A 230,686-nucleotide genomic window follows, 5' to 3' on the forward strand; every position below is an offset into this window, starting at 1 on the left:
GCACCTTCTCGATCATCAAGCCCGACGCGACCCGCCGCAACCTGACCGGCGCCGTCACCAAGATGCTCGAGGAAGCCGGCCTGCGCGTCGTTGCTTCGAAGCGCATCCAGATGTCGAAAGAACAGGCGGAAGGGTTCTACGCCGTTCATGCAGAGCGCCCTTTCTTCAACGACCTGGTGTCGTTCATGATCTCCGGCCCGGTCGTGGTCCAGGTGTTGGAAGGGGAAGACGCCGTGAAGCGCAACCGTGACATCATGGGCGCGACGAACCCTGAGAATGCCGACGCCGGAACGATCCGCAAGGAATTGGCCGAATCCATTGAAGCGAACTCGGTGCACGGTTCCGATTCCGAAGAAAATGCCGCGATCGAAATCGCCTACTTCTTCAAGCCGGAAGAAATCGTCGGGTAATTCACCCGGTTAAAGATTCGCAATCTGGAAGAAGATCGCCGGTTTCGGCGGCCTTTTTCTTTTGGCGGGATGAGTAAATACACTTATCGCCCGGGCAGGGGCGCAATCCGCAGGGGCATTGATTCGAATGATAAAAACGATCGTGATCGCCGCAACGCTGTCGTTCTGTGGCGCCGTGCTCGTTTCCCATGCGGCGCACCTAGTCGAACCCAAGCAGGGCATGCTTGTCGCCACTGCAACGACAGCGGAAGTTGCGGACAAGCCCTAAAAAGCTTCTGCATCCTTGAGTGCAGTGGCCAGTTTGCGCGGCGCTATTTCGCGCCACGACCGGGCAATCCATTCTCCAGGGCCGTCCCAGTCCGTATCGCCCAGATCAAGCCGGATGCCGACCCAGCCATCGCCGAAGTAGGCAGGCCGAAAATATCGCTCGGGATCCTGCTCGATCAATTCAGACTGTTCGTCAGCGCCGCTGATCTTGACCAAGAGCGCGATGCGACCATCGCCGTGGTGGTCGGCGCTGAAATAGGCGAACTTTTTTCCCTTGATCACGCCGAAGCAAGCCATGCCGTGGCTGATCGTCTCTTCGACCTGGGGCATGGCAAGAGCCCGACTGCGCACTTGCGCAAGCAGCCATTCCGGCTGTTGCTCTCGCGTGACCAAGTGAGCGAGGCAGCGCGAATAGAGCTGATGCTCAGCTATCAGCACGCGCGCTGCAAGACTGTCCGCCGTATCACCCGGCAAGATCGCGACCGGCGTCTGGCCCAGAACAGGCCCGTCATCGAGTTCGGCCGTGACCAGATGTACGGTCACCCCGCCATGGCTGTCGCCGGCCTCGATTGCCCGGTCGTGCGTGTGCAGGCCTGTGTATTTGGGAAGCAATGACGGATGGATATTCACCATCCTGCCATCCCATTTGCCGACGAACTCAGGCGTCAGAATGCGCATGTAACCAGCGAGCGCGACCCACTGTGCACCGCTTTTTCGGATTGCCGCATCCATGGCGGCGTCGTGATCCGCCCGGTTCATGCCTTTATGGCTCAGGGCAAACGTCGTGACACCCTCGGCTTCGGCCAGACGGAGGCCCTTGGCATCAGGGTCGTTCGCAGCGACGAGGACGATCTCGTAAGGGCAGTCCGCCGCGCGGCTCGCATAGAGCAGCGCGGCCATATTGGTGCCGCTTCCTGAAATCAGGACGGCAACCTTCTGGCGTCGGGCCTTCTCAGCCAAGGTGGACCGCTTCCCATTGTTCGCGGGCTGACCACACTTCAGCTGACCCTTGGACGGTACAGCCCTTTTCTCCCGGCTCGATCGTGCCAATGACGAAAACAGTTTCGCCTGCAGCTTCCAGATCAGCCTTGAGCGGGGCGGCCTCTTCTGCCGACACCGCCAGCACCATGCCGATGCCGCAGTTGAAAGTTCGGGCCATTTCGCCGGGCTCGATATGCCCCTGAGCTTGCAGGAAAGCCATCAGGCGTGGCTGTGGCCAGCTATCGGCATCGATTCGTGCGTGCAGACCCTTTGGCAGTACGCGGGGAATATTTTCCAGCAGACCGCCGCCGGTAATGTGCGCCAGCGCATGGATGCGCCCGGCGCGAATGAAGGGCAGCAGGCTTTTCACATAAATTCGGGTAGGGGCGATCAGCGCGTCAATCAGCAACTGTTCCTGATCGAACAGGGCAGGGCGGTCCAGCCTCCAGCCTTTGTCCGCAGCAAGCCGGCGCACAAGCGAGTATCCATTCGAATGCACACCGGATGACGCCAGACCAAGCAGAACGTCACCCGACGCCACCTTGTCGCCCGTCAGCTGCTCGCCGCGTTCTACCGCGCCAACGCAGAAACCGGCCAGGTCGTAGTCGCCTTCGGCATACATGCCTGGCATTTCCGCGGTTTCGCCGCCGATGAGGGCGCAGCCGGAAATCTTGCAGCCTTCCGCGATGCCAGCGACGACTCGCTCGGCCACCCCGTTCTCAAGCTTCCCGGTGGCGAAGTAATCGAGGAAGAACAGCGGCTCCGCGCCTTGAACGATCAGATCGTTGACGCACATGGCCACCAGATCGATGCCGATATGATCGTGCCGATCGTGGTCGATCGCCAGTTTTACCTTGGTGCCCACGCCGTCGTTGGCGGCGACCAGCAGCGGGTCCTTGTATCCCGCCGCGCGCGGATCGAAAAAGCCACCGAAGCCGCCAAGCTCCGCGTCGGCGCCTGGTCGCGCGGTGGATTTGGCGAGCGGGGCGATGGCCTTGACCAGCGCATTGCCGGCTGCAATCGAGACACCGGCCTGCTCGTAGCTGTAGCTCTTCGGAGAGTTATCGTCGGACATGTTGGCGCGCCTAGCGCTTTGTGACTTGGATTTCCATCGCCGTTTAGGCAAAAGGCCCCCGGTTTCGACAATGGCGATCACGATTTCCCCCGAACATGCGCGGTCTGCCCGCATCAGCCCATCACGGCGGAAGGCATTTGTGCTTGCCAGCGCGGTATTGCTTGCGCTGGCCGGGCTTAAAGCGGTCAGTCTGATCGCACAGGTGGAAGGCGATCGCGGGATCGCGCCGCTTGCCAATTCCGAAGACATTCAGGTCAACGGCATCCAGGTCGATGTCACCGGGAAGACCGGAGCCGAGGCAAGGCTGGCGGGCTGGAAACAGGCGGAAAAGGAAGCCTGGAAGAAGGTTGGTGGGCCTGACATGCCGATCGAATCGATCGATGCGATGGTTTCGTCGGTGGTGATCGGGCAGGAGCAGGTCGGCCCCAGGCGGTATATCGCGACACTTGGCATCATCTTCGACAAAGCCAAAGCGGGCCAGTACGTGGGTTCCGGGTCGGGACTAGGGCCGCGCTCTTCTCCGTTGCTGTTGATTCCCGTGCTACAATCTGGCGGGGTCCGGCAGGTATTCGAGGTTCGCGGGCCGTGGCAGCGGGCCTGGGCGGAATTCCAGACATCGACCAGCCCTATCGACTACGTGCGGCCGACGGGATCGGGAGGCGAATCGCTTATCCTCACGGCGGGTCAGGCGGGGCGCCGAAGCCGTCTCTGGTGGCGCACGGTCCTCGGTCAGTTCAATGCATCTGACGTTCTGATCCCTATCGCTCGTCTTGAACGGCAATGGCCAGGCGGACCGATCAACGGCACTTTTACGGCGCGCTATGGCCCCGACAACAAGTTCCTGGGTAGCTTCACGATGACCGCACCCAGCGAACAGGCGCTGCCCAAGATGCTGGAGCAAGCGGTCCTGCGCGTAGACGGACTGTATCGTGATGCCCTCACGCAAGGTGAACTGCAGCCCGATCCTACTATCAACGCGGGCGGTGCTGCGCTTGATCGCGCGTTCGAGGAATTGCGACAGAAGCTTATGCCTCAGGGAGAAGACCTGCCTGCCGCGCTTCCTTCGCAACCGGCACCGGTCATCCAATCTGAGGACGTAAGCAGTGCGCCAACAGAAACGGTAACGGTACAATTTGCCACGCCTGACGCGGCGGCGGTCGATGCTGCACTGGGCGCAGTTCGTGGTGCCCCCGGAGTACAAGGCGCAGCCACCGTCAGTCTCGCAATCGGTGGGACGTCCGTTATGCGCGTAACCGCCGTGGGAGGAGCGGAACGGCTTTCCGCAACGTTGCGTGGGCAAGGATGGAAGGTCTCCGGTGGCGGCAATGCGCTAAGGATCAGCCGCTAAGGCTGTGCTTTGCCATGAGGCAGATCGCCCTCCCGCTGTCCGCTGCAAGCGATAGCCCGCCACGCATTGTGGTCGGCAACGCGAATGCGGGGGTGGTCGATGCGCTGCTTAAACCTGACAAATGGCCGTTTCATACGGCAATTTTGACGGGGCCGACGCGTTCTGGAAAATCGCTGCTGACTCGATGGTTTTCCCAATCTGGAGCAGGGGATACGATCGACGAGGCGCAGGACGTTGGCGAGGATTTGCTTTTCCACCGCTGGAACCGGGCGCAGGAAACACGTAGACCGCTACTAATCGTGTCCGATCGGCGGTTCTCTTCCATCATGGAGGAAGCCGGCCACGAGCAACCACGCTGGCGCGTTGCTTTGCCGGATCTCGCTTCCCGGCTTGGCGCTGCGCTGGATCTGCAGATTGGAGAGCCGGACGACGATATGCTGGCAGGGCTGATCCAGGTTCATGCCGAGATGCGGGGAGTCGTATTGGACGAATCGGCAACCCGATACCTTGCAGGACGTTGTGAACGTAGCCACTTGAGCGTCGAACGTCTGGTTGCGGCGATCGACCGGCTTAGTCTCGAACGCAAGACCGCGCCGACAATGGCCATCTGGCGCGATGCCTTGATTGAGATTAAGGGCGGCAGCGCGACCTAGAACGTCGATGCATGAGGGCGTTTCCGAAAGCAGTAGTTTGCATTTCGGGCGATTTGATGGGAGTTTCGGGCAATGCTGGGTAATCTTGTCCGCTACCTGGATTCCGTAGTCGCGCGTGACCCTGCGCCACGTTCGCGGTGGGAAGTGATGCTCTATCCCGGCGTCTGGGCGCTGTTCTGGCATCGCATTGCCCATGCCTTGTTCAACGCTGACCTGTTTTTCCTAGCTCGCGCGGTAAATCATTTTTCCCGGTTCCTGACGGCGATCGACATTCACCCCGGCGCGCAGATAGGCCGCAATTTCTTCATTGATCATGGATTTACGGTCATCGGCGAGACGGCGGTGATAGGCAACAATGTCACGATTTATCAATGCGTGACGCTGGGTGGTTCCAATCCTACCAATGGCATTGGCGGGAAACGTCACCCCACGTTGATGGATAACGTCATCGTCGGGTCCGGTGCTCAGATTATCGGGCCGGTCACCATAGGTCAGCGCGCACGGATCGGCGCCAGTGCGGTGGTAACCGAAGACGTTCCGGAAGGCGCCACGATGATCGGCCTTAAGGCCCGCTCGACGCTGGTGAAGGCTGAAACCTATGCCAAGGAATTCATGCCTTACGGTACGCCTTGCAAAGAGCCGTGCGAGCCGGTTGGCGTGCAGCGCGATCAGCGGATCGAAGAACTTGAAGAGCAGGTCGCGCGGCTAACCGCGCAAGTGCAATCCTTGATCGACGCGCAGCACGATGATCGACCGCAAGAGACGGTCCTCAAGGGTATCTGATCCGAATGGCGGCAGGACCTGGCGGCAATACCCCAATCAGCGGCAGCATAATCGCCTTCCCCGGTGGAGGGCCGATGCAGGTCGGGTTCGATCGTCAGGAACTCCAGCGCATTCTCGATTTGTACGGAAGAATGGTAGCTGCTGGTATGTGGCGCGATTACGCGATGGATTTCGCACGAGATTCGGCTAGCTTCAGTGCCTTTCGTCGCGCCGCCGAACGCCCGCAGGCCCGCATCGAGAAACGCCCGGCCCTTCGCGCAAAACAGGGCATGTGGACCCTGTTTGGTGAAGTGGGGCAAGTGTTGAAGCGCGGTCATGATCTGTCGAATGTGCTTAGCCCGCTCGAACGCAAACTTCTGAAAGTGGTTGAGGACTGAGCTTTGAGGACCGCCTGACTTGCCCCGGAGCGCCTCTCGGGTCATAGGCGCATCCAACGAATCTGCGCCGCAATGCGAAAGGCCTATCAGATGAAAGTCCGCGTCCACGTCAGCCTTAAGCCCGGCGTCCTCGATCCCCAGGGCCGTGCGATCCATCATTCGCTTGAAGGCCTCGGCTTTGAGGGTGTCAAAGACGTGCGCGCTGGTCGGCTTTTCGAGTTGGACGTGGACGATAGTGTTTCGGATGAGGCGATCGACGACATGTGCCGCAAACTGCTCGCGAACATGGTGATCGAAAACTACCGTATCGAGAAGGTGGCCGCCTGATGGCCTTCAATTCCGCCGTCATCACCTTCCCCGGCTCCAACTGCGACCGCGATATGGCGGTGGCGCTGGAAAAAGTTTCGGGCAACGCACCGCACCGCGTTTGGCATGGCGACAGCGAATTGCCGCAAGGGCTAGATTTTATCGCCGTTCCTGGCGGGTTTTCTTACGGCGACTACCTGCGCTGCGGGGCAATCGCGTCGCGATCACCCATCATGCGGGCGGTTATCGCCGCAGCAGAGCGGGGTGTGCCGGTGCTGGGCGTGTGCAACGGTTTCCAAGTGCTCACGGAAAGCAGCCTGCTCCCCGGGGCACTGCTGCGTAACTCCGGCCTCAACTTCGTATGCCGCGAGGTCGCGCTGGAAGTGGTCAATGCGCAGTCCCTGTTCACGTCCGGCTATCGAGCGGGCGAGACGATCCGCATCCCCGTCGCCCACCACGATGGCAATTATTTTGCGGACGATACTACGCTGGACCGATTGGAAGGCGAAGGACGCGTGGCGTTCCGTTATGCGGAGGCTGTCAATGGCTCGGCCCGTTCGATTGCTGGCGTGCTGAACGAGGCCGGGAACGTGCTGGGGATGATGCCGCACCCGGAACGTGCTGTCGAGCAAACTCATGGTGGTACCGACGGACGCGGTTTGTTCGAAAGTGCCATTCGCGGGCTGGTCGACGCCTGACCAGTGGCGGCTCTGGCGGAGGGCGACGCACCGTCCGCCAGCCTCCCGCACCGCTTACACGGGTTGTGCTGATCCCATCAGTCGCTTCGCCAGGAGCAGCTTGAACGTACCGAACCCGATCAGGGCGACCGCCGCCGTAGCTGCGTGGAGAAGCCAGAACTGGGTGGTCGGCATCGTCGAAAATAGCGTGCCGATCTTGCCGACTGCCAAATTCGCGCCGAAGAATGCAAGATAATAGATCCCGACGATCGACGCGTTCAGCGCGCGCGGCGCCAGACGAGTGAACAGGGCAAGGCTGACGGGCAGCAAATGCGCGAAGCCTATCGAATTCACCAAATGAAACAGCACTGGCCAGAACAGGCCGATCTTGCCCGATCCTTGCGTTAGCGCTGCCATATACAGGCACATCGCTCCGCCGATAATGAAGACACAACCGATGATCATCTTACCCAGTTCATCGGGTTCTCGCCCCGTTCGTTTGCCGACCAGTGCCCAGAACGCGGCGACGGCTACCAACATGGAGAAGCTTAGCGTCGCGTCGATCGTGATCATCCAGCTTGTGGGCAGGGTATTGCCCAGGAATGTCAGCTGAAAATGCTGGTCCGCCCAAACGAGGTAGGCGTTGAAAATCTGCTGGTTGGTGAGCAGCGACAAACCCATGATCGGCACAAGTACCAACACGGCGATCAAGCGCAGCCCGTCACCCTGCTCGAACTTTGCGCGGGGGTTGGTATTTTTCGATGACTTCTGCGCATCGGCAGGTAGCCACGGCCGCGCGGCAACGTAGATCAGCAATCCGAGCACCATGACGACACCGGCGCAGCCGAAACCCCAGTGCCATCCTACTTTTTCGCCCAGCGTCCCGGATATCAGCGGAGCTGCGATCACCGAAACGTTGATGAAGATGTAGAAAATCTGGAAGGCCATGGCCCGGCGAATGTCATTGGGCCCGTATAGCTCGCCCACCTGGCTGGCGATGTTGCCCTTAAACAGGCCAACCCCGATAACGAGCGAGCCAAGCGCGAATAGAAACGCCCCTTCGAAAGCCATGAGGAAATGGCCGAGGGACATGACCACCGCGCCCGCCACAAGCGCAGCTCGACGTCCCAACAAAAGGTCTGCCAGCAAACCGCCCAGGATGGGCGTGAGATAGACGAGAGCGGTGTAAAGGCCGAAGATTTCCGAAGCCAGAGGCTGCCCTTGAAGACCGGAGAACAGGTGGGTCCGGATCCACTCCAAACCGATCACGCCTTCCTGCCGACCCGGAACAAGCAGGTACTTTACCATATAAAGTGTAAGCAGCGTCTGCATCGAATAGTACGAAAACCGCTCGCATCCCTCGACGATGCCCAAGTATCCCAGACCCTTTGGATGCCCGAGAAACGCCTTGTCATCCCGAGTGGCGGTATCCGGAAAATCCAGTTCTGGCGTCGCTTCCGCTGCAGTCATCTCATTACCCGTAATAATCTTATCGCGCTACGCAACGGCGGTGCGTCTTGTAGCAATGTCATGACCCATCATCAGGGTCAATTTAAGATCAGAACAGGGAGCTATTCACTCAGGCGGATCGACGTGTCAGTTCATCGTTCAGGAAATCAGCCACGTCGTTCAACGAGACATGCTTGTCCAGATAGGTCTGCCCTATGCCTGTCATGAGAAGGAAGGGCAGGGTGCCCGCATCCATTTTCTTGTCATGCAGCATATGACCAACCAGGGTATCGCCATCGCAATTCAGGCCTAGATCCTGAAGGCTCGCCGGCAAACCCACGTTTGCGATATGGCGGGCTACATGCTCGGCGGTATCAGCGGGCATCATTCCCTTTCGAGCCGAATACCGCGCTGCCAGAACCATGCCCAACGCTACCGCCTCACCATGCAGAAGCATTGTCGAAAAACCGGTCTGCGCTTCCAGCGCATGGCCGAAGGTATGGCCGAGATTGAGAAGGGCCCGTCGCCCTGTGGTTTCAAACTCGTCCTCAGCGACGATCCGCGCCTTTGCCGCCACCGAGTGCGCAATTGCGTACTCGCGCAAGGCAGCGTCGCCTGCGACCATGTCAGCGCCGTGCGCGTCGCACCAATCAAAGAACTCGGGGTCGTCTATGAGGCCATATTTCACCACCTCCGCATAACCCGCGAGCAACTCCCGACGCGGCAAGCTCTCCAGAACCGACAGGTCAGCCAGGACCAGCGACGGTTGATGAAAGGCGCCGGCGAGGTTCTTCCCGGCTGGCGTGTTGATGGCCGTTTTTCCGCCGACGCTTGAATCGACCTGAGCGAGCAGCGTCGTCGGCACTTGAATGAAGTGGCAACCACGTTTCAGCACCGACGCACAAAACCCGGTCAGATCGCCGATAACGCCGCCGCCGAGTCCCACGATATGATCGCCGCGCTCTACTTCCAGCGACAGCAGCCAGTTCACCGTCGCGGCCAACTCATCCCACGACTTTGTCTGCTCCCCGGCAGGAAGTATGCGCCATTGTGGCTCATGTCCGTTGTCGCGCAAATTGGCTTCGATCACATGGCCCCATGCATCATGGACATTGGCATCGGTGATGATCGGCACATCCCGCTTGCGCAGCCGATGTTCGCATTGGGCAGCAAAATCGGTCAGCAGCCCCGAGCCGACGCGAACTTCGTAGGGATGCGAAGCGATATCGACCGGAATTACAGCCATTGCGAGATTCCCTGGAGCACCTTGTTGATCGTCTGGACATGCGGGCCGCTGCCGCTGGTCACGTGTATCGGCGCCTGAGCGTAGTGCACTTCACGCTCCGCCCTCAGGCGACCGAGGATTTCGCGCGGATCGCCGTCGCGTAGCAGTGGGCGGTTCTCTTTGCGAGCAGTGCGTTCGACCAGCGTATCGACATCGCTATCCAGCCATACGGTGATAGTCTGATCGAGGATCAAGGCGCGTGTCTCCGCGTTGCAAAAGGCCCCGCCGCCCGTTGCGATCACGATTCGTCCGCCGTGATCCGTCGCATCGTCGCTAGGCGCGCGTTCGGCAATCAGTCGGGCGATCACGCGTCTTTCGCCATCGCGGAAATAGGCTTCGCCATAGCTGTCGAAAATTTCGGGGATCGTCATCTGGGCCGATTGCTCGATCTCGTCGTCGGCGTCGGCAAAAGCGCAATCCAGAAGGTTGGCCAGCCGTTTCCCGACACTCGATTTGCCGACACCCATCATCCCCACTAGAACGATGGGACGATCGATGCGCCGCGCGAGGGCCGCAATTTCCTGCGCTGAAAACCGGGTTTGTTGAACGTCCATTGCCCCATCGCCTATAGTTGCGCTAGGTCGCAGCGCAAGCATGGTTACGGCTCGGCTGCTGCAGGGCATTGTGAAGGACGGCAAGTGACGACGACAGTGCGCAGGCGCAGACTGGCAGGAGCAATAGCCATTGCCGTGCCGCTCGCCCTTATCGCTTTGGGAGTTGCCGCCTGGAACGATGCCGGAACGCAGCCGGTTACGGACCAGACTATCGAACTGCCCCTGCCCCCCGTTTCGGGAGGCAATTCCTGATGCGGGCGATCCATCTGCTGGCGGGCGCTGCATTGGCGATGACGTCGGTCTGGACCGTTGCTCAGGATGCTCCCGAATCCCTGCTGCCCAAGATGTTCGACGAGCCTGCGCCTGCTCCGTCGCGATCGTCAGCGCCCCGTCCGACGCCAACGCGATCGGCGCCACAACGACCGGCACCGGAACGCAGGGCCCCACAAAGCAGGACAGAGCCTCGCCCTGTTGTAACGCGAGCGCCAGCGGCCGCTCCTTCACCACAGCCCTCCGCCGCTCCCGCACCTGCGGGAGGTGCAATGACGCGCTCGGTGTCAAACCCGGTCGTGCAGGCCATTCCCGCAGCGGGATCGCCAGCAGCATCCGCACTGATCCAGGCACAGGACGACGGGACGCTCAAACGCATCCCGAGCCTGGAAGAGCTCGAACGCATGTCGCCCGAGGATTTCGAGGCCTTGCTGGGCAGCAAGATCGTGATCGACATGCCGCCCCAGGCACGGCGTTCTATTTTTGAGGCCGGTTTGCTGAGTGAGGATGAGGGTGGGCTGCCGCTCGATTCCCTCGCGATCCAGAACGGCAGGCTCATTCAGGTTGCGCTGGCCGGTAACCGGGGCATGTTGGTCTCACGCTGGGGCCATATCCTGCTGCGTCGTGCGCTGGCCTCTCGCTTGCAACCGCCACAAGGGATCAGTGCTGCTGATTTCCTGGCTCTACGTGTGTCGCTTTTGCTGCGCATGGGCGAAATCGACGCTGCGCGCGCGGTGTTGCAAGACATGGACATTGCAGATTACACGCCGGCCTTGGGGAGCGTAGTGCTGGATGTCTACGCCAAGAATGCGGATTTTACGGGCATGTGCCCCATCATGGCAACGCAAGGTTCGCTGCGTGAAGATCCGGAATGGGCGCTTTCCCGAACCATATGCGAAGCATTCAGGGGCAACAGCGTCGCAGCGATTTCCAAGCTCGAGCGCGAGCGAAATCGTGGCAAGCTGGACCAGATCGATGTGCTTCTCGCGCAGAAGTATGCAGGCGCGGCCGGTAAGTCGCGTAGGGCCGTCACGATCGAATGGGACAAGGTCACCGGGCTGACCCCTTGGCGCTACGGTCTGGCAATCGGCGTCGGGCTGGAGCCGCCCGCGTCTTTGATGAAGGATGCCGACCCCTCTTACGATTACGTGACGGCGCTTGCCCCGATGGTAGGTCTGGGGCGTCGTGCAGCGGCGGCGGACCGGGCCGGGGCGGTTGGCGTTCTGTCAAATGCAGCGATGGTCGATCTCTATTCGCAGATCTATGCGGATGGCGACGTCACCGGCGAATGGCAAGACCGCGCCGAATCCTTGCGTGATGCGTATACAAAGGAAGACCCTGCGGCACGCATCGCAGCCATGCAGTCGCTGTGGAACGTTGGCGGGCAGGCCCGTTACGCGCGTCAGGTGCTGACCGCTGCCGCTGCAGCGCGTGTGGCGCCCAATGCGGCTCTGGTGGACAGCGCACCCGCGATCATCGCGTCCATGCTCGCTGCCGGATATGATGCCAATGCGCTGCGATGGTCCACCGTGGTCAGCTCTGGCTCCCCCGGATGGGGCCTGCTTGTCCTGGCGGCTCCGGGACGTGTGACCGGGGTGGAGAGCGGATCGGTCGAAACGTATGTCGATGACGATGACAGCACTGGCAAGCGTCGCTCGGCCTTTCTTGTCGCCGGCCTTGCCGGTCTGGGGCGGCTGGACAATGGCGTGGCCGAACGCGTCGTCGCCGACACCGGGATGAGCCTCGGCGGCAACACGCGTTGGACACAGGCTATCGAAAGCGCCGCGCGGCGGGGCGATGCTGCCAGCGTCGTTCTGCTGGCGGCGTTCGGCATGCAGGGAGACGATTGGCGGCGGATGACCCCGCGCTATCTGTACCACATCGTGTCCGCGCTGCGCGAGGTCGGTCTGGATGCCGAAGCGCGCATGATCGCGGCCGAGGCAGTGGCAAGGGTCTGATCGCATGGCGGGTTCCCCCGCACGCGGCGATCTGACGGAGCGGTTCTTGTCGATGCTTGCGGCAGAGCGGGGGGCGGCAGCGAATACGCTGGCAGCCTATCGTCGCGATCTGGATGCGGCCTCTGATGCGATTGGCGATATTGCCGATGCTGATGTTGGGAATTTGGAGAGCCTTGGGTCGGCGTGGAGCGGGCTTGCTGCATCGAGTTTGGCACGGCGCTGCTCGGCATTGCGACAGTTTTATGGGTTTCTGATAGACGAAGGGTTTCGGGATGATGATCCCTCGGGCGGCCTGCCTCGCCCGCAAATCAGGCGGCCATTGCCCAGACTGCTCAGCCACGAAGATGTTGAGCGGTTTCTAGCCCAAGCTGACGAAGAGGCGGCGGGAGGTAAGCCGGAAGCTATTCGTACGCTGGCTTTGCTCGAATTGCTGTATGGTTCCGGTCTTCGCGCAACTGAGTTGGTGTCCTTGCCTTTGGCAGCCGTGCCACGCGATGCTCCGTTCCTGCATGTGACGGGCAAGGGAGGGCAGCAGCGGATGGTGCCGGTCAGCACCCGGGCTAGCGAGGTGCTCTCAAAATGGCTTGCCGTGCGCTTGGTGAAGCCTGGCAAGGCTGGAGCGCGGTTTCTTTTTCCATCGAGTGGTGCCAGCGGGCACCTTACCCGTGTGCGCTTGTTCCAGTTGTTGCGTGATCTGGCGGCAAGGGCCGGGCTGGATCCGCAGCGAGTATCTCCGCACGTTCTGCGCCATGCCTTCGCGACGCATCTTCTGGAAGGCGGCGCAGATCTGCGGGTGTTGCAGATGCTATTGGGTCATGCGGATATCGCGACAACCCAGATATACACGCATGTGGACAGCAGCCGCCTAGTGGCGCTTGTCAATGCGCGACACCCGCTCGCGGACCGCACCGATCTCGATGCGATGTAGACGGCGGAACAAGGGTTTGGTCACCTCGTTGATCGTAACGGGTTGAACAAGGGCCGTAGCCGAGCAGGCGGCCAAATCCGTTGGGGAAAGGAACATCATGCCAATCAAATCCAAACGCGTTCTGCGCACATCTGGCGCGCTTGGCGTCATCGGTATGGTTCTTGCCATGTCCGGGCCGACGTCGGTTGGTGCGCAGGCTCAGAAGGCCGAGCGGGTCTATGCGATCAGCGCCAGCGACAAGGCGCAAGGGGCCAAAGCACATCCGGAATTGCTGTCGGAATTTGGCGGTGCCGTGACGGGGCCTCAGGCGAGTTACGTCGAGCAGGTGGGCAAGCGTATTGCGGTTCAGTCTGGCTTGTCGAATGCGACCGGGGATTTCACGGTCACCCTGCTGAATTCGCCGGTGAACAATGCGTTCGCCATTCCCGGCGGCTATATCTATGTCACCCGTCAACTGACCGCCCTCATGAATAATGAGGCCGAACTGGCAGGTGTCTTGGGGCACGAAGTCGGGCACGTGGCCGCCCGCCATTCGGCGCAGCGACAGAAAGCTGCGCAGCGAAACCAGATCATCGGCGTGCTGGGCTCGATCCTCTCGGGCGCCCTGCTGGGCGATAATGCGTTCGGCCAGTTGGGGCAGAAGATCTTCACCCAGGGCTCACAGCTTCTGACCCTCAAATTTTCGCGTTCGCAGGAGTTGCAGGCCGACCAGTTGGGCATCACCTACCTCAAGCGTGCTGGATACGATCCCCGGGCAATGGCTTCGGTTCTGGAAAGTCTGGCGCGACAGAATGCTCTGGAAGCCCAGTTGCGAGGCGGCGGTACCGAAACCCCGGAATGGGCATCCACCCACCCGGACCCTGCTTCGCGTGTGCGCACGGCGCTGACTTATGCGGGTAATGCCGCGTCCGGCAACACCAACCGCGATGCTTTTCTTACTCGTATCGATGGGCTGACGTATGGTGACGATCCCAAGCAGGGCGTTGTTGATGGGCAGCGGTTCACTCATCCCGTGCTGAAGTTCGGCTTTGAAGCGCCCACCGGGTTTTTCATGGTGAACGGATCAAACGCCGTCACCGTCAGTGGTTCGTCAGGCAAAGCTCAATTTTCTGGCGGAAAGATGAGCGGCGGACTGGAGTCCTACGTCAATTCGGTCTTCGCGGGACTTACCGAATCTGGTCAGGCGCGCATCACGCCGTCCACGATCGAGAGAACGACCGTCAATGGTATCTCAGCCGCTTACGGCAATGCGCGGGTCCAGAACTCAAGCGGAACCATCGACGTGGTGGTCTTCGCTTATGATTTCGGGAACGGTCAAGCCTATCACTTCGTGTCACTGACGCAAGCGGGGAGGGCGGACGTGTTCACGCCGATGTTCCGTTCGCTGCGCCGCCTGTCCGCAGCGGACGCGGGTAGCGTGAAGCCCAGGGTTATCGACGTTGTGACGGTGAAGGCTGGCGATACGGTGCAATCGCTTGCCGCGAAGATGGCTTATTCCGACGCGAAATTGGACCGGTTCCTGGTTCTAAATGGTCTGCAAGCCGATGCAAAATTAACCGCGGCACAAAGGGTAAAGATCGTCACGTTCTGACAGAACGAAGTGCAAAAAGAGCGGCATGTTTCCATGCCGCTCTTCAGAAAGGTATCCCAGTTCTTTCGGCGATGCGTGATCGCCCAAATGGCTATTAGTTCGTTGCAGACATCGTAGTCTTGGTTTTGTTGAAAGTGCTGGACAGCTGCGAGCCCAGGCCCTGCATGGCAGCGATCGCAGCAACCGCGATCAAAGCTGCGATGAGGCCGTATTCGATAGCGGTGGCGCCCTTTTCATTGCGGCGCAGCTTGGCGAGAAACTTCATGAATGGTCTCCTGATAAAGCAGTCTTGTGTGTACCCGGTCCTCTTCGCTTCAGTCTCTCTGCGGCGCCTTGGACAAGTTGGTTTCTACAGTGCAATCGTTGACAAAGGTTTAAGTGTGTTTTGTCGTTGACGATCAGTGTGTTCGGAATTTCAGGTTTTGCTGATTGCCTCCGAAGACTTGGTCGACACATCGTTCCAGATTTTGACTGTTTGCCCCGCCATGGCCTGTAGAGCAGCGAACATGGCGAGGACGATGAACGCAAGGATCAGACCATACTCAACCGACGAAGTACCGGATTGGCATCGTTTGACTTTAGACAAGATGCCGGGCAGCCGCGTGATCACTGAAATTTCCTTACCGTTCAGCGCTACATCGCATGACCGAGTTAAATTGCGTTTAATTTGGAGGCCAAGCTGAGCATTAAGCCAACGATGACATTTGTGGTCGCCGCGGCCCTTCTGGATGACGACGGACGGGCACTGATGCAGCGCCGACCATTTTCAGCGGCGCATGGAGGCTTGTGGGAGTTTCCCGGCGGCAAGATCGAACCGGGCGAAACAGCCGAGGCTGCGCTGATCCGCGAACTGGGCGAGGAACTGGGCATCGAGGTGCCGCCGTCCGGTCTCGTTCCCGTCACCTTCGCCAGCAACACTATGATCAGGGATGGCGGTGGGACGTCGCTATTGATCCTGCTTTACGCTTGTCGCCACTGGCGGGGCGCTCCCACTGCAATCGAGGCAGCCGAACTTTGCTGGGTTCCAATCGATCAAATCGGAGATCTGCAAATGCCCCCACTGGACTATCCGCTGGCGGAAGGGCTGAAAGCGCATCTGACATAGCACCATAAAAACGTCGCGCAGCACACATAGGCGTTGACCAGACTCGATTCCCTTCCTAAAGGCGCACCTCCAACGCGCCCGTAGCTCAGCTGGATAGAGCATCAGACTACGAATCTGAGGGTCGGACGTTCGAATCGTTCCGGGCGCACCATTCTCCCTTTTGGGGTTTGAATGGATAAGTTGGGTAAATTGATGGCATGTGCGCCCGTAGCTCAGCTGGATAGAGCATCAGACTACGAATCTGAGGGTCGGACGTTCGAATCGTTCCGGGCGCACCACCATCGTTAAAAACCCCGCATGATTGGCGGGGTTTTGTTTTCGAGCCTCAGACATCACGACACACGCATTTGCTAATAAGCGAAACGGCCGGGATACCGACGTTGCATCGGTCCCGACCGTGGCTATGCGTTATCCTACCGGGTAATGGGTGGGATTATTGCCCCGCACCTGGTGTGGCTGCCGCTGCGCCGGTTGCGGCGGCACCGGCATCAGCGCCTGCCTGCGCGGACCCGGCGGCCTGCGTCGCCTTGCTGAAGTCAGCTGCCGTCATGCCAAGAGCAAGCGAACCATCAGCAGCCAGGCCGATGTAGGACTTCTTCAGTGCGGCGGCCGAACCATTGCTGAGCGCCACAGTAACGTTATCGCCTTCGACCTTGGAAACGGTACCAATCACCACGCCGTCGCTGCTCTTGATTGGTGCATCGGCGACCAGTGCAGCATCCTTTGCAGCGCCGTTTTCTGCCTTGGCGCCGTTGACGGCGGATTCCAGTTCGGCCTTGGTCATGCCGATCGTCAGGCCCTTATCCCGCGTGACGAATGCGGTCTTCGGCAGGCCAGCGCGAGCCGTTCCCGTCGAAACAGTCACGATGTCTCCGGCTACGGATTCGACAGATCCAACTTCACCACCCTGAGCGTCATACACTTTAGCGCCAACAGTGGGATTTGCAGGAGCCGTAGCGGCTGCGCCCGCAGCAGGTGCAGCCGGGGTAGTTTGCGCCATTGCTACGGGAGCAATTGCGACCGACGCGATAGCAGCGGCGATTAGGGTCTTCTTCATGGCGTACTCCTTATTGACGGAACTGCGGGAGAACAGTCCGTGACGCGCTTTCCGCGGAGGAAAGCATTGAAAAGCGATCCGACGAAAAGCCGGTATCACTGCTTCTCCTGGACGATCTCTCGGCCGGTTGACCCTTCGCTATTGATCATATGCATGATCGACCTGGGGGCTGAAGCAATTGGCGAACTTAACAATTCGAATGCGCCGTAATCTGAACGGTTGCTCCGATCAGGGGCGAAATGCTCTGTTTGCGCGATAAACCGCAGCAATCTCAGCGCTAGCGGACCAATTTCTGCCGACCTTCGCCCTTTGGTCTGTGATTGCTGAGGTAAGCGAAAGAAAGATAATTCCACGCACTCCGCATCACCGGCAAGACTGGCAACAGGCTCCACTTGCAAGTGACGGCAGAAGCTGGAAAGGCTTCGTATCAGTACGGCATGCGGATTTACTAGGAGCTTTAGGCATGAGCAGTTTGATCGGTCCGGGCGAGGACGATCCACTGGAAGGCGCGCTACGCAAGCCCGACGTGCCCGAGCATGTGCAGGATGCCATCCGCACGCTGATCAAATGGTCTGGTGACGATCCAACCCGTGAGGGGCTGATCGACACGCCCAAACGCGTCGCTCGGGCATGGCTGGAATACTGTCAGGGTTACAACGAAGACCCCGCCATCCATCTCAGCCGTGTTTTCGAGGAAGTGGGCGGTTATGACGAAGTGGTTTTGCTAAAGGACATTCCATTCCAGTCCCATTGCGAGCACCATATGGCACCGATCATCGGCAAGGCGGCCATCGCCTATCTTCCCCGCAATCACGTGGTGGGCATATCGAAGCTGGCCCGCGTTCTGCATGGGTTTGCCCGTCGGCTGCAGATTCAGGAGAGGCTCACCGCTGAAGTGGCGCAATGTATCTGGGAGCATTTGCAACCCCAAGGTGTCGCAGTGGTGATTGAGGCCAACCATGCCTGCATGACTGCAAGGGGTGTTCGCACGCCAGGGGTCGGCATGATCACCAGCCGCATGATGGGGACTTTTCTTGAGGATCAACGGTCCCGCAAGGAAGTATTGAGCCTGATGGGATACTAGGCTCAGCCAACGCACGGCAGGCCGTTCGAACCCATCCGATCGTCATGAATCCCGACAGAAACGAACGAGCCCAAACGTCACCACCTTTCCGGGTGTGGTTGATGGCGCTCGTCCCGGCGGCGATGCTGCTGACCCTACTGCTCCGTGCGGTTTGGGATGTGGACGTTTTCTGGCAGCTAAAGCTTGGCGAACTGATCCTCGCAAAGGGTGGGCCGGTATTTCGCGAACCGTTTGCCGCGCTGCATCTGGGCGAACCGCTGCCTACCGTGGCGTGGGCAGGCCAAGCCATTATGGCAAAAGCCCGGCTGATCGGCGGATGGGATCTGCTTCGAGTTACCGACGCGTTGTGTTGGCTGGGTGGATTTTGGGCAGTAGCAGCTGCCTGTCGCTGCCGTGGAGAGAAAATCGAGGCGGTGACCTACGCGCTCCTCCTCGCATTTCTCGTCGCCTGGCTGACGGCGAGCGTGCGGCCACAAAGTTTCGCGTGCCTGTGCTTTGGATTGCTCTTGGCGATCCGTCGGCTGGAGTTAGGAACTTCGACGACGATTGCGCTGGCAGTTCCGCTGTTCGTGCTATGGCAGAACCTCCATCCTTCGGTGAGTATCGGCGTGGCAGCGATGGGGTTTGCGGCATTGCCGGGATGGGTCGCTTGGTGGCGTGACCGCCGCAAACCGATGCCAGTCGTACCCACCTCGCTGGCTACCGTCGGAGCGCTCGCAATATTCGCCACGCCTGACGGGATTTCCATCCTGCAAACGTCGGCTCTGAATGCAGAGGCAAGCGTCGCTATCGGTGCGAGCGAGTGGCTGCCGCTCTGGATTCCCGCCAATCGTAACCATTCTTTCTCTGTGCTGGCAGTTACGATGCTGACAGCTTGGCTGATCTACCTGAACCCTAAGCGCATCAAGGTCGAGGAAGTAGCCATTGCGGCCGGCCTTCTGTTGTTGACTATTACTGCCTATCGATTCGTACTGTTTTGGTCGGTTGCCATGGTGCCAGTTATCGCGCGGGCCGTTCTTGAGCCGGAAGAAATGCCGCGTTCGGTTAGCGTGCGACATTTTGGGATTTACGCACTTCCAGTATTGGCTGTCATGATAGCGTCGCCTTTGATAGCGCCGACCCGCTTTGCGTCCGCGTTACCCTTAGCGGCTTTGTCCCGCCTGCGCGCAACAGGGGTGACGGGTACGATCTACGGCGATTTTCCATTCGGCGGGGCGATCATTGACGCGGGCTATCCCGATTGGCGGGTCGCATACGACGGCCGCTATTACCGTTACTCCCGGGAAGAATGGCGATACAATGGCGGGATTGAAAACGGGATCGTTCCGCTGGTCGACGTCATCCATAAATGGAATCCAGCCGCTTTCGTACTTGATGAGCGACACAACGCGCCTTTGGCTGAGGAGCTTGCCCTTAGCGGCCGATGGCAATGCATATGGTCTCGCGACGGAATCGTGGTGTACGTTCCACGGGGTACCGCATCCGCCAAAGAATAAGGCAGCCGGTCGCTTTAAGACCGGCTGCCTTGTAAAATTATAGCAAGGTGGTCAGAGTTTTCCGAGCAGATAGTCGGCCGAGCTAACTTCGAACGAGCCGGGCGCTTCCACATTGAGCTGCTCCACGACACCGTCGTTCACGATCATCGAATAGCGTTGGCTGCGGCTTCCCATGCCGAACCCGGAACCATCCATTACCAGGTCGACCGACTTGGCGAAATCGCCATTCCCGTCTGCCAGCAAAGTGATGTCTGCGGCGTCCGATGCCTTGCCCCATGCGCCCATTACGAAGGCGTCGTTGACCGAAGTGCAGGCGATCTCGTCGATCCCCTTGGCTTTTAGCTCGCCGGCTTTCTCGACGAAACCGGGCATGTGCTTGGCCGAACACGTCGGCGTGAACGCGCCGGGCACGGCAAACAGAGCGACTTTCTTGCCCGCGAAATACTCGGACGACTGAACAGGCTCGGGTCCGCTTTCGCCAACCTTGATAAGCTTCACGTCAGGCAGTTTATCTCCAACGGCGATCGTCATGCATTCGTCCTTTCCAGAAGGTGGATAGCGCGCAGCAGATATAAGCCAGGTCCGCGCGTGGGCAACAGCGTTCCAGCAGCGAAATTTTGGGAACGCCATAAAGAGCGAATTGGTCGTTCGCCCGAGCAAAAAAACGATCTCGGCCAACAGTCGTGTTGGAAAGTTTACTTTAAAAATGCTTGTCCCGGAATTCGAAAGACTTGCGCACATCGAGTTCCGTGCTGTTTTGAACTCTGAATGGCAACAAAATGTGACATATCCGATGCAATTTGAATCATTAAAGTTTGATTCAGGATGCCCCTTCAGTCCTGAGTAAATGCAATCGATGTCATGTCGTCCTGCGGGTGAGACTGCGGGGAGATTTTACATGAACTTTGTTTTGCAAGGATGCCGGTACCTATTGGCGATGGGCGCATCAGCGGTCTGTTGCATCGGCTTGGCCGCGCCAGCGCAAGCGGCGCCGGGAGATGCGCAGAAACTGCGCCGGATGGACATCATGCTGATGGTCACTGGGCTGCGGTGCCGGACGACCGACGATAACTTCATCGACGACTACGGCCGCTTCACCAGTGGTCATATGAAAGAACTGAACGAAGCAAACAAAGAACTGCGGGCGGAATTGGCCGCCGAAGCGGGTGAGGCGGGGGCTGATCGTGCGCTTGACCGGATGAGCGTGGTGATGGCCAACGAGTATGGTGGCGGGCATCCGTGGCTGTCTTGCCACGAACTTCGTCAGGCGACGCAGAGCCTAGCCCTTATTGAGGGTCGAGAGACTTTGGTGGAGGCTGCGGGGCAGTTGCTGGATCGCCAGCCAAGGCCATTGCTGGCACTGGCGAACCATTAGGCCTACAATTGGGGTGATCCGCCTGAGGATATAAAGATATCTTTATATTTGCCAGAAGAGGCTCCAAACGCTAGGGACGCGGCATTGCCGGCGCGGCCTCGGGACTGTCCCGTGGCCGCGTTGGCGCGCCAATCATCAGGAGTTTGCGCCCGTGGCCACTGCCTCGATCATCGCCAAAGACTACGCCATCGCCGACCTCTCGCTTGCCGATTACGGCCGCACCGAGATCGCCATCGCCGAAACCGAAATGCCTGGCCTCATGGCTCTGCGCGAAGAATTTGGCGCATCGCAGCCGCTGAAGGGTGCGCGCATCACCGGATCGCTGCACATGACGATCCAGACCGCCGTGCTGATCGAGACGCTGGTCGCGCTCGGCGCGGAAGTGCGCTGGGCCACCTGCAACATCTTTTCCACGCAGGACCATGCCGCGGCTGCGATCGCGGCGCAGGGCATTCCCGTATACGCCATCAAGGGTGAGAGCCTCTCGGACTACTGGGACTACGTCGGCCGCATCTTCGACTGGTCAAGCGACGAAAATCCCGACCTTACTACCAACCTGATCCTCGACGATGGCGGCGACGCCACCATGTTCGCGCTGTGGGGCGCGCGCGTCGAAGCTGGCGAGCCGCTTTTCGAACCTTCGAATGCCGAGGAAATCGAGTTCGTCCGCGCGCTCAATGCCTTCCTCAAGGCCAAGCCGGGCTATCTCTCGCGTTCCGTCAACGCGATCAAAGGTGTGTCAGAGGAAACCACCACCGGCGTTCACCGCCTTTATCACCTCGCCAAGGACGGCAAGCTGCCGTTTCCCGCAATCAACGTGAATGACTCGGTCACAAAGTCCAAGTTTGACAACCTCTACGGCTGCCGTGAATCGCTGGTCGATGCGATCCGCCGCGCGACGGATGTCATGTTGGCGGGCAAAGTCGCTTGTGTTGCGGGCTTCGGCGACGTCGGCAAGGGGTCGGCGGCCTCGCTGCGCAACGGTGGTGCGCGCGTTCTGGTGACCGAGATCGATCCAATCTGCGCGCTGCAGGCCGCGATGGAGGGCTACGAAGTCGTCACCATGGAAGACGCCGTGACGCGTTGCGACATCTTCGTTACCGCCACCGGTAACGAAGCCGTGATCACCGGCGCGCACATGGAGCAGATGAAGGATAAGGCCATCGTCTGCAACATCGGCCACTTCGACAGCGAGATCCAGATCGCCGCTCTCGACAACTATGACTGGAAAGAGGTCAAGCCCGGTACCGACCTCGTCACGTTTCCCGATGGCAAGCAGCTGATCGTGCTGGCCAAGGGTCGGCTGGTCAACCTCGGCTGCGCCACCGGACACCCCAGCTTCGTTATGTCGGCCAGCTTCACCAACCAGACGCTGGCGCAGATCGAGTTGTTCTCGAAAAACGACGAATACGAAAACCGAGTATACGTTCTGCCCAAGCATCTCGACGAAAAGGTAGCGGCGCTGCATCTCGAAAAGCTGGGTGTGAAGCTCACCAAGCTGTCGAAGAAGCAGGCGGACTACATCGGTGTGCCGGAAGCAGGTCCGTTCAAGCCGGATCACTACCGCTACTGATCTCCTTCGCTCGATCCTGATAGGTGAGGGCCGCGTCCATCGGGCGCGGCCTTTTCTCGTTTGGCAGGGCGAAGACGCAGCACGACGCACATATACAACGGATTTCGTGACATCCCCCATTGTCAGCGCGGCGGCTCCGCATCATAGCCTGTCGCGATGGAATTATCCCGCTTCCTGCCTCTCCTGATCGGCCTGCTGCTCGGCACCTGGACAATGGCGGCGGCATGGGCCGTTCTCGTCGCGCGCGCCCGGCAGAAGCGGGCCGAACAGCAACTGCGCTCGGCCCGACGACTGGCCAAGATGGTGGAGGAATCGCCCGCCCTTCCGCTGCTGGTCCGCACGGACGGCCGCATAGAGGCCAGCCCGCGGTTGGCGCAGTGGCTTGGCCTTGATGGCGTTCCGCAGTATCTTTCGGAACTCGACGGCACGGGCAAAGGCATACCCGCTGAAAAGCTGGCGGAATTGACCGAAGCGGTCCGCCGTTGCCAGAAGACTGCCGCACCGTTCCGCATGGTGGCGACGCCGCACGGCTCCAGCCGCAGCCTTGCCCTTCGCGGTCATCTGGCGGACCCGCAAGTATCGCCGGGCGGCGCTGCACTGGTCTGGGTTTTCGACTTCAGTGACAGCGAGACAGAACTCACCCGCTTGCGGGACGAGGCGGCGCGTGCCCGCGGTGATTTCCACGCGTTGGTTTCTCTGATCGAGGCCGCCCCCATGCCGATGTGGTTCCGTCGCCCTGACGGCGAACTGCAACTGGTGAACCACGCCTACGTGGCCGCCGTAGGGGCGCAGAGCGCTGACGCTGTGGTCGCGAAAGGTATCGAACTGATCGAGGCGGTGGACGGCCTCACTCCTGGCCAGGTCGCCTGTCAGGCCATGGACAAGGGGATTCCGATCGAGCGCATCGTCTCCACGACCATCGACGGCCAGCGGCGTGCGCTTCGGGTCAGTGACCTGCCGTTGGGTGAGGATGGCGTGGCCGGTTACGCCGTCGACATCGAAGACCTGGAGGAAATGTCGCGCTCCTTCCGCGCTTTCCGTGAAGCGCAGCGGGCCTTGCTGGATCAGTTGTCTGCCGGTGTCGCGCAATTTGACGCCAAAAAGCGGCTGGCATTTGCCAATCAGCCATTCCAGCGTCTCTTCAAACTGGACGGCCGCATTCTTATCGATCCGCCTGCGTTCGAACGGCTGCTGGATTCGGCTCGAGACGCGAAGCGCGTCCCGGAAGTGCGAGACTTTCCGGCCTGGCGTCGTGAACGCGCTGCGTGGTTCGCGGCGGGCGACACGCAGGAAGAGGCATGGACTTTGGCCGACGGCACTCATTTGCGCATTGTGGCGCAGCCGGTGCCCGACGGTGGATTGCTGCTGATCGTTGAGGACCGGACCGAGCAACTGCGGCTTTCCGCCATGCGCGATACCTTGTTGCGCACGCGAACCGCCACGTTCGACAGTCTTTTCGAGTCGATCGCCGTCTTCGCGCCGGACGGACGGATGCAAATTTGGAACCGCCGGTTTGCGGCGGACTGGGGCCTCGAAAACGAGTTTCTCGACACTCACCCCCATATCGAGAGCTTGCTGAAAAAGATCGCCTCGCGGCTCAAGCGACCGGTTGAAGCGGAGACAGTGGGCAACGTCGTGCGTGCCGCGACGCTGGATCGGGCACAAACCGGGGGTCGTATTGCTCTGGCCGACGGGCGAATGCTTGAATTTGCCGGGGTGCCCCTGCCGGATGGCAATGGGCTGCTGGCCGTCCTCGACATCACCGATTCCCAGAAAGCCGAGGATGCCCTTCGCGAAAGCAACGTGGCACTGATCGAAGCTGACGCGATCAAAACCCGGTTCTTGGCGAACATGAGCAAGGAACTGCGCACGCCGCTTACCTCGATCGGCGGCTTCGCTGAAATGCTCTCGTTGGGCCTGGGTGGCGAACTCAGCGAATCCGGCGCTGATTACGTGAGGTCAATCATCGAAGCGTCGGCCCACCTTGGTGAACATATCGATAGCCTGCTCGATCTGTCGCAGAGCGAAGCCGGGCTTTTGCCCCTAAAGCTGGAAGAGATCGATCCCATGCCTTTCGTGCGCGGCGTGGTGGAGGAGCGGTCGGGCCGATTGCACAAGGCAGGCATCACCCTTGATCTGCAGGCGAACGGACTGATGCGTCCGATCGTAGCGGATCGTCGGCGCCTGGCGCGGGCGATCGGCCACATCGTGGAGAACGCGATTGCCGCATCACCCCGTGGTAGCCGCATCCTCGTGCAATTAGCGCGCCGCCGCGCCTCTTCGGGGAATGGCGATGCCTTACACATTCTTGTGCAAGACGACGGGCCGGGCCTTGATGGCCGGAGCTTGGCCCGTGCGCTCGACGGCATGAAAGTTAGCGCTGATGGCAAGACGGTGGACCGGTTGCAGGGTCTGGGCCTTCCGCTCGCGCGCCAGCTGGTCGAGGCACATGGCGGTTCACTGCGCCTCGCATCCGAACCCGGTAAGGGCACCAGCGCCACCATAGAATTGCCATGACGATCGACCTGCCGGACCTTGCCGCCATGGATCGGCTTGGCCGCTCAATAGCGGGCGTGTTGAGGGCCGGTGATGTCGTCGCGCTGACCGGCGGGCTTGGCGCAGGCAAGACGACGCTGGCTCGATCAATCATTGCCGGTCTTGGTCACGCAGGCGAAGTTCCATCGCCCAGTTTTGCGATTATTGAGCCGTACGATCCTCCTTCGGTGCGGCTGCCTTTGGTCCATGCGGACTTCTACCGACTGAAGCATCCGGACGAAGCGCAGGAAATCGGCCTTGATGATTACCGGGATGGCAGCGCGCTGATCGCCGAATGGCCAGATCACGCCGGTGGGTTTGCGCATGAGCCGGGCTGCCTTTCTATCACGTTGGAAATGGCTGCCACCGGCAGGATCGCCATTGTCGAAGGCGGTGCTGATTGGCTAGGGCGGATGCCGACATGACGTTGACACCGAACACAGCCGAAATCCGGCCGCAGCCCGAAAACCTTGATGCTTTCCTAGCCGCCGCCGGGTGGGGCGGGACGCAAGTGGAACCGCTGCCGGGGGATGCCTCGTTTCGCCGGTACTTCCGTATTCGCAAGGCAAGTGGCGAAACCGCCATGCTGATGGATGCCCCGCCACCGCAGGAAGATCCCGAACCATTCCTGCGCGCCGCCCATTGGCTGGATGATAACGGCATGCGCGCGCCGCATATTCTGGCCGAAAACGCCAGCCGTGGTCTGGTGCTGCTGGAAGACTTCGGCGATGTGCGGATGCGCGACTATCTCGATCAATGGCCTGATGATCAGACCACGGTCTACACCGCCGCTATCGATGCGCTGGCCAAGCTGCATCGCCTGCCGCCGGGACCGTTCCTGCATTACTCGCTGAGCGAGTACCAGCGCGAGGTCCGGCTTTTCATCGACTGGTATTGCACGTCTCAAAACCTTTACGTCGATGTTCCGGGTTTCGTGGCGGCTTGGGAAAAGGTTCTGGGCGGATTGCTCGGGCGTCAGCGTCCGGGGGTGACCGTGCTGCGCGATTACCATGCCGAGAATATCATGCTTCTGGGCAGCCTGGAGAAGCAGGGGCTGCTCGATTTTCAGGACGCGCTGATCGGCCACCCGGCCTATGATCTGGTATCCTTGCTTCAGGATGCCCGGCGCGATGTATCGCCTGAGCTGGAAGCGGCGATGTTCGATCATTACGTGCGCAAGGCGGATGTCGATGCAGACACATTCCTCGCGGACTATGCGCGGCTGGGCGCGCAGCGAAACATCAAGATCGTTGGCATCTTCGTGCGCTTGTGGCGGCGCGACGGGAAACCGCGGTATCTCGATCTTATCCCTCGGGTGTGGGCGCTGATGGAGCGTGATCTTGCGCATCCGGCTCTGGCACCCGTCGCTGCGTGGTTCGATGCCAATATTCCCGCGGCCTTGCGCGATGCGGACGGGGGGGCGTTCGCGCGATGACCATGAAGCCGCTCGCCAGCGATACGGCGATGATCCTGGCCGCAGGGCTGGGCAAGCGCATGCGTCCGTTGACGGCGAGCCAGCCAAAACCGCTGGTTCGCGTGGCCGGAAAGGCACTGATCGATCATGCCTTGGACAAACTCGGCAGCGCGGGCGTGGCGAATGCGGTGGTCAACGCGCACTACATGGCGGACGCTTTGGAGGGGCACCTAAAACTACGTAGGACCACCCCGACAATCGAAATGTCCGACGAACGCGACATTTTGCTGGAAACGGGCGGCGGCATGGTGCGCGCGGCTGCGATGCTGCCCGATCCGTTCTTTTGTCTCAACAGTGACAACATCTGGATCGATGGTCCGAACGATGTGTTCGCCGAACTGTCTCAGGGCTGGGACCCCTCGCGCATGGATGCGTTGGTGATGGTGGTCCCCCATACGCGGGCGCTAAATTATCGCGGTGAGGGCGATTTTCATCTCGATGCGGATGGCAAGGTTTCGCGGCGGCGTCCGGGCCGGGTGGCGCCGTTCATTTACACGGGCATCCAACTGGTGTCCCACCGCCTGCTTCGCGCGGCACCGGAGGGTCCGTTTTCAACCAACGTCCTGTGGAATCGCGCGATCGAGGAAGGGCGGCTTTATGGCATGTCGCACATGGGCCTCTGGTTCGAAGTCGGCGAACCTTCGGCGATCAAGCCGACCGAAGAGTGGATGATGCGTGCCTGAAAAGGCAGGGGCTGATCGTTCCGGCCCGCGCGTCTATTCGATCGCGGCGCATCGTGGATTTGCTGATGCATTGGTTGCTGGGCTGGTCCCCCGCTATTCGCAAGGGGAGCTTGGACTTGCACGGCTGACGTTGCTGCTGCCCAGCCGCCGCACGGTGCGGACCGTGACCGAAGCGTTCGTTCGCCATTCCGGGACCGGGATGCTGCTGCCGCGCATGGCGGTGGTGGGTGACCTCGATCTCGACGAAACGCTAGGCCCCTTGCTCGATCCGCTGGGCGCTGCCGACATTGCCCCTGCCGCCGACCCGACGCGGCGGTGGCTGCGACTGGCGCACTATCTGCGCGAGGTGGAAGGCGACGCTGCAGGCAAAGGCGCTGCCCTGTTGCGGCGGGCCTGGGAAATCGGGCGCACGATGGATCGCCTGATGGCGGAGGGCATCGCGCCGATCGATCTGCTTTCCGACCGGGTCATCGGCATCGTCGGCGAGATGGCCGGACATTGGACGGACAATACGCGCACGTTCCTGATGGTGCAGCAGCACTGGATCGCGGAACTGGCGTCGCGACAGGAGATCGACGCGCCGGATCGCCGCAACCGTCTGTTCGACCATGCGGCGCAGCGGTGGAAAGGCACCCCGCCGCCATACCCCGTGGTCGCTGCCGGTGTCACCGGCGCATCGCCAGCGCTGGCTCGGTTGCTTCGCGTGGTCAGCGAACTGGACAGCGGCAGCGTCGTGCTGCCCGATCTTGACCTGTCACTGGACGCACAAGTGTGGGACGAACTCGGCACGGCGGGGGCCCCGGCGCAGCACGACGATCCGCCGTTCAGCCGGTCCGATGCAGTGACGCACCCGCAGTACCACCTGAAGCTGCTGCTCAACCGGATGGGCGTGGCGCGCGACGAAGTGCGGCCATGGCACCGATCGGGACTGTCGGCCGCGCCGCCCGAACGAAGCCGGGCGATCTCCAACCTTTTCCTGCCGCCGCGCGCGTCGGCGGCCTGGGTCGATCTGCCACCGGAACGACGCCGCCTGGCCGGGGTTCGCCTGATGGAAAGCACACACCCCGGCGAAGAAGCGCAGGCCATCGCCATTCTGATCCGGGAAGCGCTGGAAGTGCCGGAGCGCCGGGTCGCCCTGATTTCGCCCGACCGTGGACTTGCGGCCCGAGTGGTCGGCCATCTGCAACGCTGGGGCATCGATGCCGACGATACCGCCGGGCGTCCCCTGCCGCAGACGGCGGCGGGCAGATTGCTGCTGCTGCTCGCCGAAGTCGTTGCCGAGCAGGGCGCGCCGGTTCCGCTGATCGCGCTGCTCGTCCATCCGCTGGCCGGAGCAGGAGCAGGGCGGCCCGCGTGGCTGGAGAACGCCCGCAAGTTCGACCTTGCCTTGCGTGGTCCACGACCGGGAATAGGTTTGGAAACGCTGACGGCTCGCGCTCAGGATGAAAAGCTGGGGGAATGGTGGGCGCCCATCGCCACGATCCTGTCGCCGTTGTTTGCTCTTTCGGAAAGCGAGCCGCTGGAATCGCTGCTCGGCCTGTTGATCGAAGCAGCGGAAGCCTTGTGCGGAGAAGCCATCTGGACGGGCGCAGACGGGCGCGGCCTCAGCGCGTTCATCGAGGAATTGCGCGCCGCCGCCGGTTCGGCAGGCACGTTGCTGGACCCGCGCGAACTGCCCGCGATGCTGCGTGACGCGATGGACCGGGTCTCGGTGCGTCCGCCATGGGGCGGGCATCCTCGCGTGTCGATCTACGGCCTGCTGGAAGCACGGATGGGCCGTGCCGATCTGCTCGTGTGCGGGGGATTGGTGGAGGGCGTATGGCCCGCCAGTCCATCGCAGGATGCGTTGCTGCCACCTGCCGTTTTGCGAGCGTTGGGAGTGCCTGGCGCCGATTTCCGCATCGGTCTTGCCGCGCATGACCTTGCCGCCGCTCTCGGCGCGCCGGAAGTCGTGCTGAGTTGGGCGCAGCGCGACGAAGGCGGGCCGGTGATCCCGTCGCGCTTCGTGCTTCGCGTCCGGGCCATGCTGGGCGACCAGCTGGACCGTCATCGCGAGGTGGAAGCCATCCGTCTCGCTCGCGCCCTGGACGACGCAGCATCTGTACCCGCCCATCGCCGTCCGCAACCCACGCCGAGCGACGAGCAGCGGCGCGTTGACCTTTCCGTCACCGGGTTGGACCGTCTGCGCGGCGATCCGTACCAGTTCTACGCCAGCTCGATCCTGGGCCTTCGCACCATCGACGGGCTGGATGCCGAGCCGAGCGCGGCCTGGAAGGGCGAGGTTGCTCACCTTATCATGCAGCGCTGGCACGAGGCGGGGGAACCGGCGGCGGGTCTACACGCGATAGCGCAGGACGTGCTCACCGAGCAGAACGCGCACCCCCTGATGCGGGCGCTTTGGTGGCCGCGCCTTTCGGCCGCTTTGGAGACATTCGAAAGCAGGATTCTCGATGCCAAGGCGAAGGGCCGGCAGGTTCTCGCGGTGGAGAAGTGGGGAGACATGCAGCATCGCGGCATTCGCATTCATGGGCGGGCCGACCGGATCGATCGCAAGGAAGACGGCGACATCGCCGTGGTCGATTACAAGACCGGCCAGCCGCCGACCGGGCGGCGTGTGCAGGAGGGCTTTGCGCTGCAGTTGGGTGTCGTCGCGCTGATCGCGGAGGCCGGTGGCTTCGAAGGCATCGACGGAAAGGCCAGCGCGTTCGAATACTGGTCCATGGCGAAGTCCAAGGACGGCACGATGGGCTACGATTTCGAACCCGTTCTGGAGGGCCGCAAGAAATCCGGCATCCCGCGTGAGGATTTCCTGCCCGAAACACGCCGCTTTCTGGACGACGCGCTGGACCGCTGGATACTGGGCACCGAGCCGTTCACGGCACGGCTCAACCCCGAATTGGGCAGCTACGCCGACTATGACCAGCTGATGCGGCTGGACGAATGGATCACCTCTCTGGGCGGTTCATCGCGTGACGAGGAGGGCGCGGCATGAGCGGCCCGGCAAGCGTCCATCCGCTGCACGGCAACCAGATGCTGGCCGTCGATCCGCAGGAAACGGTCTGGCTTTCCGCCTCGGCTGGTACGGGAAAGACGCAGGTTCTGTCGTCGCGCGTGTTGCGTCTGCTTCTGCAGCCGGGGGTTGAGCCGTCGCAAGTGCTGTGCCTTACCTTCACCAAGGCGGGGGCCACCGAAATGGCCGCCCGCATCAATGGTACGCTCGCGGAATGGGTGCGCCTTGAAGATGCCGCGCTGGGGATGCGGCTGGCGGCGATCGGTGCGCAGGCAAGCGACGAGACCAAGGCCCGTGCGCGCACCCTGTTCGCTTCCGTGCTGGATAGTCCGGGCGGGGGCCTGCGGATCGATACGATCCACGCCTTCTCGCAGTGGCTGCTCGCCACGTTCCCGCAGGAAGCGGACCTGATCCCCGGCAGCCGCCCCATGGAAGAACGTGAACGCGAGCTTCTGGCGCGTCAGGTGCTGGGCGATCTGCTGGTCGGGGCGGAAGGCGATCCTCTGGGCGATCCGTCGCTGCTGCTGGCGGTGGAGCAGCTGTCGCTGCGTCATGGCCCGGACGCGGTGATGGAGTTTCTGCTGCGCTGCGCCTCGGCGCGCGGCGCGTGGTTCGGCCCGGGAAGCTGGCAGTCCGGCGACATGCGCGCGAATGTGTTGCGCCTGATCGGGCTGGGCGCTGACGTCGATTGGGATTGGCTGGCACAGCAGTGCGGTGATGCCGCGTTCGATGTGGTTTCGCTACGCCGCTGCATGGACGTGAACCATCAATGGGGCACGAAGACCGGGCTGGCGAGCGTCGATGTCATCAGCGAATGGCTGCTCGGTGACGAGGCCCAGCGCCTTGCCGAGATCGACAAACTGGCGCGCGAGTTCCTGACCCAGAAGAACGAACCCAAGGCGAGCAAGTCTCAGGACAAGATCGACCCGGCCTATGCGGACTATGCGGCGCGGTTAGTGGCCTGCATCACCACGATCCGGTCGATGCGCGCGCTGTTGTCGCTTGCCGATCGGCTGGTGCCGGCGCTGCGGCTGGGCCGGGCGTTTGCGCTGGCGTGGGACGAGGCAAAGCAGCGCGAGGGGCTGATCGATTTCGATGACCAGATCCGCCGTGCCGCCGATCTCCTGAGCAATCGGGCGCAGGCGGACTGGATCCGTTATAAGCTGGACCGGCGCTTCGATCACATCCTGGTGGACGAGGCGCAGGACACCAACGCCGCGCAGTGGGACATCATCTTCGCGATGGCGGGTGAGTTCTGGGCCGGGCTGGGCCAGCACGCCGATCTGATGCGCACGCTGTTCGTCGTCGGCGATTACAAGCAGGCGATCTTCCGCTTTCAGGGGACGAGCCCCGAAAACTTCCGTCGCGCCGCTGAACGCGTGCGGCGGGAGATGGGTGAGGCAGCGCAGAACGCGGAAATGCTGCGCAGCAATCTGGCTCCTCGCAACCTTCTGGAACTGGGGCTGGACCGCTCCTTTCGCACGGCCCAGACAGTCCTTGATTTCGTGGACAAGGCGATTTCGGGTGTCGGCCACATCAATTTCGGCCTCGACGCTCCGCCTGAACGGCACGAAGGGCAGGACCGCCCCGGCTACGTTGCCCTTTGGCAACCCGTCAGCGAGGGCGGGGACATCGACGACGAGGATATCGCCGAAGACGCGGAAGAGGGCACCGCGCCCAACTGGCTGTCCCGCCCGGATCGCCAGATGGCGGAGCGCATTGCTTTGCAGGTTCGCGAATGGCTGGACCTGCAGGGCCCCGGCCTGACGCTGGTCAAAGGCGGGAAGCGACGCGCCGGAGCAGGCGACATCATGGTGCTGGTCCGTCAGCGCAAAGAGCTTGCCGGGCTGATCGTCGCCCGGCTCCATGCTGCCGGAGTGCCGGTCGCGGGCGTCGATCGTCTGCGGCTGGGCGCACCGCTGGCGGTCAAGGATCTGGTCGCGGCACTGCGGTTCGCGGTGCAACCGCTCGATGACCTGAACCTCGCGTCGCTCCTCGTGTCCCCGCTGTTGGGATGGACGCAGGAGCAACTGCTGCAGCATGCCTACCGCCCGCGCCACACGCCGTTGTGGGATCATCTGCGCCGATCGCGCGAAGCGGATGTAGCTTTGGTGATGGAGCAACTGGGCAGTCTGCTGGCCAAGGCTGATTACGATCCGCCGCAGGATTTGCTGCAATGGCTGCTGGTCGGCCCATGGCAGGGCCGCCGCCGCCTCGTCGCGCGGCTGGGGACCGAGGCGAACGATCCGATCGATGAACTGGTCAACGCCGCCAAGGCCTATGTGGTGACGGACACGCCCAGCCTTGCAGGGTTCCTCGCCTGGTTCGATTCGGGTGACGGTGAGCTGAAGCGAGAGGCGGACAACGCCGCCGGGCTGGTACGGGTAATGACCGTCCACGGATCGAAAGGTCTGCAGGCCCCGATCGTCATCCTTGCCGATGCCACCAGCAACCCGGACAATGCGCGCGAACGCGGGCTGGACCTGCCCGATCCGCGAAACGACGCGCGGGTCATTCCCCTGCCGCCGCTGTCGAAGGACGAAAAGCAGGGCCGCATCGCCGATCGGATCGAGGAAGCGCGGGCGGCGGACGAGCAGGAGCATTGGCGCCTGCTCTACGTGGCGATGACCCGCGCGGAAGAAGCGCTGTTCGTCGGCGGTGCGCTGGGCAGTCGCGATCGGCAGGGGCCAAGCCCGAAAAGCTGGTATGCTCGCTTGCGCGAAGTCTTTCCGCCGGAAGCGGAAGTTGCCGACCCGATCTGGGGGGCGAAGTGCGAGCACGGCGCCTTGGCAGCATCGGTGCCTGTCGCCGCCGCATCGCCGCAGTTGCCGTTTCGCGATCCCTTGCCGGCATGGCTGGAACGCGTGCCTCCAGCCGAACCGCGTCCGCCGCGTCCGCTGGCGCCATCGCGGCTCGGGGAAGACGAGGCGCCGGATCCGCCGTTTCCTCAGGGGGCAGGGCGCGATGCCGCGCGGCGCGGTACTCTGATCCACAAATTGCTGGAGCGTCTGCCTGACGTTTCCATAGGCCAGCGTGAAAATGCCGGAGCAGCCTGGCTGGATCGCCATGCAGCGGATATGGAGATGGCCGAGCGTCAGCACCTGCTTGCCAGCGCGCTTGCCGTCCTTTCCAACCCCGAATGGGCCGATCTGTTCTCAGCCGACAGTCTTGCCGAAGTGCCGGTGGCGGCTGTCGTTGGCGGGCAGGTTGTGGCGGGCACGATCGATCGTCTGGTAGTGCAGCCGAACCGGATCAGGCTCGTTGACTACAAAAGCGCGCGGCGCCCACCGCAAACGCTGGAGGATGTGCCGGTTGGCGTCCTGCGGCAAATGGGCGCGTATGCTGCCGCGCTGGAAGCGACGTTTCCGGGCAGGGCGGTTGACGTGGCGCTGCTCTATACAGCTGTCCCGCGTCTGATCGACGTTCCTGCCGACGTGCTCGCGCTGCACAAGCCGGACTTGCCGCCGCGCGAGTAAAGCTTTCCAGCCACGGCGTTGCGTCTGCGGGTTTCGTCCCTAGATTGCGTCCAACCTTTCAAGGAGTTTCTTTCGATGTCCACCATTGCCGTCACCGATGCCAGCTTCGAGGACGACGTCCTCAAGTCCGACAAGCCCGTTCTTGTGGATTTCTGGGCCGACTGGTGCGGTCCGTGCAAGATGATCGCGCCCGCTCTCGAAGAGATCGGTGAGGAACTGGCCGACAAGGTGACGATCGCCAAGATGGACATCATGGCCAACACCGGCATTCCCGCCGAGATCGGCGTGAAGTCCATCCCGCTGCTGGTCCTGTTCAAGGACGGCAAGCAGGTGGCGCAAAAGCTTGGCGCGGCGCCGAAGAACGCGCTCAAGGGCTGGCTCGAAGGCGAACTTTGATCGCCGGGTAACTTCTCTTTTGACTGAAACGGCCCCTGTCGCTTGAAGCGGCGGGGGCTTTTTCGTGGTGGGATGGGGTCAGCCCAGACGGGCGACGATGCCCGCAAACTGATCCCAGAGCGCGGGACTGGATGCGCCGATCAGGTCGCGTCGCTCGTATTCATCCACGCGGTAAGGGCTGCCGTCCGGGCGCGCGGCTTTCCCGCCCGCTTCGTTCAGGAACAGCACCCCGGCGGCGTGATCCCACGGCAGCGTCCGATTGAAGACCGAGATGTCGTTTACGCCCAGCACCAGACGCGGGTACTGCTCGGCCGCGCACCGCGGAATATCGACCAGACGATAGTGCGGGTCGATGTGAGTCCGGACCTTTTCCCGCGCCTGCGCATCGAGAAAAATGGTGGAGATGGCAGCGACAGGCGGCGCTTCGCCGGTGGTTTGAGCACTGACGCGCGTGCCGTCGATCCAAGCGCCGCCGCCGCACGTCGCGCTGCAGAACCGCCCCGTGAGACAGTCCAGAATCCAGCCGCCGAGGATTTCGCCCCGATCGGCCAGCGCGACCAGCACCCCAAACGGCGGCTTGCCCGCCGCGAAATTGTTGGTGCCGTCCAGCGGATCGACGATCCAGCAAAGCCGTTCCCGCAAGCGTTCCATGACGCTGCCATCGGCGTACACGGCTTCTTCACCGACCACCGCAGCCTCCGGCATCAGGGCGGCTAGCCTGTCGGTCAACAGTGCTTCGGCGTCACGGTCGGCCACGGTGACGACATCGTTCACCGCCTTGGTGTCGATCTGGTCAGCGGCCAGCGTCTGATAATGCGGCAGGATCGCGCGATCGCTGGCATCGCGCATGATCGCTTCCACGGATGCGGTGAGTGCGGGGCCGATCACGTCAGCGGGATCATCACTTGGGCAGCGAAGCCCGGCCGCTCTTTCAGTCGGGCATACCAGTCGCTTACGGCGGCGAACTCGGGCTTTTCGAAGGGCAGGCTGAACCAGGTGTAGGCATAGACCCCCATCGGAATGTCGCCGATGCCGAACTGGCTGCCCGAAAGCCACGGCGTCTGGGAAAGGTACTGGTCCATGACGGCGAGGTACTGCGCGCAGCGGCCGACATCACGGGCGATGGCAGCATGGTCCCACTCAGCCTGCGGCGTCCGCGCATGGCTGAGGAAGGGGACGCGCTGCGCGTCGGCATAGGTGAATTGCCAGTCCATCCAGCGATCGGCCAGCGCCCGGTCGATCGGATCGCGCGCGAACCAGCGTTCGCCGCCGTACTCCGCCGCCATGTAGCGCAGGATCGCGTTCGATTCCCATAGCGTGATCTTCCCGTCTTCGATCGTCGGGATCAGGCGATTGGGATTCTTTGCAAGGTATTCGTCGGTGTAGCCGAACTTCCCGCCGATATCGTGCCGCACATACGCAAGGCCCAATTCTTCCGCGAACCAGGCGACTTTCTTGACGTTATGAGAGTTGAGGCGACCCCAGATCGTGAAGGACGGTGCGGCCATCGTCAGCTCCGGTAATCGGCGTTGATCGAGATGTAGCCATGCGTGAGGTCGCAGGTCCACACCGTCGCGCTGCCATCGCCGAGGCCAAGATCGACCTCGATGGTGACCTCCTGACCTTTGAGATGCGCCGCGACGGGCGCTTCGTCATACTCGGGGAGCGGCAATCCCTCTCGCGCGGCCCACGTGCCACCAAAGCCGATGGAGAGCTTGTCGCGATCGGCAGGCTCGCCCGCTTTGCCTACGGCCATGACCACGCGGCCCCAATTGGCATCCTCACCCGCGATCGCCGTCTTGACGAGGGGGGAGTTGGCGACGGCCATGCCGACCTTGCGCGCGCTTTCGTCCGACACGGCGCCGCTCACGCTGACCGCGATGAATTTCTGCGCGCCTTCGCCGTCGCGCACCACGAGATGCGCCAACTGGCGACAGACATCGTGCACCGCTGCGGCAAAGGCATGGGCGCCGGCGCTGTCGAAGGACGCCAATGGCGTATTGCCTGCCTTGCCGGTTGCGAAGGCGAGCACGGTATCGCTGGTCGACGTGTCGGAATCGACCGTGATGCATGAAAACGTGCGCTCGTTCGCGGCGGACAGGCACGCCTGCAGGAACGCTGGTTCCACGGCGGCGTCCGTGAACAGGTAGCCCAGCATCGTCGCCATGTCGGGCGCGATCATGCCCGATCCCTTGATGATCGCGCTGATGGTGACTTTGACGTCGCCGATCATCGCGGTAGCCGTCGCGCCTTTGGGGAACGTGTCTGTCGTCGCGATGGTCTGTGCCGCGTCCTCCCATGAGCAGGGTGCGGCGTCGAGCGCCCTGGCGACGCCTTCACGCGCCTTGTCCTTGGGAAGCGGCACGCCGATCACGCCGGTGGACGACACGAAGACCTCCCGCCGATCACAGCCCAGGTGGTCCGCCACTTGATCCATAATCTGTTCGACCGCCTCTCGCCCGCGGTAGCCGGTGAACGCATTGGAATTGCCGGCATTGACCACCAGCGCCCGCGCGCGCCCAAGCGCCGCATTCTCTCGCCCAAGCTCCACTTCGCTGGAACAACAGATGTTGCGGGTGAAGACGCCCGCCACGGCGGTGCCTTCGTCTAGCGTCACATAGGTAAGATCGCACCGACCCCAATCCTTGTATCCCGCGCGCACGACATGGGGCGTGACCCCCGCGATCGGCGACAGGGAGGGAAAGGGCGAGGCGAGGGGGGAAACGGGGTAGGCCATGGCCGGATTGCCTAGCGTGTGGGCATCCAACGTCAAGCAGCGGAAAGCGCCCGGACAGCCGAATGCACGACGGAATCAAGTGTGTGGTGGACAGGTCGCGCACTCGACCCTATCTGCATCCATCATGGCCCATCGCCTGCTCCTGACCCTGCTTGCCCTGCTGACGGGCCTTGCCGCGCAAATCGGCACGGTGGAAGCGTGCGCGTCGCGGTCGTCGGCGGTGCAGGTGCAGCCGCTGCGGGAGGTCGCTGCGAAAGCTCCGCGTGCGCCGGTGGCGTTGGCGCGATTGCCCGAGCCGGGGCTGCGTAACACGCGACTCCATGCGCCGCCGCGCATTGTTGCGTCGGCCCCGATCGCCGTTGCGACGGTTCTCACAGGAATAGACCGCGCCCGCGAGTAACGCGGGCGACGTGCCATTTCACGCTCGTTCGGCGAGCGTTCGCGTGCTCGGCCTGCGGGTCGAAGCGCGCCAATCCATCTTACGCATTCACGAAAACAGGGATCCACCGCCATGCTCGGCGCACTCGTCAAATCCATCTTCGGCTCGTCCAACGAGCGCTACGTCAAGTCGCTCGACAAGATCGTCGCCCAGATCAACGCTTTCGAGCCGGCGCTGGAGGCCTTTAGCCACGATGAACTGTCCGCCCAAACGCCCAAGTTCCGGGAGATGCTGGCCAATGGTTCGTCGCTCGACGACATTCTGCCGGAAGCGTTCGCCACGGTGCGTGAGGCGTCGAAGCGCGTGTTCGGCATGCGCCACTTCGACGTCCAGCTGATCGGCGGCATCGTCCTTCATCGCGGCGAAATCGCTGAAATGCGTACGGGTGAGGGCAAGACCCTGGTCGCCACCACCGCGACGTACCTGAACGCGCTGGAGGGCAAGGGCGTTCACGTCGTCACCGTGAACGATTACCTCGCTCGCCGCGACGCCGAGCAGATGGGCCGCCTGCATGGCTTGCTGGGTCTGACCATCGGCGTGATCGTGCCCAACCTCAACGAGTTCGAGCGCCGGGAAGCCTATGGCGCCGACATCACGTACGGCACAAACAACGAATTCGGTTTCGACTACCTTCGCGACAACATGAAGCACGAGCGCAGCCAGATGGTGCAGCGCCCCTTCAACTTCGCCGTGGTCGACGAAGTGGACTCGATTCTGATCGACGAAGCGCGCACGCCGCTGATCATCTCCGGCCCGACCGACGACAAGAGCGAGCTGTACGTTCAGGTCGACGTCATCGTGAAGCAGCTGGTGCCCGAGGATTACGAGGCGGACGAAAAGACCAAGAACATCTCGCTAACCGAGGATGGCGTCGAGAAGGCCGAGCGCATGCTCGAGGCCGCCGGGCTTCTGGAAGGTTCGAACCTCTACGACGTCGAGAACACGCAGGTCGTCCATCACCTGGACCAGGCGCTCAAGGCCGTGGTCATGTTCAAGCTCGATACCGACTACATCGTAAAGGACGACAAGGTCGTCATCATCGATGAGTTCACCGGTCGCATGATGGACGGGCGTCGCTGGTCCAACGGCCTGCACCAGGCGGTAGAAGCCAAGGAAGGCGTGCGGATCGAGCCTGAGAACCAGACGCTGGCGTCGATCACGTTCCAGAACTATTTCCGCATGTACCCCAAGCTTTCGGGCATGACCGGCACCGCCGCGACCGAGGCGGGTGAATTCTACGACATTTACAAGATGAACGTCGTCACCATCCCCACCAACGTCCCTGTGATGCGCGTGGATGAGGAAGACGAGTTCTACAAGAACACGCTCGACAAGTTCGCTGCCATCGCCAAGCTGATCCGCGAGAAGTACGAGACCGGGCAGCCGGTGCTGGTCGGCACGGTGTCGATCGAGAAATCGGAACTGCTGTCGGACTTCCTTACCAAGGAAGGCGTCAAGCACTCGGTCCTGAACGCCCGCTTCCACGAGATGGAAGCCCACATCGTGGCGCAGGCGGGCAGTCTGCGCGCCGTCACGATCGCCACCAACATGGCCGGTCGCGGCACCGACATTCAGCTTGGTGGTAACGTCGAGTTCCGGATCGAGGACGAGCTGCGCGACATGCCCGAAGGGCCGGAGCGTGACGCCGCGATCGACAAGATCAAGGCCGAAGTGCGCGAGCAGAAGCGTTTGGTCCTCGAAGCTGGCGGGCTGTGCGTCATCGGCACCGAGCGCCACGAAAGCCGTCGTATCGACAATCAGCTGCGCGGCCGTTCAGGCCGTCAGGGCGATCCGGGCCTGTCCAAGTTCTACCTCTGCCTTGAGGATGACCTGCTTCGCATCTTCGGCCCCGATACGCTGTTCTCCAAGATGATGAACAACAATCTTGCCGACGGCGAGGCGATCGGGTCAAAATGGCTCTCGAAGGCCATCGAAACCGCGCAAAAGAAGGTCGAAGCCCGCAACTACGAAGTCCGCAAGCAGGTCGTCGAATACGATGACGTGATGAACGACCAGCGCAAGGTCATCTACGAACAGCGTGCCGACATCATGGACGCGGACACCGTGGACGATGTGGTGGTCGACATGCGCCATGACACCATCAACGCCCTGGTCGCCGACACCTGCCCGCAAGGCTCCTATCCCGAGCACTGGAAGGTCGAGGAACTGAAGGAGCGGGCCAAGGACATCCTCAACGTCGACGTGCCGATCGAGGCGTGGATCGACGAGGATGGCGTGGAGCCGGAAGACATCGAACAGCGCATCACCGACATGACCGATGCGCAGATGGCCGAGAAAATGGCGCAGGACGATCCCGCGATCTGGCGTCAGGTCGAAAAGTCGATCCTGCTGGACCGCCTTGATCACTATTGGAAAGAACACCTCGCCACGCTGGACGCGCTGCGTCAGGTCGTGTTCCTGCGTGCCTATGCCCAGAAGCAGCCGATCAACGAATACAAGCAGGAAGCGTTCAGCCTGTTCGAGCGGATGCTGGACACGATCCGTGAGGACGTGACGCGCATCATCTCGGTAAGCGAAATCCGCATGCCAGAGCCTGCGATGTTGCCCGAACTGCCGGACTTCCTCACCGGCCATATCGATCCGTTCACCGGTCTCGACAATTCAGACGATGGCGACGGCTCCAGCCGCTATCCCGAGCTGTTCGGCAATCTGGCCGGAAGCCCGGATGGAACGACGCGCGGCTTCACCATGGACGGCCAAGGGGACCCGTCACAGGGCGATCCCTATGCCGGGCTGGCCATCAGCCGCAACGCGCCTTGCCCATGCGGATCGGGCAACAAGTACAAGCACTGCCACGGCGCTCTGGTCTGATCGCGGGGCTGGTCTTGAGGTGACGGGTCCGATGGCCTGTCCGCTACGACCAGTGACGGGGACGGCCTGAAACCGTCCCCGGTCGTGTGCCGTTCCCTCTGCAAAGGAGACGCACATGACCGACACCATCGAGATGATCCATGAGGACGGCCTGCCCGGTCACGAAAGCACTCTGGATCCCAAGCCGGAATGGCAACCGCGCTACCCCGGATCGGGCCGCCTTACTGACAAGGTGGCCATCATTACCGGCGCCGATAGCGGCATCGGCCGCGCGGTGGCAGCCCTCTATGCCCGTGAAGGCGCCGACATCGCCATCGTCTATCTCCTGGAAGATGACGACGCGGCGGAAACCAAGCGCATCGTCGAAAGCGAAGGACGGCGGGCGATCACGATCAGGGCCGATGTAGGATCGCGCTCGATGTGCGACAGCATCGTCGAGCAGACGCTGGCGGCGTTTGGCCGGATCGACATCGTGGTCAACAACGCGGGCGAACAGCATCCCGACAAGGACATCACCGACATCTCCGAAGAGCAGCTTCGGCGCACGTTCCAAACGAACATCTTCGGCATGTTCTTCCTGGTGCAGGCGGCGCGTCCGCATCTCGAGGCAGGGGCGGCCATCGTCAATTGCACGAGCGTGACGATGTACAACGGCAGCAAGGAACTGCTGGATTACAGCTCGACCAAAGGCGCGATTACCGCGTTCACACGCTCGCTCTCGGAAAATCTCATCGAGCACGGCATCCGCGTCAACGCCGTCGCGCCCGGACCGATCTGGACTCCGCTCAATCCCTGCGGCGGGGCGAGCCCGGAAAAGCTGAAGCATTTCGGAGAGGGCACCCCGATCGGGCGGCCCGGCCAGCCGAACGAAGTCGCGCCATCGTTTCTGTTCCTCGCGTGTGAGGACGCCAGCTACATGAGCGGGCAGGTCCTCCATCCCAACGGCGGGATGATCGTGAACGGGTAGCGCGAATTGCCAATGATCGGGCAGGAGGGCGATGGAATCGCCTTGCTGCTCGATCAGATGGTGGGAATCTCTCAAGTCTCTGAGGATCGGCCCGAACAGCGTCGTTAGCGGTGAGGGGCGTTCAGCTTTTATCCGAGTAGTATTGATGCACTGCGGGGCAGGCAGCCAGGATCGACAGCACGATAAGGGGAACCCAATCCGCTAGATGCTCTTTCGTAAGGAAACGCCGCGAAAGGAACGATGATGACCACGCCTCGGACTCACGAAGACAAAGAGCATCAGGACGATAAGCGGCAGGAGCGCCTCAATCCAGGCCAGAACGAGGTAGAGTTCGCGCGCGACCGTCCCGGCGACAAGCCAAAGCAGCCGGATTCGTCGCCCTACACATAATGACGCCTTCAGGCTGATGACCTGCCGCTAATAACGGAATGCCGATCAAATTTGCTGTATGGGGCGCTCAATCACCGAGCGGCTTTGCCTTAATCGGTAAGGCAGTATGAATGAGTGCCGGGTGCAGGCGCATCGGCGAACAATCCCCGCCCTGCCAGGGGCTGCATTTGCCGGTCTATTTGGAAGATGTTGGCTCCCCGAGTAGGATTCGAACCTACGGCCATTCGATTAACAGTCGAATGCTCTACCGCTGAGCTATCGGGGAGCAGCCTGTCAGTGTTACCACCGCCGGGCAGGGGTGCGCCTATAACAGCGCCAGAAAGATTGGCAACCCCGTCTCCATAGAAATTTGCCTTAAACCAAAAAAATTACGCGCGGTGCGGGGCGTGGAAAGCGTCAGCTTCAAACCTGAAACTGCTCGGCAAAAATGCGTTCCTCCAAGGTGAATCCGGGATCGAACAGCAGCGTCAGTTCCTTTTCGGCAGATGCGATGATCCGCACTTTGGCGACGTCGCGCACTTCTTTCTGATCGGCGACGGCCGCGACCGGGCGCTTGTCCGGTTCGCGGATATAGAATTCCACTTCCGCGCTTTCCGGCAGGATTGCGCCTTTCCAGCGGCGAGGGCGGAAGGGGCTTAGGGGCGTCAACGCGAGCATGCGGCAGCCCAGCGGCAAGATTGGTCCGTTGGCGGACAGGTTATAGGCGGTGGAGCCGACCGGGGTCGCCACCAGAATGCCGTCTCCCGCCAGTTCTTCCATGCGCACCCGGCCATTGATGCGCACTTCCAGCTTGGCAGTCTGGCGGGTTTCGCGCAGCAGCGACACTTCATTGATCGCGTAAAAGCTGTGCTCGATCCCGGCGCGGGTGGTCGCGTGCATGCAGAGGGGGCGCACGGGCACCGAATGAGCTTCTGCCACGCGCCGAGCGATGGGCACTTCGTCGTGCGAACCGTTCATCAGGAAGCCGACGGTACCCAGATTCATGCCGTACACCGGCTTCATGAAATCCCAGTCGAGCATTTCGTGCAGGACGTGGAGCAGAAAGCCATCACCGCCCAGGACGACGAGCACGTCCGCTTCTTCCGGAGAGACCCACGAATGCGATTTGCGCAGTGCCACGGCGCCGGCTTGCGCCTTCGCGCTGTCCGACACGATCAGCGCCAGTTTCGCTTCCTTGCTCATCACTTCTCCGTCGGCCTGTTTTTCAGATCAGACCCATTACGGGACTATGCCCGTTGTGAGACGCGGGGCTGTCGAATTTTGAAGGGTTTTGCAAGGGGTTTGGGTTATGGCCGCACCATGGGTTTCAAACGAAGCGATCAGATGGCCGGACGAAGCAAGGGCAGCGCAGCCAGAGGGCTGACCGACCGGCTCACCGGTATCCCCGGCATCGATGCCGTGCATGACCGGGTGGCGGCGTGGCGCGCGGATCCCGGATTTGCGCCGCATAAGGCCCATGTCCATGCCATGCTGCTGAGCCTTCGTCGTCTGGACGCCATCAACATGGCCTATGGCGAGGCGGCTGGCGACGGTGCGCTGGAAGAAGTGGCGGCGCGGATCAGCCATTTTGCCGAAGAGGAACTAGACGGGCCATGGTTGCTGGCGAGGGCGGGTGGCGGCAGCTTCCTGCTGGTGGCCAACGAGGCGTGCAGCCGAGAACGCTGGCAACTGGTGGCAGACCAGCTTGCCGACATGATCGCCCGGCCGATCCCGGTCGCATCCGGTATTTTGCGCCTGTCGCCGCGCGTCGCGTTGATCCGCGCCGTTGCGGAGGAAAGTGTTGAATCGATGCTCGACCGGCTGGGTCACGCGCTCAGCGATGCGCACGATCAGCAAGGATCGCGTCTCGCCTGGGCCGATGGCGAAGTGACGCCGCCGGGGCGCACTGCCCAGCAGCTGGAAGCGGATCTGCTCGTCGCCATCGACCGGGACGAGATCGAGGTCCTGTTCCAGCCACAGTTCGATCTGACCGACGATTGCCTGACCGGCGCCGAGGCGCTGGCCCGTTGGAATCATCCCGAACTGGGCAGGATCGGCGCGGGCGCGCTGTTCGCCATCGCCGAGCGCGCCGATCACGTCGGCCCTCTGTCACGGCATATCGCGGCCAAGGCGATGTGGGCGGCGAAGCAGTGGCCGGGGCAATTGCGCCTGTCCATCAACGTCACGGCGGCCGATCTTGCGTTTGGCAGCTACACCCGGCAGATGCTGGATCTGGTACGCGAGAGCGGATTTCCGCCCCGCCGACTGACGCTGGAAGTGACGGAGCAGACGCTGATCGGCGACATCACCTTGGCGGCGCAGACCATGGCGGACTTTTCGGCGCAGGGCATCCGCATCGCGCTGGATGATTTCGGGGCGGGGTTCTGCAACTTCCGCTATCTGAAAGTGCTACCGATCCATTACCTGAAGCTGGACCGCTCGATGATTGATGACATCACGACCGACCGGCGGGACGTTGCCGTGTTGCGTGCGATCGTGGCGATGGCGCGGGCGCTCGACCTTCAGGTCATTGCCGAGGGTATCGAGGATGAAGGGCAACGCCAGGTCGTCGCGCGCGAAGGGTGTGCTTATTTCCAGGGCTTCCTGCGCGCCCAGCCGATGAGCGCGGCGATGTTCGACAAGCTGGCTCGGACGGAATGCCTCAGCGAAGCAGAAGCATCGGCGGCTTAGGATTAAGGGGTTTCACGCGAAGGCGCAAAGAAGGTGTGAGGCGCCGCAGGGTTGTTTCTCTCAGAACTCGATGAGGCAAGCGCGAGGCTTCTGATTGAAGGGCTACGCCGGAGGGGCGGGACCCTCGCGCCTCCGCGTGAAATTCTTCTGCCTCAGCCCTTGCGCGCAACAGCGCTGAGGCCCTTGGTCAATTGAAGCAGGCCGTTCAGGCGGCTCTTCGGGTCACCCCAGGCACGCTGCAGGACCAGCTTGTTGTCCGGCCGCAGCTTGATCGCGCCTTGCAGGCGTTCGGCATACGCGATGAGGCCAGCGGGGTTCGGGAAATTGTCGTTGTGGAAGCTGACCAGCGTACCACGCGGGCCGACATCGATCTTGGAGACATGAGCCTCGATCGCCTGCCGCTTGATCTGGATCAGCTGGACTAGGTTCGCGGTCGGCTGAGGCAGCGGGCCGAAGCGGTCGATCATCTCCGCCGAAAGGGATTCGATTTCCTGCTGGCTGTCCGCATCATTGAGGCGACGGTACAGCGCCATGCGGACGGCCAGGTCTGGCACGTATTCTTCCGGGATCATGATCGGTGCTTCCACCGTGATCTGCGGTGACAGGCCGGTCGTGTCCTTTTCCAGCCCGACCCCGCCCGCACGCGCGGCGAGGATCGCGTCCTCCAGCATCGACTGGTACAGTTCGAACCCGACCTCACGGATGTGGCCGGACTGTTCGTCGCCGAGGAGGTTGCCTGCCCCGCGAATGTCGAGATCGTGGCTGGCGAGCTGGAACCCGGCGCCAAGCGAATCGAGGTCGCCCAGCACTTTGAGCCGCTTTTCGGATACTTCCGAGAGGGCCTGGTTCGGCGGCGTGGTCAGATAGGCATAGGCGCGCAGCTTCGACCGGCCCACGCGGCCGCGAAGCTGGTAAAGCTGCGCCAGGCCGAACCGATCGGCGCGGTGAATGATGATCGTGTTGGCGCGCGGAATGTCGAGGCCGGATTCGACGATCGTCGTCGACAGCAGCACCTCGTACTTGCCCTCGTAAAAGGCGCTCATGCGCTCTTCCACTTCGCCTGCGCTCATCTGGCCGTGGGCGGTGATGCATTTCACCTCGGGAACGTGCTTGTGCAGCCAGTCCTCGACTTCGGGCATGTCGGCGATGCGGGGGACGACGATGAAGCTCTGGCCGCCGCGATGGTGTTCGCGCAGCAGGGCCTCGCGCATCACCATATCGTCCCACTCCATCACGTAGGTGCGCACGGCAAGTCGATCCACCGGCGGGGTCTGGATGGTGGACAGTTCGCGTAGCCCGCTCATCGCCATCTGCAGCGTGCGCGGGATCGGGGTGGCCGTCAGCGTCAGGACATGGACGTCGGCGCGCAGCTGCTTGAGCTTTTCCTTGTGGTTGACGCCGAAGCGCTGCTCCTCATCGACGATGACGAGGCCGAGCCGCTTGAAGCTGACCGATTTCGAGAGGATCGCGTGGGTGCCGCAGACCACGTCCATGGTTCCTTCGGCCAGCCCATCGCGGGTCGCCTTGGCTTCCTTGTCCGGCACCAGACGCGATAGCCGCCCGACGTTGAGAGGGAAGCCGGCGAAACGCTCTGCGAAACCGGAGTAATGCTGGCGAGCGAGGAGCGTGGTTGGTGCCACGACCGCGACTTGCTGCCCGGCCATCGCCGCCACGAATGCGGCGCGCAAGGCGACTTCGGTCTTGCCGAAGCCGACATCGCCGCAGACCAGCCGGTCCATTGGGCGGCCGGACGCGAGATCGTCCAGCGTATCGGAAATTGCCGCGTCCTGATCTTCTGTTTCCTGCCACGGGAAACGATCAACGAACTGGTTGAACGAGGATTCGTCCGCCGCCAGAACCGGCGCTTCCCGCAGGGCGCGCTCGGCGGCGGTCTTCATCAGTTCGCCCGCGATTTCGCGGATGCGTTCCTTCAGCTTGGCGCGGCGGCGCTGCCATGCCTCTCCGCCCAGCTTGTCGAGCGTGACGCCCTCGGCCTCGCTGCCATAGCGGGACAGCACGTCGAGGTTCTCGACCGGGATGTAGAGCTTGTCGCCGCCCGCATACGTCAGCATCACGCAGTCGTGCGGGGATTTGCCGACGGGGATGGACTGCAGGCCTTCGTAGCGCCCGATGCCGTGGTCCATGTGGACGATCAGGTCGCCCGGCGTCAGTGCCGCCAGTTCGGCAAGGAAGGCGTCGGAATCTTTCTTGCGCTTCTTCCGGCGGACCAGGCGATCGCCCAGGATGTCCTGCTCGGTGATGACTTCCAGCGCGTCGTTGGAGAAGCCGGTTTCGAGCGGCAGGACCAGCGCGGCGGAGCGGCCCTGAACGGCAAGGCCGAGCGCTTCCTGCCAGGTTTCGGCCAGGCGCGGTTCCGGGCCCTGCGCTTCGCCGAGGATCGAGGCGAGGCGGGCGCGGCTGCCGGTGGAGTAGGCGGCCAGGATCGCCTTGCGACCCGACTTGCTGATCGCCTGCAAATGCTTGGCGGCCGCTTCATAGGCGTTGTCCCCCCGAGCACGTTCCGGAGCGAAATCGCGGGCATTGCCAAAACCGAAGTCGATGACCTTGGCGCTTTCGGGCTGCGCGAAGGGGTCGGACCGGTGGACCGGGTGATCGGCGATGGCGCGATCGAATTCGTCTTTCGAGAGATAGAGCGAATCGATCGGCAGCGGTCGGTAGGAGCCGGCTTTCTGTCCCGAGGTGTCCAGACGGGCCTTGTGGTAGTCGGCAATGTCGGTGATGCGCTCGTCCGCCGCGCCGACGGCGGCGCTGTCCATCACAATGACGTCATCGCTCGAAAGGTGATCGAACAGCGTAACCAGCCGGTCCTCGAACAGCGGGAGCCAATGCTCCATGCCCGCGAGCCGCCGACCATCGCTGACTGCCTGATACAGGGGGTCGGCGGTGGCATTCGCCCCGAACCGTTCACGATAGCGCGTGCGGAACCGCTTGACGGTGTCATCGTCCAGCAAGGCTTCGCTGGCGGGCAGCAGCAGATGTTCCGGCACGGTGCCGGTGGAGCGCTGCGTCCCCGTATCGAACAGGCGCAGCGTTTCCAGCTCGTCCCCAAAGAAATCGAGGCGGAGGCCGCCATCGAGACCGGACGGCACGATGTCGAAGATCGATCCGCGCACGGCGAACTCGCCCGCGTCGATCGCGGTGTCGCTCCGCTGGTAGCCCTGGCGACGCAGCAGGCCGATCAGGCTTTCGTGTCCCACTTCCATGCCGGGCTTCAGCAGGCGCACCGATTCGCGGATGCGGAATGGAGTCAGGACGCGCTGGAGCAGGGCGTTTGTGGTGGTGACCAGCAACTGCGGGCCGGTGCGCTTGGCCTGCAGCGAATGGAGCGCGGCAAGACGCCGGGCGCTGACCGATAGCGCCGGGCTGGCCCGATCGTACGGCAAACAGTCCCACGCCGGAAATTCGATGACGTCCAGCTCTGGGGCAAAGAATTGCGCGGCGTCCGATACCGCGCGCATCGCCGTCTCGTTGTCGGCGACGAAGACTACGCGGCCCCCGGCGCCATTGACGCCGGCGACGGCACGAGCCAGATCGGCCATGACCAGCGGCTGGCTGCCGCGCGTCACCGATGCCAGGGTCAGTGGCGTCGAGGCGGAAAGGATGCGGGAAAAATCAGGCATATCGGCGAATGGGCGCGAGATATGCGGGGCGGCCGGGAAATACAATCGTCTTGCTGCCAATGTGTCAGTTGTCGGACCGATTTGTGCCGCGCATCAGCAGTTTATCGAATGTGACCGCGCAGATAAAAAGCGCATAGCGGAGAAGGACATGGCGGTGATCGACAGTATGGACGGCAAGCGTGTGCTCGTGACTGGCGCATCGAGCGGGCTGGGGCGGCATTTTGCGCAAGTGCTGGCAAAGGCCGGGGCGCAGGTGGTGCTTGCCGCGCGGCGGATGGACGCTCTGAAATCGCTGGCGGATGAGATTGGGGGGCAGGCGACGTGCGTGGCTCTCGACGTGACGGATGCGGACAGCATTCGCGCGGCGGTGGCGCAGGCGGGGCCTGTCGACGTTCTTGTCAACAACGCGGGAGTATCCAGCGCGCAAGCTGTGCTGGACGCGACCGAAGCGGACTATGCCTACATCATGGATGCCAATTTGCGCGGGGCGTTCTTGGTCGCCACCGAAGCTGCACGCGGGATGCGAGAGCGCGGACAGGGTGGCGCGATCGTCAACATCGCCTCTATTCTCGGTCTTCGGCAAGGCGGGCAGCTCGCCCTCTACGCCATGAGCAAGGCAGGCGTCGTGCAGATGACGAAACAGATGGGCCTGGAACTGGCGCGCTACGACATTCGGGTGAATGCCTTGGCCCCAGGGTATTTCGCCACCGACATGAACCGCGACCATCTGGAGAGCAAGCTGGGCGAGGCGATGGCGAAGCGTATCCCTCAGCGCAGGTTCGGCAACTTCGAGGATCTCGACGGGCCGCTTTTGCTGCTGTGCTCGGATGCCTCGCGCTATATGACGGGTGTGGTGATACCCGTCGATGGCGGTCACGTCATCTCAAGCCTTTAAGGCGCATACCTCAGCGCGGGATCACCACGTAGTCCAGCTTCATCATCCGCTCGACCAGAGGGCCGCGATATTCCTCTGGAATGCTCAACGTACCCAGCGCCCAGCCCATGATGTCGACGTCCTCTTCCTCGATCATTCGTTCGAAGAGATCGATATCCTGCTCGGTCCATTCGGCGTGGAAGCGATCGAAATAGCAGCCGATCATATAGTCGGCCTCGCGAGTGCCACGATGCCAGGCGCGGAATTTCAGGCGGGCGAGGCGGGGTGAAAGCTCGGTCATGCCCGCGCCGATACAATGCGGCGCGGGCATGGGCAAGGCGTCGTCAGTTCGCCAGTACCTTGATCAACTCGGCGCTGGTACGCCCGGTCATCGTCTTGGGCACTTCGCCGATCAGCGCGCCTTTCAGCTCCTTATGATAATGGCGGCGCATCTCACCAAGCGAGCGCGGATCGGCGACCACCACCAGCTGGTCGATATGCTTCGCCAGCACCTGCTGGTTGAGCCACTCCGTCACCGCCGCGACATGGGCGCTTTCGTCCAGTTCATCGCGGCTGCCATCGCCGGTACGCGCCTGATGGCGGGTCGGGCCATCCTGACGGCGCACCCCGGCGCTGAAATTGGTCGCTTCCAGTTCGGGCGCATCCATCGAAGTGAGGCGAGGCTCAGCCGGCATGCCGGAATTGCGATAGAGCTCGAAGTTCTCTCCGTCGACGATCGCCAAAACCGTTCCGTTCGGTATGAGCATGGGCTTCTCCTTTTAGATGCATGCCCGCGTTCCAACGGTACGATGTGGAAGGAAGTTCCGCACCGGCTGGTGAAATGACAGGAAGTCACGCTAAGAGGCACGCATCATGCGGCCCGAAGCGCTCAATCCCCTGTTCGTCGAAACCGAAGCGCTGGACGGCGTCGGCCCCAAGCTGCTGCGCCCGCTGGAGAAGCTGGGCCTGAAGCGCCTTCGCGACATCATCTATCATCTGCCCGATCGTTTCGTGGAACGGCGCGCCGTCGCAAATCTGGACGAGGCGAGCGTGGGCGAGAATGTGATCGTCGCCCTCACCGTGGTGGAGCACAAGTCCCCCGCCGGGCGCGGCCCGTTCCGCGTGCTGGCCCAGGACGCCATCGGCAATATCTGCACGCTCACGTATTTCGGCCGGGCGTCCTACAGCGCGCGAAAGCAGCTGCCCGTGGGGGAGATGCGCTGGGTCGCGGGGCGGATCGACCAATACGGCCAGATGCTCCAGATCGTGCATCCGGAGCATGTGTCGGAAAATGCTTCCGCACCGCTCGGCCAGCTTTGCGAGGCGGTCTATCCTCTGTCCGAAGGGTTGACGCAGGGGCGGATCGGTTCGCTTGTCGCACAGGCGTTGAAGGCCTTGCCGGACCTGCCGGAATGGATTGAGCCGGGCCTAATGGCGAAAGTCGGCTGGCCCGCCTGGCGTGATGCCGTGGTTGAGGCTCACCGCGGCGTTCATGCCCAAGCGCGCGATCGGCTGGCATATGACGAACTGCTGGCCAATGCGCTGGCGCTCATGCTGGTCCGCGAAAGCAACCGATCGCAACGGGGAACGCCGCTCACGGGCGACGGAAGCCTGAGGGCAAAACTTCGCCTGCCGTTCGCGCTGACCGGCGCGCAGACGCGTTCGATCGCCGAGATCGAGGGCGATCTGGCCCAGTCCGCACCGATGCTGCGGCTGCTTCAGGGCGACGTGGGATCGGGCAAGACAGTTGTCGCGCTGTCGTCCATGCTGATCGCGGTGGAGGCGGGCGCACAGGGAGCGTTGCTGGCGCCAACCGAAATTCTCGCGCGCCAGCACTACGACACCCTGTCGCGCATGTTGCAGGGCACGGGAGTGGAGATCGCGCTGCTCACGGGCCGGGACAAAGGCAAGGCGCGCGAGGCGATCCTGATGGGGGTGCTCGACGGGTCGATCCAGATCGTCGTCGGCACGCATGCGATTTTCCAGGACAGCGTGGCCTACCGCAATCTGGCGTTGGTGGTGATCGACGAGCAGCACCGCTTCGGTGTAGGCCAGCGCCTGATGCTGGCGCGCAAGGGGCGCCGCGTGCCGCACACGCTGGCGATGACGGCAACGCCGATCCCTCGCACGCTGACGCTGGCGCAATATGGCGAGATGGAAGTCTCCAAACTGGACGAACTGCCGCCCGGTCGTCAGGCGATCGATACGCGCGTGGTGTCGGTGGAGCGGATGGACGATGTCGCCGGGGCGCTCGCTCGCCATGTCGAAAGCGGGCAGCAGGCGTACTGGGTGTGCCCGATGGTCAACGAGAGCGAGAACGACGACCTCGCCGCCGCCGAGGCTCGTTATGCGGCCCTGAAGGAGCGGTTCGGCGATAGCGTCGCGCTCGTCCATGGACAGCTGCGCCCAGAGGTAAAGGACGCGGCGATGGAACGCTTCGCGCGGGGCGAGGCGAGCCTGCTGGTCGCGACCACGGTGATCGAGGTGGGCGTGGACGTGCCCAACGCGACACTGATGGTGATCGAACAGGCCGAGCGGTTCGGCCTCGCCCAGCTGCACCAGCTGCGCGGCCGGGTCGGGCGCGGCTCAGAGAAATCGACGTGCCTGCTCCTTCGAGGCAACCAGCTATCCGAAACCGCCCGCCAGCGGCTCGCCCTGATGCGCGAGACGCAGGACGGCTTTCGACTGGCGGAGGAAGACCTGCAACTGCGCGGCGGCGGCGAACTTCTGGGCACGCGCCAGTCGGGCGATACCCCGTTCCGCATCGCCACGCTGGAACAGATCACCAAGCTGCTGCCCCTCGCCCACGACGACGCGCGCCTCCTGATAGAACGCGACGGCGGCCTTTCCGGCCCGCGCGGCGAAGCTGCACGCTTGCTCCTCTACCTGTTCGAGCGCGACTGGGGCGTCCAGCTTCTGCGATCGGGTTGAAGCCAGGCGGTGTGGACAAATTCAGGGTACGGGAGTGGCAAGGGTTGGTGGCTAGCTGCCGTTCGGTTGTTCAACCCATGACCGAAACACGCCGACCACATTGCCCAGATCGAGGGGGCCACATGCCGCTTGAAACTTGCCGTCGTTCAATTCGGCAACCCACCAACTACCTGAGCGTCTCCACTCGCTTAAATCGCTAGCAGGCTCACCCACGGATACCTTTTCGAAGGTGCGCCCTTCAAGATTTGTATCTTCCAGATCGATGACGAGCGTCCAACCGGGATTGTCCAACGTGTCGATCTTCACGCCGTAGGAGTGCTCCCAGTCGTCATTACATTCGGCGAGATACCAACGGGCCAGCCAGGTTAGATTGTCGTCGCTCATGACGCCATAATCGACCAGTCGAGGAACGACCGCAATGGGGCGGAACCGGACGATCCAATTTGTCTACGCAGCCTAGTGTTCGGGAAGCGGCTGTTCGGCGAACCCCCACCCTCGCAGATCGCGCGCGCGGTCGATCAGGGTATCGGCGTCACCGATGGAATAGGGGTGGGCGTCCTTCATCGTGTCCAGCTCGTCCCATGAAACAGGGATAGCCACCGGAGCGCCCGCACGCGCCCTTGCGGAATAGGGCAGCACGGCCGTGGCGCCTCGCTGGTTGCGCAGCCAGTCGATGAAGATGCGGCCCTTGCGCTTGGCCTTGCTCATCGTCGCGACGTAGCGGTCCGGCTCCGCAAGACTGAGCGCTTCGGCGAACCTGCGGGAGAAGTCCTTGTGCATGTCCCAATCATGCCCACGCTTCAGCGGCACGACAACATGCACGCCCTTGCCGCCTGACAGCATCGCAAAGCTGATAAGGCCGAGGTCCGACAGCCGTGCCCGGATATCCTTTGCGGCGCGAACACATTCCTTGAAGTCCAGCCCCTCGTCGGGGTCGAGATCGAAGATCATCCGGTCGGGCTGCTCCACCGCGTCCGTCCGGGCGCCCCAGCCGTGAAACTCGAGCGTGCCCATCTGCACGCAAGCGACCAAGCCCGACGCATCGGCCAGATAGAGGTAATCTTCCGACCCGCCGTCCTTCTCCCTAATCGGCACCTGCGAAACATGCGGGCCGAACGAGCCGCTGTCATGCTTCTGGAAAAAACATTTCTTGGCGCGACCCTGCGGACAGCGCACCAGACTGATGGGCCGGTTGGCGGCAAAGGGGAGCATCAACGGCGCGATCTGCGCGTAGTAATTGGCAAGATCGCCCTTGGTCTGGCCGCTCTCGAAGATTTCGCGCTCCCGATTGGTGACCTTCACGTCGATTTCGGTAGTGGGAGCCGGCTGCGCCTTTTCCGGCTTCACCGATTTCGCATCCTTGTCGGCCCGCAGCCCGAGGAAGCTGCCATGCCGCACCCGGCCTTCGGACGTAAGTTCGGCAAAGGCGATCTCGGCGACCAGTTTGGGCGTCACCCAGCTTGCGCCGCGCGCCTCGGTGCGGTCCACCTCCAGCGGCGCCGTCTTGCGGGCCAGCTTTTCGAGCCGGGCCGCCATGTCCTCAAGCCCCTTGCCGTCGAACCCGGTGCCAACCTTGCCCCGGTAGACCAGGGTCTTGCCCTCGTATTGCCCAAGCAGCAGTGAGGAAAACGGCCGACCTTTTGCGCGTGACTTAGACCACCCGACGATCACGAATTCCTGCCGCCGGGTGCACTTCACTTTCACCCAGTTGCGGTTGCGTCGCCCGGAATAGGCAGCGTCGATGCGCTTGGCGATGATCCCTTCCTGACCTGCCGCGCACATCGCCTCGAACAGTTTCTCGCCCGCACCGATCACATGATCGGCCACGAAGACGGGAGGCTGCGCATCGGCTAGCAGCGCTTCCAGCCGCTCCTTGCGTTCGATCTGCGGCATGGCGGTCATGTCCTCGCCATCCAGCTCCAACAGATCGAAGGCGTGAAATTCCAGTGCGTCGGTTTCTTCCTGACTGCCATGGCCGCGCTTGAGAACGGCTTGAAGGCTGGAGAAATCCGGGTTTCCATCGGCATCGCGGGCGATCACTTCGCCGTCGATCAGGCATGGCGGCAGATCCAGCGCAGCGATCTGTACCGCCAGTGGGCTGAACTTGTCGGTCCAGTCCAGCCCGCTGCGGGTGTGCACCGCAACCGTCTCTCCCGACGCCGCAATCAGGGCGCGATAGCCATCGAACTTGATCTCGTGCATCCACAAGTTGCCGGGCGGCACCGCATCCACCAGCGTCGCGAGCTGCAGCGCCCGGAATTTCGGCGGCTTGGCGTCGGCTTTCGACTTGCGAGCAGGCTTGGCCTTCTTGGCATTGCCCGACGCCGCCTTGAGCATGACCTTGGTGAACTCGTCCCCCTTCTTGCCCTCCAGCGAATGGGATCCCGCCTTGTCCGCTTCGATTTCGGCCATCGTACGGCCGGTCAGCACGCTGGTCAGTCCTTGCTCGACCAGTGTATCGCCGCTGCCGGAATGCGCGTCCTTCACCTTTCGCAGCAGCCAGTTTTCCCGCTTCTCTCCGGGCCGGCCTTTCATGCGGACGAGCAGCCACTCGCCCTTCATCCGTTCGCCATCGAGCGTGAAATGGAGGTGTCCCTCATCGAGATCCTTGGCGCTCTTTCCGGCGATGGGAGACCAGGTGCCCCGGTCCCACAGCATCACCGTGCCGCCGCCATATTCGCCTTTGGGGATGCTCCCCTCAAAGCCGCCGTACGTGAGGGGGTGATCTTCGGTGCGTACCGCCAACCGCTTGTCATCCGGATCGACGCTGGGGCCACGGGTCACCGCCCAGGATTTGAGCACGCCATCCACTTCGATCCGAAAGTCCCAATGCAACCGGCGAGCAGCGTGCTTTTGCACCACAAAACTGTTGCCCGCGCCCTTGCCGCGCTTGCCCGATGGCTCCTTGGTCTTTTTGAAGTCCCGCTTGCGATTATACTCGGCGAGCAGGTCTTTTCCGGGATCGGCGGCTTTGGTCACAACGTGATCTCCGGCGTTAGCGCCACCGGTCAGGCGCTCTTTCGCGTCCGCGCCGCAGGCTTTTTGGCCGCTGGTTTGCGCGTGGTTGTTTTGGCAGGTGCCTTGTCGGCATCCTTGGCGGCCGGCTTCTTCCCGGTTTTGCTGCCGCTATCACCAACCGACTTTTTCAGCGCCGCCATCAGGTCGATGACGTTGTTCTTGCTGCCGGACGTATCTCCGGCATCCTCGATAATTCGTTTGTTGCTCTTGGACTTGGCCTTCTTGTCTATCAAGCGGTGGAGGGCATCGACGTAGCGATCGTGAAACTCTGCAGGCTTGAACGGCGCAGTCTTTTTGTCGATCAGCGCCGTTGCCAGATCCAGCAGATCGGCATCCGGTTTAGCGTCTTCTATATCGCGGAAATATCCTTGGGCCTTATGCACTTCGTCGGCATAGCGCAGAACTTCCATGACCAGCCCGCGCCCGCATGCCTTGATGGAGACGAGTTGCTCCCGGCCACGGACCGCCAGTTGCCCCAGGCCCACCTTGCGGCTTTGACGCAGCGCTTCGCGAAGGACAATGTATGCCTCTTCCGCCAGGTCGTCGGCAGGCACCACGAAATACGGCTTTTCATAATAGAGCACGTCGATTTCATCGGCATCGACGAATTGGACGAGTTCCAGGGTCTTACGGCTTTCGATTTTCACCGCTTCGATTTCTTCTTCGTCCAGGAGAACGTAATTGTCCTTCGAGATTTCGAAACCCTTGATGATTTCGTCTCGATCGACCGGCCCTACACCGGAAGCCACCTTTTCGTAACGGATGCGCTTGCCCGTAGGCTCATGAATCTGGTGAAAGGAAATCGCGGCACCAGAACGAGTTGCGGGATAGACCTCTATCGGGATCGAGACGAGCGCCAGACGGATCTGACCCTGCCAATATGCGCGTGCGGCCATGTGCGGTTCCTTCCTCGCACGAACAAGCGGCGGGAAGGGCATGGAGTTCCCACGGGATCAGGTGGTGGTGACCAACATCCTGGCGAGCCCCGCAAGATCATCGGCAAAGCGGCCATGTTCGCGATCCTTGGCCTCCCCTTCGAGCCGAAGAAGATAGCTGGGGTGAGCGGTGAGCCACACGGTCGATCCGTCAGACTGGGGCAGGGCCTGTCCACGTTCGCGACCGATCGATGGTGTTCGACCGATGAGTCCTCGTGCGCTGCTGGCTCCCAGAGCGAGGATTACCTTCGGCTTTATCAAAGCCCGTTCGCTGTCCAGCCACCAACGGCAGATGTCGATTTCGCCTGCAGTAGGTGTCTGGTGGAGACGGCGTTTTCCCCTGGGCGCAAACTTGAAGTGCTTTACGGCGTTCGTCACGTAAGCCGTTGATCTATCTACTCCGGAAACCTTTAGGGCTTGGTCGAGCAGTTGACCGGCAGGGCCAACAAACGGCTTGTTTTCACGTTCCTCGGTGTCTCCCGGCTGCTCCCCCACGATCATCAACTCGGCGTGAGCCGGGCCTTCGCCCATCACCGCGCGGGTGCCGTTACAACCGATGGCGCAACGTCGGCACTGCGCGATCTGGTCGGCCACCGCTTTCAGACTGTTGGGCGATGCTTCTTCGAAAAGGCTGGCACCGGTAGCGATCATGGCAGCTTCCCGCTTATGCGCCCCGGCAATCATATCGGGTATCTGCCGCGCCTCGGGCAGGTTTTTCCAATATCGCCGCGGCATTTCCTTGACCATCATTCCGACTTTCAGCCGCGCGGGATTGAACGTCGAACGGTAATAGCCCAGCCACAGTTCCTCGGTCGCATCCTCCGACGGGGCATCGCCGCGCGCGGCGGGCGGTCCTTCGAACAATGCCATCCCATCCCAGTGGAGCGACAGGCGCGGTGTCAGAATGGACCAGCGCTGGCTGGCGAAGCGGTTGACGAAGAACTCGGCATTGTGCCGTTCGATCCGATAATCCGGTTCGAACCAGGCGATGTAGCGTTCAACCGCTTCGCCATCATCTTCCTCTATTACCGACCGAAAGCGAACGAAGGCGCGCATCTTGTGAATGTCGCGACGGACCTGCTTGGCTAGGCGCTCCAGCGCGATCACATCGGGATCGGCGGCGTCTTCCATCAGCCGAGGGTACTCCTGCAACCGCCATAAAGTCCGATAAAGCAAATCGAGCCGCTGGGGATCGGTGTGCAGGATCACCCGGCGGGCCAGTTCGATGAACGCACGATTTGCCCTGACCTCGCGAACATCCCGGTTCGGCATCGGCATTGAGGAGGGCATTGCGAACAGGTCGTTCGTTCCACCGCCTTCGCTCCACGCCACCGCATCGGGGGCAATCCTTTGGCCAACCAAGCGACGAGCCTCGGTCCGCCAAGCCTCGAAATCGTCGGTTTCGAGAAGGTCGACCGCGATCACCCGAACAGTTCCATCTGCTTGGCGGGGGGCGCCAGGCGCGCGCGCAAATCGACGCGGTCGGTGAGCAGGGTGGGTCGCCAATCCGCCGTGACGATAAACGGACGCAGCTTTTTGATCGAGGTGGTCAAGCGCGCCACGTCTTCCAAGCGCATGGTGCGATACCGTCGCGCCATCAGGATGGCCTGAATTGCCTTGGTGCCGAGACCGGGCACGCGCAGAAGATCCTCGCGCGGGGCACGGTTCACATCGACGGGAAAGCGATCGCGGAACTTGAGCGCCCAGGCCAGCTTGGGGTCGATATCCAACGGCAACATGCCATCGGCATCTGCCGCATCCTGCACTTCGCTCGGCGCAAACCCGTAGAAGCGCATTAGCCAGTCCGATTGATACAGGCGATGTTCGCGGAGTAGCGGGGGCCGCTTGAGAGGGAGCACGGCGCTGGCTTCAGGGATCGGGCTGAAAGCGGAATAATAGACACGGCGCAGTGAAAAGCGATCGTACAGCGTGCTGGCTTTGCCGACGATCTGCGCATCGCTTGCGCCGTCCGCCCCCACGATCATCTGCGTCGATTGCCCTGCCGGGGCGAAACGCGGAGCTTTGGTGAAACGCTTCTGAGCGTCTTTCGCCTCTACGATCGCATCGGAGAGATTGCCCATCGCCCCCTCTATCGTCCCGCCATTCTTGTCAGGCGCTAGACGGGCAAGGCCGGCATCGGTCGGCAGTTCGACGTTGATGGATACTCGGTCTGCCCACAGCCCCGCCTGAGCCACCAGTTCCGGGTCCGCTTCAGGAATGGTCTTTAGGTGGATGTATCCGCGAAAATCATGCTCTTCTCGTAAGATACGAGCGACTTCTATCAGCTGTTCCATCGTGTGATTCGATGATTTGATGATGCCGGAAGACAGGAACAGACCTTCGATGTAGTTGCGGCGATAGAACGACAGCGTGAGGTCCACGACTTCCTGCGGCGTGAAGCGTGCGCGTCGCACGTTCGAGCTTTTGCGATTGATGCAGTAGTGACAATCGAAAATGCAGTGGTTCGTCAGCAGCAGCTTCAGCAGCGAGATACAGCGGCCATCAGGTGCATAGGCATGGCAAATGCCCATGCCTTCCGTCGATCCAATACCTTTGCCATCGCGGCTGTCGCGCTTCGCCGTGCCCGACGATGCGCAGGATGCATCGTATTTGGCGGCGTCGGCCAAAATCGTCAGCCGGTCCATGACGGAAGGTAAAGCCATTCGTTCTAATTATGTTCTTTTTCGTCGGCATACAAGGCGGACGTTCGGCCAAGTCAAAATAAAGCGCCCGACCGCGATGCGGTGGGCGCCGATCAATCAACCGAAACGCCCGGCGGTCTGTTGACCGCCGGGCTGGGACCTACCCGGGGACGGGAAGGTCGTTGTCGGTGTCGCGGTTGCGCTTAGCGCAGGAGCGACAGGACGTTCTGCTGGCTCTGGTTGGCCTGGGCGAGCATCGCGGTCGATGCCTGGCTCAGGATCTGGGCCTTGGCCATCTGGGTCGTTTCGGCCGAGTAGTCGGCGTCTTCGATGCGGCTCTTGGCGTCCGAGAGGTTGGTGACGTTGTTGGTCAGGTTGTTGATCGCCGATTCGAGGCGGTTCTGGCCGGCGCCGAGCGAAGCGCGGGTGGCGTTCACGTCCTTGAGGGCGTTGTCGACCGCGGTCAGCGTCGAGGCGGCCTTGGAGGCGTCGGTCACGTCGAGCGAGGAGGCGGTGAGGTTCGCGCCGTTGATCGCCTTGGAGGTGAGCGTCACCTTTTCACCCGAGTTCGAACCGGTCTGGATGTCGAAGGTGACGTCCGTGCCCGAGGTCGTCGAGATCAGGGTGTTGCCGTTGAACTTGGTCTGCGTGATCGACGAGGTGATCTGCGTGGTCAGCGCGGTGACTTCCTGCTGCATGGCAGCGCGGTCAGAGCTCTGGTAGGTGCCCGATGCCGACTGGATCGCCAGTTCGCGGACGCGCTGCAGCATGTTGCTGACTTCCGAGAGCGAGCCTTCAGCGGTCTGGGCCAGCGATATACCGTCGTTGGCGTTGCGGATGCCCTGGCTCATGCCCTTGATCTGCGAGGTCATCGACGTCGCGATGGCGAGGCCGGCGGCATCGTCCTTGGCCGAGTTGATGCGCTTGCCGGTCGACAGGCGCTCCATCGCCGTGCCCAGCATCTTGTTGGCAGAGTTGGAAGCGTTCGAGGCGCGGATCGCGCTGATGTTCGTGTTGATGACTGACATTGTGTGTTCCCCGGTAAAGCCGTCTACTTGGAAGCGCCGATCTTGGTGCATCCTTCGTATGATGAAGAGAACGACAGTGGCCGGGCACTTTTAAGGGCGCTGTGCTTTCGCTTGATTGCAAAGCAAATCACCCGCATTGCGCGCCTCTATTTCGCATCTGCAACTAAAGGGATTTCGAATGCCATCCGGCCTGGTCGCATTGCTTGATGACGTATCGGTGATTGCCCGTGCGGCAGCCGCCTCGCTTGACGACGTGGGCGCTGGGGTCGCCAAGGCAGGATCCAAGGCGGCAGGCGTGGTGATCGACGATGCGGCGGTGACGCCGGGCTATGTCACCGGGTTCACGCCCGACCGTGAACTGCCGATCATCTGGCAGATCACCAAAGGATCGCTGAAGAACAAGCTGCTGATCCTGTTGCCGATCGCGCTGCTGCTCAGTGCCTTCCTTCCGCAGGCGATCACGCCGATCCTGATGTTGGGCGGTCTCTATCTGGCGTTCGAAGGGGCGGAGAAGGTGGTCGAGAAATTCGGCGGCGCCAAGCATGGTGAGACGCTGGAAGACCCGATCGAGGATGTAGCCGCGTTCGAAAAGTCGCGCATTTCCGGTGCGGTTCGCACCGACCTGATCCTGTCTGCGGAGATCATGGCCATCGCGCTTGCGGAAATCGGCGATACGACGCTGTTCGCGCGCGCTGTCACGCTGGCGCTGGTCGGGATCGTGATCACCCTGATCGTCTATGGCGCCGTCGCCCTGATCGTGAAGATGGACGATGTTGGCCTGCATTTGACGAAGAAGCCGGGCGGCGGCGCGCAGGCCACCGGACGTTTCCTGCTGCGGGCCATGCCGGTCGTGCTGAAGGTTCTGGGCACCGTGGGGACGCTGGCGATGCTGTGGGTCGGCGGCGGGATCATCCTGCACGGGCTTGAGGAACTGGGCATGCCGCAGCCGGCGCATGTCGCACACGATATCCAGCATTTCCTGGAGCACGCTACCGGGCCGTTGGGCGCGATCGCAGGATGGCTGGGTTATGCGGTGGCGTCGGCCATCGTCGGTCTGATTCTGGGAGGTATTGTCGCGGCAGTGGTCCACGTTATCGCCAAGGCACGCGGCAAGGCGCACTAGGCTGCGTGGGCATTATTCAAGGTTAAGCGGAGTGGCAAGGGTTGGTGGAAAGCCGACCTATGCGTGTCAGCTTCCCAATAAATCGATCTTTCAAATCAACAAGTATCAATCGTTATCGCGTTCCATCTTAGTGATTGCGCCCGAACGAGGATCAACGTGGAAATCGTACTTGACGTTGGCTTTCGTAGCTTCGCCTTCCCAATGCCCGTCATCTGCTTCAAGTTTCGTGACGCTATAGCCCTGCTTCAACAGCATGCTCTTCACTTTCTCACCACTGATCCATCCTTTGCCGGGTATATCGGCTAATGCTGGGCTCGAAAAACCGACGATGGCAACAGTAACAACCAGCAACTTTTTGATCATAACTCTCTCCTTCGATTTGGAGAAAGCGTTTAGCCATCCGAGACGTTCCACTATGATTGGACACATCTATCAGGAGCAAGCCCTTCGCTCGGACGGCTCCAATGGGGCGGAGGCTGACATGCATACGTTGAAGGAAGTGCGCTCAATTATGTGAAATGCGCTTGGCAAAATCGAAGGCTTTGCAGTCGCTTGCTGTTGAGCAGGGACCGTTCAGTTCCAAGTATCGCGGCCATTGCGTGGCACCTGTTTTCATTATGATGCTTCCATACCTCTTCTGACGAACGATGAGCGCAGTGCCGTCGAACGGAACGTTCACTCTCTCGCCATGGGGATCAAGAGACTGAGGATAGTCACCTTCGTATATTACAAAATTACCAGCAGAACCTCGGATTTGATATAAGTTGAAGTCGGAATGAGCTTGTCGATTTTCAATCGTCATTCCATCCGGGAGACAAAAGCTATCACCACAAGGCCCTTCAGCGACAACTGAACAAGAGCACAAAAGAGCTAACGGCAACAGAGATTGGCATCGCATTTTTAAATGAGTGGCAGTCTACCAAACCGACTGCAATGGGGCGGAACCGGACAATTGATTAGTCCATGCCACTTATCAGGCATCAAGGCAGCGCGGCAAAGATCTCTTTCGCGAACGCCGTCAGGGTGTCATCGCGCGCGCCCATGATGACGACACGGTCGCCCGCCCGAGCGTTTCGGACGATCCATTCGCCGCATTCGGCGCGCGAGGGAATGTATCGGGCGGTGCCGCCGTGCTGCTTGATCAGGCGGACGATCCGCTCGCTGCCTTCGCTGCGATCCACCGTGCCACCGAAGTAGACCGGATCGCACAGGATCGTCACGTCATCGGGGCCGAGCTTGCTGGCCAGCACTTCGGCCAGTTCGGCGCCCATCTGCCGCAGCGGGCCATAGCCGTGCGGCTGGAAGAACGCGATTACCCGGCCGGGATGGGCCTTCATCGTGTTCAGGGTGGCCGATACCTTGTCGGGGTTGTGGCCGAAATCATCAATCACGGCGATGCCGGAAGGCGACGTCCCTACGATATCGAACCGGCGAGCAAGACCTTCGAACGATGCGAGGGCGGCGACGGCTTCGGCGACCGGCACCCCGGACGCATTGGCGGCGGCGATGGCGGCAAGGGCATTGTAGAGGTTGTGACGGCCCGGGACTTTGAGGGTCAGGGCGTGGCTGCTGCCATCCCGGCGGTCGATCACCGTGGCGTGAAGGGAGGTCGGTTTCTCGACAATGTCGGCCGCGCCGATCTCTGCCGCCGGGGCAGTGACGCCGAAGGTGACGACAGACGTTGCACGGGGGGCGAGCGCGGCGGTCTCGGCATCATCGAGATTGATCGCGGCCACATCGGCGCGGGCGATGAAGTCTCCGAACAGTTGGCGCAGTTCTTCAAGGCTCTTGTGATCGAGGCTGACGTTGCCGAGCACCGCAACTTTCGGGCGATAGAGCCCGATGGAGCCGTCGCTTTCGTCCACTTCGGACACGAACGCATCGCCTTTGCCCACGCGGGCGCTGGCGAACGGGGCATCAGGACCGGCGAAATTCTTCATCACCGCGCCGTTCATGATCGTCGGGTCGCGGCCCGCTTTGGTCATGATCCAGCCGGTCATTCCCGTGACCGTCGATTTGCCGGACGTTCCGCCGATTGCCACGCCGTACGGAGCGGCGTTGAACAGGGTCGCCAGAAGTTGCGCCCGGCTCATGCGCGGGCTGCCGAGTTCGGACGCGCGCACGACTTCGGGCACGGTGTCTTCCACCGCGGCAGAAGCCACAAGCGTTTGGGTGGAGGACGTCAGCCCGCTGCCGTCCTGCGGATGCAGGTCAAAGCCCAATGATTCGAGCCAGGCGAATTTCTCCGGTGTGCGGCCCTGATCGCGGCTGCGATCCGACCCCGCGACGTGCGCGCCATGGCCCTTGAGGATCAGCGCGAGCGGCAGCATGCCTGACCCGCCGATGCCGCAGAAGAACCAGGGGTGGGCGGTAAGGTCGCTTGCGTCTGTCATGGCCCCGGACGTATTTCGCGCCGCGCGCAAACACAACCTTCCTTGCACGCCGCTCGCTCATGCCTGGCCGCCGCGCCGGTGGAAAACGCGGCCTTCGTGCCTTCGCGTGGGGGCAGGGGGCGGGTAGACCTCCTCTATGACCCGCATCGCCGTCTGCGCTCCGTCCACTCCGATCACCCGCGACGATGCCGCGCGGGTCAAGGCGCTTGCCGCCGCCGATTTTCCAGGGGTGGAGATCACGATCCACCAGCAGTGCTTCGCGGTGGACGGTCATTTCGCCGGCAGCGATGAGGAGCGGACGAACGCCTTCCTCGAGTGCGCCAACGACCCCTCGATCGATGCCGTGTGGTTCGCGCGGGGTGGCTACGGTGCGTGTCGCATCGCCGACGATGTGCTGGAAGGATTGACCGACGCCGCGAAGAGCAAGACCTACCTTGGCTATTCCGATGGCGGCTATCTGCTGGGCGCGCTGTACCGTGCACGGATCGGCAGGCCCACCCATGGCCCGATGCTGGCCGATATCCGCCGCGCCCGGGGTGACGATGCGATCCGGCGTGCTCTGGACTACCTGACAGGGCAGAATGGCGGACTGGAACCGACGCTTGCCGACACCACCCGCCCCGTCGTGGCGTTCAACCTCATGACTTTGGCGATGCTCGGCGGTACGCGGCTGATGCCGGGTCTTGCCGGGCACATCGTGATGGTCGAGGAAGTGTCGGAGTATCTCTACGCGGTCGATCGCTTGTTCTTCCACGTCACGGCCCACCTCGGCGGCATTGCCGGACTTCGCCTTGGCAGGGTCAGTGACGTGCCCGAGAACGATCGACCGTTTGGCGCCAATGCTCGGGCAATCGCTGAATACTGGTGCCGCCGTCATTCGATTCCGTTCCTGGGCGCAGCGGACATTGGCCATGATGCCGCCAATAAGATAGTTCCCTTCGGCTGACGCTTGCGCCACGGTCCCGGCGCTCAGAAAAGAACGATGGAGAGTATGATGGCGCCACTGCCGATCCGCCAGATCGCCTATTTCGTGCCCGACGTACGGGCCGCGGCACGCGCCCATTCGGAGACCTTCGGCTCCGGTCCCTATTACGTGGCCGACAACATTGCCCTGACCCGCGCCCTCCATCGCGGGACGGAGCGCCAACTCGACCATTCCAGCGCCTATGGGCAGTGGGGCGAGGTGATGATCGAGTTCTGCCAGCAGAACAATCCCGGCCCCTCGGCCTTCCGCGACCTCTATCCCGAAGGCTCCGGCAAGACCGGCATCCACCACGTCGCCTTGTTCGTGGAAAGCGTGGAGGAGGCGGTCACATCCTTCGCGGCGCAAGGCCACCAGATTGCGCTGGACGCTACGATGACGGACGGCTTCCGCTACGTTTTTGTCGATACCGTGGCAACTTACGGCCACATGCTCGAACTGTACGAACCCAACGCTAACCTTACCGGCTTCTACGGGATGGTCCGCAAACGCGCGGGAGACTTCTCTCGCGGAGTGACCATCGACATCGCTTTGTGAGCGCATTGCAGTAAGCGGGGGCTTGCCCTTGGCAGGCAAGCGCAATAACCCGCCGCGCCACAATCCAATCGACAGTGCCATGCGCTGCACATGAAGGAGCGTCGTCAGATGCGTGCATTCGTTTTCCCGGGACAGGGCAGCCAGAAGGTCGGCATGGGCACCGAACTCGCCGAAGCCAGCGCCACCGCGCGCGAGGTGTTCCAGGAAGTGGATGACGCCCTCGGCCAGCACTTGTTCAAGATCATGATGCAGGGTCCGGAGGATGAGTTGACGCTCACCGCCAACGCCCAACCGGCGATCATGGCGCACGCCATCGCCGTGTTGCGAGTGCTGGAAAAGGAAGGCGGCATCGCTCTTGCCGACAAGGCCGATTTCGTCGCCGGCCACTCCTTGGGCGAATATACCGCCCTGTGCGCAGCGGGCGCGTTCAGCCTTGCCGACACCGCACGCCTTCTCAAGCTGCGCGGCGAATCGATGCAGGCTGCCGTGCCGGTCGGCGTGGGAGCGATGGCCGCGCTGCTGGGCGCCGACATCGAAAAGGCAACCGCGCTCGCCGAAGCTGCCGCCGAGGGACAGGTTTGCACCGTCGCCAACGATAACGATCCCGGCCAGGTCGTCCTTTCCGGTCACCGCGAGGCGATCGAGCGCGCGATTGCCTTAGTCAAGGATCACGGAATCAAGCGGGGCATCGCCCTGCCGGTTTCTGCGCCGTTCCACTGTCCGCTGATGCAACCGGCCGCCGATGCGATGGCCCAGGCGCTGGAGCAGACGCCTCCGAGTGCCTTGCGGATCGCGTTGTTCGCCAATGTCACCGCCGCTGTCGTCACCGATCCGGCCGACGTGCAACGGTTGCTGGTGGAGCAGGTCACGGGTCGCGTCCGCTGGCGCGAAAGCGCGATCGCGATGCACGCCGCCGGGGTCGAACGCTTCGTGGAAATCGGCGGCAAGGTCGTTGGCCCGATGATCAAGCGATCTGCTGGCGACGTCGACGTCACTTCCGCCTCGACGATGGCGGAGATCGAGGAACTGGCTAAGATCCTCTGAGCCGCCGAAGACGCGTGAAATATGAATACGGAGACTAAGATGTTCGACCTTCACGGAATGACTGCCCTGGTAACCGGCGCCAGCGGGGGGATCGGTTCGGCGGTGGCGCGGGCTTTGGCGGCGCAGGGCGCTCGGTTGGCGATTTCCGGCTCCAATGCCGACAAGTTGCGCGCCTTTCGGGACGAGCTTGACGAGCATAGCCCGCAGCATCTGCAGGAAGTCGATCACGTGTCGATCGCCTGCAACCTGTCGGATTCGGAGCAGGTGGAAAAGCTGGTCCCTGCCGCACTCGAATCGCTTGGCAAGATCGACATTCTGGTGAACAACGCCGGCATCACGCGCGACAATCTCGCGATGCGCATGAAGGATGAGGAGTGGGATCAGGTCATCAAGGTGAACCTGGAATCGACTTTCCGCCTGATGCGATCGGTGACCAAGCCGATGATGAAGGCCCGTTTTGGCCGCATCATCAATGTCACGTCGGTGGTCGGCACCACCGGAAATCCCGGCCAGATGAACTATTGCGCGGCCAAGGGCGGCATCACCGCCATGTCGAAAAGCCTGGCGCAGGAACTCGCGACACGCGGGGTCACCATCAACTGCATCGCTCCCGGGTTCATCCGCACCGCGATGACCGACATCCTGCCGAATGCGCAGAAAGAAGCGCTCAACGCGCGCATCCCGATGGGCCGGATGGGTGAGGGCGAGGAGATCGCCAGCGCGGCGGTATTCCTGGCGAGCAAGGAAGCGGCCTACATCACTGGGCAGACCATTCACGTCAACGGCGGCATGGTGATGATCTGAAGACGGACAGGGGGTAGGGCGTCTTACCCCCCAACCGTCCTCTATCAACGCGGGGCAAGGATCGAAAACGGGCAGAAATACCCGGTTTTATCCCCAGATTCGCCGCATCTGCGCCACATCCGGCTTGCCGCCCGATTGGTGGACGTTAGAGATAGTCGTCCGATTTTGGGGTTTTTGAAGAACCCTAGCCCGATCTAAGGGGGACCGTAGGCTGTCATGAAGGCCACTATCGAACGCTCCACGCTGCTGCGATGCCTGTCGCACGTGCAATCCGTGGTTGAGCGCCGCAATACCATTCCCATTCTCTCCAACGTCCTGATAGAGGCGTCGGCCGGCGGTTCCCTGCGCATCATGGCAACGGACCTCGATCTGCAGGTCGTGGAATCGATGGGGGCCGTTTCGGTCGAAGCAGCCGGGGCGATCACCGTATCCGCGCACCTGCTGTTCGACATCGCGCGCAAGCTGCCGGAAGGTAGCCAGGTCAGCCTGGACGCGGCCGATAATCGCATGGTCGTGAAGGCCGGGCGCAGCCGCTTCCAGTTGCCAACGCTGCCGCGCGACGATTTTCCCGTCATCGCGGAAGGCGAACTGCCGACCAGCTTCGAAATCGCAGCAGCCACGCTGGCCCAGTTGATCGACCGTACCCGGTTCGCGATCTCGACCGAGGAAACGCGCTACTACCTCAACGGCATCTTCTTCCACGTAACGGACGAGGAACTGAAGGCGGCCGCCACCGATGGCCATCGCCTGGCCCGCTTCACCATTGCTCGTCCTGATGGCGCGCAGGGCATGCCCGATGTGATCATACCGCGCAAATGCGTCGGCGAACTGCGCAAGCTGCTCGAAGAATCGCTCGACACCAACGTGTTGGTCGACCTGTCCGCCAGCAAAGTCCGTTTCACTCTTGGCGGTGAAAACGGCGTGGTGCTGACCAGCAAGCTGATCGATGGCACGTTCCCCGATTACACGCGCGTCATTCCCACCGGTAACGACAAGCTGCTGCGCGTCGATCCCAAAAGCTTTTTCCAGGGCGTGGACCGCGTGGCGACGATCGCCACCGAAAAAACCCGCGCGGTGAAGATGGCGCTGGATCAGGACCGCGTGACGCTGTCCGTTACCTCGCCGGATAACGGTACGGCGGCGGAAGAAGTCCCGGCGGAGTACTCGTCCGAAGGGTTCGAGATCGGCTTTAACGCCAACTATCTCAAGGATATTCTCGGCCAGATCGAAGGCGATACGGTGGAGTTGCATCTGGCTGATGCCGCTGCACCCACGCTGATCCGTCAGGATGAGAAAAGCCCGGCGCTCTACGTGCTGATGCCGATGCGCGTCTGACGGCGTTCGACCGATCGGTAACAAAAAGGCCGGGGCTAACGCTCCGGCCTTTTTCGTTTGGGCGGCGATTTTCCTACATCGACCGGGCCTGTTATGATCCCGGCGGGTCGTTCCGTCATGACGGGTCGGGTGGTGCTGAAAAACACCCGCCCGCATGACTTTCATCAACTAAACCCGTCAAACCTTGTGCGAAGCCTCGATCATTTCCTCGACCGCAACAAATTTTTCCCGCGGCGCACCATCCCGCGCATTCGCCATCTCGGCCTCGTCGATTTTCTGCCAATCGGTGAATTTCACCACTTCCAGCCCGCGCTCATCGGCCAAGGCATCGAAGCCGGGGCGGCCAGCCTTTCCGGAATCGCCGGGCATGTCCTGCGCAATCTTTTCGATAATGGCGAAACCGTCCGGCCGGTTCGTCCCGATCGTCCCAGTTGGCCCGCGACGCGCCCACCCGACGCAGTACAGTCCAGGGCTGATCCGCCCTTCGACATTGGCGAAACGGCCACCCTGTTCATCAAACGGAACATCAGGGATTGGTGAAGTCTGATAACCGATGCAGGCGACCACCAGCCCGGCCGGTATACGGTAGGTTTCGCCGGTTCCAACAGCCTTGCCATCGACAAGGCGAGTTCGTTCGACTTCGACGGCTTCGACCGACGTTTCACCGATAATGGCCTTGGGAGCCGCGAAAAAGTCGAACTCTACCGTTATTGCATCTTGGCCAGGACCTGCCGTGATGGCGGCAAAGTTCCGCAGATGAGCTACCGACTTACGCAGTCCGGTATCCAGCGCGGCGTCTTCCGCCACGTCAGGAAGATCGGCGGGATCGACCTCCGGATGAGCGCGCGAAAGTTTTGCCAGTTCGCCCAATTCCTTTGGCGTCATGGCAACCTGATGCGGACCACGTCGTCCCAAAATGACGATCCGCCGTACCGCTGACCCTCTCAGGGATGACAAGGCATGCGCTACAATATCGGATCCGGCGAACTCTGCCTCCGACTTCGCAAGAATTCTGGCCACGTCGAGCGCGACATTCCCATTGCCGACCACGATTGCCGTGTCGTGGCTCAGGTCCGGCTTTAACTGGGCAAATTGCGGATGTCCGTTGTACCAGCCGACAAAAGCCGCCGAGCCGAAGACATTGGGAAGATTTTCGCCGGGAAGGTTCAACTTACGATCATGCGGCGCGCCGGTGGCGAGAATAACGGCGTCATAAAGACTTTCGAGTTCTCTCACCGTAATGTCCCGACCCAGCATGACATTGCCGACGAAGCGCACATTGCCACTGCGGGCAGTCGCTTCATAGCGCTGCGAGACAGCTTTGATGGACTGGTGATCAGGGGCAACACCTGTGCGGATCAGACCAAAAGGGACGGGCAGAGAATCAAATATGTCGACCCTGACGTTCTCGCCCCATTGCTTGAGGGCGGCTTCCGCCGTGTAATAACCAGCAGGACCCGATCCGACGATGGCGATATGGCGCACAGACGTCTCTCCCTTATTTTTACGGCTTTGCAGTTAGCCCAGAACGCCCAGCAAGCATGCCTAGGTCCTCCGAGCAAGTAAAATTGGGACCTGATGGCGCGGTAAGTCACCAAAAGATGACCCGGCATTTAACCGTTTGGAAATGCCGAAAGGGCAATGGTCCGCCGATGGGTATTTCGGATAGCAGCGGCGCGCAGCGGGCAAGGCAGATCAGTGCCGACATAGAAGATTCGTCGCTGACGCCTGCGGCTGGCCCGTCTCTTTTCGTAAGCGGGTTCGCAAGGTTCCGCGCTCAGTCCGATACCAGCGATGTCTTGCATTATTTCACGTCCCTCAGGTGGGTTTGGATGGCACCGACGTTGCTTGTCTGCTCAATACTTATGGGGCTGGTTGCTTGGGGGCTGCCAGATGTGGTCGCCATAGGATGCATGATGGCTGCGATGGCCTTGTGCGCTCCCGCGAAATTCTATGCCGATCACGAGCGCCAGCTTTCTCACGATAGTTGGCAGAGGTACCCGGTGCTGGCCCTCGCGGTGCTGTTCCCAATGGGACTGTTCGGCCTTGGTGCCGCGCGCTGGACAGATATGCATGCCGGTCTCGAATGGGATTCGACTGCTGCCATATTTGTGATTGTCATCCTGATGGCAACGACACTTCTGGAGAACCGTTCGACCTCCATCATTATGGCCACCATCGCCCTGTGGGGCGGTGGGACGATCTATTTCCAATCTATCCCGGCGCTTCTGCTGCTGGCGATCGGCGGCGTGATTGCCTTGTTTCTGGCAATCGGCCAGGCCCGTCTTACGTCGGCTCGAGCCACCGATCATGCTGAACGAGAGCGCCAATACCGGCGCGCCGAACAACTGCTCAACGAGTACGAGCAGACCGGGCAGGGGTGGTTTTGGGAAACCGACCGCGCCGGACGCGTTTCATACGTCTCGGAGCGTATCGCAAAGATGTTGGGCAAGGGTCCATCGGAAGTCGAAGGACGCCCGTTCACCAGCTTGTTCATTCTGGAGGCGCAAGGACAGCAGCGAGAGCGGACGCTCGTTTTCCACCTCAATACCCGCTCCTCTTTTCAGGATCTGGATGTCCGTGCGGCGACCGACGAAGAGGACGAGCGGTGGTGGTCGATATCCGGACGCCCGGTGCTTGATCAGTTCAACAACTTCATGGGCTTTCGCGGATCAGGGACGGATCTCACTGAAAAACGCAAATCCCAGCAGCATGTCACTCAACTGGCTCGATTTGATTCGCTGACCAAGCTGGCCAATCGCTTTCAGATGGGAGAATGGCTGGAAAAAATTCTGACCAGCCCTCGCGTGGAAACACGCGCTTGCGCCGTTCTGTTGCTGGATCTTGATCGGTTCAAGCAAGTCAACGACACCATGGGTCATCCCGCAGGCGACGCATTGCTCAAGCAAGTGGCCGAACGCCTCAGCGGCAGTGTTGGCGATCGAGGAAGGGTAGGGCGACTGGGCGGAGATGAATTCCAGGTGATTCTTCACGGTGTGCAGCAACGCGAAGGATTGGCGCATCTCGCGCGGCGGATCATCGAAAGCTTGTCGCAGCCGTACTCGATCGATGGATCGCGCGTGACGATCGGGGCGTCCTTGGGCATTGCGCTTTGCCCCGATGACGGAACAACGTCTGAAGCATTGATACGCAATGCCGACCTCGCGCTTTACGCGGCGAAAGGCAATGGTCGGGGGCGTCACCATTTCTATGACGAGGATCTTCATTCAGACGCAAGGGAGCGTCAGCAACTTGAGGAGGATCTGCGAGACGCCATCGCCAATGGCTCACTGGAATTGCATTATCAGCCGCAGGTGCGCACGATCGGTGAACGGATCACCGGTTTCGAGGCTCTCCTCCGCTGGAGGCATCCGGTCCATGGGTATCTTTCACCGGCGAGGTTCATACCTGTGGCGGAAGAGAGTGGACTTGTCGCCCAGATTGGCGAATGGGCGTTGCGCACCGCTTGCCGGGATCTGGCGACCTGGCCAGAAGAGGTGCGAGTGGCGGTCAACGTGTCGCCATTGCAGTTTGCCAATCCAGCGCTTCCAGCGATTGTCACCAGCGCGATCGCCGGTGCCGGCATCCAGCCCGGGCGGCTTGAGCTGGAGATCACCGAAAGCGTTTTCCTTAGCGACGACAAGTCCACTGAGGCTATGTTCACTGCCCTTAAACGCGTGGGCGTACGACTGGCGCTGGACGACTTCGGGACTGGTTATTCCTCACTGGGATATTTGAAAAAGGCGCCGTTCGACAAGATAAAGATCGACCAGAGCTTCGTGCGGGGCGCGACGATCGCTGGCAGTCGCAATGGAGCGATCATTTCCTCCATCGTCAGCCTGGCCGAAGCACTCGGAATGGAAACCACCGCCGAGGGTGTGGAGACATTGGACGAGTTGGATCTCGTACGTCAGCTGCGATGCAGTCACATTCAAGGTTACATCTATGATCGGCCGATGACGGTCGATGCCGTTAACACCAAGCTCGCTCAAGGGCTCTCGGCCGTCGCAACGGGGCCACGGTCTGCTCGTGCAGCGCGACAGACCATGTTGCGCAAGGTTGCCCTTGAACATGGGACTCACACTTATCAAGGCACTATCCGCAACATTTCGCTGACGGGAGCAATGATCGAGGGGCTGTGGAACGTGCCAGTCGGTACGGTTTTCGGGGTCCATCTTTCAGAAGGCTATGTTGTGTCGGCGACTTCACAGTGGTGTAAAGAGGATAGAATGGGGGTCGAGTTCGCACAAGCGCTGGAACTCGACGATACCGGAGCAGTGACTTTTGCCAAGCCCCGGATCAAGCGAGACAGGGCGGACCAGGGACTTCTCAGGCGAGTGGGTTAAGTCTTTTTGGGCGATCGTTCGGCCACCTTTCAATCGCGTGCATTTTTCGCATTCTCGTCGCTTTCAGGTCATTCCACCCGACGCGAAAATGCTCTAACGGCGCACCATGACCGAACTCGCGCAGATCCGTAACTTCAGTATCATTGCCCATATCGACCATGGCAAGTCCACATTGGCGGACCGTCTCATCCAGACGACGGGTGGCCTGTCCGAGCGAGAGATGAGCGCTCAGGTCCTCGATAATATGGACATCGAGAAAGAGCGCGGCATCACGATCAAGGCGCAGACAGTGCGCCTGAATTACACGGCTTCCGATGGCCTGACGTACGAACTGAACCTGATGGACACGCCCGGGCACGTCGATTTCGCCTATGAAGTCAGCCGCAGTCTAGCGGCCTGCGAGGGGGCATTGCTCGTGGTTGATGCGGCGCAGGGTGTGGAAGCCCAGACCCTAGCCAACGTGTATCAATCGATCGAGCACGATCACGAGATCGTCCCAGTGATCAACAAGATCGATCTGCCGGCAGCCGAACCGGAAAAAGTTCGCAACGAGATCGAAGAAGTCATCGGTATCGACGCGTCCGAAGCCGTCTTGGCCAGCGCCAAGTCAGGCATCGGTATCGCTGAAGTGCTTGAAGCCATCGTCAAGAAGATCCCGCCTCCAAAGGGTGAGCGTGACAAGCCTTTAAAGGCCATGCTGGTTGATTCCTGGTATGACCCCTACCTCGGCGTGGTCATTCTGGTTCGCGTTATCGATGGCGTGATCAAGAAGGGGTTGAGCGTAAAATTCATGCAGGGTGCGACTGAGCACCTCATTGATCGCGTAGGTTGCTTCACGCCGAAGCGTGTCGATCTGCCTGAACTCGGCCCAGGCGAGATCGGCTTCATCACGGCGCAGATCAAGGAAGTCGAGCAAGCTAAAGTCGGTGATACCATCACTACGGTGAAAGGCGGCGCCACCCAGGCTCTTCCCGGCTACAAGGAAGTGCAGCCCGTTGTTTTCTGCGGCCTGTTTCCCGTGGATGCCAACGACTTTGAAAAGCTTCGGGAGTCCATCGGAAAACTGCGGCTGAACGACGCATCTTTCAGTTTTGAGATGGAATCCAGTGCCGCGCTGGGATTTGGGTTCCGTTGCGGTTTTCTGGGTCTTTTGCATCTGGAGATTATCCAGGAACGCCTGAGCCGTGAATACGATCTTGATCTTATTACGACTGCGCCGTCAGTGGTCTATCGACTGACGATGACGGACGGAACCGTGAAAGAACTCCACAATCCGGCCGACATGCCCGATCCCGTCAAGATCGATTTCATGGAAGAACCGTGGATCAAAGCGGTGATCTATACGCCTGACGAATATCTCGGGTCGATCCTCAAACTATGCCAGGATCGCCGGGGCATTCAAAAGGATCTGACGTATGTGGGCGGTCGTGCGCAAGTCACTTACGACTTGCCACTAAACGAAGTCGTGTTCGATTTTTACGATCGGCTGAAATCCATCAGCCGCGGCTATGCCAGCTTCGATTACGAGCAAACCGGCCTTCGGGAAGGCGATCTCGTCATGATGAACATTCTTGTCAACAACGAACCGGTCGATGCGCTTTCCATGATCGTGCATCGCGGTCAGGCTGAGCCGCGCGGTCGTGGATTGGTGGAACGTCTTAAAGAACTCATCCCCCGGCATATGTTCAAGGTGCCGATTCAGGCCGCGATCGGGGCCAAAGTTATTGCCCGAGAGACGATCAGCGCGATGCGCAAGGATGTTACCGCCAAGTGCTACGGCGGAGACATTAGCCGCAAGAAGAAGCTTCTCGACAAGCAGAAGGAGGGCAAAAAGCGCATGCGTGAATATGGCAATGTGCAGATCCCACAGGAAGCGTTTATCGCTGCGTTAAGGATGGGTGAGGAATAAAGCGCGCTGCGCCGTGCTCAAGTGCTGAGCCACATGCGCAGATAGCACCATTTGCCGGTTAATGTTTAGCAAGGGTACGTGGCCTATGACCAAACCTATGGCCGAAATAGAAAGTAAAAAGCAGGACGAAGCTCGAGCACAACCGTCGAGTATTATTGCTATTTTCCCCCACTTGACGGCGAAGCAGCATCAGGTGCTGCTGTTTGTGTCGGAAAACCGCACGAGCAAGGAAATCGCTTGGGAACTCGGCATTTCCGAAAGCGCCGTAAATCAGCGGATCGAGGGTGTCAGAAATAGGGCCGGATTGCCGCCCCGGGCCGAATTAGCGCGGGCTTATCGGCAGTATTTGGCCACGTTGTAGTCTGCTGGCTAGTTCAAGGCGCACCGGTTTCGGCCTGCGCGTTTAGCCGTGTAAAGCAGAACGTCGGCGGTCGCGATCCACGCTTCGGCGCTTTCTGCTTTTTCGTTTAGGGCAGTGGCTCCGAAGCTGGCCGTGATCGCAATCTCTTGGTCGGCTGCTATCCCGATCTTGCGGGCGGCAATTGCCATCCTGAATCTTTCTGCTGCAGCGAGCGCCTGTTCGGATGACGTTTCCGGGAGCAGCATGGCAAATTCTTCACCGCCCAGCCTGCCGACGATATCCGTAGGCCGAGCCGTCTCTTCGAGGACCACAGCCACCTCTTTCAGTACGGCATCCCCCGCCGGGTGACCCCAAGTATCATTGACTGCCTTGAAATAGTCTATGTCCATCAGCAGCAACGAAGCATCTCGTCCATATCGGCGGCATCGCGCCATTTCCTTTTCAACCTTGTCAATAAAGCCGCGGCGGGTGAGCACTCCAGTCAATTGATCGCGGTCAGCGATCCGCCGCAACTCCATTTCGTTGACGACGATCTGCGCGAAATTGCGGAGAATACCCAATTCCGCCTCGCTAAAGCTTCGAGCTTTCGTGTCGATGGCACACAGTGCTCCCACGTTGTAGCCGTCTGAAGTAGTCAATGGCACGCCAGCGTAACTTCTGATCCTAGGATCACCTCGGACCAGCGGATTGTCCCGAAAACGTGCATCAGCTTCCGCATCTGGTATTACAAAGGCGTCGGGTTGCGCGATGGTATGCGTACAGAAGGATACGTTGCGCGGCGTTTCGGCAGCATCAACGCCGACCCGCGCTTTGAACCACTGTCGTTTTTCATCCAGCAAGGTAACCGTGGAAATCGGTACCCCGAGGACTGTACGGACCAAGTTGACGATATTCTGGAACGGCTCTTCAGGCGGCGTATCCAAGATTTCAAGGCGCCGCAGTGCCGCCAAGCGCGCGGTTTCGTCGGTCAGAGCATCAGCAGCACGCATTCAAGACTCTCGAGTTCCTGGCAGAAGACGAAACCTTGGCGAAAGATAGCCAACGTTTCATCGATATGCGCTCATCCATTAAGGATTTCACAATTGGACTTCAACTTTCGGGAATACCGATAACGACCGAGCAACCATTTGACATGCAGTGAACGACACGGAAGGGTCACGTCGTGCGCACATCAGTGTCGATGTGTCGATCTGTTTTTCGTGGAGACGCCTGTTGATGAATATCGTCGCTGTCCCGACCAAGCCCATTGAAGGCCAGGCGCCCGGTACGTCCGGTTTGCGTAAGAAGGTGAAGATCTTTCAGCAGGACAACTACGCTGAGAATTTCATACAGTCGGTTTTCGATGCAGTCAGGCCGGAGCCGGGAGCGACCCTTGTTATCGGTGGCGATGGACGTTTCCACAATCGTGCGGTGATCCAGCAGGCGATCCGCATGGCCGCAGCCAATGGCTATGGCCGGATTCTGGTCGGGCAGGGCGGCATCCTTTCTACGCCTGCCGCGAGCCATGTTATTCGCAAGCACAAAGCCAGTGGCGGGCTGGTGCTGTCGGCCAGCCACAATCCCGGCGGACCGAATGAAGACTTCGGGATCAAATACAATATCGCCAACGGTGGTCCCGCTCCCGAGGGCGTGACCGACGCCATACTCGCTCGTACCAAGGTAATCGACCGCTGGTTGACGATCGATACACCGGATGTCGATCTTGATGCGATTGGCGAAGTGAGTGTGGGAGATGCGACGGTTCAGATCATAGATCCAGTGGCCGATTATGCCGACCTGATGGAAGAACTGTTCGACTTCGACGCCATTCGCAAGGTTGTTTCGTCCGGCTTTACTATGCGCTTCGATGCGATGAGCGCGGTGACCGGGCCTTATGGTGTTGAGATACTCGAGCGGCGGCTCGGGTTTGCGCCTGGAACGGTGGTCAACGGACAGCCGCTGGAGGATTTCGGCGGCCATCACCCGGACCCCAATCTCATCCATGCCAAGGAACTGTATGATCTGATGATGTCGGAGGATGCGCCTGACATTGGCGCGGCTTCCGATGGGGACGGGGATCGCAATCTCATCATCGGGCGGGGGCGCTTCATCACCCCTTCTGACTCGCTGGCGATGCTGGCCGCCAACATCCAGATCGCCCCCGCCTATCGCGACCGGCTTGCCGGTATCGCCCGTTCCATGCCGACCAGCGCTGCGGCGGATCGCGTGGCCGAGGCATTGGGCGTGCCCTGCTTCGAGACGCCGACGGGGTGGAAGTTCTTCGGCAACCTGCTCGATGCCGGTAAAGTCACCATCTGTGGCGAGGAAAGTGCTGGCACCGGGTCGGACCACGTCCGGGAGAAGGACGGTCTGTGGGCGGTGTTGCTCTGGCTCAATATCCTGGCGGTGCGGGGCATCAGCGTTGACGAACTGGCGAAGGAACACTGGGCGCGGTATGGTCGCAACTACTATGCCCGGCACGATTACGAGGGCATTGCGACCGAAGGCGCCACCGCGCTGATGGAGCAATTGACCGCGCAATTGGCCGATCTTCCCGGCAAGTCGTACGGCGCGCTTACCGTCCAGACGGCGGACAGTTTCTCCTATCTCGACCCGGTCGATGGCGCCGTCAGCGCCAATCAGGGGATCCGCATCCTGTTTGAGGATGGCAGCCGGATCGTGTTCCGGCTTTCCGGGACCGGTACCCAGGGTGCAACTTTGCGGGTGTACCTTGAGCGGTACGAACCGACTTTCGGCAGCCTGGATGCCGATACCGGGGCGATGCTCGAACCGCAGATCGCGGCGGCGGAGGCCATTGCCGGGATCGCGGCGCATACCGGGCGTGCCACGCCGGATGTCATCACCTGAAATTTTTGTCGGCGACGTCGGGGCTTCTGTGTCCGGGCGTCGCTGACCGGTTTAGTTGATGAAATACATTCGCGCGGACCTTTTCGTTAGGGCCGCAGCGGAAGGGATGACACGACGATGCAAGGATCCGCCGGGATCATAGCAGACACCGTCGATGTAGGAAAATCCGGTCGCGGCCCTACTCTGCTCCCTTGCGCGCCGCGTTGAGCGCGTGCAGGCGAGCGGCGGTGGCGGGCTGCTCCAGCAGGTCCTCCAAGGCGGCGTCCAGCCTCCGCCGCCAGTTGGGATGCTCCGTGATCGTGCCCGGCAAGTTGGGTTGCTCACGGAGCGCCAGCAGATCCTCGAGCGGAGCGATCGCCAGATCGCACGGGGTTCGGCCGATGTGCCGCAATGCCGCCTCGACGACCGGGGCCGGATCGTCAGGTGCTGGCCGCGCTGCCTGATCATGTGTCAGCGTAGCCCAGAGCCGCCCGCGCTCCCACGCTCGCTGGTCTTCGGCTTGCGCCCGCGTGGTGCCTTCGGGAAGCCGGTCCAGTGCCTCTGCCCAGTCAAGATCGCGCCCGCTCCACCATCCGGCAACGGTGGGCGTATCGTGTGTGCCGGTCATCGCGACGGCATGGACGTCATAATCCTGCGCGCCGACGAACCCATCGTCTGCCGATCGTTCGAACCACAGGACCCGCATCCCCAGCATCCCTCTCTCAGTGATCGCGGGGCCAAATCCGCCGGGCATCGTGCCAAGGTCTTCAGCCACGATCAGCGCGTTCGCCAGATGCGCCTCCAGTGCCAGCAGTCGGATGAGATCGTCGAACGGATAGCGCAGATAAGCGCCCGCGCTGGATGGCTGGCCTTCCGGCACCACCCACAGCCGGGCCAGCCCGAAAGCGTGGTCGATCCGCAGCGCTCCCGACGTTTTCAGGGCGGCGCGAATGGTGGCGATCCATGGCGCGTAGCCGCTGCGGGCCAGCCCTTGGGGTGAAAAGCCGGTGAGCATCCAGTTCTGCCCGAGCGGTCCCAGCGGGTCGGGCGGCGCACCGATGGTCAGTCGCTGCAGGAGAGTATCCCCCATCGACCACGCATCGGCGCCCCCGGTATGCACGCCGACGGCAAGGTCTGCGACCAGACCGACCGCCATGCCGGCATCTCGCGCCCGCTGCTGCACTTTCGCCAGGCTTTCGCGCGCCAGCCATTGAGTAAAGAGATGAAACGACACGTCCTGCGCGTGATCGCGGGCGAAAGCAGCGACGGCTGGCCCATCGGGGTTGTGATACGCTACAGGCCAGGATTGCCAACCGTCGTGGCCCTGAGCGCGAAAGTGAACGTCCAGAGCATCGAACAATGCCTGGCGGCAAAGGCCCTCACCGTACGGTTCGTTATCGCGCTTGATGCGTGACTTGGTCGGCGTATCCAGCGTGTCGAACAGCGAGCGTAGTTGCGCCATTCGGCGTGGCAACGCGCCTTCCCAATCGATCAGCCCGGTATCGCCGTCCTCCTCTACCGCCGTCAGGGGAGGCAGGTCCACCAGTTCCGGGGCGCCCATCGCGCTGTTCAGGTAGAGCCTGCTGGACGGCGAATAAGGGCTGAAGTCCTTCCCATGGCCCGCAAACAGGGCGTGTACCGGGTTGATCGCCAGAGCATCCGCCCCGCGCTTGGCGAAACATTCCACGGCGTCGGCGAGTTCGGCGAACGTCCCGAATGCCGCTGGTCGCTTGGCTCGCAAGGCCGGGATCTGGACAGCCGGTCCCCAGATGCGACCGTGGGCAAGGCCGGGGTTGGCGGGCCATTTTCGCGGTGCGACGGCCAGCGTGACGGCGTGACCATTGATCGTCAGCTGGTAGTATCCCGGCACTTCGACGGGCGGCAATGTCCAGCCGGGCAAGGCCTGCGCCGGGCCGTCCGGCGCGAGAATCGATGCCGTGGCCAGCGCAGGAGGCAGTACGATCGGCGCGCCCGCATCCGCGACGATCATCACCGGAGGCCTTGCTCGTTCGAGCGCAACGGTTTCCAGGCTCCGAGCGATCTGCGCGTCGGTGTCGGCGGGGTAACCCAGAGCGGTTGCGATGGAGGCCAGCGACGCGTCGCCGACGATCTGCTCGTCACCCTGGGCATTCCACCAGATGCGCATCAGGCCGATGGCGTCTGCCAGATGATGAAGCGGGAACTCGGGCTGGGGCGTCATCGGTGGAGAATTGCTCCGTGGGCAGGGGGATCAGTTGGTCGGAAGGGCTGCATCGTTGAGCGAACTGCGGGCCTGATCGTTCCGAGCGGCCATGGATCGAAATGCCGCCCGCGCATCCCACACGATCAGCCATGCCAGCGCCATAGCGACGAGGCCGTAGCGCCCCCGGAACGGCACGTTGAACAAGGGAATTTGCCCCAGCGCCTGTGGCGGATCGGTCCACGCAGGGATCACCAGGGCCAGCCAGCAGGCCAGGACAACCGGAGTGCGGAGCCAGTGCGGCGTTCGCAGGGTCTGCGCCAGGGCCGCGACGATGACCGGAAAGATCAGCGCGTAGTGATAGCCCCAGGCGTTGGGAGCGGCCACCAGCGAAGCGCAAAGGAGGAGGTTCAGGCTGTCCAGCGGCCGCGTTTCCCGAGTGGCCCACTGGTGAACCATCGCGGCCAGAATGCCGAGCGCCAGCACGACTTTGGATGCCAGTTGGATCGCAGGTGGGATCGGTACGAAATGAAGGATCGGCTGTCCGCCGCCGGCCTGAACGTGCGTCGCCATGCCTGCCAGCGATTGGGCGACGCCGGGCATGGTGTACCCCTGCGCATGGGGGAGCAGGTCGAGGAAATACTGAAAGTAGAGACCGGGAGCGGCCCACAGCAGGGCCACCAGCGCGATGACAGCGCTGGCGATGACGGTGGCGGCGGCGCTTTTCCATTTGCGGCGGGTGAGGAACAGCGCGGGCACGATGCCGGGATAAATCTTGAGCCAGAAGCCGAGCGCAATTGCCAGACCGGCCCGCGCGGGCTTGCCGGTGGCCGCATACCACACGCCCGCCACCGCAGCGCCCATCAGCAGGATGTTGACTTGTCCTGCCGCCAAAGACGTGCCGATCGGGGCGATCGCCAGCGCTCCCATCAGGGCGGCGGTCTTTGCCGCGCGGGGTGCGTCGATCAGGCGCAGGGCCATCCATGACGCCATGGCCAGAACGGCGCAGCACAGGGCGGAGTGAATGAGAAACGCCGCATCGATCGACAGGCGCGAAAGCAGGTGGAAATAGATCAGCGATGGCGGCGGGTAGACGAACCCGCTGACGTATTCGCCGTTGTGGCAGATGTCGTACGGCGTAACGAGGTTGGCGGCCCCACACATATAGGTGCGGAAATCGAGAGTCAGCGCGGCCTTGCCCACGCCTTCACGGAGGACTGCGACGAACTCCAGCACATGGTGCGCGATCAGCAGCAGGCTGAGCAACGACAGGCCGAGCGCCAATACGCCGCCGAAAGATCGTGCTTTGATCATGTCCGCTTGCCCCGTTTACCCTGCTGCCGTGTCGGGCAAACGCTTAGTGCGGGGTAGTTACGTTGGCGTGAAGATGGGCGGAAGGTTTCGTCCACCGCTTTTGCCCGATCTATCCACAGGCCTGGACACAGGGCGGCGCGTTACTTTTCCAGAAGGCGCGGCATGAGTTCCACGAAGTTGCAGGGCCGATTGCGGCTGTCCAGCTGCTCGGCCAGGATACCGTCCCAGCCATCTTTCACCGCGCCGTTCGATCCCGGCAAGGCAAAGATGTACGTTCCGCGCGCCACGACGGCCATGGCCCGGCTTTGCACCGTGGACGTGCCGATGGTCTTGTAGGAGAGCCACCGGAACAGCTCACCAAAGCCGGGGATCTCCCGCGCGCCCAGCTTGCCGAGCGCTTCGGGGGTGACGTCCCGCCCGGTCAGCCCGGTGCCGCCGGTTGAGACAATGGCGTCGACCTCGGGATCGTCGATCCATTCGTTGAACAGTTCGGCGATCCGGTCGGCATCGTCGCGTTCGATCGTGCGACGCACCAGACTATGCCCGGCGTCCGTAACTCGCTGTGCGAGAATATCGCCGGACGTATCGTTCTCCGCCGTGCGCGTATCGGAAACGGTGAGGACGGCGATGTTGATGGGCTTGAACGTCCGGCTCTCGTCAACGGCCACGCAGGATGGCTCCGTTGGCAGCCATGCGCACACCTTGCGATCCGGCAAGGCCCGGGAACGTGGGCCATTGCCCTTGCGCCAGTTCCATCCGGCTCTCGGACGCGCCGCCCGCCTGCCGTTCGTACATCCAGTAGTTGCGCATGACGATGTTCACGTATCCGCGCGTTTCCCAGTACGGCAGTGATTCGATCCACAGCAGCGGATCGCCCTGGCAATTCACCTCGGAATTCCAGCGGCCGACCGGCAGCAGCCCGGCGTTGTAGGCCGCCATCACCTTGGGCAGCAGGCCCTGCGTGGCGGAACTGTTCTGCAACATCTGCAAGTGACGCTGACCAAACGCGAGATTGACCTCAGGCTTGTTGAGATCGTTCGCGTTGCCGGATACGCCCAGCGAGGATGCGTGATCCTGCGCGGCGGCGGGCATGATCTGCATCAGGCCGCGAGCACCGGCCGGGCTGACCACGCTGGCGCGGAACACCGATTCCTGCAGGGCATGGGCATAGACCAGCGCCGGGTCCACTTTCCACCCGCCCACCGGCGTCCACTTCGGCGTCGGGAAGCGCGTGGCCGGCTCCGGCTTGCCACCGTACGGCGCGTTGTAGGCCATCCACAGCTGGGTGCCGGGAAGCCCCAGATCGCGCGCCAGTCGGGTGAGGGGGGCATATTGCGAAGCGCTGCCGATGCGGGCCTGATGCCGCAGCACTTCATCCGCCAGGCTATCCTTGCCGATTTCGGCGAGTTCAACCGCCGCGCGCACATTGGGATTGTCGCGAAGTTGCTGCCAGTCGGCCTGGGTGAAGTCAGCCGCCGCGTGCTGCTGCGGCAGCTTCAAGCCAAGCTGCTCCGCCGCCAGCATGCCATAGAGCGTTTCATCGCGAGCAGCCGCGAGGCGCAGCGCGGCAGAGGCCTGCTCCGGCTTGCGGCAGCGCACCAGCGAGCGGCTTTTCCAATAGTGCGCCGCGCTGGTCAGTTCAGCATTTTCGGATGCCTTGGCCGTCTTGTCGAACGCATCGGCGGCGCCGTCGCAGTCCCCCAGACGCCATGCGGCAAGGCCAGCGGTCCACCACGCCTCGCCAACCCACGGACCATTGCCGAGCGCGGCAAGCTGGGCCATCTGGTAGGCGTTGGCGTCCTGGTTCTCGATGTAGAAGCTCCACGCCACCTTCTGTCGCCACTCCGCCTGAGAGGAGGGGCTCAGGCTGGCATTGATACCGTCCAGCAGCACGCGAGCGCCGACGGGATCGTCGTTCTTGATGCGGTCGTTGATGCCGCTGGCGATCACCGCAGGCATCGTTCCGTCCTCTATCGAGGATGGCCGCACGCGCTTTGACATCGTGGGCAAGCGCGCGAAGGACTGTTCGCTGGGCAGCGAGGGCACGGTATCCGCGCCGCGCTTCAGCGCCAGTCGGCTGATCTGGTCCGCACCGGGCAGTTCGGCGCCCTGTGCCAGCCAGGTCTGCAATTCGGCCAGTTCGATCTTGGGAGAACCGGCGGCAAGGTAGAATTCAGCGCGAGCCTGCTGATGAAGCGGTCCATCGGGGCGCTGCGACAGCAGCAGCTTGACGTTCGTCCAGTCCTTCGCCTCGATCGCGTCGAAAACCTGCTTGTAATAAACCCGATCGTCCTGGCTCAGCAGCGACGGGACGGCAGTGCGATCCGCGCGGGTTCTGAAGTAATCGACCGCCGCGCTGTTGGCAAAAGCCGGAGTGGCCGAAATACACAGAGCGAGCGTGAGGCTTGCCCATTTTCCGGCTCTTGTCATGCGTTTCAAACGTTCTTCCCCGAATTCCTGTGCAACACCATGTTCAGCCCGGATGATCGTGACCTTCTTCGGTCTTCGTCCAATCCAGCCAGGCTTGCCAAAGGACCGGTTTCGCGCGAGGCTGATTAAGCAGTGCGGGCAGTCCCCAGCATGCAAGCATGGGTATCGATCGCCTGTCATGGTTTAAACTTCGTAAAACGGCAGGGCGTTGCGGTAATTCGTGGCCCAATAGCGGTAGGATGTTTCCACCAAGCACTATCATCCGCTTCGGCGACACCATCCAGACGTGATGATTGATAACATTGCCGAATCCGTTTTGCTTCAGCGCGCTCCAATTCACGCCCGGCGTATGGCGGGGTAGCGCGGCGGTCAGGTAGACCTGATCCCGCGACGTTCCGAAAGCCGTGAGTATGGCTTCGAGCAGCTTGCCATGGGTGCCTGAGAGCAGCGTTTGGGTGTCGCCGTCTTCCGGCTCCTCCACCACGATCATCATCTCGGCATCGGGCGGACCCTGCGGCGCGATGCGACCGGCGGTGTCCCCGATCCCCGGCATCGGCGCAGTCAGCCACCACTCATGAAACGCCGCGATGTCGTTGGGCAGGCCTGACCTGTCGAACGGCGAAAGGACGGGCGCTGCTTCGCCCTGCGCAACAGGTGGACCGGACGTGCGACGGTCCGCTTTCGGACCTTTTTCGCTTTCGCTTTCGGGTGGTGCCAGCCATGAAACCGGTTCGTCGACGAAATCGAGATCGACCCCGGCCTCGCGCCACCAGTCCAGCACTGCTGTGATATCTGCCAGAAATTCAGGATTTGACCGATGATCCATCGCGCGGGTCTTGACCTGCCGCGCGAGAGCAATCAAGGCTCATGATGATTTAATCGCTCGACTAAGCCATAAATCGGCGAAACGCCATAAAGGCGACGGGCAAAAACAAACTTGGACGGGGCTTCCATGATTGAACGCGAAGAGATGCCTTATGACGTCGTCGTCGTTGGCGGCGGACCAGCCGGACTGGCAACGGCTATCCGACTCAAACAGGTGGACCCCGAAATCCAGGTCTGCGTGCTGGAGAAGGGCTCTGAAATCGGCGCTCACATCCTGTCGGGTGCGACGATCGATCCCAAGGCGCTGGACGAGCTGCTGCCGACCTGGCGCGACGATGGCTGCCCGCTGGCCGAAACGCCGGTGACGGACAACTGGCACTGGCACCTGACGAAAAAGGGCAAAGTGCCGCTGCCTCACCTGATCCAGCCGCGTTTCATGTCGAACGACGGCAACTACACCGGATCGCTCGGCAACTTGTGCCGTTGGCTGGCCGAACAGGCCGAAGCGCTGGAGATCGAGATTTTCCCCGGCTTCCCGGCTGCCGAAATTCTCTACGACGATAATGGCGCTGTGCTGGGCGTGCAGACCGGCGACATGGGTGTCGACCGCGAAGGCAATGAAAAGGGTGACTATCAGCCGGGCATGAACCTGCTCGGCAAGTACACCGTGTTCTGCGAAGGCGCCCGCGGCCATCTGACCAAGCGGCTTAAGGCAAAGTTCGATCTGGAGGCCAACTGCCAGCCGCAGATCTATGGCCTTGGGATCAAGGAACTGTGGGACATCCCGGCGGACAAGCACGTACCCGGCCGGGTGATCCATACGCAGGGCTGGCCGATGAGCGAAAGCGAAAGCTGGGGCGGTGGCTTCCTGTACCATCAGGCCAACAACCAGGTCGCTCTCGGTTTCGTTACCGCGCTCGATTACAAGAATCCCTACGTCTATCCGTTCGAGGAATTCCAGCGCTGGAAGCAGCACCCGGAAATTCGCGCGATCCTGGAAGGCGGCAAGCGCGTGGCCTACGGCGCGCGCGTGATCAACGAAGGCGGTTGGCAGTCGGTGCCGCAACTGGCGTTCCCCGGTGGCGTGCTGGCGGGCTGCTCCGCCGGCTTCGTGAACGTGCCGCGGATCAAGGGCACGCATACCGCGATGAAGAGCGGGATGCTCGCCGCTGAAGCGATCGCGGCAGCGGTGAAGGCCGGGCGCGAGCATGACACGCTGCAGGAATACGACGATGCGGTGCGTTCCAGCTGGATCGCCAAGGAACTGAAGCTGGTCCAGAATGCCGAGCCGATGGTCGCCAAGTGGGGCACCGAGCTGGGTACCGTCTTCGCTGGCGCTGACATGTGGCTGCGCACGCTGTTCGGTTTCGGTCTGGCCAAGCCGATGAAGCATCACACCGATGCCAGCGAAACGCAGCGCGCGGACCTCTATCGCCCGATCGTCTACCCCAAGCCGGATGGCGTCATCAGCTTCGATCGCCTGACCAGTGTATCGTATTCCTTCACCAATCACGAGGAAGACCAGCCGGTCCATCTCAAGCTGAAGGACCCGACGATCCCGACGGAGATCAACCTGCCGATCTACGCCGGGCCAGAAGCGCGGTATTGCCCGGCGGGCGTCTACGAATTCGTCGATGCCGGCGCGGGTCCGAAGCTGCAGATCAACGCTCAGAACTGCGTCCACTGCAAGACCTGTGACATCAAGGACCCGACGCAGAACATCGAGTGGGTCACGCCGGAAGGCGGCGGCGGGCCCAACTACCCGAATATGTGATGATGATGGGGGGAAGCGATGCGTTTCCCCCCAATCGCTTTTCACGCTGAGGCGAGCATCTTGCTTCGGAGAGTACGCGGCGGCATGGGTCGGCGATGCTGACCGAAACCGCCTACGCCAAGATCAACCTCGCGCTGCATGTCCGCAGACGCCGCGAGGATGGATATCACGAGCTTGAAACCCTGTTCGCGTTCGTCGACGACGGCGACCGCCTCGCTGCCGCTCCCGCAGAAGCCGATCGGCTGACGACGCACGGCGAATTCGCGGGCAGCCTCGACAACCCGTTCGACAACATCGTCGCCAAGGCGCTGGGCGCGCTGCCGCATGGCCAGGGCTGGGCCATCGAACTGGAAAAACGCCTGCCCGTCGCGGCAGGCCTCGGCGGTGGTTCGGCGGACGCGGGCGCGATATTCCGCATGGTTCAGCGAGCACACGATCTGCCGGACGACTGGCGCGAACGGGCCGCCAAGCTGGGCGCGGACGTTCCAGCCTGCGTGCTGTCCACGACGTGCGTGGGGAAAGGCACCGGCACCGAGCTCGTATCCATCGACAACGATCTCGTTGGCATGGCCGTGCTTCTGGTCAACCCGCGCGTGCCGCTACCCACCGGCCCGGTATTCAAGGCGTGGGATGGTATCGACCGGGGTGCGATGCCGGAAGGGACCGTCCGCTCCATCGCGCTTGCGGGACGCAACGATCTGGAAGCACCGGCGATTTCGATCTGCCCGGTGATCGGCGATGTGCTGGCCGCGTTGCACAACGGCTCGCCATTGGTGGCGCGCATGTCCGGTTCAGGTGCGACGTGCTTTGCTCTTTACGAGACCGCTGCCGAGCGTGACGAAGCTGCGGAAACCATTGGTCGCCTGCATGGTGACTGGTGGCAAATGTCGGGACACTTGCGCTAAGGTGCCTGGCGGTATCGTGGGAGGTTAGGTTTGGAAACGGAGTATCATCGGCTGCTGGGCACTCCGCAGGCGGGCGGCGTCCTGATCGTCGCGGACCATGCTTCCAACCGGGTGCCCGAAGGGATCGACCTTGGCATCGACCCCGCCTTACTGAATCTGCACATCGCCATCGACATCGGCGTCGCCGGAATAGCGGAACGCATGGTTGCGCCCGGTACGGCTGCGTGGCTTGGTAACGTCAGCCGCCTGGTGTGCGATTACAATCGCCAATCCGATGTCCCCGGGATGATGCCGGAAGTGAGCGACGGCCACGCGATTCCCGGCAACGTCCTCAGCCCGGAGCAGCGCGATGCGCGGGTGAAGCGCTTTTTCGAGCCGTATCATTCGGGGCTTTCCGATCTGTTGCGTAACACGCGCCCGGCGCTGATCCTGTCGCTGCACAGCTTCACGCCCGCACTGTCGACCAGCAGCGCGCCTCGGCCATGGCAGGTCGGCGTGCTGTACAATGACGACGAACGCGTCGCCCGCATCGCAATTCCCTGGTTGCGCGAACAGGGCCTCGTCGTCGGTGACCAAGAGCCCTATTCCGGAAAGCTTCTCAACGCATCGATGAACCGGCATGCCGAACCCAATGGGATTCCCTACCTCAGCGTGGAAATACGGCAGGACCTCATCAGTGATCGTGTAGGCGAAGAACGGTGGGCGGCGTGCATGTCTGCCTTGTGTTCTGCAGTCTTGGCGCAGTTGGGCTCCCAGGACTTGCCCGCCCAAGCCAAGCAATAAAATTTCGAAAACGGCCGTTGAATTGAAACCTATTGCGCTGTAGGGCCGCTTTCTACCGTCGCACCCGGAGTATGAAGTAATGCCCGTCTATCGCTCGCGCACCTCGACCCATGGCCGCAACATGGCCGGCGCTCGTGGCCTTTGGCGGGCGACGGGCATGAAGGACGGCGATTTCGGCAAGCCGATCATCGCGGTCGTGAACTCCTTCACGCAGTTCGTGCCCGGCCACGTCCATCTGAAAGATCTCGGGCAGCTCGTCGCGCGCGAGATCGAGGCGGCGGGCGGCGTCGCCAAGGAATTCAACACCATCGCTGTCGATGACGGGATCGCCATGGGCCACGACGGCATGCTCTATTCGCTGCCCAGCCGCGACCTGATCGCCGACAGCGTGGAATACATGGTCAACGCCCACTGCGCCGATGCCATGGTCTGCATCTCCAATTGCGACAAGATCACCCCCGGCATGCTGATGGCCGCGATGCGCCTCAACATCCCTGCTGTGTTCGTATCAGGCGGCCCGATGGAAGCCGGCAAGGTCGTTATCAAGGGCAAGGAAAAGGCGCTCGATCTGGTCGACGCCATGGTCGCCGCAGCGGATGAAAGCTACACCGACGAGGAAGTGACCGCGATCGAGCGATCGGCCTGTCCGACATGCGGTTCGTGTTCGGGCATGTTCACCGCCAATTCGATGAACTGTCTGACGGAGGCATTGGGCCTCTCGCTTCCGGGCAATGGATCGACGCTGGCGACGCACGCGGATCGCGAGCGGCTTTTCCTGGAAGCAGGGCGCGTCGTCGTCGATTTATGCCAGAAGTATTACGAACAGGAAGACGAAAGCGTACTGCCGCGCTCGGTTGCCAGCTTCAAGGCGTTCGAGAATGCCATGAGCCTCGACATCGCGATGGGCGGGTCGACCAATACCGTGCTGCACTTGCTGGCTGCCGCCGTGGAAGCGGGGGTGGATTTCACGATGTCGGACATCGACCGCCTGAGCCGTCAGGTGCCCTGCCTGTCTAAAGTCGCGCCGGCCAAGGACGACGTGCACATGGAGGACGTCCACCGGGCCGGCGGCATCATGGCGATCCTGGGCCAGCTTGACCGTGCCGGTCTGCTGCATACGGACCTGCCGACGGTTCATACCAAGACCCTTGGCGAAGCGCTCGATCGCTGGGATATCAGCCGAACCAGTGAGCCTTCCGTTCAGGAGTTCTACAAGGCGGCGCCCGGCGGCGTGCCGACGCAGACGGCGTTCAGCCAGTCCCGCCGTTGGGAAGAGCTTGACCTGGACCGCGAGAATGGCGTGATCCGCAGCAAGGAACATGCCTTCAGCCAGGACGGCGGCTTGGCCGTGCTCTATGGCAACATCGCGCGCGACGGGTGCATCGTGAAGACGGCGGGCGTGGACGATTCCATCCTCAAGTTCACCGGCACCGCACGGGTCTACGAAAGTCAGGACGCGGCCGTGGCAGGTATCCTTGGCGGCCAGGTCGGTGCAGGCGATGTCGTCGTTATCCGCTATGAAGGGCCGCGCGGCGGGCCCGGGATGCAGGAAATGCTCTACCCCACCAGCTACCTGAAATCGAAGGGTCTGGGCAAAGCCTGCGCGCTGTTGACCGACGGGCGTTTCTCGGGCGGCACATCCGGCCTGTCGATCGGCCACGCCTCTCCGGAAGCTGCCGAAGGGGGCGAGATCGGCCTGGTCGAAAATGGCGATACCATCGAGATCGATATTCCCGGTCGCACCATCAACCTGATGGTGTCGGACGAAGTGCTGGCTCATCGCCGTTCGCAGCAGGAAGCACGCGGCGACGATGCCTGGTCGCCGGTGCATCCGCGTCCGCGCAAGATTTCCGCCGCCCTGCAGGCCTACGCCGCCATGACCACCAGCGCCGCGCGCGGTGCGGTGCGCGACGTTACGCAGCTCAAGCGCAAGTAAGGCCACAGGTCTTCCGCGCTTTCCAGTGGTTAAGCGCGGCTGTACCACAAGGTATGTCGATCAGGATTCCTTGTGCGCTCAGTCTTGCGCTGGCGGGCTGTTCATCAAGCAGTGAGCCGCCGCCGATAGCGGAGGGCAGGGAACACATCGCCTGTGCGATCAACGGTGCAGCGGCGCTGAAGCCAGTCTGCGCTGTCGATCGCATCGTTACCGGCGGCGGCCTGTCGCTGATCGTTCGCCACCCCGACGGCGGGTTTCGTCGTTTCGATGTGACGCGGGACGGCAGCGGCCTGGTGACGCGCGACGGCGCGGAGCAGGCCGTGACGAGATTGACCGATGGCCAGTTGGACGTGGCTGTTGGGGCGGATCGCTATCGCTTTCCGGCGTCGGAGAAACGTGATGTCGGCAACTGACCAGATCCTTTCGGTCGCGCAGATGCGTGCGGCGGAGGATCGGCTGATCGCCAAAGGGGCGAGCGTCGATGCGCTGATGCAGATTGCCGGTCGCGGCGCGGCGGACTGGATATGGCGCATGGCCGGGCGAAGCCGTGTTACAGTGGTGTGCGGCCCGGGCAACAATGGCGGCGACGGGTATGTCATCGCACAGGCCATCCGCGAACGGGGTGGAGACGTGGCGGTGATCGCGGTCAGCGAACCCACCACCGACGCGTGCGGCAATGCCCGTCGATTATTCGGTGGCGAGGTGCTCGAAGCAGATGCCGCGCCGCAGGGGGCGGTGCTCGTGGATTGCCTGTTCGGCAGCGGATTGAGCCGACCGCTAAAGGAGGATCACGCGGCGCTGCTGATCAATCTGGCGGCGGGACATGACCGCGTGGTATCGATCGACCTTCCGAGCGGTCTCGATGCCGACACGGGCGAGTATCTGACCCGGGGCCTTCCGGCAGCCGACCTTACTATTGCTTTGGGCGCCTGGAAATTTGCGCATTTCCTGATGCCTTCAAGCGCGCGAATGGGCCGGCAGGTCCTCGTCGACATCGGTGTCGAGCGTGTCGAAGGCGCGGCCACGCAGATCGTTCAACCGGTGATCACCCCGCCAGCGGCGGATGCCCATAAGTACCGGCGCGGCTTGCTCGCCGTCGTTGGCGGCACGATGTCCGGTGCGGCGATTCTGGCATCACGCGCGGCGCAGGGGGCGGGGGCTGGCTACGTGAAGCTGTTCGCCGCCTCCACCAATGCCGCGCATGCCGAACTTGTAGTCGATACCGGACCGTTGGCCCAGGTGCTCCCCGATCGGCGCAACAGTGCGGTGCTGGTCGGCCCTGGTCTGGGCCGCGATGGTGAGGCGGGCGAACGAATGGCGATCGTTTTGGCCCAAGATGCCCTGGCGGTGGTCGATGCCGATGCACTGATGCTGCTGACACCGCATCACCTAGCAACTAGGCAGGCACCGCTGATCGCAACGCCGCACGAGGGGGAACTGGCCGCTTTGGAAACGGCGTTCTGCCTTGATGGGCAGGGCCCACGCACTCGCCGTGCGCTTGAGCTGGCGAAGGCAAGCGGCATGGTGATCGTCGCCAAAGGGCCGGACACGGTCGTCGCCGCGCCCGATGGCAGACTGGCGTGTGCGCGCCGCGCCTCGTCATGGCTCTCCACAGCCGGGACGGGCGATGTTCTGGCAGGGGTGATCGCCAGCCGTCTCGCCACAGGAGCCGAAGCCTTCGCCGCTGCGTGCGAAGGCGTCTGGTTGCATGGGGAGGCAGCGCGGCTCTGCCCGCCGGCATTCACTGCCGGACAACTTGCCGGACAGGTGCCTGCCGCACTGGCCCGCTGCCTTTAGCGGCCTCCTGCCGAGCATGTACGATCGCCCATGACCCTGCTAGGCGCGCGGCATGAACGAATCCGAGGAAATCCTGCGCATCGCTTCCAAGGGCGACGGCGTCACCGCGTCCGGCCGTTTCGCATGGGGCGCGGCGCCCGGCGACAAGCTGCGCATCGACGATACGCTGGAATGGGGGCCGCATCACGTCGAGCCGCCGTGCCCGCATTTCGGGCAATGCGGCGGATGCCAGCTGCAGCAGCTTGATGACGAGACGCTGACGGGATTCGTGGAGAGCCGGGTCGCCAATGCCTCCGCCGCGCAGGATCTGGGCGCGGAGCATCTGGGCGAACCGCACCTTTCTCCGCCGTACAGCCGCCGCCGCGCCTCGCTCCGGGCGGAAAGTTCAGGCGGGCGCGTGGTGATCGGGTATCGCGAGGCGAAGTCCCACCGCATCGTCGAACTGAGCGAGTGCCATGTACTCGTCCCCGAATTCGTGGCGCTGCTCGGCCCGCTGCGCAAGCTGCTGATCACGATGGGCAAGGCGGCGCCTGCCAAAAAGGGCGGTCGCCCCGGCAAGTCTGCCAAGCACGCGACGCCGCGCATGGCTGCCGACATCGAGATGACGCTGGTGGATCAGGGCGTTGACCTTGGCGTCAAGGGCCTGACCGCTGAGGGCCTAGCCGCGACCGAGGCGATGCTGACGTTCGCTCAGGAGCACGGCCTTGCCCGCCTGACGATGGACGGAGGCTATGGCTTCGAAACGGTTTGGGAGCCGGTGCCGGTTACCATCACGCTGGGCGGCGACCGCGTGCCGTTTCCGCCCGGTGCGTTCGTGCAGGCGACGAAGGACGGCGAAGACGCTCTTGTTGCCGCCGCGCGCGAATGGTTGGCGGGTGCCCCGACCGTGGCGGATCTGTTCTCCGGCTTGGGCACGTTCGCCTTCGCTCTGGCCGGGCCGGAAACCAAGGTATACGCCGCAGAGGCTGCCCGCGACATCTCGGCGGCGTGCAAGGCCGGGGCGGACCGCGCTCAGGTGCCGATTTTCTGCGCGCACCGGGACCTGTTTCGCAATCCCCTGCAGCCGGACGAACTGAACAAGTTCGCCGCCGTGGTGCTCGATCCGCCACGGGCGGGTGCCCGCGAACAGGTGGACTGCATCGCAGCATCAACCGTGGCGCGGGTGGTCTATATCAGTTGCAACCCGTCGAGCTGGTCACGTGATGCAGCGCGTCTGGTGGAAGCCGGGTTCCGGCTGGTCGATCTGCGTCCGGTCGGCCAGTTCCGCTGGTCAACTCATGTGGAACTCGCCAGCTATTTCGTGCGCGATTGACGGAGCGCGCTCAGCCGCCAGCCTTGTCCATCATGTCCATGAAGTCGCGCGCGGTGTTGCGGTCAGCTTCGTTATCGAACGCGACGTCGAGGTCGGGCGCGGCGCCGAACATGTACATGAGCGTCCATAGGGCGAAGCGGCGGCCCTTGTCCTTTTCCATGCCGAAGTCGACGCGCATCCGATCGACGCCTGTCTCCAGCGTGGTCGGGGCGATCGTGGACAGGTCGGGGGTGCCGAAATAGCGGCGGAGCTGGTCGTCGAAATCCATGCCATCGCCCTAGCAGACGGCCGTCGAGTTGTCAGGCGTCAGCCTTGTCCCACCCACAGCAACTGCCGCACACCGGATAGGCCACCGCGCCCCACGCGCTGGCGATGAAGCCCACAAAGACGGTCGTCCAGCCGAGCCCCCAGTTCTCCTCCAGCAGGACGTCCAGCAAGGCAGCGCATGTTATCACGATGAACAACGCCTCCATCGCTAGAAACGCGATTTTGCACAATTTCGACTGGCGAACCGCTCGTGTCTTTTCCACGGTTCCTCTCCCGACTCTTTTGATAGTCCTGAAGAAATGATGCTTGAAATTGCAGCGTCAGACAAGATGGCGATCAGTCGGCGCGGGAGAGCACTTTCGCAAAGGCATCAGCGTCCGTGTTGCCGCCCGATAGGACGACGACAGTGCGGTCTGCCAAGTCCACCTTGCCCGCAATCACCGCCGCGAGTGCTGCCGCACCGCCCGGCTCGATCACCAGCCGCAGCCGGGAAAAGGCCAGTCGCTGGGCTTCGCGAACTTCTGCCGGCGTGACGGCAAGGCCAAACGGGCAGCGGGCTTGCAGCACGGCGAAGTTGATGGGCCAGGTGGAGGGCGTCTGAAGCGCATCGCACGCAGTGGCAGGCGCGGCCGAGGAGACAGGCACGATACGTCCCGCTTCGAGACTTGCGCAAACATCATCCCAACCTTCCGGCTCGACCGGGACGATCCGCGCGTCGGGGCAGGCGAGGGCAAGGCCCGCCGTCAGGCCGCCGCCGCCGCAGGGCGCGACGATAAGGTTTGCCGGGCCGCCGGCCTGCGCCGTCATCTGCGCGTCTATCTCAAGTCCGGTGCTGCCCTGGCCCTCGATGACCCACGGATCGGCAAAGGCATGGACAAGCGTAGCGCCGCGTTCGGTGCACAGGCGCTGCGCCACATCGTCGCGATCTTCGCCGCCGGGCCGGTCGTACAGGACAACGTCGGCCCCCAGCGCACGCGTGTTGGCCAGTTTCACCGCCGGGGCATCGATGGGCATCACGATCGTTGCGGGGATGCCCAGCTTTCGGGCGGCCCAGGCCACTCCTTGCGCATGGTTACCGCTGGAGACGCCCACGACGCCGACCTTGCGTTCTTCCTCGCCAAGGTCTGTCAGCCGGTGCCACGCGCCGCGTATCTTGAACGCGCCGACGGGCTGCAGGCTCTCGGCCTTGCACCAGATCGTGCGTCCATCGACATCCAGCGGCAGAAGCGGCGTCGGCGGCAGGATCTGCGCCACTTTGCGCGCGGCGATGGCGACGCCTTCGGCGGTGGGTTCACGCATGGTCGTCATGCCCCGGGGTTAGCCGCCGGGTGCGGGAAAAGGCAAGCTCAGCGTGTAAGGCGGACGATCTGGTAGTATCCCAGCAGCCCGCGCCGGTGTTCCAGCATCAACCCCTGTTCGCGCGCGACATGGGCCGCGGCGTTGCCCAGGTCCAGGCGCGGGGTCACATGGAACAGGGCAAGCCACGCCCAAAGCGCTCGGCGCAAGGGCGAGGGAAGGCCTGCGCCATCCCCGAAATCGACCACGTGCAGCGATCCGCCCGGCGAGAGCACCTTCGCGGCTTGTGCCAGCGCCGCCTCACAGTCCGGCACCATCGAGAGGGTATAGGAAAGGACCACACGGTCGAACTCCTCAGGACCCAGCGTTTTTGCGGGATTGAAGCAAGTGGCATCGCCCAGCGCCAGCGTGCCGGAATGGCCCAGGCGCTTTCGGGCGGTGCGCAGCATTTCGCTGGATATGTCGAGGCCGTGGATGCGTACTCCGCGCCAGTGCCGGGCGATCAGCTGCAGGTTCCGCCCCGTGCCGCAGCCGATCTCCAGCACGGTCATACCCCGGCGCGCGCCGAGTTCCCCGATCAGACGATCGCGACCGAACAGATAATACTTGCGCGTCAGGTCGTAGATCGGCCGCTGCCAGCGATAGACCCGGTTCATCAGGGCTGCGTGGGACATCGTTGCCATGCGATCAGTCCTTCAACACGTAAAGATGGACGCCGCCGTAGATCGACGAACGATCCGCCAGGTTCGCCTCGTGCGATTCCGCCTCGCGATAGATCCAGCGATCGAGGGTCGTCTGCGCCACCCGTCCCGGCAGAAGGGTGGGCGCCGCCGCGGTGCGGAACAGGACGCGCGAGCCGGGCCGCGCCGTGCGTGTGATTTCTTCCCACAGGTCATTTAGCTGCGCGTCGGTCATCCAGTCCTGCGCGTCGAGCAGGACGTAGCGATCGAAACTTGCAGGCTCGCTTTCAGCAAGGACGTGCGTGAAGTTGGCGTGCCGCACGTCGAGCCGATCGAGCGCGGAGCGTACTTTCGGCAGGTTGGCCTCTTGCAGGTAAGGCGGCAGCGGCGCTTCTACCCCCTTGCCGTATCCGCGCGAAAAGGCCTGCCACGCAAAGTAGTTGTCGTTGACCGGAAAGTCGCATGCCAGCTTTTCCAAGCGGGCACGAAGGACCTCCGCCATGGTTTGCCCTCCAGCGAGGGCGTCGTACTGCGCGGGCGGAATCCCGAGGCCGAACAGAGACGCCGGATGCTTGGTCAGCCACCGCACCAGAGGCCGCTCGAACACCGGGGCAAGGCGCTCCTCGAATACGCGGCGCTGTTCTTCCAGCGTGCGCGCGTTGAGTATTTCCGCCGGGTCCACCCGATGCAGGCGGGCGATGACATGGGCGGCACCGATGAACCCGCCGAGCAACCCGTGGCGATAGACACCGCGCGCGAACGCCCCGATCCGTCGACGCCCGACGAGGTCGCGGCCCTCCCAGTACCGGCGCGTCGTATCGTCTAGATGCGGGGCCAGCACATCGCGATAGAGGGCCAGGTTCTCCGGCCGGTCGGCCTCGGCCACGAAGCGCCGCAGGTCTGCGTATTCCAAATGACGCACGGCCGCGTGCTTCAAGCGGTTGAGCGCGATGTGCGCCGTGTTCAGATCGACGACCGTGATGTGCGCGGGATCGGCGGTCAGGTATGACAGCGCATTGCACCCACCGCTGGCGATCGTGATGATGCGGCTGTCGGGCGTGATATTCAGCGCGGTCATGTCCGCCACCGGGTCTTCCCAGATCTGCGCGTAGACCAGCCCCTTGAAAGCAAGCGCGAAAGCCTTGTCCAGCAGGCGCGCCTTGCGGGACGTTTCTTCGCGAACGACAGCGCCTTCGATAAGGCGGGAACGGGAAGTGCTCATGCGCCGGGTTCCTTCGTAGGAGTTGAGGCGCAGATGGTCTGCTCAGGTGACCGGGTGATGACGCGGCGATGGCAGTTTATGACAGGCCAGATATGGCAGGGTCGCGATGAGGGACGTTTCTGCCGCAACGGATGCTCGGCAGTTGAGTTGTCACACAGCGGCCCTATATGCGCGTCTTTCTTTTGATGCCCTCCCGAAGGAGACAGGTTGGTGAGCAAGGTTCTGGTGATCGGCGCGGGCGGCGTCGGATCGGTCGCGGTCCACAAGATGGCGATGAATCCCGACATCTTCAGTGACATTCATCTCGCCAGCCGCACGGTGTCGAAGTGCGAGGCGATTGCGGATTCGGTCAAGCAGCGCACCGGCGTCACCATCGCCACCTACGCGATCGATGCCGACGATGTGGAGGCGACCTCCGCCCTCATTCGCCAGATCCAGCCCAAGCTGGTCGTCAACCTCGCGCTGCCATACCAGGATCTCGCGATCATGGACGCCTGTCTGGCGACGGGCACGCATTACATGGATACCGCGAACTACGAGCCGAAGGACGTCGCCAAGTTCGAGTATCACTGGCAATGGGCCTATCAGGACAAGTTCAAGCAGGCTGGCCTGATGGCGCTGCTGGGGTCCGGTTTCGATCCGGGCGTAACCAGCGTTTTCGCCATGTGGCTCAAGAAGCACAAGCTCAAGACCATCCGTACGCTCGACATTCTGGACTGCAACGGCGGGGATCATGGTCAGGCATTCGCCACCAACTTCAACCCGGAAATCAACATCCGCGAAGTGACCGCTCCCGCACGCCACTGGGAGAATGGGCAGTTCGTGGAAACCCCGGCGATGGGCAGGAAAATCGAATTCGACTTCGAAGCCGTCGGCCCCAAGAACATGTACATGATGTACCACGAGGAGTTGGAAAGCCTTGCCAGGTTCATCCCCGAAATGGAGCGTGCTCGCTTCTGGATGACGTTCGGCGACGCTTATATCCAGCACCTCACTGTGCTTCAGAACGTGGGCATGACGCGCATCGATCCGGTGACGTACAACGGCGTCGAGATCGTGCCGCTCCAGTTCCTCAAGGCTGTCCTGCCAGAGCCTGCCTCGCTTGGCCCGACGACCAAGGGCAAGACCAACATCGGCGATATCGCGACTGGTGAAGCGCTCGATGGTTCTGGCGAAAAGACGTTTTACATCAAGAACATATGCGATCATGAGAACGCCTATGCTGAAACCGGCAACCAGGCAGTAAGCTACACCACCGGCGTTCCGGCGATGATCGGCGCGGCGATGGTGCTGACCGGTGCATGGTCGGGCGAGGGCGTGTTCAACATGGAGCAGTTCGATCCCGATCCCTTCATGGACATGCTGAACAAGCATGGTCTGCCGTGGACCGTGGAAGAACTGGACGGACCTCTCGCGTTCTGATGGCGCATGCCCTGCGCCATCGGGCCGTGGTCGTGCTGGGGGCGCTGATGCTGAGCGCATGCGCTCCAGCCAGCGCTCCGCCAGCACCTAATGCGTATCCGGCCACGCAAGGGCAGCCTTACGCGCGAGACATGAGCGCTGCGGACAAACAAGCCTGCACAGCCAACGGTGGCACGGTCCAGCGGCGCGGCATGATCGGGATGGAGATGTGCGTCCATCCCTTCGCCGATGCGAACAAGACCTGCACGGACACTTCGCAGTGTCAGGGCAAATGCGTGGGCAGTGCCGGATCAAGCTCACCCGATGGTAAGGTATCTGGCCAATGCCAAGCCGATGACCGCCTGTTCGGATGCTATTCTGAAATCAGGAACGGAAAGTCCGCCTATGCCATCTGCGTGGATTGAACGACGATGAACTGGTCCTTTGCTGCCCCTGTCGCGCTGTTGGCCGGGTCCAACCTGTTCATGAACACGGCATGGTACCTGCACCTGAAAGTGCCGGGGAAAGCGCTTTGGGTCGCCATCGCCATGAGCTGGGGCATCGCTTTCTTCGAATACTGCCTGGCGGTGCCGGCCAACCGGATCGGCGCGCAGGTCTACTCTTTGGGCCAGCTCAAGGTCATGCAGGAAGCCTTTTCGCTGATGGGCTTCGTCGCCGTGGCGTGGGTCCTTTTCGGGCAGAAGCCGGGCGTGAACGAGTTGGTCGGTTTCAGCCTCGTCGGGGCAGGGGCATGGTTTATCTTCAAAGGTCCGCTGGGTTGATCCCGGGGCCGTTTCGGGACGCATAGAATGGAAACCAGAGCCGGCGATCCAGGCGCTTTCGCCAAGTTCGACCTTTCGCGGGTAGATAGCCCTTCGTTCGTGGTGGACGCCGCGAAGCTGCGCGAGAACCTGCGCGTCCTTGCCGACATCGGCGAGCGGTCCGGCGCCAAGGTGCTTTCTGCGCTCAAGGCGTTTTCGATGTGGTCTACCGCGCCTATCGTCGGCGAATACCTCGACGGTGTGTGCACCTCGGGCCTTTGGGAAGCGCGACTGGCCTCGGAGTTCTACGATGGGGAAATCGCGACCTACTGCGCCGCTTACAAGGAGGAGGACATGGACGAGATCCTGCGCCTCTCCGACCATGTTATCTTCAACTCACCCGCCCAGATCGAACGGTTCTGGCCATTTGTCGAAATGGCGCGGGCGCGGGGCGAGACGTTCGACATCGGGCTCCGCATCAATCCGCTTCACCCGGAAGGCGAAGTGCCGAAATACGATCCTTCCGCGCCCCATTCCCGGCTCGGCTTCCCGATCGACCAGTTGACGGAGGAGCATGTCGGCCTGATCGACGGTATCCACTTCCACAACTTGTGCGAACAGGATTTCGAGCCGCTCCACCGCACGTGGGATAAGGTTTTCGACTATCTCGAACCGTATTTCGACAACCTTAAATGGATCAATCTTGGCGGCGGGCATCACATTACTCGCGCCGATTACCAGCGCGATGAACTGGTTGAATTCCTTAGCGATATGGCGGAGGATACCGGCGCGCAGATATACATCGAACCGGGCGAGGCGGTGGCGCTGGACGCTGGCATTCTAGTCGGCACGGTGCTCGACGTCGGTTGGAACGGCATGCCGGTCGCGGTGGTGGACATCTCGGCGACGTGCCATATGCCCGATGTGATCGAAGCGCCCTATCGACCGGCGATGCTTGGCGAACTGCCGGTCGATGACGACGATCTGGTCGAGGAAGGGCAGGGCGGTGCAGTTCGGCTCGGCGGGCCATCTTGTCTCGCAGGCGACGTGATCGGCGATTATCGTTTTCCGGAAGCCGTAGAACCCGGCCTTCGTTTCGCGTTCCTCGATCAGGCGCATTATTCGATGGTGAAGACCACGACATTCAACGGGGTGCCGCTGCCGTCGATATGGTTATGGGACTCCGAAACGGATGGGCTCGAGTGCGTGCGACAGTTTTCCTACGAAGATTTCCGGGGGCGCCTGAGCTAAATTTAGACGCCGGGCGCGCCGCTGAGCGTAGGAAACGCCCGGTCAATCCCGGAATTTCGATTCGATTGGAGCCTTGTGCTCATTCGTGGAGTTGGCAGATGTGAAACGACAATGGACGACACCCGCCGTCCGCGTCACATCCGCAAGGACAACAACAATGCAAGTTGCTGATCTGAAACGGCAAAATTGTATGCGTGCACCTCTCCATCATCCTGCCCTGCACCCTATGTGACGTTTTTGTGAAGGGGTCCTGTTTTCACTTGCGATTCATGTCGCGGACCCTATATCCCGCCCCTCGCTGCCCCATGGGGACTTCCAAACCGCAAGGCAGCTCTTGTCGCTAACACACCGTTTGGGGGTCCCTTGAGTTGCACATTCACCTCGACGCACCGGCTGTAGCGCGCGCCTTCGCGCCCGACGAACCCGTTATCCTCAACCGTCCGCATGCGGCGGCTCGGGCTGCGCGATTCTTCGCGACGAAGTTTCCGGGCAAGTCGCTCTATGCCGTTAAGGCGAATCCGTCGCCCGATCTGATCCAGATTCTGTGGGACAACGGGATCACGCACTACGACGTCGCTTCCATCGCGGAAGTCCGGATGGTGCGCGCGACGCTTGCGGATGCGGTCCTGTGCTTCATGCATCCTGTGAAAACCGCGAGCGCCATTCGCGAGGCTTATTTCGAGCACGGCGTGCGGACCTTCAGCCTCGACACGATCGAGGAAGTCGAGAAGATCGTCGCTGCGACGACCGATGGCCATGGAAACCGTGCCCGCGACTTGCGGCTGTGCGTACGCCTGCGCGTGTCGTCCGAATATTCCGAGCTGAGCCTCGCGTCGAAGTTCGGAATCGACCTGGCTGATGCCGGCGAGCTGCTGCAGGCGACCCGTCAGGTGGCGGATTGGCTGGGCGTCTGCTTCCACGTCGGTTCGCAGGCTATGACGCCATTTGCCTATGTGCAGGCATTGGAACGCGCCCGTGCCGCCATCGCTGATGCGGGCGTCGTCATCGACATGATCGACGTCGGAGGCGGGTTTCCGTCGTCCTATCCGGGAATGGAGCCACCGCCGCTCGAAGATTATTTCGCGATCATCCATCGCCACTTCGAAGCCCTGCCGATTGCTTACAACGCCGAGCTGTGGTGCGAACCCGGCCGTGCGCTGTCGGCGGAGTACAATTCGCTGATCGTCAAGGTCGAGAAGCGCCGCGGGAATGAGCTGTACATCAACGATGGTGCTTACGGTGCCTTGTATGATGCCGCCCATGTCGCGTGGAGGTTCCCCGTCAAGGCGATCGCCCGCGAAGGTGAACGGTCGAGCGATCTGCAGGAGTTCTCGTTCTACGGTCCGACCTGCGACGATGCCGATTTCATGGAAGGGCCGTTCCTGCTTCCCACCGATATCAAAGCGGGTGACTGGATCGAAGTCGGCATGCTGGGCGCATATGGTGCCGCCATGCGGACCGCCTTCAACGGTTTCGGCGGTGGCGAGGTCGTCACGGTAGAGGATGAGCCGATGGCCAGCCTCTATCAGGGCCGCAAGGATCCGCGCGTATCGGACAATGTCGTCAGCCTGCGCTGATCGATCTGTATCACTTGTTCGAATGGCCCCCGGAGCTTCGGTTCCGGGGGTTTTTCGTAAGAAGGCAGACGATCTTAACGCATCGACGCTTAAACGCATGAAGCTGACGGGAATGGTGAAGAGGGTTTGTCGATGATTGCGCCTGCACGCCTGCGATTGCTCATGATCTGCATGGCCGTGCTGGCGTTTGCGCCCGTTCTGTTGGCCCCGGTGCCGGGTTTCGTCGATTTGCCTTCTCACATGGCGCGTCACCATGTCCTGGCCAACATCGGGCATGTCCCAGCGCTCGCGCAGCGGTTTGCGGTGGATTGGCAATGGATCGCCAACCTGGGTGTCGATCTGCCCTCGGTCCTGCTGACGCCTCTGTTGGGAAGCGAGCGGGCGACGCTGGCGATCGTTGCGCTGCTTGCGCCGCTGATGGTGGCCGGGATGTTCACGCTGTCAAGCGCCACACATGGCCGCGTCAGTGCCAGCGCTTTTATTGCTCTGCCGTTCGCCATGCATCAGGCATGGATGTGGGGATTCCTCAACTACTGCATGGGGACGGCGCTGGCGATCCTGACCGCCGCTTGGATCTATGCCCGTCGGCGGGAGGCCTGGTGGCAGCAAATGCTGCTGGCGTTTTTCGCGCTCACGGTCTGGACGGCGCACATGGCCAGCTGGGTCATTCTTCTTATCTTGGCGGCAGGCAACGAGTTGGGGGCGTTGAGCCATTGGCGCGATTTGGGCGGAGCTATCCGCCGCAACGTGGTATTGCTGGCCCCCGCCGTGCCTCTACTGCTGTGGCGATCGAGCGCGAGTGGTCCCGGCGCTGCGTTCTCATACGTCGATTTCCTGAACACCAAGGTCGTCGTGTTCGCCAGCGTGCTGCGCGGGACTGACAAGTCGGTAGACCTTGCACTTCTGGCGGCAGTCATTGTTGCCAGCGGCGTGGCGCTGTTGTGGGCCGGCGGCCGACGGCTTGAGCGGCGGCTGCTGATCAGCGGACTGCTATTGACCTTCGCCGCGATCGCCGCGCCCACTACCATCCTGAATGCATGGGGCACGGACTTGCGGACGGCTCCGATCGCTCTGATGGTGCTGGTCCTTTCCATCAGCCCCCCGACGCGAGCCGAGCGGGAGCGGGCGCTGATATTTGTCGGCTTGGCGCTGTTCCTGATCCGAGTTGGCACGGTCGCGCGAGACTGGGTCAGCCATGGGCGCGTTCTGGCCGAGCGGCTGACTATGCTCGATAGTGTTCCGCACGGAGCGACGCTCGGCTACCTCTGGGCCGCGCCGGCTTGCGGATTTCCTTGGCGCCTGCAACCGGACGAAAAACTTGGCAGCTATGCCGTGGTGCGTCGCGACGCTTACGCCAATACGCTGTTCATGGTCGATAACGCGAAGCTCATGACAATCCGCGAGGGAATGCTGGCATCGCGATGGAGCGGGGGCACGCAGGACGTCCCCCGGCTCTGTCCGCAAGACCAGCCTGACCTCACGCTATTGCAGCGCAAGGTCGCCGCGATGCGGTCGGACGGGTTTGACGTTGTCTGGATATCTGGCGTGCCTGCCGATCGGTTGCCGCCGCTGCCGGGCTTCACGGTCGCAAGACGGGCAGGCGGCGACGTTCTACTGCTCAGGCGCTGACGAACAGGTCCTTGTACTGCCTTGGCTGGCTGCGCAGGAACTGCGGCGCGGCCTTCACCTGAGCGCCAAGTGCCGCAGCCGCATGCCAGGGCCAGCGCGGATCATACAGCACCGTGCGCGCGATCGCGATCATGTCCGCGTCTCCAGTGGCGATGATCGCCTCTGCCTGTTCCGGCTCCGTAATCAGGCCGACAGCGATGACCGGGATCGACACGGCCTCCTTGACCTGACGGGCGAGGGGTACCTGATAGTTTGGGCCGACCGGGATCTTCTGGTCCACGGAAAGCCCGCCGGACGACACGTGGATGGCAGCCGCGCCACGGGCTTCCAGCGCCTTAGAGAATGCCACCGTCTGCTCGATGTCCCATCCGCCTTCGGCCCAATCGGTACCGGACAGGCGAACCGAAACCGGTTTGTGGGTTGGGAAAGCAGCGCGAACCGCATCGAACACCTCCAGCGGAAAGCGCATGCGGTTTTCGAGCGATCCGCCGTATTCGTCAGTCCGGTGGTTAGACAGCGGAGAGAGGAACTGGTGCAGCAGATAGCCGTGCGCCGCATGGATCTGCACGGCGTCGATGCCAAGCCGATCGGAGCGGCGGGCGGCCTCGGCGAACGCATCGCGGATGCGCGCCAATCCATCCGTGTCCAAAGCCAGCGGCGGGTTTTCGGTGGCTTCGAACGGCAGGTCCGAAGCGGAGAGCGTCTGCCAGCCGTTGGGGGCGTCGGGAGCAATCTGCGCGCCGCCATCCCAAGGCTTGGCGGTGCTGGCCTTGCGCCCCGCATGAGCCAGCTGGATTGCGATGGGCATATCCGACCATCGACGCACGCTTTTCAGAACATCGGCCATGGCAGCTTCGGTGCTGTCATCCCACAGGCCGACGTCAGCGTAGGAGATGCGCCCTTCCGGCGTCACCGCGCTGGCCTCGATCGTCAGCAGCGAGGCACCGGATTGTGCAAGGTTGCCAAGGTGCATTGCATGCCAGTCGGTCATGCGGCCGTCCTCGGCCGAATACTGGCACATCGGTGCGATGACGATGCGGTTGGCGAGGGTGAGATCACCCAGAGTGATCGGTTCGAAAAGCCTGGCCATCAATGTTCCTTAATCGAATGCGGTATGGCGAGCCGGGAAACCCGGTCTTCGTTATGGCGTGAACGTGGGAATGACGACGGTACGACAAAAGGGCTGCCGCATCGTGCGGAAGCCCTTTTCGATAGCGAATTTTGCAACTGCAGGCGCGGATCGCGTGCGTCGGATTTAGGCCGCCTGTCGCATTTCCAGACGATCCCAGATTTCCGCCAGCGCTTTCGTCAGATCGCGCATCATTTCTTCCGTGTGGGCCGGGCCGGGGGTGAAGCGTAAGCGCTCCGTCCCGCGGGGTACGGTAGGAAAGTTGATCGGCTGCACGTAAGCGCCGTATTCCGCCAGCAGGATATCGCTGATCTGCTTGGTGCGCACTGGATCGCCCACCATCAGCGGTACGATGTGCGTGGTTGAATCCATGACGGGCAACCCGGCATCACGGAACATCTGCTTCATCATCGCGGCAGACCGCTGCTGGCCTTCGCGTTCAGCGCTCGAACTCTTGAGATGACGCACCGATGCGAGAACACCCGCCACGAGGACCGGCGACAAGGATGTGGTGAAGATGAAACCCGGAGCGTAGGAACGGATGCAGTCGATCACTTTCTGATCCGCCGCGATATAGCCGCCCATCACGCCGAACGCCTTGCCCAGCGTCCCTTCGATGATGTTGATGCGATCCGCTGCCTCATCCCGGTCGGTAATGCCGCCGCCGCGCGGGCCGTACATGCCTACCGCGTGAACCTCGTCGATGTAGGTGAGGGCGTTGTACTTATCCGCCAGGTCGCAGATCGCGTGGATTGGCGCGACGTCACCATCCATGGAGTAAACGGATTCGAACGCGATCAGCTTGGGAACGCTTGCGTCGGTTTCACCCAACAGCTCCTCAAGATGCTCAAGATCGTTGTGCCGCCAGACCTTCTTTTCGCAGCCCGAGTTGCGGATGCCGGCGATCATGCTGGCGTGGTTCAATTCGTCGGAAAAGATCACGCAACCGGGCAGCAGCTTGGCGAGCGTCGACAGGGTGGCATCGTTTGACACGTAGCCCGAAGTGAACAGCAGCGCGCCCTGTTTGCCGTGCAGGTCGGCCAGTTCCTGTTCCAACTGGATATGATAGTGCGTGTTGCCGCCGATGTTGCGCGTACCGCCAGAACCCGCGCCGACATCATGCAGCGCCTCTTCCATCGCTTCGATCACTTTGGGATGCTGGCCCATCGCGAGATAATCGTTCGAGCACCAGACCGTGATCGGCTTTGGACCATTATGACCGGCAAAACATCGTGCGTTGGGATAGGCACCCTTGTTACGCAAAATATCGATGAATACGCGGTAGCGGCCCTCGGAATGAAGACGCTCGATCGCCTGGTCGAAAATGTGTTCGTAGTTCACGGTTGAGACTGTGTCCTGCGTTGCCTGTCCAGCCAGCGGTCCGGATAGCTTATCCGGCGGCCAATACCTTATCGCGTCGTTGATTGCCAGTCGCTTATGAGGCACGCCAATATTGATGTCGCCAGCACGAACAGTTCTTCACGGGGCGCATCAAAATCTCTCCACCTCATGCAATCCGTACTGCGCCAGCGTTGCGCGGTACGCGTCGGCCATTTGTGCTGATCCGGTGAATAGCGCCTTGTCATTGTTTTGGCGAGTGTATCGCTGACCGATAGTCAAACGCATGATCTGGCGCGCAATTCCTTCTGCGCCATGCACGAAGTTGACACCGGGGCCGAACGCCGTCGCCAGCTCGTCCTGAACCAACGGGAAGTGCGTGCAAGCGAGAACAACGGTATCGATCCGATCGCCGCCGGGCTGGCTGCGCAAGGCATCGGCGGCCCTCTGGATACTGCGCGGGTCGACCGCTTCGCCGCGAAGCTTGGCTTCGGCGGCCTCGACCAATCCCGGCGCGCCATGGCGAAGCAGGTGTTTGCCGGCGGCGAACTCGTGCTCCAGCCGATCGACATAAGCCTGCCGTATCGTCGCCTCAGTGCCGAGCAGCCCGATCACGCCGGTCCGGGTTATCGCGGCGGCAGGCTTTATGGCTGGGACAGTGCCGACGATAGGGACTTCCAGCACTTCACGCACCATGCCCAGCGCGATCGTGGATGCGGTATTACAGGCGATGCAGACCAGACGCGGTTTGAACCGTTCCGTCATCCGGCCTAGCAACCCCGCAACCCGCGCGGCGATCTGTGCTTCGGTCTTGGTGCCATAGGGAAGGCCGGCCGTATCTGCTGCGTAGATGATAGGTGCGTGTGGCAGGACCTTTCGCACTTCCTCGAGCACAGTGAGGCCGCCCACGCCCGAATCGAACAGCAGCACGGGCGACGACGGATCGATGTCGACCGGCGCTCGATCAGCGGCGCCTGCGATGTGCGGCGCGATCATGGTATCCGATGCCATCGTTTTTCCCTGGACCTTGCCGCCTGTTAACCGCGCAGGCGGGGATAGAGCAACGCAGAATGCGGCAAGCCGTCTTCTGCCCGGCGCGTGATGACGCTAAGGCACCGGATATGGAATGGATTCTCGCAGCTTTGCTTGGCTACGCCCTCGGTTCGGTGCCGTTCGGCCTTATCATCACGCGCCTGTTCGGTGCGGGCGATTTACGGTCGATTGGTTCGGGCAACATCGGGGCCACCAACGTCCTGCGCACAGGGCGCAAGGGGCTCGCGGCGGCCACTCTGCTGCTGGATCTGGCGAAGGGTCTGGCTGCCGTTTTGATCGCGGCGCAGGTATGGCCGGAAGGGGCTGTGGTCGCGGGACTGGGTGCCTTTCTGGGTCACTGCTTCCCCGTGTGGCTGGGCTTCAAGGGCGGCAAGGGCGTGGCGACAACCGCAGGGATCGCCTTCGGCCTCGCCTGGCCGGTCGGTCTGGCTTACGCGCTGACGTGGATAGGGCTGCTGGCCATGGTGCGCATCTCGTCGGTTGCAGGGATGACGGCTGCGGTGGTCGCTCCGATCGTCGCCGCTGTGCTCGGTAAGGGGCAGGCCGCTGTCGTACTGGCGGTCATCGCGGCCCTCGTCCTGTTCCAGCATCGTGAAAACATCGCTCGTCTGCGCGCAGGAACCGAGCCCCGAATCGGCAGCGGCAAGAAGGCATGAGTGCGGCGAAACTAACTGAGACAGGTCTGTCTCAGGAGGAAGCATTCGCCCGGATCAGGTTGCTGCGATCACCCAACGTCGGCCCGGTCACCTATCGCCAGTTGTTTGCCCGGTTCGGAAACGCCGTGGCCGCGATCGAGGCATTGCCGGGGATCGCCGGAAGATCTGGCCGCCCCTATGCCCCCGCGCCCGAACGCCGCATTCATGACGAGATCGCGGCGGTTCGCAGGGCCGGGGCGAAGTACCTTTTTCATGACATGCCGGACTACCCGTCGCTGCTGGCAGAGACCGAAGGCTCGCCGCCGATCCTTACTTTTCGCGGGGACGCCGCGCTCGCTGCTCGCCCATGCGTGGCGATGGTTGGCGCGCGCAACGCCTCCGCCGCCGCCATCCGGCTCGCCCGGGAAATCGCTCATGATCTGGCGGGGCAGGGCTGGACGATCGTCTCCGGGCTGGCGCGCGGCATCGATGGCGCGGCGCATCATGGCGCGTTGGCAGGCGGAGCCACGGTAGGCGTGATCGCCAGCGGCATCGACATCGCCTATCCGCCCGAGCATGCCGCGCTGCAGGAGGAGGTGGCGACGCGTGGCCTGCTGCTGGCCGAACAACCGCCCGGCACGGAGCCACTGGCCCGCCATTTTCCGACCCGCAACCGCATTATCTCGGGTCTGTGCGCCGGAACGCTGGTGGTCGAAGCAGCGCCGCGTTCCGGCTCGCTCATCACCGCTCGTCTGGCGGGCGAAATGGGGCGGGAAGTGATGGCCATCCCCGGCTCCCCGCTCGATCCTCGCTCCCACGGCTGCAACCAGCTGATCCGGGACGGTGCGATCCTGGTCCAGGGGGCCGCTGACGTGGTGGAGCTGTTGTCCGGCTTCGACGGTAGCGTGCGGTCAAGCCTGCGGGAAAGCACCGCTGGGTGGTTGATGCCGTTGGCTGCGGAATACGAGCCTCATGCAGACGGTCCCGCCAATATCGCAACCTTGCTGACCACCGCACCCATCGCCGTGGATGAACTCATCCGCCAATCCGGCGCTGGCACGGCCGCCGTTCAACTGGCGCTGCTGGAACTGGAACTGTCCGGCCAGCTTGTACGCCATGCGGGCGGCAGGGTCAGCCTCAGCTGATGCTTCTGCGCAGTTTTGCAATTTAGTGTTTCTCCATTCGCGCAAAGGGCTTGACGCCCGGCCAAACCCGGACCCACCCTGTACGTGTATGTATGCGTGCGCACACGCGTAGGGGCAGATCGAGTTAATAAATGCAGCTTGTCATCGTTGAATCGCCTGCAAAGGCAAAGACCATCGAAAAGTATCTCGGCAAGGACTACAAGGTCCTGGCCAGCTACGGCCACGTCCGCGATCTGCCGCCCAAGGACGGCTCTGTCCGCCCGGACGAGGAGTTCGCCATGGATTGGGAGCTTTACGGCGACAAGCAGCGGCAGGTCAAAGCCATCACTGATGCCGCCAAGGATGCGGACCGCCTGATCCTCGCCACCGACCCTGATCGCGAAGGGGAGGCAATTTCGTGGCACGTTCGCGAATTACTGGCCAAGCGCAAGGCGCTGCCCAAGGACGTTCAACGCGTCACGTTCAACGCGATCACCAAGGAAACCGTCACCAAGGCGATGACCCAGCCGCGTGAGCTGGATCAGGACCTGATCGACGCATACCTAGCGCGCCGTGCGTTGGATTACCTGTTCGGTTTTACCCTCTCGCCCGTGCTGTGGCGCAAGCTGCCGGGCGCGAAATCGGCGGGTCGCGTGCAGTCCGTTGCGCTGCGTCTTATCGTTGATCGCGAGCGTGAAATCGAAGCGTTTACGGCCCAGGAATACTGGTCCGTTGCTGCGATGATGGCGCACGACGGTACCGATTTCACCGCCAAGCTGGTGACGTTCGACGGTCAGAAGCTCGATCGCCTTAGCCTCGGCGACGAAGGCACCGCATTGCGCGCCAAGGCCGCCGTGGAGCAGGGCGCATTCAAGGTGGAGGCGGTCGAAACCAAACCGCACCGCCGCAACCCGCAGCCCCCGTTCACCACCTCCACCCTTCAGCAGGAGGCATCGCGCAAGCTGGGCTTTTCCGCCAGCCAGACCATGCGCGTCGCGCAGACCCTGTATGAAGCGGGCGCTATCACCTACATGCGTACCGATGGTGTGCAGATGGACCCAAGCGCCATTTCAGCGGCGCGCGCCGCAATCGCCGAACGCTTCTCCGGTCATTATGTCCCTGAAAAGCCACGTCATTACGAAACGAAGGCAAAGAACGCGCAGGAAGCGCATGAAGCCATTCGGCCAACCGACTTCACCAAGGATCGCTACGGGGCGGGTGACGAGGCACGCCTCTATGATCTGATCTTCAAGCGGGCCATGGCGAGCCAGATGGCGTCCGCCGCGCTGGAGCGTACTACCGTCACCCTACGCGACGGCACCGGCCGGAACGAACTGCGTGCGACCGGCACCGTCGTTAAATTCCCAGGTTTCTTGGCCGTTTACGAGGAAGGTCGCGATAACAAGGGGGATGACGATGAAGAGGCAGGCCTGCTGCCCTTCATGAAGGCCGGGGACATGCCGGCCAAGAAGGCTGTGAACGCCGAGCAGCACTTCACCCAGCCGCCCCCGCGCTTTTCGGAAGCAAGCTTGGTCAAGCGGCTTGAAGAACTTGGTATCGGCCGTCCGTCCACGTACGCGGCGACGATCCAGGTCATCAAGGACCGCAACTATGTACGGACTGAGAAAAACCGTTTTTTTGCAGAGGAATCCGGGCGTCTTCTGACATCGTTTCTGGAACGCTTCTTCGAACGTTATGTAGCGTACGACTTTACGGCCGGGATGGAAGACCAGCTTGATGACGTCTCCGGCGGGCGTGAAGTCTGGAAGGATCTCCTCGCAAAGTTCTGGCGTGATTTCAAACCGAAGTCGGATGAGGTGATGGAGAAGAAGCCTTCCGAAGTGACGGAAGCGCTTGACGAATTTCTGTCGGATTACCTCTTTCCGCCTAAAGCGGACGGCAGCGATCCGCGCCTTTGCCCCAAGTGCGAGCAGGGCCGCTTATCGTTGCGGGGAGGGCGGTATGGCGCGTTCGTGGCGTGCTCGAACTACCCCGAGTGCAAATTCACTCGCAAGTTCGCCCAGCCGGGTGGTTCGGCTGATGGCGCTGACGACGAGTCTCTCGGCAAGGACCCGGAAACGGGCCTCGACATCGTCCGCCGTTCAGGCCGCTTCGGGCCGTACATTCAGCTTGGTGAAGGCAAGGAAGCCAAGCGCGCATCGATCCCCAAGGACATCGACGAGCTCAATCTGGAATGGGCAATCAAGCTGTTGAGCCTGCCGCGTAACATCGGTGCTCATCCCGAAACTGGCAAGGATATCACCGCAAGCATAGGACGTTACGGGCCATACCTTGCTCATGATGGGAAGTATGGAAAGCTGCGTTCGACGGTTGAGGTGTTCGATACCGGCATGAACGCAGCGGTGTCTCTGCTGGCGGACGCGGCCAATCGTGGCGGCGCCGCTCGCACCAAGGCAGAGCCGATCAAGGTTCTTGGCGCACATCCCACCACCGGCGGTGAGATCAAGGTGATGGAGGGCCGTTATGGCCCCTATGTTTCGGACGGAACAACCAATGCCACCTTACCGCGCGACGTGAAGCCGGAAGACCTGACGGCAGAGCAGGCTATCGTTCTGATAGACGAGAAGGCTGCCAAGGGTCCGGCCAAAGGCAAGAAAAAGGCCGCGCCCAAAAAAGCAGCGGCCAAGAAAGCGCCTGCCAAGACAGCTGCGAAAAAGGCCCCGGCCAAGAAGGCGCCTGCCAAGAAAGCGGCCAAAGCGGAGGCTGCAGAATGAGCGACAAGGTAGCCAAGCACAAGCAGCCTTGGAAGCCCGAGGAACTCCAGAAGCTTCAGACCCTTGCTGGCAAGGGCAAGGGTCTGAAGGAGATCGCCAAAGCGCTCAATCGCACCGAAGAATCAACGAAGGACGCCGCGCGTCAGCACGGCATGAACATCGCCAAGGCCCGCTGAAAGTTCAGGCAGTCGAAATCGCGGGATTTTAGCGGCGTGGTCCGGTCGCTGGCACCGGCACCGACGGTTTGGGTGCACCTGGTGCTGGCATCGTCGGAGCTTGACCGGGCGCGTTGACTGTAGGTTCGCGAGAAACCGGCGGTCTGACCGGACGTACGCCAGTCTTGATCAATCGGGCGGCGATGGCATCTGCCGTGGCTTCCATTCCGGCCTTGTTGAGATGCCACTGCAGCCCTTCGCGGCCATCGTACCCGGCTGGCGATCCGATCATCCACGGGTCCCGATCGCACGGAGTGCGATTGGCGGAAGCAGTGTGCATGTCGATCACGTTCACGCCATGCCGTTGTACGACGCGCGCGGTGATTTCTGCCAGACGCTTGCCGATTTCGCGAACGATGGCGGCGTCGGTCTCGCTGACCGGAGTGGCGGGGCAGAGCGCGCCGGGTTTCGGCAGCGGAGTGAGGTACTGGACGAACACGATCCGCGCCTGCGGCGCCATCAGTTTAAGGCGACGGGCAATTTCGTTCAATTGCGCTTCGTCACGCACGTAATCTTCTTCGGTAGGAATGCGGACAGCCCCGCACGCGCGGTTCTTGGCGCCGGGCACCGCTACCAGCTTGGCGTTAAAGGCGCACGTCGCTGAGAACAGGTTTCCGATATACGACAGGTCATTGCCGCCGATCGTCACGGTCACGAGCCGCGTTTCAGGCGTGACGCTGATGATCTGCGGCGGGACCTCGCTCCAGGGACCAAGGACATGCTCGGTCGTGGCCCCGGAGCAGGTCCGGTCGATCAGGTCCATCCCGAACCGTTCCGCCAAGAGGGTGGGGTAATTGTTCATGCTCTGGCCGCAGCGGGCGGGCCAGCTTGGCTTGGCCGGCGGCAACTGAGGTCCCGCCGCGAAGGACGAGCCGATGGCGACGTAGCGTTTGCCAACCAGGCTTTCCTCGACCACCAGCGGTCGGACCGCCTCAGCAACGGGTGTAGTAGACGGGACCGAATTACGCTTCGGTTTTTCAGCGCGCGGTGGCTTTGAGCGCGACGCGGTGGTCTCAGGCTTGGGTTGTGCACCGAGCGGCGGGTGCAGCAACAGCGCTGCACATCCCAACGCCACGCCGATCGATGGTCTGAAACCGATGCCCATCACTTCACCCAATCGAGCCTGATTTCTTCGTAGATGTCCTTTGCCTCGGCCCAGTTTTCCTCGACCTTGACGTGGAGGAACAGGTGGACCTTCTGTCCTAGGACTTCGGCCAATTCGTTGCGCGCCGCCTCTCCGATAGCCTTGATCTTCGCGCCTCGCTTGCCGAGCACGATGGCCTTTTGCCCATCGCGGGCCACGACGATCTGCTGGCGGATTTCCACCGAGCCGTCCTTGCGCTGCGTATAGCTTTCGGGGCGAACGGCGGCATCGTACGGCAGCTCCTCATGGAGCTGGCGATAGATCTGCTCGCGCGTAATTTCGCAGGCAAGCAGCCGTTCGCTGGCATCGGACACCTGATCCTCGGGATAGTGCCAAGGTCCTTCGGGCATCAGCTTGGCCAGCCAGGATTTGAGTTGCGGCACGCCGTCACCCGTCAGGGCGGATACGAAAAACACTTCGTCGAAAGGGACTTCGGCGGTGAATTCCTGGGCCAGCTGGAGCAGCTTTTCCTTGGCACTCGCATCGACCTTGTTGAGCACCAGCAGCTTGCGTTCGGGTCGATCTCGCAAGGTTTCCAGCAGCGGCATCAATTCGTGGCGGCGCAGCTTTACGGCATCAACCACCAACAGGATGGCGTCGGCCTCCTGCGCGCCTTCCCAGGCGGCGGCGACCATCGCCCGGTCCAGGCGGCGGCGAGGTTCGAAAATACCGGGCGTATCGGCCAGGATGATCTGCGTTTCCTCCTCCAGTGCGATGCCCAGTAGGCGAGCACGGGTGGTCTGCGCCTTGGCTGAGGTGATGGCCACCTTCTGACCAACCAGCGCGTTCACCAGGGTCGATTTGCCCGCATTGGGCGCGCCGATCACGGCGACGAGACCGCACGATTGGGTCATCCGAACTTCCTCATGAATTCTGCGGCCGCCTGTGTCTCGGCGTCCTGCTTCGAATTGGCGGTGGCCTGCGCCGCGCCAACATTATGTACCGATACCTCAACCGTGAAGCGCGATGCGTGATCGGGCCCGGAACGATCGACCAGCTTGTATTCCGGCATGCGTCGACGATTTCCGGCAGTCCATTCCTGCAAGGCGGACTTGGGATGCTTGCGCTTGCCGGTCTTGCCCTGCAGCACATCACGCCAGAGGCCGAGCACCATGTCGCGCGCCACGTCGAAACCGCGCTCGGTAAAGCAAGCGCCGATCATGGCTTCCATGACGTCGCCCAGAATGTTCTCGGAATCCTCGCCCCCATCGTCGCGGGCCTGCTTGCCCAGGCGGATGTAGCCACCAAGGCCGATTTCGCGGGCGATGGTTGCGCACGTCGTTCGGCTGACAAGCGCGTTCAGCCGCTGCGAAAGGCGGCCTTCGGCTTCGTCGCTATGCCGGAACAGCCAGTCGGCCACCGACAGCCCGAGCACTCGGTCGCCGAGAAATTCAAGACGTTCGTAATTGCGTTTCTCTCCGGTGGACCCGTGAGTCAACGCGGACAGCCAGAGTCCTTCGTCCTCAGGCTCGTAGCCGGCGTGTTCGATCAGAAAGGCGCGTGTGGGCGCATCAAGCACTCAGATAATGCTCCCGATGCGGCTCCACCGCGCGGCGGTGAACCAGGTCCATGGCTTGATCCACTCGGACGAGCCATCGGTGGAGAACATCATGATCGCCGCTTTGCCCACAAGGTTTTCCTGCGGAACGATGCCGATCCCGCCGCCCTCGATGGCCGGGAAACGGCTGTCCATCGAGTTGTCGCGATTGTCACCCATGAGGAACATATGACCTTCAGGCACGATGAACACGCCGGTATCGTCCTGCGGGGTCTGACCCATGTCGAGCACTGTGTATGACTTGCCGCCTGGCAGCGTTTCGCGGAACTGGGGGTAGCGGCACACCGGTTTGTCGCCTTCCAGGCTTTCGAAGCCCGGGCCGCAATCGGTATTGGGGCTGACCGGAACGACGAAGTCCGCAGTCTTTACCTTGGGGATGGCCTTGCCGTTCAGAAATACCTGGCCGCTTTTCATCTGCACTTCATCGCCGGGAAGGCCGATGACGCGCTTGATGTAGTCCACGTCGTTGCCCGGCGGTGCCTTGAAGATCACAACGTCGCCGCGTTCGGGCTGGCTCGCGAAGATCCGCCCGGGGATCAACGGCACGCTGAACGGCAGCGAGTATTTCGAATAGCCATAGGACCACTTGGTGGCGAACAGGTAGTCGCCCGTCAGCAGCCTTGGCAGCATGGACTCGCTGGGGATGTTGAAGGGCGAGATGATGAAGCTGCGCAGGACCAACACGCCCAGCACGAGCCACAGCAGGAAGGAGAAAAAGTTCTCATCCTTCTTGACCGGCGGCGCCGTAGTCTTCGTGGCGGCATCGCCAGCTTCGATTTGCGTATCGCTCATGGATCGAACCCTTGCCCACGGGCGCATGCTCCCGTCAAGAGCGATCCCGACCAAGGTGAGACGACGACCGATAATTGCACAACTCGCGCTTGGTTTTCGCGGTTGCGGAACGCATAAGGCGCGGCAAATCGAATACAGGAGATCCCCGGCATGAGCGACGCGGTCTGGAAGAAGCTTCAGGAACTGGACAAACCGACGTTGAAGGCGTTGTTCGATTCCGACCCGGCCCGTCTGGATACCTTCTCCACGCGTTTCGAACTGGGGGATGAGGAGAGCTCGACCACCATCCACTTCGATTGGTCCAAGACCCACCTCGACGCCCCGCACATCGCAGCGTTCGAGGAACTGGCGACGGCGATGGACTTCGACGCTCGCCGTGCTGCGCTGTTCGCTGGCGACATCGTCAATCCCACCGAGGGGCGCGCTGCCGAGCACACCGCGCAGCGCGGTGTCGGCAAGGCGGAAAGCGTCGAACTTGCGGCTGAATATCACCACCGCATGGCGGCCATCGTCGAAGCGATCCATCGCGGCGCCATGGGTGAGGTGAAGCACCTCATCCACATCGGCATCGGCGGTTCCGCCCTTGGTCCGGCATTGGCCGTCGATGCCCTGGCGCGAGACGGTGCGCTGGTGAAGGTGCATGTCGTCTCGAACATCGACGGATGCGCCCTGGAGCAGACTTTCGAAGGTTGCGATCCGGCGACCACGATGCTGGCAGTTGCGTCCAAGACCTTCACCACGATCGAGACGATGACCAACGCGGAGAGCGCCATTGCGTGGCTGCGGGAAAATGGCGTCGAAGATCCGTATGGCCGTGTCGTCGCGCTGACCGCGTCGCCGGAGAAGGCGATGGAATGGGGTGTCGATGAAACGCGTATCCTGCCGTTCTCAGAGAGCGTCGGAGGGCGGTATTCGCTCTGGTCCTCCATCGGATTTCCCGTTGCCATGGCGCTGGGCTGGCCCGATTTCGCCGAGTTCCTTGCCGGTGCCGCCGCGATGGACGAGCATTTCCGCGATGCAAGCGGGGCCGACAACTTGCCTCTGCGGGCTGCGTTTGCCGATCAGTACTACACGCACCTGCGCGGCTGCCAGACCCGCGCGGTCTTTGCGTATGACGAGCGACTGGCGCTGCTTCCGGACTATCTGCAGCAGCTGGAGATGGAGTCGAACGGCAAGAGCGTGAAAGTCGATGGATCCCCCGTCGATGGCCCTACTGCGCCGATCACCTGGGGCGGTGTCGGCACAGATGCTCAACACGCGGTTTTCCAATTGCTACATCAGGGCACTAATCTGGTGCCGGTGGACTTCATTGCGTCCATCGCGCCGGGGCATGACCTTGCCATGGCGCATCATCGCATTTTGCTGTCGAACTGTTTTGCACAGGGCGCCGCGCTGATGGCTGGAAAGGCGAGTGAGGACCCGGCCCGCGCCTATCCGGGCGATCGCCCGTCCGCAACGATCCTGCTGGACGAGGTCAGCCCGGTAACGTTCGGGGCGCTGGTTGCCTTCCATGAACACCGCACTTTCGCGAATGCCGTGCTGATGGGCATCAATCCGTTCGACCAGTTCGGCGTGGAGCTTGGAAAGGAAATCGCCAAGCAGATCGAGCAGGGCGACACCAAGTTCGATCCATCGACCGAGGCGCTGCTCGCTCTTGCGGGGATCGGCTGAGGCGATAACCGCCGGGGCGCCATGTCCGCCCCGGCTTTACCTTTGGTCAGGCGCGAAATTCAAGGCCTTCGGACCAGTCCGGGCGAGCATCTGACGGCACAGCCGTTGCATTGTCTAGCGGCTGATTAAGCAGACGTGCGAGCAGGCGCTTGCCATCGTCCCAGCTGCCGAGACCCGAGTCCGCGTTGATGTGCCCGGCGTCTCCTGCATCGACGAAATCGCTTCCCCACTGCCTGGCAAGGTGCCGGGCAGTGTCAAACCCGATCCAGGGATCGTTTCGGCTGCCGACGAGGATCGACGGGAAAGGTAGGCTATCTGCAGGGGTGGGGGCAAACGCGGTAAGGCGATCGTCCCTCGGGAAAAAGTCCACCTCCGGCGGGGCGACCAGTAACGCACCCGCAACCGGGCTGGACCAGGCCGGCTGCTCGAACTTGGACCACCACGCGGTTAGAATGCAGCCCAGGCTGTGGGCGACAAGGATTACCGGTCGGCCAGCCCGGTGAATGGCGAGGTTCAGCCGGTTTATCCATGTATTGCGATGAGGCAGGTCCCAGCTGCCCAGATCGACAATCTGGCAATCATCAATTTCTTCCGCCCAGCGGCGCTGCCAGTGGCTGGGGCCGCTTCCATTCAGTCCAGGGACGAGGAGGATGAGCGGATTCTTTTCCGTTGACGAGACATTGAAAGCACGGGCCATCGTTGTTCTCCCATGATCGGTTGCCGCTCACTTCCGAGCTAGCGAATACCGCAATCTATATACTCAACTTAAAAGATTGACAATAGTTCCGTGGCTAAATGAGGTCAGGCCTCGACGAACGGAGACATGAGCGGGCTGCGGCTCCCTGCTGGCAATATCGTGCCCATCAGCCCATATGGCTGGCAACTGATCAGGAAAGCGGCGCGATACCGCCGCGAAGGAGCAACCGCGCATGGCCGACTACGACTACGATCTTTTCACCATCGGCGCCGGTTCGGGAGGGGTAAGGGCCAGTCGCGCATCTGCCGCTCTGGGTGCGCGAGTGGCGGTGGCAGAGGAGTTTCGGGTTGGCGGAACGTGCGTGATCAGAGGCTGTGTGCCCAAAAAGATGCTAGTCTACGGCGCGCACTTCGCCGAAGACTTGGAAGACGCCAAGCATTTTGGCTGGGATGTGGGAGAGTGCAAATTCGATTGGGTCAAGCTGCGCGATAACGTGCTTGGAGATGTCGATCGGTTGAATGGTCTCTATACTCAGACTCTGGAGAACAATAAGGTCGAGATCTTTCACGAACGCGCCACGATCACCGGGCCGAACGAAGTTACGTTGGCGAGCGGTGAAAAAAAGACGGCCAAGCATATCCTGATCGCCACGGGTGCTCGCCCTCATGTCCCCTCATGCCCGGGTCACGAACACGGCATCACGTCGAACGAGGCGTTCCATCTCGATGCGATCCCCAAGCGCGTGCTGATCGCCGGCGCAGGCTATATCGCCAATGAATTTGCGGGCATATTCCATCAGTTCGGGTCAAAGGTCACGTTGATGAATCGGTCTGACCAGTTGCTGCGCGGGTATGACGAATCGCTGCGCGATCGTCTGCTCCAGATCTCGATTACCAAGGGTATCGACTTTCGCTTCAACGCCGGCTTTGAAAAGATCGAGAAGAACGCAGATGGCACCTTGGTTGTTCATATGAGCAATCATGAGCCAATCGAGGTAGATTGCGTTTTGTTCGCCACGGGTCGGGTTCCCAACATCGAAGGGCTGGGCCTTGACGGAGTGGGTGTCGAGCTAAACGATAAGGGCGGCATCAAGGTCGATGAACATTCCCGCACCAATGTGACAAGCGTCTTCGCTGTGGGTGACGTAACAGATCGAGTGCAGCTAACCCCCGTTGCCATTCGCGAAGGGCAGGCGTTTGCCGATACGATCTTTGGTAGCAAGCCCACGACGGTGGACTATTCCTGCATTCCTTCTGCGGTGTTCAGCCACCCCCCGATCGCATCGGTAGGTTTGACCGAGGCCCAGGCCATGCAGCAGTATGGGACGGTAAAGGTCTATACGAGCGACTTTCGACCGATGAAGAACGTCGTCGCTCACCGCAACGAACGATCGCTCTACAAGATGGTTTGCGAAGGCCAGACTGAGCGGGTTCTTGGCATCCACATGATCGGACCGGAGGCGCCAGAAATCATGCAGGCTGCTGCCATCGCGGTGAAGGCCGGTCTGACCAAAGCAGATTTCGATGCCACAGTCGCGATTCACCCAACGATGTCGGAGGAGCTTGTACTATTGAAATAGGCTCTTCGGGGCGCGGGGCCGATGCCAGCGCGATTTATCACGTAATGGTTATCTGCAAATTTTGGACGCGATTATCTTAACCGGGCGATTAAAACGGTTGACCTGAGCTATCGCAAGTGCCTTAGCGGCGTCAGCATTTTTGTGCTGGTACTACTACGGGACAAGGGAATCCGGATGTCAGCAAACATTGCCGAAATGGAAAAGCGCCGGTCGGCGGCCAAGATGGGTGGCGGTCAGAAGCGGATCGATGCTCAGCACGCCAAGGGCAAGCTGACCGCACGCGAACGGCTTGAGGTTCTGCTCGACGAGGACAGCTTCGAAGAGATGGATCTTTACGTCGAGCATGACTGTGTCGATTTCGGTATGCAGGACCAGAAGATTCCCGGCGACGGTGTGGTCACCGGCTCGGGCACCATTAACGGTCGCCTCGTCTACGTGTTTAGCCAGGATTTCACCGTGTTCGGCGGTTCGCTCTCGGCCCGGCACGCGCAAAAGATCTGCAAGGTGATGGACGCCGCGATGCGCGTTGGTGCGCCGGTGATCGGCCTCAACGATTCGGGTGGTGCGCGCATTCAGGAAGGCGTCGCTTCGCTGGGCGGCTATGCCGACGTCTTCCAGCGCAACGTCCTGGCATCGGGGGTAGTGCCGCAGCTGTCGCTGATCATGGGGCCATGCGCGGGCGGCGCGGTGTATTCGCCAGCGATGACCGACTTCATCTTCATGGTGAAGGACAGTTCCTACATGTTCGTGACCGGGCCTGAAGTGGTCAAGACGGTGACAAACGAAGTCGTGACGCAGGAAGAACTGGGCGGCGCGATCACCCACTCCAGCAAGACCAGTGTGTCCGACCTGGCCCTGGAAAACGATATCGAAGCGCTGCTGGCTGCGCGCGATTTCTTCGACTTTCTGCCGTCGTCCAATCGCGACGACGTTCCCGAACGGCCTAGTGCCGATGCGTGGGACCGGTTGGAGCCGAGCCTCGACACGATCATTCCGCCATCGGCTAACCAGCCGTATGATATGCATGAAGTCATCCGCAAGACGGTGGATGAGGGCGAGTTCTTTGAACTGCAGCCGTTGCATGCCGGTAACATCATCATCGGCTTCGGTCGGGTGGAGGGCCGCACGGTGGGGATCGTCGCCAATCAGCCAATGGTGTTGGCTGGCGTTCTCGACATCAACTCATCCAAGAAAGCCGCCCGTTTCGTGCGCTTCTGCGATGCCTTCAACATTCCGCTGATAACGTTCGTCGACGTCCCCGGCTTCCTTCCTGGCACCGATCAGGAGCATAACGGCATCATCAAACACGGTGCCAAGTTGCTGTTCGCCTATGGTGAAGCAACCGTGCCGAAGATAACCGTGATCACGCGCAAGGCCTATGGCGGCGCGTATGATGTCATGAGCTCCAAGCACTTGCGCGGCGATCTGAACTACGCCTGGCCGACTGCGGAAATTGCCGTGATGGGCGCCAAGGGCGCGGTGGAAATCATTTTCCGAGGTCAGGATGCTGATGGCATCGCAGCAAAGACCAAGGAATATGAAGACCGGTTCGCCAATCCGTTCGTAGCGGCGAGCCGGGGCTACATCGATGAGGTGATTTACCCTCATTCGACCCGCAAGCGCATCGCCTTGGGCCTGCGCAAACTGCGGAACAAAAGCGTCGAAAATCCTTGGAAGAAGCACGACAACATCCCGCTGTGATGGGTCGCTGCTACTTGGGATAGTACCGTGATGGAGATCGGAGGCCGAATAGGTCCCGATCGACAAGCAAGGGATTGGAAGTCAGGTCATGGAAGACATCTTCATCGTCAGCGGCGTACGCACTGCAGTGGGCGACTTCGGCGGATCGCTAAAGAGTTTTTCGGCAGCGGAACTCGGCAGCATGGTCGCCACGGAAGCGTTGAAGCGCGCTGGTGTTGAGCCTGAAGCGGTCGAGCACGTGGTTATCGGCCAGGTGATGCCGACCAGCGCTCGCGACCAGATGCTCAGCCGCGTCATCGGCATCAATGCTGGCATTCCGGTTGCCGTGCCCGCTCTCACGCTCAACCGCTTGTGTGGCTCGGGCGTGCAGGCGATCGTGTCCGCCGCGCAAATGATGAAGCTGGGCGAAGCGTCAATAACGCTTGCGGGCGGCGCGGAGTCGATGTCGAACGTACCTTATCACGACCACGGCGTTCGCTGGGGCAAGAAAATGGGCGCCAACACGCAGGAAGACGCGCTGACGCTCGGTCTGTCGGACGCTATCGGCGGCTACCACATGGGCATCACCGCCGAGAACATGGCGACGCGCCATTGCGTCAGTCGTGAAGAGATGGACGGTCTTGCTGTAACCAGCCACGCCCGCGCCGCCCGTGCTATCGCCGAAGGGCGTTTCACGGACCAGATCCTTCCCGTCGAGGTAAAGACGCGCAAGGGTGTAACCGTGTTCGATACCGACGAACATGTCCGCGCCGATACGACTGCCGAAACGCTGGGCAAGATGAAGCCCGCCTTCAAGAAAGACGGATCGGTCACCGCCGGTAACGCCAGCGGAATCAACGACGGGTCCGCAGCCGTAGTTCTGGCGACGGGCTCGGAAGTCGAAAAGCGCGGTCTGCAACCGCTCGCACGCATTGTCGCGTGGGGTCACGCAGGCGTTGATCCCGAGTACATGGGCGAAGGTCCTATCCAGGCAGTGCCGATCGCTCTGAAACGCGCCGGGCTGTCGCTGAACCAAATGGATGTGATCGAAAGCAACGAGGCATTCGCCGCTCAGGCAGCGGCAGTGTCCAAGGCTCTGGGTTTTGACCCCGAGAAGGTCAATCCCAACGGGTCGGGTGTCTCCATCGGTCACCCAGTCGGCGCGACGGGATGCATGCTGACCATCAAATGCGCGTACGAACTGAAGCGCATCGGCGGCAAATACGGCCTTATCACCATGTGCATTGGCGGTGGGCAGGGGATAGCCCTGATCATCGAGAGCGTGGGACAGGCTGCATGAAGCTCGGCCGCCTCAACCACATTGGCGTGGCTACGCCGGACCTCGACGCTTCCATCGCGTTCTACAAGGACGTGATGGGAGCAACCGACGTCACCGAACCGTTCGTCTTGGAAAGTCAGCAGGTTCGCGTCTGTTTCGTGAACACGCCGGGCGAGGGTGGCACCTCCGGGACCCAGATTGAACTGCTGCAACCGACTGTTTCCGATTCCGCCGTGGGCAAATGGCTGGAAAAGAACCCGCTCGGTGGGCAGCATCACATCTGCTACGAAGTGCCCGACATAGCCGAGGCAAAAGCCTGGTTCGAAGGGCAAGGCAAGCGCGTGCTGGGTGAACCGCGCATCGGCGCTCACGGCACCATGATCTTTTTCGTCCATCCCAAGGATATGGGCGGTCAGCTGACCGAGATCATGGAAACGCCCAAGCACGGGCACTGAGTGCAGTAACTTCACGGCAATGGATTTTGGCGAGGCAAGGCGATGACTGACAAACCCACCATCGAGGCATGGCAGGCAGCGGCGACCAAGGAGGTCAAGGGCAAGGACCTCATCTGGGACACGCCCGAAGGCATCGCGGTAAAGCCGCTTTATACCGCCGATGATGTGTCGGTGGACCCGGGCCTTCCCGGTTTCGCGCCGTTTACGCGTGGCGTTCGCGCTTCGATGTACGCGGGCCGCCCGTGGACCATCCGCCAGTACGCTGGTTTCTCGACCGCGGAAGAATCGAACGCCTTCTATCGTCGCAATCTGGCGGCAGGCCAGAAAGGCCTTTCGGTCGCCTTTGACCTCGCCACACACCGTGGTTACGACTCCGATCACCCGCGTGTCGTCGGCGATGTCGGCAAGGCAGGCGTCGCCATCGACTCGGTCGAGGATATGAAGATCCTGTTCGACGGGATTCCGCTCGACAAGATGTCCGTATCGATGACGATGAACGGCGCGGTTATCCCGATCCTGGCTTTCTTCATTGTCGCCGGGGAAGAGCAGGGCGTCGATCGCAAGCTTCTCGACGGGACCATCCAGAACGACATTCTCAAGGAGTTCATGGTCCGCAATACCTACATCTACCCTCCCGAACCTTCGATGCGGATCATCTCGGACATCTTCGGCTATACGAGCCGCGAAATGCCGAAGTTCAACTCGATCTCGATCTCCGGCTATCACATGCAGGAAGCGGGCGCGACGCAGGTTCAGGAACTGGCCTTCACCATCGCCGATGGCGCAGAGTACGTGAAGTACGGCGTGGCATCCGGCCTTGACATCGACAAGTTTGCCGGGCGCCTGTCGTTCTTCTTCGCGATCGGCATGAACTTCTTCATGGAAGTGGCCAAGCTGCGCGCCGCGCGCGTGCTGTGGCACCGGGTGATGACCGAACTGGGCGCCAAGGACGAACGCTCCAAGATGCTGCGCACTCACTGCCAGACATCGGGTGTGTCGCTGCAGGAGCAGGATCCCTATAACAATGTCATCCGCACCACGATCGAGGCGATGGCATCGATGTTGGGCGGCACCCAGTCGCTTCACACCAACGCTTTGGACGAAGCGATCGCTTTGCCGACCGACTTCTCGGCGCGCATTGCTCGCAACACCCAGATCATCATCCAGGAAGAGACCGGCATGTGTAATGTCGTCGATCCGCTGGGTGGGTCCTACTATATCGAATCGCTGACGCACCAGTTGGTCGACCAGGCATGGGAGATCATCGAGCGCGTGCAGGCCGACGGTGGCATGGCCAAAGCGGTTGCCGCCGGGTGGCCCAAAGCGATGATTGAGACGGCAGCTGCCGCTCGCCAGGCGCGTGTCGATCGCGGCGATGACGTGATCGTGGGCGTCAATAAGTACCGCCTCGCTAACGAAGACCTGATCGAGACGCTCGAGGTGGATAACGCCAAAGTTCGCGAAGGTCAGATCGCTCGCATCAACAAGATGAAGGCGGAGCGCGACGAAGCGAAATGCCAAGCTGCATTGAAGGCGCTGAGCGCCGGTGCCGCAGCTTCCGCCAGCATCGAGAACAATCTTCTCGCGCTTGCGGTTGAAGCGGCTCGTGCCCGCGCAACGCTGGGCGAAATTTCGTCCGCCATGGAAGAGAGCTTTGAGCGTTACGGGACCCAGCCGACTCCGGTAAAAGGCGTGTACAGCGCCCCCTACGAAGGCGACAGTCGCTGGCAGCAGGTGCTCGACGGCGTGCAGGCGGTGGAACGCCGTCTGGGTCGCAAGCCTAAATTGCTCGTCGCCAAGATGGGCCAGGACGGTCATGATCGCGGCGCGAACGTCATCGCCTCGGCATTCGGCGACATGGGCTTCGACGTGGTGTCTGGCCCGCTGTTCCAGACGCCCGAGGAAACCGTAGTCCTCGCGCTTGATAATGAGGTCGATGTCGTTGGCGCGTCGAGCCTTGCCGCCGGGCACAAGACGCTGATCCCCGAACTGATCCAGCAGCTGCGCGATGCAGGGCGCAGCGACATCAAGGTTATCGCTGGCGGCGTGATCCCGGCCAAGGACTATGAATACCTGCGCAACTCCGGAGTCCAGGGCATCTACGGCCCGGGCTCAAACGTGGTCGAATGCGCGGCCGACGTGTTGCGCCTTCTGGGGCACAACATGCCTCCGCTCGGGTCCGAACTCCAGGCGGCCGAGTAACCACATGCTGGATCGAAGCTGTCCTTATGCCTATGGCGCCGGTATGGCGCCAATGCTCCATGAGGGCCGCTGAGGAACGACGATGACTGATACTTGCGTAACCGCCCGTACCGACTGGACCCGTGAGGAGATCGCGCAGCTCTTCGACCTGCCGTTTACCGAGTTGGTGTTCCGTGCGGCCGAAGTTCACCGCGCCAGCCATAAGGCGGACGAGGTTCAGCTGTCCACGCTGCTGTCGATCAAGACCGGCGGATGCGTGGAGGACTGCGGTTATTGCTCGCAATCGGTCAAGGCCGACAGCGGGGTGAAAGCGACCAGGCTGATGGAAGTTCAGCAAGTCTTGCAACGTGCCGCGCAGGCGGCGGACCAAGGCTCGACGCGGTTCTGCATGGGCGCGGCCTGGCGCAACCCCAAGGATCGAGACATGCCCGCCATCATCGAGATGGTGAAAGGCGTGCGCGCCATGGGTATGGAAACCTGCATGACGCTGGGCATGCTGACGCCGGAGCAGGCGGACATGTTGAGCGATGCGGGGCTCGATTACTATAATCATAACATCGATACCTCGCCCGAGCGCTATGATCAGGTGATCACCACGCGCACCATGGACGACCGTCTCGACACGCTGTCCAATGTGCGGATGGCGGGGATCAACGTGTGCTCTGGCGGGATCGTCGGCATGGGTGAGACCCGCGCCGATCGCGTGGGTTTCATTCACACGCTTGCTACGTTGCCGGACCATCCCCAGTCGGTGCCGGTGAACGCGCTGGTGCCGGTCAAGGGCACGGTACTGGGCGACATGCTGGCCGATACCCCGCTCGCCAAGATCGACGATGTTGAGTTCGTCCGCACCGTGGCCGTGGCCCGCATCACGATGCCGGGCTCCATGGTGCGCCTTTCGGCAGGGCGCGAGTCCATGTCCGAGATGACCCAGGCGATGTGCTTCATGGCCGGCGCAAACTCGATCTTCACGGGCGACAAGCTGCTCACCGCGCCGAATGCCGGTGACGACAGCGACATGGCGATGTTCGCGCGGCTTGGCCTCAAGCCGATGGCCATCGAAATGACGCCGCAGCAGGTGGAAGCCCAGCGAATGCCCAAGGGATGCGCGAAGCTGGAAGCTGCGGAATAGATTTGAATCAGACGCGGCCCGCGCGGGTCGGCGACGGAAATTTTGGAGGGTACGGGGTTGTTCAAGAAAATCCTCATCGCGAACCGGGGCGAGATCGCCTGCCGCGTCATCAAGACGGCGCGTCGCATGGGTATCCAGACCGTGGCGGTATATTCCGACGCTGATGCCCGTGCGCCGTTCGTGCAGATGGCCGATGAAGCCGTTCATATCGGTCCGGCTCCTGCCGCTCAGTCATACCTGATCGCCGACAAGATCATCGCCGCGTGCAAGCAAACCGGCGCTGAAGCCGTCCACCCCGGCTATGGCTTCCTGTCCGAGCGTACGTCGTTCGCTGAGGCACTCGCAGCCGAGGGAATCGAGTTCATCGGCCCTCCCGTAAACGCCATCGCGGCGATGGGTGACAAGATCGAATCCAAGAAGCTGGCCAAGGAAGCGGGCGTCAACGTCGTTCCCGGCTTCGTCGGAGAGATCGAGGATACCGAGCATGCCGTCCGTATCTCCGGTGAGATCGGGTATCCGGTGATGATGAAGGCCTCTGCTGGCGGCGGCGGCAAAGGCATGCGCCTCGCCTACAGTGAACAGGACGTGCGCGAAGGATTTGAGGCCGTAAAGCGTGAAGGGCTGAATTCCTTCGGCGACGATCGCGTGTTCATTGAGAAATTCATCCTCAATCCGCGTCACATCGAAATCCAGATCCTGGGCGACAAGCACGGCAACATCCTTTACCTGAACGAGCGTGAGTGCTCCATCCAGCGCCGCCACCAGAAGGTCGTCGAAGAAGCGCCATCGCCTTTCGTGACCCCGGCCATGCGCAAGGCGATGGGCGAGCAATGTGTCGCCTTGTCGCGAGCGGTGGGCTACTACTCGGCAGGCACGGTCGAACTCATCGTCTCTGGTGCTGACCCGACCGGCGAGAGCTTCTATTTCCTCGAAATGAACACCCGGCTCCAGGTGGAACACCCGGTTACCGAGGCGATCACTGGAGTTGATCTGGTCGAGCAGATGATCCGCGTGGCTGCTGGCGAGAAGCTGGCGATCACGCAGGATGATGTAAAGATCGATGGCTGGGCCATTGAAAACCGCGTCTATGCAGAAGACCCCTATCGTGGCTTCCTGCCGTCCACGGGACGTCTTGCGCGCTACAATCCGCCGGTCGAGGGCTGGACCGAGGACGAGGATGCCAATGGGCGTCGCGGCGTCGATGGCGTGCGCGTGGACGACGGCGTCTATGAGGGCGGCGAAGTCTCCATGTTCTATGACCCGATGATCGCCAAGCTGATCACCTGGGGCGAAACGCGGGACGAAGCGGCTGATAAGCAGATCGCCGCGCTCGACGCGTTCGAGATCGAGGGGCTGGGCCACAATATCGACTTCGTGTCTGCGATCATGCAACATCCCCGCTTCCGCTCGGGTGAGTTGACGACCGGCTTTATCGCGGAAGAATATCCCGAAGGCTTCCATGGTGCGCCGGCATCGGATGATCTCAAGATCAAGCTGGCTGCCGTCGCCGCGTTCATTGCCACGGCTCGGGCCGACCGGTCACGCCGTGTCGAAGGTCAACTCGGCACCCCGCTCGACCCGCCGGGTGAGTGGACGGTCACGATCGACGGCGCTACCTTTGTGGTTGAACTCGATGAAGACCTGCTGACCGTCAATGGCGAGGAAGTGGAACTCGAACTGGAGTACACTCCCGGTGATCGTTTCGTCGATGCCGAGGTCGATGGCGAAGACCTGACGCTCAAGCTCGAGACCACCCGCACCGGTTTCAAGATGACGACGCGCGGCGCCATTCACAAGGTCGCATGCCTGCCGACCCGGATTGCTCCGCTCACCGATCACATGATCGAAAAGATCCCGCCAGATCTGTCGCGCTTCCTTATCTGTCCGATGCCGGGCTTGCTCGTGGCGCTGCATGTGGGCGAAGGCGATAAGGTCGAAGCCGGACAACCTCTCGCGGTGGTGGAAGCCATGAAGATGGAAAATATCCTACGCGCCGAAAAGTCCGGAACGGTGAAATCGCTGAATGCAAAGGCCGGCGACAGCCTTGCGGTCGATGCTATTATCCTCGAGATGGAATGACGTGCATCTGGACCATGATCCTGACGAGCCGATAGGCGGAACCATCGATTTCGACGAATTCCTGAAGGTCGACATCCGCGTTGGCACCATCGTCGCGGCAGAGGTTCATGAAGGAGCGCGCAAGCCGAGCTATCGTCTCCGCATCGATTTCGGAATGGGTATCGGTGAGAAGAAGAGTGTTGGCCAGGTGGCTGCGCTCTACTCACCCGACCAACTGGTGGGGAGGCAGGTGGCTGCCGTGGTGAACTTTCCGCCCCGCCAGATCGGCAAGGCGGTTTCCGAAGTATTGACGGTCGGATTCGCGGACGAGGAGGGGCGGGTGGTGCTGTTCTCGCCAGACTCTGCGGTACCAAACGGGGCCCGGCTGTTCTAATGACTTCGTTTGCTCAATTGCTGGCTGACGCTGACAGAATAGCAGACGGCATCGAAATCGACGTTCCTGACACGTGGAACCAGGGGCGTACGGCATTTGGCGGCTTTTCCTCAGCTCTTTGCCTGGCCGTCGCGCAGCAGGTCGGAGGGCCGGACCTTCCCGCTTTGCGATCCGGGCAACTGGCGATGATGGCACCAGTGGCTGGACGCGTTCGCGCTACAGCACGGATCGAACGGCAGGGACGGAACGCTACTTGGATATCCGCCCGGATTGACGACGAAAAGGGCTTGGCGTTCAGCGCCAACTTTGTCTTCATGCGCGCCATCGCCAGTTCGTTGTCAGTGAATGACCGAGCACCGCCGTCGGGGTTGATCATACCGGAAAGATCGCATGTGACGTCGTTTCCCTCAGGGACGCCGGCTTTCATCCGGAACCATCTGGATATCTGCGAGGCGTTTCCTCAGGATGGCCAAAAGCCGCTGCCGGATATCTGGCGGTGGGTACGTCTCCGGGACCGGGACGCACTTGATCCATTGGTGGAACTGCTGTTGATCGGCGATGCCTTGCCACCTGCGGTTCTGGCTTTGGGATCGGGTATGATCCCCTTGTCGACGATGCACTGGCAGGTGTCGATCCTGACCGCACTTCCCACTACGAAAGACGGCTGGTGGTTGCTCCGATCAATCAGTGATTACGCTGAGAACGGTTGCTCCAGCCAAGTGGAAGGCATCTGGAACATGGATGGATCCGCGATGATGGCCAGTATGCAATCGGTAGCGCTATTCGCCTGATCGGCGAAGGCACTCAAGCCACGTTGGGTGTCGACAGGCTGCGACGACGGAACAGCGTCTCGACGTGCTCGGCCGACATCGGGCGTCCGAAGAAATATCCCTGGATCTTGCGACACCCAAGTTCGCGGATGACCTCTACCTGTCTTTCGGTCTCCGCGCCTTCTGCCGTTGTCGACATGCCCAGGCTGTCCGCCATAGCGACGACCGCGCGTATGATCGCGAGGCTCTCGGGATTGCCGGTGGCCGCCCCTTGAACGAAGGAGCGATCCACCTTGATCGTCGAAAAGCGTAGCTTGCGCAGATAGCCGAGTGAGGAATAGCCAGTGCCGAAATCATCCAGCGCCACTCCGCAACCCAGCGCCATTATCTGCTCAAGCGCCGTGCGCGCGAGGGTTGCGTCCCGCAGGAATATGCTCTCCGTAACCTCGATCTCGAGGCGGTTCGCAGGCAGGCCGCTGGATGAAAGCGCGCCCACCACGCTCGCTACGAAATGCGCGTCGAGCAGTTGTTCGCCGGACACGTTGACGGCAACCCGGACATGCGTCGGCCAGTTCATGGCCTCTCTGCAGGCTTGACGCAGAACCCATTCACCAATGGGCACAATCAGGCGGGTATCCTCTGCCAGCGGGACAAATTTTGCCGGGCTGATGGATCCATGCTCCACGCTATGCCATCGTAGAAGTGCTTCGAAACTCACGATGCCCTCTGTCTGAGCATCAACTACCGGTTGATAAACCACGTGGAATTCTTCGAGCTCCAAAGCCCGCCGCAGGGCGGATTCCAACTGACGCCGCTCTTCGGCATGAGCATGAAGCGCTGGCTCGTAAACGCGGTGGGTATTACCGCCGAGATCCTTCGCGCGATATAGCGCGAGATCGGCGTTGCGCATTAACGTCTCTACTGTCGAACCATCGGGAGGCCCAATGGCAGAGCCAATGGAGGCTCCCACAAACAGCGTATGATGATCGATATCGTACGGTTGGGACAAGCGACGTATGATGCGGGAGGCCACTTCATCGACGTACTTTGTGTCCGCAGCGTCACGGATCACGATGGCGAATTCATCCCCGCCGAGACGGCCACACAGTTCGTTCGAGGTCATTTCCTCATTCAGGCGTTCAGATACACGGGCAAGCAGTTGATCGCCCACGTGGTGACCCAATGTATCATTCACCGCCTTGAATCGGTCGAGATCGATCATCAAAAATGCGCAACGCGTGCGCCATCGTTCCGCATAGGCCAGCGCGGCAGCCATCGTTTCGGTCAGCATTACGCGGTTGGGCAGGCCCGTCAGCGTATCGTATCGGGCAAGCCAGGCTATCTTGTCCGCGTTTTCGCGTGCTTCCGTCACATCCGATCCGACACCTCGAAAGCCGTCGAATACGCCGTTCTCACTTATCCGCGGTGTACCCGAGAGCTCCCACCAACGCGTCTGGTGCCCGATCGTCACCTGCACGAGAAGGCTGGAAAAGTACTCTCTGCGCTTCAGCCGGTCGGCCAGATCCCGAAGGCTGTCGGCAAAATCTCCTGTTGCCCAAGCCTGCCCGGATATGAGCTGCATCAACGGCAACCCTTCGATGTCGGCAGCGTCGCGATCCAACGCAAAGGCAAAGCGTGGTGAAACGGAACGGACGCGTCGTGATGTATCGATCTGCCAAAGCCAGTCCGCCTGGCCTTCCTGAAACTCACGGAGCAGCAGAGAGACGACTTCGTCCTTCTCGGCCAGGCCTGCCTGTGCGATCTGAGTTCCCAGATAGCGACGGCCACCCTCGATCGCACCAAGCATAACGATGCCAAGAAACAGCAGTGCTATTGTCGCCATCTCATAGCTGGCAGTGAGCGCAAAGCTGACGGCCGCCGCGCCTCCGACAATTATCGAAAAGAGGATCGTGGTTATTGGCATCGCCGGCAACAGGATTACGGACGACACCATCAACATGGCGTGGACGGTCCATATCTGGACACCGTCCCCTGGAGGCTTGACCCATGCGACGGCGAACAGGGGGAGCGCCCAAGTCATTCCACTCGTGACGGGGACGATCATCTGAGCGCGGCGTTCGATAGGCGTCAGATCCCTACGCTCTGCATCAGCGAAAGATCGGTCTACCCGCCAACCGTACCACACGGTGATCCCGACAAGTATGAGCCAAGCACCTATGGCGAGATGATCAGTCTTTCCGACTAGCAGCATGGACGTGGCAAGGGCGGCAGCAGCCTGCATGGCCGTGCGCATGGGCGCGGAACGCCTAAGGGTTGCAAACTGAATTCCGCGCAGTCTCGCCCAGTCTCCGTCAGCCGGATCAGCCAGACCAAGCAGGGCGAGAACTGTCAGCTCCGATGGCAGAGCCTTGGTGGCGGGGGTCCTTGCATTCACTCGCCAAGGGTACCGGCCAAGTATTAGCAGCAGGTTAAGTGGGCCGGCATAGACGTTAGCTATTCCACAGTTACGCTCTTGGCGAGATTTCGGGGCTGATCCACGTCCGTCCCCTTAACGCAGGCGACGTGATACGCCAGCAGTTGGACTGGCACCGCATAGACCAACGGCGCAATAAGTGGGTGGACTTGCGGCATTTCGATTGTCGCAATGCACCCGTCACCTGCTTCGGCGATACCCTGAGCATCGGAAATCAGAACGACCTTTCCGCCACGCGCCCGAACTTCCTGCATGTTGCTGACCGTCTTCTCGAAAAGCGGCCCCGAAGGTGCAAGGACGATCACTGGTACGTTTTCGTCAATCAGCGCAATCGGCCCATGCTTCATCTCGCCTGAGGCATAACCTTCGGCGTGGATGTAGCTGATTTCCTTGAGCTTGAGTGCGCCCTCAAGAGCCAGCGGGAAGTCCGGGCCGCGACCCAGATAAAGAACGTCGCGCGCCGGGGCGATCAGGTGCGCCATGGTCGCGATCTCCTCGTCATGGTTCAGGGCCGCATTCAGGCTGGCCGGCGTTTCGAGCAAGTGCTGAACCACGGCAACTTCGTCCGACCGGTCCATACGACCGCGTTTGACGGCCAAGTGAGCCGCGAGCGCAGCCAGCACTGCCAGCTGGCACGAAAACGCTTTGGTCGATGCGACACCGATTTCGGGGCCGGCATGAGTGGGGAGTAGCAGGTCCGCTTCGCGTGCCATGGTACTGGTCGGGACGTTGACGACAACGGCGATTGTCTGTCCGGCTGCCTTGCAGTGTCGCAATGCGGCCAGCGTGTCGGCGGTCTCGCCAGACTGTGAGATAAAGAGCGCGAGCCCACCATTTTCGAGCACGGGGTCTCGATAGCGGAACTCGGATGCCACATCGATGTCGACTGGCAGACGTGCGAACGTCTCGATCCAATACTTGGCGACCATTCCGGCATAATAGCTGGTGCCACATGCAACGATGGTGATGCGTCGGATGGCGGACAGGTCGAAGTCGATTTGGGGCAGGGCGATCGACTGATCGACCTGGCGAATATAGGACTTCAGGGTCTGGGCGACGACGGTCGGCTGCTCGAAGATTTCCTTCTGCATGAAGTGGCGGTAGTTGCCCTTTTCGATCTCCACCGCGGATGCGCCCGAAGCAACGATCTCACGCTCGACACGGTTGTTCTGAGCATCGTAGATCTGCGCGCCTTCCCGCCTGATGACCACCCAATCACCTTCCTCGAGGTAAGTGATGCGCTGCGTCAACGGCGCGAGAGCCAAGGCATCCGAACCAAGATACGTTTCGCCTTCGCCGTAGCCGACTACCAAAGGCGAGCCGAGCCGTGCCCCGATCAGCATGTCGGGATAACGACGAAACGCGATAGCCAGTGCAAACGCGCCGCGAAGCTGCGGCAGCACCTGCTTGACCGCCTCTTCCGGCTCCATGCCAGCTTCAACTTGTTCCGAAACCAAGTGGGCGACGACTTCCGTATCCGTCTGGCTCTCGAATGTCCGTCCGCGCGATTCGAGGCTTTCGCGAAGCGGCTTAAAGTTCTCGATGATCCCGTTGTGGACCAAGGCGAGTTCGGACGTGGCGTGCGGATGGGCATTGGCAGCGGTGGGTGCGCCGTGCGTGGCCCAGCGGGTGTGCGCGATGCCAGTGAGGCCGGGCGCGGGGTCTCCCTTCAAGACCTCAACCAGGTTTACGAGCTTGCCTTCCGCACGGCGGCGGACCAGGCGGCTTTCGAAAATCGTGCAGACGCCGGCACTGTCGTACCCGCGATATTCCATCCGCTTCAAACCATCGACCAAACGGTCTGCTACGGGTTCCTTGCCGACGATGCCGATAATGCCACACATTGCGGATATGCCTTAGCGAGAGAAAACATAGGGCCGGAGAGCGCCGCTGGTAAACGGTCGCTCGGCTGATTTGGGTGGCGCGATATAGCCGACCACACCCGGCGTCCAGACGATTTGCGTTGAAAAGCGCGCTCGCTTCTCGGTTGCTTCTTCCTTTCGGATCAAAGCGCTTGCGGTGAAGTTGTACGAGCCGCGACGAGGCGGCTTGCCAAACTGCACAGCATCGATACTCTCACACTATTAACGGACACTGTTTGACGATCGGCCTTTCAAGAGGCTTGGCAAAGACCAGCGCGGCAGGATGTTTCGGGAGAGGAAAATTGATGAGCGCACGAATCGCGTATTCCGCCCTGCTTTCCCTGGCCTTTGCAGGGACAGCATATGCCAATCCGTCAGCCGGGGAGGGTGGGGCATCCGTTTCTGCCGCACCAGTGATATTGCTGGCCGCCGCTTTCGATTCCGGTACGCAGAAAGAAGCGACCATCGATACGAGCAAGCAGGTCAAGCAGGCGTTCGATCTCATTCGTCGCGGCAAACAGGCACAGGCCGTACAACTGTTCGATACGGTCATCGCCCGCAGCGAAAGGCGTCTTACCAAAGATACCCGTCCGCGACTCTGTCAGGCAGGGAATGTCGCGGCTCATAGCAGTTCGGTTGCCGTAGATCCGGCGATATGCGAGGCGCATTTCGGCAAGGGTTATGCACTGATCGACCTCGGGCGTGGCGATCTTGCGGAAGCGGAGTTAGGGCGCGCCACCACCATGGCGCCGGGTGACGCCCATTTTGCCAACGAATATGCAGAACTGTTCAAGTCCCGGCGTAACTGGAAGGCAAGCTACGATAATTTCGCCCGGGCCTGGTCGGTTGTAGACAAGTCGACATCCGGACCCGATGCCGCGATTGCTGCGCGCGCCCTTCGCGGCATGGGTTTCAATCAGGCCGCGATGGGGCACTACGATGAGGCTGAAAAACTGTACCGTCAGTCGCTTCAATACGATCCGAAAAGCGTGATTGCTTCTGCGGAATTGGGCAATATCTCCCGACGGAAAGCGATCGGATCGTAAAGTGTTTTACGCTGCTTAACGTGGCAAGGGGTTGGTTATTCAGCCCGCCTTCTCGGCCTTTTTCTTCTTCATGGCATCGTGGAAGCTGTCAGCCCAGCCGGGTTTTACCAGTTGTTCACCCCGCACGAGCCGTAATTCCCCGTCAGCAACGTCCCGCGTAACCGCGCTGCCCGCCGCCACGATTGCGTCGGCGCCGATCTTTATCGGCGCGATCAACGAGCTGTTCGAACCGATAAAGGCACGCTCGCCGATGACGGTTTGATGTTTGAAATAGCCGTCATAGTTGCAGGTGATTGTGCCTGCCCCGATGTTGGCCTTCGCGCCGATTTGCGCATCGCCAAGGTAAGTAAGGTGATTGGCCTTGGCACCTTCGCCCAGAACCGCGTTCTTCATTTCGACGAAATTGCCGACTTTCGATCCCGACTTGAGCACCGCGCCGGGGCGCAGACGCGCGTAAGGCCCTACGGTAACGCCGCTTTCCAGTGTAGCGCCTTCAAGGTGTGAGAATGCGTGAATTACGACTGCATCGGCAACCTTGACGCCAGGGCCGAAAACGACGTTGGGTTCCACCGTTACGTCGCGCCCCAGCTGCGTATCCCACGCGAAGAACACGGTTTCGGGAGCTATCAGCGTCACCCCATCGGCCATTGCCTGTACGCGGCGCTTCTTCTGCCAGCGCTGTTCGGCTTCGGCCAGTTCGCCACGGCTGTTGATGCCGCCCACCTCGTCAGCATCGTCCGTAACGATGACCGCGCAGGCTCGGCCTTCGAGCGTCGCGATATTCACGATATCGACGAGGTAATATTCGCCTTGGGAATTCTCATTGCCGACCTTGGCTAGCAGATCGAACAAGTCGGCAGACTTGATGGCCATCAGGCCTGAATTGCACAACGTGCAAGCCCGCTGTTCTTTGGTCGCATCCTTGTATTCGACCATCATCGCGATGCGGCCGTCCTCGTGGGCCAGAACGCGGCCGTACTGGAGCGGATCTTCCGGTTGGAAACCGAGAACGACAACGGCCGGTTTGTCGTCAGCGTTCAGGCGTTCCACCATCGCCCGCATCGTGTCAGGGCGCACGAAAGGGACGTCCCCGTATAGGATCAGAACGTCACCCTCGAAGTTGGCCAGTTCACTTTGTGCTTGCTGGACCGCGTGGCCCGTTCCAAGTTGAGGGTCCTGAACCGCGATCGACGCTCGTTCGCCGAGGGCCTTTTCCAGTTGATCGCGGCCATGGCCGGCCACCACGACTTGGCGATGAGGGCTCAATTCACCCGCGCTGGCCAGCAAGTGATCAAGCATCGGCCGGCCCGCGATCGGATGCAGCACCTTGTGCAGATCGCTTTTCATGCGCGTCCCCTTACCGGCGGCGAGGACGATGATGGCGAGGGGGGAGCTGGCAGCATTCATGCGAATCTCCTGCCAGCAAATTGTTGCGGTTTCCATATCAAGTCGTCACTGCGATGGGGATGACACCATTTCCATTCACCATCGTCGGATTCGATCTCGACGGAACGCTGCTCGATACCCTGGGCGACCTGGCAAATGCCGTGAACCACGCACTCCATCTGGAGGGGAGGGATATTGTCCCGGTTCAGCAGGTAAAGGGGTTCGTGGGCGGTGGTGCGCGAAAGATGCTGGCCAACGCCCTGGCCGCAACCGGGGGCACGGTGAACGATGCCCGGTTCGAGGAACTGCACACGGCGCTGCTGAAATATTACGAGGCCAACATCGCCGTCGAGACGCGTCTGTTTCCGGGGGGTGAGGAGATGCTCGATGGCCTGGTATCGCGCGGCGTCAGATTGGCGGTGGTGACCAACAAGCTGGAGCGCTTTGCCGTCAGCATCTTCAACCAGATGGGTCTTTCCGACAGGTTCTACACCATCATCGGGGGCGACACTCTTGGCCCGGGGAAAGCCAAGCCCAGACCCGATCTGCTTCAGCTCATGTTGGAGCGTGCCGGTGCCAGCGTCGGCAAAGCGGCTTATGTCGGCGACACCACCTATGATACGCGGGCGGCCGAGGCTGCAGGTCTGCCCTGCGTAGCCGTCCGTTTTGGGTTCAACGACCTTCCTGCGGAGGAACTTGGCGCGGCAGCGGTTATCTCTCATTTCGATGAGTTGGTTCCAACCTTGGAACGCCTGGGGCAAGGGGCGTATTCGGGCTGAAATCTACTTCGGCGTGTCCACACCTTCGGGAAGGACGAGTATCTCGATCGTTTTTTTGGGCTCTAGGTACCTTTGTGCCATGGCCTGCACATCCTTGGCTTTGAGGGCATTCAGTCGCTGGCTGGCCCGCTGGTATCGATCGATGCGATCCGGCTCGGTCTGGGCGCGATCCACCAGCGCCATCCATCCGGCGTTGCTTTTCAACGCGTTGCGGTATGTTTCGATCAGGGGCTGCCGTGCGCGGCTAAGAATATTGTCGTTGACCGGAGCAGCGCGCAAGTCCGCGACAACGTTGTCGATCGCGGTACGGGTCGCCGACACATCGCTGACCGCAACGGAAGCCGTGATGCTGAAGACGCCGTAATCCTTCCACACACGCGACAACGAACTCGATGCGGACGGCGAGTAAGCCTTGCCCAGCGCCTCGCGCAGTTGATCTGTCAGCTCAACGCGCGCGACCCGTTCGAGCAATTCCAGAGTTAGCGCCTCGGCAGGATCGCTGTCATCGCGCGTTGGCCACGTCAGGCGCAGCAGCGCCTGATCCTTGGGGCCGCTGTGCCTGATCACACGCGGGGTACGATCGGTAGTGAACGGTCGCTTCGGCTGGTCGCCATACGAACGGAATGCCTGTTCCCTGGTGGGCAGCGCGCCAAAAGTCCGGGCTACGGAAGCTATCGCCTGATCCTCGTCAATGTCACCGACAATTCCGATCTCCACCGCGCCGTTTTCCAGGCGGTCAGCGACATCCCGGGCGAAACGCTCGTAGGTCAGGCGGCGATAGTCCTCGACGTTTTGCAGACTGAATCGCGAATCCTTGCCCGACAGGATCGCTCCGATCTGCGCCTGCAATGCGCTGGCAGGGGTGGCGCCTGCCTGAGCGAAATAGTTGTTAATCTGCTGGCGGTATTGAACTTCTCCCTCTTCTCGATACCCGGGCGAAGTGATCAGCGCCGTCAGCAATTGAAGCTGCAGTTCGAGATCGCGTGGGGTCGTAGCAACGCGGGAGTCGAAGCTGGCGGGGCCTCTGGCGAAACCGAATCCGACGGTGCGACCAGCGAGGATCGTGTCCAGCTCATCCCGGCTATGACGCTTCAATCCTCCCTCATCCATGTAAGGCGTCAGCTCGGTAGTGAGCGGATCGTTGCGGGTGTTCAGCATATCCCCGCCATCTATCGCGACGCTTACTCGTATCCGGTCTGCTTCAAGGTCGGTCTTTTTCAGGTTGAGCATCACGCCGTTCGCGAAACGGATTTCGCGAATTCCCAAATCGGCGCGGCGGCTATCGCTCACTACCGTGCCAGCCGGCCCGAAGTCAGTATAAGCGAACTGTGCGACATCAGTGTTCGAAGCCCGATCAATCGGGGCTTTCCCCATGGCCTTCCACGCGTCAAGCAGTGCGCCGCTCCCGCCCTCCGGCGCCTGCCTACCCTGGAACCGGATGAGTGGCTTATGAAGCATCAGTGCTTCCCTGTTCATGGCCGACAGAACGGCGTCAGGGGTGATCTGCGGCGCAAAAGCTTCGAAACGATCCTTGGCCGATTGCGGGGTAGAGGGGACCAGCCTGTTACTGACAAGAGCGAGCGCCGCCTGGGCCAGCGCGGCATTGGATCGCGTGTTCGCGGCGCCCGCAGCATTGTTCAGTGCGGTGCGCAGTTGGGCGATCTGCTCATCAACCTCGCTCTGCGTAAAGCCGAAGGTCAGGGCCCTGCGATATTCCCGCCCGGCCGCGTTCAATCCATCCCGCCATTTGCCATCGACCGTATCGACAATGAGCCGGGTTGATCGGGCGACCTCGAACACGTCGCCGGTTCCGAAGCCAGCGCCTCGAAACGGCGGTTCGGGGCTACGCGAAAGCCGTTGCAGTCGACGGTTGACGATTTCGTACCCGATCGATCGCAGCAATTTTTCACGGCGCTGGGCCAGAGTGTCCGGCTCGTCGAGCCATCTGCCGTTGCGCTGCACTGTTACCCTCTCCGACAGGGAAGGGTCCAGATAGACGTCGGCTCGCCCTCGGTCGTTGGCGCGGATCGGTCCGGCATCTGGCCGAGGCCCTGCGGACTGACCCACCCAATCGTTGAAATGGCGCACGATGCCCGCTTCCATAGCGTCCAGATCGAAATCACCGACGACTACGATGGTCACGTTCGCTGGCACATACTCGCGCTGGTAGAACGCACGCAGGGCATCGGCATTCGCTGCGTTCAGGCTCTCGACGGTGCCGATCGGGAATCGCAGCGAATATCGTGAATTGGGATAGAAAAACTTCGTCGCATCCACCGCGTTTCGCAGCGACCACGAATTGCGGTCGCGCATTTCCGACAGCACCACGCCGCGCTCCCGGTCGACTGCAGTTTGGGAGATGGAAAGATTGCTGGCCGTCTCGCGCATCAGCATGAGGGCGGTATCGATCAGGGCGGGATCGCTGCGCGGCAGGTCCAGCTTGTAGAGCGTATGATCGAAACTGGTCGAGGCATTGGTGTCGGCCCCGAATGCCAGACCTTCCCGCTCCAGCAGAGAGATCATCTCCCCTTCCGGCACGCGGTTCGACCCATTGAAGGCCATGTGCTCCAGGAAATGGGCGAAACCCTGCTCGGACTCGTTCTCGTCCAGGGATCCCACCCTGACGTCCATTCGCACGATGCCGGTTCCGGCCGGTGTGGCATTATGCCGGATAATATAGCGCATGCCGTTGGCGAGCCTGCCAAATCGGAACGCGCGGTCGAGCGGAACATCGCTGTGCTCGAACGCCCAGGTCACGTCATCCGGTGCGGTATGTGGAGCCTTTGCAAGGAGCGGCGCGGGCGCCAGCATCAGCACGGATGCGATCAGGTAACCTCTCATCGCGTCTAGGATTGCCTTGGCGGGGCGGGGATAGCAACCCCGCCGCTCAATCGCACTGGGCATGAAAAAGCCCGGCGCGCAGCGCGGCCGGGCGATTTCAACGTTAGAAGCGGCGGCTTATTTGCCGCGCAGCTTGCGGTGCTTTGAAAGGTCCAGCACTTCGCTGGGGCCGTTGTCGTCCTGAAGCAATCCAAGGCGACGGGCCACTTCCTGATAGGCTTCTTCCTCGCCACCAAGGTCCCGCCGGAAGCGGTCCTTGTCGAGCTTTTCGCCCGTGACCATGTCCCACAAGCGGCAGCCGTCCGGGCTGATTTCGTCCGCAAGGATCACGCGGCTATAGTCGCCATCCCAGATCCGGCCGAACTCCAGCTTGAAGTCTACGAGGCGGATGTTGATGGCGGCGAACATGCCCGCCATGAAATCGTTCACGCGGATCGCCATGGCGGCGATGTCCTGCATCTCGTCATGGTTGGCCCAGCCGAAGCAGGCGATGTGCTCTTCAGCGACCAGCGGATCGCCCAGAGCATCGTCCTTGTAGTAATACTCGATCAGCGTGTGGGGCAGCATCTCACCCTCGGGAATGCCGAGGCGCTTGGAGATGGAGCCGGCGGCCACGTTGCGCACCACCACCTCGATCGGAATGATCTCGACCTGGCGGACGAGCTGTTCGCGCATGTTAAGGCGACGGATGAAGTGGTTGGGCACGCCGATGTGATTCAGGCGGGTGAACACATACTCGCTGATGCGATTGTTGATCACGCCCTTGCCCTGGATCGTGCCCTTTTTCTGCGCGTTGAACGCAGTGGCGTCGTCCTTGAAATACTGGATCAGCGTGCCCGGCTCAGGACCTTCGTAAAGGATCTTGGCCTTGCCTTCGTAAATCTGGCGGCGACGGGACATGCGCGTGGTCCTTGAAACGACAAAAGAGCAAACCCCGGTGCGATCGAGCCGTTTTGGCGACTAAATCAACCGGGGCATTCAAGCGCGCATATAATGCAAGCGGGGGTAAAAGCAAACCGGGCTGACTGACCCGGGTTCTATTGCAGGTGATCCAGCAGGCGGCGCAGGATCGAGGGCGATTCCATCGGCTGAATAGGGCCGTAGATCCGGCGGCGGAGCGAGGGGTCGAGCGGCGTCCGAGCGCTCCATATACGGCGCGTTGCGTCGCTGCGGTCATCCGACAAGGCCATGGCTCTGCTCCGTAGTTAACTCCCTCCGGCAAGCGAAATGCATTCGCGGAGCCAAGGTTTCAGAGGGGCACCTAAAACTACATTGGAATGACTTAAAAACGCCGGATGTGTCCCGACACCCCCAAAAGCGGCGGGCCACTGCTCACAGCCAAAACTTCCTTAAGACATTCCCGGTAATGCAATCGAATTCGGCGTAATCCAACAGCGGGCCTGCTTAACCAAATGCGCAAAGCAACCACTCTGATCTCGCGGCTGAGACGTGATGTTCGCGGCAACGTGCTGCCGATTGCGGCGGCGGGCGTGATGGTGGGGCTGGTCATCATCGGTTCGGCAGTTGACCTTAGCCGCAATTACCTTGCCCGCCAGCAATTACAGTCCGCGTGCGACGCCGGAGTGTTGGCGGGTCGACGGACTGTGACCACGAAGAAGTGGGATGCCCCATCGGCAACGGCGGCGACCACCTATTTCAACAACAACTTCGCGCAGAGCACGCTCGGCACTCGATCGACCACTTTTACGCCAACTTCGCCCGATGGCGGGATCACCGTCACCGCTACTGCGACCACGATTCTCGATACCGTGATCATGCAGATTTTCGGATATAAGCAATTCGATATCGCCGTGAATTGCGCCAGTTCGATGGGCGTCGGCAATGCCGATATCATGATGGTGCTCGACACCACCGGATCCATGGACTTCACGCTGTCCGGCGGCCAGAAGCGCATTAGCGCGTTGCAGGACGCTATGCGCAATTTCTATACGACGATGGCGTCCGCCACTGCGAACAGCAACGCACGCATTCGCTACGGCTTCGTCCCATTTAGTTCGACTGTGAATGTCGGTCGCCTGCTGACTGCGCTGGATAGCCGGTACATCGTTGACAACTATAATTACCAATCGCGCAGCTTCGACAACAAAACGCTTAAGATGACGTACCGGCAGATCAATTTCGACACGAGCAAGTTCAAGACTTTCGCATCGACTAACGTCAAGACCGGCGAGCTTGGAACCAACCAGTCGTTCACCTGGAACGGCTGCATTCAGGAACGTGGCACAGTAGCGCAGAGCACTTTCACGTACTCTTCGACCACCAAAAAGATCTCCCCCGCCGGTGCATTGGACCTCGATCTCGATAGCGCGCCGGACCTTAACAACGACGCGACCAAATGGGCGCCGTTGTGGTCCCAGATCACCTATTTGCGCTATGCGCGGAACTTTTGGGGGAACACGTACTACACGACTGACACCACCAACGAAGGCAGCCAGGCGGCCGAGTATTGCCCGGTCGCGGCAAGGCAGCTCGCAACGATGTCGCAGTCCGATTTCAATACATACGTTAACTCACTCGACCCAGTTGGTGGAACATACCTCGACATCGGCATGATCTGGGGTGGTCGAATGCTTTCACCACAGGGCATGTGGAAGAACGTCGTGAACGATGACCCCAAGAATGGCGGCGAGGTTGCGAAACACATTATCTTCATGACCGACGGTGAGATGGAGCCGAATGCGTACATCGCGCAGGCGTGGGGCCTTGAATGGTGGGATCGCCGTGTTACGACGGACGGCAGCACCAACGATGAGGCTCGGCATACGCAGCGGTTCCTCGCAACGTGCGAAGCGATCAAGGACAAGAGCATCCGGGTCTGGGTGGTAGCGTTTACGTCTGCCCTAAGTACAGACCTAAAGACCTGCGCATCGACCAACAGCTCTTTCGTCGCCACCAACGCAACCGAGCTTAACGCGGCTTTTCAGGAAATCGCCAAGCAGGTGGGCGAGTTGAGGATCACGCAATGATCTCGCGCAGAGCTATGCCTCGTCTTTGCAGCAGGGCGGCGCCGCGGTGCCGGATTGCAGAGGATCAGCGCGGTGCGACGATCATCGAGTTCGCCATCGCCGGACCCGTGCTGATCCTGCTGCTGCTCGGCATTTATGATCTGGGCCATACCGCTTACCTGCAGGCGATGCTGAGCGGTGCGGCGCAGCAGGCTGCACGCAACAACACTCTTGAAGGCGCCGACACCACAAAGGCCGACGCTTTCGTTGACAGCATCGTCAAGAACATTGCGCCCGGTGCCGATGTCAAAGGCAAGCGGAGCAGCTACTACGACTTTGCCGACATCAAGCGTCCCGAAAGCTGGCAGGACAAGAACGCCAACGGCAAATGCGACAAGTCCGAGAACTACGTCGATGAGAATGGCAACGGGCAGTGGGACGCGGATATCGGTTCGGACGGTAATGGCGGCGGCAACGACGTCGTCCTCTACACGGTGACAGTGAAATACACGCCGGTGTTCATAAACCCCTTCATCAGCGGATCAGGCGCGCAGCGCACTCTCACCACGAGCGTCGTCAAGAAGAACCAGCCGTTCGAGCGCCAGGACAAGTACGCAACGAAGACGAGAACTTGTCCGTGATGCGCGCCATGTCAGGGAAGCTTGGGCGATTGGCGGCACGGGTTCGGCGCGACGAGCGTGGCCTGTCTTATGTGGAATTCGCGCTGATCCTGCCGGTGCTTCTGATTCTCGGCCTGTACGGAACCGAAGTTGCGCGCATGGCGATGATCAACATGCAGATCGGGCAGATCGCGTCGTCGGTCGCGGACAACGCCTCTCGCCTTGGCCAGACCGACAACAGCGCCATCACCCCTACGGTCACGGAGAGCCAGATCGATTCCGTCATGTCCGGCGCCTTGGTGGAAGGGGCGGGCTATGGCCTGAACACCTACGGCCGCATCATCCTGTCCAGCCTTGAGCGTAACGCGGCTGGCCAGCAGGTCATCCGCTGGCAGCGGTGCCGAGGCAATTTGTCAGTGACGTCCAGGTACGGCCCACAAGGCAGAACGGTCACCGGAATGGGCAGCAGCAACCCACAGGTGATGGCCACTGCCACCACGGCGGTCATGTATGTCGAAGTGTCCTATACCTACCAGCCGCTATTCGGGACGATGTTCGTTGGCAATCCAAGGTTCAGGCGGGAAGCGGCCTTCATGGTCCGCGACGACCGCGACTTGAGTGCGGTATCGGCCGATGTGGCCAGCAAGTCTACCTGCACCTGACCGCTTCGCGCCGCCTCGGGGGTAGTCCGAAGCGGCGCCGGGATCAGCGTTTTGGCTCCAGCCGGATGGCGGTGCCGCCGCCGGGTGCGAGCCATATTTCCATCGTATCGCCCTTGCGCAGCGTGCGGGTATCATAGGCGATGGTGTGGCGCGCTTCGGTCAGGTACGTCGCGCCTTCACCGTCTTTCCAGACGCTGGCCCTGTACGTTTTGCTGGCGTCGAGGAAATCGAACTTGAGCGTCACCGTGCGCGCCGTGGCGTCGTTCACGCCGCCGACGAACCACCGCTGCGAATTGCGATCCTTGCGTGCGAACACCGCATAATCGCCCACTTCACCGGCGATCAGGCGGCTTTCGGACCAGTCGGTCGGGACGGATTCGATGAAGTTCATCTCGCGCGGGTATTTGTCCAGTTGCTCGATGAAATCGGCCGCCATCTGGATCGGCGAATAGAGGGCGAGGTACAGGCCCAGCTGCTTGGCGAGCGTCGAGGCGAGGGGGCCGTTGGACCCTTGAAGGCTGAGGACGCCGGGGGTGAAGTCCATCGGGCCGGACAGCATGCGGGTATAGACCAGCGTCGGTTCATGGTCCGGTCCGTTGGCGAACTCACCCCAGGCATTGTATTCCATGCCGCGTGCGCCTTCGCGCGAAACCCAGTTGGGGTATGTGCGGCGCAGGCCGGTGTCTTTCACCGGTTCGTGAGCGTTGATGGCGATGTGGTGGCGCGCGGCGGCTTCGACGACAGCAAGGTGATGCTCGACCTGGCGCTGGCCGTCGTGCCACTCCATCCGGAGCGGGCCGATGGGCGCGCCCGGCCTGTCGGAATTGGCGATGATCCCGCCATGGTCGGCAACGTACCCGGTCTTGACCACATCCACGCCGACTTTCTCGTACAGCTTGAATGCGTCTTCCATCTGCGCTTCGTAGACCGCGATGTTGCCGCCCGTTTCGTGGTGCCCGATCAGGCGCACGCCTTTCTTGCGGGCATAGCGGGTCACTGCGTCGAGATCGAAGTCAGGCGTCGCCTGGGTGAAGCTGAATTCGTCGCCATGGCCGAACCAGTCGCCGTTCCAGCCCTTGTTCCAGCCTTCGACCAGCACACCACGAAAGCCATGCTTGGCCGCATAGTCGATGTATTGCTTGGTGCGCTCGGTCGTGGCGCCGTGCTTGGGGCCTTCCGCCCAGCTCCAGTCGCCGCGGATCATGCCCCACCAGATGCCGATGTAGCGGGCCGGTTTCACCCAGCTGACATCGCCCAGCTTGTTGGGTTCATTGAGGTTGAGCTCCAGATCGTTCTCGACCAGACCGGCAGCGTCGTCGGCGATGCGGACCGTGCGCCATGGCGTGGCGAACGGAAGGTCGCGCACGACCCGCGCGCCGCGTGACGATGGCGACAGGGTGGTGCGGAACGTCTGGCCCTCGGCCCGCTTGAACCAGTAGCCAGCATAGTCCACCAGCGCCGCTTCGTGGAAAGACAGGTGGGTGCCGTCGTCCAGCTTCATGGTGATAGGCGTGTGGGCGGTGGACACGGCATCGATGGGGGTGCGCTGATAGACCTGCTCGTACCGGTTCCACTCGCCACCCGGAATCCACCATGCGGTGCCCTTGGGAGCGATGGAGAACTCGGTCGTTTCGTCGGCGATCTTCATCGTCTTGAGACCAGGCTGCTCGGGCAACTCGTACCGGAAGCCGACGCCGTTATCGAACAGGCGGAACGTGACGTTCATCAGCCGGTTGCCGTACGTCGGGCCCTGCTGAAAGCGCACAGTGACCTGGTTGTACCGGTCCTTGATGAAGCGTCGCTCTCCCCAGGGCTGTTCCCAGGTGTCATCGCCTTTCGCGGTATCGCTCGACGTTATGGAAAAGCCGCGCGCCATGTTCAGCCCGTCGGTCAGGATGAAGCCGAGCTTGCTGGGCGCGATCAGCAGCTTGCCCTTGCGTGAGAGGGACCAGGTGGGGCGGCTGTCGTTATCGGTCGTCACGGTAAGGACGATGCTGCCGTCAGGGGAAGCGGCGGACACCTGTGGGCGGGCTTCCTGCGCGGACGCGGGCGTGATCAGCGCCAACGGGGCCAGCGCCGACAGGGTCAGGCCGGCGGATGCCAGCAGGTTGAGCGGCTTCATGCCTGTTCTCCTTCGATGATCCATAGTCCGCCCCACGCGGGCAGCACGCTCGGCCGGGCGTCGTTCACGGCGGCCAGCACAGTGCCGACGATCGACACGGCGTCGGGCCAGTCAGCGGGGTGCGGCGCCATGTTGAACGCGGCGATGACGCTGCGGCCTTCGACGGTGCGGCGCAGGACAAGGCGCGTTTCGTCGGCCACCAGCACGTCGCAGTCGCCGCGCCGCAACTGCGCGCTGTCACGACGGAGTTGCAGCAGGCGGCGGGTCAGGTTGAGCAGCGACGAGGGGTCGGCTTCCTGCCGGTCCACCGCACGGGCGAGGTTGTTCTCACTGAGCGGCAGCCATGGGCTGGCGGACGTAAAGCCGCCGTGTTCGTCCTGCGCCATCCACGGCAGCGGAGTGCGAACGCCATCGCGCGAAAGTGTGAGCGGCCAGTTGGCGATGGCTTCCGGGTCGCGCAGCTGATCGAAAGGGATCTCGTCCTGCAGCAGGCCCAATTCCTCGCCCTGAAACAGGATCGGGTTGCCGCGCAGCGAAAGGAGCAGCATCGCCTTCATCCGCGCAAAGGCGTCAATGTCCTCCGCGCTGCACCAGCGGGAGAGGGCGCGCGGGGCGTCGTGATTTTCGAAGGCCCAGCTCGGCCAGCCGGTGCCGGGCTCGTCCGGCCAGAAGTTCAGCGCTGCGGCGATGCGCCTGGGCGTGAGGTTGTCGGCATAGAGGAAGTCGAACCCATAGGCGCTGTCCAGGCGCTCATCCCCCTGCGTAAACGCCTTCATCTCCGCCCCGGCGTTCAGGCCGCCGACTTCGGCCAGCGAATACGTATCGGGGTATGAGGCGATCAGCGCTTGCAGGCGTTCGATGAAGCCGATGATCGCCGGGTGCGACTGATTATAGGTCTGGACCTGGAAATCGTAGGGACGCGTGCGGATGCGGCCATCGTCCGGCGCGGGCGGATTGTCGCGCAGCAGCGGGTCGTGCATCGAATGGTTGAGCGCATCGATGCGGAAACCCGATACGCCCCGGTCTAGCCAGAACCGCGCGACGTTCAGCAAGGCTTCCTGCACGGCCGGATTGTGGCAGTTGAGCTGGGGCTGCTCGGCCAGGAAATTGTGCATGTAATACTGCCCGCGCCGCGCGTCCCACCGCCATGCCGGTCCGCCGAAGATCGACTGCCAGTTGTTAGGCGGGGAGCCATCGGCCTTTGCATCGGCCCACACGTACCAGTCGGCATGCGCCCCGGTGCGGCTGGATCGGCTGTCCACGAACCATGGGTGCCGGTCCGATGTATGGGCGTAGACCTGATCGACGATCACCTTGAGATCGAGCGATCTGGCTCGGGCGATCAGCGCATCGAAGTCTTCCAGTGTCCCGAACATCGGATCGACCGCGCAGTAGTCCGCGATGTCGTACCCGAAGTCAGCCATGGGAGAGGCATAGAACGGCGAGATCCAGATCGCGTCGATACCCAGCCGCGCAACGTGATCGAGCCGCGACGTGATGCCGGGAAGATCGCCGATCCCGTCGCCATTGGAATCGGCGAAGCTGCGCGGATAGATCTGGTAGATCGCCGCGCCGCGCCACCAGGGGGTCGCTTCCGAACGGCGATCCACCGACTTCATCATCGTCACCGTGGACATGCTCACGGCCGGGCCGCGCATACGGCGAAGCCCAGTGCCGGGAGAGTTACAGCAAGGCTACCCGGGGCGCTCGGTGTCGCCGCGCAGTCCGCTCCGGCGAGAGAGGCAAACGCACGTGAAGCCGGATCTACCGACACTTGCGCCGTGACCGGCACTTTCGATGTGTTGAACGCGAGCAAAACTTCCTGCCCCGTCGCGGGATCAAATCGTGATACCGCGAACAAGCCCGCTTTGTCGGAAGCGGTCCGCAGCACCGTCCGGCCGGAGGTCAGCGCCGGTGTGCTTCGCCGCAGCTTCGCCAATGAGGCGATAAAGGTGTACAGCGGGTGCCCGGTGTCGAAGTTGGCCTGTGCCGTTGTCGCGCTGGTGCCGATCAGCTTTTCCGCATTGTAGATCGCGGTTTTCGACGCAAACAGATCCTGGCGGGCAAGCTGGTCGTTGCCTTCGCCCACGAAGCCCTGTTCGTCGCCCGAATAAATCGTCGGCACGCCGCGCAGCGTCAGCAGCAGCGCGTGGGCCAGCTTGTCCCGCGCCAGAAGCTCGTCTGCCGCGATGCCGGGATTGGCCTTCGTCAGGAACATGCCGATGCGACCGGCATCGTGATTGCCAAGGAATGTCGGCAATTGCAGCGCGGCGGACTTGCCGCCTTCGTACAGGGCATCGTCTTCCACCATGCGGCCAAGGTCGTTCGTGCCACCCTTGCCGCTGCTGGCCGTTATTGCCGCGTCCATGAAGGCGAAATCCAGAACCGCCGGAAGCCCGGAATTGCGCGTCCAGGAGGCGAGCAGGGCAGGGTCATAACCCTCCGTGGTGACTTCGCCGAAAATATGGAAGTTGGGGATGCCTTTCGCTTTCGCACGGGCCTGCATGGCCGGCACGAACGACCGCCAGAACTCGGGATTGACGTGCTTGGCGGTATCGATGCGAAAACCATCGATACCGAAGCGGTCGATCCAGTCGCCGTAGATGGCGATCATGCCGGAGACGACGCGAGGATCTTCAGTGGCCAGATCATCCAGCCCCACGAAATCGCCGTACTGGGAGCTTTCACCCTTCCAGTCAGTGTTGCCGCGATTGTGGTAGTAGATCGGATCGTTGAGCCACGCCGGCACCTTCACCCGCCGCTCGGCTTTCGGCACGACGGGAGTGTAGGCAAATGTCGGATCGGTCAGCTTCGCCCAGTTCTCGGCGGAGGAGTTCGCGTCGCCAGCGAACCCGGCGTTGATCGGCGCACCCTTGACGCCGCCTCGGGTCGAGAACGGATAATCGGCCTTTGAGCGATAGGGGTACTGCTGCCCGGCGCCTTGCGTGTACTGGATCACATCGGCCGTGTGGTTGGCGATGATGTCCATGTACACTTTCATGCCGCGTGCGTGGGCGGCATCGACCAGGGTCTTGAAATCGCCGTTCGTGCCAAGGTGCGGATCGACCTGCGTGAAATCGGTGATCCAGTATCCGTGATACCCGGCGCTCTCCTGACCCTTGGGGCCCTGTACCGGCTTGTTCTTGAAGATCGGGCCGACCCATATCGCGCTCGCGCCAAGCCCGTGAATATAGTCCAGCCGCTGGGTCAGACCCTTCAGATCGCCGCCGTGATAGAAAGCCTTGTCCGCAGGATCGAAGCCGGTGGTCAGCTTGCCGCCTTTCAGGCCGCCGCGATCGTTTGACGGATCGCCGTTCTCGAACCGGTCGGGCAGGGCGAAATAGATGACTTCCTGCTCGGGCGTCCGGGCACGCATGTCGTCTTCGGGCGTCGCCATCGCTGCGGTGTGAGACAGCGCAATCGTCAGCGCGGCGAGCGAGGGGAGCAGGCGGTTCATCGGTCAGTTCTCCGCTGTGGCAGACGGTTGGCCCGCACCGGGATAAAAGGCGGAACCGGAGAAGGGGAGGGAGACTTCGCCGGTTCCGCCCGTTCGGCGCCGCAGTGGAGGAGGAGGTTCCTCTGCAGCGCCGGGGGGTAAACTCAGAACTTGTAGGTAAAGCCCGCCAGGAAACGGCGGCCATAACGCTGATAGTCGATGATTTCGCGGCTATCGCCCGGGTTCGTGGTGACGAACGGCTCGTCCGTCAGGTTCTGTCCCTGGATGTAGAGCGACAGACCTTCCAGCGCGGTGCCCGGCTGGAAATCGTAGCCGATCTGCGCGTCGACGATCGTCTCGGCCTTGGCGCGGCGGCGCACGCGGTTGGCGGCAAAGCCTGACACTTCACCCAGGAAGGTGGAGCGATAGCGAACCGATCCGCGAGCGTTGAAGCCCCACTTTTCAAAGTAGGCGGTGCCGTTGGCGACCCACTTGGAATAGCCCGGCAGATCGCCGGTGGGGGAATCCGGCGATGCCTGGATCTTGCTCTTGGTGTAGGCGACCGAGCCGGTCACACCGAAACCTTCCAGCGCGCCGAGGAACGTTTCGAACGGCAGCGTTGTCGCCAGTTCGACTCCGTAGAGCTTGCCGCCGTTGCCGTTGACCGGGATCGTATACTGAGCCGTGGGTGACAGGACCACGCCGTTGCCCGGATCCTGCAGCGAGAGGCTGTCGGTCGGAACGGTGGACTGCTGGTTGTAGATGTAGCTCTTCAGGTCCTTCCAGAAGAACTGCGCCGCGATCACTGCCTTGCCGCCGAAGTACTGCTCGAGGGTCAGGTCCAGCGCGTTGGCGCGCCATGGGCGAAGATAGGGGTTTCCGGCCTCTCCGGTTACCTGAGCGACGCCGCCGGTGACGGTGTAATCGAACTTCTCCGAAGCGCGCATGTCATCCAGGCGCGGACGAATGATTTCGCGAGCCGCGGCGAAGCGGACCACCGTTTCGCTGGGGAAGCGCAGCGAGAGGTTCACGCTGGGAAGCACGTCGAGATAATCGACGCTGACGTTACGGCGCACCGCGCCGACATTGGGCGAGCCGTTCGGGTTGGTGCCCAGCAGCACCGCGCTTGCGCCGAGTGAATTCTGATCCGTCCACTGCGCCTGCACGCCGAAGTTGCCGGTCAGGTGCGCCGCACCGATTTCCGCGTCGAGATTGCCCTGGACGTACGCGGTCATCAGGCGTTCGCGGATAGCATAGCTTTTGACCACGACGTCGCCGTATGGGTTCGCCACGCGATTATAGATGCCGTCACGCACCAAGGCGATGGGATCGTAGCTGACGACCGAGCCGAGGCCGAGGTAGTTGAGCTGGGTTTCACCCTTCAGGCGATATTCGGCTGGGATCGTGACGCTGGTCAAACCGTCGGTGTTGGCGGCCAAGCCAAGGAAGTACTCCTCCGGCACCAGTGTCTTGGACCGATTGGTGTAATTCCAGCCGACCTGGAATGAATGCAGAGGCCCGGCTTCGAACTCATGCTCTAGCTCGACGCGGTACTGCCACAGTTCGTCCTTGATCCGGCGATTGTTGTAGTAGCCGTCCTGACCGTTGAGGATGCTTGTGCCATCGACGCCGATCTGCGTTCCGCCCCAGCCTTGCGGCCCGGTCAGCAGGATCGTGTTGTAGTCGCCGTAGTTGAGCGTGGGAGAGAACCGCGCGCCCTTGCCGTTCATCACAAAGTCGATGCTGTCGAGCGCGCCGATCGTGTTGCGACCCGTGCCCGACAGACTCTCGATGTTCAGTTCGTTGCGGTCTGTCTTGGAATAGCTGACGTCGAAGAACGCCTTCCAACCGTCATCGCCTTCCCACTTGGTGTTCCAGCCGAACGAATAGAGTTTGGCGTGACGCTGGAACACGTCATTGCGCACGACGCTCTTCACACCGTTGAACGTACCGGCGGTGACAAGGCCGTTCGTGACAGTGGCGTTGGCGAGCGAAGCTGTGTCCGGATCCCAGAACAGCGGCAGCTCGACACCGCGCTTGACCTGATCGTCCTTGAAATCGGAATAGAAGCCGTCAATCGTCGTCGTCAAGTTGGGTGTCGGGCGCCATTGCAGCGTACCGTTCAGGCCGAGGCGCTTCAGCTTGGTGGACGTGACGTAGGACTTCGAACCGCCGATGACCTTGTTGCCGTCCGGGGTGTCCGCATATCCCCAGGCGTTGAATTCCTGGATCTGGTATGGCTCATCCGTATAGCTCGCGCCCAGCGCGATGCCGAGTGTGTCGTTCGCAAACTGATCGACGTAAAGCGCGTTGGCGCGATAGCCCTTGTCGGTCGACCCGGCGTTCAGCTTGCCGATGTCCGCATAGGAACCGCGTGCCCCGATGGTGACAATCCGCTTGCCCGCATCAAGCGGACGGATCGTGCGCATGTCGACCGTACCGGACAGTCCCTGGCCGACGAGGCTGGCCATCGGCGTCTTGTAGACGTTGACAGAGCTGACGACTTCCGAGGGATACTGATCGTATTCGACGGCGCGGTTGTCGCCCGTCGACGTCTGTTCGCGGCCGTTGAGCAGCGTGGTCGAAAAGTCCGGCGCGAAGCCGCGAATGGCGATGGAATTGGAACGCCCCGATACGCGCTGCGAGGTCAGGCCAGGCAGGCGGGCGATGGATTCCGCGATCGAGGCGTCGGGCAGCTTGCCGATATCCTCGGCCGACAGCGATTCAACGATCTGCTCGGCTGAGCGCTTCTGGTTGATCGCGCTTTGCAGGCTGGCGCGAAAACCAGTGACGATGATGGAATCACCCGATCCATCGGCTGCTGGCTCGGCGGCCGGAGCGGCGTCCTGGGCCTGCGCGGCGGCGGGACAAAGGGCGCTGGCGGCAAGCGCGGCGGCCATGGCGAGGCCGGATACGCGTCCGGCAGCCGAAATATCGTAGCGAAGCGACATTGGTTGGTCCTCTCCTGTCCCAGCCGGAATTGGTAGAATACGGCGACCGGCTTCGCCCCCATGAGAAGTCCGCACATTGCTGACGCGACTCCATTTGACCCGTGCTGATTAGGACGAGACTTCGCTACGCATAATATGGCATACGTATGCTCAAGTGCTGGAAAGCGACGCAGCGTGGCCGTCGCGCCACGTCAGGGTTATCACTTAACCACGCCTTGTCAGTGGCTTGTGCCTCCCGCATGTGCCGCTGTTGTACGATGGCATTAAGGTGGCATCCGGGGCGCGGATGCAGAGCGGGGAGCGCAATGATGGGACGCCGACCTACCGATCGACCCACCAGTTTCGACATCGCCTACCGGGCGGGCGTGTCTCAGCCGACCGTCAGCCGCGCGCTTCGGGGCAGTAAGTCCGTCAGTGCGGAGACGCGTGCCCGGATCGAGGCAATTGCCCGCGAATTGAACTACTCGGTCGACAAGAACGCGTCGTCGCTGCGTTCGCAGCGCTCCAACACGATAGCGCTGCTGTTCTTCGAGGAGCAATCGCCCGAGGATTCGCGGATCAACCCTTTCTTCCTCGAGATGCTGGGCGCGATCACTCGCGAATGTGCGAACCGGGGGCTGGACCTGCTGATCTCGTTCCAGAAGCTGGAGGACGATTGGCACGTCCGGTATCAGGACAGCCACCGCGCCGATGGTCTGATTTTGCTCGGGTATGGAGACTACAAGCTCTACGAAAGCCGTCTGCGTCAACTGGTCGGGCAGGGCACGCATTTCGTGCGCTGGGGTAGCGTCGACGAAGCGAACATCGGCGCTACCGTAGGGTCGGACAACGTCGGCGCGGGCAGAATGGCGGGGGATCATCTGCTGCAGCAAGGGCGCCGCCGCATTGCCTTTCTCGGCCAGGCGGACGGCCACTATCCCGAGTTCGCCGACCGGTATCGGGGACTGTGCGCCGCCCTGGACGAAGCAGGCATCGCGCCTGACCCGGCACTTCAACGCGATGCCGTAAATTTGGACGAGGAGGGCTATGCGGCGACCCGCGCCCTGATCGAAGACGGAGTCCCCTTCGATGCGATCTTCGCGGCGAGTGACGTGCTGGCCGTCGCCGCCATGCGCGCGCTTTTGGGTGCAGGCCTGTCCGTGCCCGGAGATGTTGCTGTCATCGGGTTCGACGATCTGCCCGCGGCCAGCATGACCAATCCGCCGCTGACCACGATCAAGCAGGATCTCAAGCGTGCCGGGGCGATCCTCGTGGAAACGCTGGCGGCTCAGATCGAGGATCGCGCTGCGCCTGCCGGAACGATGGCGGCCCAGCTCATTGTCCGCGGCAGCACGGCGGCCTGAAGCAAGGTTGCGTATTCGTATGCGTGTTGCCGATCGCGGCTCCTCGTGCAAGGCGGACTGAATCGCCGACGCGGCGCAAGCTCGCGAGGATGGGGAAGGAGCACGATGCAGCACGCCACGATCGACGCGAGTCGCGACAAGCCCCGGCAGGGTTGGGCCGGTCTATGGAACATCAGCTTCGGCTTCTTCGGGATCCAGATCGGCTTTGCCCTGCAGAACGCGAACATGAGCCGCGTTTTCCAGTCGCTCGGTTCGGGGATCGACGATCTGCCTGCGCTGTGGATCGCTGCGCCGCTTACCGGCCTGCTGGTGCAGCCGATCGTCGGGCACATATCCGATCGCACATGGCTGGGTCGACTGGGACGGCGGCGGCCGTACTTCCTTGCCGGGGCCGTGCTCGCCACGATCGCGCTCCTGTTGATGCCGGAAAGCGGCGGAGCGGGTGGTGGCCTGTTGATGGCTGCGCTGCTGCTCTGGATGCTCGATGCCAGTCTCAACGTATCGATGGAGCCGTTCCGCGCCTTCGTGGGCGACATGCTGCATAAGGATCAGCACACGGCGGGCTATGCGGTGCAGACCGCCTTCATCGGCGCAGGGGCAGTCGTCGGATCGCTGTTCCCCTTTGCTCTCGAACAGATGGGCATTTCCAACACCGCTCCTGCCGGGCAGATCCCGGACACCGTGCGCTTCAGCTTCTGGGCAGGAGGCGGGGCGCTGCTGGTCGCGGTCCTGTGGACGGTGCTCACCACGCGCGAATACTCGCCTGCAGAGCAGGCCGCTTTTGGTGATGCCGCTGCGGATGATGGTGCCGCCACGATGGCGATGCTGGCGAAGCGTCATCCGGGCAGCGCGGCCCTGTGGATGCTGGGCGGCGTACTGGTGGCGCTGGCGGTATGGTTCTGGTCGCTGGAAAAGGAAGTCTATCTCCTGGCTGCCCTGATGGCGGCATACGGCCTGGCGACGGTAATTGCGATCCGTCTTGCCCGCGCGGGCCGCAGCGCCTCGATGCTCACCGGCATCGTCGGGGACTTTGCGGGAATGCCGCCGCTGATGAAGCGACTGGCGTTCGTGCAGTTCTTCAGCTGGTCTTCACTGTTCATCATGTGGATCAATACGACGCCCGTGGTTGCCCAATACCACTTCGGTTCGGGCGATCCCGCCAGCGTCGCCTATCAGCAGGCTGGCAACTGGGTTGGCGTCCTGTTCTCGGTCTACAACGGAGCAGCGGCAATCGCCGCGCTGGCGTTGCTTCCGCTGCTGTCCGCCAGATGGGGCAAGGCGCGTACGCATGCGGCCTGTCTGCTGGTAGGCGCGTTTGGTTTCGCCGGGTTCCTGCTATTGCGAGATCATCAGGCGCTGTTACTCTGCGAAATCGGGATCGGCATCGCCTGGGCCTCGATCCTTGCGATGCCCTATGCAATCCTCGCCAGCAGTCTGCCGCAGGCCAAGCTTGGCATCTATATGGGCCTGTTCAATGTATTCGTCGTTCTGCCGCAATTGCTGGTGGCGACGGTGATGGGCTCGATCATGAAGGCGTTCTTTCCCGGCGAGCCGATCTGGACGATGGCTTTCGCGGCCGGGACCCTGGTGATCGCGGCGGCGGCCTCGTTACGAATTCAGGAGCGCGCGAGCGATCCGGTCTAGCGTTTACGTCGAAGGCGGATTGATCGGGACGATACGGTCGGCAAGCAATTCCACTTCCGCGCGGTCATGACTGACGTAGAGAATGGGCAGGCGCAGCTTATCCCGGATGCGCTGGATGAGCGAGATGATCTCCGCTTTACGGGCCGGGTCGACCGACGATAGCGGCTCGTCCAGCAGCAGGAAACGCGGATCGGAAAGAAGGGCGCGCCCAATCGCCACGCGCTGTGCCTCGCCGCCGGACAAGGTCGCGGGCATACGATCCAGAAGCGCGCCGATGCCGAGAAGATCAATCGTATGATCCCAGCTGACATGGTCGTTGCCAGCCGAGGCTCTGTCGATCCCGAACCGCAGATTGGCACGCACTGTCTTGTGAGGGAACAGGCGCAAATCCTGAAACACGTAACCGCAGCGGCGAGCTTCCGGGCGCTGGTTGATGCGCTGCTCTTTATCGAACAACACCGTCCCGGCCACCACGATCCGCCCATCATGCGGACGGATCAGCCCTGCCACCGCATCCAGAAGGCTGGTCTTGCCAGCACCTGACGGCCCGAACAGCGCGGTCAGTCCGGCTCCGGCCTCGATCCGGTAGTTCAAATGCACTCTGCCCCGCTTCAGGCGCACATCGATATCAAAGGACATGGCGGCCTCGGCCCTGGCCGCTCCGACGGGCCAGCCATTCCGACAGCACCAGCGCGCCTACGGACAGCAACACGGACAGGGCGGCAAGCCGCGCGACCTGCAAATCGCCTCCCGGCAGTTGCAGCGCGCTATAGATCGCCAGCGGCAGGGTCTGCGTTTCTCCCGGAATGTTGGAGGCAAACGTGATGGTCGCGCCAAACTCGCCGATCGAACGAGCAAAGCCGAGCACCAGCGCGGCGAGGATGCCGTTCAGGCACAGGGGCAACGTGATCGAGGCGAACGTGCGCCATGCCCCTGCGCCCAACGTGCGGGCGGCTGACTCCAGCCGTCGGTCCACGGCCTCCAGCGACAGACGCATCGCCCGTACCATCAGCGGCAGCGCCATGACGCCGGCGGCCAATGCCGCCCCGGTCCAGCGAAACAGGAACGTGATGCCGAACGCTTCCTCGAAAAACGCGCCAACTGGGGCGTTGGGGCTAAACGCCAGCAACAGCAGCCAGCCGGTGACGACGGGCGGCATGACCAGCGGCAGGTGAGCGATGGCGTCGACCAGAATCTTGCCGGGAAAGTGCCATCGAGCCAGTATCCAGGCGATCGCGAATGCAATGGGCAACACGGCAAGCATCGCCACTCCGCTGACTTTGAGCGACAGGACCAACACTTCCCATTCGGACGGCGACAGCGGGGTGAACAAGGAGTTACCTGGTCCTGAAGCCGAAGCGGCGGAATACGGCCTTACCTTCGGTCGAGATCAGGTATCGGCGAAAGCCATCCGCCTCCGGATTTCGCGATGATGCCAGGAGAGCGATGGGATAGCTGATCGGATCATGGCTTGCGGCGGGAAAAACGCCAACAACTCTGACGCCTTTCTCCGCCCGCGCATCCGTCGCATAGACGATACCAAGCGGCGCGGCGCCCCGGCTGACGAGCGCCAGCGCAGCGCGAACATTTTCAGCCGGAGCCAGTTTGCTGCCGACCGTATTCCATACGCCAAGTCGGGTCAGGGCCTGTTTGGCGTAGATGCCGGCGGGCACTCCCGACGGGTCGGCTATGGCCAGACGTCCAGCGCCCAGCGACCGGGCAAGGGGCATGCCCTTGCCGATCTTCAAGCGAGTGGTGTTATTGCGCGGTGCGACAAGAACCAGCGTATTGCCAAGGAACGATGTCCGGGTGCCTCGGCGCAGAAGGCCCTTGGACTGCAGTTGATCCATCCACGGTTCGTCCGCCGATACGAAGATGTCGGCCCGCGCGCCGCCCTCGATCTGACGCGCCAGTGCAGAGGAGCCCGCGAATGAAATGCGGGGGCGCGGGTGGCCTTTCCGTTGCCAACCGTCCGCCGCGGCATTCATCGATTCCTGCAGACTGGCGGCTGCCAACACCAACGGCGCCTGACGCGTGGTGCTCGATTGAGCCTGCAACGGTGCGGCAGACACCCCAAAAGTCACGCACAATGCGATGATGAAATTCAGGCATTTGCGCATGCAGACAGCTCCGGTCAGAATTATATCTGACTGTATATCGGAAGGCGGGCATTGCAAGGACTGGCCCCGCACGGAGGTTGTTATTTCAAGTCTTTCTGGCTGGCCTTGGGGTTATCGAGCAGGCAATCAGTCAGTGCATCGAGATCAACGCCTTGGGCAGCAGCAGCGACATTTGCCTGCAAGGCGCGGTAGTGAGCGAGCACCGTTTCGCCCCGTTCCGTCAACCGGGCGCCACTATCCTTGGACCGGCCCGGGCTGGTCAGGACAAGCGGTTCGTCCCAGCACCTGTTCATGGCATCGACCAGCAGCCAAGCGCGGCGGTAGCTCATCGCCATGTGTCTGCCTGCCGCCGAGATCGACCCGTGTACATTGATGGCATCGAGAAGATCGGCCTTGCCCGGTCCCATCGCAATTTCCTCGCCGCTGAACAGCTGTATTCTGATCTTCAGGGCTTGGGTCATCATCGAAGACTAAGGGCGCGCGTAGAATCGAGCAAGGGAAACGGTGAAGCTACCACTCCTTTCTTAGCCCGCCGCAACATCGACCAACGCAACTATGTTATAAAATATCGTTACTTTATTAAATTTATATCACGCTTCATACAAATTATCCGTTGATCTCGATAAATAGAAGGGTATCATTTCGGTACATGGTAAACGTGACCATGGATTTCGACGTTAATAAACGGGGGATCGCAACACGAAGCCTGGATGGGCATAGCTCGCCGGCTCCTATGGGATAGAGGATTGGAATGATGGTCGCCGACAAAAACATCATCCCGTTCGATCAGTATTCGAGCAGGACCCGCAGTTTCACCAGCCGCATACCCGCCGGCATGGTCTATGCGGCGCAGCGGATGACAAAGCTGGACGAGGATCATGACGGCCGGGGCCTGATTATCGCGATCCTGCTTTGCATGGTGTGCTGGGCCGCGCTTGGATATGCGTTGCTGACCTGATCATTGCCCCGTAACGGGCATTTTAAGGGGTCATCCCAGAAATGCCCGTACGTCCTGCATGAAACGATCGAACTGATCGTGGTGCAGCCAATGCCCGGCATCTTCGTATTCGATGAGCTTCGCGGTCGGAAAGTATTCCATGCGTCCATCGTCAGCCGGGCTTTTGAAGAAGCTCGATTTGCCCCAGAGCAGCAGCGTCGGGCAGGTGATCGCTTCCCAAAGCGACACGATCTCGTCGGCTGAAAGATCTGACGTGATCCAGACGTTCAGATAGTTGTCGAACTTCCAGCTCCACGTTCCATCTTCATTGCGGGTTGCGCCGTGAATGGTGAGGTGGCGTGCCTGATCCTCGCTGAGGAAGCTGTTTTCTTCCTTCATTCGCTGATAGGCATCCCGCAGCGAAGCGTACTTGCGCACCTGTCGGCCGGACGATTTCCGCTTCTCTTCGATCCACGAGCGCAGCCGGTCGCGCGTGTCGCGGCCTTCCGTTTCGCGGCGTGCTGCGGGAGAGAGGCCTAGTCCCTCGATATTCACAAACTTAGCCACTTTCTCAGGATAGAGACCGGCGAAGCGAGTCGTGATCGCACCACCCAGCGAATGGGCGATGATGCTAACCTGATCGTATCCCAGAGTATGAACAAGCTGGGCGAAGTCATAGACGAATGCGTCCATGCCATAATGGCCTTCGGGAGACCATTCGCTGTCCCCGTGCCCGCGAAGGTCAGGACAGATCACATGCCAGTCCCGGCGAAGCTCCTCGGCAACCCAATCCCAGCTGCGGCAGTGATCGCGCCCGCCATGCTGCAGGATGAGCGGCGGCGCATCCGGATTACCCCAGTCTACGTAGTTCAGCCGAAGCCGCTGTGATATGAAACGGTTCGACGTGGGGCCTAGTTGAGTGCTCATCGGGCGGGAATGGCGCGGGGGCACGCAGCCGTCAATCCATCGCTGACGCAAATGCAGTGATGCACAATTTGCGTGGATGAAATAAAACCTTTGACGCCTGAACGCTTGGCAAGAAGGGTATCCAGTCCCTATTTCGCGAGAGATCCTTTACCCCGGAGACCCTACCCGTGGCGACCACGCACAAGACCCGCATGCTTATTATCGGTTCTGGCCCTGCCGGCCTTTCCGCAGCCATTTACGGTGCGCGCGCGGGGATGGAGCCGATCGTAGTGCAGGGCCTGCAGCCCGGCGGGCAGCTGACCATCACTACAGATGTCGAGAATTATCCCGGTTTTCGCGAGGTCATTCAGGGACCGTGGCTGATGCAGGAGATGGAGGCGCAGGCCGTCCATGTTGGCACGCGGATGATGTGGGATACGATAACGTCGGTCGATTTGTCCGGCGATACGTTCATCGCCAAGGGTGACGGCGGTGACCTTTATGAAGGCAACACGTTCATCATCGCTACCGGAGCTCAGGCCCAGTGGCTGGGCGTCCCCGGTGAGCAGGAGCTGTCGGGCAAAGGCGTTTCAGCCTGTGCGACATGCGATGGCTTTTTCTATCGCGGCAAGAAAGTCGTCGTGATCGGCGGCGGCAACACGGCAGTCGAAGAGGCGCTTTACCTGACCAATCACTCCGACGATGTGACTTTGATCCACCGCCGGGATTCGCTGCGTGCCGAGAAGATTCTGCAGGATCGCCTGTTCGCTCACCCCAAGATTTCGGTGCTTTGGAACAAGCGAGTGGATCGGTTCCTGCCCGGTGAAGACGGCGCGCTGCGTGCGCTTGCACTGATCGACACCGAAACCGGTGAGCAGGGTGAAGTGCTGGCCGACGGTGCATTCGTCGCCATCGGTCATGCCCCCGCGACGGAACTGTTCAAGGGGCAGCTGGCGATGGACAAGACCGGCTATCTACTGGTTCAGCCTGGCACTCCCAAGACGGACATCCCTGGCGTGTTCGCGGCCGGAGACGTGTCGGACCACGTCTATCGACAGGCTATCACTGCCGCAGGCATGGGCTGCATGGCGGCGCTTGACGCGGAGCGGTATCTGGCGGCGAAGCACTTCGCCGGAGTGACGGAGACAGTCCAATACTGACGAGGACGGCTAACGGTCAGGCGCTGAGAACATCCAGCGTCTGATCGATCAGCCATTCCTGCGCATCCTGCTCGACGTAGCTGTGCGAAGCTTCAGGGCAGATACGAATACGCGGGTCCGCCTTGTCCCAGTTGGCTAGAAACGCGAGGCCGGTTCTGTCGCGGCCAGCCACCAGGAACCGGATTTCCCCCGAGAAACGCGATATTCCTTGCGCCATCTGCGCAGCCAGTCCGTCCGGTGCGGTGCGGGCAGGGCGGATGGTCGACGCAAGGCTGCGCGCCAACTTCGATACCGAAACTTTGCCTGTCACGAGTCGCTTGATTGCCGCAGGATCGGCAAGGCGGCGGCGGTAATGATCACGCACGACAGCTGCCGGGGCCGGCTCGCTGTCATCCTCGATCGTCCACGGGTTTGACAGGATCAGCGCGTCGAAGCCTGTTCCACTGGATAGCATCAGGGCGCTGGCGGCATCGCAATTGCCGATCGCGACAACGCGGTTAACTTGCGGACATTCGGCTCTGAGTTTCGCGACCGCGGCGGCAATATCCGGTGCGCCAGACCGGAAGCCTCCATTGACGCCTTCGCTATCGCCCACCCCGCGACGATCGAAGCGCAGGACCGGGAAGCCCTTCGCAGCGATCCGGACGGCAAACTTCGCCTGACCGTTCCAGGCGCCTGCCCGCAACTCGTTACCGCCGGAAACCAGCAACAGGCCGGTGCGACCGGGCGCGGTATCCAGCGTTGCGACGATCACGCTTCCGGCGCATTCATAAGCGACATGGCGGCGAGTCATACGTTGATTTCGTCGGCCAGAATGGCGGCCAAAGCACCCGCCTGCTCGGCGTTTTCATCCGGCTCAGCGCGCAGCCAAAGGCCGCTTCCGCCGACGTGCTCCTGGGCGATGGCCGTAGCCGAAGGGTCAGGGAACATCGGATCGAAATGAAGATAGAAATCCGGACCAAGGTCATACCCGGCCAGCGTTATCCCTGTTGCCAAAGCATGCTGCACCAGATGGTCACGATGCTCGTTCAGTCCGGCTTCGCGCGACGATAGAATGCGCGCGCGGATCATCTGACGCAGGATCGAGGACGCTTTGATCGGAGAATAGTGAAACGCCGGAACCCGATCCGGGGTGAACAGGCAGCCACCGCGAATCCCCAGTGAATGCGTGGCCCGGAAATGGCGGGCGGCCGCCGTCATCGCATCGAGCCAGTCGGTGGGATCCTGCCGGACGAGAGGCTGGATACTTTCGTTGCAGCCGGGAAAATCGGGCAGAAAGCTGTCCACTCCCACCGCGTCAAGTCGCCGCATCAGTTCGACCGTGAAACGGCGCATCCGGTTCCCTTCATCGAAAAGGGCCGGCACGATCAGCACCCTGTGCAGGCGCTGATCGTCGAACTGAACCGCGTATTCTTCACAGGTGCCGCCGCCCGGCAGGGGGCAAAGCCAACTTGCGGGAGTCACCATGGGAACATCAGGCGGCGCGCTTGGCCTCGGCAAAGGCAAGCAGCCCTCCGTAGGTTTCCAGCATTTCGCCATCGATTTCGTCGTCATCGATCACGACGTCCAGCCGATCCTCCAGTTCCGTCAGCAGCCCGGCCACGGCCATCGAATCCAGTTCGGGCAGATGGCCGAACAGGCCGGTATCAGCTTCGAATGTATCGGCCTGGCCGGGCTTCAGGCCCAGCACATCGGTAAGGATGCGGCGCAACAGCAGGTCGGTATCGTCTGGCATGGCCCCTCGAAAGCTGTCTTGTTCAACCGGGCGCGCTCTAGCCCTGCTTGATCCGCCCGGCAAGGCCGCGCAGTGCCATCCTCGCGAGTATCGGCCAGTTTGGAGGTGAAAAGGGGCGAAACATATCAAGCCTGTAGCGCGGCCGCTGCTCTTCCATCCAGTCGCGCTTGTACGGATCGTCGCCGGTGCCAAAATCGACCAGACCAACCCTGTCGTTATCGACGACGTGGCGCATCAGGGCCGCTGTCAGCACGGATCCAGGCGAAAGGGGCTTAGCGGCCTCTCTGTGTGCAAGCTTGTGGATAAAAGCGGTAGAACCTTCGACGGTCCACATCTGCGCCGCGATTGCCGGTCTGGTTGGGTCGCTGGCGTCATGGGCAATCGCCAGCCGCAAACGTCCCGCCGCCCCTTCCGCTTCGGCGAAGGTGCGCAGGAATGCCGGCGATCCTTCCTCCGGTTTCCAGCTTTCCGCGTAGATGGATTCGTATTGCTCCCATGCGTTCCCATCAAAATGGGTCAGCACGGTCGACACAATTTTCGAGGACTTGCGTTTGAGGGTCGTGCGAAGTTTGCCGGGTCGGCTTGCCAGATAATGCTCGAACGTCCGTCCGCCGACGACCAGTACGTGATTGGTGTCGCAGACCTCGCGGCGAACCAGCCACCCGGCGGCACGGAATGTGGATTCCAACATCGACGCCGAGCCATCTTCGTCAGGCACGGACGACAAAGTGATGCGTCGGGTACGGGCGGCCAAATCCTTGGCGAGCCCCGAGATTGCTCCTGCATCGCCGCTCTGAATGGGTCTGATACGAAAGGTGTACCAATTGGCCAGCGCGGTCATATGCCGATGGCCGCCCGTCAGCGGCAATACCGCGATCCCGCCCCGGCCATCGCGGGCCACGCCGACGAACGGTGTGATACCGCAATGATCGGCAAGTCCCTGCCACCATTCCAGCCGGTCGAAGGGGGCGTGCTGCCGGGTATCGGACAAGAGCGTCTGCAACTCCGGGTCCGATTGCATTTCTTTAATATCGTGATGATATTCGATCCTGAGCACCAACCTGCTACCTCTCGCCCCCTGAACCAGCGGAGCCTTTCCTTCACATGCCGGGCCGTCCCGAACAGCCGATCCTGCCGCTTGACCATCTGACGTTGCATGGCGCCGATGAAGACGACGCGCTGGTATTGCGCGACGGCGCCTTAAACTGGAAGGACTTAAGATCGCGTGTCGCTCAGCTCGCCGGATGGCTTGCCCAGCAAGTGCCGGAAAAAGGCGCTCGCGTTGCCACTTGGGCCGCCAAAGGTGAACTGACCTGCCTGATGCCTCTCGCGGCGGCGAGAGCGGGGCTGGTCCATGTGCCTATCAATCCCTTGCTCAAGCATGCGCAGGTCGCTCACATTCTTACCGATAGCGGGGCCATCCTGCTGATCGCGAACTCGGCGCGGCTTAAGACATTGGGGTCCGATGACGTGCCTGCGGGCTGCCGATTGCTGTCGGAAGACGAGGCACTGAACGGTGCGGCTCAACTTGGCACCAGCATGTCGCCGTCTGATGCCGATCCTGACCGTCTGGCTGCCATTCTTTATACCAGCGGCTCTACCGGACGTCCCAAGGGCGTGATGCTCAGCCATGCGAACATGTGGCTCGGGGCGCAAAGCGTGGCTTCTTATCTCGAACTGGAACGCGACGATCGGACGTTGGCGGTCCTACCGCTTTCCTTCGATTATGGTCAGAACCAGTTGCTATCTACCTGGTATGCCGGGGGCTGCGTGGTGCCGCTGGATTACCTTATGCCGCGCGATGTTATGAAAGCGGTGGACCGCCATTCCATCACCACGCTGGCAGCGGTTCCGCCCTTGTGGGTGCAGGTTTGTGAACTGGACTGGCCTTCCGAAACGGCGGCAAAGCTGCGGCGCCTGACCAACAGCGGCGGGGCGTTGACCGTGGATCTGGTCCACCGTCTGCGCTCCTTGTTTCCGCAGGCGCGCCTCTTTCCCATGTACGGCCTAACCGAGGCGTTTCGCTCCACCTTTCTGCCGCCCGAAATGGTCGACAGCCACCCGATGTCGATGGGGCGAGAAATCCCCTACGCCGAAGTGCTCGTCATCAACGATTCCGGCGTCATTGCCAACGATGACGAGGAGGGTGAACTCGTTCATTGCGGACCCCTTGTTGCGCAGGGATATTGGCAGGACGCCGAACGAACGGCAGAGCGGTTCAGGCCCGCTCCGCCTCAGTCCCGATACGGCGGGATGGCCGTCTGGTCGGGAGATCGCGTCAGGCGAGACTCGCAAGGACTGCTCTATTTTGTCGGTCGGCGCGATGCCATGATCAAAAGCGCAGGCAACCGCATTTCGCCGCAGGAGGTTGAGGAAGCGGCGCTGGCCACTGGTCTGGTGGCAGAGGCGGTCGCTTTGGGAGTAGCGGACGAGCGGTTGGGACAGGCGGTCCATCTGGTGGTAAGGGCGGCTCCTGATCGGCCCGATGCCGCCGATGAACTGCCCCGTAGACTGATGCAGGACTTGCCCAATTTCATGCAGCCAAAAGTAATCCACTGGCGCGAGACAATGCCGATTGGACCGAACGGAAAACTCGATCGCACTGGGATTGCCGAGCAGATCGCTGCGCAGGTGACGGCGTGAAGCCCCTAGGACCGATACCTGCCGGTTATGATTCAATCAGTGGTGTCCTGGCCGTCGGCGGGCGGCCGGTAACGCAATGGGTGGCGGAAGCGGGGACTACGCCCCTGTTTCTCTATAGCGCTGATCACGTCCGGCGTCGGGTGGCCGATCTGCGTGCCGCGCTGCCGTCTCGCGTTGCGCTTCATTACGCGGTGAAGGCCAACCCTTTCCCTCCGCTGCTGCGATTGATGGCTGGTCTGGTCGATGGCTTCGACATCGCGTCGGGAGGCGAACTCGAAATCGTGTCCGGCTCGGGTATCCCTCTGCAACGCGTCAGCTTCGCCGGTCCAGGCAAGCGTGATGTCGAACTGGAAGCCGCGATCAGGGCGGGGGTAACCCTGAATCTCGAATCCGAAGGCGAGGCTTCTCGCGCGATCGCCATCGCCGAGAAAATTGGCGTCGCGCCCCGGCTTGCCATCCGGGTGAATCCGTCGTTCGATCTTAAGGGATCGGGCATGAAAATGGGCGGCGGAGCCAAACCTTTCGGTGTGGATGCCGAGCGTGTTCCGGCGCTGGTTCGAACGGTGATTGATAGCGGCGCGGAATGGCGCGGCTTCCACATCTTCGCCGGAAGCCAAGCGCTGGACGCCGAGGCCATCGGCGATACGCAGGTGCAAGCGATCGCCCTGGCTGTAGACCTGACGGAACAAAGCGGGGCCCCACTGCCGCACTGCAATCTGGGTGGGGGCCTGGGCATCCCGTATTTCGTTGGCGACACGCCGGTAGACCTCAAGCTGGTGGGAGACCGTCTGAGCGAGCAGATGGATCGCTTGCCCCCCATTTTGCGCGATACTGAATTCTGCATCGAACTGGGTCGCTATCTGGTGGGCGAGGCGGGCGTCTACGTTGCGCGCGTTGTTGACCGGAAAGTCAGCCATGGTGAAGTGTTTCTGGTCACCGACGGTGGTTTGCATCACCAGCTTGCGGCTTCTGGCAATTTCGGCACCGTCGTGCGACGCAACTATCCCTCGGCGATAGCCACGCGCTTCGACCAACCAGTAGACGAGGAAGCGACGATCGTCGGCTGCCTGTGCACTCCGCTAGACAAACTGGCTGACAGGGGCGCCTTTCCCAAGGCGGATGTCGGGGATCTGGTGGCTGTGTTCTGCGCCGGGGCCTACGGTGCCAGCGCCAGCCCCGCGACTTTCCTTGGGCAGGGGCCTGCCGCCGAGATGCTGGTCTGACGCAGGTTAACCATCCAGTACGGTTCGTCCCGATTTGGGACCGCGTCTGAATTAGCCTTGCAAGGCTAACGCATTGTTCACCCTTTCAAGAGATACCGCATAGTGGATTTGCCGGCCTGCGTTTCATGTCCATTCGACATGAGGCGTAAGTCGGCGCAAAATACAGGAACTGTCCATGCCGCATAGCCGCCCCATTCGACTTCTGGCTGCCGCATCGCTCGCCAGCGTCGCCCTTACGGGATGCGCTTCCACGTCTGGGCCGCAGTTGCCACCGGCATCTTTCGTGTCGATGCAGGAAGGTCCGGGCGAAGACTATGTCATCGGGCCGCTGGATCAGCTAACCGTCTTCGTATGGCGCAACCCGGAGCTTGGCGCGAAAGTGCAGGTACGCCCCGATGGACGCATCACCACGCCGCTGATCACGGACATGCCAGCGGTGGGCAAGACCCCCGCGATGCTGGCCCAGGACATTCGTCTGCAACTGTCGCAGTACATCGAAGACCCGCTCGTCTCGGTGATTGTTGATGGGTTCTCCGGCACGTTCAGCCAGCAGATCCGCATCGTCGGCGCGACTGAAAAGCCTGCCTCCATTCCGTATCGTGCCAACATGACGGTACTGGATGCGATGATCGCGGTGGGCGGTCTGTCGGAATATGCATCGGGCAACAAGGCGCGGCTGATCCGTTTCGACAAATCCACCGGTACGCAGAAGGAATATGACCTGCGGCTGGGCGACCTGCTGAAAAAGGGCGACAGCAAGGCTAACGTCATGCTTGCCCCCGGGGATGTCATCATCATTCCCGAGAGCATGTTCTAAAGGGCCGGCTGCAGGATGGACACGCTTTACGAAGAGCTGCTGAGCGCTCTGCACAGCATCTGGCATCGCCGGTGGATCGCCTTGGCGACCGCTTGGGGCATCTGCCTTGCGGGCTGGCTGGTCGTCGCGCTGGTGCCCAACAGCTACGAGAGCCGTGCCCGCATCTTCATCCAGCTGGACGACGCCCTGGCCGAACAGGTCGGCATCGGCGTGGGCGACAAGAAGCGTGATATCGAACGCATCCGGCAAACCCTGACAAGTGCGGTGAACCTTGAAAAGGTCGTCCGGGCCACCCGGCTTGGCGATACGATCGAAAATCCCAAGCAGATGGAAGCCGCCGTCCTGAAACTGGCGACCAACGTGAAAGTGGTGAGCCAGGAGGACAACCTCTTCGAAATTACCGCCGTCGCGAACGACCGTTCATTCTCCAATGCGGAAAATGCCAAGCTGGCGCAGAGCGTGGCGCAGAAGATGATCGACATCTTCCGCGAGGAAAACCTCTCCGGCAATCGCGGCGACATGGTCGAGACACTGGAGTTCGTGAACCAGCAGCTGCAGCTGCGCGAGCGTGAGCTGGAATCGGCGGAAAGCAAGCGCACCGCTTTCGAAGCCCAGCACCCGGAACTGGCACTGGGCGGCGCTGCATTGGTTCAGCGGCTTGAAGCGTCCCGCACCAGCGTTCGCGATATCGAGGCGGATCTTGCAGCCGCACAAAGCGCGCTTGCGGCGATCGATGGCCAGCTTTCCGGCACGCCGCGCACGATCGCGGGCGGTTCGGACGGCGGAGCTCAATCAGCTCTTGCCCGTGCTAATTCCGATCTGGCGGCGATGCGTGCACGCGGGCTGACGGAAAGCCATCCTGACGTCATCGCCGCTCGCAATCAGGTTGCAGCGTTGCGCGGGCCGGCCTCTCAGGAAGCTGCGAATGGCGGCGGGACGATCAACCCGGCGTATAGCTCGCTCCAATCCATCCGGGCAGAGCGGCAGGCCAATGTCCAGGCGCTGCAATCGCGCAAGGCGGCGCTCCAGTCCGATATCGCGTCGATGACCGCGTCGGCCATTCAGGACCCCGAACTCGCTACGCAGGCACAGCGCATCAACCGCGACTATGATGTCTTGCGCCAGCAGTACGACAAGCTCCTGCAGGACCGCGAAGAATTGCGCCTGCGCGGTCAAGTGAAAACCGAACGCGAGTCGGTGAAGTTCGAAGTCGTCGATCCGCCAACGACACCGCGCAGCCCTGTGGCTCCCAATCGTCCGTTGTTGTTGCTCGGCGTCTTGATGGTCGGCGTGGCGGGCGGATGCGCGCTGGCATTTGCCCTCGGCCGGGTTCGCTCCGTATTCGCAACCACCGCCGGTCTGGAACGAGCCACTGGCCTCCCGGTTCTGGGCGCGATATCGCAAAGCCTGACGGACGGGGCGCGGGCACTGCGCAGGAAGCGTCTGAAATACTTCTACGCAAGCTGCGCCGCGCTGGGCGGTCTGTTTGTGGTATTGCTCGCGGCCGAATTCATCCAGCGCGGCATGGTGGCCTGAAGGGTTTCGATATGACCGATCATCGCAAGATCCCTGTCCCCAGGCAGCCCGACGAAGCCCCGGGCGATTCGCTGTTCGAACGGGCGGCGGATCGGTTTGACCTCAACAACTTCCTTGCCAAGCCCCTGCCGCTTCCCTCGCAGCCGTCGGCGATGCGCACTCCGCCACCTGTCCGGCCATCACAACCGGTGCGGCCAACCCCAAATCCGATTGCCGGGCCATCGACAGCGGAAGCGATCCCCGCCGAAGCAGGCCCTCCACCGGCTGTTTTCGGGGGTGAGCTCCACCTGGTCAGCCGCGATCATCTGCGCGATCAGGGGCTGATCGTTCCCGAAGGTGCGGTCACGGAAGTTCTGGAAGAGTTCCGCATCGTCAAGCGTCAGTTGCTCGTCCAAGCAGCCGATCTTCGCCGCCAGAAGGCGGGGCCGATGGCGCAGAGAATACTGGTCAGCTCGCCCCATTCGGGTGAGGGAAAGACCTACTGTGCGCTTAATCTCGCTCTGTCGATCGCGGCGGAAAAAGAGAGCGAGGTGCTTCTTGTGGACGCCGATTTCGCGAAACCGTCGATCCTGTCGGCACTGGGTCTGCCCGGCGGCAAGGGGTTGATGGACGCCCTGATGGACGAGACGATCGACGTGGCGAGCTGCGTCCTGCGCACCGACATTCCGGGCTTGTGCGTATTGCCGGCAGGCGACGCGACCAGCCATGATAGCGAGTATCTTTCCAGTTCACGGACGAGCCGCATCCTCGATCGCCTGACCAACGGCCCGGCCAACCGCATCGTCATCTTTGATTCGCCCCCAGCACTTGCCGCCTCTCCGGCAGCGGAACTGGCGAAGTATGTGGGGCAGACGGTTGTTATCGTGCGGGCTGACCAGACCGGGCGGGGCGCGCTGGATGATGCGATCTCGCTGCTCGGCGCCTGCCCTAACGTGCAGTTGCTGCTGAATGCCGTGCAGTTCAGCCCGAGCGGACGGCGGTTCGGTTCATACTATGGGTACAAGGGATGATCGGAGTGACGCCGCCTTTGCGTCGATTGAAGCGCTACCGAAACGCCGGACTGTCGTCGCTGGCGTTGTGCGCTTGCCTTGCCCTGCCGACCACCGGCTATGCCCAGTCCGGCGGCTATGGCGGAATGGGCGGCGACTCCGCTTCCGGTATCGGCTCGGGATCGGGCGACAAGGCGGGCAAGTCTGATCGTCCCGGCAAGCGGAACGCTCGTGGGCGCGGGCAGGGTGGCAAGCGGGTGGACGTCACCCCCTATATCGAGCTTGACCAGATCGTCACCGCGGAACTCTCCCCCGGCAGCGATGTGCTGACGTATACGCAGGCCGCCGTTGGCGTCGATGCGACCATATCGGGCCGTTACAACGCCGCATCGGTATCAGTTCGGTATGAGCGCCAGTTCGGGTGGGGAAAACGCGCGGCGGATGGTGACGCAATCAGCGGCGTGGCGCGTGGGTACACCACGATCGCTCGCGGACTGACTTTCGAGGCGGGCGGACTGGCTACTCAGGCCAATGTCGAGAACGGCGGCTCAGCACTCGTCGCTGGACCATTGGGCAACGAAGGGCAGACCACGATCTATTCGGTCTATGCCGGGCCTTCGCTGGCGACACGCGTTGGCGATCTGGACGTGTCGGCCAACTATCGCGCCGGTTTTACCAAGGTGGAACAGTCGAACACGTTCCGCGCTGGCCCCGGCACAGCGTCGGCGGACCTGTTCGACAAGAGCGTGGTTCAGGCCGCCGATGTTCAGGCGGGCTTCGCGCCGGGCACCGTGCTGCCGGTGGGTATCGGCGTGGCGGGCAGCGCTTATCAGGAAGACATTTCGAATCTCGACCAACGCGCACGCGACTTACAGGCCCGCGCTCTGGTGACCGTGCCTGTAAGCCGGACGGTTCAGGTGGTCGGGGCGATCGGGTACGAAGATGTCGAGATTTCCAGCCGCGACGCGCTGCGCGATGCCAACGGCATTCCCATCGTTGGGCGCAATGGTCGTTATGTTACCGACAAGTCGGCGCCCCGCGAACTGGCCTATGACGTCAGCGGTCTGATCTGGGACGCCGCGGTCATGTGGCGGCCGAGTCGGCGCACTTCGCTGTCCGCCCATATCGGACGGCGGTACGGATCGACCAGCTATGGCGGCACGCTGGCGTATGCCCCCAACGACCGCAGCAACCTGAGCGTTTCGGTGTACGACAACGTCTCGGGTTTCGGCGGCCAATTGAACCGCACACTCGACAACCTGCCCGATGATTTCGAGGTCGTACGCGATCCGATCACCGGGGACTTGCGCGGCTGTGTGGCCTCGCTGGACGGCGCGAACTGCATTTCCGGCGCGCTCGGATCGCTTCGTTCCGCCACGTTCCGGGGGCGTGGTGTCGCAGCAAGCTATTCCATGCTGATCGGTCGCCTGCGCGCTGGTATCGGCCTCGGCTACGATCGCCGCAAGTTCATCGCGGCTCGGGGCACCATCCTGGCCTCGGCCAATGGCGTGATCGACGAGAATTACTGGCTCGCCGCATATGTCGGCGGAGACCTTGGCCGCGACGCGGGCTGGTCGGCCAATGTCTATGCCAACTGGATCAGCAGCAACGATCCACTTGTCGATGACGTTAACGGATATGGAGCATCGGCGAGTTATTACCGGATGCTCACCCCGCGCCTGCGCGGTACGCTTGCGGTCGGCATCGACGGCGCCACAAGCAACCGCCCGGCGATAGACGACTTGTGGACGGCCTCGGCACTTGCCGGGCTGCGCTACAGCTTCTGAGTTCGAAAGGATTACCCGATGTTCGATGACTTCTACGGGCTCGACGCAAGACCCTTCCAGCTCACGCCCGATCCGGCGTTCTATTTCGAGAGCCTGACTCACCGCAAGGCGCTGTCCTATCTCGGGTATGGCTTGGCGCAGGGCGAAGGATTCGTCGTCATCACCGGTGAAGTCGGCGCGGGCAAATCGACGCTGGTCGCGTACCTGATGGCAACGATCGACCCGGCGCGCATGACCGCCGCCAATGTCGTCACCAGTGCATTGGATGGCGAAGAGATCGTCCATGTCGTTGCCCAGTCGTTCGGAATCCCGGTCGCGGGCCATGACAAGGCATCGGCGCTGGGTGCGTTGGAAGCGTTCCTGCATGATGAGGCCCGCGCTGGGCGGCGCTCCCTGCTGATCGTGGACGAGGCGCAAAATCTCTCGATCAGCGCGCTCGAAGAACTGCGCATGCTGTCCAACTTCCAGCTTGGCGCACAGCCTTTGCTGCAGACGCTGCTGCTGGGGCAGCCGGAGTTTCGTGAGACGCTGCTGGAAAGCAACCAACTGGAACAGCTCCGCCAGCGCGTGATCGCCACGCATCACCTCGGGGCGATGCAGGTGCGCGAAGTGCAGCCGTACATCGAACACCGCCTGACCTGCGTCGGGTGGAAGGGCAACCCCAGCTTCGATCCAGCGATTTTCGCAGAAATCCACGAGGCGACCGGCGGTATTCCGCGCCGCATCAACCAGATCGTCAACCGGCTTCTGCTGCTGGGTGCAGTGGATCGCCGCGAGAATATCGACGGCTCGATGCTGGCGCAGGTGCTCGACGAACTGAGCGATGACGGTGCCCTGGCTCTGGTCAGTGCGCAGGACGAGGTGCGGCCACCGCAGGCAGCACCGACATTCGCCGCCAATCCCTTCACCCCGCCCGAAGCAGTCGCGGGTTCGGCGCAGACGATCAGTTTGGACGACGTCGCCGCCATGATCCAGGAATCGCTGAACGATCGCGATGCCCGGATCGGGGAACTTCAGGCCTCGATCGCCGCACTGACTTCAGCGCTGCATGAACGTGACATCCAAGCCGCTAATCAACCTCAGATCGACCACGAAGGCGCCTTCGCAGCCCTTCGTGCAGAGCTGGCCAACTCTGCCGACCGGGCGGACAAGCTGGAAGCACGTCTGGAGGAACAGGCTCGCACGCTGCGTCACACCCTGACCATGCTGATCGAGTGGATCGAAAGCGGTGAAGGGCAGCGTCACGTTGCCTGACGCCTGAACGGAAAAACGAATCCATGCCAGCCCCCCATCGCGTTGATCAGCCGGTCAATGGCCTGTCCGTCGATGTCGAGGACTGGTTTCAGGTCGGAGCGTTCGAGAAAGTCATCCGCCGTGATGATTGGGACGGCCTTGCCACGCGTGTCGAGCGCAATTGCGACGAGATCCTGCAGCTTTTTTCCGATGCAGGCGTGAAGGGCACATTTTTTACTCTTGGCTGGATTGCTGAAAGGCACCCAGCCGTCATGCGCCGCATTGCCGAGCAAGGGCATGAAATCGCCAGCCATGGGTGGGATCATGAACGCGTGTTCCGGCTGGGTCGCGAGAAGTTCGCCCCGGACATTGCCCGTGCGCGAACGGTTATCGAGGACGTATCTGGTTGCGGCGTGACAGGGTATCGCGCACCCAGTTTTTCGATCGATGCCCGGACGCCCTGGGCGTTCGACGTGCTGGCCGAGCATGGCTATGCCTACAGCTCCAGCGTCGCGCCGGTCGCCCATGACCATTACGGATGGCGAGAAGCGCCACGGTTTGCCTTTCGCCCGCTGGCGGACGCCGCTTTGGTCGAGATACCGGTGACAACCGCCTTGTTCGCGAACCGTAGATTGGCAGCCGGCGGGGGCGGCTTTTTCCGGGTCTTGCCTTATGCATTTTCGCGCTGGGCCATCCGGCAGGTCAATCGTGAAGAAGGTCGCCCGGCGATCTTCTATTTTCATCCTTGGGAAATCGACCCGGATCAGCCCCGCGTCGCGGGTGCGCCCATGCGATCGCGCTTGCGGCATTACACCAATCTTGGCGTGATGAAGAGCAAGCTGGGACGCCTCATTGCCGACTTTCGCTGGGGCCGAATGGACGAACTCGCCGCCGTCGAAGCGGCACGTTTACCGATAGTGGCGGCCAAGGCGGCATGAACGCCCCGTTCGTCCCGGCCATGACGACAGTCCGCTGCCTGGATTTGGCCGATCCCGGAGAGATCGTCCGCATCGAGCGGTTCGTTGCCGGGCATGCGCAGGGCACCGCATTCCACCGGCCATCGTGGTTCGTCTCCGTCGCAAAGTCTACTGGGAATGTCCCGATGGCCCTTGTTCAGGAACGGGCGGGCGACATTGTCGCCTTGCTGCCTTTCGACATCGTTCATTCGCCTATTTTCGGTCGTCTGATCGCCTCTACCGGTTTTGCCGTGGGCGGCGGACTGCTGACGACCGATGACGCCGATCCGGAATCCGTTTTCTCAGCACTGGAAGAACTGGCCCGTCGTCATTCCTGCCCGACCATTGAACTGAGAGGTGGCGTGCTGCCGAAAGCGGGCGCCGGGCCAGCGGGCTGCTGGACGATCAAAAGCCAGTCTCACGCCAACTTCGCAAAACCTCTCGCTGGTGATGACGAAGCCCAGCTTCTTGATATTCCGCGGAAGCAGAGAGCCGAAGTCAGACGCTCGCTGACGACAAACCTCACTGTCGATATTGGCACATCCGAGTGCGATCGGGCAGCCCATTATCAGGTATTCTGCGAAAGCTACCGCAACCTAGGCACACCGGTTTTTCCGCGCGCCTTGCTCGATGCTGTGGTGGACGGGTTCGGCAATGACGCCGATATTCTGACGATACGCCATGAGGGCAAGCCGGTGGCCAGCGTCATCAGCATCTATCATCAAGGTGCGGTCATGCCCTATTGGGGCGGGGGAACGTGGGACGCGCGGCGGTTGCGTGCGAACGACCGGATGTATTACGAATTGATGCTCCACGCTCGGCGTCGGGGCGCAGAAACGTTCGACTTCGGTCGCTCCAAGACGCAAAGCGGGGCCTACCACTTCAAGCGCAACTGGGGCTTCGAGCCGGAGCCGTTGCAGTATGCCACCTGGACGGCTACCGGCGCTGCCGGGCGTGACGCCGATCCAACGAGCGGCAAACTGTCTGTGCAGATCAAGCTGTGGCAACGGCTGCCTTTGGCAGTGGCCAATCGCCTGGGCCCTCTGATTGCGCGCGGCATCGGCTGATGGGCGAAATCCTGTTTTTGTCGCACCGCATCCCGTTTCCACCGGATCGCGGCGACAAGATCCGATCCCATCATGTACTAAAGGCGCTGGCGCGTCTCGCCCCGGTTCACGTCGCGACGTTCACCGACGATGATCAAGACAGCCGCTACGAAGGCGAGCTCGCTTCCCTTGCTGCCAGCTATCGGATGGTTCGCCGGCGCAAGTCGCTTCCTGTGGCCGGGATCGAAGCGCTGGTTCGCGGTCGACCCCTGAGCTTGCCCGCGTTCTATTCCGCCCAACTGGCGGCGTATATCCATCGCGTGCTGGAGACACGGCCGATCGATGTAATATTCGTATTCTCGGGCCAAATGGCGCAATACGTGCCGACAGACTTTTCCGCTCGGGTGGTGGTCGATCTTGTCGATGTCGATTCCGCCAAGTTCGAGGCATACGCCCACAAGAGCAAGGGTTTCCGCGGCTGGATGGAAGCGCGCGAGGGGCGGCTACTGCGAGCTGAGGAAGCGCGCATTTGCAACGCCGCCGACATGACTCTTCTGATCAGCCGAGCTGAAGTAGAGCTTCTGAAATCACGCATTCCGTCCGGGGTGGGTCCCGTCTGCCCGATGGGCAACGGTCTGGACGCTGCATTCTTCGATCCGGGCAGTGTCGAACCCGAACCGCGCATGCAAGAGATCACAGGGCAGCGTATCATCTTTACCGGGCAAATGGACTACGCGCCAAACATTGATGCCGCGCTGCGTGTCATCGATCGAATTCTGCCTCTGGTGCGCAAGGACAATCCCGACGCGACTTTTCATGTTGTCGGCCGCAATCCACCTCCGAAGCTTACGGCTCGTAGCGGCAGGGACGGCGTAACTGTTTGGGGCCGGGTGGATGACATTCGTCCATGGCTGGCGGCGGCCGATGTCGCGCTGGTTCCGCTGGATGTCGCACGCGGGGTACAGAACAAGGTGCTCGAAGCCATGGCTATGGGAAAGCCGGTGGTCTTGTCGCCGGGTGCCGCTACCGGCATCGATGCATTCGACGGCCGCGAATTTGCGGTGCGTGACAGCGACGCCTTGATGGCTCAGGCGATCATCGACCTCCAGCGCGCTCCTGAATTGGCGCGCGACATGAGCAGGCTTGCTCGGGAATGGATCGTGGGGCATGCGAGTTGGGACGCGGCGCTGGCGTCGCTTCCGGAATATCTGGGCTTCAAGGGTGAAAGTGTCGCGCGTGCTCACTGATCAGGCGGACGCTGCATCCTCTTCCCTCCCGGCCAACGCCATCCCCGCTGATTGGCAGAAGCCGCTTATTCACCTCGCGGTCGCATGGTTCATCATCCTGATCGCGTTCTTGTCCGACTGGGCGGCGATGGCGCGCCAGTGGTGGGATATCTCGACGTACAATCATGTGCTGCTGATTCCGCCGATCATCGGCTGGCTGGTCTGGCAACGCTGGCCGCAATTGAAAGGCCTCGCGCCCCGGCCCTGGTGGCCCGGCTTGCTTTTGATGGCGGGTGCGGCGTTCCTATGGTTGCTTGGCGCAATATCGGGACTCGACCTTGCCCGGCAGGCCGGCGCTGTCTCGATGTTCGGGGCATGTGTGCCCCTGCTGCTTGGCCCGAAGGTGAGTGCGGGGCTGTTTTTCCCGCTCTGCTATCTGGTGTTTCTGGTCCCGGTGGGCGAAGAACTTGTCAACGTCCTTCAGATGATCACGGCCAAGATCACGATCGGCCTGACGCATGTCAGCGGCATTCCTGCAGTGATCGACGGCGTGTTCATCGACACTCCCGCCGGCCTTTTCGAAGTGGCAGAAGCCTGTTCCGGGGTAAAATTCCTGATCGCCATGCTGGCTTTCGGCGTGCTCGCCTGCAACATCTGCTTCGTTAGCTGGACGCGGCGGGCGGCCATGCTGATCGCCTGCATCGTCGTCCCTATCCTCGCCAATGGCATTCGCGCCTGGGGCACGATCTACGCTGCGCAAATCTTCGGCATAGAGGCAGCGGCGGGCATCGATCATATCATTTATGGCTGGGTTTTCTTTGCAATCGTCCTTGCGGTAGTCATCGCCTGCGCCTGGCGTTTCTTCGACCGCCCGATCAACGATCCGATGATCGACGCGGGCTTGATCGAGCGCACGCCGTGGCTGACGAAGCTCAGCAGGTTCAGCCTCCCTGCCATGGCAGCCTTTGCCGGGTTGGCACTGATCCTTGCGTCCGTTTGGGGATGGTCCCTCGCAGCAGAGCGATTGCGAGCACCAATGCCCGACCGGATCGACCTTCCGGCGGTGCCGGGCTGGACGCGGGTGGACTATGCGCCGACCGTCTGGTGGGAGCCCCGCGCTGGCGGCGCAAACCACCGACTGCTGGGAAGTTATCAGGATGGTCGTGGGCACAAAGTGGACGTGTTCATCGCACTCTATGCCCGTCAGACCGAAGGGCAGGAGGCAGGCGGCTTCGGGCAAGGCGCATTGATGCCGCAAAGCCCTTGGTCCTGGCAGTCCGCCGGACCGGCGATCGGTCAGGGGAACAGCGAAAGATTGCTGGGTAACGGTCAAGTCGAACGCCTCGCCGTAACCTGGTACCGCAATGGTGACTTGTTCTCCGGCAACAACACCAGGTTGAAGCTGGCCGTGATCGCCGATCAACTGCTGTTTCGCGTTGAACCTACCGCAACCCTGACCCTGTCGGCAGAGGATGCACCGCGCGGTTCGGCCCAGCGCTCGATCATCGCGTTTCAAGCGTCCACTGGTCCGCTCCATAGTTGGCTGGACCGCACGATCGCCGTCAGGTAGCGCGTTGCCATGTGCGGTATTGCCGGAATTTATCACCTTGAAACGCCCAAGCCGGTCGATCCCGCAAGGGTTGAAGCGATGTGCAATGTGATCGCGCACAGAGGTCCGGACGGGCAGGGGGTGTGGACAGCGCCCGGCGTCGGCCTTGGTCACCGGCGGCTCTCGATCATCGATCTTGAAGGATCACCGCAGCCAATGGCTTCGCCGGACGGTCGAGCCATGCTGGTCTTCAACGGCGAGATCTACAATTACCGTGAACTTCGGCAGGAACTGAAGAACGCCGGCGCGATCTTCCGTACGGATGGCGACAGCGAAGTCATTCTGGCTGCCTGGCAACAGTGGGGTGTCGATTGCGTTTCACGGTTGCATGGAATGTTCGCTTTCGCGATCTACGATCTCGAAGCGCGGACCCTGTTTCTCGCGCGCGACCGGCTGGGCGTCAAACCGCTCTTCTATGCCGCCCTGAGTGACGGCAGCATCGCCTTCGGATCCGAACTGAAGGCATTGCTGGCGCACCCATCCCTCCGCCGTGAGGTCGATCCCCTTGCGGTCGAGGACTACCTGACCTGGGGTTATGTGCCCGACGATCGCTCCTTCCTGAAGGGAGTGTGCAAGCTGGCCGCCGGGCACTCCCTGTTGCTTCGCCATGGCAAGCCGCTCCCCCGCCCCACCCAGTGGTGGGACGTTTCCTTCGCAGATCGGCGGAAGGGATCGGTGGCCGATCTTGAAGCCGAATTGCTGCACCTGATGCGTCAGGCGGTGTCATCTCGAATGGTGTCAGACGTTCCGCTGGGGGCATTTCTCTCTGGCGGCGTCGACAGTTCCAGCGTCGTGGCCCTGATGGCTGAAGCGAGCGCGGAGCCGGTAAGGACCTGCTCCATCGGCTTCGAAGTCGCCTCGCTGGATGAGAGCGCCTATGCTTCGCAAATAGCCCAGCGCTTCGGCACCCGGCATGCGGCGCAGACGGTGTCGCCCGATGATTTTGCGGCGATAGACCAACTCGCAGGCATGTTCGACGAGCCCTTCGCTGATGCCTCCGCTTTGCCTACATGGCGCGTCTGCCAATTGGCACGCCAATCGGTAGTTGTTGCCCTCTCTGGCGATGGGGCCGACGAGGCATTCGCCGGTTATCGTCGCCATGTGTTTCAGGTCGGGGAGGACCGGATCAGGGGTATGGTGCCTCAGGCCATCCGAAGGCCTGTTTTTGGAAAGCTGGGCGCGATTTATCCGAAAGCGGATTGGGCACCACGTCCACTGCGGGCCAAATCCACGCTGCTTTCGCTCGCAGGTGATTCGGCACAAGGCTACGCGTGTTCGATGGCGTTCACGACGCCGGAGGCTCGCGCGGCGATTTATTCGGATGAGTTCGTGCGACTCCGAGGCGATTATCGGGCCGAGGATTCGGTTCTCCACCTGATGCGAACCGCCCCTGCCCGCAGCGGGCTGGATCAGGCGCAGTACGCCGATCTCAAGAGATGGTTGCCGGGAGACATCTTGACCAAAGTCGATCGCACGAGTATGGCTGTCGGCCTGGAAGCGCGTGAGCCACTGCTCGATCATCGCCTGATTGAATTTGCGGCTACGCTGCCGAAAGCGATGCGGGTGCGATCGGGGCAAGGTAAGTGGCTGATGAAAAAGGCCATGCGCCGCTACCTTCCGGACCAGATTCTTTACCGTCCAAAACAGGGCTTCGTCACGCCAATTGCTCAATGGTTTCGCGGGCCGCTTGCAGCGACAGCGCGCGACATAGCCAGTGGCGCTGCTCTTGCGCGAACCGGCTGGTTCGATACCCACAGCATGACTCGTGTCGTGGACGAGCACGTCGCGGGTTCATCCGATCACTCCCGACTGCTTTGGCAACTCCTGATGCTTGACAAGGCGTTTACTGGACTTGGTGTCAGTTAACCGAACCACCCCTGGCCAATTTGTGCATTTTCGCACATTCGTACCAAGCGTCGATTAACTAAACCCATTCTTAGGACCTTTCATGTAGCCCGGCTGTGACGAACCGTCATTGCGGAAAAGGCATGAACATTATTGGTCGCCAATACAGGGGTAATCAGCGCGGGATCGTGGCTGCCTATTTCTGCGTGTGCCGATGCCGGGGGGCACTGCACCAATGACGCAATCTTGGGCCACCATGCGCGCGTTTTTGAAAAACCCCCGCGTACGTATCCTGTTCTGGGCAGGGCTGGTGGGCTTGGCCATGGGAATAAGCGAGCTTGGCCTTCCTTTGGAAGACGCCATGCGCAGCTTGCGGTGGATGTCCCGGACCGAGCGATCGAGCGGCGAGATCGTCGTGGTCATGCAGGATGACAGAACACTAGCGGCCTTGGGGTCCAACGAGATATCCCATGGACACGACGCGCAAGTTATCAATCGCCTTTTCGCTAGCGGCGCCAAACGGGTATTTTTCGACCGATCCTTTTCCGTGCCAGGCTCGAAAGAAGAAGATGCGAAGTTCATCGAAGCCCTCAAAGCGCACCCACAAAAGGTTATTCTTGGCGCGGCGTTCGATGGCAGTACGCCGGGGAACTATGCCGGGAAATTCCCCTTAAGGTCATATCTGGAATATGCGGGCGTCGCATCACTCCTCGTCAGGCATCGGGAGTTAAACCTGAATGTCCAACTGCCGGTTGCTTCGGGGAGCCCGATCGGCAAAATCCCTTCGATGTCCGCAGCACTCGCGGATATTGATGGCTCTACGGACCAGCTGTTCTTTCCTGACTTCTCGATCGCGGTGGATGCATACCCCACATTGAGCTATATTGATGTGATGAATGGGCATTTTGCCCCGTCACTGCTCCGGAACAAGGATGTTGTCGTCGCGCCGACCGCGACGGTATTCAATGATATCCACCGAATTCCGGGCCAAAACATCACCGCTCCGGGGGTGTTTTTTCATGCTATTGGTGCCGATACCTTGAGGCGTGGCGTGCCGATCAATCTTGGTTGGGCTCCACTGGTCGCAGTGATTCTGGCTATCATAACGTCTGGGCTGAGACGCGGCAGAGTCCTTGACCCGTTCCGATTGTCGACGATGATAATTGCAATTGGCGTTGCACCATTCGCGTTGGATTACGCTGGCGCACAAGTGGATGTGGTGCCAGCGCTCGCGGTTGCCTTGATAGCCATTGTGCGTATGCGCAACCTCGATCGAGTTGAAGAAGCAGGCGAGACCAATGCCGGCTCTGGACTTCCAAGTGTCCAGGCGCTGCGCAATTCCAGCGATCTGTCCGGACGGATACTCGTAGCCCTCAAAATACGGAACTATGGGGCGATCATAGGCAGCTTCGCCGAGCACGTCGAAGCGCAGCTAGCCAAGGAGATCGTTCGTCGCATCCGGATCAGCGATGAGAACGTGCTCATTTATCACGAAGGTGGGATGTTCGTATGGCTTTCGTCCATCCGTAGCGCTTTCGATGTATTTGAGAACTTGGAAGGCCTTCACCGCATCGTCCAAAACGGCATTCAGGTTGGTGGAATAGACATCGACCTATCTTTCAATTGTGGCATCGACTCGGAATTTGAGCGCCCATTGTCCAGCCGCGTTGCCAGTGCGATGCAAGCCGCCGAAGAAGCAGTTCGCAACGACGAACTGGTCTACCAGCATGACGGTCGCAAGCATGAAGCGCAGTGGGAAATTTCCCTGCTGACGTCACTCGATCGTGCTATAGACAATGGAGAAGTATGGGTTGCGTACCAACCCAAGTTGGAATTGCGATCCAACAGAATTTGCGGTGCTGAAGCGCTCGTTCGGTGGACGCACCCCGAACGTGGCCCAATCAGCCCGGACAAATTCATTCGAATCGCTGAAGAATTCCATCGGATTGAGCGCATAACGCGGTTTGTCATTGATGACGCGGTACGGGTGGCTGTCGAATTGGAGCGCTTGGGGTATGAGATGACTATGTCCGTCAACATATCCGCCCAGCTTCTGAGAAACGTGGGCCTACCCGGAATGATTTCCGAGATCCTGGCTGCACATGGGTTGTCGCCGAACCGCTTGATCCTAGAGATTACCGAGACGGACCGCCTCGACCGGAGTTCGCGGACCTTCCAGATGCTTCAGCGCCTGGTGCAATCAGGGCTTCGGTTATCGATCGATGATTTTGGGACAGGCAACGCAACGATTGATTACCTGCGATACCTTCCGGCCAGCGAGGTGAAGATCGACAAGACGTTTGTGTCGTCGATGGAAACGCGAAAAGAAGATCTCGTGTTGGTGCAGTCGATCACGGAGATGGCTCATTCTCTTGATCGGGTGGTAGTTGCCGAGGGGGTCGAAACGCCAAGGGCACTCGAGTTACTGACGAACATGCAGTGTGATATCGTTCAAGGTTACTATATCAGCCGACCTGTCCCATTTCGGGATTTCGTGGCGTTTCTTAAGGGAAGGCGCGCGCGCCTCATTGGTTAAAAAATAGTTGATGGTTAGTTAACGAGTCGTTAAACGTGTTTTTGACCACAGCGATGTGGTCATTACATGGGGAATGACTATGACCAAGAACATCTGGGGCGGTGGCTGGTGGGGCGGCGGTTACTAATAGTAACCTCGTTTCGCTGATATTCGTCTTTTAGAGATGAATACCCGCAAGAAAAGAAGCGCTTTCCAGAGGCACTCCTGTCTTTTGGAAAGCGCTTTTTCTTTTCTTGTAGCTTCTCGATCGCTTGCTGTTAGCGACAGTAATTGAAATAAAGATGGTCGAATTTTGCGGTCTAGATTGTGCGACTTCCGATTAGCTTCGGTTCAGTCCTCGCCGTGGCCCAAGGCGAGATAGTCCGCGCTCTGCATCTCGTTCAATCTGCTCACTGTCCGATCGAATTCGAAGCGACCGGTGCCCGCGCGATAAAGATCCTCTGGCGCAGCATCCGCCGCGACGATCAGCTTGACCTTATTTTCATACAGCGCGTCAATTAACGTGATAAAGCGCGCCGCCTCGTTCTTGTTATCCGGCCCCATAACAGGGATGCCGACAAGTATGACAGTGTGATAGGCTCGCGCCACAGCCAGATAGTCCGCTGCTCCACGCGCCTCACCACACAAACGCTTGAAACTGAACGCACCCACGCCTTTCAGGCTTTTGGGCACGTGCAAAGTCCTGCCGCCGCCCACATCAAGTTCCGCTGATGGAACGTGATCGCTGTCTTCGGGTGGATAATCGGTCAGCCGGTAGAATGCTTCACGCGCCGCTTCGGTAGCTGTTTCTCCTAAAGGTTGATGCCAGGTTGCCATCCCGCCCAACCGTTCCATGCGATAATCGGTGGGACCATTGAGCGTTAGCACGTCCAATTGATCTTCTATCAGCGCAATGAAAGGCACAAAGTGCTCTCGGTTGAGACCATCCTTGTATAGCTGCGAGGGTGCGCGATTTGAGGTTGTCACGATTGTCACACCTTCATTCACAATTAGGTATGTGAACAGGCGGCTCATGATCATCGCATCGGCGGAATTGTTGACCACCATTTCATCGAACGCCAGGCAACGCGCACTTTTTGCGATGATGGCGGCAACCGGTGGTATCGGGTCGCCGATTTCCTTCACTCGTTCGGCACGGAGAAGGGAGTGCACTTCCAGCATGAAGGCGTGAAAGTGGACCCGCCTTTTCCCCGGTATGTCTAGGGTCTCGACAAACAGGTCCATGAGCATGGACTTGCCCCGCCCGACCCCGCCCCACATGTAGACGCCACGCGGTGACCGGGCCTTCTTACCTAAGAACTTTCCCAGCAAGCCTGTCGATGCCTGAGATTTATAAAGGTCGCGTTGCAGGTGATCAAGCCGCTCCGCTGCCGACGCCTGCTCAGGATCTGCGCGCAGTTCTCCCGTCGCGACCAACGCTTCGTAACGACTGAGCATCGCTGTCATCGCGTGCTCGGTTTGCGAATCGTCCCGACGAAATTGGCGAGCAGATGATCGCCCTGTTCTACCGTCCCCCGCATGAAAACCAGCCGGCGTGTTTCTTTCACGACATGAGAGATGACATCGAGCGGCTTGCCGATTTGGGCCGCTCCTACAAATTGGTTGTGTAGATCGAGTGTAACTGAACCCGCAGCGTTGGCGCCAAGAACGGTGGAGATGGTTGCGAACATGGCGACGTCTATTAGCGCCAAGGTTACTCCACCGTGGACGTTCTCATTTACATTGCTGTGCTTGGCGACAACGTCAATCAAACGAAGGCGGGCGCTTTGTGGGCTTTCTGGGCGAATAATCATCCGCCCCAGTCCTTCGGAATTGAACCTGATGCCTTCGTTCAAGCGCCAAGTATGCCAACCGGGAAATTCCGGGTCAGGCTCATGGATGAAACTACCGCTTGTCACCGACCGCACCCAATCCGTGCGTCAGACCTGTCGCTCTGCCTGCATTTTCTTGATTTCGGCAATTGCACGAGCCGGCGACAAGCCCTTGGGGCACACGTTCGCGCAGTTCATGATCGTGTGGCAGCGATAGAGGCGGAAAGGATCCTCCAACTCGTCCAGCCGCTCGCCGGTCATTTCATCGCGGCTATCGGCGAGCCAGCGGTAGGCCTGAAGAAGAATGGCAGGTCCAAGGAACTTATCGGAATTCCACCAGTAGCTCGGGCAAGAGGTCGAGCAGCAGGCGCACAGGATGCACTCGTAAAGACCGTCTAGCTTTTCACGCTGTTCGGGAGTCTGAAGGCGCTCCTTACCCGATGGCGTAGTCGATACCGTCTGGAGCCACGGCCGGATGGACGCGTACTGCGCGTAGAAATGCGTGAAATCAGGGACAAGATCCTTGATTACATCCATGTGGGGAAGGGGGGTGATCCGAATGTCACCCTTCAGATCCTCGATCGCGGTGGTGCAGGCCAGCCCGTTGGCGCCATTCATGTTCATGGCACACGAACCGCAGATACCTTCGCGGCACGAGCGTCGGAAAGTCAGCGACGGATCGGCTTCGCTCTTCATCTTGATGAGGGCATCGAGCACCATGGGGCCACATTTTTCGAGGTCGATCTCGAATGTATCGTAACGGGGGTTTTCACCGGAGTCCGGATCGTAGCGGTACACGGTGAATTTCTTCACTTTCGTGGCACCTTCGGCCTTGTGGATCTTGCCCTGCTTCTTGATCTTGCTGTTGGCCGGGAGGGTGAAGGTCGCCATGAAGAATCCCTGTGATCTTGCACTGCGGCATAACCGCGACTGATGTTCCCCTCTAACGATTCATCCGCGTAGAGCAAGGGGTGACAATGGCTAGTTGGTACGAACGATAACCGCAACGCTCGCACCAAATGTTGATCGGCCCTAACCAGAGCGCCGGCGTGCAAATCACAAACGCCGCGCGTGATCCCGGACCACGCGCGGCGCTGTTTTGGCTAGCTAGTTGTCAGTTACCGAACGTGCGTTGCCACCAACCACGGCGGGGCGATCCGCCGTCGGACTGACCTTCGTCAGCAGAGGCAGCCTCATCGCTTTGCGCGACGTCCGCCGTTTCGGCCGGTTCGACCGAAGACACGGCAGCTTCACCCGGAGCGGCGGACGCTTCCGCCTTCTTGCGGCGGGTGCGCTTGGGCTTTGCGGGAGCCTCTTCCGCCACCGCGTCGGCGGGTTCCTCCGCCGGGGTTGCATCGACCGCCGCGTCCGCTTTTTTCCGGCGTGGCGCACGCTTCGGTTTAGCGGGCGCTTCCTCGGTCGGCTCAGCGATGATGACGGCAGGGGTTTCGGCTACTGTTTCCGCATCGTCCGCTTTCTTGCGGCGGGTTCGCTTAGGCTTGACGGGGGCGTCTTCCGCTGCCGGTTCGACAGTAGCTTCCGCCACGTCCGCTTTCTTACGGCGAGTGCGCTTGGGCTTGGCCGGGGCCTCTTCGGCTTCGGGCTCGGCAGCGGTCACCGGTTCGGCGACAGCCGCCTTGTCCTCGTGCGGGCTTTCGGCATCCGCGCTTTCGACATCCGAGGTCTCGGCGTTTTCGCCTTCGCTACCGGCCTCACCGTCACCGCGACGACCGCGACGACGGCGGCCACCACGACGGCGACGCTTCCTCGGCGCTTCGTTGCCATCGGCGTCCGTTTCGGCCTCTGCGAAACCGCTCTCGCTCTCGCTTTCGCCTTCGTCCTCTTCGCCATCGATGGAAGCATCTTCGGACGCTTCGCCCTCGGATTCGGCTACCTCGTTGCCGTCTTCGTCACGACGGTCGCGGTTGCGACCCCGGCGACGCTTGCGCCGTTTGCGGCGTCCGGCACCTTCGCCGTCATCACCCTCGGCACGCTCACCGCTCCGGTCGCGCCCCGAAGTGTCCTCATGCTCGAGTTCTTCCTCTTCTTCCTCATCTTCGATGATGAAGTCGTCTTCGACTTCCTCAGCGATCGGATCGAAACGAGGCACGAATTCGTTACGAGGACCGGACGAGATGACGCGCATTTTTGCGCCCTCGTTCTCACCTTCGGGAATGACTTCGACGGTCACGCCATAGCGGTCCTCGATGTCGGCCAGATCAGCGCGCTTGGCGTTGAGCATGTAGACCGCAGCTTCGGTCGACGCGAAGAGCGACACGACGACGCCCTTGCCCTTGGCAGCCTCGTCTTCGATGAGACGAAGCGCCGCGAGGCCAGCCGAGCTGGCGGTGCGGACTAGTCCCGTGCCGTCGCAGTGCGGGCATGACCGCGTCGTCGCTTCGAGAACGCCGGTGCGCAGACGTTGGCGGCTCATTTCCATGAGGCCGAAGCTGGAAATGCGGCCGACCTGGATGCGCGCCCGATCGTTCTTGAGCGCTTCCTTCATGGCTTTTTCGACCTTGCGGACGTTCGAGCCATATTCCATGTCGATGAAGTCGATGACGACCAGACCGGCCATATCGCGTAGTCGGAGCTGGCGGGCGATTTCCTGCGCGGCTTCGAGGTTCGTGGCGACTGCCGTCTGCTCGATACCATGCTCCTTGGTGGCGCGGCCCGAGTTGATGTCGATCGAAACCAGCGCTTCGGTCGGGTTGATGACGATGTAGCCACCAGAACGCAGTTGCACGACAGGGTCGTACATTGCGGTCAGCTGATCCTCGGCACCATAGCGCTGGTACAGCGGCACAGGGTCCGAATACGGCTTAACCTTACGCACATGGCTGGGCATGAGCAGCTTCATGAAATCGCGCGCGGCGCGGTAGCCGTCTTCGCCTTCGACCACGACTTCCTCGATGTCGCGATTGTAGATGTCGCGGATGGCCCGCTTGATCAGATCGCTGTCCGAATGGATGAGCGTGGGCGCGGCTGAACGCAGCGTCACTTCCCGCAGGTCATCCCAGAGGCGCGCGAGATAATCGAAATCACGCTTGATCTCGGTCTTGGTGCGCTGGAGACCTGCTGTACGAACGATGCAACCCATCGAACGCGGCAGTTCGAGTTCGGCGATGATCGACTTCAGGCGCTTGCGATCCGATGCAGAGCTGATCTTGCGGCTGATGCCGCCGCCGTGGCTCGAATTGGGCATGAGCACGCAGTAACGGCCCGCAAGGCTGAGATAGGTAGTCAGCGCCGCTCCCTTGTTGCCGCGTTCTTCTTTGACCACCTGCACCAGCAGCACCTGACGGCGATGGATCACGTCCTGGATCTTGTAGCGGCGGCGCAGCGCCATGCGCTTCGCGCGCAGTTCGTCAGCTTCCTTCGAACGCCCGGAGGAGCGTCCCTGACGGCGACGGCCGCGACCACGGCGATTGCCGCTGTCGCCTTCGCCGTCAGCGGCGTCTTCGGCATGCTCGCCGTCGTCTTCACCGTGGAATGGGTTCTCGACCGACCCGTCTTCGATCGTGGCGACGTGATCCTTTTCGGACGTGTCTACTTCGGTCAGGCCACCGTCGTCGTTGTAGTCTTCCTCGTCCTCTTCATCGCCTTCGGTTGCACGCAGGGCGGCTTCTTCCTCAGCGTGAGCAGCCTCTTCGGCCAGCAACGCCTCGCGATCCTCTTTAGGGATCTGGTAGTAGTCGGGATGGATTTCGCTGAACGCGAGAAATCCGTGGCGATTGCCGCCGAAATCGACGAAGGCTGCCTGGAGCGAAGGCTCCACGCGGGTGACCTTCGCCAGATATATGTTGCCCTTTATCTGCTTTCGTTCAGTCGACTCGAAATCGAATTCTTCAATCCGATTTCCCTTGAGTACCGCCACCCGTGTTTCTTCCGGGTGGCGCGCATCGATGAGCATGCGCGTTGCCATTTGATATTCTCCGTGCGCGTCCACGCCCGGCCGGATCAGCCAGGGGGACGCGAATATGTTCGATGTGTTTGGATGTGCCCAAGTGCGTGCCGATGGCCTGGCCGGTTCCGGCAAGGCCCATCGTTGCGCGCATCATGGAATGGGCGTGTTCGTGCGTTTGCATCTGCCGCTGTTGAAGCGACATTGAGCCGAGGCAATCCAGCGCCTCGTGCGCGGCGAATTTAGGAGCCGCCTGGAAGGCGGCGAGAGCGGCTGCCGTATTTTGGACGGAGCCTGTGTCTGCGAGCGGGAGATCGCGCGGCGTCGTAACGCACGCGGAAAATTGCGACCACACCGCCACGGCCCGTTCGGGCTTCGGCTGGCAGGGCGGCAATTGGCTTCTCATGGCTCGCTTCAACCTGTGAGGTATTCCCGGAAGACGTCCCGGTTCCCTGGACCTTAACCGTGGCTATGCCAGTCCCTGCCCGGCATCATATAGCGATGGTGGTCCGGAATGCGAGGACCGGGAGCACAATGGCGCCGGTTGCACGGGCGTAGCATCCATGTCGCGGGACGGCAAGTTCATTGACCAAATGCGCTTTCGTTGCCCGGCCCATGCTTTCAATCACCGAGAAATCCGTGGGAAAGCGGGGTTGGGGTGGATTGTCGGCGGAGCGATGTCGACTTAGTCATTCCGGTAATGTCGCGCCGAATTCAGCTTATCCTGACAGTCGTGGTGCCGCTCGCGGTGCTGATGACGGCTTTCTGGATAAAGGGCACGTTTCCGGTGCGCGCACGGGCCTACGACTATGTCGTGCGGTTCGACCTGCCGTCCGCAAATACACCCGTGGGGCTGCCGCGGGTCGACGGACCACCTGACGCCAGCCGGCCACTTGTCGTGATAGACCCCGGACATGGTGGCTTCGATCCGGGCGCGGGGCAGGGTGATCTGAAAGAAAAGGCCGTAGCCCTCCAGATAGCGCTTGCGCTGAGAGACAAGTTGCTGGCCCGAGGGGGGCTAAGGGTAGCGCTGACCCGTGACACGGACCGATTCATCGCCTTGGCGGATCGACCTGACATTGCCCGTCGGTTGAACGCCGACTTATTCGTATCGATCCACGCTGACAGCGCGGATAGCGACACGGCTCGCGGGGCCAGCGTCTACGTCCTGTCCGAGACAGGATCGAGCGACGCCGCGAACCTCCTTGCGCAACGGGAGAACGGGGCCGATCGCGTCAATGGGGTTTCGCTTTCTGCGACCAACGCGAACGTAGGTGCGATTCTGCTGGATCTGTCACAGCGCGGCGCTCAAGCCGGTTCGGCGCAGGCCGCCCGCCTGGTCCTTCGCGAGTTGAGTGACAAAGGCCTCGGCCTACATCGCGATCAACCGCAGACGGCAGCACTAGCGGTGCTGAAGGCGCCTGACGTTCCCTCAATCCTGTTCGAAACAGGCTATATCAATAATCCCGAAGACGCGGCGGTGTTGCGGTCCAATAACGGGCAACAGGCCCTGGCCGACGCCGCGGCGGGGGCGATCCGGGCATATTTTGCGCGTAAGCTCGGTGGCTGATCGCAAGCTCTCTGGCCTTGCGCGGAATCACCGTGCTAGAGGGCGGACGCAATGACTGACGCGAACGATCCTGGCGACCAGCCGCCCGAAGACGCGACCCTTCGCATCCGCCGTGAAGCTTCCGGCGGCATCGCTGCCATCGGCAGGGCCTGGCGCGAACGAAAGTGGCTGCGCCGTTTCGGCTATCTTTGCTTGGCGGGGCTGGTCGGCCTTGTCGGGTTCTGGGTGATCCTGACGCGTGATATGCCCGACGCGAACAAACTGCTGGAATATCAGCCGCCGCTACCGACGATGGTCCGCGGGATGGATGGCGAGATCGTCTATTCCTATGCGCGTGAACGCCGTGTCCAGCTTCGCTTCGTAGACTTTCCGCGGCCGATGGTGAATGCCTTCCTGTCGGCAGAGGACAAGACCTTCTGGACCCATGGCGGTGTAGATGTCGGCGGGCTGGCCGGTGCGGTGGTCGATTACGCGTCCAAGTACGGGACCGGGGCAAGAGCCAAGGGCGGATCGACGATTACTCAGCAGGTCGCCAAGAACATCCTGATTGGTGACGAATATTCCGTCACGCGCAAGCTCAAGGAAATGGTGCTCGCGCGGCGGATCGAGGATGTGCTGACCAAGCAGCAGATCCTCGAGTTGTATCTGAACGAAATCCCCCTTGGGCGCCGCTCTTTCGGCGTTCAGGCAGCTGCCCGTGCCTATTTCGATAAGGACGTCGAGGACCTGACGCTCAGCCAGAATGCGTTTCTCGCGATCCTCCCGCGCGCGCCCGAAGTCTACGGACGCCGTAAGAACGAGGATCGCGCGATCGAGCGACGCAATTGGGTGCTGGACCAGATGGTCCGAAACGGTTGGGTGACGTCGCAACAGGCTGCCGCTGCGAAAGCCGAGCCGCTCGGCCTCGTCAGCCAACGAGGCAATGATTACGATCCCGCCAATGGGTATTTCGTTGAGGAAGTCCGACGTCGCCTGATCGGCAAGTATGGCGAGAAAGCCGATGACGGCCCGAACAGCGTTTACGCTGGCGGACTGTGGGTACGGACTTCGCTCGATATCGGCATGCAAACGGCTGTGCGGGATGCGCTGCGTGCAGGCCTGTTGCGTTATCATGCGGGGAAGGGTTGGTCCGGCGCCATCGCGCATCTGAACGACCTTGAAACCTGGCAAACCCAGCTGATCGTCGCCAACAAGACGATCGACTACAAGGATTGGCGGGTCGGGGTCATCCTCGAAACGCCGGGCCGCGCCGGTGGCTCCGGTCGCATTGGTTTCTCCGACGGCAGCATTTCTACGCTTACCAACATCTCCGACAAGGCCAAGATGGGCGACCTCGTCGCGGCGGCTCCGGTATCTGCCGGCACGTGGGCGTTGCGCACCATTCCCGAAATTTCGGGCGGCATGATTGTCGAGGAGCCGGTCAGCGGCCGGATTGTCGCCATGCAGGGCGGGTTTGATTCAGGGCTGGATTCGTTCAATCGCGCCGTGCAGGCCGAACGCCAACCGGGTTCGACGATCAAACCATTCGTCTACGCCACCGCGCTGCAGAACGGCATGACCCCGGCCACGCAAGTGCTCGACGGTACATTTTGCGTATTTCAGGGCGCCAACCTGGGCAACAAGTGCTTCCGCAATTTCGGGGGAGCAGGTGGTTCAGGCAGCCACACCATGCGATGGGGGCTGGAACAGTCGCGCAACCTGATGACCGTCCGGCTCGCGAACGATGTTGGCATGAAGCGCGTGACGCGCACGTTCCATAACGTCGGGATCGGCGATTACCAGAATTACCTGTCTTTCGCGCTGGGGGCCGGTGAAACCACCGTCTCGCGGATGATCAATGCCTACGCAGCGCTGGCCAACAACGGCGTGCAATTCTCCGGCTCGGTCATCGATTATGTGCAGGACCGCAACGGCAAAGTGATCTGGCGCGCCGACAAGAGCCAGTGCGACGGCTGCAACCTCGGTCAATGGGATGGCAAGCCGATGCCGCGCATTCAGCGCAAGGGTAAGCAGGTTCTCGATGCTGCTACCGCTTACCAGGTCGTCCATATGCTCGAAGGCGTAGTGACCCGGGGTACGGCCGAACGCCTGCGTGATCTCAAGCTGCCGATGTTTGGCAAGACCGGGACGACCAACGGTCCGACCGATGTCTGGTTCATGGGCGGCAACCAGGACTATGTCGGCGGCGTATACATGGGCTTTGACTCGCCTCGTTCCATGGGTGGTTATGCCCAGGGTGGCCGAATCGCGGCACCGATCTTCAAGGAAGTCGTAGAGGCAACGCGGGATCGTTGGACGCAAAAGCCTTTCGTCGCCCCGGCCGGCATACGCATGGTCCGCATCGATCGTGTGACCGGTAAGCGGGTTATGGGCGTGGAGCCCAGCGACGAGCCCAAAGCGGCTGTGATCTGGGAAGCGTTCAAGCCTGACACCGAACCTCGGCAATATACGGCGGAAGATGAGTTCACTCGACGCCGTGACTCCTTGGTGGCCCAGATTCGCAATGCTCGGGAAGCTCGCCAGGCAGCCGCCAGCATCAATCATGGCGACACAGGCAATTTCGTGGAGGAGCAGGGCGGGGTATACTAGCCTTTCCCCATGCTTCTTTCCTCATCGCATGATAAATTCAGGTATTTATCCAAGAACATAAGGGAGCTCGCTGATGACGAAACTGCTGCGTTTCAAAGGTAGTGTAGGGTCGATCGTCGCAAGTGCTGCGCTGGCACTGGCCTTCACGCCAAGCGCCAACTTGATTGCCCGCGAAGTAGCATCGCGCGCGCGGCCGCAGGTCGACCAAGCCACACGACCCTATGTACGTCCCGATGTTGCCGCTTATCTAAAGGCCTTTTACGCGAAGCCGCTCCCGCCGCTAACTCGCGAAGCGTTGAAGCAGATCCATGCCCTGCCGCCGGCGGCGGTAGCAGCGATGTCGCAACAGGACTTGCCGGTCGGCAAGTTGGCTGTTGTGAAGGACATCATGATGCCTGGAGGCGAGGGCAGGCAGATTGCCTTACGCCTGTTTGATACCCGAGCGGATCGCGGTCCGGGCCCCGTCGTCGTTTTCTATCATGGGGGCGGGTACGTCCTGGGAAGCATCGATTCTCATGCCGGACTGGCGGCTGAAATTGCCCGGCAATTGGACCTGCCGGTCGTTTCGGTCGAATATCGCCTGGCGCCGGAGCACCCGTGGCCAGCCGCTCCCGACGATGGTGAGGCGGCTGCCCGCTGGATTGCATCGCGCGGAAAAGACCTCGGCCGAGACGTTACTTGCCTGATCCTCAGCGGCGACAGCGCGGGAGGCAATCTGGCTCTGGTCACAGCCGCTGCCTTGCGGGATCGCCCGGCGGATCGGCCCGTCGTGATGCAGATACCGATTTATCCCGTCACCGATTTTGAGAAAATATATCCCTCCAACCGCACTATGGGGCAGGGGTATATGCTGGACGACAAGATGATGGGCAGCTTCACCGAGCTGTACGCTGCTGATCCTAAAAGTGTGCGGTCCTCGCCAATTTCAGGTGAGTTGACTGGATTGCCGCCGACAGTGCTGGTCACAGCATCGCTGGACCCGCTTCGGGATCAGGGCAGAGCGTACGCTGCAAAACTGATACAAGCTGGCGTGCCGACTTCCTATTACGAAGGCCGAGGCCTCATCCACGGGTTTGCTACACTTCGAAAGGCGATCCCGTCCGCGCAGAAAGACACAGTGGCTTTCCTCGAGCTGGCACGGTCGATGCTCGACACGTCGCAAGCCGAGGCGAAGTAGTTGTTGACCCTATCCCACGAAGGCATTTTCGTGCTTTTCCGGCCTGATGTAGATCGAGGTTATCTTGGCCGATAACGCCTTCATCCGCGTTTCAAGTTCCTCGATCAGCGTCTCGGCCTCTCCCATCGGCAGATGATCGGCAAAGTCGGCGCTGATTGCAACGAAGACGGCGGCGGGGCCGGTATGGACAGTCCGGATGTGGTTTACGGATGTTATGGAAGGGTGATCGTCCATGACCGCGCGCAAACCTGCTATGAGGTCAGGGTCCGCAGCTTCGCCAATCAGCAGACCTTTGGATTCCCGCGCAAGCACCACCGCGACGCCTGCCAGAACCAGCCCGATTAGCACCGAAGCAGCGCCGTCCAGGCGGGGATCGTTGAAATATCCACTCGCCCATATGCCCGCCGCCGCGATGAGGAGACCGGCGAGGGCGGCGCTATCTTCGAAGAGGACGACGAACGACGGCGGGTCCTTTGACCGTCGCACGGCTTGCCACCATCCCAATTCTCCCCGCCCCGCGTCGAACTCGCGTACAGCAAGTGCCCAGGATGCTCCTTCCAGCACCATTGCAACCCCTAGCACGATGTAACTCAGGGTGGGATCGACTATGGGGTGCGGATCGCGAATATGGGCGATGCCTTCATAGATGGAAATTCCCGCACCGCCTGCGAATATGAGGATCGCCACCACGAACGCCCAAAAATACAGTTCGCGTCCATAGCCGAACGGATGGGCGGCGTCGGGCGGTTGGTTTCCTTTTTTTTGGCCATAGAGCAACAGGATCTGGTTGCCGCTGTCCACCAAAGAGTGGACGCCTTCTGTTGCCATAGCAGAAGACCCGCTGATGATCGCAGCCACGAATTTGGCAATCGCAATGCCGACGTTCGCGGTTAGCGCACCGTAGAGCACGATGTTTTTGCGGATATGGGCGGCTGTGCTTGAATGCGAGGATGTTGCCATGGCAGGTCAACTGCCGAGTTGCCCGCCCGTTGCTATCTCGTAACGAAGAACCCATTCAATCATGCGCCGTTTAAGCGCCTATCGCTGTGTCGACGCGATCGCCTGATCGCCTCCAAGAACACGATATAGCGTTACCCGGTTCGATGCCTGCTGGCGGCGCACGGCGATTTCCGATCGGCGGGCAGAGTAGAGGCTGCGCTGGGCGTCAAGGTTGTCCAGCGAACTGCTGATGCCGCGACGATATGTCGCCTCGGTCAGCCGTGCCGTGTCCAGCGCCGCATTGGTGAACGCTGAAGCGGATCGCAGGCGCTCGCTGAGCGTGCCCTGATCGGCCAAGGCATCCGAAACCTCGCCGAACGCGGTCTGGATCGCCTTCTCATAGGTGGCGAGGGCTGCATCGCGCTGCGCCCTGCTCACGGCCACGTTGGCCGTGCGACCACCAGCATTGAAAATCGACCAACTGCCGTCGGCCCCCAATGTCGTGGTGCGAGAGGCGTTGCTGAAAAGCGAAGACAGCGATGTGCTGGCAAAGCCGAGGAGGGCGCTCAACGAGATGGTAGGGAAGAGTTGTGCGCGGGCAACGCCGATGTCTGCGTTTGCAGCACGCAAACGGTACTCCGCTTCCACCACATCTGGGCGGCGCAGCAGGACTTGCGTGCTGGTGCCCGCGGGGACTTCGGCAAGACTGGCGTTCACTTCATCGATCCCGTCCGGCAGCAGCGCCTGATCGAACTCTGCACCTACCAACAGGCGGATAGCGTTAACATCCTGCGCCATCGCGGTTTTCTGGGTCGCGATGTCTCCCCTTGCGGTTTCGAGAACCTGTTCCGCCTGTCGCAATTCGGTTCGTGCCGCAACACCGCCTTCAAGGCGAGCGGAGGAGAGACGCACGCTGCTGGAGGCATTGTTGGCCGTGGCTTCGGCAATGGTGAGCAGATCGCGGTCCGCCGCGTAGTCCGCCCAAGCCTGCGCCAGGTCGGCGACAAGTCCCAGGCGGACGGTACGGGCGACGGCTTCGGTCGCCAAAGCGGTATCGCGTTGTGATTGCGTCGCGTTGGCCAGCTTCCCGAACAGATCGAGTTCGAAGCTGGAGATGCCGCCGCGAACGGAATACTGCATGCCGTTCAAACCAAACCCGCCGCCGGTTTCCTGGTCGGTGACAGAGCCTGTTATTCCGACAGCCGGGAACTGGTCGGCACGAACCACCCGAACTTGCGCGCGCGCGGCTGCCAGATTGGCCGCAGCGAAGCGCAAGTCGCGGTTATTGGTCAACGCCTGTTCGATCAGCGATTGCAGTCGAGGATCGCGAAAAATATCCTTGTACGAGACGACGGGTAACGATGCTTCGTTTTGGGCGAGATAAGCGTCGCCGACCGGCCAGGAGGTGGAAACCGGCGGGGTGGGCGCCACGTATTTCGGCGCGAGGGAGCACGCAGCAAGGGCGGCAGCAGGCAGGGCCGCCGCGATAAATTTCGCGCTTCGGGTCAGGAACATCATGCCGGATCCTCCGAACGATGGCTGCGATTTTTGAACCTTTCGCGCGCCTTGGCCAAGCCGTCGCGCACGCTGCGACGCACCAGCACGAAGAACAGGGGGATGTAGAAGATCGCCAGCAGCGTGGCTGTTAGCATACCGCCGACAACGGCAGTGCCAATGGCGATACGGCTGTTCGCGCCAGCCCCCGTTGCGAGAGCGAGCGGCAGGACACCGAAGATGAAGGCGAAGCTGGTCATCAGGATCGGGCGAAGCCTGATGCGCGCCGCTTCGATGGCAGCGTCGATGACGCGCTTGCCCTGGCGCTCCGCCTGCTCGGCAAACTCGATCATGAGGATCGCGTTCTTGGCCGCGAGGCCCATGGTCGTCAGCAGGCCGATCTGCAGATAGACGTCGTTTTCCAACCCCCGAAGGGTCACGAACGCGATCGCTCCCAGCAGACCAAGGGGAATGACAAGGATTACTGCAATCGGGATCGACCAACTTTCATAAAGGGCGGCAAGACACAGGAATACCACGAGAAGCGACAGCGCATACAACACTGGACCCTGACCGGATGACAGGCGCTCCTGATAGGACGATCCCGCCCATGCCACGCTCACGCCTGGGATCTGCTTGGCCAACTGCTCCATCAGGTCCATCGCCGTGCCCGAACTGACACCCGGGGCCGGTTCGCCTGAATATTCGAAGGCGGGCAGACCGCTAAATCGCGAGGTCGAACTGGGAGCGGTCGACCAGCTGATGGTCGAAAATGCCGAGAACGGGGACATCTGCCCATTCGACCCACGCACGAACCATTGCTCAAGGTCTTCGGGGCGTGAGCGGAACGGCGCGTCGCCCTGAACAAAAACGCGCTTCACGCGGCCTTTGTCGATGAAGTCGTTGACATAGGAGCCGCCCCACGCGGTCGAGAGCGTGGAGTTCACGTTCGCAGCCGTCAGCCCGTAAGCGGTGAGTGCGCGTATGTTCGTATCGACCTTAAGCGTCGATACGTCCGGCAAGTTGCTCAGGCGTACGCCCTGCAATTGCGGATTGGCATTGGCAGCCGCAAGCAATTTTTCGCGCGCTTCGGCGAACTTCTGCGTGCTCATGCCGCTTGCATTCTGCAGTTCGAGCGTGAAACCGGATGAGCTTCCCAACCCTCTTACAGCGCCAGGGACAAGGACGAACACTTGGGCGTCGCGCAAATTGCGAAACGCCGCTGTCGCCCGTTGGACGATGGCTGATGCACTATCTCGAGCTTCGGAGCGGTCTTTCCAATCGACGAGGTTGATGAACGCCTGGCCGCTATTCTGACCCGCTGCTCCCTGCCCGCCACCGGACAACGTAAACATCCCCTCGACATTCTTTTTCTCGTGAGTGGTGAAATACTTCTCGACCGCCCTCTGTACTTGTTCCGTTCGAGCACGGGGAGTGCCTGCCGGCAGTCGCCATTGGACGATGATGTTGCCCTGGTCCTCGTTGGGCAAGAAGCCCGTGGGCAGGCGCTGGAAGAGGAAGAACGTCGCGATGCAGGTCACCAGAAAGACAAGTAGCCAGCGCCATTTGTGTGCGACCGCCCTTTCGACCTGACGGACGTAAGCGTTGGTGGTCCGCTCGAACGTGCCGTTGAACCAGACGTGGAATTTCTCCCATCCCCGCGCCAGCCAGGGCAAATTACGTTCGATCCAGGTCGGCTTTTGGTCTTCTTCAGCGACCTTGGCCTTGAGCAGAGTGGCCGTGAGCGCGGGGCTGAGGATCAGCGCCACCAACACCGACAAGACCATTGCGGTCACGATGGTAAGCGAAAACTGCCGGTAGATAACGCCCGTGGATCCGCCGAAGAACGCCATCGGCAAGAACACCGCTGACAGCACCAGAGCGATGGCGATCAGTGCGACCTGGATTTCCTCCATCGACTTGATCGTCGCTTCACGCGGCGTCATCCCGGGATTTTCCTCGAGCAGCCGCTCGACGTTTTCGACCACGACGATCGCGTCGTCGACGAGCAGGCCGATAGCGAGCACCAGACCGAAAAGCGTCAGCGTGTTGATGGAAAATCCAGCGAAATAGAACACGGCGAACGTGCCCAGTAGAACCACTGGGACAGCGATCGCCGGGATCAGCGTGGCCCGCCAGCTTTGCAAGAAAACGAACATGACGATCACGACGAGAATGATCGCTTCGAACAGGGCCTTTTGAACTTCCTCAACCGAAAGCTTGATGAAATCCGTCGAATCGCTGCCGTAGATGTATTTCAATCCGTCGGGGAATCCGGCTGCGAACCGCGTGACCTCTGCCTTCACCGCTTCAGCGGTGCCCAAGGCATCCGAACCTGGCGACAGCGAAACTGAAATGCCTGCGCCCGGATGGCCGTTGACGCGGCTGATCGTGCTGTAGTTGTCCGCGCCGATTTCCACGCGAGCGACGTCGCCGATGGTGACGGTCGATCCATCCGTGTTGTTCTTGACAACGATATCGCGGAATTGCTGCTCGGTCTGAAGACGGGCGCCTGCGGTCACGACGGCGTTGATGGCTTGCCCTTCAGGTGATGGCAATCCACCGATTTCGCCGGCGGCAACTTCGGTGTTCTGAGCCTGGATAGCCGATGTTACATCGCTCGGCATCAGTTGGACGGCAGCCAGCTTGCGCGGGTCCAGCCAGATGCGCATGGCGTGCGGCGCACCAAACACGTTGACGTCGCCCACACCCTGCACGCGTGAAAGCGAATCCTGCATATTGGACGTCAGATAGTCTGAAACATCCTGGTTCGATCGAGTGTCGGTCTCGTCGTAGACGGCCACCAGCAACAATTGATCTGCGTTCGATTTGGTGACGGTGACGCCTTGCGCCTGAACCGTTTGTGGCAAGCGCGGCAAGGCCGATTGCACTTTGTTCTGGACCTGAACCTGCGCAATGTCAGGATCGGTGCCCTTCGCGAAAATGACGCTGATCGATGCCTGACCACGGTTGCTGGACGTCGAACTGAAATACAGAAGCCCATCGATGCCAGTCAGCTGCTGCTCGATGATCTGGGTTACCGAATTTTCGATCGTCTGCGCAGAGGCGCCCTGATAGTTCGCCCGGATGTTAACCTGCGTTGGCGCAATATCGGGATATTGCTCGTTCGGCAGGAAATTGAGCGCGCCGATGCCGGCAAGCATGACGATGATCGCCAATACCCAGGCGAAGATCGGACGATCGATGAATATGCGGGACATGCCGGGCTCAGCCGCCCTTCGCCGCGCCGGCCGACGGATCGTCCTTTATCTCACTATCCTTGGGAGGGATCACCTTTTGCGGAGAAGAGCTGGGAACAGGCTTGATTGGAGCGCCCTGGCGCAATCCGTTCAACCCTTGCACGATCACCTTGTCACCCTTTTTGAGACCAGCGGTCACCACCGCATTGGTCCCATAAGTGCGATCTGACGTCACCTTGCGCCGCATGGCCTTATTGTTCGGTCCAACCAGCATTAGATAGGCACTACCATCGAAGTCGCGCTGCACCGCGTTCTGGGGCACCAGTATCGCATTCGGGTCCGACGCCTGATTGAACATGGCGGTCACGAACATGCCAGGCAGGAGGACACCCTCCGGATTCGGGAAGCGGGCGCGCAAGGTGACCGTGCCAGTTTCGGGATCGACGGTGACTTCGGAAAATTGAACAGTGCCCGACTGGGGATAACGCGCGCCTCCGGCAAGTTGCAGCGTGACTTCAGTGCTTCCGGGCTGAACCCCGCCCGATGCCAGACTGCGACGAAGTTCAGTCAGGTCCGCTGCTGACTGCTGCATGTCCACGAACATCGGGTCCATGCGCTGGATTATGGCCAGAGGATCCGCCTGGCTGCTGCTTGCCAGCGCGCCGACAGTGATCAGCGACCGCCCGATACGGCCGCTGATCGGCGCGGGGACTGTCGTGAAACGCAAGTTGATACGCGCAGTATCGAGAGTGGCCGCATTCTGGGCGATCGACGCCTTGGCGACGCGCGATTCCGACAGCGCGTCCGTATAGTCCTGTTTGGCGACTGCCTCCATTTCAGCGAGTGGGCGCAGGCGGTTTGCTTTTACCGAAGCGGCTTCCGCCGTCGCGCGTGCACTGGCGAGGTTGGCTTGGGCCTCGTTCACTGCAGCCCGATACAAACGCGGATCAATCTCGAACAGCGGCTGCCCTTCGTTCACGAAGCTTCCTTCCGTGAAAAGGCGTCGCCGAATGATGCCTGCAACTTGCGGCCGCACTTCGGACGTTTCGAATGCAACGGTCCGTCCGCTCAGCGTCACAGGCAGCGGTACGTTAGTTGCCCCGGCCACAATGTAGCCCACGGTCGGGGCAGGGCGCTGCTGCTCCTTTTTGTCCTTATCGCCCGAGCACGACGACAGGACCGTCAGCCCCAACAAAAGGAGACCTAGGCGAAAATTCTGTTGGGTTCGGAGGACTTTGGGCAGATTGATTTTCAAAGCGCACGCTTTCGTGAGTATTGCCTCGTCCTATCGAAGCAATGCCCGATGCTCGCAAGCACGCATTTCAACCCTGCGACAATTTGTGACCGGCCAAGGTGTCAAAAGTCGTCACGCTGTCGCTGATCGACAGGCCGATAGGTTTGCAACGCAGAAATATGAAAAGAAGTGATGTGCGAGGCGGATCGGGAGACGCCGTTAATTCGAATTTGTTCGCAGCCTGCCGCCTGCCATGAGTGTTTGATGGTCAATGCTCATCGCCGGAAGCACCTCCCCATTCCAGTGGCCCTCGATGTTCGGGATGCGGTTATCAACCCGCTCGATCGTGATGCGGTGACCGTCTTGGGGGCGGATGATTGATTGCCAAAAAGCCGGAGTGGTGATCACGTATTCTGGTTTTCCGGGGGTTAGAGGATACAGGCCTAACGATGCCCATACGTACCATGCTGCCATCCCTCCGGCGTCATCGTCCATGCCATCGGCATAGCCTGCGGGAGCCAAGGCAAAGCTACGCCCTTGCCAAGGGGCGGAGCGCTTGCCGGCATTCGTGTACCAATGGTCGATGGGTCGGTTCAGGATGCTGTCAATCAGCTCGGCAGTTTTCCCGGGCCGCCCAGCCACCGAGAACAGGAATGGCGCCTGGATGTCGGGCTGGTTAGTCATGTTGAACAGTCCCCGGTCGAAGAACCGATCAAGTTCGCGATTGAAGCGCGCTGGCCCAAGCCCTTGGTTTATCACCCAGTCGAGGTCGAACACGGGTGCCCAACGATACTGCCATAACGTGCCCTGATAGAGCCCCCGCGACTTTACGATGTCGAAATCGGGCGTCACTTCTTCAAAGACGCGCTTCCATGTCGTCCGATAGCGGAGAGCTCTCTCGCGTAGCCACGTCGCGAGCGACGTATCGCCGAGATCGTTGGCCAGTTCAGCTGCTGCCCAGGCGTCGTAGGCTGTTTCGATCTGTTGATCTGGCGCTTCGTTGGGCAAGTCGTCTAGTTCCTTCACCATCAAGGGGAGGATCCGGGATGCGTCGAAACCGCCGATGCCCTTTCGGTGAAAATCGAGCAGGGCGACGCCAGCATGTTCCGTGCGCACAGTGATGAAAGGCTCATGCTGCGTGGCCCACTGTGCTTTACCGGCGATGTAAAGTTCCGCCAGCGAGGCGGCAATGTCCGCCGATCGGTGGCGATCGAGCAGTGCTATCAACGGCAACTGCGTGCGATAGTTGTCCCAGACAGCCCAGCCCGCATATCGGTGATGCCCTGCTGGAACGCGATGCAGCGTGCCATCCGAGCGTCGATAGCGACCGTTTTCGTCGTCTATCCTCGCCGGGCTCTGCAGGACGCGGAAAAGGTGGGTGTAAAAGAGCCGGGCGCGCTCGTCGCTTCCAGGGACCTGCACTCGGCCAAGTTCGTGCGCCCATTCCTGCCTGGCTCGTTCCTTGACCTGCTCCAGCGAAAAACGAGCGACGCCGGCTTGCAGGACGTTGCGGGCCGACCTCGTATCGACAACCGAAAGTCCGGTGCGCAGTTCGATGCGGTCTCCTGCAACCACGGGTAGATCGAAGGCAAGGCGCCCCTTGTCTAGCGGCGTGGCTCGGGTGCTCACGGCCTTACCATTGCGGCGCAGCATGCTTGCGAACGAGAGGTGGTAGGTTCCTTTCTCACACACGGTGCCCGCGGACATACTTCCGCGCAGGTCGCCAGCCTCTTGTCGGTCCCATTTTGCATTGTAGCGCCTGGTATAGCTATGACGTGGATTCAGAATGACACGGACGGTGCCGGCATGCGGCATGGTGAAGCGAGAAAGACCCACAGCGCCCACGGCCGCCAGTTCGGCGCGTATGCCTTCGCCATAGCTGACGCCATACCATCCGGGACCGGCTTGTTCGGACGCCTTGTTCATGGTCCAGGGCCCTGTCTCTCCGGCATAGCCGACCGAGACAAGCAGATCCCCGCCGCCGCCACCGCATCCCACGCCGACAGCGCGAGTATGGGAAAAGCCGACCAGTTTGTCGGCGTCGTAGTCATAGCCTGCGTGTTGGGCAGGGACCGTATCCGGAGAGAGTTGAACCATCCCGAAAGGCCCTGTCGCGGCGGGCGTCAACTGACCGTGGTCTCCCGCAGTTCCGACGAAGGGATCGACCATGTCAACGGGCGCGGGCGCCTCTTCGGCCCAGGAGGGGAGGGGTGTCGACAGCAATGCAAGGGACATGGCTAGTGCGGCGGTGCGCAGGTCATCCCGCCCGACAGAGGCGTTGGTAGTCAAGGTGTGTTCCGAAACAGAGAGAGCGGGATCGCCTTACCCATAGCCTCGTAGCCAGCATTGCCGGGATGCAAATGATCTCCGGAATCGTAGGGTCGCAGAACCATCGGCGGGTTCGAGGTATCGCGAATAGCGGCGTCGAAATCGATCACCGCGTCGAATTCGCCACTACGGCGAATCCAGGCGTTGGTCGTCTGACGGATGCCCTCCATCTCACGGGTGAAGGCTTTCCAGCCGAACCCAGGAGTGATCGTCCCGCCGTATATCCGGATGCCTTTCGCATGGGCTGCAGCGATCAGCTTTCTGTATCCGGCAATAAGGTCCTCGGCGACCACGGACGGCTCTCCGTCCAAACTAGCGCGCCAGATGTCATTCACGCCTTCCAGCACGATCAGATGCGTGACGCCTGGGACCGAGGCAACATCGCGCTCGAAACGGTCGATCGCGGCGGTGCCGCGTCCGTCGCGCAGAAGGCGGTTGCCGCTGATACCCATGTTGACGACGCCGCACCGTTTACCCTCGCGCTGATCGACCAGCCTCTTCGACAGAATGCCAGGCCACCCGCGCCAATCCGTTCGCGTACCGCGCGCACCTTCGGTGATCGAGTCGCCCAAGGTCACGATGGTACAAGGGGTGGCGGGACTTTGGACGATCAGTTGCGAGATCAACGGTCGGATATTGACGGCCTCCAGTTTCTCCCCACGAGCATCGATCGTGCCGGGCGCAAAGGCAGCCGGGAAGCCGGCATTTCCGGCGACGGTGGTACTTGGGGCCGAGGTCACGATTTCGACGATCAGATCTTCCCCCGCCCGGACTCCGACGGTTGCCGGATGTGTGTGGAGGATCTTCCCTCCGGCGACCGCCTCGGCGGGATCGAACTTGACGGGGGTGCGGCTCGATCCGTCCATCGCGAAACCGTCTTTCTGTGCAGCGCGGGCGACGGAGATTGTCGCGATGGATAGCGGAATCGCCCCTTCGGGGTTGGTCAGCACCAATCGCAACGCATCGCCAGACTGACTGGGGCGGATGCGGTATCGGTAAGTTCCCGCCGGGTTCTCAGCCCGGACAGTCCGGGTGGCGGGGGACGTGGCGTATCCCCACGCGCCACCCCATTCCTTTGGTGCCGAGGCTGATGCGGGAAGGGCAAGGGATGTGGCAAGTAACGCGGCACTGGCAAGGAGCTTCATGGTCACGATCCTCAGAACTTGAATCGCAGGGCTGCCGAGTAAACCCGACCTTCGAAATAGACGCGGTCGGTAAAATCCTTGCTGCCCCAATAGGCCCTTTGTGGGCGATTCAGCAGGTTGGTTCCGTCGACCGTCACCGAGAGGTTACGGTTGATGTTGTACGTCGCTGATGCGGCCAGCCGTGAAATCGGGTACCAGTTCAGGTTCTTGCTGGGGTCGGTAAGGTTGTAACTGAGCGTGAAGTCGCTGCGCCACGACCATGCCACCTTCGCGCGGAAACGACCGTCGTCGTAAAACAGGCTGGCGTTGTAGCTGTGCCTGGAAATGCCCGCCGTCTGCCCCCTGAACGCGGCAGTGGCTTGGGTTGCAGGAAGGTTCTGTTGCGATTCGATATAGGTGTAGTTCGCCGAGGCGCCGAAGTGGCGCAGCGCGCCGGGTGCAAAATCAAAGAAGGTGTTCACTCCCACTTCCACACCCTTGATGTAGCCATCCCCGGCGTTGACGAACTTTGTCACATTTACAACGCCCAGCGCCCCTGGGATCGTTTCGTCTTCCACTGTAGTCCTGACGATGTAGCCTTTCACGTCGCGATAGAACCCGGCCAGCGACACTGAACCGGTGCGGCCAAAGTAATATTCCAGCGACAAGTCCCAGTTGGTCGAACGCACCGGCTTAAGGTTCGGATTGCCCGCGGTGGCAGTGCCCGTGTAATCACCGGAGGCGGCCTGGACTTGCACCAGGGCAACCGTTGGATTGAGATTGGAGAAATCGGGGCGGCTGAACGTCTTCGTCCAGGCACCGCGCAACTGCAACTCGGGTGTGAAGTGCACGACTGCGCTGATCGCGGGATCGACGTCGAGGTAGTTCTGGCGGCCATTGATCCGCTCGAAGCGGATGATCGTGCCGCCCGTCGTCGGCGTATTCTCGCGGATGCTCTGGGTGCCATTGATCGTGAGCCATGTGTTCACGATGCGCAGCCCTGCCACTCCGTCCACCGGAATGCCGGCTAGTTCGAAGCCATACTTGAACTGGCCATAGGCCGCGAAGCTCTGTTCCTTGCCGTCGAAGGCATTGATCGGATCATAGGCAGGGCGGCCGTTATCCGTGAAGTTGCCGGGCTTCAGCGTGCTGATGAAATTGTTCAGCGCGATCACGTTCGCTTCGCTGTTTAGATACGTCGCGTCGTAGCCGACCCAGCCCGTGGGGATCGCTGCATCATCCCCTTCTGGACGGCGGGATAATACGCTAGGAGTTGCTCCGCCCGGAAACACTGACATAGGCAGTTTCAGGGAATTTAGATCGACCAGGTTGGTTCCCGATCGGTATCGGGCGGTGCGCCGGGCATAGCGAAATCCGGTTTTGATGGAGCGGAAAAATCCAGTGCCGGTGTCCAGGTCCAGATCGGTGCGCCACTGCAATCCCTTACCCGTCTGGCGCTCTCGATTGTCCGAATAGGCACGGACATGAAACTGGTTGATGTCGCCCAAATTTGCCGAGGGGTAGGAATAGGACAGGCCGCCCCACTTGCCATCGCCTTGAAAGGTGACGTCTATCACTGGCGCCTGGTTGAACCCCAACAGGAACAACTGCTGATCGGTCTCGACACGTGAAGTGGTGTAGACCGCACTGGTGGTGAGCGTGGCGATGCCCGATTTGAAATCCGCCCCGAATTCGACCTGGGTGGTATCCAGCAACTGACGCGTATGGTTGGACCGGGCACCAGAGTTGGCGGTCGCGGTGAAGCTGGCGCTTTTGACGATCTTGGTCCCGTCGACCAGCACAACATTGCGCAGCACGGTATTCGCGGCGATGTTGGTCTGAAAGTCGGTATCGGTGTAGGTGTTGTCGTCGGTGACGTTGGTGGCGCGTAGATGCATCCCGAAGTTGTAGGCAGGACGCCACTGGATTTCGCCCGTCAGCACCGGGCGCTCGTAATGGCCCTTGGGATTCTTGGCGAGGATGCCTGTCGGCAAGCTATATCCGGCAGCTGTCGTCTGTGGGCCAAGGCTTTCGCGATACGACTCGTAATAGTCGCGGCGGGTGTAGCTCGCATTGACCATCACACCGATCTCGCCCGCGCCGGTGTCCCAATTGCCAGCGATCAACACGTCGCCGTTGTACATCAGCTTGTCGGCCTGATCGTCGTAGCTTCCGCGTACGGTCCCGGCGACGCTGATGCCTTTCTTGAAATCGAGCGGTTGGCGCAATTGCACGTTCACCGCGCCGCCGATGCCGCCTTCGATCAGATCAGGAGTAAGGGCCTTATAGACTTCGATAGAGCGGATCAGCGTTGCGGAAGACCTGGACGCCGGGCAAGCGCGCGAGCGCTTCGGTTGCGCTGTTGTCCGGCAGCTGGCCAATATCCTCGGCGGCGACGGAATCGACGATGGCGTCCGACTTGCGTTTGATGTCTCGCGCGGTGCTCAGGCTTGCGCGAAAGCCCGTCACGACAATGTCGTTGCTTGCAGAGACATCGCTGGGGACAGCCACACGCGCCTCACTCACCGCCACGCGGCGGAGCACGATGCGGGCGCCATCGTCTGCAGCGATTTCAAGGCCGGTGCCCCCGATCAGCAGGCGTAGCGCCGCGCGCGCATCCATGCGGCCCTTGACCGGGCGGCTGCGCAGATTGTCGAGCCCTTCACCCGGCGCCACGATCTGTACTTGCGCTTGCCGCCCCAAAGAAGCGATGGCACTTGCCAAGGATTGCGCGGGAATGTTGAACTGGCGCTCTTGCGCAAGCGCAGGACTGGCGATGGCGCAGGCGATGACGGCCATTGCGCAGCCGGAAACAAACCTCGAATGCATGTGTAACGATCCCCACCAGCGGCGCGTCTGCCGCTATTATGGGCTAGATGCAGTCCTACGGACGATCCTCCACTGCGATGCGATTTTATTTTGCGGAGAGGATGACGGTATGATCGTCGCTCGTTACGCGAAGGTTATGCGCCAGCGCGGCAGCGCGCGCGAAGCCGCCGGGATCGCTTGTTGAGAAAACGCCTGCGATCTTGAGCTCGGCCACTCGCGGGTCCTCGATCACGATGCGTCTGTCGGAATAGCGCGCATACTGCTTTGCCGCATCGGCCAAGGTAAGGCCGGTCAGATCCATCTCGCCCCGCTGCCACAGACCGAGCCGTTCGATTTCGCTGGCCGAAAGTTGCTCGCGCACGATCGGGCCGCGAACCGGCAGGGCGATGCGGTCTCCGGCTGCGAGCAGGACGGGCGCGGATCCGGCGGCCTGCACTTCCACACGTCCTTCACTCACGATGACGGCCACATCACCGATGTCTGAAAGGTGCACCACGAAACTGGTGCCTACAACCCGGATGCGCACAGCGCCTGCTTCGACGATGAACGGCCGTGCGGCGTCCTTGGCCACGTCGAAGTTGGCCTCGCCCGCTGACATGACGACCCGTCGTTCGCGCGGCCGCATAGCCACCGAAACTTCCGTCCCGGCATTGAGCGTCACGGCGGAACCATCCTGCAGCGCGGTGCGGCGCACTGTGCCCTTGTCCGCCGTCAGCGTCGTATTACCGGTGACGTGGTTCAGCCCCACCGCGACGATCAGAGATGCTGCAATAGCGCCCGCCGCCCCGCCGAGCCACAGCCGTCGGCTGATGGAGCGCGGCGCCGGGACCACTGGCGTTCGGATCGCCGCCCAGGTTTCGTACTCCGGAATCTCGCGGTCGACACCCAGCGCGATCGCACGATCTAAATAGGCGTTGGCAGCCATGGCCCGCGCGAAGGCGCCGGCATGACGTGTATCCGCAGCCACCCAGTCATTGAATTCGGCCTCATCCTGGGAATTCAGCGCCCCTGAATCCATGCGCAATGCCCACTGCGCGGCCCGCTCTTCAAGCGCGTTCACACTGTCGGGACTGTTCACCGTTCTCGCTGTCGTTTCGTTGGTCACGCGGACTAGATGCCGCATTGCGCCCATTTCCGCCACGTCCGATTGAATTCGTCAGCATCGCCAGAGCCTTGACCATATGTTTTTCGACGGTGCTCTCCGCGATGCCAAGGGTTTCGGACACCTGCCGCTGACTAAGCCCGTGAAGCTTGCGCAGAGTGAATACTTCCCGGCATCGATCAGGCAATGCCGTGATCGCAGCGGATACCTGCGACAATTCCTGCCGGTCCGCGACGACCCGTTCGGGGCTGGGCGCGTCCTCGGGAATGTCCAAGGCCTGCGCGTTCATGTGAAAGTCGATCGTTACGATCCTGGCACGTCGCAGGTACTGGAGCACAACTGATTTCGCTACTTCGAACATGTAGGTGCGAGCATTGCGGATGTGGTCGATCCTCTCGATGGAAGCGAGAATCGCGTAGGTCTCCTGGACCACATCATCGACTTCCAGCCCTGCCGACACGGCGCGCGCGCCCAGCCACTGCCGTAGAGCAGATTCGTGCGGGAAGACGTTGCGTCCCAGCCAGGCAGCGCGTTCTCGAGAGAAAGACATCGCCGCAGCGACTATCTGGCGTTGATGACAGTTCCGATACACCCGCGACGATCTGCACAAAAGCTGATCGTCGGATGGAGGATACCGGATGCTCCCGGCATCTAGCCAGTGACCTTCCGTTGGCACTGATTAATGCCTGAGCGCGGACGGTGGTTTTCCTTTTTTTTATGTGGAACAGGTCGATCGATGTTGAAAATCACGAAACGCCTACGCAAGCCATTCTTCGCTTCGCTGGTAGTTCTTCTGGCGACAGCTACTCCCGCGCAGGCATGGACCCGTGCAGGGCACGCCGCCATTGGCTTTGTAGCCGAAGCTAAACTCAAGACCGAGAATCGCGCGGTATGGAACAAGATTTCCGAACTACTCGACGGGGCTGATTTCTACGACGAAGCCGTGGCCGGATGGGCGGACACGGTAAGAGAGACATATCCGAACGTGATCCACACTGTGCGTATTCCGGTGCTGGGAGTAGTTCCCGATGCATCCGATCCGGCCTGCATTGCCAGTCGGCCTCAGACCATCTGTGCGGACAAGTCGATCGCCTACTATGTGGGCGTGCTCAAGAACACCGCCAACACGAAGCAACAGCGGCAGGAAGCGGTGAAATTCCTTCTTCATCTGGTGGGCGATCTGCACCAGCCCCTGCATGGGTCCGAACCGGGTGGAGCACAGAATAAGGTGCTGATCCCCGGCGGTGTGCTGAATGGGGTTGTGAACGGCGTCGCGGAAACCACCGATATTCACTCTGTATGGGACTATGCGATCGTCAAGAAGCACGGTCTTACGGCGGTTCAGTTGGGCCGGGAGCTTTGGGAAGATGCATCACTGACCCCACCTACCGGCCTTTCGCCACGCGATTGGGCCGTGGAAAGCCGCAACCTTGCAAAGAAGTATATTTTCATCGATCCGGTCGTGCCCACCCCGAACGATGTTTATAAGGTCACCGCTTGCGGTGGTCGTAGTGGTATCGCCTGCCCCTCAGCTGCAAAGACGCTGCCTGCTGACTACGAAATTAAGAACTATTATCTCGCGTCGTATCGAATGAAGCAGGCAGGACTTCGGCTTGCGGAGCTTCTGGTGACAACGCTGGGATCTTGAGATCGGAATGAGATTTCCAGCTCGCCGGCGGGCTGGAAGTTTCCTTGCCGAGCCGACATTGGCAGTAAGCGCCCGGTGATCCTTAGAGAGAAGCCGCACGCGGGATCAAAATCTCCTGGTTCCATCCGTTTGACGATCTCTAGCCTGCGTGGATCTTTGCCGGCGTCGTTCTCAATTGGGCGCGCTACCGCTACCTCCTCTAGAGGCTGGACAGCTACAGCGGACTGCGTTGCGCCGTCTGGCGCGGGGGCAGGACAATCTGTTGCCGTCGACCAAGGCCTGGCGATCCAGCATCCTTCAAGCCCGGCCTTGCCCAATTCAATCTCCGCCGATGCCAATCTCGCTCGGTCCCACCGCGTTGGATTGATCCACACGCGCAGAGTACGTTTCGCTTCGTTGTACTGCCACCCGAACGGCGTTGTGCGTTCGCCCACTACCGTCCCTTCGCAGCCAAAAGGCAACACCAAGTCGAAGCGCCTTCCCGCCGCCGATCCTACCGCCTCTGGCAGTGGCCATCATGCACTGGTGGCATCGACTGCATCGGTCACCAGATCGATCAGTCCCGCTCGTTCTAGCGTCGGTAGTGGTGCGATGGCGCTTGGCGAAACCGGTGGCGCAGGGCGAGGCGTTGCAACGCTCGAAATGACCCTTGCAGGCGCAGGAGCCGTGGTGCGACCGATGAAAAAACCACCTCCGCCCATAAGGAGCAGCGCGATGTGAGGATGGCCAGCCCCCCGAATGTCTTTACGCAATAGCTTTGGCTGGTCTTCTCGTAGTGCGGGGGACACCTACGCAGCCCATCAATGTATGAAAAATGGTGCCCGGGGACGGATTCGAACCGCCGACACTGCGATTTTCAGTCGCATGCTCTACCAACTGAGCTACCCGGGCATTGTCTGGCTGGCGGCGTCTTCAGGGAGCAGCCAGCGGTTGGTGGCGGGCCTATGACGAAGCCAGCGCGCCTTGGCAACCCCCTAGTCGCCACAATAATTCAATCATCCTGTGAATTTTCCGGAAAAGCCGGTGCGCCGGGCAGGGCATAGCCATCTTCGAGCCATTGCAGAAGATCGCGGTCCCGGCACCGTTTGGAACACAAAGGCGTGTGCTCCGCCGAGCGAGGCTTGCCGCAGATGGGGCATTTGCGTTCGGATCTGGTCATGACGTCACGGCCTGCGCGAATCCGCCCAGGAGTGCAAGAGCACGATCCTCCTTCCAGCGGATCTCTCTCCCCGTGCGACGGCTGAGTTCTTCCGCCCATGGAGGGGCGACGGCTGCAATCACTGCCGGGTGCGCAGTAAGTAAAAGCGGCCCAGGTGGTGGCACCGCCTCTGCCTGCCTCAAGAGCAGGCGAGCGGCGGCCCCGGGGCGGTCTGCCCGAATCCTGTGGGCGATCGAGGGGCGCTCAAGTCGTGCAACAAGCTGGACGAACCCGAAGCCGTTCATCGCGGTATGCTGATGCGCCCAGTGGCCGAGCGCTGCGGCAAGCGCTTCATCCACCGCACGGCGATCGTCCTTGCCCTCTAGTGTCGGGAAATCGACCCCGATCGACCCGGCGAGGTCGAACCTGCCGATCGCCCGTGCAATTACCGGAACCGCCGCCAGGCACAACGCGCGGGGGGGGAGCGTGCCGTCTATATCGATCAGGGTCATCGCCGGGGTGGGCGAGATGACCAAGGAACCGCCATCGAAGTCGACGATGCCGTCCGATGCTTCGGCGACGATGTCGGGCCACGGGTCCTGGGGGAAACGTCGCACAGTGCGAACGACCGCGCCCCCGGCTTTCAAAATGCTTGCAAGCGTCGGCGCGGGCCGGGGATCCTGATCGGTGAGGCGAGCCTGCGCGCGTTTCAGTCTCCCGGTTTCTGCGATGGCGCCGCGCGTCACAACCACGCGCTGGCGGGATCCTTCGCTCGCAGAGATCGGAAGGCCATCGACCAGCGCTTCCTCGCCGCTATCGAACCGAACGGTCCCGCGCGACGATCCGGCGCGGCGGGAAACGAGGACGGCGTCCGCCACTTCGCCGGCGGCCAACCGGCCCGGCCACTCCAGCCTGGCAGCCAGTACATCGTCCCCGTCGACCAGGATCGCACGGACTTCGCCGATGCCTTCCTCGACGAGCCAATCAGGCAATGGCAAATCCGGCGGCACGCAAAAGCGCACGGGTTTCGAACAAAGGTAGGCCAACGACGCCGGAATGACTGCCGGAGATCGCAGCGATCAGACCTTCTGCACTGCCCTGGATCGCATATCCCCCCGCCTTGCCATGCCATTCCCCGCCAGCGATATAGCCGTCGATCTCGGCTGGATCGAGCCGTTTGAAGCGCACGACCGTTTCGCTGAGCCGTTCACGCAAAGTACCATCCGGGCCGATCAAGGCGATGGCCGAAAGAACCTGATGGCGGCGGCCTGATAGCAGCGATAGACACTCGCGCGCGGTGGCTTCGTCCTCTGCCTTTGGGAGAATGCGACGCCCACAGGCGACGACGGTATCACCCGCCAGTACGCATGCACCCGGGAACTGCGCGGCGAGCGCCTTCTCACGAGCCATGCGCCGGGCATAACCGCGAGGGACCTCGGCAGCGTGCGGCGTTTCGTCGATGTCAGCGGCGTGGATCGCATCAGGCGTGATGCCCAGACGCTGGATCAATTCGCGGCGTCTTGGGCTGGCTGATGCCAGCACGAGTTTGGGAATGGCTTGATCCTTGGAGCTGTGAGCCTGCGGTTGGCCCGGACCAGGATCAGCTGCCAAACTGACCGGGGCCACCGCGGCCGGGCATGAAACGATACGTAAGACGACCCTTGGTAAGATCGTAAGGCGTCAATTCGACCAGAACTTCGTCACCGACCAGCACGCGAATGCGATTCTTGCGCATCTTTCCGGCGGTATGGCCAAGAATCTCATGGCCATTTTCGAGCACTACACGGAACATGGCGTTGGGCAGCAATTCGACCACGCGTCCGCGCATTTCGAGCAGTTCTTCTTTCGCCATTGGCGACCGGGTTCCGTTGTCTGGTGTTGTCGCGCGGCGACATAACCGCGACTCACGCAAAATGGAAGCCTCCGCAATTCATCCAGGCGCAAGATACTTGCGACAAAAAGATACCGCACCGTGCCTTGTCGTCGAGCCGGGAGCCGGGCAATGGAGCGCAAGGGATAGGAACATCAGTTTTACCTTTGGCTTTTCGCGGAGATTGCAGTTGCGTTCCTTACCTTTGATCAGCCTCATCGCCTGTCTCTGCGCGCCCGGCGTCGCTTATGCCGACGAAGCGTCGTCTCCCAAAGTAGAGCGGGAGGACGACGAGCCGCTTGAAGTACAAGGCAACGAAATCGTCGTCACGGCGCCGCGTATCATGGGCCAGATCGACATTCCCCAACAGCCGATAGAAGTATTCACCGAAGACGATATCGCATCCTACGGTGTCGCTTCCATCGAAGAACTGCTCGACGCTATCAGCCCGCAGACGGGCAGCGGACGAGGGCGCGGAGACGGTCGCCCGGTCATGCTGCTCAATGGCCAGCGGATCACCAGCTTTCGTGAGATGCGGAATATCCCGCCCGAGGCCATTCGCCGCATGGAAGTGCTTCCCGAGGAAGTGGCGCTACGCTTCGGCTACGCGCCCAACCAGCGCGTAGTGAACATTATCCTGAAAAGCCAGTTCGCGGCGGTCACTACGTCCAATGAATACAATCGGCCGACGCGCGGCGGCTACGACAATTACGAACTGGAAGGCGGGCTGTTCAGCGTATCGGGGCCGCGGCGCTACAACATCAGCGCCAAGCTCGACCAGACCACCATGCTGACTGAGGCGGAACGCAGCATTGAACAGGATCCGTCCCGCCTGTCCCAAGTCGCTGGCGATCCCAACCCGGCGCAGTATCGCAGCCTTGCCGCCGCCGATTCGGAACTGAACATCGAAGGCACCATGACCCAGGGGCTGGGCGAGAATGGTCTGGCCGGATCGATAACCGCGACGGGTGGTTACACCCGGTCGCAGACGACTAGCCTTGCCGGGCTGGACACCGTGACACTATCCAACGGCGGACAGACCCTGAGCCGCACCTTGCCCGATCCGCTGACCACACGCTCGCTTTCCGATACGTTCGAAGGTGGGCTGGGCTACAGCTCGATGATCGGCGACTGGCAGTTCAGCGCCACCGCCAACGCCACCTATGTAGACAGCAACACGCGTGTCGACCGTCGCCGGGGCGAGGTGCAGACGCAGGATATTCGTGACGCGGTGGCGTCCGGCACGCTTGCCATCGACGGCGCGTTGCCATTCGTGCCCGGCGCGGGAGTGGACATCGCCAAGACCCGGCAGATCACCCTGTCCAACCTCGCGACGATTTCCGGCAAGCCCTTCCGGATGCCGGCGGGCGAGGCCAATCTGACCGTCAAGGCTGGCTACGACTACGATCGCTCCATGAACGAGGATACCCGCAGCCCGCAATTGGGCAGCGTGACGCTGAAGCGAGGGGATGTGCTTGGCGGCGTCAATCTTGCGCTGCCGCTGACCAGCAAGGGCGAGGATTTTCTCGGTGCGGTTGGTGACATTACGTTGAACCTGAGCGGCGGGCTGGACCATCTGTCGGACTTCGGCACGCTCAAGGACTTGAGCGCAGGGATTACCTGGTCGCCCACCGAAACCCTTACGTTCCAGGCGAGCTACATCGTTGACGAGGCGGCTCCCAAACTGACCCAGTTGGCTGCGCCGAACATCCTGACGTACAATGTGCCCGTGTTCGATTTCACGCGCAACAATACGGCGCTGGTCACGGTCACGTCGGGCGGCAATCCGGACTTGCGTAAGGAAACGCAGCGTGACTGGAAGATTTCGGCGCAGTGGAAGCTGCCGTTCCTGCAGCGCTCCAACCTGATCGTCGAATACTTCCGCAACCGCTCCAGCGATGTGACCCAGTCCTTCCCGCTGCTGACGCCCGCCATCGAGGCGGCGTTCCCGGGCCGGGTCACCCGTGACGGTGAGGGCAACCTTATCGCGATCGACCGCCGCGCCGTGACGTTCGATGAAGTGAAAAGTTCGTCCATGCGCTGGGGCATCAACTTGTCGGGCAGCCTTGGCGGCTCATCCGGCTCCGGCTCCGGCGGTGGTTCCGATCGTGGAGAGGGGGGGCGTTCGTCCGCGGCTGCACCCGCAAGCCAGCCGGTCGTCGGAGCGGCCGGGCCGATGCCCTCCGTGCAGACATTCGGCGGACAGACCTCGCCCGGTGCGGCACCGGGATCGGGTCGGACCTTCGACCCCGCGCGGTTTGCTGCCATGCGCCAGCAGCTCTGCGCGCCCGGCGCTGCGGAGCCGGACATCACGCAGCTTCCCGAACGCCTGCGGCAGCGTCTGACCGGACCGGACGGAAAAATCGATCCCGCCAAGCTGGCCCAATTCAAGAGCCGGGCTTGTGCTGCCGACGGCCAGGGTGCTTCCGGTCAGGGTGGGTTTGACCTGCAGCGGTTCGAACGCATCCGCACGGCCCTGTGCGCTGGAGGGAGCGGGCCGCCGGACGTCACCAGCCTGCCCGAACGTCTGCGCCAACGCCTTACCGGCGCCGATGGCAAGATCGACCCGCAACGCCTGTCAGAGATGCGCGCGCGGTTTTGCAGCGTCGATAATCCCGGCGCACCTGCTGGTCAGGTACCGCGAGCACGTGGCGGCGGTGGCAATGATACCAGTCCCGATGGTGATCGGGGTCCCCCGATGGCTGCAGGCGGCACGGACGACTCGGCTCGCGGGCCTGGCGGAACACGCGCGCAAGGCGCAGACACCGGCGGACGCGGATCACGGATGGGCGGAGGTTCGGGTGGAGGCATGGGTGGCCCCGGCGGTCGTGGTCGAGCAAGCCGCTGGAACCTAGCGGTATACCACACATGGCGGTTCACCGACACAGTGCGGATCGCGCCGGGCGTTCCGGTGCTCAACCAGCTGGAAGGCGATGCAATCGGCGCAGGCGGCACGCCTCGTCACGCGATCGAAGCGGAGGGTGGCCTGTTCAAGAACGGGTACGGCCTGCGCCTTAAGGCCGAGTGGGAAGCTCCCGCACGGGTCAACGGGTCTGGCCTGCCGGGAAGCTCCGACTTGCGTTTCGGCAGCACGTTCGATGTAAGCCTGCGCATCTTCGCCGATCTTGGCCGGAACGAGGCGCTGGTCGCCAAGATGCCGTTCCTTAAGGGATCGCGTCTTTCGCTGGTGGCGGACAACCTATTGGATTCACGCCAGCGCGTCACCGACGAGAATGGAGTGGTGCCGATCGCCTATCAGCCTGCCTACCGCAATCCGCAGGGACGGGTGCTGGGCATCGATTTCCGCAAGATGTTCTGAAGACACGCCTTTCAAGGTCTACCGATTTGCCCCGCCATGCCCTATCTGACGGGCATGGCGCGAACACCTGCCGGCACTCCCGATAACCCCCAGGGCACCGAACGCTTCCACGAGGAGCGGGCGACTTATACCGTGCGCGGATCCGAACAGCCCGACCTGCAGGCCGGCGTCGAGGTGATCCGCGATACGGTGCGCACGCTGCCGCCGCGTCCCGGCGTCTATCGCATGCAGGACGCGCGGGGCGACGTGCTCTATGTAGGCAAGGCTCGTGCGCTAAAGAACCGTGTCGCGAACTATACCCAGTGGGAACGGCTTTCCGGGCGACTTCAGCGGATGGTCAGCCAGACCCGCTCCATGACGATCGTCACAACGAACTCGGAAGCCGAAGCGCTCCTGCTGGAAGCGCAGCTGATCAAGCGCTTCCGACCACCGTACAACGTGCTGCTGCGTGACGACAAATCCTTCCCGTTCATTTTACTACGGGCCGATCACGCGTTCCCGCGCATCATGAAGCATCGCGGCGCACGGCGTGCCAAGGGCAATTACTACGGCCCGTTTGCCAGCGCCGGATCGGTGAACACGACGGTGAACGCGCTGCAGAAACTGTTCCTGCTGCGCTCCTGCACGGACAGTTTCTTCAGTCGTCGCGATCGGCCGTGCTTGCTGTATCAGATCAAGCGCTGCTCGGCCCCCTGCGTCGGTCGTATTGATGAGGCCGGGTACAACGAACTGGTTCAGGAAGCGAAGGACTTCCTTGGCGGCAAGTCCAGCGCGGTGCAGCGCAAGATCGAAGTGCAGATGGCGCAGGCAGCGCAGGATCTCGACTTTGAACGGGCTGCGATGTTGCGAGACCGCCTGCGCGCTGCGACATTCATCCAGGGCAGCCAAGCGATCAATTCCGAGGGACTGGACAACGCCGACATCTTCGCGATGGCTAGCAAGGGCGGTCAGGTCGGCGTGCAGGCGTTCTTTATACGGGGCGGGCAGAATTGGGGCCACCGGGCCTTTTTCCCGACCCACACCGAAGGACTGAGCGAGGAGGAAGTGATGCAGAGCTTCCTCGCGCAGTTCTACGAAGAAGTACCACCGGCGCGGTGCATACTGGTGGATCGGGTCTTACCCGAGGCGGACCTTATCAGTGAGGCGCTGCGCGAAGGGGCGGGCGGCAAAGTGGAGATTTCCGTCCCACAGCGCGGCAGTCGCCGCAATCTGGTGGCGCAGGCGACCCGCAACGCTGTCGAAGCGCTGGACCGGCGTCTGGCGGAACGCGGGACGCAGGCCAAGACGATGCGCGAACTGACTGATTTCCTTGAACTCCCGGACGTTCCGCAGCGGATCGAGGTCTACGACAACAGCCACATTCAGGGGACAAAGGCTGTGGGCGCGATGATCGTTGCCGGTCCTGAAGGCTACCTCACCAGCCAGTATCGCAAATTCAACATCAAGACCGCGCAGACCGACGACGATTACGGAATGATGCGCGAAGTCATGACGCGGCGCTTCGGTCGTGTGCAGGAGGAGGACCCCGAGCGGCAGGGCGGCACGTGGCCGGATCTCGTTCTGATCGATGGCGGGAAGGGGCAGATGAATGCAGTCAAGGACGCGCTGGAAGAACTTGGTATCGAAGACGTGCCGCTGATCGCCATCGCTAAAGGCCCGCACCATGGCCGCGATGGGCGGGAGGTATTTCACTTCCCCGATGGGCGGGAAAAGATGCTTCCGGTCAATTCGCCGCTATTGTTCTACCTCCAGCGGTTACGGGACGAAGTTCACCGCTTCGTCATCGGCGCCCACCGGGCCAAGCGGAGCCGGGCTATCAGTGCCAGCCCGCTGGACGAGATCCCGGGCATTGGGCCGGCCCGCAAGCGCGCGTTGTTGCTGCATTTCGGGACCGCCGGAAAAGTGCGCGCCGCCAGCCTGGCCGACCTTCAGCGAGCGCCGGGAGTAAGCGCCGCTGTGGCTCAGACGATCTACGACTTCTATCACCCACGCGGCTGAGCGGCACGAAAGTTACGGCGGGCAGAGCAACCAGAATGGCCGGTATTTGGTTCAAGATTTGGGACCTCAAATGCCACCGGAGAACGCCACGTGAATACCCTTAGCCCGCTTGTCATCATGATCGGCCTGACCGTGGTCATTGCGGTAGCGGCAACGCTCGTCATATTTTCAAGGCGGCGTCATTCGCATGAGTTGCGCGATCGCTATGGCGACGAATACGCGCGGACGGTGCAGCAAGCGGGCGGGGTCCGTAAGGGTGAAGTCATCCTGGAGGAGCGTCAACGCAGGATGGCGGGATTTGACATTCGCCCCCTTGCCCCGGGCCAGCGTGAGGCTTTCATCAGCGACTGGCTGATCGTCCAGGCGATGTTCGTCGATGATCCGGCCGGTGCCGTCAATCGCGCGGACGTGCTGCTGGCGAACGTAATGGTGGCACGCGGCTATCCTGTGGCAGAGTTCGAGCAGCGGCATGACGATCTGTCAGTGGATCATGCCGAAGTGGTCGCTCATTATCGTACGGCGAACACGATCACCAAAAGCCATGCTCGCGGTCAGGCCGGAACGGAGCAGTTGCGCCGTGCGATGATCCACTACCGCACCTTGTTTGACGATCTTGTCAATGAACCTGAGGATTTCAGCCCGGTCATCGAGAACCGCCAGGGCCGTATCTATGATTTGCGCAAGGAAAGCACGCGGCGTCCATAAAGATCAACCGCGGCATGATCAGGCGGGCTTCATGCTCAGTTTAGCCGACATTATGTGCCATCCCTGCGATGGTCCCATGCCGCGGTTGATCTGGCGCAGCGCATAACTACCGACAAAGCGTTGCCGCCGTCCATCATCGAGCACGGCGTCCACCGTTACCGGCACAGTCACGTACAGCGAGCCTGCGCCGCCTTCGACATCGGACACTTTGCCTATTTCAACATGAGTTCGCGCCGTTTGGGCATAGCCCTTGGTGAACTCGTCCAGTGTCTGTTCGGGATTGCCGTCGGGACCCCATAAGGACCACGCCGCGCTGTAATCATGAGCATTAATCCCCGCGTAGAAGCGTTTGACGAGATCGGCAGCCGCTTCCTTGCTGATGGGATCAATGGTGCACTCGGGCGTTTTGGTTGCGTCTTCGCCCAGCAAAGCGCAGCCCCGCGCAATCTCGTTCCTGATCATCGTGCATGAATTTGCGACATTGCACGGCGGGCGAGTTGCGGGCGAAACTGCGCGGCATTGGGTGACCAGCTTTCGAGCTGCCGCTTCCCCGATATCGGCCGAACAAGATATGGTCGCCGGAGTTACCGGGAGGCCGGTGTCCTCGGAAGCCAGGGTGGCGCCGTCGGTTGAACGCGTGCCTGCCTTATCCTCCATTGGCACCGTCTCGGGACCAGCGGTGTTGCTTTGTGTAGCGGACGACTGAGCGGCCGGATCCTGCCCGCCGCATGCGCTCAACAACAGCGCGCTTGCCATCAGGGGAGCGGCGAAATGAAATACCCTTCTCATGCGTCAGAAATCATCCTGGTTACGCCATGCCGATCAGATTATTGCGCTGGCGCAGGTTGTCTGGCTTCGGGCTCCGACTTGTACGCCAGCTCCTTATCAGAGCCCTTCTTGCGGGCGCGCTTGCTGTCCTTCTTCTCCAGCTTTTCCAACGCCTTCATTTCATCGAGACGCGCCTGGACGACAGCTGCCGGGGCGGGCGATGCCGGATAACGGCACCCCTTTGTCGCGCCCACTCCCTTGAGGAATCCCCGCCGTGTCAGGCCTGCCTGAATAGCGGCGTTCACCTTGCGATCCTGGGCATTGGCGCCAGACACTTCGCGAATAAGTCCGCGGAAAGGAATGAACGAGGCGACGACCCATTTGCCAACGCGCCCCGCGCTGATGCGATCTCGTTCGGCTTGAGGAATATCGATGTCAGGACCCAGGATCTCGTCCAATTCCTGAATGGCGCCCGCGATCTGCCGGCATTTTCCAAGCCCGGAAAGATCGTAAGGTTGGGTTGTCGCCTTTACCAGCAGCGTCGGAATTTCATCGTCCCTCCCGACGTTGAGGTCGGTGATCGGGGTCTTCGCAACGTCCATCGCATCAGGATCGCGTGACGTGATCGCCCGATCCTGTTGACGCGCGCTAGCCGGTGTACCCGCCAGCGAGGCGACAATTAGGGCACTCAGCCAATAACGGCGCATCTTGATTTCCTCCTGTGGCCCGGTGCGATATTCGCCCGATCGGACCGCGCCATATGTTCATGTTCCGCCGTCACTCAAAAATGCGGCGTCATCCCTGCGACTTGAACGTGTCACAGGCATCCTCGTTCCCGGTTTCGATGCCGCGCTTCAGCCATTCCATGCGTTGGGCGCTTGACCCGTGCGTGAAGCTTTCGGGCGACACGTCCTGCCCTGATTTGCGCATCAGGGTATCATCGCCAATCGCGCTGGCGGCGGTAAGGCCCTCCTCCATGTCGCCGGGTTCGATGAGTTCGCGGTGCTTGCCGGCCCAGACCCCGGCGTAGCAGTCGGCCTGCAATTCCATTTTTACCTGAAGCGCGTTGGCCTGCGAAGGATTGCGCTGCTGCTCCTGGCGAACCTGTGCGTCCAGGCCAACGAGGTGTTGGACATGGTGCCCATACTCATGCGCGATTACATAGTAGCGAGCAAAATCGCCTTTCGCGCCAAGCTGCTTGTCCATTTGATCGTAAAAGCTGGTGTCGATGTAGATGCCCTGATCGGCAGGGCAGTAGAATGGGCCCATGGCGCTTTGCGCCGCGCCGCAACCGCTGCGTGTTCCTCCCTGATAGAAGTTCAGGGTCGGCTGTTCATATGTGATGTTAGACTTCTGGAAAATGGGCTGCCACGTGCTGTTCAGGGAGTCCAGGGCGTTGCAGGATTCCAACGCGTAGGCGTTCGCTTCGCAAATTTGCGTCGTGTCCTTGCCACCGGCCTGCTGCGATGGCGCGGAGGTCTGCTGCTGGACCCCTTCGATCGTGCCCAGCATCTGCCCCGGATCGATCCCGAATACCAGTGCCCCGATGGCGACGATCACCAGCGTGCCGCAGCCGACTTTGCCGCCACCCCCGCCGGGAAAGCCGCCACCGCTGGACACACGTATATTGCTGGGATTGAACCTGTCGAGCCGCATCGAAATGAGTCCTTCCCTGGGAACGCGATGGCGCCCCTGTTGCCGTTTTGTGTGAATACGCAACAAGGATCGGTGTTCCCTTGCAACGTCGTGTTGCGGCAACGCATCGCTGTCTCGAGACTTTGAGAAAAATGCATGAGAACCAACCGTCGTGGCGGAGATTCTTCAAGCACCTTAAGAATTGTGTCGTATAGAAAAGCGTATGAGGGCAGGCGGTTTGGCAACAGTGCTTTGGGGAAGAAGGGCGGCTGGGCGACTAGGGGTCGCCATTGCCGCGCTGTCGCTGTTGTCGATCGGCGCCACCCCCGCATCGGCCGCTGGCGTCAGCCGTTCCGATCGGGAGATAGAGGCGCGGCTGCGCAGCCATATCGAAACGCTGGCGAGTGATGATTTCGACGGTCGCGAACCGGGGACGGACGGCGAGGCAAAGACGCTTCGTTATCTTGCCAAGCAATGGTTCGACATCGGCATGGTCTCCGGCACGAACGACCCCGGCAATGAATGGTTTGCCCCCGTTTCCGTACTGGAGCGTGAGCCGGAGACGGGCACCGCGCAATTCCTGCGTAAGGGCTTCCGCACGCCCATCGCGCCAAAGGACGTGCTTGTCCTGACGTCCGGTAAACGCAGTATGGTTCGCAATGCGCCTTTGCTGTTCGTGGGGAAGGCGCGCAGCCAGGATTTCTCCCGCACCGAACTGGCGGGGCGGATCGCGGTGGTGCTGGATGGGCAGACGCCGGACAGCGCGCGTCAGAACACTTTGCTCGCGATGGGCGCTTCCGCCGTGCTGACCGTGCTCGACGGAGATCGCAGCCTTGACGATGTCGTCGCCCGACGGCGCAGGGCTGGATACGCGCTATCGGAAGATGCAATGGGCGGCGACCTTGAAGCCTTCGTCGGGCGGCCCACGATGGAAACGCTGCTGAAAGGGACGGCCCATACCTTCGCCTCTCTGGAAGAAGCTGCAGCCAAGCCGGACTTTGTGCCGATCATGCTGGACGTAACCGCCACGCTTGAGGCGACCACCAAAGAGACGACCATCCGCACCCACAACCTCATAGGCAAGTTGCCGGGTCGAAACAGCAAGGCGGGCGCGGTGCTTTTCGTGGCGCACTGGGACCATTTCGGAGAGTGCGGGGAAGCCCCGGCGGAGGATCTCATCTGCAACGGTGCGATCGACAATGCGAGCGGGGTAGCTGCGCTCACCGAAATCGGGCGGCGGCTGTCCCGCCTGCCGCCGATGGACCGCGACATCTATTTTCTGGCGACCACGGGTGAGGAATTAGGCCTTCTGGGCGCGCACGCCTTCGCCGAAGAGCCACCGTTGCCGCTGGAGAGAATCGTCGCGGCGTTCAACATCGATTCGATCGCGATCGCTCCCGCGCGGACGCCGTTTGCCATTGTCGGCCGGGGCATGACTGGGCTGGACGCGGAAATCGCCCGTGTCGCCAAGGCGGAGGGGTTCAAGCTGCGCGAGAACGACGATGCCAACGAATTCGTGAAGCGGCAGGACGGTTGGGCGCTGCTTCAGCACGATATTCCGGCGGTAATGGTCACCACGGCTTATGGTGACATCGACCGAATGCGCGCCTTCTTTGATAGCGATTATCACCGGCCTGGCGATGACCTCAATCGACCGATGGAGCTTGGCGGCGCGGTCGATGATGTGAAGATGCTCACGGCGCTGGGTCGATGGTTTGCCGATACCCGCCGCGTGCCCACCGGCGGTTTGGCGAAGAAACCGGCTAAACGCACGCGGTGATCGGGCAGCACTTCGGCCCCGCTTTGAAATTGATCGCGATGAGGCTCTAGCCGTGATGGCCCCCTTTGATTACATGGGCCGCCACGATTCTCCCCGCAAAGGCATTGGTGGCGCATATGGATATCCAGCTCGGACTCACTTTTGACGACGTACTGCTGCGTCCCGCCAAGTCCGACATTGTCCCTACCCAGGCCGACACGCGCACCATGCTGACGCGCTCGATCGGGTTGAACATTCCCGTGATCTCGTCGGCGATGGATACCGTGACGGAGGCTGACATGGCGATCGTCATGGCGCAGATGGGCGGCCTTGGCGTGCTCCACCGCAACCTCACCATAGAGGAGCAGGTCGCCGCCGTCCGTCAGGTTAAGCGCTTCGAAAGCGGCATGGTCGTCAACCCGATCACAATCGATCCCAACGCCACGCTTGGGGAAGCGCAGGCGCTGATGCTGGCTCACAAGATCAGCGGTATTCCGGTCGTGGAAGCATCGGGCAAGCTGGTGGGCATCCTCACCAACCGGGACGTCCGTTTCGCCGATAACCGCAATCAGCCGGTGCGCGAATTGATGACGCATGACAACCTGGCCACCGTGAAGGTCAACGTGGGCAAGGACGAAGCCCGCCGCCTGCTTCACCAGCGTCGGATCGAAAAGCTGCTGGTGGTTGACGACAGCTTCCACTGCGTGGGCCTCATCACCGTCAAGGACATCGAAAAGGCGGTGACCTACCCGGATGCCACCAAGGACGCAGCAGGCCGCCTTCGCGTCGCCGCTGCAACGACTGTGGGCGACAAGGGGTTCGAACGCACCGAAGCGTTGCTTGCTGCGGAATGCGACGTGGTGGTGATCGACACCGCGCACGGCCATAATCGCGACGTCGCCATTGCTGTAGAGCGGGTCAAGAAGCTGTCGAACTCGGCACAGGTCATCGCCGGCAACATCGCCACGGCCGAGGCCGCTCGCGCCCTGATCGATGCGGGCGCGGACTGCGTGAAAGTGGGCATCGGCCCCGGCTCGATATGCACCACGCGCATCGTGGCCGGTGTAGGCGTGCCGCAGTTGACCGCCGTCATGGAAGCGGCAGAGGAAGCCGAGAAGTCCGGCGTTCCGGTTATTGCCGATGGCGGGCTGCGCACGTCCGGTGACGCGGCCAAGGCGCTTGCCGCCGGTGCATCGACGATCATGGTGGGATCGATGCTCGCCGGAACCGAGGAAGCACCGGGCGAGACGTTCCTGTATCAGGGCCGCGCCTACAAGTCCTATCGCGGCATGGGATCTGTCGGTGCCATGGGCCGTGGCTCGGCGGATCGGTATTTCCAGGGTGACATCAAGGACCAGATGAAGCTGGTGCCCGAAGGCATCGAGGGCCAGGTCGCCTACAAGGGCCCGGCTCGCGACGTCATCCACCAGCTGGTGGGCGGCATCAAGGCAGCTATGGGCTACACCGGGTCCGCGACGATCGAGGATATGCGCCGCAATTCGAAATTCATCCGCATCACTAACGCAGGGCTTCGCGAAAGCCACGTCCATGACGTGACGATCACCCGCGAAGCACCCAACTATCCTACGCGGTAAGTTCTCCGGAGTACCTGCTCGGGGGGGCGGGATACGGGGGGACGCTTTCGTCATGTCGAGGCTCTCGGCATGACGCCTGCTGCGCGCGTGCAAATGGCGATCGATGTGGTCGATCTGGTGATAGAGGCGGCCCGCTCCAACGGCGCGCCCGCTGATCGGCTCATCGCCGACTGGTTCAGGTCCCGCCGCTTCGCAGGCAGTGGCGACCGGCGCGCCGTGCGCGAACTGGCATACCGCGCCATCCGGGTCTGTGGAGAAGTCCCCGAATCCGGTCGTGCGGCCATGCTGCGGGTTGCAGAGCAAGACCCCCAGATCGCGACGTTGTTCGATGGGTCCACCCATGCGCCTGCGCCGATCGCTCCCAACGAGCCGATCGCGAGCGGCGGGGTCGCTCCCGCGTGGCTGGTCCGGCGCCTGGCGGATAGCGATGTAGACGCCGCACAGGGGGAGGCGCTTTTGGGGCGTGCTCCGCTTGACATCCGGGTGAACGCCCTGCGCGCCGGTAATCTGGATATGCCATCAGGGGGAGAGCGGACCGTAGCGGCCAACGGCTGGCGCTATCCACCCGAAACCCGCATCGAACAGACCGCCGCTTATACCAACGGTGTGATCGAGGTGCAGGACACTGGCTCGCAGCTTACGTGCGAAGTGGTGGCTGCTCGGCCCGGCGAGACCGTGATCGATCTGTGCGCCGGGGCAGGGGGCAAGACCCTCGCGCTGGCAGCGGCCATGGACAACACCGGGACCCTGATCGCCTGCGATGCCGACCGAACCCGCCTCTCGCGCCTGCCTCCGCGCGCCGAACGTGCCGGGGCGAGCATCATCGAAACCTTGTTGCTCGATGCGAACCGGGAGATGGAGGCGCTGGCCCCATTCATCGATCGAGCCGATGCAGTGCTGGTCGATGCGCCATGTTCAGGGATTGGCACCTGGCGGCGCAATCCCGAAGCGCGCTGGCGGCTGACCGAAAAGCAGCTTGATCGCTACGTCGCCATTCAATCGCGTTTGCTGGATGTCGCCGCGCGACTGGTCCGACAAGGTGGGCGGCTGGTGTTCGTCACCTGCTCACTGCTGGATGCGGAAGGGGCTTCGCAGGCGGCAGGGTTTCTGGCGCGTAACCCGGGATGGCGCGCCGATATCCCTGTGTTGCCGGCTGGCGAGCAGCGCGGACATGGCCTGCGATTATCACCGTATCGTGACGGAACCGATGGGTTTTTCGTCGCACGGTTTGTTCGTCTGTGATAACGAGGGCGCCTATGATGAGGACGAAGACCTCGGCCAAGGACCTGCTGATGCGTTATACGCCTGTTGCTGTTGCCCTATCCCTTCTTGCCGCCATTTCCTCCAGCGCCACCTTTTCCCAAACACCCACACCGATGGACCCGCGCGCTGCAGCGTTGGTGGAGCAAGGGCGCGCGGCGCTCTCCTCCGGCAACGTGGATGGCGCCATCGATGCCTACGAAGCCGCGCTGACGGTGGAACCCGGTAATGTGCCCGTTCTCCTCGGACTGGCCGAAGCCACTCGTCGTCAGGGGATGCAGGGCAAAGCGCTGCACTATTACCGGGTCGCGCTGAACAACGACCCGCGCAACCTGGCCGCCATCGCGGGCGAAGGAGTAGCCCTTGCTGAAAAGGGCGCGACCGAACGTGCCAACCGCAACCTCGCCCGGTTACAGACGCTGTGCGGCAAATCCTGTTCGGAAACAGAAGGTCTGGCTGCTGCAATCGCTCGCGGACCTTCGGCTCGGGTGGTTACCGCTGATGCGGCCCAACCGAAGCCGATGGTTTCCGAAAACTAGAAATTACAGCCTCTAGCGCGGACGGTTAGATCAGGGCGCGAAACTCTTCCAGAACAGCGCGATAGACGCGCTTCTTGAAGGGAACGATCAGGTCGGGCAGCAATTCGGCCTCGACCCACTTCCATTCGCAGAATTCAGGCGGTTGGTGAGCCTTCAGGTCGATGGCGTCATCGCAGCCATCGAACCTAGCGAGATACCAGGTCTGCCGCTGGCCGCGGTATTTGCCCTTCCAGAGTTTGCCGACCAATTCCTCGGGCAGATCGTAGAGCAGTTCCTCCCGCGTATGGGCGAGGATTTTGACGTTGGCTTCGTGAACGCCGGTCTCTTCCCATAGTTCGCGCAAGGCTGCGGCCTTCAGATCCTCGCCATCGTCCACGCCGCCTTGGGGCATCTGCCACCAGTCGCCCTCGCGATTGTCGATTCGCTTGCCGACGAAAACGTGTCCGTCCGCGTTGACGAGCATGACGCCCACGCAGGGGCGATAGGGCAGAGCCGTAAAATCAGTCATTGAAATCAACTATTCCAGACAAAAAGGAGAAGAGTAAATCCGGTGTTATGCCGCGAATTGCGACTATCCCGACAGAATCGCCCGACGGCACGGGCTTGACTGAACAGTATTGTGGCCCACACTCTGGTTCAGGCGCAAATTATAGGTTTGTTTGCTCAACAGAAAACTAATTTGCGACTGGGAAAGATGGTCCGCACTCTCACCGGGGGAAGGACAACCGGCACAGACCGGGCGACAGAGGATCAAGCCATGGCGACTATACCTGCCGAGCATCCATCCACGTCATCGCGAACACCGGAGCTTACCGGCTCACCCGAGGCTGTGGTCGTGCGCTTTGCCGGCGATTCGGGTGACGGCATGCAGTTGACGGGCGGCCAGTTCACCTTGTCGACAGCGCTTGCGGGCAACGACCTGTCGACCTTCCCGGATTTTCCAGCCGAAATCCGCGCCCCGCAAGGGACGCTGTTCGGCGTCTCTGCTTTCCAGATCAACTTCGGGTCCAGCGAAGTCACTACCGCCGGCGACGCGCCGGATGTGCTGGTGGCGATGAACCCCGCAGCGCTCAAAACCAACGTTCAGGCCTTGAAGTCCGGCGGGTTGGTCATTGCAGACAGCGGCGAATTCACCAAGCGCAACCTTGAAAAGGCGAAGTACGAGTCCAGCCCACTGGACGACGACAGTCTGGCCAAGTGGGACGTGCTGGCTTTCGATATCTCGGCCCTGACGCTGGAGGCGGTGAAGCCGTTCGGGCTGGGCAACAAGGAAGCGCTGCGTTGCAAGAACATGTGGACGCTGGGGCTGGCGTTGTGGATGTTCGATCGCGACCGCAAGCCACTGGTCGATTGGCTCAACGCCAAGTTTGCGAAAAACCCGGTTCTGGCAGAGGCCAACATTGCCGCGCTGAACGCCGGCCATGCTTATGGCGAGACGGCGGAATTGGCCGGCCCCTTGCGCAAACTCCACATCGATCCCGTCGAGTCCGAACCGGGCCTTTATCGCACGATTACTGGCGCCGAGGCAGTATCGTTGGGGCTGGTCGCGGGCGCACAACTCGCCGGGCTGCCGATGTTTTTCGGCGGATACCCGATCACCCCGGCGTCCGCGGTGCTGCATCATCTCGTCAAGATGAAGGAATTTGGCGTCACCACCTTTCAAGCGGAAGACGAGATCGCGGCGATATGCGCCGCGATCGGCGCGTCCTACGCCGGAAGTCTTGGTGTCACCTCCTCGTCCGGCCCCGGCCTGGCCTTGAAGGGTGAAGCGATGGGTCTGGCGATCATGACCGAGCTGCCGCTGGTGATCGTCAACTCGCAGCGCGGTGGACCGTCCACCGGATTGCCCACCAAGACCGAGCAATCAGACCTTTACCAAGCGGTGTACGGTCGCAATGGCGACGCCCCTTTGCCAGTGATTGCCGCCCGTTCTCCCGCCGATGCATTCGAGTGCGCGATCGAGGCCTGTCGCGTCGCCGTCCATTACATGACGCCGGTGATCCTGCTGACGGATGGCTACATCGGCAACGCGTCGGAGCCTTGGAAAGTGCCCGATCCCGAGGCGTTCACGCCTTTCCCGGTGCAGTTCCTTGAAACGGGCAACAATCCCAAAGGCGCCGACGATAAAGTGCTTCCGTTCAAGCGGGATGGTCGCGGCGTGCGTCCCTGGATCAAGGCGGGAACGCCGGGCCTGATGCATCGCATCGGCGGTATCGAAAAAGCGATCGACACCGGCAACATCGATTACGCTCCCGATGTGCATCAAGCGCAGACCGATGCCCGCAAAGCCAAGATCGACGGCATCGGCAACGACATTCCTGCGCAGGAAGTGTCTCTCGGCAATCCGGGCGGCAAGCTGGCAGTTGTGGGATGGGGATCGACTTACGGACCCATCCATCAGGCGGTTCGGCGGGCGCGGCGCAAGGGGCTGGACGTCAGCCATGTGCATGTCCGCCACATCTGGCCACTTCCTGCGAACCTTGGCGAACTGCTGGCCGGTTATGACCACGTTCTGGTGCCGGAGATGAACACCGGCCAGTTCAAGACCGTGCTGCGCGATCAGTTCCTGATCAATGCCGTTCCCCTCAGCAAGACCAGCGGGCAACCCTTTGCCATCGCCGAAATCGAGACGGCCATCGCCGCGTTCTTCGATGCGGTGCCGGATAATGAAGGCGGCGAAGTGCCGGTGAACGTCACCCAGCTTCCCGCCCCCGAAATCGAACAGCCGTGAGCAGACGGACGGAGATCCATTCATGAACGACATGACCCCGATCCAGACCACTCTCAAGGACTGGGAAACCGATCAGGAAGTACGCTGGTGTCCCGGCTGTGGCGACTACGCTATTCTCAAGGCGGTTCAGCGGACCCTGCCGATGGTCGGTGCAGACCCCAAGAATACCGTTTTCGTCTCCGGGATTGGCTGCTCCAGTCGCTTCCCATACTACGTTGAAAGCTATGGTTTCCACACGATCCATGGCCGTGCCCCCGCGGTCGCGACGGGGATCAAGCTCGCCAACCCCGAGCTCGACATCTGGTTGGTCACTGGAGATGGGGACGGGATGTCCATCGGTGGCAACCACACGATGCATGTCCTGCGCCGTAATCTGAACTGTCAGATCATGCTGTTCAACAATGAGATCTACGGTCTGACGAAGGGGCAATATTCGCCGACCAGCCGGGTGGGCACGCCGTCACCCACGTCGCCGATCGGGTCGGTGGACCGCCCCGCCAGCCCTTGCGCGTTTGCGCTTGGGGCCGGAGCGCGGTTCGTGGCGCGGGGGTATGATGTGTCCAAGGATCTGCCGGACGTGCTCATCGCCGCCTATCGGCATCCGGGCGCGGCGTTTATCGAAATTTTTCAGAACTGCATCGTCTACAACAAGGATCGGTTCGATGACTTCACCGCCAAGGCAGTCGCGGCGGACAACCAGATCATGTGCCAGGACGGAGAGCCGCTGGTGTTCGCCAAGGGCACGAAGGGCCTCGCACTGGACATCGAAACACTGTCGCTGAAGGTCGTGGAGGTGACGGACGGCGATTGGCAAGCCGCTGGGGTGGCAAGGCACAATGCCCGCAACCGGGGCTTGGCGCATATGCTGATCGAAATGCCGTTCGGGGAGTTTCCGATGGCGCTGGGTGTCATTTACGACGATCCCGCTCCGACGTTCGAGAGTGCGGTCGTGGCCGAACGTGCCAGCCTGATCGCTGGAAAGACCGCCGATCTTGGCAAGCTGCTGTCAAAAGGACAGACATGGACGGTTGACGCCCCGGAAGCAGGGCATCGCCTGATGGAATGACGGTGAAGGTCAGGCGGGGGCTTGCTTTGACGTTCAGCTGATCCAATAAGCCCCACATGCAAGTATCGCCAAAGCATGGATAATCTCACCCACAGCCTGGTCGGTTGGGCGCTGGCTGAAGCGGGGTTGAATAACCGGACTCGCAAGGGGCTGGCCGCTTGCGTGCTGGCAGCGAATATGCCGGACATCGACGTGTTCTTCGGTTGGGCTCCATGGGCACCGCTAGCGATGCATCGCGGATTTACCCATGGACTAGTCGGCGGTGTTTTGCTGATGCCGCCGCTGCTGGCCGGGTTGCTATTGCTGCTCGACCGCTGGCAGTTGTCGCGTGGCGCGATCTTCGCCAGCGGACTCCCCATGCGGTGGGGTTGGTTAGTGGCGCTTTGTTATCTCGGCGCGCTCACCCATCCTTTGCTCGATCTTCAAAATACTTACGCGGTGCAGCTCATGTCTCCCCTGAGCACGCACTGGTTCCATACCGACAGCCTGTTCATAATATCGCCCTGGTTGCTCGCAATCTTGGGTGTCGGGATAGCGCTGGCGCGACGGCGGTATCGCCAGCGGCGTTCAAGCCCCGGCACGCCCGCGATCGCCGCATTGGCTGGCGTCGCAACTTTCATCGCGGCCAACATTACGATATCCGCTTTCGCCTGGACAGCGACTGACGGTCATCCCGACCGCGTTTTTGCCTCTCCCGAACCGTTCGCCTTCTGGCGGAGGGACGTGGTGTGGCGAGTAAACGGCATTCTGTTTAGAGGCCATTTCGATCCGTTTGATAGCGTCAAGGCCATCACTCGCAGCGGGCCACCCGTACCGGACAACATGAGCGATCCGCTGGTCAAACAAGCGATCGCCGCCAGTCCGGAAGCGGCCGATTTTCTCGCTTGGGCTCAGATGCCGTTCGCCCGCGTGAAAAATGAAAGTTGCTCGGCTTATGTCACTTTTGGCGATGCGCGCTACATGGATGGGCGTGCGGCGAACAGCTTTACCGTGAGAGCCACCGTGCCTATTGCGGCGGCGGGCTGCCCGGCTCGCTGAAATCTTCCGCCGCGTCCACGGTGGCCTTGGCCGGGCGATAAAGCAGCGGGCTGGCGAGAAATGCCCAGCCTGCGCCGCCCAGCCATCCGGCGATGACGTCGCTGGGGAAGTGCACTCCCAGCCAGACCCGGCTCCACGCGATGATCAGGCTGATCGCCATCGCACCCAAAATCAGTGTCGCCCGCACCGATCTGCGGCGGCTGAGCGCGGCGAAAGCCAGCGCCATCGCGATGTAGACGACCGCCGAATTAAAGCTGTGTCCACTGGGAAAACTGTTCCCGCCTGCTTCCATCAGGTGCGGCACGATCTCGGGCCGGGGGCGACCCACTAGTGTCTTGAGGGCGCTGTTCACCGCCCAGCCGGATGCAACGGTGAACGCGAACAGCGCCGCTTCTCGTCGCAGGCTCAGGAACAGTAGGGATACCACCGCTGCAATCGCAAAGAGGTTGCGCAGGACGACGCCGCCCAACGCGGTGATGTCGCGCACGGCCTCCAGCATGCGCGGTGATCCCAGCGGCTGCAGGGTATCGTCGCGCCAGAATAGAAGGCCCATCTGGTCGATTGCGTCGGCGTGTTCGGTTCGCACGCTCCACGCCACGAACGCGACCCCCAGCCAGCACACCGCCGCGCTAGCGAACGCCTTGCGCGGGTCGATCCGAAAGCCGCGAACGGGCAGGGTGACGGTTTGAGAAGCTACGACCACGGACAGGGAACGCTCTTATGCAACAGGCGTTGCCCCCGGTAATGAGTTTGATCCTATGACCAGCCCCGTGATCGTGTGGCTAAGGCGCGATCTGCGTCTGGCCGATCAACCTGCCTTCGTCGAAGCGGCGCACACAGGCCCCATCATTCCGGTCTATATCTGCGATGATGAAACACCGAAGCACCGCGCGATGGGCGGGGCGTCGCGGTGGTGGCTGCACCATTCCCTCAAGAGCCTGGATGCGGCCTTGCGCGACAAGGGATCGCGCCTGATCCTGCGCCATGGACGCAGCGACGAGGTTCTGGCCGCCTTGGCGAAGGAAACCGACGCGAGCGAAATTCATGCTCTCCACCACTACGAACCGTGGTGGCGGAACGCGGAAAAGGCAGTGGCCAAGAACCTGAACCTGTGTCTCCATCACGGCAATTATCTGGCGCCGCCCGGGTCGATCACCACAGGGTCCGGGGGCATGTACAAGATCTACACGCCTTTTTGGCGAGCGCTGCGCGAACGCATGCCTCCGCACGAGCCGCACCGCCGGCCGTTCGAGATACCCGCCCCTTCCACATGGCCGAAGTCGGACAAGCTGGAAGACTGGAATCTGCTCCCCGATAAGCCGGATTGGGCCGGGGGCATGCGCGACATGTGGGAGCCGGGAGAGGAGGGTGCAGCCAAACGCCTGCGCGCTTTTGTCAAAGCAGCAGATGCCTATGGCGATGCACGGAACTTGCCGTCTGAGGAAGGCACGTCGATGTTGTCTCCTCACCTGCATTTCGGGGAGATATCGCCATCGCAGGTTTGGCATGCCGTAGCGGACGCGGGTGGATCGGTCGGCACATTCCTCGGTGAAATTGGCTGGCGTGACTACGCTCAGAACGTGATCCTCCAGTATCCCGATTACGGCAGCAAGTATGCCCGCGATCCTTTCGGCGATTTCCCCTGGCGCCAAAGCAAGAAGGATTTGGAAGCCTGGCAGAAGGGGCGCACCGGTTATCCGATCGTCGATGCCGGTATGCGGCAGCTTTGGCACACCGGGTGGATGCATAACCGCGTGCGGATGATAGCCGCCAGCTTCCTGATCAAGCATCTCCTGATCGACTGGCGCGAGGGGGAGCAGTGGTTCTGGGATACTCTGGTTGACGCCGATTACGGCAACAATTCCGTGAACTGGCAATGGACCACAGGGTCGGGCGTCGATTCCAACATGTTCGTGCGTATCATGGCGCCGATCACCCAGTCCGAAAAGTTCGATGCCGCCGCCTATATTCGTGAGTGGGTGCCTGAACTCGCCGACCTCT

192 protein-coding genes and 4 tRNA genes (2 of these 196 only partly in view) are annotated in these 230,686 nt (G+C 61.6%); 108 read left to right on the plus strand and 88 right to left on the minus strand.

Annotation, left to right across the window (positions count from 1 at the left end; translation table 11 throughout):
* Both ndk and ACZ1JM_RS05515 read left to right on the plus strand, forming a co-directional pair.
* Nucleotides 1–410 carry the 3' portion of a nucleoside-diphosphate kinase gene (gene ndk / locus ACZ1JM_RS05510; RefSeq protein ID WP_036524317.1) on the plus strand. 13 nt of this gene lie to the left of the window's left edge, so only the last 410 of its 423 coding nucleotides appear in the window; the start codon falls outside the window, past its left edge; its stop codon occupies nt 408–410.
* Between the two features lie 127 nt (nt 411–537).
* Nucleotides 538–678, plus strand: a complete 141-nt coding sequence (locus ACZ1JM_RS05515; RefSeq protein ID WP_465133841.1) for a hypothetical protein — start codon at nt 538–540, stop codon at nt 676–678.
* On the opposite strand, the gene purN is transcribed toward ACZ1JM_RS05515, so the two are convergent.
* Nucleotides 675–1,577 (minus strand): phosphoribosylglycinamide formyltransferase, encoded by a 903-nt coding sequence (gene purN / locus ACZ1JM_RS05520; RefSeq protein WP_465134990.1) that lies wholly within the window; start codon nt 1,575–1,577, stop codon nt 675–677. The genes ACZ1JM_RS05515 and purN overlap by 4 nt on opposite strands.
* A 52-nt stretch (nt 1,578–1,629) precedes the next feature.
* Nucleotides 1,630–2,733 (minus strand): phosphoribosylformylglycinamidine cyclo-ligase, encoded by a 1,104-nt coding sequence (gene purM, locus ACZ1JM_RS05525; protein WP_465133842.1) that lies wholly within the window; start codon nt 2,731–2,733, stop codon nt 1,630–1,632.
* Nucleotides 2,734–2,803: 70 nt separating this feature from the next.
* On the opposite strand from purM, the gene ACZ1JM_RS05530 reads away from it, so the two are divergent.
* From ACZ1JM_RS05530 to purQ, 6 genes are all read left to right on the plus strand, one after another.
* On the plus strand, nt 2,804–4,081 hold the full coding sequence (locus tag ACZ1JM_RS05530; protein WP_465133843.1) for a heavy-metal-associated domain-containing protein: 1,278 nt from the start codon (nt 2,804–2,806) through the stop codon (nt 4,079–4,081).
* 14 nt (nt 4,082–4,095) lie between these two features.
* Nucleotides 4,096–4,734, plus strand: coding sequence for a P-loop NTPase family protein (locus tag ACZ1JM_RS05535; RefSeq protein WP_465133844.1), 639 nt, complete (start codon nt 4,096–4,098; stop codon nt 4,732–4,734).
* Between the two features lie 72 nt (nt 4,735–4,806).
* Nucleotides 4,807–5,517, plus strand: coding sequence for a serine O-acetyltransferase EpsC (gene epsC, locus ACZ1JM_RS05540; protein WP_465133845.1), 711 nt, complete (start codon nt 4,807–4,809; stop codon nt 5,515–5,517).
* A 5-nt stretch (nt 5,518–5,522) separates the two neighbouring features.
* A complete protein-coding gene (locus ACZ1JM_RS05545; RefSeq protein WP_465133846.1) occupies nt 5,523–5,894 on the plus strand; it encodes a DUF2794 domain-containing protein in 372 nt (123 codons plus the stop codon).
* 90 nt (nt 5,895–5,984) lie between these two features.
* Nucleotides 5,985–6,221, plus strand: coding sequence for a phosphoribosylformylglycinamidine synthase subunit PurS (gene purS / locus ACZ1JM_RS05550; RefSeq protein ID WP_465134991.1), 237 nt, complete (start codon nt 5,985–5,987; stop codon nt 6,219–6,221).
* The gene (gene purQ / locus ACZ1JM_RS05555; RefSeq protein WP_465133847.1) at nt 6,221–6,898 is read left to right on the plus strand and encodes a phosphoribosylformylglycinamidine synthase subunit PurQ; all 678 of its coding nucleotides are present in this window, start codon (nt 6,221–6,223) and stop codon (nt 6,896–6,898) included. Before purS ends, purQ begins: the two co-directional genes overlap by 1 nt.
* Before the next feature lie 54 nt (nt 6,899–6,952).
* On the opposite strand, the gene ACZ1JM_RS05560 is transcribed toward purQ, so the two are convergent.
* The 3 genes from ACZ1JM_RS05560 to ACZ1JM_RS05570 all read right to left on the minus strand — a co-directional run bounded on the left by ACZ1JM_RS05560 (nt 6,953) and on the right by ACZ1JM_RS05570 (nt 10,165).
* The gene (locus ACZ1JM_RS05560) at nt 6,953–8,347 is read right to left on the minus strand and encodes a peptide MFS transporter (protein ID WP_465133848.1); all 1,395 of its coding nucleotides are present in this window, start codon (nt 8,345–8,347) and stop codon (nt 6,953–6,955) included.
* Nucleotides 8,348–8,456: 109 nt separating this feature from the next.
* Nucleotides 8,457–9,572 carry a 3-dehydroquinate synthase gene (aroB, locus tag ACZ1JM_RS05565; protein WP_465133849.1) on the minus strand — a complete coding sequence of 372 codons (1,116 nt, stop codon included), beginning with the start codon at nt 9,570–9,572 and terminating at the stop codon, nt 8,457–8,459.
* A complete protein-coding gene (locus ACZ1JM_RS05570; RefSeq protein ID WP_465133850.1) occupies nt 9,563–10,165 on the minus strand; it encodes a shikimate kinase in 603 nt (200 codons plus the stop codon). Before ACZ1JM_RS05570 ends, aroB begins: the two co-directional genes overlap by 10 nt.
* An 84-nt stretch (nt 10,166–10,249) precedes the next feature.
* On the opposite strand from ACZ1JM_RS05570, the gene ACZ1JM_RS05575 reads away from it, so the two are divergent.
* From ACZ1JM_RS05575 to ACZ1JM_RS05590, 4 genes are all read left to right on the plus strand, one after another.
* The gene (locus ACZ1JM_RS05575) at nt 10,250–10,417 is read left to right on the plus strand and encodes a hypothetical protein (RefSeq protein WP_465133851.1); all 168 of its coding nucleotides are present in this window, start codon (nt 10,250–10,252) and stop codon (nt 10,415–10,417) included.
* Between the two features lie 290 nt (nt 10,418–10,707).
* Nucleotides 10,708–12,393, plus strand: a complete 1,686-nt coding sequence (locus ACZ1JM_RS05580) for a hypothetical protein (RefSeq protein WP_465133852.1) — start codon at nt 10,708–10,710, stop codon at nt 12,391–12,393.
* 4 nt (nt 12,394–12,397) lie between these two features.
* On the plus strand, nt 12,398–13,321 hold the full coding sequence (locus tag ACZ1JM_RS05585; RefSeq protein ID WP_465133853.1) for a tyrosine recombinase: 924 nt from the start codon (nt 12,398–12,400) through the stop codon (nt 13,319–13,321).
* Nucleotides 13,322–13,418: 97 nt separating this feature from the next.
* Complete coding sequence (locus tag ACZ1JM_RS05590; protein ID WP_465133854.1) at nt 13,419–14,912, plus strand: M48 family metalloprotease; 1,494 nt, start codon at nt 13,419–13,421, stop codon at nt 14,910–14,912.
* Between the two features lie 94 nt (nt 14,913–15,006).
* Here ACZ1JM_RS05590 and ACZ1JM_RS05595 read toward each other — a convergent pair whose 3' ends face one another.
* Both ACZ1JM_RS05595 and ACZ1JM_RS05600 read right to left on the minus strand, forming a co-directional pair.
* Nucleotides 15,007–15,177, minus strand: coding sequence for a Flp family type IVb pilin (locus tag ACZ1JM_RS05595; RefSeq protein ID WP_465133855.1), 171 nt, complete (start codon nt 15,175–15,177; stop codon nt 15,007–15,009).
* Between the two features lie 150 nt (nt 15,178–15,327).
* Nucleotides 15,328–15,522: a Flp family type IVb pilin gene (locus ACZ1JM_RS05600; protein ID WP_465133856.1), complete on the minus strand. Its 195-nt coding sequence runs from the start codon at nt 15,520–15,522 to the stop codon at nt 15,328–15,330.
* A gap of 87 nt (nt 15,523–15,609) precedes the next feature.
* On the opposite strand from ACZ1JM_RS05600, the gene ACZ1JM_RS05605 reads away from it, so the two are divergent.
* The 3 genes from ACZ1JM_RS05605 to ACZ1JM_RS05615 all read left to right on the plus strand — a co-directional run bounded on the left by ACZ1JM_RS05605 (nt 15,610) and on the right by ACZ1JM_RS05615 (nt 16,295).
* Nucleotides 15,610–16,017, plus strand: coding sequence for a (deoxy)nucleoside triphosphate pyrophosphohydrolase (locus ACZ1JM_RS05605; protein ID WP_465133857.1), 408 nt, complete (start codon nt 15,610–15,612; stop codon nt 16,015–16,017).
* A 74-nt stretch (nt 16,018–16,091) separates the two neighbouring features.
* Nucleotides 16,092–16,168: transfer RNA gene (locus ACZ1JM_RS05610), tRNA-Arg, on the plus strand.
* Nucleotides 16,169–16,218: 50 nt separating this feature from the next.
* A tRNA-Arg gene (locus ACZ1JM_RS05615) sits at nt 16,219–16,295 on the plus strand.
* A gap of 155 nt (nt 16,296–16,450) precedes the next feature.
* On the opposite strand, the gene ACZ1JM_RS05620 is transcribed toward ACZ1JM_RS05615, so the two are convergent.
* Nucleotides 16,451–17,074 (minus strand): hypothetical protein, encoded by a 624-nt coding sequence (locus ACZ1JM_RS05620; protein ID WP_465133858.1) that lies wholly within the window; start codon nt 17,072–17,074, stop codon nt 16,451–16,453.
* Nucleotides 17,075–17,537: 463 nt separating this feature from the next.
* Here ACZ1JM_RS05620 and folE point away from each other — a divergent pair, with 463 nt between their 5' ends.
* Together folE and ACZ1JM_RS05630 are read left to right on the plus strand one after the other, a co-directional pair.
* Nucleotides 17,538–18,158 (plus strand): GTP cyclohydrolase I FolE, encoded by a 621-nt coding sequence (gene folE, locus ACZ1JM_RS05625; RefSeq protein WP_465133859.1) that lies wholly within the window; start codon nt 17,538–17,540, stop codon nt 18,156–18,158.
* Between the two features lie 290 nt (nt 18,159–18,448).
* Nucleotides 18,449–19,654 (plus strand): hypothetical protein, encoded by a 1,206-nt coding sequence (locus tag ACZ1JM_RS05630; RefSeq protein WP_465133860.1) that lies wholly within the window; start codon nt 18,449–18,451, stop codon nt 19,652–19,654.
* 51 nt (nt 19,655–19,705) lie between these two features.
* Here the strand turns inward: ACZ1JM_RS05630 and ACZ1JM_RS05635 are convergent, their stop codons facing one another.
* On the minus strand, nt 19,706–20,185 hold the full coding sequence (locus ACZ1JM_RS05635; RefSeq protein WP_465133861.1) for a redoxin family protein: 480 nt from the start codon (nt 20,183–20,185) through the stop codon (nt 19,706–19,708).
* Between the two features lie 367 nt (nt 20,186–20,552).
* Between ACZ1JM_RS05635 and ACZ1JM_RS05640 the strand changes: the two genes are divergently transcribed.
* From ACZ1JM_RS05640 to trxA, 9 genes are all read left to right on the plus strand, one after another.
* Entirely contained in the window at nt 20,553–21,029 is a 477-nt protein-coding gene (locus tag ACZ1JM_RS05640) for an S-adenosyl-L-homocysteine hydrolase (protein WP_465133862.1), read from the plus strand.
* A 151-nt stretch (nt 21,030–21,180) separates the two neighbouring features.
* The gene (gene ahcY / locus ACZ1JM_RS05645; RefSeq protein ID WP_465133863.1) at nt 21,181–22,602 is read left to right on the plus strand and encodes an adenosylhomocysteinase; all 1,422 of its coding nucleotides are present in this window, start codon (nt 21,181–21,183) and stop codon (nt 22,600–22,602) included.
* A 156-nt stretch (nt 22,603–22,758) separates the two neighbouring features.
* Nucleotides 22,759–25,119: a sensor histidine kinase gene (locus ACZ1JM_RS05650; protein ID WP_465133864.1), complete on the plus strand. Its 2,361-nt coding sequence runs from the start codon at nt 22,759–22,761 to the stop codon at nt 25,117–25,119.
* Complete coding sequence (gene tsaE, locus ACZ1JM_RS05655; RefSeq protein ID WP_465133865.1) at nt 25,116–25,562, plus strand: tRNA (adenosine(37)-N6)-threonylcarbamoyltransferase complex ATPase subunit type 1 TsaE; 447 nt, start codon at nt 25,116–25,118, stop codon at nt 25,560–25,562. Before ACZ1JM_RS05650 ends, tsaE begins: the two co-directional genes overlap by 4 nt.
* Nucleotides 25,559–26,572: an aminoglycoside phosphotransferase family protein gene (locus ACZ1JM_RS05660; RefSeq protein WP_465133866.1), complete on the plus strand. Its 1,014-nt coding sequence runs from the start codon at nt 25,559–25,561 to the stop codon at nt 26,570–26,572. The genes tsaE and ACZ1JM_RS05660 overlap by 4 nt, the downstream gene beginning before the upstream one ends.
* Nucleotides 26,569–27,294, plus strand: a complete 726-nt coding sequence (locus ACZ1JM_RS05665) for a nucleotidyltransferase family protein (protein ID WP_465133867.1) — start codon at nt 26,569–26,571, stop codon at nt 27,292–27,294. Before ACZ1JM_RS05660 ends, ACZ1JM_RS05665 begins: the two co-directional genes overlap by 4 nt.
* Nucleotides 27,287–30,286 (plus strand): double-strand break repair protein AddB, encoded by a 3,000-nt coding sequence (gene addB / locus ACZ1JM_RS05670; RefSeq protein ID WP_465133868.1) that lies wholly within the window; start codon nt 27,287–27,289, stop codon nt 30,284–30,286. The genes ACZ1JM_RS05665 and addB overlap by 8 nt, the downstream gene beginning before the upstream one ends.
* Complete coding sequence (addA, locus tag ACZ1JM_RS05675) at nt 30,283–33,780, plus strand: double-strand break repair helicase AddA (protein WP_465133869.1); 3,498 nt, start codon at nt 30,283–30,285, stop codon at nt 33,778–33,780. Before addB ends, addA begins: the two co-directional genes overlap by 4 nt.
* A gap of 75 nt (nt 33,781–33,855) precedes the next feature.
* Nucleotides 33,856–34,176: a thioredoxin gene (gene trxA / locus ACZ1JM_RS05680; protein ID WP_465133870.1), complete on the plus strand. Its 321-nt coding sequence runs from the start codon at nt 33,856–33,858 to the stop codon at nt 34,174–34,176.
* A 78-nt stretch (nt 34,177–34,254) separates the two neighbouring features.
* Here the strand turns inward: trxA and ACZ1JM_RS05685 are convergent, their stop codons facing one another.
* Genes ACZ1JM_RS05685 through argJ form a run of 3 tightly spaced genes read right to left on the minus strand, consistent with a single transcriptional unit; the run spans nt 34,255 to nt 36,913 of the window.
* Nucleotides 34,255–35,064 (minus strand): inositol monophosphatase family protein, encoded by an 810-nt coding sequence (locus ACZ1JM_RS05685; RefSeq protein WP_465133871.1) that lies wholly within the window; start codon nt 35,062–35,064, stop codon nt 34,255–34,257.
* Nucleotides 35,061–35,684, minus strand: a complete 624-nt coding sequence (locus ACZ1JM_RS05690; protein ID WP_465133872.1) for a glutathione S-transferase family protein — start codon at nt 35,682–35,684, stop codon at nt 35,061–35,063. The genes ACZ1JM_RS05685 and ACZ1JM_RS05690 overlap by 4 nt, the downstream gene beginning before the upstream one ends.
* Before the next feature lie 2 nt (nt 35,685–35,686).
* Nucleotides 35,687–36,913, minus strand: coding sequence for a bifunctional glutamate N-acetyltransferase/amino-acid acetyltransferase ArgJ (gene argJ / locus ACZ1JM_RS05695; protein ID WP_465133873.1), 1,227 nt, complete (start codon nt 36,911–36,913; stop codon nt 35,687–35,689).
* A gap of 124 nt (nt 36,914–37,037) precedes the next feature.
* Here argJ and ACZ1JM_RS05700 point away from each other — a divergent pair, with 124 nt between their 5' ends.
* From ACZ1JM_RS05700 to ACZ1JM_RS05715, 4 genes are all read left to right on the plus strand, one after another.
* Entirely contained in the window at nt 37,038–37,313 is a 276-nt protein-coding gene (locus ACZ1JM_RS05700; protein ID WP_465133874.1) for a hypothetical protein, read from the plus strand.
* A gap of 111 nt (nt 37,314–37,424) precedes the next feature.
* The gene (gene secA / locus ACZ1JM_RS05705) at nt 37,425–40,184 is read left to right on the plus strand and encodes a preprotein translocase subunit SecA (protein ID WP_465133875.1); all 2,760 of its coding nucleotides are present in this window, start codon (nt 37,425–37,427) and stop codon (nt 40,182–40,184) included.
* A gap of 115 nt (nt 40,185–40,299) precedes the next feature.
* Nucleotides 40,300–41,151: an SDR family oxidoreductase gene (locus tag ACZ1JM_RS05710; protein ID WP_465133876.1), complete on the plus strand. Its 852-nt coding sequence runs from the start codon at nt 40,300–40,302 to the stop codon at nt 41,149–41,151.
* Between the two features lie 240 nt (nt 41,152–41,391).
* The gene (locus tag ACZ1JM_RS05715) at nt 41,392–41,541 is read left to right on the plus strand and encodes a hypothetical protein (protein WP_465133877.1); all 150 of its coding nucleotides are present in this window, start codon (nt 41,392–41,394) and stop codon (nt 41,539–41,541) included.
* A 190-nt stretch (nt 41,542–41,731) separates the two neighbouring features.
* On the opposite strand, the gene ACZ1JM_RS05720 is transcribed toward ACZ1JM_RS05715, so the two are convergent.
* Nucleotides 41,732–41,806: transfer RNA gene (locus tag ACZ1JM_RS05720), tRNA-Asn, on the minus strand.
* Between the two features lie 137 nt (nt 41,807–41,943).
* Nucleotides 41,944–42,723, minus strand: a complete 780-nt coding sequence (locus ACZ1JM_RS05725) for an NAD kinase (RefSeq protein WP_465133878.1) — start codon at nt 42,721–42,723, stop codon at nt 41,944–41,946.
* A 117-nt stretch (nt 42,724–42,840) separates the two neighbouring features.
* On the opposite strand from ACZ1JM_RS05725, the gene ACZ1JM_RS05730 reads away from it, so the two are divergent.
* A complete protein-coding gene (locus ACZ1JM_RS05730) occupies nt 42,841–44,211 on the plus strand; it encodes an EAL domain-containing protein (protein ID WP_465133879.1) in 1,371 nt (456 codons plus the stop codon).
* Nucleotides 44,212–44,363: 152 nt separating this feature from the next.
* On the opposite strand, the gene mfd is transcribed toward ACZ1JM_RS05730, so the two are convergent.
* On the minus strand, nt 44,364–47,852 hold the full coding sequence (gene mfd, locus ACZ1JM_RS05735) for a transcription-repair coupling factor (protein ID WP_465133880.1): 3,489 nt from the start codon (nt 47,850–47,852) through the stop codon (nt 44,364–44,366).
* Between the two features lie 148 nt (nt 47,853–48,000).
* On the opposite strand from mfd, the gene ACZ1JM_RS05740 reads away from it, so the two are divergent.
* A complete protein-coding gene (locus ACZ1JM_RS05740; protein WP_465133881.1) occupies nt 48,001–48,747 on the plus strand; it encodes a glucose 1-dehydrogenase in 747 nt (248 codons plus the stop codon).
* A 10-nt stretch (nt 48,748–48,757) separates the two neighbouring features.
* On the opposite strand, the gene ACZ1JM_RS05745 is transcribed toward ACZ1JM_RS05740, so the two are convergent.
* Nucleotides 48,758–49,057, minus strand: coding sequence for an FAD assembly factor SdhE (locus ACZ1JM_RS05745; RefSeq protein ID WP_465133882.1), 300 nt, complete (start codon nt 49,055–49,057; stop codon nt 48,758–48,760).
* A 13-nt stretch (nt 49,058–49,070) separates the two neighbouring features.
* Nucleotides 49,071–49,493 (minus strand): host attachment protein, encoded by a 423-nt coding sequence (locus ACZ1JM_RS05750; RefSeq protein ID WP_465133883.1) that lies wholly within the window; start codon nt 49,491–49,493, stop codon nt 49,071–49,073.
* Nucleotides 49,494–49,599: 106 nt separating this feature from the next.
* Between ACZ1JM_RS05750 and recG the strand changes: the two genes are divergently transcribed.
* Nucleotides 49,600–51,657: an ATP-dependent DNA helicase RecG gene (gene recG, locus ACZ1JM_RS05755; protein ID WP_465133884.1), complete on the plus strand. Its 2,058-nt coding sequence runs from the start codon at nt 49,600–49,602 to the stop codon at nt 51,655–51,657.
* A gap of 51 nt (nt 51,658–51,708) precedes the next feature.
* On the opposite strand, the gene ACZ1JM_RS05760 is transcribed toward recG, so the two are convergent.
* From ACZ1JM_RS05760 to ACZ1JM_RS05785, 6 genes are all read right to left on the minus strand, one after another.
* The gene (locus tag ACZ1JM_RS05760; RefSeq protein ID WP_465133885.1) at nt 51,709–52,041 is read right to left on the minus strand and encodes an immunity 53 family protein; all 333 of its coding nucleotides are present in this window, start codon (nt 52,039–52,041) and stop codon (nt 51,709–51,711) included.
* 72 nt (nt 52,042–52,113) lie between these two features.
* A complete protein-coding gene (gene ligD, locus ACZ1JM_RS05765) occupies nt 52,114–54,636 on the minus strand; it encodes a DNA ligase D (RefSeq protein WP_465133886.1) in 2,523 nt (840 codons plus the stop codon).
* Between the two features lie 29 nt (nt 54,637–54,665).
* A complete protein-coding gene (gene ku / locus ACZ1JM_RS05770) occupies nt 54,666–55,571 on the minus strand; it encodes a non-homologous end joining protein Ku (protein ID WP_465133887.1) in 906 nt (301 codons plus the stop codon).
* Nucleotides 55,572–55,628: 57 nt separating this feature from the next.
* On the minus strand, nt 55,629–57,035 hold the full coding sequence (locus ACZ1JM_RS05775) for a UdgX family uracil-DNA binding protein (protein WP_465133888.1): 1,407 nt from the start codon (nt 57,033–57,035) through the stop codon (nt 55,629–55,631).
* A complete protein-coding gene (locus ACZ1JM_RS05780) occupies nt 57,032–58,273 on the minus strand; it encodes a putative DNA modification/repair radical SAM protein (protein WP_465133889.1) in 1,242 nt (413 codons plus the stop codon). The genes ACZ1JM_RS05775 and ACZ1JM_RS05780 overlap by 4 nt, the downstream gene beginning before the upstream one ends.
* Nucleotides 58,274–58,455: 182 nt before the next feature.
* On the minus strand, nt 58,456–59,280 hold the full coding sequence (locus ACZ1JM_RS05785; RefSeq protein WP_465133890.1) for a flagellin N-terminal helical domain-containing protein: 825 nt from the start codon (nt 59,278–59,280) through the stop codon (nt 58,456–58,458).
* Nucleotides 59,281–59,307: 27 nt separating this feature from the next.
* Here ACZ1JM_RS05785 and ACZ1JM_RS05790 point away from each other — a divergent pair, with 27 nt between their 5' ends.
* Nucleotides 59,308–59,487, plus strand: coding sequence for a hypothetical protein (locus tag ACZ1JM_RS05790; RefSeq protein WP_465133891.1), 180 nt, complete (start codon nt 59,308–59,310; stop codon nt 59,485–59,487).
* Nucleotides 59,459–60,403 (plus strand): DUF808 domain-containing protein, encoded by a 945-nt coding sequence (locus ACZ1JM_RS05795; RefSeq protein ID WP_465133892.1) that lies wholly within the window; start codon nt 59,459–59,461, stop codon nt 60,401–60,403. Before ACZ1JM_RS05790 ends, ACZ1JM_RS05795 begins: the two co-directional genes overlap by 29 nt.
* A gap of 105 nt (nt 60,404–60,508) precedes the next feature.
* Here ACZ1JM_RS05795 and ACZ1JM_RS05800 read toward each other — a convergent pair whose 3' ends face one another.
* The gene (locus tag ACZ1JM_RS05800) at nt 60,509–60,766 is read right to left on the minus strand and encodes a PepSY domain-containing protein (RefSeq protein WP_465133893.1); all 258 of its coding nucleotides are present in this window, start codon (nt 60,764–60,766) and stop codon (nt 60,509–60,511) included.
* A 617-nt stretch (nt 60,767–61,383) separates the two neighbouring features.
* Nucleotides 61,384–62,796 carry a Mur ligase family protein gene (locus ACZ1JM_RS05805; protein WP_465133894.1) on the minus strand — a complete coding sequence of 471 codons (1,413 nt, stop codon included), beginning with the start codon at nt 62,794–62,796 and terminating at the stop codon, nt 61,384–61,386.
* A 136-nt stretch (nt 62,797–62,932) separates the two neighbouring features.
* Here ACZ1JM_RS05805 and ACZ1JM_RS05810 point away from each other — a divergent pair, with 136 nt between their 5' ends.
* The 5 genes from ACZ1JM_RS05810 (at nt 62,933) to dnaN (ending at nt 67,498) form a co-directional block, all read left to right on the plus strand.
* Nucleotides 62,933–63,742, plus strand: coding sequence for an LD-carboxypeptidase (locus ACZ1JM_RS05810; RefSeq protein WP_465133895.1), 810 nt, complete (start codon nt 62,933–62,935; stop codon nt 63,740–63,742).
* A 45-nt stretch (nt 63,743–63,787) separates the two neighbouring features.
* Nucleotides 63,788–64,315, plus strand: coding sequence for a VOC family protein (locus ACZ1JM_RS05815; RefSeq protein WP_465133896.1), 528 nt, complete (start codon nt 63,788–63,790; stop codon nt 64,313–64,315).
* A gap of 108 nt (nt 64,316–64,423) precedes the next feature.
* A complete protein-coding gene (gene fabD, locus ACZ1JM_RS05820) occupies nt 64,424–65,359 on the plus strand; it encodes an ACP S-malonyltransferase (RefSeq protein ID WP_465133897.1) in 936 nt (311 codons plus the stop codon).
* A 39-nt stretch (nt 65,360–65,398) separates the two neighbouring features.
* Nucleotides 65,399–66,163: a 3-oxoacyl-[acyl-carrier-protein] reductase gene (gene fabG / locus ACZ1JM_RS05825; protein WP_465134992.1), complete on the plus strand. Its 765-nt coding sequence runs from the start codon at nt 65,399–65,401 to the stop codon at nt 66,161–66,163.
* 216 nt (nt 66,164–66,379) lie between these two features.
* Complete coding sequence (gene dnaN, locus ACZ1JM_RS05830; protein WP_465133898.1) at nt 66,380–67,498, plus strand: DNA polymerase III subunit beta; 1,119 nt, start codon at nt 66,380–66,382, stop codon at nt 67,496–67,498.
* A 177-nt stretch (nt 67,499–67,675) separates the two neighbouring features.
* Here dnaN and ACZ1JM_RS05835 read toward each other — a convergent pair whose 3' ends face one another.
* Entirely contained in the window at nt 67,676–68,983 is a 1,308-nt protein-coding gene (locus ACZ1JM_RS05835; RefSeq protein ID WP_465133899.1) for an FAD-dependent oxidoreductase, read from the minus strand.
* A gap of 428 nt (nt 68,984–69,411) precedes the next feature.
* On the opposite strand from ACZ1JM_RS05835, the gene ACZ1JM_RS05840 reads away from it, so the two are divergent.
* The 3 genes from ACZ1JM_RS05840 (at nt 69,412) to ACZ1JM_RS05850 (ending at nt 74,114) form a co-directional block, all read left to right on the plus strand.
* Complete coding sequence (locus ACZ1JM_RS05840) at nt 69,412–71,844, plus strand: putative bifunctional diguanylate cyclase/phosphodiesterase (RefSeq protein WP_465133900.1); 2,433 nt, start codon at nt 69,412–69,414, stop codon at nt 71,842–71,844.
* A gap of 106 nt (nt 71,845–71,950) precedes the next feature.
* Nucleotides 71,951–73,753 (plus strand): translation elongation factor 4, encoded by a 1,803-nt coding sequence (lepA, locus tag ACZ1JM_RS05845; RefSeq protein ID WP_465133901.1) that lies wholly within the window; start codon nt 71,951–71,953, stop codon nt 73,751–73,753.
* Between the two features lie 85 nt (nt 73,754–73,838).
* Nucleotides 73,839–74,114 (plus strand): helix-turn-helix transcriptional regulator, encoded by a 276-nt coding sequence (locus ACZ1JM_RS05850; protein WP_465133902.1) that lies wholly within the window; start codon nt 73,839–73,841, stop codon nt 74,112–74,114.
* Nucleotides 74,115–74,122: 8 nt separating this feature from the next.
* On the opposite strand, the gene ACZ1JM_RS05855 is transcribed toward ACZ1JM_RS05850, so the two are convergent.
* Nucleotides 74,123–75,103, minus strand: a complete 981-nt coding sequence (locus ACZ1JM_RS05855; protein WP_465133903.1) for a sensor domain-containing diguanylate cyclase — start codon at nt 75,101–75,103, stop codon at nt 74,123–74,125.
* Between the two features lie 226 nt (nt 75,104–75,329).
* Between ACZ1JM_RS05855 and ACZ1JM_RS05860 the strand changes: the two genes are divergently transcribed.
* Nucleotides 75,330–76,961 (plus strand): alpha-D-glucose phosphate-specific phosphoglucomutase, encoded by a 1,632-nt coding sequence (locus ACZ1JM_RS05860; protein ID WP_465134993.1) that lies wholly within the window; start codon nt 75,330–75,332, stop codon nt 76,959–76,961.
* Nucleotides 76,962–77,139: 178 nt separating this feature from the next.
* On the opposite strand, the gene malQ is transcribed toward ACZ1JM_RS05860, so the two are convergent.
* From malQ to ACZ1JM_RS05885, 5 genes are all read right to left on the minus strand, one after another.
* Nucleotides 77,140–79,140: a 4-alpha-glucanotransferase gene (gene malQ, locus ACZ1JM_RS05865; RefSeq protein WP_465133904.1), complete on the minus strand. Its 2,001-nt coding sequence runs from the start codon at nt 79,138–79,140 to the stop codon at nt 77,140–77,142.
* A gap of 30 nt (nt 79,141–79,170) precedes the next feature.
* Complete coding sequence (locus ACZ1JM_RS05870; protein WP_465133905.1) at nt 79,171–80,433, minus strand: glycosyltransferase family 87 protein; 1,263 nt, start codon at nt 80,431–80,433, stop codon at nt 79,171–79,173.
* 140 nt (nt 80,434–80,573) lie between these two features.
* On the minus strand, nt 80,574–81,101 hold the full coding sequence (gene moaB / locus ACZ1JM_RS05875; RefSeq protein ID WP_465133906.1) for a molybdenum cofactor biosynthesis protein B: 528 nt from the start codon (nt 81,099–81,101) through the stop codon (nt 80,574–80,576).
* Nucleotides 81,091–82,863 carry a lytic transglycosylase domain-containing protein gene (locus ACZ1JM_RS05880; RefSeq protein WP_465133907.1) on the minus strand — a complete coding sequence of 591 codons (1,773 nt, stop codon included), beginning with the start codon at nt 82,861–82,863 and terminating at the stop codon, nt 81,091–81,093. The genes moaB and ACZ1JM_RS05880 overlap by 11 nt, the downstream gene beginning before the upstream one ends.
* Nucleotides 82,864–82,906: 43 nt before the next feature.
* Nucleotides 82,907–83,725, minus strand: coding sequence for a uracil-DNA glycosylase family protein (locus tag ACZ1JM_RS05885; protein ID WP_465133908.1), 819 nt, complete (start codon nt 83,723–83,725; stop codon nt 82,907–82,909).
* Nucleotides 83,726–83,815: 90 nt separating this feature from the next.
* Here ACZ1JM_RS05885 and ACZ1JM_RS05890 point away from each other — a divergent pair, with 90 nt between their 5' ends.
* The 7 genes from ACZ1JM_RS05890 to ACZ1JM_RS05920 all read left to right on the plus strand — a co-directional run bounded on the left by ACZ1JM_RS05890 (nt 83,816) and on the right by ACZ1JM_RS05920 (nt 92,195).
* Complete coding sequence (locus ACZ1JM_RS05890; RefSeq protein WP_465133909.1) at nt 83,816–85,462, plus strand: electron transfer flavoprotein-ubiquinone oxidoreductase; 1,647 nt, start codon at nt 83,816–83,818, stop codon at nt 85,460–85,462.
* A gap of 95 nt (nt 85,463–85,557) precedes the next feature.
* Entirely contained in the window at nt 85,558–86,367 is an 810-nt protein-coding gene (locus ACZ1JM_RS05895; RefSeq protein WP_465133910.1) for a 4-(cytidine 5'-diphospho)-2-C-methyl-D-erythritol kinase, read from the plus strand.
* 30 nt (nt 86,368–86,397) lie between these two features.
* A complete protein-coding gene (locus ACZ1JM_RS05900; protein WP_465133911.1) occupies nt 86,398–87,150 on the plus strand; it encodes an N-formylglutamate amidohydrolase in 753 nt (250 codons plus the stop codon).
* 79 nt (nt 87,151–87,229) lie between these two features.
* On the plus strand, nt 87,230–89,086 hold the full coding sequence (ilvD, locus tag ACZ1JM_RS05905) for a dihydroxy-acid dehydratase (protein WP_465133912.1): 1,857 nt from the start codon (nt 87,230–87,232) through the stop codon (nt 89,084–89,086).
* A gap of 53 nt (nt 89,087–89,139) precedes the next feature.
* Nucleotides 89,140–89,499 (plus strand): hypothetical protein, encoded by a 360-nt coding sequence (locus ACZ1JM_RS05910; protein WP_465133913.1) that lies wholly within the window; start codon nt 89,140–89,142, stop codon nt 89,497–89,499.
* On the plus strand, nt 89,486–90,883 hold the full coding sequence (locus tag ACZ1JM_RS05915) for an NAD(P)H-hydrate epimerase (protein WP_465133914.1): 1,398 nt from the start codon (nt 89,486–89,488) through the stop codon (nt 90,881–90,883). The genes ACZ1JM_RS05910 and ACZ1JM_RS05915 overlap by 14 nt, the downstream gene beginning before the upstream one ends.
* 52 nt (nt 90,884–90,935) lie before the next feature.
* Entirely contained in the window at nt 90,936–92,195 is a 1,260-nt protein-coding gene (locus ACZ1JM_RS05920) for a class I SAM-dependent RNA methyltransferase (protein ID WP_465133915.1), read from the plus strand.
* Between the two features lie 10 nt (nt 92,196–92,205).
* On the opposite strand, the gene ACZ1JM_RS05925 is transcribed toward ACZ1JM_RS05920, so the two are convergent.
* From ACZ1JM_RS05925 to ACZ1JM_RS05945, 5 genes are all read right to left on the minus strand, one after another.
* Nucleotides 92,206–92,463 carry a hypothetical protein gene (locus ACZ1JM_RS05925; protein ID WP_465133916.1) on the minus strand — a complete coding sequence of 86 codons (258 nt, stop codon included), beginning with the start codon at nt 92,461–92,463 and terminating at the stop codon, nt 92,206–92,208.
* Nucleotides 92,464–92,494: 31 nt separating this feature from the next.
* On the minus strand, nt 92,495–92,725 hold the full coding sequence (locus ACZ1JM_RS05930) for a hypothetical protein (protein WP_465133917.1): 231 nt from the start codon (nt 92,723–92,725) through the stop codon (nt 92,495–92,497).
* 73 nt (nt 92,726–92,798) lie between these two features.
* Nucleotides 92,799–93,770 (minus strand): threonine ammonia-lyase, encoded by a 972-nt coding sequence (locus ACZ1JM_RS05935; RefSeq protein ID WP_465133918.1) that lies wholly within the window; start codon nt 93,768–93,770, stop codon nt 92,799–92,801.
* 38 nt (nt 93,771–93,808) lie between these two features.
* A complete protein-coding gene (locus tag ACZ1JM_RS05940) occupies nt 93,809–94,441 on the minus strand; it encodes a class I SAM-dependent methyltransferase (RefSeq protein WP_465133919.1) in 633 nt (210 codons plus the stop codon).
* Between the two features lie 4 nt (nt 94,442–94,445).
* Nucleotides 94,446–95,660: a BtaA family protein gene (locus ACZ1JM_RS05945; RefSeq protein ID WP_465133920.1), complete on the minus strand. Its 1,215-nt coding sequence runs from the start codon at nt 95,658–95,660 to the stop codon at nt 94,446–94,448.
* Nucleotides 95,661–95,870: 210 nt separating this feature from the next.
* On the opposite strand from ACZ1JM_RS05945, the gene ACZ1JM_RS05950 reads away from it, so the two are divergent.
* The 6 genes from ACZ1JM_RS05950 to ACZ1JM_RS05975 all read left to right on the plus strand — a co-directional run bounded on the left by ACZ1JM_RS05950 (nt 95,871) and on the right by ACZ1JM_RS05975 (nt 102,279).
* Nucleotides 95,871–97,082 carry a saccharopine dehydrogenase family protein gene (locus ACZ1JM_RS05950; RefSeq protein ID WP_465133921.1) on the plus strand — a complete coding sequence of 404 codons (1,212 nt, stop codon included), beginning with the start codon at nt 95,871–95,873 and terminating at the stop codon, nt 97,080–97,082.
* The gene (locus ACZ1JM_RS05955; protein ID WP_465133922.1) at nt 97,082–97,486 is read left to right on the plus strand and encodes a hypothetical protein; all 405 of its coding nucleotides are present in this window, start codon (nt 97,082–97,084) and stop codon (nt 97,484–97,486) included. The genes ACZ1JM_RS05950 and ACZ1JM_RS05955 overlap by 1 nt, the downstream gene beginning before the upstream one ends.
* A 6-nt stretch (nt 97,487–97,492) precedes the next feature.
* Nucleotides 97,493–97,843, plus strand: coding sequence for a DMT family protein (locus ACZ1JM_RS05960; RefSeq protein ID WP_465133923.1), 351 nt, complete (start codon nt 97,493–97,495; stop codon nt 97,841–97,843).
* Between the two features lie 27 nt (nt 97,844–97,870).
* Entirely contained in the window at nt 97,871–99,073 is a 1,203-nt protein-coding gene (locus ACZ1JM_RS05965; RefSeq protein WP_465133924.1) for a carboxynorspermidine decarboxylase, read from the plus strand.
* A gap of 368 nt (nt 99,074–99,441) precedes the next feature.
* A complete protein-coding gene (locus ACZ1JM_RS05970; RefSeq protein WP_465133925.1) occupies nt 99,442–100,650 on the plus strand; it encodes a type III PLP-dependent enzyme in 1,209 nt (402 codons plus the stop codon).
* A gap of 132 nt (nt 100,651–100,782) precedes the next feature.
* Nucleotides 100,783–102,279, plus strand: a complete 1,497-nt coding sequence (locus ACZ1JM_RS05975; protein WP_465133926.1) for a hypothetical protein — start codon at nt 100,783–100,785, stop codon at nt 102,277–102,279.
* On the opposite strand, the gene ACZ1JM_RS05980 is transcribed toward ACZ1JM_RS05975, so the two are convergent.
* From ACZ1JM_RS05980 to murI, 3 genes are all read right to left on the minus strand, one after another.
* Nucleotides 102,269–103,369 (minus strand): NADH:flavin oxidoreductase/NADH oxidase, encoded by a 1,101-nt coding sequence (locus ACZ1JM_RS05980; protein ID WP_465133927.1) that lies wholly within the window; start codon nt 103,367–103,369, stop codon nt 102,269–102,271. The two genes, ACZ1JM_RS05975 and ACZ1JM_RS05980, sit on opposite strands and share 11 nt — an antisense overlap.
* Before the next feature lie 165 nt (nt 103,370–103,534).
* Nucleotides 103,535–104,749, minus strand: coding sequence for a 5-aminolevulinate synthase (gene hemA / locus ACZ1JM_RS05985; protein ID WP_465133928.1), 1,215 nt, complete (start codon nt 104,747–104,749; stop codon nt 103,535–103,537).
* Between the two features lie 150 nt (nt 104,750–104,899).
* Nucleotides 104,900–105,757 (minus strand): glutamate racemase, encoded by an 858-nt coding sequence (gene murI / locus ACZ1JM_RS05990; RefSeq protein ID WP_465133929.1) that lies wholly within the window; start codon nt 105,755–105,757, stop codon nt 104,900–104,902.
* Between the two features lie 110 nt (nt 105,758–105,867).
* On the opposite strand from murI, the gene plsY reads away from it, so the two are divergent.
* From plsY to ACZ1JM_RS06010, 4 genes are all read left to right on the plus strand, one after another.
* The gene (gene plsY, locus ACZ1JM_RS05995; RefSeq protein WP_465133930.1) at nt 105,868–106,455 is read left to right on the plus strand and encodes a glycerol-3-phosphate 1-O-acyltransferase PlsY; all 588 of its coding nucleotides are present in this window, start codon (nt 105,868–105,870) and stop codon (nt 106,453–106,455) included.
* A complete protein-coding gene (gene dprA / locus ACZ1JM_RS06000; protein ID WP_465133931.1) occupies nt 106,452–107,579 on the plus strand; it encodes a DNA-processing protein DprA in 1,128 nt (375 codons plus the stop codon). Before plsY ends, dprA begins: the two co-directional genes overlap by 4 nt.
* A gap of 131 nt (nt 107,580–107,710) precedes the next feature.
* Complete coding sequence (topA, locus tag ACZ1JM_RS06005) at nt 107,711–110,293, plus strand: type I DNA topoisomerase (RefSeq protein ID WP_465133932.1); 2,583 nt, start codon at nt 107,711–107,713, stop codon at nt 110,291–110,293.
* Entirely contained in the window at nt 110,290–110,469 is a 180-nt protein-coding gene (locus tag ACZ1JM_RS06010; RefSeq protein ID WP_008828827.1) for a hypothetical protein, read from the plus strand. Before topA ends, ACZ1JM_RS06010 begins: the two co-directional genes overlap by 4 nt.
* A gap of 28 nt (nt 110,470–110,497) precedes the next feature.
* On the opposite strand, the gene ACZ1JM_RS06015 is transcribed toward ACZ1JM_RS06010, so the two are convergent.
* The 4 genes from ACZ1JM_RS06015 to lepB are packed head-to-tail and all read right to left on the minus strand — an operon-like array spanning nt 110,498 to nt 114,002.
* Nucleotides 110,498–111,613 (minus strand): SGNH/GDSL hydrolase family protein, encoded by a 1,116-nt coding sequence (locus ACZ1JM_RS06015; RefSeq protein ID WP_465133933.1) that lies wholly within the window; start codon nt 111,611–111,613, stop codon nt 110,498–110,500.
* Nucleotides 111,613–112,506, minus strand: a complete 894-nt coding sequence (gene era / locus ACZ1JM_RS06020) for a GTPase Era (protein WP_465133934.1) — start codon at nt 112,504–112,506, stop codon at nt 111,613–111,615. The genes ACZ1JM_RS06015 and era overlap by 1 nt, the downstream gene beginning before the upstream one ends.
* Entirely contained in the window at nt 112,503–113,171 is a 669-nt protein-coding gene (rnc, locus tag ACZ1JM_RS06025) for a ribonuclease III (protein ID WP_465133935.1), read from the minus strand. Before rnc ends, era begins: the two co-directional genes overlap by 4 nt.
* Nucleotides 113,172–114,002, minus strand: coding sequence for a signal peptidase I (gene lepB, locus ACZ1JM_RS06030; RefSeq protein WP_465133936.1), 831 nt, complete (start codon nt 114,000–114,002; stop codon nt 113,172–113,174). It abuts the gene before it with no gap.
* Between the two features lie 150 nt (nt 114,003–114,152).
* On the opposite strand from lepB, the gene pgi reads away from it, so the two are divergent.
* Complete coding sequence (gene pgi / locus ACZ1JM_RS06035) at nt 114,153–115,673, plus strand: glucose-6-phosphate isomerase (RefSeq protein ID WP_465133937.1); 1,521 nt, start codon at nt 114,153–114,155, stop codon at nt 115,671–115,673.
* 46 nt (nt 115,674–115,719) lie between these two features.
* Here pgi and ACZ1JM_RS06040 read toward each other — a convergent pair whose 3' ends face one another.
* Nucleotides 115,720–116,370 carry an RBBP9/YdeN family alpha/beta hydrolase gene (locus ACZ1JM_RS06040; RefSeq protein ID WP_465133938.1) on the minus strand — a complete coding sequence of 217 codons (651 nt, stop codon included), beginning with the start codon at nt 116,368–116,370 and terminating at the stop codon, nt 115,720–115,722.
* A 232-nt stretch (nt 116,371–116,602) separates the two neighbouring features.
* Here ACZ1JM_RS06040 and gor point away from each other — a divergent pair, with 232 nt between their 5' ends.
* The 9 genes from gor to ACZ1JM_RS06085 all read left to right on the plus strand — a co-directional run bounded on the left by gor (nt 116,603) and on the right by ACZ1JM_RS06085 (nt 127,940).
* A complete protein-coding gene (gene gor / locus ACZ1JM_RS06045; protein WP_465133939.1) occupies nt 116,603–117,949 on the plus strand; it encodes a glutathione-disulfide reductase in 1,347 nt (448 codons plus the stop codon).
* A 174-nt stretch (nt 117,950–118,123) separates the two neighbouring features.
* Nucleotides 118,124–119,650 (plus strand): acyl-CoA carboxylase subunit beta, encoded by a 1,527-nt coding sequence (locus ACZ1JM_RS06050; RefSeq protein WP_465133940.1) that lies wholly within the window; start codon nt 118,124–118,126, stop codon nt 119,648–119,650.
* An 88-nt stretch (nt 119,651–119,738) separates the two neighbouring features.
* Complete coding sequence (gene bktB, locus ACZ1JM_RS06055; RefSeq protein ID WP_465133941.1) at nt 119,739–120,929, plus strand: beta-ketothiolase BktB; 1,191 nt, start codon at nt 119,739–119,741, stop codon at nt 120,927–120,929.
* A complete protein-coding gene (gene mce, locus ACZ1JM_RS06060) occupies nt 120,926–121,363 on the plus strand; it encodes a methylmalonyl-CoA epimerase (protein ID WP_465133942.1) in 438 nt (145 codons plus the stop codon). Before bktB ends, mce begins: the two co-directional genes overlap by 4 nt.
* Before the next feature lie 42 nt (nt 121,364–121,405).
* Complete coding sequence (gene scpA / locus ACZ1JM_RS06065; RefSeq protein ID WP_465133943.1) at nt 121,406–123,565, plus strand: methylmalonyl-CoA mutase; 2,160 nt, start codon at nt 121,406–121,408, stop codon at nt 123,563–123,565.
* An 82-nt stretch (nt 123,566–123,647) separates the two neighbouring features.
* Nucleotides 123,648–124,697 carry a biotin synthase BioB gene (bioB, locus tag ACZ1JM_RS06070; RefSeq protein ID WP_465133944.1) on the plus strand — a complete coding sequence of 350 codons (1,050 nt, stop codon included), beginning with the start codon at nt 123,648–123,650 and terminating at the stop codon, nt 124,695–124,697.
* A 57-nt stretch (nt 124,698–124,754) separates the two neighbouring features.
* Nucleotides 124,755–126,776, plus strand: a complete 2,022-nt coding sequence (locus ACZ1JM_RS06075; RefSeq protein ID WP_465133945.1) for an ATP-binding protein — start codon at nt 124,755–124,757, stop codon at nt 126,774–126,776.
* 1 nt (nt 126,777) lies between these two features.
* Entirely contained in the window at nt 126,778–127,149 is a 372-nt protein-coding gene (locus ACZ1JM_RS06080; RefSeq protein WP_465133946.1) for a tRNA-binding protein, read from the plus strand.
* On the plus strand, nt 127,149–127,940 hold the full coding sequence (locus tag ACZ1JM_RS06085; RefSeq protein ID WP_465133947.1) for a thioesterase family protein: 792 nt from the start codon (nt 127,149–127,151) through the stop codon (nt 127,938–127,940). The genes ACZ1JM_RS06080 and ACZ1JM_RS06085 overlap by 1 nt, the downstream gene beginning before the upstream one ends.
* Before the next feature lie 13 nt (nt 127,941–127,953).
* Here the strand turns inward: ACZ1JM_RS06085 and ACZ1JM_RS06090 are convergent, their stop codons facing one another.
* Both ACZ1JM_RS06090 and glmS read right to left on the minus strand, forming a co-directional pair.
* Complete coding sequence (locus ACZ1JM_RS06090) at nt 127,954–130,173, minus strand: putative bifunctional diguanylate cyclase/phosphodiesterase (RefSeq protein ID WP_465133948.1); 2,220 nt, start codon at nt 130,171–130,173, stop codon at nt 127,954–127,956.
* A 200-nt stretch (nt 130,174–130,373) separates the two neighbouring features.
* The gene (gene glmS, locus ACZ1JM_RS06095; RefSeq protein ID WP_465133949.1) at nt 130,374–132,197 is read right to left on the minus strand and encodes a glutamine--fructose-6-phosphate transaminase (isomerizing); all 1,824 of its coding nucleotides are present in this window, start codon (nt 132,195–132,197) and stop codon (nt 130,374–130,376) included.
* Nucleotides 132,198–132,628: 431 nt separating this feature from the next.
* Between glmS and ACZ1JM_RS06100 the strand changes: the two genes are divergently transcribed.
* A complete protein-coding gene (locus tag ACZ1JM_RS06100) occupies nt 132,629–133,261 on the plus strand; it encodes a tetratricopeptide repeat protein (protein WP_465134994.1) in 633 nt (210 codons plus the stop codon).
* A gap of 39 nt (nt 133,262–133,300) precedes the next feature.
* Here ACZ1JM_RS06100 and glmU read toward each other — a convergent pair whose 3' ends face one another.
* Complete coding sequence (gene glmU / locus ACZ1JM_RS06105) at nt 133,301–134,668, minus strand: bifunctional UDP-N-acetylglucosamine diphosphorylase/glucosamine-1-phosphate N-acetyltransferase GlmU (RefSeq protein ID WP_465133950.1); 1,368 nt, start codon at nt 134,666–134,668, stop codon at nt 133,301–133,303.
* Nucleotides 134,669–134,727: 59 nt separating this feature from the next.
* Between glmU and ACZ1JM_RS06110 the strand changes: the two genes are divergently transcribed.
* Nucleotides 134,728–135,426 (plus strand): HAD-IA family hydrolase, encoded by a 699-nt coding sequence (locus tag ACZ1JM_RS06110; RefSeq protein ID WP_465133951.1) that lies wholly within the window; start codon nt 134,728–134,730, stop codon nt 135,424–135,426.
* A 3-nt stretch (nt 135,427–135,429) separates the two neighbouring features.
* Here ACZ1JM_RS06110 and ACZ1JM_RS06115 read toward each other — a convergent pair whose 3' ends face one another.
* The 3 genes from ACZ1JM_RS06115 to ACZ1JM_RS06125 all read right to left on the minus strand — a co-directional run bounded on the left by ACZ1JM_RS06115 (nt 135,430) and on the right by ACZ1JM_RS06125 (nt 139,457).
* Nucleotides 135,430–138,330, minus strand: a complete 2,901-nt coding sequence (locus ACZ1JM_RS06115; protein ID WP_465133952.1) for a M16 family metallopeptidase — start codon at nt 138,328–138,330, stop codon at nt 135,430–135,432.
* Between the two features lie 54 nt (nt 138,331–138,384).
* Nucleotides 138,385–139,167, minus strand: a complete 783-nt coding sequence (gene purC, locus ACZ1JM_RS06120) for a phosphoribosylaminoimidazolesuccinocarboxamide synthase (protein ID WP_465133953.1) — start codon at nt 139,165–139,167, stop codon at nt 138,385–138,387.
* A 137-nt stretch (nt 139,168–139,304) separates the two neighbouring features.
* On the minus strand, nt 139,305–139,457 hold the full coding sequence (locus ACZ1JM_RS06125; protein ID WP_465133954.1) for a hypothetical protein: 153 nt from the start codon (nt 139,455–139,457) through the stop codon (nt 139,305–139,307).
* 222 nt (nt 139,458–139,679) lie between these two features.
* Between ACZ1JM_RS06125 and ACZ1JM_RS06130 the strand changes: the two genes are divergently transcribed.
* Genes ACZ1JM_RS06130 through ACZ1JM_RS06140 form a run of 3 tightly spaced genes read left to right on the plus strand, consistent with a single transcriptional unit; the run spans nt 139,680 to nt 142,515 of the window.
* Entirely contained in the window at nt 139,680–141,254 is a 1,575-nt protein-coding gene (locus tag ACZ1JM_RS06130) for a pilus assembly protein TadG-related protein (RefSeq protein ID WP_465133955.1), read from the plus strand.
* The gene (locus ACZ1JM_RS06135; protein WP_465133956.1) at nt 141,251–141,874 is read left to right on the plus strand and encodes a TadE/TadG family type IV pilus assembly protein; all 624 of its coding nucleotides are present in this window, start codon (nt 141,251–141,253) and stop codon (nt 141,872–141,874) included. Before ACZ1JM_RS06130 ends, ACZ1JM_RS06135 begins: the two co-directional genes overlap by 4 nt.
* An 8-nt stretch (nt 141,875–141,882) precedes the next feature.
* Complete coding sequence (locus ACZ1JM_RS06140) at nt 141,883–142,515, plus strand: TadE/TadG family type IV pilus assembly protein (protein ID WP_465133957.1); 633 nt, start codon at nt 141,883–141,885, stop codon at nt 142,513–142,515.
* Nucleotides 142,516–142,558: 43 nt separating this feature from the next.
* On the opposite strand, the gene ACZ1JM_RS06145 is transcribed toward ACZ1JM_RS06140, so the two are convergent.
* From ACZ1JM_RS06145 to ACZ1JM_RS06160, 4 genes are all read right to left on the minus strand, one after another.
* Nucleotides 142,559–144,637, minus strand: a complete 2,079-nt coding sequence (locus ACZ1JM_RS06145; protein ID WP_465133958.1) for a glycoside hydrolase family 97 protein — start codon at nt 144,635–144,637, stop codon at nt 142,559–142,561.
* A complete protein-coding gene (locus ACZ1JM_RS06150) occupies nt 144,634–146,256 on the minus strand; it encodes an alpha-amylase family glycosyl hydrolase (RefSeq protein ID WP_465134995.1) in 1,623 nt (540 codons plus the stop codon). The genes ACZ1JM_RS06145 and ACZ1JM_RS06150 overlap by 4 nt, the downstream gene beginning before the upstream one ends.
* Nucleotides 146,257–146,276: 20 nt before the next feature.
* Nucleotides 146,277–148,094, minus strand: a complete 1,818-nt coding sequence (locus tag ACZ1JM_RS06155) for an alpha-amylase family glycosyl hydrolase (RefSeq protein ID WP_465133959.1) — start codon at nt 148,092–148,094, stop codon at nt 146,277–146,279.
* A 143-nt stretch (nt 148,095–148,237) separates the two neighbouring features.
* The gene (locus tag ACZ1JM_RS06160; protein WP_465133960.1) at nt 148,238–151,024 is read right to left on the minus strand and encodes a TonB-dependent receptor; all 2,787 of its coding nucleotides are present in this window, start codon (nt 151,022–151,024) and stop codon (nt 148,238–148,240) included.
* A 308-nt stretch (nt 151,025–151,332) separates the two neighbouring features.
* Between ACZ1JM_RS06160 and ACZ1JM_RS06165 the strand changes: the two genes are divergently transcribed.
* Nucleotides 151,333–152,367, plus strand: coding sequence for a LacI family DNA-binding transcriptional regulator (locus ACZ1JM_RS06165; RefSeq protein ID WP_465134996.1), 1,035 nt, complete (start codon nt 151,333–151,335; stop codon nt 152,365–152,367).
* Nucleotides 152,368–152,472: 105 nt separating this feature from the next.
* A complete protein-coding gene (locus tag ACZ1JM_RS06170; protein WP_465133961.1) occupies nt 152,473–154,011 on the plus strand; it encodes an MFS transporter in 1,539 nt (512 codons plus the stop codon).
* 3 nt (nt 154,012–154,014) lie between these two features.
* Here ACZ1JM_RS06170 and ACZ1JM_RS06175 read toward each other — a convergent pair whose 3' ends face one another.
* The 4 genes from ACZ1JM_RS06175 to ACZ1JM_RS06190 form a co-directional block, all read right to left on the minus strand.
* Nucleotides 154,015–154,650 (minus strand): molybdenum ABC transporter ATP-binding protein, encoded by a 636-nt coding sequence (locus ACZ1JM_RS06175; protein ID WP_465133962.1) that lies wholly within the window; start codon nt 154,648–154,650, stop codon nt 154,015–154,017.
* Nucleotides 154,640–155,275, minus strand: coding sequence for a molybdate ABC transporter permease subunit (gene modB / locus ACZ1JM_RS06180; RefSeq protein ID WP_465134997.1), 636 nt, complete (start codon nt 155,273–155,275; stop codon nt 154,640–154,642). Before modB ends, ACZ1JM_RS06175 begins: the two co-directional genes overlap by 11 nt.
* Nucleotides 155,276–155,348: 73 nt before the next feature.
* Nucleotides 155,349–156,131, minus strand: a complete 783-nt coding sequence (gene modA, locus ACZ1JM_RS06185; RefSeq protein ID WP_465133963.1) for a molybdate ABC transporter substrate-binding protein — start codon at nt 156,129–156,131, stop codon at nt 155,349–155,351.
* An 80-nt stretch (nt 156,132–156,211) separates the two neighbouring features.
* A complete protein-coding gene (locus ACZ1JM_RS06190; RefSeq protein ID WP_465133964.1) occupies nt 156,212–156,595 on the minus strand; it encodes a winged helix-turn-helix domain-containing protein in 384 nt (127 codons plus the stop codon).
* A 287-nt stretch (nt 156,596–156,882) separates the two neighbouring features.
* Here ACZ1JM_RS06190 and ACZ1JM_RS06195 point away from each other — a divergent pair, with 287 nt between their 5' ends.
* On the plus strand, nt 156,883–157,089 hold the full coding sequence (locus ACZ1JM_RS06195; protein WP_465133965.1) for a hypothetical protein: 207 nt from the start codon (nt 156,883–156,885) through the stop codon (nt 157,087–157,089).
* A gap of 30 nt (nt 157,090–157,119) precedes the next feature.
* On the opposite strand, the gene ACZ1JM_RS06200 is transcribed toward ACZ1JM_RS06195, so the two are convergent.
* Nucleotides 157,120–157,995 carry an alpha/beta fold hydrolase gene (locus ACZ1JM_RS06200; protein ID WP_465133966.1) on the minus strand — a complete coding sequence of 292 codons (876 nt, stop codon included), beginning with the start codon at nt 157,993–157,995 and terminating at the stop codon, nt 157,120–157,122.
* Between the two features lie 167 nt (nt 157,996–158,162).
* Between ACZ1JM_RS06200 and trxB the strand changes: the two genes are divergently transcribed.
* Entirely contained in the window at nt 158,163–159,134 is a 972-nt protein-coding gene (trxB, locus tag ACZ1JM_RS06205; RefSeq protein WP_465133967.1) for a thioredoxin-disulfide reductase, read from the plus strand.
* 16 nt (nt 159,135–159,150) lie between these two features.
* Here the strand turns inward: trxB and ACZ1JM_RS06210 are convergent, their stop codons facing one another.
* Genes ACZ1JM_RS06210 through ACZ1JM_RS06225 form a run of 4 tightly spaced genes read right to left on the minus strand, consistent with a single transcriptional unit; the run spans nt 159,151 to nt 161,890 of the window.
* Complete coding sequence (locus ACZ1JM_RS06210; RefSeq protein WP_465133968.1) at nt 159,151–159,927, minus strand: hydrolase 1, exosortase A system-associated; 777 nt, start codon at nt 159,925–159,927, stop codon at nt 159,151–159,153.
* Complete coding sequence (locus ACZ1JM_RS06215) at nt 159,924–160,601, minus strand: alpha/beta hydrolase family protein (protein WP_465133969.1); 678 nt, start codon at nt 160,599–160,601, stop codon at nt 159,924–159,926. Before ACZ1JM_RS06215 ends, ACZ1JM_RS06210 begins: the two co-directional genes overlap by 4 nt.
* A gap of 7 nt (nt 160,602–160,608) precedes the next feature.
* Nucleotides 160,609–160,869, minus strand: coding sequence for a phosphopantetheine-binding protein (locus tag ACZ1JM_RS06220; RefSeq protein WP_465133970.1), 261 nt, complete (start codon nt 160,867–160,869; stop codon nt 160,609–160,611).
* A gap of 37 nt (nt 160,870–160,906) precedes the next feature.
* Nucleotides 160,907–161,890 (minus strand): GNAT family N-acetyltransferase, encoded by a 984-nt coding sequence (locus ACZ1JM_RS06225; RefSeq protein ID WP_465133971.1) that lies wholly within the window; start codon nt 161,888–161,890, stop codon nt 160,907–160,909.
* An 83-nt stretch (nt 161,891–161,973) separates the two neighbouring features.
* Here ACZ1JM_RS06225 and ACZ1JM_RS06230 point away from each other — a divergent pair, with 83 nt between their 5' ends.
* The 13 genes from ACZ1JM_RS06230 to ACZ1JM_RS06290 all read left to right on the plus strand — a co-directional run bounded on the left by ACZ1JM_RS06230 (nt 161,974) and on the right by ACZ1JM_RS06290 (nt 180,315).
* Nucleotides 161,974–163,512, plus strand: a complete 1,539-nt coding sequence (locus ACZ1JM_RS06230; protein ID WP_465133972.1) for an acyl-CoA ligase (AMP-forming), exosortase A system-associated — start codon at nt 161,974–161,976, stop codon at nt 163,510–163,512.
* The gene (locus ACZ1JM_RS06235) at nt 163,509–164,735 is read left to right on the plus strand and encodes a pyridoxal-dependent decarboxylase, exosortase A system-associated (protein WP_465133973.1); all 1,227 of its coding nucleotides are present in this window, start codon (nt 163,509–163,511) and stop codon (nt 164,733–164,735) included. Before ACZ1JM_RS06230 ends, ACZ1JM_RS06235 begins: the two co-directional genes overlap by 4 nt.
* Before the next feature lie 175 nt (nt 164,736–164,910).
* Nucleotides 164,911–165,552 carry an XrtA/PEP-CTERM system exopolysaccharide export protein gene (locus ACZ1JM_RS06240; protein WP_465133974.1) on the plus strand — a complete coding sequence of 214 codons (642 nt, stop codon included), beginning with the start codon at nt 164,911–164,913 and terminating at the stop codon, nt 165,550–165,552.
* A gap of 15 nt (nt 165,553–165,567) precedes the next feature.
* On the plus strand, nt 165,568–167,088 hold the full coding sequence (locus ACZ1JM_RS06245) for an XrtA system polysaccharide chain length determinant (RefSeq protein ID WP_465133975.1): 1,521 nt from the start codon (nt 165,568–165,570) through the stop codon (nt 167,086–167,088).
* A gap of 11 nt (nt 167,089–167,099) precedes the next feature.
* Nucleotides 167,100–168,098 carry an AAA family ATPase gene (locus ACZ1JM_RS06250; RefSeq protein ID WP_465133976.1) on the plus strand — a complete coding sequence of 333 codons (999 nt, stop codon included), beginning with the start codon at nt 167,100–167,102 and terminating at the stop codon, nt 168,096–168,098.
* A gap of 26 nt (nt 168,099–168,124) precedes the next feature.
* The gene (locus tag ACZ1JM_RS06255) at nt 168,125–169,864 is read left to right on the plus strand and encodes a preprotein translocase subunit YajC (RefSeq protein WP_465133977.1); all 1,740 of its coding nucleotides are present in this window, start codon (nt 168,125–168,127) and stop codon (nt 169,862–169,864) included.
* Nucleotides 169,865–169,882: 18 nt separating this feature from the next.
* Nucleotides 169,883–171,118 (plus strand): XrtA/PEP-CTERM system-associated ATPase, encoded by a 1,236-nt coding sequence (locus tag ACZ1JM_RS06260; RefSeq protein WP_465133978.1) that lies wholly within the window; start codon nt 169,883–169,885, stop codon nt 171,116–171,118.
* Between the two features lie 23 nt (nt 171,119–171,141).
* On the plus strand, nt 171,142–172,035 hold the full coding sequence (locus tag ACZ1JM_RS06265; RefSeq protein ID WP_465133979.1) for an XrtA system polysaccharide deacetylase: 894 nt from the start codon (nt 171,142–171,144) through the stop codon (nt 172,033–172,035).
* The gene (locus ACZ1JM_RS06270; RefSeq protein ID WP_465133980.1) at nt 172,032–173,120 is read left to right on the plus strand and encodes a FemAB family XrtA/PEP-CTERM system-associated protein; all 1,089 of its coding nucleotides are present in this window, start codon (nt 172,032–172,034) and stop codon (nt 173,118–173,120) included. The genes ACZ1JM_RS06265 and ACZ1JM_RS06270 overlap by 4 nt, the downstream gene beginning before the upstream one ends.
* Entirely contained in the window at nt 173,120–174,346 is a 1,227-nt protein-coding gene (locus ACZ1JM_RS06275) for a TIGR03087 family PEP-CTERM/XrtA system glycosyltransferase (protein WP_465133981.1), read from the plus strand. The genes ACZ1JM_RS06270 and ACZ1JM_RS06275 overlap by 1 nt, the downstream gene beginning before the upstream one ends.
* Nucleotides 174,336–175,895, plus strand: a complete 1,560-nt coding sequence (gene xrtA, locus ACZ1JM_RS06280; protein WP_465133982.1) for an exosortase A — start codon at nt 174,336–174,338, stop codon at nt 175,893–175,895. The genes ACZ1JM_RS06275 and xrtA overlap by 11 nt, the downstream gene beginning before the upstream one ends.
* A gap of 9 nt (nt 175,896–175,904) precedes the next feature.
* Nucleotides 175,905–177,800 carry an XrtA/PEP-CTERM system amidotransferase gene (locus tag ACZ1JM_RS06285; RefSeq protein WP_465133983.1) on the plus strand — a complete coding sequence of 632 codons (1,896 nt, stop codon included), beginning with the start codon at nt 175,905–175,907 and terminating at the stop codon, nt 177,798–177,800.
* A gap of 214 nt (nt 177,801–178,014) precedes the next feature.
* Nucleotides 178,015–180,315, plus strand: coding sequence for an EAL domain-containing protein (locus ACZ1JM_RS06290; RefSeq protein WP_465133984.1), 2,301 nt, complete (start codon nt 178,015–178,017; stop codon nt 180,313–180,315).
* Nucleotides 180,316–180,645: 330 nt separating this feature from the next.
* Here ACZ1JM_RS06290 and zapE read toward each other — a convergent pair whose 3' ends face one another.
* The 4 genes from zapE to ACZ1JM_RS06310 form a co-directional block, all read right to left on the minus strand.
* Nucleotides 180,646–181,761, minus strand: a complete 1,116-nt coding sequence (gene zapE, locus ACZ1JM_RS06295; RefSeq protein WP_465133985.1) for a cell division protein ZapE — start codon at nt 181,759–181,761, stop codon at nt 180,646–180,648.
* Nucleotides 181,758–182,150 (minus strand): PaaI family thioesterase, encoded by a 393-nt coding sequence (locus tag ACZ1JM_RS06300; RefSeq protein WP_465133986.1) that lies wholly within the window; start codon nt 182,148–182,150, stop codon nt 181,758–181,760. The genes zapE and ACZ1JM_RS06300 overlap by 4 nt, the downstream gene beginning before the upstream one ends.
* Nucleotides 182,151–182,234: 84 nt before the next feature.
* On the minus strand, nt 182,235–183,017 hold the full coding sequence (locus ACZ1JM_RS06305; RefSeq protein ID WP_465133987.1) for a succinate dehydrogenase iron-sulfur subunit: 783 nt from the start codon (nt 183,015–183,017) through the stop codon (nt 182,235–182,237).
* 223 nt (nt 183,018–183,240) lie between these two features.
* Entirely contained in the window at nt 183,241–186,051 is a 2,811-nt protein-coding gene (locus tag ACZ1JM_RS06310) for an Rne/Rng family ribonuclease (RefSeq protein ID WP_465133988.1), read from the minus strand.
* 679 nt (nt 186,052–186,730) lie between these two features.
* Between ACZ1JM_RS06310 and ACZ1JM_RS06315 the strand changes: the two genes are divergently transcribed.
* The 3 genes from ACZ1JM_RS06315 to ACZ1JM_RS06325 all read left to right on the plus strand — a co-directional run bounded on the left by ACZ1JM_RS06315 (nt 186,731) and on the right by ACZ1JM_RS06325 (nt 191,366).
* Entirely contained in the window at nt 186,731–187,600 is an 870-nt protein-coding gene (locus ACZ1JM_RS06315) for an N-acetylmuramoyl-L-alanine amidase family protein (protein ID WP_465133989.1), read from the plus strand.
* A gap of 51 nt (nt 187,601–187,651) precedes the next feature.
* Nucleotides 187,652–190,189, plus strand: coding sequence for a penicillin-binding protein 1A (locus ACZ1JM_RS06320; protein WP_465133990.1), 2,538 nt, complete (start codon nt 187,652–187,654; stop codon nt 190,187–190,189).
* Nucleotides 190,190–190,262: 73 nt separating this feature from the next.
* On the plus strand, nt 190,263–191,366 hold the full coding sequence (locus ACZ1JM_RS06325) for an alpha/beta hydrolase (RefSeq protein ID WP_465133991.1): 1,104 nt from the start codon (nt 190,263–190,265) through the stop codon (nt 191,364–191,366).
* 9 nt (nt 191,367–191,375) lie between these two features.
* Here ACZ1JM_RS06325 and ACZ1JM_RS06330 read toward each other — a convergent pair whose 3' ends face one another.
* The 10 genes from ACZ1JM_RS06330 to ACZ1JM_RS06375 all read right to left on the minus strand — a co-directional run bounded on the left by ACZ1JM_RS06330 (nt 191,376) and on the right by ACZ1JM_RS06375 (nt 206,166).
* Nucleotides 191,376–192,326 carry a cation diffusion facilitator family transporter gene (locus ACZ1JM_RS06330; RefSeq protein WP_465133992.1) on the minus strand — a complete coding sequence of 317 codons (951 nt, stop codon included), beginning with the start codon at nt 192,324–192,326 and terminating at the stop codon, nt 191,376–191,378.
* Nucleotides 192,327–192,404: 78 nt separating this feature from the next.
* Nucleotides 192,405–193,823, minus strand: coding sequence for an efflux transporter outer membrane subunit (locus ACZ1JM_RS06335; RefSeq protein WP_465133993.1), 1,419 nt, complete (start codon nt 193,821–193,823; stop codon nt 192,405–192,407).
* Nucleotides 193,820–197,020 (minus strand): efflux RND transporter permease subunit, encoded by a 3,201-nt coding sequence (locus tag ACZ1JM_RS06340; protein ID WP_465133994.1) that lies wholly within the window; start codon nt 197,018–197,020, stop codon nt 193,820–193,822. The genes ACZ1JM_RS06335 and ACZ1JM_RS06340 overlap by 4 nt, the downstream gene beginning before the upstream one ends.
* Before the next feature lie 7 nt (nt 197,021–197,027).
* Nucleotides 197,028–198,194 carry an efflux RND transporter periplasmic adaptor subunit gene (locus tag ACZ1JM_RS06345; protein WP_465133995.1) on the minus strand — a complete coding sequence of 389 codons (1,167 nt, stop codon included), beginning with the start codon at nt 198,192–198,194 and terminating at the stop codon, nt 197,028–197,030.
* A 258-nt stretch (nt 198,195–198,452) separates the two neighbouring features.
* Entirely contained in the window at nt 198,453–200,522 is a 2,070-nt protein-coding gene (locus tag ACZ1JM_RS06350) for a glycoside hydrolase domain-containing protein (protein WP_465133996.1), read from the minus strand.
* Nucleotides 200,519–201,706: an SGNH/GDSL hydrolase family protein gene (locus tag ACZ1JM_RS06355; protein WP_465133997.1), complete on the minus strand. Its 1,188-nt coding sequence runs from the start codon at nt 201,704–201,706 to the stop codon at nt 200,519–200,521. The genes ACZ1JM_RS06350 and ACZ1JM_RS06355 overlap by 4 nt, the downstream gene beginning before the upstream one ends.
* 11 nt (nt 201,707–201,717) lie before the next feature.
* Nucleotides 201,718–204,066 carry a TonB-dependent receptor gene (locus ACZ1JM_RS06360; protein WP_465133998.1) on the minus strand — a complete coding sequence of 783 codons (2,349 nt, stop codon included), beginning with the start codon at nt 204,064–204,066 and terminating at the stop codon, nt 201,718–201,720.
* On the minus strand, nt 203,969–204,514 hold the full coding sequence (locus ACZ1JM_RS06365) for an STN domain-containing protein (RefSeq protein WP_465133999.1): 546 nt from the start codon (nt 204,512–204,514) through the stop codon (nt 203,969–203,971). Before ACZ1JM_RS06365 ends, ACZ1JM_RS06360 begins: the two co-directional genes overlap by 98 nt.
* Before the next feature lie 85 nt (nt 204,515–204,599).
* A complete protein-coding gene (locus ACZ1JM_RS06370; protein ID WP_465134000.1) occupies nt 204,600–205,592 on the minus strand; it encodes a FecR family protein in 993 nt (330 codons plus the stop codon).
* Nucleotides 205,561–206,166, minus strand: coding sequence for an RNA polymerase sigma factor (locus ACZ1JM_RS06375; RefSeq protein ID WP_465134001.1), 606 nt, complete (start codon nt 206,164–206,166; stop codon nt 205,561–205,563). Before ACZ1JM_RS06375 ends, ACZ1JM_RS06370 begins: the two co-directional genes overlap by 32 nt.
* A 186-nt stretch (nt 206,167–206,352) precedes the next feature.
* Here ACZ1JM_RS06375 and ACZ1JM_RS06380 point away from each other — a divergent pair, with 186 nt between their 5' ends.
* Entirely contained in the window at nt 206,353–207,264 is a 912-nt protein-coding gene (locus ACZ1JM_RS06380; protein WP_465134002.1) for a S1/P1 nuclease, read from the plus strand.
* A gap of 815 nt (nt 207,265–208,079) precedes the next feature.
* Here ACZ1JM_RS06380 and ACZ1JM_RS06385 read toward each other — a convergent pair.
* The 5 genes from ACZ1JM_RS06385 to infA form a co-directional block, all read right to left on the minus strand.
* Nucleotides 208,080–208,155 (minus strand) — tRNA-Phe (locus ACZ1JM_RS06385).
* 100 nt (nt 208,156–208,255) lie between these two features.
* Complete coding sequence (yacG, locus tag ACZ1JM_RS06390) at nt 208,256–208,423, minus strand: DNA gyrase inhibitor YacG (RefSeq protein WP_465134003.1); 168 nt, start codon at nt 208,421–208,423, stop codon at nt 208,256–208,258.
* Nucleotides 208,420–209,394, minus strand: coding sequence for a ribonuclease (locus ACZ1JM_RS06395; protein WP_465134004.1), 975 nt, complete (start codon nt 209,392–209,394; stop codon nt 208,420–208,422). Before ACZ1JM_RS06395 ends, yacG begins: the two co-directional genes overlap by 4 nt.
* The gene (locus ACZ1JM_RS06400) at nt 209,387–210,028 is read right to left on the minus strand and encodes a Maf family protein (protein WP_465134005.1); all 642 of its coding nucleotides are present in this window, start codon (nt 210,026–210,028) and stop codon (nt 209,387–209,389) included. The genes ACZ1JM_RS06395 and ACZ1JM_RS06400 overlap by 8 nt, the downstream gene beginning before the upstream one ends.
* Nucleotides 210,003–210,254, minus strand: a complete 252-nt coding sequence (gene infA, locus ACZ1JM_RS06405; protein ID WP_465134006.1) for a translation initiation factor IF-1 — start codon at nt 210,252–210,254, stop codon at nt 210,003–210,005. Before infA ends, ACZ1JM_RS06400 begins: the two co-directional genes overlap by 26 nt.
* A 208-nt stretch (nt 210,255–210,462) precedes the next feature.
* On the opposite strand from infA, the gene ACZ1JM_RS06410 reads away from it, so the two are divergent.
* The 3 genes from ACZ1JM_RS06410 to ACZ1JM_RS06420 all read left to right on the plus strand — a co-directional run bounded on the left by ACZ1JM_RS06410 (nt 210,463) and on the right by ACZ1JM_RS06420 (nt 216,294).
* Nucleotides 210,463–213,591, plus strand: coding sequence for a TonB-dependent receptor (locus ACZ1JM_RS06410; RefSeq protein WP_465134007.1), 3,129 nt, complete (start codon nt 210,463–210,465; stop codon nt 213,589–213,591).
* Between the two features lie 36 nt (nt 213,592–213,627).
* The gene (gene uvrC, locus ACZ1JM_RS06415) at nt 213,628–215,589 is read left to right on the plus strand and encodes an excinuclease ABC subunit UvrC (protein WP_465134008.1); all 1,962 of its coding nucleotides are present in this window, start codon (nt 213,628–213,630) and stop codon (nt 215,587–215,589) included.
* Nucleotides 215,590–215,679: 90 nt separating this feature from the next.
* Entirely contained in the window at nt 215,680–216,294 is a 615-nt protein-coding gene (locus ACZ1JM_RS06420) for a hypothetical protein (protein ID WP_465134009.1), read from the plus strand.
* Between the two features lie 18 nt (nt 216,295–216,312).
* Here the strand turns inward: ACZ1JM_RS06420 and ACZ1JM_RS06425 are convergent, their stop codons facing one another.
* The 3 genes from ACZ1JM_RS06425 to ypfJ form a co-directional block, all read right to left on the minus strand.
* Entirely contained in the window at nt 216,313–217,083 is a 771-nt protein-coding gene (locus ACZ1JM_RS06425) for a nuclear transport factor 2-like protein (RefSeq protein WP_465134010.1), read from the minus strand.
* Nucleotides 217,084–217,121: 38 nt separating this feature from the next.
* Nucleotides 217,122–217,769: a hypothetical protein gene (locus tag ACZ1JM_RS06430; RefSeq protein ID WP_465134011.1), complete on the minus strand. Its 648-nt coding sequence runs from the start codon at nt 217,767–217,769 to the stop codon at nt 217,122–217,124.
* Between the two features lie 88 nt (nt 217,770–217,857).
* Entirely contained in the window at nt 217,858–218,718 is an 861-nt protein-coding gene (gene ypfJ / locus ACZ1JM_RS06435; RefSeq protein WP_465134012.1) for a KPN_02809 family neutral zinc metallopeptidase, read from the minus strand.
* 202 nt (nt 218,719–218,920) lie between these two features.
* Between ypfJ and ACZ1JM_RS06440 the strand changes: the two genes are divergently transcribed.
* The 4 genes from ACZ1JM_RS06440 (at nt 218,921) to ACZ1JM_RS06455 (ending at nt 223,850) form a co-directional block, all read left to right on the plus strand.
* The gene (locus ACZ1JM_RS06440; protein WP_465134013.1) at nt 218,921–220,477 is read left to right on the plus strand and encodes a M28 family peptidase; all 1,557 of its coding nucleotides are present in this window, start codon (nt 218,921–218,923) and stop codon (nt 220,475–220,477) included.
* 116 nt (nt 220,478–220,593) lie between these two features.
* Nucleotides 220,594–222,051, plus strand: coding sequence for an IMP dehydrogenase (guaB, locus tag ACZ1JM_RS06445; RefSeq protein ID WP_465134014.1), 1,458 nt, complete (start codon nt 220,594–220,596; stop codon nt 222,049–222,051).
* A 69-nt stretch (nt 222,052–222,120) separates the two neighbouring features.
* Nucleotides 222,121–223,293 (plus strand): RsmB/NOP family class I SAM-dependent RNA methyltransferase, encoded by a 1,173-nt coding sequence (locus ACZ1JM_RS06450; protein ID WP_465134015.1) that lies wholly within the window; start codon nt 222,121–222,123, stop codon nt 223,291–223,293.
* A 14-nt stretch (nt 223,294–223,307) separates the two neighbouring features.
* A complete protein-coding gene (locus ACZ1JM_RS06455) occupies nt 223,308–223,850 on the plus strand; it encodes a tetratricopeptide repeat protein (RefSeq protein ID WP_465134016.1) in 543 nt (180 codons plus the stop codon).
* A 25-nt stretch (nt 223,851–223,875) separates the two neighbouring features.
* Here ACZ1JM_RS06455 and ACZ1JM_RS06460 read toward each other — a convergent pair whose 3' ends face one another.
* The gene (locus tag ACZ1JM_RS06460; RefSeq protein ID WP_465134017.1) at nt 223,876–224,358 is read right to left on the minus strand and encodes an RNA pyrophosphohydrolase; all 483 of its coding nucleotides are present in this window, start codon (nt 224,356–224,358) and stop codon (nt 223,876–223,878) included.
* A 249-nt stretch (nt 224,359–224,607) separates the two neighbouring features.
* Here ACZ1JM_RS06460 and ACZ1JM_RS06465 point away from each other — a divergent pair, with 249 nt between their 5' ends.
* The 3 genes from ACZ1JM_RS06465 to ACZ1JM_RS06475 all read left to right on the plus strand — a co-directional run bounded on the left by ACZ1JM_RS06465 (nt 224,608) and on the right by ACZ1JM_RS06475 (nt 228,685).
* The gene (locus ACZ1JM_RS06465; protein ID WP_465134018.1) at nt 224,608–226,581 is read left to right on the plus strand and encodes a 2-oxoacid:acceptor oxidoreductase subunit alpha; all 1,974 of its coding nucleotides are present in this window, start codon (nt 224,608–224,610) and stop codon (nt 226,579–226,581) included.
* 22 nt (nt 226,582–226,603) lie between these two features.
* Nucleotides 226,604–227,647 carry a 2-oxoacid:ferredoxin oxidoreductase subunit beta gene (locus ACZ1JM_RS06470; protein ID WP_465134019.1) on the plus strand — a complete coding sequence of 348 codons (1,044 nt, stop codon included), beginning with the start codon at nt 226,604–226,606 and terminating at the stop codon, nt 227,645–227,647.
* Between the two features lie 75 nt (nt 227,648–227,722).
* Nucleotides 227,723–228,685 (plus strand): metal-dependent hydrolase, encoded by a 963-nt coding sequence (locus tag ACZ1JM_RS06475; protein ID WP_465134020.1) that lies wholly within the window; start codon nt 227,723–227,725, stop codon nt 228,683–228,685.
* Here ACZ1JM_RS06475 and ACZ1JM_RS06480 read toward each other — a convergent pair.
* A complete protein-coding gene (locus ACZ1JM_RS06480) occupies nt 228,654–229,388 on the minus strand; it encodes a phosphatase PAP2 family protein (RefSeq protein ID WP_465134021.1) in 735 nt (244 codons plus the stop codon). The genes ACZ1JM_RS06475 and ACZ1JM_RS06480 overlap by 32 nt on opposite strands.
* Before the next feature lie 55 nt (nt 229,389–229,443).
* Between ACZ1JM_RS06480 and ACZ1JM_RS06485 the strand changes: the two genes are divergently transcribed.
* A protein-coding gene (locus ACZ1JM_RS06485; RefSeq protein WP_465134022.1) for a cryptochrome/photolyase family protein crosses the window boundary here: on the plus strand, nt 229,444–230,686 show its 5' portion. 137 nt of this gene lie beyond the right edge of the window; 1,243 of the gene's 1,380 nt are visible here — the first part of the coding sequence; the start codon lies at nt 229,444–229,446; the stop codon falls past the right edge of the window.

It is taken from the genome of Novosphingobium sp. BL-S-24 (assembly GCF_055521575.1).

Bases quoted from the DNA above. Each gene is read 5' to 3' on its own strand.
- ACZ1JM_RS05515 (WP_465133841.1), top strand. From the start codon at position 538: ATGATAAAAACGATCGTGATCGCCGCAACGCTGTCGTTCTGTGGCGCC.
- purN (WP_465134990.1), bottom strand. From the start codon at position 1,577: ATGGCCGCGCTGCTCTATGCGAGCCGCGCGGCGGACTGCCCTTACGAG.
- purM (WP_465133842.1), bottom strand. From the start codon at position 2,733: ATGTCCGACGATAACTCTCCGAAGAGCTACAGCTACGAGCAGGCCGGT.
- ACZ1JM_RS05530 (WP_465133843.1), top strand. From the start codon at position 2,804: ATGGCGATCACGATTTCCCCCGAACATGCGCGGTCTGCCCGCATCAGC.
- ACZ1JM_RS05535 (WP_465133844.1), top strand. From the start codon at position 4,096: ATGAGGCAGATCGCCCTCCCGCTGTCCGCTGCAAGCGATAGCCCGCCA.
- epsC (WP_465133845.1), top strand. From the start codon at position 4,807: ATGCTGGGTAATCTTGTCCGCTACCTGGATTCCGTAGTCGCGCGTGAC.
- ACZ1JM_RS05545 (WP_465133846.1), top strand. From the start codon at position 5,523: ATGGCGGCAGGACCTGGCGGCAATACCCCAATCAGCGGCAGCATAATC.
- purS (WP_465134991.1), top strand. From the start codon at position 5,985: ATGAAAGTCCGCGTCCACGTCAGCCTTAAGCCCGGCGTCCTCGATCCC.
- purQ (WP_465133847.1), top strand. From the start codon at position 6,221: ATGGCCTTCAATTCCGCCGTCATCACCTTCCCCGGCTCCAACTGCGAC.
- ACZ1JM_RS05560 (WP_465133848.1), bottom strand. From the start codon at position 8,347: ATGACTGCAGCGGAAGCGACGCCAGAACTGGATTTTCCGGATACCGCC.
- aroB (WP_465133849.1), bottom strand. From the start codon at position 9,572: ATGGCTGTAATTCCGGTCGATATCGCTTCGCATCCCTACGAAGTTCGC.
- ACZ1JM_RS05570 (WP_465133850.1), bottom strand. From the start codon at position 10,165: ATGGACGTTCAACAAACCCGGTTTTCAGCGCAGGAAATTGCGGCCCTC.
- ACZ1JM_RS05580 (WP_465133852.1), top strand. From the start codon at position 10,708: ATGACGCGCTCGGTGTCAAACCCGGTCGTGCAGGCCATTCCCGCAGCG.
- ACZ1JM_RS05585 (WP_465133853.1), top strand. From the start codon at position 12,398: ATGGCGGGTTCCCCCGCACGCGGCGATCTGACGGAGCGGTTCTTGTCG.
- ACZ1JM_RS05590 (WP_465133854.1), top strand. From the start codon at position 13,419: ATGCCAATCAAATCCAAACGCGTTCTGCGCACATCTGGCGCGCTTGGC.
- ACZ1JM_RS05595 (WP_465133855.1), bottom strand. From the start codon at position 15,177: ATGAAGTTTCTCGCCAAGCTGCGCCGCAATGAAAAGGGCGCCACCGCT.
- ACZ1JM_RS05605 (WP_465133857.1), top strand. From the start codon at position 15,610: ATGACATTTGTGGTCGCCGCGGCCCTTCTGGATGACGACGGACGGGCA.
- ACZ1JM_RS05620 (WP_465133858.1), bottom strand. From the start codon at position 17,074: ATGAAGAAGACCCTAATCGCCGCTGCTATCGCGTCGGTCGCAATTGCT.
- folE (WP_465133859.1), top strand. From the start codon at position 17,538: ATGAGCAGTTTGATCGGTCCGGGCGAGGACGATCCACTGGAAGGCGCG.
- ACZ1JM_RS05630 (WP_465133860.1), top strand. From the start codon at position 18,449: ATGGCAAAAGCCCGGCTGATCGGCGGATGGGATCTGCTTCGAGTTACC.
- ACZ1JM_RS05635 (WP_465133861.1), bottom strand. From the start codon at position 20,185: ATGACGATCGCCGTTGGAGATAAACTGCCTGACGTGAAGCTTATCAAG.
- ACZ1JM_RS05640 (WP_465133862.1), top strand. From the start codon at position 20,553: ATGAACTTTGTTTTGCAAGGATGCCGGTACCTATTGGCGATGGGCGCA.
- ACZ1JM_RS05650 (WP_465133864.1), top strand. From the start codon at position 22,759: ATGGAATTATCCCGCTTCCTGCCTCTCCTGATCGGCCTGCTGCTCGGC.
- tsaE (WP_465133865.1), top strand. From the start codon at position 25,116: ATGACGATCGACCTGCCGGACCTTGCCGCCATGGATCGGCTTGGCCGC.
- ACZ1JM_RS05660 (WP_465133866.1), top strand. From the start codon at position 25,559: ATGACGTTGACACCGAACACAGCCGAAATCCGGCCGCAGCCCGAAAAC.
- ACZ1JM_RS05665 (WP_465133867.1), top strand. From the start codon at position 26,569: ATGACCATGAAGCCGCTCGCCAGCGATACGGCGATGATCCTGGCCGCA.
- addA (WP_465133869.1), top strand. From the start codon at position 30,283: ATGAGCGGCCCGGCAAGCGTCCATCCGCTGCACGGCAACCAGATGCTG.
- trxA (WP_465133870.1), top strand. From the start codon at position 33,856: ATGTCCACCATTGCCGTCACCGATGCCAGCTTCGAGGACGACGTCCTC.
- ACZ1JM_RS05690 (WP_465133872.1), bottom strand. From the start codon at position 35,684: ATGGCCGCACCGTCCTTCACGATCTGGGGTCGCCTCAACTCTCATAAC.
- argJ (WP_465133873.1), bottom strand. From the start codon at position 36,913: ATGGCCTACCCCGTTTCCCCCCTCGCCTCGCCCTTTCCCTCCCTGTCG.
- ACZ1JM_RS05700 (WP_465133874.1), top strand. From the start codon at position 37,038: ATGGCCCATCGCCTGCTCCTGACCCTGCTTGCCCTGCTGACGGGCCTT.
- secA (WP_465133875.1), top strand. From the start codon at position 37,425: ATGCTCGGCGCACTCGTCAAATCCATCTTCGGCTCGTCCAACGAGCGC.
- ACZ1JM_RS05710 (WP_465133876.1), top strand. From the start codon at position 40,300: ATGACCGACACCATCGAGATGATCCATGAGGACGGCCTGCCCGGTCAC.
- ACZ1JM_RS05715 (WP_465133877.1), top strand. From the start codon at position 41,392: ATGATGACCACGCCTCGGACTCACGAAGACAAAGAGCATCAGGACGAT.
- ACZ1JM_RS05725 (WP_465133878.1), bottom strand. From the start codon at position 42,723: ATGAGCAAGGAAGCGAAACTGGCGCTGATCGTGTCGGACAGCGCGAAG.
- ACZ1JM_RS05730 (WP_465133879.1), top strand. From the start codon at position 42,841: ATGGGTTTCAAACGAAGCGATCAGATGGCCGGACGAAGCAAGGGCAGC.
- mfd (WP_465133880.1), bottom strand. From the start codon at position 47,852: ATGCCTGATTTTTCCCGCATCCTTTCCGCCTCGACGCCACTGACCCTG.
- ACZ1JM_RS05740 (WP_465133881.1), top strand. From the start codon at position 48,001: ATGGCGGTGATCGACAGTATGGACGGCAAGCGTGTGCTCGTGACTGGC.
- ACZ1JM_RS05745 (WP_465133882.1), bottom strand. From the start codon at position 49,057: ATGCCCGCGCCGCATTGTATCGGCGCGGGCATGACCGAGCTTTCACCC.
- ACZ1JM_RS05750 (WP_465133883.1), bottom strand. From the start codon at position 49,493: ATGCTCATACCGAACGGAACGGTTTTGGCGATCGTCGACGGAGAGAAC.
- recG (WP_465133884.1), top strand. From the start codon at position 49,600: ATGCGGCCCGAAGCGCTCAATCCCCTGTTCGTCGAAACCGAAGCGCTG.
- ACZ1JM_RS05760 (WP_465133885.1), bottom strand. From the start codon at position 52,041: ATGAGCGACGACAATCTAACCTGGCTGGCCCGTTGGTATCTCGCCGAA.
- ku (WP_465133887.1), bottom strand. From the start codon at position 55,571: ATGGCCGCACGCGCATATTGGCAGGGTCAGATCCGTCTGGCGCTCGTC.
- ACZ1JM_RS05780 (WP_465133889.1), bottom strand. From the start codon at position 58,273: ATGGCTTTACCTTCCGTCATGGACCGGCTGACGATTTTGGCCGACGCC.
- ACZ1JM_RS05785 (WP_465133890.1), bottom strand. From the start codon at position 59,280: ATGTCAGTCATCAACACGAACATCAGCGCGATCCGCGCCTCGAACGCT.
- ACZ1JM_RS05795 (WP_465133892.1), top strand. From the start codon at position 59,459: ATGCCATCCGGCCTGGTCGCATTGCTTGATGACGTATCGGTGATTGCC.
- ACZ1JM_RS05800 (WP_465133893.1), bottom strand. From the start codon at position 60,766: ATGATCAAAAAGTTGCTGGTTGTTACTGTTGCCATCGTCGGTTTTTCG.
- ACZ1JM_RS05805 (WP_465133894.1), bottom strand. From the start codon at position 62,796: ATGACAGACGCAAGCGACCTTACCGCCCACCCCTGGTTCTTCTGCGGC.
- ACZ1JM_RS05810 (WP_465133895.1), top strand. From the start codon at position 62,933: ATGACCCGCATCGCCGTCTGCGCTCCGTCCACTCCGATCACCCGCGAC.
- ACZ1JM_RS05815 (WP_465133896.1), top strand. From the start codon at position 63,788: ATGATGGCGCCACTGCCGATCCGCCAGATCGCCTATTTCGTGCCCGAC.
- fabD (WP_465133897.1), top strand. From the start codon at position 64,424: ATGCGTGCATTCGTTTTCCCGGGACAGGGCAGCCAGAAGGTCGGCATG.
- fabG (WP_465134992.1), top strand. From the start codon at position 65,399: ATGTTCGACCTTCACGGAATGACTGCCCTGGTAACCGGCGCCAGCGGG.
- dnaN (WP_465133898.1), top strand. From the start codon at position 66,380: ATGAAGGCCACTATCGAACGCTCCACGCTGCTGCGATGCCTGTCGCAC.
- ACZ1JM_RS05840 (WP_465133900.1), top strand. From the start codon at position 69,412: ATGATGGCTGCGATGGCCTTGTGCGCTCCCGCGAAATTCTATGCCGAT.
- lepA (WP_465133901.1), top strand. From the start codon at position 71,951: ATGACCGAACTCGCGCAGATCCGTAACTTCAGTATCATTGCCCATATC.
- ACZ1JM_RS05850 (WP_465133902.1), top strand. From the start codon at position 73,839: ATGACCAAACCTATGGCCGAAATAGAAAGTAAAAAGCAGGACGAAGCT.
- ACZ1JM_RS05855 (WP_465133903.1), bottom strand. From the start codon at position 75,103: ATGCGTGCTGCTGATGCTCTGACCGACGAAACCGCGCGCTTGGCGGCA.
- ACZ1JM_RS05860 (WP_465134993.1), top strand. From the start codon at position 75,330: ATGAATATCGTCGCTGTCCCGACCAAGCCCATTGAAGGCCAGGCGCCC.
- malQ (WP_465133904.1), bottom strand. From the start codon at position 79,140: ATGACGCCCCAGCCCGAGTTCCCGCTTCATCATCTGGCAGACGCCATC.
- ACZ1JM_RS05870 (WP_465133905.1), bottom strand. From the start codon at position 80,433: ATGATCAAAGCACGATCTTTCGGCGGCGTATTGGCGCTCGGCCTGTCG.
- ACZ1JM_RS05880 (WP_465133907.1), bottom strand. From the start codon at position 82,863: ATGACAAGAGCCGGAAAATGGGCAAGCCTCACGCTCGCTCTGTGTATT.
- ACZ1JM_RS05890 (WP_465133909.1), top strand. From the start codon at position 83,816: ATGATTGAACGCGAAGAGATGCCTTATGACGTCGTCGTCGTTGGCGGC.
- ACZ1JM_RS05895 (WP_465133910.1), top strand. From the start codon at position 85,558: ATGCTGACCGAAACCGCCTACGCCAAGATCAACCTCGCGCTGCATGTC.
- ilvD (WP_465133912.1), top strand. From the start codon at position 87,230: ATGCCCGTCTATCGCTCGCGCACCTCGACCCATGGCCGCAACATGGCC.
- ACZ1JM_RS05910 (WP_465133913.1), top strand. From the start codon at position 89,140: ATGTCGATCAGGATTCCTTGTGCGCTCAGTCTTGCGCTGGCGGGCTGT.
- ACZ1JM_RS05915 (WP_465133914.1), top strand. From the start codon at position 89,486: ATGTCGGCAACTGACCAGATCCTTTCGGTCGCGCAGATGCGTGCGGCG.
- ACZ1JM_RS05920 (WP_465133915.1), top strand. From the start codon at position 90,936: ATGAACGAATCCGAGGAAATCCTGCGCATCGCTTCCAAGGGCGACGGC.
- ACZ1JM_RS05925 (WP_465133916.1), bottom strand. From the start codon at position 92,463: ATGGATTTCGACGACCAGCTCCGCCGCTATTTCGGCACCCCCGACCTG.
- ACZ1JM_RS05935 (WP_465133918.1), bottom strand. From the start codon at position 93,770: ATGACGACCATGCGTGAACCCACCGCCGAAGGCGTCGCCATCGCCGCG.
- ACZ1JM_RS05940 (WP_465133919.1), bottom strand. From the start codon at position 94,441: ATGGCAACGATGTCCCACGCAGCCCTGATGAACCGGGTCTATCGCTGG.
- ACZ1JM_RS05945 (WP_465133920.1), bottom strand. From the start codon at position 95,660: ATGAGCACTTCCCGTTCCCGCCTTATCGAAGGCGCTGTCGTTCGCGAA.
- ACZ1JM_RS05955 (WP_465133922.1), top strand. From the start codon at position 97,082: ATGGCGCATGCCCTGCGCCATCGGGCCGTGGTCGTGCTGGGGGCGCTG.
- ACZ1JM_RS05960 (WP_465133923.1), top strand. From the start codon at position 97,493: ATGAACTGGTCCTTTGCTGCCCCTGTCGCGCTGTTGGCCGGGTCCAAC.
- ACZ1JM_RS05965 (WP_465133924.1), top strand. From the start codon at position 97,871: ATGGAAACCAGAGCCGGCGATCCAGGCGCTTTCGCCAAGTTCGACCTT.
- ACZ1JM_RS05975 (WP_465133926.1), top strand. From the start codon at position 100,783: ATGATTGCGCCTGCACGCCTGCGATTGCTCATGATCTGCATGGCCGTG.
- ACZ1JM_RS05980 (WP_465133927.1), bottom strand. From the start codon at position 103,369: ATGGCCAGGCTTTTCGAACCGATCACTCTGGGTGATCTCACCCTCGCC.
- murI (WP_465133929.1), bottom strand. From the start codon at position 105,757: ATGGCATCGGATACCATGATCGCGCCGCACATCGCAGGCGCCGCTGAT.
- plsY (WP_465133930.1), top strand. From the start codon at position 105,868: ATGGAATGGATTCTCGCAGCTTTGCTTGGCTACGCCCTCGGTTCGGTG.
- dprA (WP_465133931.1), top strand. From the start codon at position 106,452: ATGAGTGCGGCGAAACTAACTGAGACAGGTCTGTCTCAGGAGGAAGCA.
- topA (WP_465133932.1), top strand. From the start codon at position 107,711: ATGCAGCTTGTCATCGTTGAATCGCCTGCAAAGGCAAAGACCATCGAA.
- ACZ1JM_RS06010 (WP_008828827.1), top strand. From the start codon at position 110,290: ATGAGCGACAAGGTAGCCAAGCACAAGCAGCCTTGGAAGCCCGAGGAA.
- ACZ1JM_RS06015 (WP_465133933.1), bottom strand. From the start codon at position 111,613: ATGGGCATCGGTTTCAGACCATCGATCGGCGTGGCGTTGGGATGTGCA.
- era (WP_465133934.1), bottom strand. From the start codon at position 112,506: ATGACCCAATCGTGCGGTCTCGTCGCCGTGATCGGCGCGCCCAATGCG.
- lepB (WP_465133936.1), bottom strand. From the start codon at position 114,002: ATGAGCGATACGCAAATCGAAGCTGGCGATGCCGCCACGAAGACTACG.
- pgi (WP_465133937.1), top strand. From the start codon at position 114,153: ATGAGCGACGCGGTCTGGAAGAAGCTTCAGGAACTGGACAAACCGACG.
- ACZ1JM_RS06040 (WP_465133938.1), bottom strand. From the start codon at position 116,370: ATGGCCCGTGCTTTCAATGTCTCGTCAACGGAAAAGAATCCGCTCATC.
- gor (WP_465133939.1), top strand. From the start codon at position 116,603: ATGGCCGACTACGACTACGATCTTTTCACCATCGGCGCCGGTTCGGGA.
- ACZ1JM_RS06050 (WP_465133940.1), top strand. From the start codon at position 118,124: ATGTCAGCAAACATTGCCGAAATGGAAAAGCGCCGGTCGGCGGCCAAG.
- bktB (WP_465133941.1), top strand. From the start codon at position 119,739: ATGGAAGACATCTTCATCGTCAGCGGCGTACGCACTGCAGTGGGCGAC.
- mce (WP_465133942.1), top strand. From the start codon at position 120,926: ATGAAGCTCGGCCGCCTCAACCACATTGGCGTGGCTACGCCGGACCTC.
- scpA (WP_465133943.1), top strand. From the start codon at position 121,406: ATGACTGACAAACCCACCATCGAGGCATGGCAGGCAGCGGCGACCAAG.
- bioB (WP_465133944.1), top strand. From the start codon at position 123,648: ATGACTGATACTTGCGTAACCGCCCGTACCGACTGGACCCGTGAGGAG.
- ACZ1JM_RS06085 (WP_465133947.1), top strand. From the start codon at position 127,149: ATGACTTCGTTTGCTCAATTGCTGGCTGACGCTGACAGAATAGCAGAC.
- ACZ1JM_RS06090 (WP_465133948.1), bottom strand. From the start codon at position 130,173: ATGCGCACGGCCATGCAGGCTGCTGCCGCCCTTGCCACGTCCATGCTG.
- glmS (WP_465133949.1), bottom strand. From the start codon at position 132,197: ATGTGTGGCATTATCGGCATCGTCGGCAAGGAACCCGTAGCAGACCGT.
- glmU (WP_465133950.1), bottom strand. From the start codon at position 134,668: ATGAATGCTGCCAGCTCCCCCCTCGCCATCATCGTCCTCGCCGCCGGT.
- ACZ1JM_RS06110 (WP_465133951.1), top strand. From the start codon at position 134,728: ATGACACCATTTCCATTCACCATCGTCGGATTCGATCTCGACGGAACG.
- ACZ1JM_RS06115 (WP_465133952.1), bottom strand. From the start codon at position 138,330: ATGCCCAGTGCGATTGAGCGGCGGGGTTGCTATCCCCGCCCCGCCAAG.
- purC (WP_465133953.1), bottom strand. From the start codon at position 139,167: ATGTCCCGTCGCCGCCAGATTTACGAAGGCAAGGCCAAGATCCTTTAC.
- ACZ1JM_RS06125 (WP_465133954.1), bottom strand. From the start codon at position 139,457: ATGGCCTTGTCGGATGACCGCAGCGACGCAACGCGCCGTATATGGAGC.
- ACZ1JM_RS06130 (WP_465133955.1), top strand. From the start codon at position 139,680: ATGCGCAAAGCAACCACTCTGATCTCGCGGCTGAGACGTGATGTTCGC.
- ACZ1JM_RS06135 (WP_465133956.1), top strand. From the start codon at position 141,251: ATGATCTCGCGCAGAGCTATGCCTCGTCTTTGCAGCAGGGCGGCGCCG.
- ACZ1JM_RS06140 (WP_465133957.1), top strand. From the start codon at position 141,883: ATGTCAGGGAAGCTTGGGCGATTGGCGGCACGGGTTCGGCGCGACGAG.
- ACZ1JM_RS06145 (WP_465133958.1), bottom strand. From the start codon at position 144,637: ATGAAGCCGCTCAACCTGCTGGCATCCGCCGGCCTGACCCTGTCGGCG.
- ACZ1JM_RS06150 (WP_465134995.1), bottom strand. From the start codon at position 146,256: ATGAAGTCGGTGGATCGCCGTTCGGAAGCGACCCCCTGGTGGCGCGGC.
- ACZ1JM_RS06155 (WP_465133959.1), bottom strand. From the start codon at position 148,094: ATGAACCGCCTGCTCCCCTCGCTCGCCGCGCTGACGATTGCGCTGTCT.
- ACZ1JM_RS06160 (WP_465133960.1), bottom strand. From the start codon at position 151,024: ATGTCGCTTCGCTACGATATTTCGGCTGCCGGACGCGTATCCGGCCTC.
- ACZ1JM_RS06165 (WP_465134996.1), top strand. From the start codon at position 151,333: ATGGGACGCCGACCTACCGATCGACCCACCAGTTTCGACATCGCCTAC.
- ACZ1JM_RS06170 (WP_465133961.1), top strand. From the start codon at position 152,473: ATGCAGCACGCCACGATCGACGCGAGTCGCGACAAGCCCCGGCAGGGT.
- ACZ1JM_RS06175 (WP_465133962.1), bottom strand. From the start codon at position 154,650: ATGTCCTTTGATATCGATGTGCGCCTGAAGCGGGGCAGAGTGCATTTG.
- modB (WP_465134997.1), bottom strand. From the start codon at position 155,275: ATGCTTGCCGTGTTGCCCATTGCATTCGCGATCGCCTGGATACTGGCT.
- modA (WP_465133963.1), bottom strand. From the start codon at position 156,131: ATGCGCAAATGCCTGAATTTCATCATCGCATTGTGCGTGACTTTTGGG.
- ACZ1JM_RS06190 (WP_465133964.1), bottom strand. From the start codon at position 156,595: ATGATGACCCAAGCCCTGAAGATCAGAATACAGCTGTTCAGCGGCGAG.
- ACZ1JM_RS06195 (WP_465133965.1), top strand. From the start codon at position 156,883: ATGATGGTCGCCGACAAAAACATCATCCCGTTCGATCAGTATTCGAGC.
- ACZ1JM_RS06200 (WP_465133966.1), bottom strand. From the start codon at position 157,995: ATGAGCACTCAACTAGGCCCCACGTCGAACCGTTTCATATCACAGCGG.
- ACZ1JM_RS06210 (WP_465133968.1), bottom strand. From the start codon at position 159,927: ATGACTCGCCGCCATGTCGCTTATGAATGCGCCGGAAGCGTGATCGTC.
- ACZ1JM_RS06215 (WP_465133969.1), bottom strand. From the start codon at position 160,601: ATGGTGACTCCCGCAAGTTGGCTTTGCCCCCTGCCGGGCGGCGGCACC.
- ACZ1JM_RS06220 (WP_465133970.1), bottom strand. From the start codon at position 160,869: ATGCCAGACGATACCGACCTGCTGTTGCGCCGCATCCTTACCGATGTG.
- ACZ1JM_RS06225 (WP_465133971.1), bottom strand. From the start codon at position 161,890: ATGCAATCGGACCCGGAGTTGCAGACGCTCTTGTCCGATACCCGGCAG.
- ACZ1JM_RS06230 (WP_465133972.1), top strand. From the start codon at position 161,974: ATGCCGGGCCGTCCCGAACAGCCGATCCTGCCGCTTGACCATCTGACG.
- ACZ1JM_RS06240 (WP_465133974.1), top strand. From the start codon at position 164,911: ATGCCGCATAGCCGCCCCATTCGACTTCTGGCTGCCGCATCGCTCGCC.
- ACZ1JM_RS06245 (WP_465133975.1), top strand. From the start codon at position 165,568: ATGGACACGCTTTACGAAGAGCTGCTGAGCGCTCTGCACAGCATCTGG.
- ACZ1JM_RS06250 (WP_465133976.1), top strand. From the start codon at position 167,100: ATGACCGATCATCGCAAGATCCCTGTCCCCAGGCAGCCCGACGAAGCC.
- ACZ1JM_RS06260 (WP_465133978.1), top strand. From the start codon at position 169,883: ATGTTCGATGACTTCTACGGGCTCGACGCAAGACCCTTCCAGCTCACG.
- ACZ1JM_RS06265 (WP_465133979.1), top strand. From the start codon at position 171,142: ATGCCAGCCCCCCATCGCGTTGATCAGCCGGTCAATGGCCTGTCCGTC.
- ACZ1JM_RS06270 (WP_465133980.1), top strand. From the start codon at position 172,032: ATGAACGCCCCGTTCGTCCCGGCCATGACGACAGTCCGCTGCCTGGAT.
- ACZ1JM_RS06275 (WP_465133981.1), top strand. From the start codon at position 173,120: ATGGGCGAAATCCTGTTTTTGTCGCACCGCATCCCGTTTCCACCGGAT.
- ACZ1JM_RS06285 (WP_465133983.1), top strand. From the start codon at position 175,905: ATGTGCGGTATTGCCGGAATTTATCACCTTGAAACGCCCAAGCCGGTC.
- ACZ1JM_RS06290 (WP_465133984.1), top strand. From the start codon at position 178,015: ATGACGCAATCTTGGGCCACCATGCGCGCGTTTTTGAAAAACCCCCGC.
- zapE (WP_465133985.1), bottom strand. From the start codon at position 181,761: ATGACAGCGATGCTCAGTCGTTACGAAGCGTTGGTCGCGACGGGAGAA.
- ACZ1JM_RS06305 (WP_465133987.1), bottom strand. From the start codon at position 183,017: ATGGCGACCTTCACCCTCCCGGCCAACAGCAAGATCAAGAAGCAGGGC.
- ACZ1JM_RS06310 (WP_465133988.1), bottom strand. From the start codon at position 186,051: ATGGCAACGCGCATGCTCATCGATGCGCGCCACCCGGAAGAAACACGG.
- ACZ1JM_RS06315 (WP_465133989.1), top strand. From the start codon at position 186,731: ATGTCGCGCCGAATTCAGCTTATCCTGACAGTCGTGGTGCCGCTCGCG.
- ACZ1JM_RS06320 (WP_465133990.1), top strand. From the start codon at position 187,652: ATGACTGACGCGAACGATCCTGGCGACCAGCCGCCCGAAGACGCGACC.
- ACZ1JM_RS06325 (WP_465133991.1), top strand. From the start codon at position 190,263: ATGACGAAACTGCTGCGTTTCAAAGGTAGTGTAGGGTCGATCGTCGCA.
- ACZ1JM_RS06330 (WP_465133992.1), bottom strand. From the start codon at position 192,326: ATGGCAACATCCTCGCATTCAAGCACAGCCGCCCATATCCGCAAAAAC.
- ACZ1JM_RS06335 (WP_465133993.1), bottom strand. From the start codon at position 193,823: ATGATGTTCCTGACCCGAAGCGCGAAATTTATCGCGGCGGCCCTGCCT.
- ACZ1JM_RS06340 (WP_465133994.1), bottom strand. From the start codon at position 197,020: ATGTCCCGCATATTCATCGATCGTCCGATCTTCGCCTGGGTATTGGCG.
- ACZ1JM_RS06355 (WP_465133997.1), bottom strand. From the start codon at position 201,706: ATGAAGCTCCTTGCCAGTGCCGCGTTACTTGCCACATCCCTTGCCCTT.
- ACZ1JM_RS06365 (WP_465133999.1), bottom strand. From the start codon at position 204,514: ATGCATTCGAGGTTTGTTTCCGGCTGCGCAATGGCCGTCATCGCCTGC.
- ACZ1JM_RS06375 (WP_465134001.1), bottom strand. From the start codon at position 206,166: ATGTCTTTCTCTCGAGAACGCGCTGCCTGGCTGGGACGCAACGTCTTC.
- ACZ1JM_RS06380 (WP_465134002.1), top strand. From the start codon at position 206,353: ATGTTGAAAATCACGAAACGCCTACGCAAGCCATTCTTCGCTTCGCTG.
- yacG (WP_465134003.1), bottom strand. From the start codon at position 208,423: ATGACCAGATCCGAACGCAAATGCCCCATCTGCGGCAAGCCTCGCTCG.
- infA (WP_465134006.1), bottom strand. From the start codon at position 210,254: ATGGCGAAAGAAGAACTGCTCGAAATGCGCGGACGCGTGGTCGAATTG.
- uvrC (WP_465134008.1), top strand. From the start codon at position 213,628: ATGCCCTATCTGACGGGCATGGCGCGAACACCTGCCGGCACTCCCGAT.
- ACZ1JM_RS06425 (WP_465134010.1), bottom strand. From the start codon at position 217,083: ATGAGAAGGGTATTTCATTTCGCCGCTCCCCTGATGGCAAGCGCGCTG.
- ACZ1JM_RS06430 (WP_465134011.1), bottom strand. From the start codon at position 217,769: ATGCGCCGTTATTGGCTGAGTGCCCTAATTGTCGCCTCGCTGGCGGGT.
- ypfJ (WP_465134012.1), bottom strand. From the start codon at position 218,718: ATGCGGCTCGACAGGTTCAATCCCAGCAATATACGTGTGTCCAGCGGT.
- ACZ1JM_RS06440 (WP_465134013.1), top strand. From the start codon at position 218,921: ATGAGGGCAGGCGGTTTGGCAACAGTGCTTTGGGGAAGAAGGGCGGCT.
- guaB (WP_465134014.1), top strand. From the start codon at position 220,594: ATGGATATCCAGCTCGGACTCACTTTTGACGACGTACTGCTGCGTCCC.
- ACZ1JM_RS06450 (WP_465134015.1), top strand. From the start codon at position 222,121: ATGACGCCTGCTGCGCGCGTGCAAATGGCGATCGATGTGGTCGATCTG.
- ACZ1JM_RS06455 (WP_465134016.1), top strand. From the start codon at position 223,308: ATGATGAGGACGAAGACCTCGGCCAAGGACCTGCTGATGCGTTATACG.
- ACZ1JM_RS06460 (WP_465134017.1), bottom strand. From the start codon at position 224,358: ATGACTGATTTTACGGCTCTGCCCTATCGCCCCTGCGTGGGCGTCATG.
- ACZ1JM_RS06465 (WP_465134018.1), top strand. From the start codon at position 224,608: ATGGCGACTATACCTGCCGAGCATCCATCCACGTCATCGCGAACACCG.
- ACZ1JM_RS06470 (WP_465134019.1), top strand. From the start codon at position 226,604: ATGAACGACATGACCCCGATCCAGACCACTCTCAAGGACTGGGAAACC.
- ACZ1JM_RS06475 (WP_465134020.1), top strand. From the start codon at position 227,723: ATGGATAATCTCACCCACAGCCTGGTCGGTTGGGCGCTGGCTGAAGCG.